A 230,686-nucleotide genomic window follows, 5' to 3' on the forward strand; every position below is an offset into this window, starting at 1 on the left:
CATGGCTTGCTGATGCTCGCGGACGAGCCGCTGTCGCTGGACCGCATCGGGCGACTGCTCAAGGTGAGCGCCGCCTCGGTCTCCACCAACATCCGTCAGTGCCTGGCCGCAGGGTTGGTGGAGCCCGTGAGCGTGCCCGGCGACCGCAAGCACTACTACGTCATCAGCACCCAGGGCTGGGAGACGCGGATGCGCAGCGCGGAGGAGTCGCTCAAGCGCTTCATCCGACTGTGCAAGGAAGCCCTGGACAACCCCTCGCTCGGCAACAAGCCGCACGTGCGCGAGGCGTGTGACTTTGGAGAATTCTACCTGGCCGAGATGGCCGGCATTTCCGAGCGGTGGCGCGCCACCCGAGGGAAGGCCTCGAAAGGACGTACGTCATGAGCGCCGGACAGTCCCCCATTGTTTCCATCTTCGATGTCACAAAGGACTACAGCCTGGGGAAGGTGGTGGTTCCCGCGCTGCGAGGCGTGGACCTGAAGGTGTTCCCCGGGGAGTTCATCTCCATCGCGGGCCCCTCGGGCAGCGGAAAGACGACGCTGCTCAACCTCATTGGCTGCGTAGACACGGCCACCGCGGGCGTGGTGAGCGTGGCGGGCCAGGACACCAAGAAGCTGACAGAGAAGGAGCTGACGAACCTGCGGCTGCACACCATCGGGTTCATCTTCCAGAGCTTCAACTTGGTGTCGGTGCTCAGCGTCTTCCAGAACGTGGAGTTCCCGCTCCTGCTGCAGCGCAAGCTGAACAAGGCCGAGCGCAAGGACCGCGTGATGCAGCTGCTCGAGCAGGTGGGGCTCGCGCAGCACGAGAAGCACCGCCCCAACGAGCTGTCCGGCGGTCAGCGTCAGCGTGTCGCCGTGGCGCGCGCGCTCGTCACCCGGCCCCAGTTGGTGCTGGCGGACGAGCCGACCGCCAACCTGGACTCGGTGACGGGCCAGCACATCATCGACTTGATGAAGGAGCTCAACCAGAAGGAGGGCACCACCTTCATCTTCTCCACCCACGACGCGAAGGTGATGAACCACGCGAACGCCGTGGTGAGACTGGCGGACGGGAAGATCCTCGACCGGGTCACCTCCGCCGAGGCCCAGCGCGCGATGGCCGCGGGCGCGGAGGGCCACTAGGCCATGGGACAGCTCAGACTCTTGATTCAGGTCGCGTTTCGCAACCTGTTCGCCAGCCGCATCAACCTGCTCATCGGGGCCATCATCTTCTTCGGCACCCTGCTCGTCGTCGTGGGCGGCGGGTTGGTGGACAGCGTCGACACGGCCATGAGCCGCAGCATCATCGGCAGCATCGCCGGGCACCTGCAGGTCTACTCGGACCACTCGAAGGACGAGCTGGGCCTCTTCGGGCAGATGGGCGGCGAGCCGGACCTGGCGGCGGTGGATGACTTCAGCGTCATCAAGCCGCTGCTGGAGAAGCACCCCAACGTGAAGACGGTGGTGCCCATGGGCACCAGCGGCGCCATGGTGACCTCCGGCAACACCGTGGACCTGCTGCTGGCGCGGCTGCGTGAGCTGTATCGCCAGCGCGTGGACCACGGCGAGACGCCGGAGCTGCGCGAGCAGCTCGACAGCCTCAAGGGACACGTGCGGCACATCGTCACGCTGCTGGAGTCCGACCTGGCCAACAAGGACACCCTCCTGTCCGACGGCGCGCTGGAGCCCGCGGACGAAGAGGCCATCGCGAAGGCCCGTTCGGACGCGTTCTGGGCCGGGTTCGAGCAGGACCCCTTCAGCGCGCTGGAGTTCCTCGAGAACCGCATCGCCCCCCTGCTCCCAGACGGCACCATGCTCTACCTGCGCTACGCGGGCACGGACCTGGAGTCCTTCCAGAAGAGCTTTGACCGCATGGAGCTGGTGGATGGTCAGCCGGTGCCCCCGGGCAAGCGCGGCATGCTGCTGTCCAAGTTCTTCTACGAGGAGTTCCTCAAGCTGAAGACGGCGCGCCGCCTGGACCTCATCAAGCGCGAGCGCGACATCAACAAGAAGCGCATCGCCGAGGATCCGGAGATGCAGCGCTGGGTGAAGGAGAACACGCAGCAGCTTCGCGAGTTCGCCCTGCAGTTGGATCCGCTCAAGACGAAGCTGGCCATCGAGCGCCTGCAGAACCACCTCGGGACGAAGGAGCCCAACCTGGAGAAGCTCCTGGCGTCGTTCTTCGCCACGACCGACGACAACTTCGATGCGCGCTACGCCACGTTCTACAAGGACCTGGCGCCACTGCTGGAGCTGTACCGGCTGCGCCTGGGTGACTCGCTCACCATCACCGCCTTCACGCGCACGGGCTACGTGCAGAGCGTGAACGTCCGCATCTACGGCACCTACCAGTTCAAGGGCCTGGAGGAGTCGCAGCTCGCCGGCGGGCTGAACCTCATGGACCTGATGACGTTCCGCGACCTGTACGGCTACCTCACGCCGGACCGGAAGGCGGAGATCGCCGAGATCCAGAAGAAGAGCGGCGTGACGGCGGTGGCTCGCGAGAACGCCGAGGACGCCCTCTTCGGCAGCAGCGCGGCGCCCCTGGTGGCCGACGCGACGCCGGGCCTGCTCAACGACAAGGAAGGCATGGACGGCATGGGCCACCTGCGGCGCGAGGACCTGGCTGAGCGCGTCTACAACCAGCAGGAGCTCGAGAAGGGCATGGTGCTGAGCGCGGCCGTCATCCTCAAGGACCCCTCGAAGTTGAAGGAGACGATGGCCGAGTTGCAGCAGTCCGCGAAGGACGCCAACCTGCCCCTGCGCGTGGTGTCGTGGCAGCAGGCGGCGGGCATCATCGGGCAGTTCGTGATGATGGCGAAGATGGTGCTCGCCATCGCCGTGCTCATCATCTTCGTGGTCGCCCTGGTCATCATCAACAACGCCATGATGATGGCGACCCTGCAGCGCGTGCGTGAGATTGGCACCATGCGCGCCATCGGGGCGCAGCGCTCGCTGGTGCTCAACATGGTGCTGGTGGAGACGCTGGTGCTGGGGCTCGTCTTCGGCGCGGCCGGCGCGCTCCTCGGCAGTGGCCTCATCGCGATGTGGGGGCACGCGGGCATCCCCGCGGGCAACCCCACCCTGTACTTCTTCTTCTCCGGTCCCCGCCTCCACCCGACGCTCAGCCTGGGAATCCTCGCGGCCGCGTTCGTCATCGTGCTGGTGGTGTCCGCGCTGTCCACCCTCTACCCCGCGTTCCTCGCGGCGCGCGTGTCGCCCCTCCGGGCGATGCAGACGGACGAGTGAGCCATGTTCCAACTCTTCCTGATCGCCTTTCGTAACCTCGGCACGCATCGGCGGCGCACGCTCTTGTTGGGCGGCGCCATCGCGGGCGTCACCGCGCTGCTCGTCATCCTGCAAGGCCTGTCCAGCGGCATGCAGGAGTCGATGCTGCGCTCGGCCACCACGCTGATGACCGGCCACGTCAACGTGGGCGGTTTCTACAAGCTCGCCGCCGGCCAGTCCGCCCCGGTGGTCACCAGCGCTCCCAAGGTGATGGAGCTCATCCACAAGGAAGTGCCCGAGCTGGACTACGCGGTACAGCGCGGGCGCGGGTGGGCCAAGGTCGTCAGCGAGACCGGCTCCGTGCAGGCCGGTATCGGCGGCATCGACGTGTCCACCGAGACGGGCTTCCGCAAGGTCCTCCAGATTCGCGAGGGCACCCTGGATGGATTGAACGAGCCCAACACACTGCTCGTCTTCCAGCAGCAGGCGGAGAAGCTCGGCGTGAAGGTGGGTGACACCGTCACCATCGTCGCGCCCACGATGCGCGGCATCAACAACACGGTGGACGTGCGCGTGGTGGCCATCGCGGCCAACGTGGGCATGCTGAGCAGCTTCAACGTCTACGTCCCGTCTGCGACGTTGCGCTCGCTCTACCGGCTGAAGGACGACACCACGGGGGCCATCTTCCTGTACTTGAAGGACCTCAAGCAGGTGCCCGCGGTGCAGGCGCGGCTGCGGCAGACGCTCGCGGCGGCGGGCTACGAGTTGATGGACAATGATCCGCGCGCCTTCTGGATGAAGTTCGACACCGTCAACCGCGAGGCGTGGACCGGGCAGAAGCTGGACATCACCAACTGGGAGGACGAGATCTCCTTCGTCAAGTGGACGGTGACCGCGCTCAACATCCTCTCCGGCCTGCTCATCTCCATCCTGCTCGTCATCATCTGCGTGGGCATCATGAACACGCTGTGGATCGCCATCCGTGAGCGCACGCGAGAGATTGGCACCCTGCGCGCCATTGGCATGCAGCGCTCTCGCGTCGTGTGGATGTTCCTCCTGGAGGCCCTGACGCTGGGCTCCCTGGGCACGCTGGTGGGCGCGGGGTTGGGGCTTGTCGTGTGCACCCTCGTCAACGCCGCGCAGATCGCCGTGCCCAAGGTGGTCGCGGTGTTCATCCTCAGTGAGACGCTGAACCTGGCGGTGAGTCCGAAGGTGATTCTGGGCTCGATGCTGTTCATCACCGCGTGCACCACCGCCATTTCGCTCATCCCCTCCTTCCTCGCCGCGCGGCTCAAGCCGGTCACGGCGATGCACCACATCGGGTGAACCCCATGTCGCTCTCGAAACTGCTGTCCGCCGCGGTGGTGGCCGCGGCGTTGCTGTCCGCCCGCGCGGCGTCTGCCCTGGACACGCCCGCGATGACGAAGATGCTGCAGGTCATCGACGACCGGCAGCGAAATGGCGGCGACTACAAGGCGCTCGTCTATCTGGAGCAGAAGGAGAAGGACAAGACAGACGTGGCCCGCGAGGCGTGGGTGTACCGGCGCGACGCGGACGACAAGCTGATGATCCTCTTCTCCAAGCCCAAGGGCGAGGCTGGCAAGGGTTACCTGCGGCTGGACAAGAACCTCTGGAGCTACGACCCCAACGTGGGCAAGTGGGAGCGGCGCACAGAGCGCGAGCGCATCGCGGGCACCGACAGCCGCCGCGCCGACTTCGACGAGTCTCGACTGGCCGAGGAGTTCGAGCCGTCGGACAAGGGCGAGGAGACGCTCGGCAAGTACAAGGTCCACCATCTGATCCTCAAGGCGAAGGCCAACATCGACGTGGCCTATCCCCTGGTGGAGCTGTGGATCGACGTGGAGTCGGGCAACATCCTCAAGCGGCAGGAGTTCGCCCTCTCCGGGCGGCTGATGCGCACGCTGTACTATCCGACGTGGCGCAAGCTGTTCAGCGAGTCCAAGAACGCCGACGTGTGGTTCCCGGACCAGATCCGCATCTATGACGAGGTGGAGAAGGCCAACTCCACGGTCATCGCCATCAAGAGCGTGGACCTCCACTCGCTGGAGGCGAACCTCTTCACCAAGGCCTGGCTCGAGAGCAAGAGCCGATGAGCGCCCTCACCCTTGGCAGGGCCACCGCGCTGGCCCTGGCGCTCGCGCACGTGAGCGCGCGAGCCCAGGAGCCGGCGTCGCGGCCGGATGAGCGCGCGATGTTCGGCGGCGACGCGCCGGCGCCCGCTCCGGCCGCGACTTCTTCCGACGCGCGCCCCTCCGAGGACAACCTCTTTGGAGGAAGCTCGGGCGGGAACTCGGCGTCCCCTGCCGAGGCCGCGGCGACGCCAGCGGATACGAACGACTCGGCGCCCGACCGGACCGGCTCCGCGCAGGCGCCGGATCTGGTGGACCGCGACGCGGCGTCGCTGTCCGGAGGCGCCGCGCGCAACGCGTTCGACACCGCCGAGACCACGGATGATCCGCTGAAGATTGGCGGTCAGTTCTACCTGCGCGCCAGCGCGTCTGGCGCGGCGGGCCGCTCGTTCTCCAACACGAGCCTCACCGCGCCCACGCTGGTGGATGGGTACTTCGACGCCCGCCCCACCGAGCGGCTGCGCGGCATGGTGGTGGGCCGGCTGAGCTACGACCCCACCCGTCCCTCGGGCGCCGTGGATGCCACGGCCACGGGCGGCAGCTCCTTGTCGCTGGCGGGGGTGGCCGCGGCGAATCCTCGCGTGCTGTTGGACCAAGCGTGGCTTCGCTTCGACATCGAGCGCACGGTGTTCCTCACCGTGGGCAAGCAGCACGTGAAGTGGGGCACCGGCACCATCTGGAATCCCACCGACTTCCTGTCGCCGCAGCGCAGGGATCCGCTGGCCTTCGTGGACCTGCGTACGGGCGCGTCCATGATCAAGGTTCACGTGCCCTGGGAGTCCAAGGGTTGGAACTTCTACGGCATCGCGATGCTGGACAACGCGGGGCCGGCGGACAGCCTGGGCAAGATTGGTGGCGCGCTGCGCGCGGAAGCCGTGTTCGGTCCCGCCGAGGTGGGCGTCAGCGCGGTGGCGCAGAAGGGGCGCAAGACGCGGCTCGGCATCGATGTGTCGTCAGCGGTGGGTCCCATCGACATGTATGGGGAACTCGCGCTCAAGCGCGGCTCCGATGTCCCGGTCTACAAGCTGCCCGACGGGGTCTCTGTTCATGACGTGCTGAGCAGCGGCAACCTGGGGCTCATCACCGAGGACACGCCGACGGGGCTCACGCCCCAGGCGACCCTGGGCGCGAACCACACGTTTGCCTATTCGGAGAACGACACCGCCGTGGTCGGCGTGGAGTACTTCTACAACTCCACCGGCTACACCACGCGCGAGGCGTATCCCTATCTGCTGTTCGTCAACCAGTTCGATCCGTTCTACGCGGCTCGGCACTACGCGGCGCTCTACCTGCTGCTGGCCCAGCCGGGGTCCCTGGACAAGACGACGTTCAACCTGTTCACGCTCGGGAACTTGTCCGACCGCTCCTTCACCACGCGACTGAACGTGGTGCATCGCGCGCTCTCCTACCTCACGGTGGAGGCCTACGGCTCCGTCTACTACGGGCAGAAGGGCGGCACGTTCCGACTCGCCATGGACCTGCCGGAGATCCGCCGCCTCAATCCGGAGACCCAGCAGTCCGAGGTCATCCTGAAGCAGACCTCCGTGCCCGCGCCCACGTTCGACCTGGGCGTGGGGCTGCGCATCAACATCTGAAGTCCTGGGCTCGCTCCCCCGCGCGACAAGCGGGCGGAGCGGCCCTTGTCGATGGGCGAAGCGTCGCCGCGTGAACACCTTCGCGGCATGCCTCTGTGGATCGCCATCGCCGCCAGTCTGTACCTCGGCCAGACGCAAGACACGCCTCCCAGCCCGCCCGAGGACCCAGGCATCCGCGCCCCCGCCGCCGCCGCGCTCCAGGACTCTTATGAGCAGGCGCAGGACACGGTGGACGGCTATCGCCCGCCCGAGGGCTACACGGTGCAGGTCCCCGAGGATCCCTATACGGCCGCGGGAGCCGTCGTTCCCCTGCTCCCCAATGGAGAGCCGCCTGTCACAGCGGGCGAGGTTGCCAATCAGGAGGCCGCGGCCCCGATCGCCCCACCTGTCATCCGCGAGCCCGCCACCGGAGGCAGTGGCTCAACGGACGCCTCCGCGAATCCCTCGGACGCGGAAGCCGCCACGGGCACGGACACGGGACAGTCGCCCGCCTCGAGTGGATACGGCGCCCAGGCGGACACCTCCGCGCAGACTTCGAGCGAAGCCACCGCACCTGCCGATGTGACCGACACGACGCCGGATGGGTCCGCCGTTCCGACCGACACCTCGGCGCAGGCTCCGAATGGCGCGACCGCGCCAGCCAGCAATCCCGGGCAGACTTCAAACGGAGCCACCGAGCAATCCGGTGCGCCCCAGGCGACGAGCAGCGCGCCATCTGTCGCGACGCAAGAGTCAGCGACAACGCAGGCGGCGGGCACGGGCGGATCCGGCGCGGCGCAGGTGTCCGCGACGGGGCAAGTGGCGGGCACGGGCGGATCCGGCGCGGCGCAGGGCAGCTCCGCGCCCCATGCGAATGGCGCATCGACCGGCACCGCTGCTTCGGGCCAGAACTCCGCTTCGCAGGACTTGAACGCGGCGGGCTTCGGGGGCGCAACGGTCGTCGAACCCTCGCAGCCGGGCGCGCCCACTGCGTCTTCCGCCACCCAGCAGGAGAACGCTCCCGCGACGCAGGACGAGGTCGAACGACTGCGCGCGCGTGTGAATGAGTTGGAGCAGGACGTCGCCCAGCGCGATGCCCAAGCCCAGGCGCGCACGGGCGCCGTGCAGAGTCAGGTGGACACCTACGAGCAGCGCGCCTACTCCGACGAACGGGCTCGACAGGGGCGGCTCGCACGCATCCAGTCCGCGGGGCAATGGATGGTCGCGGCCGATCAAGCCCTGGAGCAAGGCGAACTGGACGTGGGCAACGCCCTCGACGTCGCGGACCAGAGCTTCGCCTCGGTCCGCGAGAGCGCCTCCGGCGCGGGACAGGGACTCGTCGTCGTCCACTCCGAACGAGCCCGCGCCCTCATCCAGACGGCGCGGGACGCCGCCGAGCGCCAGGATGTCTATGCCGCGCGGCTTGCCTTGCAGAGCGCTGGCTACGAGTTGGCCCAGGCTCGCGCCGCCAGCCTGGACCGTCCCGGTTCGAGCAACACGTTCCTCGAACGCTGACGCGCCGAGGAACAGCACGCGACTACGGCGTCTTGCGGAACACGAGCATGCCGCGCGCCGTGTCCACGCCGTACACGCGCCCGTCCGGAGCCACGCGGACGGCGGCCAGTCCCTCGTAGTACGCCGCCCCGCGCTTCTCGTTCTCTTCCCAGGTGTTGTAGTAGCCGGTCAGCTTGGGCGCCCCCGGCGTCGAGACGTCATACACGCGCAGACCGTCCTGGAAGTTGGCGACGTACAGCGTCGTGCCCGACAGCGCCATCCCGCTCACCGAGACCTCCGGACGCGACGAGAACTGCGCGACCTGCGCGATGGACGTCGGCGTTGTCACGTCCAACGACAGCACCGTGCCGCCCCACGAATCCGAGCCCTGGAAGGCCACGGTGCGGTTGCCCATCGCGCCCACCGCCAGCGAGTTCGTCGCCGGGCCCGCGAAGCGCCCCACCAACTTCGGCGTCTTCGGCGTGCTCACATCCGAGACCGTGAGCCCGAACGTCCAATGGCTCACATAGAGCTTGTTGTTCACCACCGCGAGCCCCAGCGGCCGGTCGCCCACCAACGGCTGGCTGCCCTCCACCGTGTAGCGCGCCACCAGCACCGGCGACGCAGGCGTGCTCACGTCGTGGATGATGACGTCCGCGTTGGGCGTGGGCGACGCCGAGTACAGCAGGTTGCCGTCCAGCACCATCGACTCGACCGCGACCGACTTGTCGGCCAGCAGCGTCTTGTCGCAGTGCGGCTGCGTGGGGTCCGCCACGTCGCAGATGCGGATCCCCTTCCCGTTGGTGCCCACGTAGAGCGTGGTGCCCGTCGCCACCGCGTCGTTCCAGGTCTCGCCGGAGATCTTCTGCTCGGCCACCTGCACCGGATGCGCCGGGTCGGACACGTTGTAGACGAAGAGGCCTTCCTCGCGCGCCGTCACGTAGGCGTAGTTGCCGGAGACGAACACGCTCGACGGCGCGCCGCGCGGCAGCGGCGTCTCGGAGACCAGGTCCACCCCTGAGCCCACGGACTCACCGGCCTTGCGCACGACGCGCGTGGCCTCGAAGGTGCCACGGCGCGTCAGCGCGCCATCGCGGCACACGCGCAGGAGGCCGGACATATGGGTCGGGCTCGTCGCGCGGCAACCCGCGAAGGCGTAGGTGAGCGGCGTCCCGTCGGTCGCCGCCAGCTCACTGGTGACGAACACCGTGTCCGGAGTGACCTGCTTGCTGGAGACCGCCAGTCCGATGACCAACGGCGCACCCGGCGAATAGCGCAGGGTCGCGGGCGCGATGAGACCATCATCGAACGTGAGGTTCATGTTCCAGATGCCTTCGCTCTGCAACGTCGCGAGGCTGGAACGGTCACAGGCCGACAGGTCGATGGCGTCAAGCTGACACTCGGCCTTCGTTTGGGGGGTGGAGTCCTTGCCGCAACCCACGACGAGCGCCACGGTGCCAGTCAATGCAAGAAGGCTGTTCTTCATGACCCCCATCCATACCGGGCGGGCCGACCCAACGAAAGTCCCGTCAACCCGAGCAAGCCGGCCCGGTGGACGTACACCGTAACGCAAAGAAACAATCGAGCCGCTTGTACGTTCCGAGGAGGCGAGCGAGCCTTCTCCCAAGCCGTCGATACGCCTGTCTCCTCTACCCCAGAGGTGCCTTCGTGAACCCCCGTTCCAGCCTGACCGCCTTGCTGCTGGCCCTCCTCCTTCCGGGGGTGGCCGCCGCCCAGGTGTTCGTCATCCCCCGTCAGGCGGGCAAGACCCCCATCAACACGTTTGATCTCGCCTGGCGCCACGTGGACATCCTCGTGGGTCCGGACGCGGAGGGGCTCGCCAAGCCCCCGGAGCACACCGCGCACGATCAACCCGGGGCCCCCCAGGATGTGAGCACCGCCGCGGCGCCCATCGCGACGAAGTCGGGCGACGCCACCTCCACGCCGATGGCGCCTCCGGCGGACAGCAAGCCCATCCCCAGCGCGAACATCCCCGTCGACACGACGGACGCGGGCCCGCTGCCCCAGGAGATCGCCGCGGCCAGCGCGGACGGAGGCGTGCCCTACGCCGATGGGGGCGTCGTCGCGCAAGCAGGTGGAGACGGTGGCACCTCGGTGGTCAGCGGCCCGCTGCTGCTGGGCGACTCGGACGCGGGCTTCAACTACACCTACGCGAAGACGTTGGGCGCGAAGACCGGCGGCGTGCGCTTCTACTTCTACGAGCGCGAGCGCGAGGTCGCCGAGCGCGCCGTGCCCGTCATCGAGGAGGCGTATCGCTACCTCGTGGGACGCTTCAAGTACGTGCCCACCCAGACGTTCCCGTACATCCTCTACAACAGCTACGCGGAGTTCCTTCAGACCAACGTGTTCCCCGTGTCCGAGGGAACGCTGGGAGTCACCAGCACGGAGGACCTCAAGCTGACCCTGCCGTACCTGGGGGACCATCGCCTCTTCGAGGAGATCAGCAGCCACGAACTGACGCACCAGTTCACCATCCAGAAGGTCCGCACCGTGGCCGAGCAGGCCAAGGTGTTCGGGGATCCGCTGAGCAACATGCCGCTGTGGTTCGTCGAGGGACTCGCTGAGTTCTACGCCAAGCGCGGCCTGGACCCCGAGACCGAGATGCTGGTGCGCGACCTCCTGGTCAACCCGGACCTGATGAGGGGCTACGCGTTCCTCGACTTCTTCTCGCCCGGGCCCTACGGCTACCTGTGGATCTACAAGGTGGGCCAGACCCGCGTGGCCTTCCTCGAGGACGAGTACGGAGACGGCATCTCGCAGCGCATCCTGGAGGAGTCGCCGCGGCTGGTGGGCGGCTCGCGTGACTCGCCGTCGCTCAAGTTCGAGGAGTTGCTGGAGCGGCTGACCGGAGATGATCCGAAGCGGCTGGCGGCGCGCTTCGAGAACTGGCTGAAGCGGCGTGCGTTCAAGACATACCTGGGCTCCGAGCAGTCCGCGCCCGCGCTCGACTCGCTCTCGGATCTGCCCGGCATCGTCACGGCGATGGCGAGCGGTCCGGATGGCTACGTGCTGGCCGTGCGCACCATCATCCCGGAGACGGGCGAGAGCCGCCTGTACCTGCTGGATCCGCGCATGCCCGAGAAGACGGTGGAGGTGGCGGCGGATGGTCAGCCCGGCATCGAGTCACTGCATCCGGTCTCCGGCCGCAACTTCGCGCTCGGAAAAGACAAGCTCGCGTTCGTCGCGGAGGTGACAGGGCGCGACGTGCTGTACGTGCAGGACTTCGGGCACTCGGCGGAGAAACACGCGACGGATGTGCTCGTTCGCCGCTCGGCGATCCGCACCGGCATCGATCGAGACCCGGGGCTCGCGGTGAAGCTGGAGACCGGCGGTCGGCGAGCGATCCGCGTCGACAAGCAAGGCGTCGTCGCCGTGTATTCACCCGCGTTCTCGCCTGACGAGCGCTACGTGGCGTTCATCGGCATCGACGACAAGGGCCTGCGCGATGTCTACATGGTGGACCTGGCCGCGGGGGACAATGCGGCGCCCCGCAAGCTCACGGACGACGTGTTCGCGGAGCGTCAGCTCACCTGGGGTCCCACCGGCATCATCTACACGTCGGACGCCACGTCGCATCGCAAGTACAACCTGTTCCGCATCAAGCCCGACGCGCCGGGCCCCGCCGAGCGCCTCACCTCCGAGGACCGCGACGAGGCGGATCCGGTCGCGCTCCCGGACGGGCGCATCTTCTTCGTCGCGTACACGCACAGCAGCTCGGACCTGCATGAGCGGCTGCCCGATGGCCGGCTGGTGCGGCGCACCGACCTGACCACCGGCGTGTTCGAGCCGGGCCCCGGCCCCGAGGGCTCGCTCTGGATGTTGTTCCACCTGTCCGGCGAGAGACGTCCGTCCTTGCTGCGCCCGCCGCGCATGCTGGCGCTGGAGGAGGAGAAGGAGCCGCCCGCCGAGCCTCCCGGTCCGCTGGCGATCCGCCCGCTGACGGACGCGCAGCAATATCGGCCGTTCGCCCGGCAGAACCTGGAGTTCGGCCCCATCTTCGGCTTCGCCGGAGCGGGCGGTGGCGGCTTCGTGGGACAGGTCTTCGCCTCCGCCACGGACCGGCTGCGCAACCACCAGATGATCCTCACCCTGGCGGTGTACGGCTCGTTCGAGCTCACCGACGGCTTGCTGCTCTACGTAAACGACGAGAAGCGCGCGACATGGGGCGGCGGTCTCTTCCAATCGCTCCGCTTCCGCGTGGATCAGACGTTCAAGGACGTGAACAAGGACCTCTTCTTCACGTCCGCCGAGCGTTACTTCGGCGTGTTGGGCAGCTACCGCTATCCGCTCAGCACCTTCCTCTACATCCAGGGCGACCTGAGCCTGGGCGGCACGAAGTACTTCCTGGATGATCCGGTCGAGTTCTACCTGGCGTTCCCCGAGCGCAACGAGGCGAACCAGGCGCTGCTCGGCGAGTGGCGGGCGAAGAACCAGGCCATCCGCTTCCAGACCGAGCTGAGCGGGCGACTGGGCTACGACAGCATCAAGTACCACTACGCCACGGGGCCGCTGTCCGGCAGCAGCGTGTTGATGGAAGCCACGGTGGGCGTGCAGCCCTTCAACGACGAGGCGTACAGCAATGTGCGGCTCGACGCGGAGCGCTACTTCCCCATCTACGGACGGACGAACGTGTTCGCGCGCCTGGGCACCGGCACGACGCTGGGTGGGCGGTACGCGCGCTCGTACTATCTCTCCAGCTTCGACACCCTGCGTGGCGTGAACTTCGGCGATGAGCGGTGGCTGCTCGGCCGTCACTTCGTCTACTCCACGGTGGAGATGCAGCTGCCGCTCAACGACATCATCCGGGTGGCGTTCCTCAGCGACCTGGAGGCCATCGTGGCGATGGATACCGGTGGCGTGGGTGACGGCGCGAAGGACTTGTGGGACCACCGCGTCCTCAATGCCGTGGTCGGCTTCAACGTGTCCCTGGGGCCCTTGCTGCTGCGCCTGCACTTCGCGCGGCCGTTCGACATCAAGGCCGCGGCGGGCAAGCCCGACCCCGGATGGGTGACGAACTTCTCGCTCGGCATCGCGGGGCTCAACGGCTTCTTCGATCAGCGAGACACGGGACGGCAGGCGCCTCCTCCCAACCGGGCGGCCCTGCCCGCGCTGGGCGGCGGCTACCTCACGCCTGGGGTGCCCTGAACGGGCAGGCATGGAGCCTGGGGTGCCCTGAACGGGCAGGCATGGAGCCTGGGGTGCCCTGAACGGGCACCCAGGGGACTCAGGACTGAGCGGCGACGAGGGCGGCGTTGGCGCGAGCCAGCGGCCCCCCATCGCTGGGAATGCGCTCGAAGTCGCCGCGCAGCGCCTTGAGGGCGAACTTCTCCAGGTCAATCTCCCGGCGCGTGCGCACCCCGAGCGCACGCATCACCGCGGCGAGCGGCCCGAAGCCCAGCAGCCCGTGCTGAAGCAAGAGCCCCGCGGCCACGCCGCTGAGCACTCGCCACCGGCCGCCGTCCTGACGGCCCAGCATCAAGCCCAGCACCGCCAGCGCGGAGGCCCCCACGGACACGGCACGGTTGAGGTCCCACTCCCGCTCCAGCTTGGTGAGGTACTGGCTCATCGCGACCCGGTCACCGCGCTCGGCCATGGAGCGGACGCAGGCCTCCACGTGCGCGTCGATGCGCCGGTTCACCGGAGTCGGAGTGTGGGTCCGCACGGCATCCGATGACATCTGGTTCCACGTCTCCATCGCGCCTCCCTCCGTGAACACGGAGGAGGTCCGTCCCCCGTCGCCTCAAAAATAGGGCGGCCCCCGGGCGGCTGGCATCGAGGGGCCGCCGCGCTCCGCCGCTCGCCCGGACGCCCTCCACTCCGAGGATGACAGGCTGCCCGGCTTCCGCTGGGCAAGGCGTCAGGCAAGCGGAGGACAGCCCCCCGACGAAGCCCCCCTCTCGGCCTGGTCACACTCGGCCGCGTCGTCTTCGGAGGGTGGCGATAAGGTGCGCGCCGCATGGTGCTTCCCATCCGATTCGTCCTGATGCGCCCGCGCAACGCGGAGAACCTTGGCGCCGCCGCCCGCGCGCTGAAGAACTGCGGCCTGGCGGACTGGGCCTGGGTGACGCCCGAGGCGGAGGACCTCGCGCCTGCTCGTCGCCTCGCGGTCCACGCAGAGGACGTGCTCGAGGGCGTGAAGCGCCCGGACTCGCTGGAGGCGGCCGTCTCCGACTGCGTCTGGGTGGTGGGCACCAGCTCTCGCAAGGTGGAGGGCAAGCGGCGGATGTCGCCTCGCGCGGTGGGTGAGGAGTTGGTGGCCCGCGCGGCGCAGGGCCCCGTGGCGCTCGTCTTCGGGGATGAGCGCAGCGGCCTCACCAACGCGGAGGTCGAGCGCTGTCATGACCTGTCCGCCGTGCCCACCGCCCCCGAGCAGCCGTCCATCAACCTGGCGCAGGCCGTGCTCCTGTACGCGTACGAGGTCCGGATGGCCGTGCTGGAGCAGTCCGCGCCTCCGCCGGGTCCCCTGCCCGTCGCCGCCACGGACGCGGAGCTGGCGCGCGTGGAGGAGACCCTGGAGACCCTGCTGACGTCCGGTGGCTTCCTCGTCGATGCACACCCAGGCCGCACCGCCGTGCGTGACCTGCTCGCGCCCCTGCGCCGCTCCCGGCTCACGCGCCACGAAGCTCGCTTGTGGCTGTCCGCGCTGCACACGGTGCGCAAGCGCTTCCCCTCGCCCATCGCCGTGCGGACAGACGAGAGCGAGGACTGACGGCCACGGCAGGGGCCCGGCGAGCGTTCCTCCTCGCGGCGTCCTGGAAGCCAGCCAGCCCGAGCGGCGCGGGCTCTCGTCGCGCTCGCGCGTGCGCAGCATGTCGCGCATGACCTCCGAGAAGACGAAGTTCACGCGCCCGGTGGGGACCGACTATCCCCCCATCTCCGACTATGCCTTCGTGAGCGATTGCCACTCGCTCGGCTTGGTGGCTCGGGACGGAACGTGGGAGTGGCTGTGCTTCCACGCGTTCGACGCCAGCCCCGTCTTCGCCTGCATGCTCGACCGGGAGCAGGGGGGCTTCTTCCGCATCGCGCCCGTGGGCGAGGCGCGCGTGTCCCGCCGCTACCTGCCGGACACGAACATCCTGGAGACGCGCTTCGTCACCGACACCGGCGTACTTACCGTGACGGACTGCCTGCCGTGCTGGGAGGACGAGCGCCAGCCCGGGAAGTTCGTCATCTCGAATCCCCGACACCTGCTCATCCGCCTGGTGCGCTGCGAGCAGGGCGAGGTGGAAGTGGCGCTGACATTCTCGCCTCGCTTCGACTTCGGTCGCACCACGCCGTTCCTCCATCGGCTGGCGGAGGACCTCGCGGTCATCTTCGGCGGCTCGGACTCGCTGTTGCTCCAAAGCAACCTGGGCCCGCTCGTTTCGGACGCGAAGGGCGGCGCGGACTCGCGCACGGTGCTCAAGGCGGGCGACGCGCGCGCGGTGGCGCTCACCTGGAGACACCCCCAGGACATGAAGGCCGAGCGGCTGGAGGCCGATGACCTGCGCACGCGGGTGGAGCGGACCGCTGACTTCTGGCGCTCCTGGGCGGGGCGCTGCACCTACGAGGGACCGCACCGGGACGTGGTGGTGCGAAGCCTGTTGGTGCTCAAGGGCCTGACGTACGCGGAGACAGGCGCCGTCATCGCCGCGGGCACCACGTCGCTGCCCGAGGAGATCGGCGGCGTGCGCAACTGGGACTATCGCTTCAGCTGGCTGCGCGACTCGTCGGCGCTGCTGTGGGCGCTCGGCGCGTTCGGCTACGAGGACGAGGCCCGAGACTTCGCGCGGTTCCTGCTGCGCACCACGGCGGGCCGCACCGACGAACTCCAGATTCTCTACGGCATCAACGGCGAGCGACTGCTCCAGGAGACGAACCTCGGGTTCCTGGAGGGCTATCGAGGCAGCAAGCCCGTGCGCACCGGCAACGGCGCGTTCGATCAATTCCAGATGGACACCTACGGGGAGCTCATCGGGCTGATGTTCTTCCTCGTGAAGCGGCTGGGCCTCACGTACTCGGTCCAGCAAGCCAACCCCATCAGCCGCTACTGGATGGAGTTCATCCGGCAGGTGGCCGACACCGCGGCGCGCCGCTGGAAGGAGCCGGACGACGGCATCTGGGAGACGCGCGGCGGGCGGCAGCACTTCGTGTTCTCCAAGCTGATGGCGTGGGTGGCGTTGGATCGCGCCATCCAGCTCTTCGAGCCCGTGCCGGAGATTCCCGCCGACCTGACCGGCTGGAGCCGCGCTCGAGACGAGCTGCGCCAGGCCATCGAGACGCGCGGCGTGGACCCGAAGACCGGCGCCTTCATGCAGTCCTTCGGCAGCACGGCCCTGGACGCCTCGGCGCTCCAGGTGATGCTCACGGGCTTCCTGCCACCGGACGACCGCCGCGTGCGCGCCACGGTGGAGCGCATCGACGCGGAGCTGACCCGCGACGGCCATGTGTACCGCTACCTCGACCGCAAGGACGGACTGCCGGGCGGAGAAGGCACGTTCGTGTTCTGCACGCTGTGGCTCACGAGCTGCTTCGCGCTCAGCGGAGAGGTGGAGCGCGCCGAGGAGCGGCTCGGCCAGGTGCTGTCCTACGTCAACGACCTGGGGCTCTTGTCCGAGGAGATCGACCCGGAGCGCCAGGAGGTGCTGGGCAACATGCCGCAGGCCTTCAGCCACGTGGGCCTCATCCACGCCATCGTCGCCATCGAGCAGGCGCGGGTCGCCCAGAAGCAAGGCACCACCGTGGGCGTGTCCCCCGTCCACCAGGAGGCCATGGAGGAGCCCGCCCCCGAGTCCCCGTGAGCGGGAGCCGGACACGTCATTGTCCAGCGCCCGGCCACCGGGGCGGGTATGGTGCCGCCCGCCATGTCTCGCAAACCCGAAAAGCCGAAGCCCCCTCGCGTGAGCCGTTGGGAGGGCCGGGAGAAGCCCGACTGGCTGTCACGCGCGCTGGCGCGGGCCGGCGCGCTGCCCCAAGCGGAGGCCGAGGCCGCCATCCAGGCCGGTCGAGTGACGGTCAACGGCCGCGTGGTGCGCATGCACCTGGCCCCGGTGCCGCCGGGCGCCGTGTTGCGCCTGGACGGCAAGCCCGTGTCGACCGAGGCGCCCACGCACGTGCTCGCGTTCCACAAGCCCGCGGGCGTGCTGTCCTCCACCGTGAGGCAGCACCGCGTGGGCACCGTCTTCGAGCTGCTGCTGCCCCAGCTCCCGGACGAACTCACCGGCTTCACGTGGCACGCGGTGGGCCGGCTCGACGTGGACACCACCGGGCTTTTGCTCTTCACCAACGATGACAAGTTGGTGGCCCACGCCACCTCGCCGGACTCGCACCTGCCCAAGCGCTACGTGGCCACCGTCTTCGGCGTCGCGGATGACGCGAAGGTGGAGCCGCTGCGTCAGGGCATGGCGCTGGATGATGGCCCCGCGCGCCCGGCCGAGGTGCGCGTGAGGGATGCGCGCACCGTCGAGGTCAGCATCACCGAGGGCCGGCACCACCAGGTGAAGCGGATGCTCGGCGCCGTGGGCCTGCCCACCCAGGCGCTCCGGCGCGAGGCCGTGGGGAGCATCGAGTTGCAGGACATCCCCGAGGGCGGCTTCCGGCTGCTGACGGAGGCCGAGGTGCGCGAGGGCCTGCGGTACGCGGGGCGGGAGCGAAGCGAGCCCTGAGCGCTTCGCACGAAGTCTTCTAAGCCGAGGGTGGCTCGCATAGGGTGCCCGGCATGGCGGACTTCGATCTCGTGGTGATGGGCTCTGGCCCCGCGGGTGAATGGGGCGCGGTACAGGCGGCGTTGCAGGGCAAGCGCGTGGCGGTGGTGGAGCGCGAGCCCGTGCTGGGCGGAACCGCGGCCAACACCGGCACCCTGCCCTCCAAGACGCTCCGGGAGACGGCGCTCCACCTCTCGGGGTTCCGGGCCCGCGGCCTCTACAGCGTGGAGGCCACGCTCCGGCACGAGGCCACCGTGTCCGACTTCCTCTACCGGGAGCGGCGCGTGAAGCTCACCGAGCGCGAGCGCATCGCCCAGAACCTCCAGCGGCACGGCGTGACGCTGTTCCAGGGCGTGGCCTCGCTGGTGGATGCGCACACCGTGGCGGTGACGCGCGCGGGCGCGCCGGAGACGCGGCTCACCGCCGACTTCGTGATGGTGGCCACGGGCTCGTCGCCCTACCGCCCTCCCCTCTACCCCTTCGGCGATCCACGCGTGCACGACTCGGACGAGGTGCTCGACATCGGCGAGCTGCCCCGCTCGCTCGTGGTGGTCGGCGGCGGCGTCATCGGCTGCGAGTACGCCTGCATGTTCGCCGCGCTGGGCATCCCCGTCACGCTGGTGGAGGTGAAGGGCGAGCTGCTGCCCTTCCTCGACGACGAGTTCTCCGCCCGCCTCGCCCAGTGCATGGAGGCCCTCGGCGTGAAGCTGCGCCTGGGCCACACCGTGCAGTCCGTCCACATCCCCGAGCTCCACGCCGAGCCCATCCGCCTCACGCTCGCCGCCGGCGAGGTGCTGGAGGCGGACCAGGTGCTCGTGGCCTCGGGGCGCTCGGCCAACACGGCGGGACTGGGCCTGGAGGCCGTGGGCGTCAAGCTGGGCGCCCGAGGCCAGGTGGAGGTCGGGCCGGACTACCAGACCGCCGTGCCCCACATCTACGCTGTGGGCGACGTCGTCGGCTTCCCGGCGCTCGCGTCCACGTCCATGGAGCAGGCCCGCATCGCGGTGGAGCATGCCTTCGGGGCCAGCCAGCGGCTGCTCGCGCCCATCCTGCCCTTTGGCATCTACACCATCCCCGAGGTCTCCATGGCCGGGGAGACGGAGGAGGCCCTGCGCCAGAAGGGCGTCCCCTACGTGTGCGGACGCGCCAGCTTCGACAGCAACCCGCGCGGGCAAATCATTGGAGAGCGCCAGGGCCTGCTCAAGCTCCTCTTCCACCGCGAGAGCCGCAGGCTGCTCGGCGTGCACGTCCTGGGCGAGCAGGCCACGGAGCTGGTCCACGTGGGCCTCACCGCGCTGCACGCCGAGGCCACCACGCGGCTGTTCGTGGAGATGTGCTTCAACTACCCGACGCTGTCCGAGGCGTACAAAGCCGCCACCTACGACGCGCTGGCGCGACTGGACGGCCGCGCCACCGACTGAGCCTCAGGGGGTGCGCTTCAGCGGGCCCACCGTGAGGCCCCCGGCGGGCACGGCCGGGCCCACGCGGCGGACCGGCGCCTCGTCCGCGCGGAGAGTCGGGGCCTCGGCCCGGGACTCGGGAGCCTGGGCCGGGGCGCCCCGAAGCAGCGCGCGGATGCGCTCCCAGCGCGCCTTCTCGTCGGAGAGCAGGCGGCCCAGCTCCTCGCGGGCCGGCCCATCCTCCAGACCCGCTGCCGCCTGGGCCACCTTGTCCAGGAAGGGCATCAGGTAGCCAAAGTCCTTGTCGAAGGCGCTGGGATCCTGGGGCATGGGGTTCTCCGTCAGAGGGAGGGGCGCGCTCACCCGTGGTACACGCGCGAGGCGACGATGCGGCCGTCCCGGACGTCCAGGACCTCGGCCACGGGCATGGGCGGCTCACCGGGGGCGTGCCGCACGTACTCCATGAAGACCCGATCCCCGTCCGCCGTGAGGGCCGTCTCCTCGTAGCGCAGGCCCGGGAGCCGGGCGATCGCCTCCCGCCACCAGGTCTCCAGGGCCGACCGGCCGACCAGCCGCCCTCCCGTCTGGGGGTGGAGCACCCGAATCTTGGGGGAGGTGTGGGTGGCGTCCTCGGCGTACAGGGCCACCAGGGCCGTCACGTCGTAGGCGTTGAAGGCGCGCAGCCAGGCGCGGGCCAAGGAGAAGTTTTCGGTCGCACTCATGGTTAGAAATATCCCTGGGAACAGGGAAGGTAGGTGCAGGTATGCACACCGTCATGCGGATTTGGCTGGAAACTGCGGCCTGTGGGAAGTAAGGGCCCCGCCTGCCCTGTTCGCTCAGTCATTTTCAATAGAAGAAGGACCGGATCGTGGCCTCCAACGTACCCATCGAGAAGATTCGTAACATCGGTATCTCCGCCCACATCGACTCGGGCAAGACGACCCTCTCCGAGCGCATCTTGTTCTATACGGGCAAGATCCACGAGATCCACGAGGTTCGTGGCAAGGACGGCGTGGGCGCCGTGATGGACTCGATGGACCTGGAGCGTGAGAAGGGCATCACGATCCAGTCCGCCGCCACGTACGCGATGTGGGGCGACTTCAACATCAACCTCATCGACACCCCGGGACACGTGGACTTCACCATCGAGGTGGAGCGCGCGCTCCGCGTTCTCGATGGCGCCATCCTGGTGCTCTGCTCGGTGTCCGGCGTTCAGTCCCAGTCCATCACGGTGGACCGGCAGATGAAGCGCTACCGCGTTCCGCGCATCGCGTTCATCAACAAGATGGACCGCGCCGGCGCGAACTATGACCGCGTGGCCGCGCAGCTGAAGGAGAAGCTGCACCACCACCCCGTCAAGCTGCAGATGCCCATCGGCGCCGAGGACCGCTTCCACGGCCTCGTCGACCTCATCAAGATGAAGGCGTTCTACTTCGACGGCGAGAGCGGCGAGACCGTTCGCGAGGAAGAGATCCCCGCCGACCTCCTCGAGGAGGCCAAGGAGCGCCGCCAGGAGATGATCGACGGCGTTGCCAACGTCGATGACGTCCTGGGCGAGCTGTTCCTGTCCGACGCCCCCATCAGCGAGGAGCAGCTGGTCGCGGCCATCCGCCGGGCCACCATCGGCCTGAAGATGACGCCGGTCATGTGCGGCTCGGCCTACAAGAACAAGGGCGTGCAGCTCTTGCTCAACGCCATCTGTGGCTTCCTCCCGAACCCGAAGGAGGCGACCAACGAGGCGCTGGACCAGAAGAACAACGAGGCGAAGGTCATCCTCGAGTCCGACCCGAGCAAGCCCTTCGTCGGGCTGGCGTTCAAGCTGGAAGATGGCCGCTACGGGCAGCTGACGTACATGCGCATCTACCAGGGCAAGGTTTCGAAGGGTGACTTCATCGTCAACCAGAGCAACCAGAAGAAGGTCAAGGTTCCGCGCATCGTTCGCATGCACTCGAGCCAGATGAACGACGTGAACGAGGCCTCGGCCGGCGACATCGTCGCGCTGTTCGGCATCGAGTGCGCCTCGGGCGACACGTTCACGGATGGCGGCGTGAACTACACGATGACGTCCATGCACGTTCCGGACGCCGTCATCTCGCTCGCCGTGGCCCCCAAGGACCGTGGCGCGCTGGCCAACTTCTCCAAGGCGCTCAACCGGTTCACCAAGGAGGACCCCACCTTCCGCGTGCACCGCGATGAAGAGTCCGGGCAGACCATCATCCGCGGCATGGGTGAGCTCCACCTGGAGATCTACATCGAGCGCATGAAGCGCGAGTACAACTGCGAGGTCCAGGCCGGTAAGCCGCAGGTGGCGTACCGCGAGACCATCAGCCAGAAGGGCGAGTTCTTCTACACGCACAAGAAGCAGACGGGCGGCTCCGGCCAGTTCGCGCGCGTGTGCGGCTACGTGGAGCCCCTGCCGGCGGACGCGGTGCAGCAGTACGAGTTCGTGGACGACATCGTGGGCGGTTCCATCCCCCGCGAGTTCATCCCGGCCTGCGACAAGGGCTTCCAGGAGGCCGTGAAGAAGGGCAGCCTCATCGGCTTCCCCGTCGTGGGCATCCGCGTCGTCATCAACGACGGTGCGTTCCACGCGGTGGACTCGTCCGAAATGGCGTTCAAGACGGCCGCCATCATGGGCTTCCGCGAGGGCTACGCCGCCGCCAAGCCCATCATCCTCGAGCCGATGATGAAGGTGGAGGTCTCCGCTCCCGAGGACTTCCAGGGCTCCGTGGTCGGTCAGCTCAACCAGCGCCGTGGCACCATCCTCTCCACGGAGACGGACCAGGGCTACGTGACGGCCGTGGCCGAGGTGCCGCTGAACACCATGTTCGGCTACTCCACGGACCTGCGCTCCGCCACCCAGGGCAAGGGCGAGTTCACGATGGAGTTCGCCAAGTACACGCCGGTGCCGCGCAACGAGTCCGAGGCCCTGATGGCCGCGTACAAGGAGAAGCTGGCGGCCGAGGCGGCGGCCCGCAAGTAGTCCGGGCATCCGCGACGCGGCTCTGGCAGTAGGGAAGGCGCTCCCCGAGGTTGGGGGGCGCCTTTCGCGCTTTTCGGAGGTCTTCGCACGTGACGCTGCTTCGCGCCGCCAATGTCCAGCTCAGCTTCGGCAGCCGCACCGTCTTCCAGGGCCTCACGCTCACGCTCGAGGAGGGCGAGCGCGTGGGACTGGTGGGCGTCAACGGCTCGGGCAAGTCCTCGCTGATGAAGATATTGGCGGGCGCGGCCCGTCCGGACACCGGCGAGTTGCAGCTGCGGCGCGGCGCCCGCGTCACCTACCTCCCCCAGGAGCCCGTGTTCGAGCCGGGCGCCACCGTGGCCTCCGAGCTGTCCGTGTCCCAGGCCCCCCTCAAGGAGGCCCTGGCCACGCAGGCCGAGCTCACCCGCCGCTTGGAGGCCGCGCCCCCCGAGGCCCACGAGAAGCTCCTGGAGCAGCTCTCCGCGGTGAGCGACCGCATCGAGCAGTTGGGGGGCTGGGACACCGAGCACCACGCGAAGACGCTGTTGGACCGGCTGGGCGTGCGCGAGTGGGACCTGCCGGTGGCGCAGCTCTCCGGTGGCTTGCGCAAGCGCGTGGCCATTGCCCGCGCGCTGCTGACGCGGCCGGACCTGCTGCTGCTGGATGAGCCCACCAACCACCTGGACGCGGACACGGTGGACTGGCTGGAGGACGAGCTGGACAAGCTGCCCGGCTCGCTGCTGCTCGTCACCCACGACCGCTACTTCCTCGATGACCTGGTGGACCGCATCGTGGAGATCCAACCGGGCGGGGGCGTGACGTCCTACCCCGGCAACTACGCGGCCTACGTGGAGCAGAAGCTGGTGGCGCAGCAGAACGCCGAGGTCGCCCAGCACAAGCGCGAGCGGTGGATCTCCCAGGAGGTGGCGTGGCTGCGCAAGGGCGTGGAGGCGCGCCGCACCAAGAGCAAGGCCCGCATCGAGCGCGCCCAGAAGCTCATGGCCGAGAAGGGCTTCCAGCGCCCCAAGGTGGCGGAGCTGCGCGTGGTGGCCGCGCCCCGGCTGGGCCACACCGTCATCGAGGCCGAGGGGCTCCAGAAGTCCTTTGGCGAGCGCAAGGTGTTGGACGACGTCAGCCTGCTGCTCCAGCGCGGCGAGCGGGTGGGCCTAGTGGGCCCCAACGGCGTGGGCAAGACGACGTTCCTGCGCGTGCTGCTGGGGGAGCTGCCCGCGGACGGCGGCAAGCTCGTCATCGGGAAGAACACGAAGGTCGCCTACTACGATCAGCAGCGCACCCAGCTCGACCCCGAGCAGACGGTGTACGAGGCCGCCTCGCAGGGCGAGGAGTGGGTGGAGCTGGGCGACGAGAAGATCGCCCTGCGCGACTACCTGGACGACCTGCTCTTCCCGGTGCCCATGCAGCGCATGAAGGTGGGGGCGCTGTCCGGCGGCGAGCGCAACCGGTTGCTGCTGGCGCGCCTGTTCATCGAGGGCGCCAACGTGCTGGTGCTGGACGAGCCCACCAACGACCTGGACATCGTCACCCTCAACGTCCTGGAGCGGCTGCTGTTGGGCTTCCAGGGCAGCACGCTGCTCGTCACGCACGACCGGTACTTCCTCGACAAGGTGGCCACGTCCATCCTGTCCTTCGAGGGCAACGGCCGCGTCGTCCGGTACGAGGGCAACTACGAGATGTACAAGCGGCTGAAGGAGCAGGCCGCCCCCGCGAACGCCTCCCCCGCCCCCAAGCCCGCGCCGAAGAAGGAGGAGCCCACCGCGGCGGCTCCCGCGGCGAAGGCGGCGCGCAAGCCGGGCAAGCTGTCCTACAAGGACCAACGCGAGCTGGATGGCATGGAGGCCACCATCGAGGCGGCCGAGCAGCGCAAGGCCGGCCTGGAGGCCCAGCTCGCCGACCCCGGCGTCTACAGCAACGGCGCCAAGGTGGCCGAGGTGAACCAGGCGCTGGAGACAGCCGCCAGCGAGGTGGACCGCCTCTACGCCCGTTGGCAGGAGCTGCAGGACCTGGCGAGCGGCGCCGCGTAGCGCCGTCCCGCCAGGCCGTGTGACACCTCGCGCGTCACCTCACCGCGTCAGTCGTAGCGCAGCGCGATGATGGGGTCGACGCGCGAGGCCCGCCGCGCCGGCAACCAGATGGACACCAGCGCCACGCCCAAGAGCAGCAGCGGCGCGCTGACGAAGGACCAGGGGTCCAGGGCGCTGACGCCGTGGACCACGCTGGACACCACCCGCGTGAGCGCCAGCGCGCCCACGACGCCCACCGCCGCGCCCACCGCCACCGAGACAAAGCCCTGGCGCAGCACCAGCAACACCACCTGCCCCTTCGTCGCGCCGAGCGCGAGCCGCACGCCCATCTCCCGCGTCCGCTGGCTCACCAGGTACGACAGCACGCCGTAGATGCCCACGGCCGCGAGCACCAACGCGAGCCCGGCCATGAGCCCCAGGAGCACCATGTTGAAGCGCTCCGAGCCGAGCGAGCGCTCCACGTGCGACTCCAGCTTCAGCGTCTCCGTCACCGGCTGCTGCGAGTCCACCGCCCACAGCTCGCGCTGCGCATCCGCCATCACCGCCGCGTGCGTCCCCTGGGACTTCACCACCAGGCACTGCGGCAACAGGTGCACGAGCATCTGCCCGAGCTTGTCGGACATCTGTCCCGACGGGACGTATGTGATGTTGGGCACCTCCTCATCCAACCCGCGCTCGTACACGTCGCGCACCACGCCCACGATGCGGCGGGGCACGCGGTCTCCGAACGGCACCGAGTGCGCCAACCGGATGTGCTGCCCCACCACGTCCTCGCCCGGCCAGTGCTTGCGCGCCATGTGCTCGTTGATGACCACCACGGGCTCCGAGCCAGCCCCGTCCGACTCCGTCAACAGGCGGCCCGCCACGAGCGCGATGCCCATCGCGGAGAAGTAGTCAGAGGTCACCGGACGATACTGCGCGCCTCCCGCGCCCGGGCCGTTATCGTTGCCGTCGTACTTGCCCTCGATGCTGAAGCTCAAGCTCGGCCCCTGCTCCATGGGCAGCGTGCTGGTGAAGCCCGCGGCCTGCACCCCCGGCAGCGCCCGCACCCGCTCCACCACCTGCCGATGGAAGCGCTCCAGGGCCGCGGGCTGCGCGTAGCGCGTCTCGGGCAACGACATGCGCATCACGTGCACGTTCTTCGGCTCGAACCCCGGGTCCTTCTGGCTCAAGGACACGAAGCCGCGGATGAGCAGCGCCGCGCCCACCAGCAACACCACCGCGAGCGCCACCTGTCCCGACACCAGCCACGCCCGCGTCCGTCCTCCGGCACGGCCCGCGGTGGCCCGCTGCGCGCCTTCGCGCAACGCCCCCGACAACTCCGGCCGCGACGCCTGGAGCGCCGGCAACAAGCCGAAGAGCAACCCGGTCATCACCCCCGCCGCCATCGTGAAGGCCAACACGCGCCCGTCGACGCTCACCGACTGGTTCACGAGCAACTCCGAGGGGGCGAGCGACAAGAGCAACGGCAAGCTCACCACGGCCAGCCCCAACCCCAGCACCGAGCCCACCACGGCCAGGAGGATGCTCTCGGTGAGCATCTGCCGGATGATCCGCCCGGAGGAGGCGCCCAGCGCCGCCCGCACCACCAGCTCGCGCTGCCGCGCCGCCGAGCGCGCCAACTGGAGGTTCGCCAGGTTCACGCACGCGATGAGCAACACCAGCGACACCGCGCCAAGCAACACCCACATCGCGGACTGGAGGTCCCCCACGAGGAAGTCGCGCAGGTCCTCCGCCACGAGGCTCACCTTCTCCTCGAGGATTTTCGGCTCGTCCGCGCGGAGCTGCGTGGACAACGTGCTCAACGCCGCCTCCAACTGCTGCCGCGACAGGTCCGGCTTCAGCCGCGCGGTGAAGAACAGGTAGTTGGAGTAGTCCCGGTTGCTCATGTCGAGTTGGAGCGGCGTCCAGAGCTCGGCGCCCGCGGGATAGGCGAAGCCCTTCGCCGCCACGCCCACCACCGTGTACGGCTCGTCATTCATCATCATCGAGCGGCCCAGCACGTCCGCCGCCCCACCGAACTGCCGCTGCCACAGGCCGTAGCTGAGGATGACCACCTTCGCCGCGCCCGGCACGTCATCCTCGGGGAGGAAGTCGCGCCCCAACTCCAGCCGCGTCCCCATCGTGTCGAAGAAGGGCTGCGTCACCCGCGTGCCCGCCAGCCGCCGCGGCATCCCCTCGCCCACCGTGTTGAAGCCGGCGGGGATGACCTCGAATGCCGTGACCTTGCTCACCACTGACATTCCATGCGCCTGCCACCACGCCAGGAATGCAACGGATTGCGAGGAATTCGTGCCATGCACGCCCCGGCGTTGCACCTGCACGAGCTGCTCGGGGTTGCGATACGGCAGGGGGCGCAGGAGGACGCCGTTCACCACGCTGAAGATGGCGGTGTTCGCGCCGATGGCCAGCGCGAGTGTGAGCACGGCCACCAGGGTGAAGCCGCGGTTCTTGAGCAACACGCGGCAGGCGAAGCGAAGGTCCTCGTACAACTTCGTCATGGGGGGGCACCTCGGGGCTGGTGCGGTGCCCTACGGCGCGAAGTCCCTCCCCATTGCTGGAGACCCGCGTGATTTCGCGAACACCCTCGGGGCGGCGCTCCGCGTCATGTCTCCACGAAATGAACAACAGAAATTCAAAAAACGACCAGCCGTGGGGATTCGTCCCGTATGTGTTCCGGAGGTGCGGATCAGGCGCCGTCCCCGCACTCCGTTCCGTTTGATGAAGGAGTTCCCCTCAGTGCCCCGCTCCCCGTTCGCGTTCCTGGTCGCTGCCCTGTCTCTCGCTTTCGCTCCCGCCGCCGCGCGCGCAGAAGGCGAAACACTGAATTCCCTGCCACGGTTCGACCTCCAGCGACTGCGGATGGATCCGTCGGCGCTGGGCTCGTTGATGGTGGGGACGGGGCGGACGCTGCCGCAGGGCATGGCGCGAGTCTCGTTCAACTTCCACTACGAGAACCTGCCCATGCGCTTCCAGACGGCCTGGGAGCCGGGCGCGGGCGTGGGGCTGGTGGAGAACAAGATGACGCTGTCGCTCACCGCGGCGTACGGCGTCTTCTCGTGGCTGGACGTGGGCGCCGAGCTGCCCTTCATCATCTCCCAGAATGGCCAGCCCACCCTGGCGTACTCGCAGCCGCATTCGAGCGGGCTCGCCACGCCGTGGCTGAGCGCGCGCGTGGCGCTGCTGCGCATGACGCACCAGGCCCCCCTCAACCTGGCGGTGGCCATGACGGCGGGGCTGCCGGTGGGCAACGAGGCCGCGCTCGGCCGCGAGGACCACGTCTATCAACCGCGCCTGCAGCTTGGGTACGTGGGCGACGGCTTCCAGGTGGGCGGCGAGGCCAGCCTCTACCTGCGCCAGAAGCGGGACCTGTCGCCGGTCTCCTATGAGGACAAGGACATCGTCGGCAACGAGCTGCGGCTGGCCGCGACCGTGACGTCGCGCGAAGGCGAGACGACGCGCGGCGAGGTGAGCGCGCTGGTGGGCCTGCCCCTCCAGGGCGGCCGCATCGGCGCGGAGCTGCTGGTGGCCATCCGCCGCCACACGCTCCCGGGCCTGGACCTGTACGTCATGGGCGGCCCGGGCGTGGGCGCGGGCCTGGACACGCCCACCTTCCGCTTCGTTGCGGGGGCCTCGTTCGCGACGGACAAGGTGGACTGAGCGGCCCGGCCGCGCGCGGACCGGGCCCGCTGACCGGGCCTCAAGCCGGGTGGTGATGTCCGTCCGGGCCGTGCGCGTGGCCGTGGGAGCGCTCCTCGATGGAGGCGTCCCGGACCTCCTGTACGGTGACGTCGAAGTGCAGCGTCTTGCCGGCCAGCGGGTGGTTCATGTCGATGACCACCGAGTCCGGGTGCACTTCCTTGATGAGCAGCGGCAGGTCTCCCTGGTCCGTCTGGGCCATCAGCGTCATGCCCGCCTTGGGCTCCAGGCCCTGAGGCAGCATGGCCCGCGCCACGGTGCGCACGCCCTGCGGATCATGCTCCCCATAGCCCTGCCCCGGGGGCACCACCACCGTGCGGCTCGAGCCCACGTCCACGCCCTCCAGCGCGTTCTCCAGCCCCGGGACAATCTGCCGGTGGCCGTGCAGATAGGCGAGCGGCTTGCCGGGCGCGCTCTGGTCGATGACCTGCCCGTCGCCCAGGTGCAGGCGGTACTCCAGCGAGACGACTCGGTCCTTCGCGACCTTCATGGACGGCTCCTTGGTGGGCGACGACTGCGCAACTGCTGGGTGGAAGGTGGGGGTGGGCGCGCATTCCGTCAGGAGGAAGCGGGCTCTGACGCTCCCCCTCCGTCCGAGGGGGCAGGCGGTTCCGCGCGCGCCACGTAGACGGCCGCGGCCAGGTCTCCGGTGACGTTGAGCACCGTGCGACACATGTCCAGGAACCGGTCCACGCCGAGGATGAGGCCCAGGCCCTCCACCGGAATCTTGAACATGCCCAGAATCATCGCGATGACGGGGATGGAGCCCGCCGGCACGCCCGCCGTGCCAATGCCCGCCAGCACACAGATGAACATGATGATGGCCTGCTGCTGGAGGCTGAGCGGCACGCCGTAGACCTGCGCGAGGAAGAGCACCGTCACGCCCTCGAACAGCGCCGTGCCGTTCTGGTTCATGGCCGAGCCGGCGGTGAGGACGAAGCGCGACACGTTGCGCGGCAGCTTGAGGTTCTCCTCGGCCACCTTCAGCGCGGTGGGCAGCGTGGCGCTGGAGGAGGACGTGGAGAAGGCGGTGATGATGGCCAGCCGGCAGTCGCGGAAGAACTGGATGGGGTTGCGCCCGCCCAGGAAGCGCACGGACAGCGAGTACACGACGAACATGTGCAGCCCGAGCGCCAGCAGCACCACGCCCACGTAGGACGCGAGCTGCCGGAGGATGTCGAAGCCCAGGCGCGCCGTCATGGAGAACAGGAGCGCGCCCACGCCCACCGGCGCCAGCCGCAGCACCATGTCGATGAGCCGCATCATCACGTCATGCAGGCCCTGGATGGTCTCTCGCAGCCGCACCGCCGGCTCGCCGGGCGTCAGCGCCAACCCGATGCCGAAGAGCAGCGAGAAGACGATGAGGCCAATCATGTCGCCGTCCGCCGCGGCCTTGATGGGGTTCTTCGGAACCATCGACACGACGATGGCCACCGGCGACGTGCTCTCCAGGGCCGGCGCCGCGCTCACCGTGGTGCTGCCGTGCGCCAGGGCCTTGGCCTCGTCGCTCAGCCCCACCCCCGGCTGCAGCGTGTTGACGAGCACCAGCCCGATGAGCACCGAGATGACGGAGAAGACGACGGTGTAGCCGAGCGTGCGCGCGCCGAGCCGGCCCACCTGCTTCACGTCCAACTCCGCCACGCCCATCACCAACGCGGCGAAGAGCAGCGGCACCACCAGCATGAGCAGCAGGCTGATGAAGATCTGCCCCACCGGCAGGGTGAGGTTGGCGATGCACCAGTCCAGCCAGGGGGCGGCCTTGCCCGCCAGCGCGCGGGCGGAGAGGCCCGTCACCGCGCCGATGGACATGCCGAGGAGCATCTTCTGGTGCGGCTTCATCCGAGAATCTCCGCGCCCACCCTGTCCGGTGGGCATTGGGCCGCGCAGCCTAGCGACGAAAGGGAGTGGCGCGCACCCTCCCTTCGACGGAAAGCTTGTGCCCCGCGTGCGAACCCTCGTCCAGCTCACCGAAGCCGCCCTGCCTGCTCCCCTCTTCCACCGCCTGCTCCGGCGCGTGAGTGCCGTGGGACAGGAGCGCCTGCGAACCACCTACCAGACCACCTTCTGGTACGACTTCGGCCCGCCCACCAACGTGGTGGAGCAGGTCGTCCACACGCTGCGTCCCACCCTCGCCGCGCGCCGCCGCATCGCGGGCGTGGAGTGGTGGCTGTCGCGCATGAGCCCCAACGACGTGCGGGTGGACTTCCACCAGGACCTGGACGAGCGGCTCGCGCGCGCGGGCGGACCGAGGGTGCACCCGCGCATCTCTTCGGTGCTGTTCCTCAACCGCGTGCGCGGCGGCGCCCTGGCGGTGACGCGCGAGCTGCCGTGCGACGACAACCCCTCGCTCGCCCCCTCGCGCTTGGACAACCTGACGCTGGTGGCGCCGCGCCCCAACCGATTGGTCGTCTTCGACGGGACGCTCACGCACGGCGTCCTCGATGCGAACAATGACATCCCCGATGGCCGGTTGCCCGGCACCGCGCGGGAGCGCCGCACGTTGGTGATGAACTGGTGGACCGCGCGCCCCACGGACGTCCCGACGTGGGCGTCGACGCGGCACTACCGGGCGCTGGCCATCTGACGCGCCGTCTCTCGCAGGCGGTGTGTAATCCGCTCCGCCCACTCCGGCTCGACCTCCATGCACGCAGGGCGCCGCCCCAGCCGCAGCGCCGCCGAGGGCATGGAGCCACTGCCCGCGAATGGATCCAACACCGTGTCGCCGGGCCGGCTGTACGCGCGCACCAGCGGCTCCAGCACGGAGAAGGGCTTGTGGTGCGGGTGCCCGCCCCAGCGCTCGGCCTCCGCGTCATCGTCGTAGCCTCCGACGACGGCCCACACGGGCGACACGTCTTGTGGGGCCAGCGGCGCGGGGGGCGTGCGCGCGATGACGAGCGCGACCTCGTACACGCGCAGGAGCTGCTCGTTGGCGTTCTTGTCCGTGGTGCGCTTGCCCCAGGTGTACTCGCCCCACAGGTGCCCGTAGCCCACGCCGCGCGCGGCGGTGAGGATGGGCTCCTTGCCCAAGAGGTTCGTCCAGATGACGAGCGGCGCGTCGGGCGTCAGGTGCGCCACGGCGCGCCCGAGCCACGCCTCGGAGAACGTGCGGTAGTCGCGCACGGTCTCGAACCGGACGATGGGGTTGCGGTCGATCTTCTTGTTCGCGCGCGGATCTCTCAGGTCCCCGCCCTTGCGCCGCCGCGTGAGCAGGCAGTACGGCGGATCCGTGTGCAACAGGGTGGCGCGGGTGTCGCCAAGGGCGGCGCGGTAGCCCTCCGGCTCGCGCGCGTCGGCGCGGACGCAGCGCAGGGACTCGGGCGTCAGGTCGGCAGTCATCGTGAGGGGCCCACCCTACACGTCGCCGCGCGAGGCTCAAGGCCCGCATGACCTCCGCGCCCCTTCAGCCGCGCACCCCACCGCCGTGAGCGTCCGCGGGCGGAATGAACCCCGTGCGCACCACGATGGCATAGCGGGGAATGGGCGGCAGCTCGGAGAGCGCCCGCCGGAGCGACGCCTCGCGCCCGCGCTCCCGGGACGCCTCGCCAGACAGGCGATACACAAGCCCCCACGCGAGCCACAGCGCCGCGCCCAACCCCAAGGGCCACTCCCACGCGCCCGCCGCCCCGCGCCACGCGAGCACCGCCGCGCCCAGCCCGCCCGCCGCCACCAGCACGGCCACCAGGCACCCGGATACGTGCAAGGGCGCCGTCCAGCGGCTCGGGGGCGGCTCGCCCGGGAAGCCCTCTTCCTCCAGGCGCATGGCGTGGGGGGTATACACGTAGAGGTCCACCGAGCAGTCCCCCGGCGGCACCTCCACGTCCAACAGCGGCGGCGCCTCCTCGGGCGTGCGCCCGGACACCGCGCCCACGCCCACCAGCCACAGCCTTCCCGAGGGCGCCCGGAGCCACAGTCCCGTGCGGGACACGCGCGCATACCGGGCGGCGGTGGCCGGGGCGGGCTCATCCACGTAGAGCGCCACCTCGCCGGCGAAGTGCCGCGTGCCCTCCGTCTCCAGGAAGCTGCAGTCGCCCCGCTCCGCCGCCACGGCGTAGCCGCGGTGGGCCACGAAGTCTGGACCCACGGTGGCGCGCATCCGGGCGCACACCTCGCGGTCCACCAGCAAGCCAGGGCCGTCCTCGACGCGCGCGTCACAGCCGAGCTTCATGCGCTGGAGTTCTCCCGTCCCAAGGAGGCGCGCGGCCCGGGTGCCGCGGCACGCCCACCTCGGAGTCTACGAGGAGAACACCATTTCGAACGAGGCCTGTCCCCCGCCGTCCGCATCCGAGAGCTTCAGCGTGAACCGGCTGAAGTCCTCGAGCGTCCCATCCTCCACCTGCCCCTCCACGAGGAGGCTCGTGAACCGGGGGGGCGCATCGACACCCGCGTTCCACTGGGAACGGAGCTTCACCTCCCGGCCTCGCCGGTCCAGCAGCACCGGCCGCCCGGTGGCCCACCGCTCCGACCCTTGGGTCTCGACAATCAACCGCAGGGCCAGATGGGGCGGCATCAGGTAGCGCGTGACGGAGAAGACCTGCGCCGTACATGCCCCCCGGCACACCACCGCGTGTTGCGTCACGCGGGAGAGCGAGAGCGGGCCAACCCTCGTGCGCTTCAGCAGCTCCGTCAACGGCCCCGTCTCCTCGACCGCGGCCGGAGCGGGCCGCTCACACACCGCCGGGGCGGCCCCCTGGGACTGGCGCAGCTCGGTCCGGAGCGACTCCACCTGGGCCTCCAGCCGCGCCACCTCCGCCCGGTAGGACTCCACCGTCCGGGGGCGGCGATTGACCTCCACCTGCCGATCCACGGGCTGACCGGGCTCGGCGGCCCTCAGCAGGAAGGTCGCGCGCGCGGGCGCGGCGCCGTCCCGATAGGCCACGCTGAAGCGCAGCCGCTCCCCGGGCCGTAAGTCCGCGGACGGCAGCACCACGACGTGCGACGCCCCGCCCATCAGCCGCGCGAAACGCTCGCGCCCCTCCAGGTCCAGGCGCTCCGACTGGATGTCCGAATCAAAGAGGAAGGTGGTGGACAACCCCGGACCAATCACGACCTCCGGAGTCGAGCCTCCGCTCCCAGACGTCAGCTCGATGCGCCGCACGGACGCGTCCTGCGAGACCGGGGGAGCGGCAGCCTCGACCCTGTAGCCAAGGAGGACCGCGAACGCGATCAGACACCGGAAGCGCACGATGGAGAGGCTCCTCGCAAGAACCTACGGAACGTACGGGGCTCTATCACGGAGGGCTGACAACGCGTATCTAGCGGGGCGCATAATCGCCGCGCCGGTAGACTTCCACATCCTGTCCGAAGCTGTAGACCGGAACCAGCAGGAGTGGGTTGAACAGCTTGCGCTCGACGGCGGTGTCGCCCTTCTGGACGGGGTACCCGTAGCGGGCGGTGACCTGCCAGTAGAACTGCATGCAGACGGGAATGTGGCGGCCATCCGGCATGCGCGCCTCGTTGATCCACACGTGCGTCGCGGCCTCGGTGAAGAAGACCTTCCCGATGTAACGCGTTCCCTCGGGGAGCGAGTGCCAGGAGTAGGGCCCGATCTGCAGGGCGTAGATGGGCCCTTCCTTGACCACGGACTCGTCCATGGTGCCGTTGACGAGCAGCCCGTCCATCCACTCGTGGTACTTGAGGCCCACCGCGCGCATCGCTTCGACGGCGCCGGGTGGGCAGGGCTCCGTGGGCTGAGCGGCGGGGAGGCTGGCGGGCACGGTGGCGCACGCGGCGCCCAGACACGCGGCGACGGCGGCTCCCGAGGCCTTCTTGAGCGCGCCGTGGGGTTCCGTCCGGCGCTTCTTCGCGATGGGCTCGGGAGCGGGCTCCACCGGGTCAGCGGTGCGGACGAAGGACGCGTCAAGCGGCTCGGGAAGCACCGTCCCGGCATCGGCGGGCGGCGCCGCCGCGAGCGCGGCGTTGGCGGGAGGGGAGGCACGGGTCACGGGGACAATTCCTTTCTTGGGGGCAACAGGCGCCGTCACACCTCCGGAGCTCGGGGCGAGGCGAATCCACCCCAGCGTCACCAACCCCAGGACAAGCAGCGCGCCCGCACCCACCCTCACGGCGGCACGGCGGCGCTCACGGCCCGGAGCAGGCATCTCGGGGCGCGCGTCAGCAAGACTGCTGAGGTGCTCTTCCGCGAAACGGCTGAGGTGTTCTTCCGCGGGACTGCTGAGAGGCTCCTCCGCGGGATTTCTGAGAGGCTCTTGCGCGGGACCGCCGCCCTGCTGCGCGTCCGCGGGACGGACCAGGCGCTCCTCCACGGGACGGACCAGGACCGGCGCGGGCGTCGGGGCCTCCGACTCCTCGAGTTCGGGGGCCCCCGGCGGGGGGGCCAGCGACGCGTCAGGAGGCAGCGGAGGGTCGGCCTCGTCGTCGTCCTCCACCTGGGGCGCGAGCCGCAGCCCCGGGCCCTCCCCTGGCACGTCCAGGGACACCCGCCACGCGGGCTGCCGCTTCTCCTTCGCCGCGTCCCACAGGGCCTGCAAGAGCGCCTCGGCGCTCAGGTAGCGGTCCTCGGGGCGCTTGGCCAGAAGCCGCAGCGCGATGTCGCCCAGCACGGGCGGAACCTTGGGGTTGAGCACGTGCGGCGGCCGAGGCGTCACCGTCTCGATGGCCGGCAGCAGGCGGTCGTACGGGAGCTTTGGGTCGAACGCGTACCCGTCCGTCAGCGCCTCGTAGAGCAGCGCGCCCAGCGCGTACAGGTCGCCCGGGACGCCCGCGTCGAAGTGCGCGCCCTTCTGCCACGAGCCTTCGCGCAGGAACGCCACGCACTCGGGGGGTAACAGGTGCGGCGATGCGGGAGCCACGCCCACCGTCAACGTGGACACGCCCGGCATGCGCACGGTGCCCAGGTCGATGAGGACGGGCCGCTCGTCCTCGCGGCGCACCAGCAGGTTGTCGCCCTTGAGGTCGCGGTGGTGCACGCCGCGCCGGTGCAGGTCCGCCACGCCTCGGACAATCTCGGTGTAGACGGAGAGCAGGTGCGCCGCGGTGGGCTTCACGCGCCAGCGCCACTCGTGGAACGTCTCGCCGTCCACGAAGTCGGTGACGAAGTAGAAGTACCCGTTGGGTGGGTCCGGCCAGCGGTCCACCGCGTGCACGCGGGGCAGGTGCGGGTGCGGAGAGCACGCCAGGAGGGCCGCCACCTCACGCGCGAGCCGACCGTTGATGTCCTCTTCCTCGGAGGCATGCGGGCCGGCGGGCCGCAGCGCCATCTTCAGCGCGAAGTACTGGCGGCCTCGCTCCACCTTGAAGACGCGGCCGAAGCCTCCCGCGCCCAGAGAGCCCACGATGCGCCAGGGGCCAACGTGGTGGTCCGGACCGAGCTGGTCCGGATGAAGAGGCGTCGTCATCGGTGAACACCTTCCAGGAGCGGCCCCACCGCTCCAGTCCCCATCTGCGGGCCGGCATCCGACTCCCCGACATGGCGGCGGGCGCGCGCCACCCACGCCCACCCAGGCGTCGGTACGTTCGCGGGAACCACCCAGGAAGCGGGTCTCATCGAAGGAAACCTCCGAGGTTGACCCTATCTATTCATTCGGGCTTGTCACGTTTTCTTCACCACCTGCCAGGATGGGTCACCGCGCGAGCGGACCCAACCTGCTGGGATCTTTTCGAGCCGGAATGCCTCAGTCCACGTCTGCCGAATCAGGGGTTTGCGCGTCGGCCTCGGCCAGGGCACGGGCCGCCTTCTCCCAGTGCCCGCGAAGTCGGGTCTCGGTGGCCAGGGCCTCGTCCCAGGAGGGGCCATCCGGCAGCAACCGCGACGCATGCGCCAGCGCGAGCCGCTCCAGGGCGAGTTCCTCGCACAGCCGCCGCACGCCCGCGCCGTCCAGGCCGCTGGCCGCGAGGAACGCGGCGCGTCGAGCCGGACGCACGCCCCGCTCTCGCCACCACGCGGCCTCCTCGGCGGCCAGTTCCTCGTCGGTGGCGGACAGGCCCAGGGTCCGCGCCCAGGCCGTGAGCAGCGCCCGGCGCAGCCCCGCCTCCGCCCACGCCGAGGCGTCCGGCGCCCGACGCAGCAGGTCCAGCACCCGCGCCGATTCCACCGCCCGTCCGCCCACCCGCGTCACGTCCTCGAGGAGCCGGCGCCGACGCACCAGGGAGGACGGGTTGCGGCGAGTCCCCGGGGTCGGAGCGGGCGCCGAGGCGGCGAACTCGCGCGCGGCCTGAAGACAGGCGATGGCGTCCCTGCGCTTGAGGTCCTCCACGCCGCGCGCGAACCACGCCTCCCACGCACGCCGCGAGGCCGCGGACCACGCGGGCCGCACCGCCTCCATCACCCGAGGCCAGGTGCGGTCCTGGTAGAACAACCCGCCCGCGGCCTCCACCAGCGCGCGCGCCGCCGCGGGGCCGAGCGCACGGGCCTTGCGCGCACAGGCCGCCGCGTGCCGCACGTTGACGAGCGGCAGCGTGAGCGGGCGCCAGTCATGCTCGGCGTCGGCGTGGAGCAGCGCCACCTCCGCGTCGTCCACCACGTCGCCGTCGCGGTACCACGCGAAAACCTGTCCCACGCCCACCATGCCGTGCGGGGCCAGCTCCGCGGCGCGCAGCGCGCCCATGCTGGAGGCCCCGAAGACGGCCACGCCCTCTTCCATCGCGGCCAGCAGCTCGTGGTGCCAGACGGAGGGTTGCGACTCGAAGACACCGTCGATGAGCGCGATGACGCGAGGCCGCAGCGACATGGCCCGCCACACGTCGCCCTGCCGCGCGGGCGGCAACACCGTGCAGCCCGGCGCGAGCCGCCGCGCCTCCGCCGCAGGCAGCGACGGCCCCAGGAAGACCACCAGTTCCCCATCGCGACGCTTCACAGCAGCTCCGAGACCCGCATGCCCGGGATGATCACCTTCCACACGTTCAGCCCGGGCACCGGCGCGTCCATCGCCACGCCGGCCACCTCCCGGAAGCCGGCCCGGGCCATCCGCCCGAGCACCCGCTTCACCTGGGCCGCCACCGGACGCGCGGCCTCGGCCGGCAGGTCCGGCACCTCGCGCGGCGCCCGCTTGGGCACGACCTCCGCGAGCGCCTCCGCGAACCCCAGCGCGGCCTCGCGATCCGTCGCGGCCACGTCCTCGCGGGCGCCGTGGATGTCCGTCAGCCGCGACTGCGCCGCCTCCAACAACGCCTTGCACAGCGCCTCATCGCGCCGGAGCGCACAGGCATACCCCGCGGTGAGCGGCACCGGCCCGCCGTCGCGGTCCACCAGCACCGCCGCCGCCACGGGCAACCCCACCGTGCCGGGCATGCGCCCTGTCGGGGTCGCATCAAACAGGTAGGCGTCGAAGCCCCGCTCCCGCAGCGACGCCACCAGCTCCGCCGCGCGCGGGGCCGCGGCCTCCAGCCCCTTGGGCTGCAAGAGCCGCCGCGTCACGCCCTCCTCCGTCCAACCGTCCGGCAGCGCCCGCGCGAGCTGATCCCGCTCGATGGCCTCGCACAGCGCATGGAGCAGCGCGCGCGAGGACTCCGGATGCGCGCCGGATCCATTGCTCGTCCACGCCACGGATACGGGCCCCAGCGCCGTCGCGCCCGCGGGCGGGCAGTACACGCCTTGCGCGGGCACCCACACCGACGCGCCCGAGCCCAGCTCCGTGGCCTCGCGCCACGCGCAACTCACCTGGTCACTCCACAGCCGAGGCACCACCAGGGCGCCCGCCGAACCCAGCCGGTCCGCGCCCCACAGCGTGCCCAGCCGCCCTTCCAGGTGGGCCCGCGCGCCCCACCGCAGGCGCTCCTGGGGCACCGTCTCCGCCGCCCACAATTCCGCCGTCTCCAGCAGGGCGCCCCAGGCCGCCTCGGCGAACGAGCGGCCTTTGCCATTGCACACCTGGAGCACGTGGCCGCCGGGGCGCACCGCGCACGCCACCTCGACACCCGTGCGGTCAAGCCCCGTGACGCGCGCCACACGTGTGACCCCCAGGGCACGGGCCAGTTGTTGGGCGGAAGGCTGCGGGGCGGGGACGTCCCTGGGAGGCGACACGGCGGCGGACCTTAGTCAGAAAACTTTCCGCCTGACACACGCGCGAATGCCGTCGTCGGAACGTGCGCGAAACGTGGTAGGGGTGGCCCGCCGGGTTGCCCCAGGAGCCGGAACCGCATGATTGCCATTGGAGACCTCGCGCCGGACTTCGCCGCGACGGACTGTCACGGGCAGCCCGTGCACCTGTCCGCCCTGCGCGGGCGACGCGTCGTCCTCTTCTTCTTCCCCAAGACATTCACCATCGGCTGCACCATCGAGAACCGGGCGTTCCGAGACAACCACGAGCTGATTCGAGGGCTGGGCGCGGAGCTCGTCGGCGTGTCGGTGGACACCGTGAAGACGCAGTGCGAGTTCGCGCAGCAGGAGGACATCCACTTCGCCCTGGTGGGCGACGAGGACCGGCGCATCAGCCGCGCCTATGACGTGCTGTGGCCCGTGCTCAACGTGGACCGGCGCGTCACGTACATCCTGTCCCCCTCGGGCATCGTGGAGCACATCATCCACCACGAGGTGCGCGTGTACCGTCACCTGGACGACGTGCTGCGCTACCTGCGCCAGCACCCGCTGCCCGCGGCAGACGAGCCCGCGCCGGCCTGAGCCCCTCAGCGCCACGCGCAGGTGTATTCGCAATACGTCGCGCCCAGCGCTCGGCACACCGGATGGGCCACCCGCACCTCGCGCCCGCCGGACAACTCGATGGCGCGCGCGTGCCAGCCGACCACGGTGAGGCAGTCCGTGGCGGTGACGCTCTCCGCGCCGAACGTGCGCAGCACCGCGGACTGAGCGCCCGTCCTCTCGTACTCGCGCGAGCCCACCGCGTAATAGGAGCGGTAGATGCGCGGCGCCTGGCTCAGGAGGAAGTGCGGATCCCCGGGCCTGAGGAAGACCTGGTGCGCGCCGTGGAGGTTCTCCTCGGCGGACGCGCGGCCCATGTCCAGGAACGCGCGCGGGGTGTCCTCGGGGGACACCACCTCGGCGATGGTCGCATCCAGGCGCAGGTTCAGCGCCAGCGGGTACCACGCCGCGGGCACCAGGAGCGTGCGCAGGATGGCCTGGTCCTCCGGGGGGAGGCGCCGGAGCACCTCGTCCACGCGGGCCTGTCCTCCCCACTGGCGCAGCATGTTCAGCCGGGAGACGAGCACGCCTCCCTTGATGCGTGAGCCTGTCCCTGTGGCGTCCATGCCCCCTCCTCGGGTCCAGCGAGGGTCCGGCGGAGTGTCCCCGAGCGTCCGGACAGGCGGCAATCACCCTGCCTCCCCGTCCCATCCAACGTGCGACAGTGGCCATTCTTCGGCGCTGGGGCGGCGCGGAAATGCAGCGGAAATAACCTTTTGCCCCCATGGCGGGTTGAAGGCGGCGTGAGTGGCACACACCCAGGGCTGGCGGCGGTGGTCGGAGGTCGGATGGATCCGCCCTCCGACGAAGCCCTGTGTGAGGCCTTCCTGGCGGGTGACGCGGCGGCGTTCGGCCGGCTGGTGGAGCGGCACCGCACGCTCGTCCTCTCGCTGGTGCGCCGCTACGTGACGCGGCCGGAGGACGCCTCGGACCTGGCGCAGCAGGCGTTCCTGCGCGCGCTGGAGTCCTCGCGTCGGGTGTTCGCGCGCTTCACGCCGCTGACGTCCGCGCCGTTCCGCGCGTGGCTGGTGCGCGTGACGCTCAACCTGGCGAAGAACCACGCGCGCCAGGGACTGCGGTGGCGGCCCGTGCTCGTGGAGGCGGTCGAGGACGACGTGGCCGCGGACGGCGCGGAGGGAGCGCACGAAGCGCTGGAGCGCGCCGAGCGGGCGCGGCGGGTGCGCGCCGCGGTGCTCACCCTGCCCCGTCGTCAGCGCGAAGTCCTGACGTTGCGGGTGGACGGGGAGCTGCCGTTCAAGGACATCGCGGAGACGCTGGGCATCACCGAGAACAATGCGAAGGTGCAGTTCCACCACGCGGTGAAGCGCCTGCGCGCGAGCGTGACGGAGATGAACGAGGGGAGCGCGTGATGGGTGCCTGCGCGGAGTACGAGGAACGATTGAGCCTCCACGCGGCCGGAGCGCTGGAGGGCGAAGCAGCGGCACAGGTGCGCGCGCATCTGGAGACGTGCGCCGCCTGTCGCGCCGAGGCCGCCGACGCCGCCGAGGTGCTGGGGCTGGTCGCCCTGCCCGCGCGCAGTCCCGCCGAGACTCGCGAGTGGGAGGCCCTGCCCGCGCGGACCCAGGCCGCGTGGCGCCGCGAGCGCTCGCGGCGGGACGGCTGGCGACGCGCAGCGGGAGGGTTCGTGGCCGCGGCGGCGGGCGTGGCGCTGATGCTCGCCTTCACGGGCCGCGCGCCGCTGGCACCTCGGCCGACGGTGGTGCCCGAGCCTCCCGCCGAGGACGCACCGCTGGCGCAGCCGGTGGACACGCAGACGCTGGCGGACTTCGAGGCCTGGGCGGGGTTGGAGCCGCTGACCGACGAGCCGGAGGCCGATGACGGCCTGCCCTGGGACGACGAGGACGGCAGCCTGGACCTGGACATGGGAGAGACGCTGTGACGACGACGATGCGAAGCGTGGTGCTGGCGGCGGCGGTGCTGCTGCCGACGATGGTCTGGGCCCAGGCGCCGATGACGCCCCCGCGGGAAGAGCGGCGCGAGGAACGCCGCGCGGAGCGACAGGAGCGCGCCGAGCAACGCAGCCGCCTGCGTCGCGTGCTGGAGCTGTCCGACGTGCTGGAGCTGGACAACTCCCAGGCGCTGAAGGTGGAGGACACGCTGCGGCGCTTCGATGAGAAGCGCCGGCCCTTGCGCGAGCAGGTGCGCGAGGCCGCGCGCACGCTCATCCTCGCGGCGCAGGGCGACCCCGCGGCGCTGGCTCAAGCCGATGCCGCGGCCCAGCGGGCCTTCGAGGCGCGCGCGCAGATTCTCGCGATGGACCGCGAGCTGTATGCCGCGCTGGCCAAGGAGCTGCCCGCGCAGAAGCGAGCGCGGTTGGCGCTGGCGCTCGCGCGCGCGGGCAACGGCCGCGACATGAAGCTCCCATGGAAGGCGGAGCGCGGGGGGGACGACTGACGCGCCGTCCCCCCGCCCCAGGCCTCAGTGGTGGTAGCCCGAACCCTCGGCCTCGGACAGCGACTTGGCCACCGGGTGCTTGCGGAGGAACTCCAGGCTGGCCCGGATGTCGTCCATCAGCATGCTCGCCAGGTCCATGCTGACGCCGTGGCGCACGAGGATGCGCTGCACGACGATGTCCTGGCAGTCCTTGGGCAGTGAGTACGCGGGCACCTGCCAGCCGCGCTCGCGCAGCCGGTCCGCGAGGTCGAACAAGGTGTAGCCGGGCCTGGCCCCGTCCTTGAGCTTCCAGCACACGCCCGGGATGCCGCCCTTGCCGTCGTAGACGATGTCGAACGGGCCCGCCTTGGCGATCTCCCGCGCGAGGTACTGGCCCACGTCCGAGCACGACTGCTGCACCTTGCGGTAGCCCTCGCGGCCCAGGCGCAGGAAGTTGTAGTACTGGATGACAATCTGTCCGCCGGGCCGCGAGAAGTTGAGCGCGAAGGTCGGCATGTTCCCGCCCAGGTAGTTCACCCAGAAGATGAGCTCGGGCGGCAGGTCCGCGCGGTCGCGCCAGACGACCCAGCCGCACCCCAGCGGCGTCAGGCCGAACTTGTGGCCCGACGTGTTGATGGACTTCACGCGCGGGAGCTGAAAGTCCCAGACGACATCCTTGTGGATGAAGGGCGCGAGGAAGCCGCCGCTGGCCGCGTCCACGTGGATGGGGATGTCCAGGCCCGTGCGCTTCTGGAGCTCATCGAGCGCCTGGCTGATGGCCTGCACGGGCTCGTACTGGAGCGTGAAGGTCAACCCGAGCGTGGGCACCACGCCGATGGTGTTCTCGTCGCAGCGCTTCAGCACCTCCTCGGGCGACAGCATCATCCGGCCGTGCGCCATGGGCACCTCGCGCAGCTCCACGTCGAAGTAGCGCGCGAACTTGTGCCAGCAGATCTGCACCGGCCCGCAGATGAGGTTGGGCTTGTCGGTGGGCTTGCCCTCCGCCTCGCGGCGCTTGCGCCACCGCCACTTCATCGCGAGGCCGCCCAGCATCGCCGCCTCGCTGGAGCCCGTGGTGGAGCAGCCCATGGCGTTCGCGGCCTCCGGCGAGTGCCACAAGTCGGCGAGCATGTTCACGCAGCGCGTTTCAATCTCCGCAGTCTGCGGGTACTCGTCCTTGTCGATCATGTTCTTGTCGAGGCACTCGTCCATGAGCTTGTGGACTTCCGGCTCGCTCCACGTCTGGCAGAACGTGGCCAGGTTCTGCCGGGAGTTGCCGTCCAGCATCAGCTCGTCGTGCACGACGGCGTACGCGTGCGCGGCGCTGTGCTCATCGTCCGGCATCCGGTACTTCGGCATCGCGACGGACAGGTCCGTGGACGCATAGACGTCATCGAACTCCGCGTGCTCCGCTTCGTCCTTGCTGTGCAGGGCCATGGTTCACCTCGTCGTCATCGAGAATCGCGCCCCGTGGGGCAGCACTCTTCAGGGTTGGGCTCGCGCCCTGCACCGACAAGCGACCCGCCCTGCGACGAGGCCCCGCGCGCGCCGCTCGCCCCCCCCAGGGGTGCGTTCAGCCGGGAGGCAGGCACGCGAGCGGACCTTCGCCCCAGCGGCCGGGGCTGGACAGGCGAGTGGCTCAGCCCTGGCGTCGCGCGGCCTGACGCCACGCCCGCAAGAGCACCAGGCCCACCCCGAAGCCGCCCACGAGCCCCAGCCCCACGAGCGCGAACAACCACAGGAAGACGCGATCCACCAACCGCGTGGCCCGGGTGAACGACTCCTCCACCCAGCCGCGTCCCACGCCATCGAGCTGCTCCAGCGTCGCCACGCGCTCGCTGTGCAGCCCCAGCATGACGGCGATGCGCTCGCGGCTCAGGTCCGCGAGCACCGCCTGCCGCTCCCCGGTGAAGAACACCTGAAGCGCCACGCGCTCGCGGGCCACCGCGGCCGTCACCGCGACGCGCTCGCGGTCCACCAGGGCGGGCAGGTCCGCCATCCGCTCCCCCATGCTGGCGAGGATGTCCACCGTGCGCGATAACTCGGAGACCGAGGTCCGCAGCGCGGGAGACTCCAGCGCGTCCACCGCGACCAACTCCGCCTGCCAACGCGCCTGGCGCGGCAGGCTCGCGGCGTAGAGGTCCACGCGCGCGGTGAGGTCCTGCGTGTCCTCGACGAGCCCCGCCGCGCTCTGCAGCAGCCCTCCGCCGGAGACATCCGCGACGTCCGCGAGCAGCGACGCGGTGGACTCGCGCGCGACGAGCGGCCCCGTAAGCGGGTGCGCCGTGGCCCACGCATGCACGCGGGCGCGCGCGGGCGAGACATCCGAGCGCCCCGTCACGTGTCGCCACTGCGCCTCGACCTGCGCCTCCATGTCGTCCAGCGAGCGCGTGGCCTGGGCGAGGAGCTCGGGCGAGGCGCGAGCCGCCGAGGCGGGCAGCGCGTCTTCCAACTGCGCGAGCAAGGCCCAGGCGTCCACCAGGGCCGCCACGGGGTCCGCCTGGAACAGCGCGCCCTGCATGGCGGGCACCGCGTTCGACTTGAACGTGAGCATGGCGCGCGCCACGTCCGCGGAGTCCGAGCGCTCGGCGAGGCCATCCGCCATCGCCTCGATGAGCCCGGAGAAGCGGCGCGCCAGATCGCGAACCCGCGTGCGCAGCACGCCCACGGACAAGTCCGAGCGCCCCACGCGCTCGGCCAGCAGGGAGCGAGGAGGCTGCACGGACGCGCACGCCGCCAGCCCCAGCGCAAGCACCACGCCGAGCACGAGGCGCGGGCTCCGGACACAAGTCGCCATGGGCGGGCGCAAGCTGGGCATCCGCGCTCGGCGCGCCGAGCATCCCGGGGGTGCAGGTGGACGTCTGGCACTGAAAGAAACCAGGGGCACGGTCGCTCCGCGCGACGCCCCGCTCTCCCGTTCGGCACTCCCCCCAGGGCGGTGGGCGACCTCGCGGGCGACCCCCATCCTTCCCGGCGCGAGGGCGGCGAGCGCCCTGCGTGCCTCATCGAGCCCGCGGGAGCGGGTCCGTCACGTCAACCAAGGAGCATCCCATGCGACTCACGCGCCTGCTGCCTCTCGGTCTCCTGGCGCTCGCGGCACCTGCCCTGGCGGCCTCGCGCTCCGAGGGCTCGACCGCGGCGTCCTCCTCCTCGGGCTTCACGGAGGAGGACCTGTACCCGACGCAGCGGTTCATGTTCAACGTGGGCGGCGGCGTGTCCTTCCCGCTCGCGGACTCCGCGGACCACTTCCAGGTGGGCGGCGGCTTCCAGCTCGGCGCGGGCTTCAAGTTCCTGCCGCGCCTGGGCGTGGAGGTCGAGTACGTCTACACGTCCTATGGCTTGAAGAACGACGTGCTCAGCGCCTCGGGCATCGACGGCAACCACACCATGCAATACGGCGCGCTCGACGCGGTGGTGGACGTGATGCACGCGCGGCCCGTGGGCGTGTATGTCATTGGCGGACCGGGCATCTACTACCGCCAGGTGGAGCTCAATCGGGTGGACGGCGTGGGGCTCGTCCCGTTCTGCGACCCGTGGCTCCTGGTGTGCTCGTCCGAGCCCGTGGCCGTCACCCAAGTGGTTGGCTCGCGTAGCTCCACGGACTTCGGTCTCAACGGTGGCGTGGGCCTCACGCTGCGCATCTACGGGCCGCTGCGGCTGTACGTGGAGGGCCGCTACCACTACATCTTCGGGCCCAAGTTCACCACGCTGGATGGCTCGACGAAGCGCGCGAACGGTGAGTACATCCCCATCATGTTCGGCCTGCGCTACTGAGCCCTGAGCCCGCGCCGCCGCGTCCCAGGGGCGCGGCGGTGAGCGGTGCAGTCGAGCGCTACTTCGCGGCGAGCGCGCTGTCGAGCGCGGCCTTCAGCTCGGCGCTGTCCGGCGTGACGGCGCTGGGGAAGGCGGCCTTCACCTTGCCGTCCTTGCCCACCACGTACTTGTGGAAGTTCCACTTGGGCGCGCCGTGGTCGCGAGCGAGGAACTCGTAGACGGGGGACTGGCCGTCGCCCTTCGTCTTCACCTTCTCGAACATGGGGAAGGTGACCTTGAAGCGCAGCTCGCAGAACTTGGCGATCTGCTCGGACGAGCCCGGCTCCTGCCCGCCGAAGTCATTGGACGGGAAGCCGAGGATGACGACGCCCTTGTCCTTGTAGCTCTCGTAGAGCTTCTCCAGGCCCGCGTACTGGGGCGTGTAGCCACACTCGGACGCGGTGTTGACGACGAGCACGACCTTGCCCTGGTACGAGGAGAGCTTCTCGGGCGTGCCGTTCAGTCGATTGGCGGACAGTTCGTGGAAGGACATGACTTTCTTCTCGGGAGCGCCCGCGATGGCGGCAGTGGACAGCGCGCCCACCGCGGCAACGGTGATGAGGAAGGAGGTCTTCATGGCGACGTCAGGATGCCGCATGCGCCGCCACATTTCACCGACCATCCGTGCGCGCCCGCGGTGACTCCGAAGAGAAGAGCGTCTTGAGCACCCGCCCCGTCGGCGTCTTGAGCTTCCCCACCTCGCGAGGCGTCCCCGCGGCGACGATGCGCCCACCGGCCTCGCCGCCTTCCGGCCCCAGCTCGACGACGTGGTCCGCCGCGGCGATGACGGCGGGATGGTGCTCGATGACGACGAGCGTGTCGCCCCGGTCCACCAGCCGCCCCATGAACGTGATGAGCTTCTCCACGTCACCCACATGCAGGCCCGTGGTGGGCTCATCCAACACATACAACGTGGGCTCGTGGCGCGCGCTCGCGGTCAGCTCGGCGGCCAGCTTCAGGCGCTGCGCCTCACCGCCGGAGAGCGTGTTGGAGCCCTGGCCCAGTTGCAGATAGCCCACGCCCAGGTCCGACAGACACGCCAGCGGCGCGGCCACCTTGGGGATCGACTGGAAGACGTCCTTGGCCTCATCGGCGGACAGCCGCAGCACATCGCCCACGGAGAGGCCGTGGTAGCGCACTTCCAACGTGGCCGCGTCGAAGCGCGCGCCGCCGCAGGCCTCGCACGGCGTGACGACGTCCGGCAGGAAGGACATCTCGTGGGAGATGGCGCCCTGCCCTTCGCACACCGAGCAGCGTCCGCCGCTGGCGGTGTTGAAGGAGAAGCGCGCCGCGGTGAAGCCGCGAATCTTCGCCTCGGGCGTGGCGGCGAAGGCGCGACGCAGCTCGTCCCAGAGGCCCAGGAACGTGGCCGGCACCGAGCGCGGCGTGCGGCCAATGGGTGACTGATCCACCGACAGCACCCGCTTCACCGCCTCGGCGCCGCGCAGGGCATCGAAGGCGCCGGGCTTCCCGGTGACGAGCCCCAGCTTCTCGCGCAGCGCCGGATACAACACCTGTCGGATGAGCGTGCTCTTGCCCGAGCCCGACACGCCCGAGACGACGTTGAGCCGCCCCACGGGCAGGCGCAGGTCCACGCGCTGAAGGTTGTTGGCGCGCGCGCCGGTGAGCTCCAGCCACTGCGTGGGCTCGCCACGCCCGGAGGGCGGACGCACGCGCGCGGCCCGGAGCGCGAGCGCCGTGGGCGAGCCGCCCTCCAGAACCTCCTCCGGAGCGCCTTCCGCCAGGATGTGGCCACCGCCTCGGCCGCCCGTGGGTCCCAGGTCGAGCAGATGGTCCGCGGCGCGGATGGTGTCCGCGTCGTGCTCCACCACCAGCACCGTGGAGCCGGTGTCCACCAGCGCGCGAAGATTGGCCAGCAAGAGGTGCGTGTCGCGCGGATGCAAGCCGATGGTGGGCTCGTCCAGCACGTACATGGCGCCGGTGAGGCCCGCGCCCAGTTGCGCGGAGAGCCGCAGCCGCTGCATCTCGCCACCCGAGAGCGTGGACGCGTTGCGATCCAACGACAGATAGCCCAGGCCCACGCGCTCCAGGAACTCCAAGCGGCGCAACAACTCCAGGCGCGACGGCTCGCCAATCAGGGCGCGGTCTCCCTTGAACTTCCACGCGCGCACCCGCGGGAGCATCGCGGCGACGGAGGCCTGCACCACCTCGTGGTAGCGCGCGCCCTCCAGCCGCACGCCGCGCGGCACCGGAGCCAGCCGGCTGCCTCCGCAATCACGGCACGGCGCCACCTCGCCCTCGGCCACGGCCGACGGGCCGCCCTGGACGCCGGTGCCTTCGCACGCCTCGCAGCGGCCCTGCTTGGTGTTGAAGGAGAACCAGCGCGGATCCAACTCCGGCACCGCCGTGCCGCAGCGCGGACAGGTGCGCTCGCTGGACAGGAGCGTCTCGCCCTGGGCGTTGCGCACCTTGAGGGCCCCCTGCCCCCACCCGAGCGTCTGCTCGAACCGCTCGCGCGGCAGCTTCGAGAGCCGGCCCTCGTACATGACGAGGTCGATGTCGTGCTCCCGCGTCTTGGCCAGGCGCGGCGGATCATCCGTGGAGGCAAGCTGCCCGTCCACGATGGCCGTGGTGATGCCCGCGCGCGCGGCGGCGGTGAAGACATCCAGGTACGTGCCCTTGCGCGAGCGCACGGCCGGAGCGAGCACCGTGCCGTCCCCCTTCATCGCCTGCACCTGGGAGAACAGTGCCTCGGGCGTGGTGGCGCCGATGGGCGTGTCATCCACCGGGCAGTGCGGCGCGCCCAGCTTGGCGAACAACAGCCGCAGGTAGTGCGCCACCTCGGTGACGGTGGCCACGGTGCTCGTGCCGCCCGCGCGCGAGGTGCGCTGCTCCAACGCCACGGTGGGCGGGATGCTGCTGATCCGCTCGACGTCCGGGCGTGGCAGCGTGGGGAGGAACTGGCGCGCGTAGGGCGTGAGCGTCTCCAGGAAGCGCCGCTGTCCCTCGGCGAACACCACGTCGAACGCGAGCGAGCTCTTGCCCGAGCCGCTCGGCCCGGTGACGACCGTCATCTTCCCCAGGGGAATCCGGCACGAGACATCCTGGAGGTTGTGCTCGCGCGCGTGCTCCACCTCGATGGCCGCGACCTGCGTGCCCGTGCGCCGCGCCTTCGTCGCGCGCGGAGCGGGACGTCCCTCGTCCCGAAGCGCGGCGGCGGTGGCGCTGCCCTTCACCTTCGCGACCCCGGCGGGGGTGCCCTCGGCCACGAGCCGTCCGCCATCGCGTCCACCGCTCGGCCCCAGGTCGATGATCCAATCCGAGCCGCGCATCACCGCGACGTCATGGTCCACCACGATGACGCTGCCGCCCTTGTCCACCAGCGCGTGCAGCGCGGCGAGCACGTGGCGCACATCCTCCGCGTGCAGGCCGGCGCTCGGCTCATCGATGAGGAACAGCGTGCCCTGCGCGGGGCTGGCGAGCGCGCGCGCCAGCTTCAGCCGCTGCGCCTCGCCCCCCGACAAGGTGGACAGCGGCTGGCCCAGCGGCAGGTAGCCCAGGCCCAAGCGCTGCGCCGACCCCAGCGTGCGTTGCAGCGCCGGGTCCTCGCCAAAGTGGCTCAGCACCTCGTCCACCGTCATCTCCAGCACCTGCGCGACGCTGAAGCCCTGGTGGCGGACGGCGAGCACCTCTTCTTTGAAGCGCCGGCCCCGGCACGTCGCGCACAAGAGGGCGACGTCCGCGAGGAACTGCATCTCCACCGTCTCGTAGCCCTCGCCCGCGCACGCCTCGCAGCGGCCCTTGTCCACATTGAAGGAGAAGTGCGCCGCCGTGAGCCCTCGCACCTCGGCCTCGGGCTCGGAGGCGAAGCGCTCGCGCAGGCGGTCCCACGCCTTGGTGTACGTGGCCGCGTTGCCACGCGACGTGCGCCCCAGCGGAGACTGGTCCACGAAGGTGATGGCCTTGACCCCCTCGGCGCCCTCCACCGAGTCCACCGCGCCCGCGGCCTCCACGTCCTTCTCGCCCAGCCGCCGCGCCAGGTGCCGATAGACAATCTCGTCCATCAGCGTGCTCTTGCCCGAGCCGCTCGGGCCGGTGATGGCGCACATCACCCCCAGCGGCACGCGCACGGACACGTCCTTCAGGTTGTGCTCGCGCGCGCCCTTCACCACCAGCTCGCCCTTGCGCTCGCGCGGCGTGCGCGGCGTGACGCTCGACTCCGCGAGCATCCGTCCGGTGGGCAGGTCCTTCTTCTTCGCCAACGCCTCGGGCGTGCCGTCGAAGCACAGACGCCCTCCCTGCCGACCCGCGCCGGGCCCCAGCTCCAACACCCGGTGCGCGGAGCGAATGACCCACGGGTCGTGCTCGAGGACGAGCGCGATGTTGCCTCGGTCCGCCAGCTCCGCGATGGCCTCGGTGAGCGGCGGCACGTCTCCGGGGTGCAGGCCCACGGTGGGTTCATCCAGCACGAAGAGCGCGCCCGTGAGCGACGTGCCCAGCGCCGCCGTCAGGGACACGCGCTGCGCTTCTCCCCCGGACAGCGTGCGCGCGGGCCGGTCCAACGTGAGGTAACCCAGCCCCACGCGCTGCAAGTAGCGCAGCCGGCTGGACAGCTCACGCCGCGCCAGCTCGCCTTGCCCCGTGGTGGTGCGCAGCGCGTCCAACCGGGTCAGCGCCTCGGTCAGCTCCAGCCCATGCCATGCCGGCAGGTCGATGCCGCCCACGCGCCACGCACGCGCCTGGGCGTTGAGGCGCCCGCCATGACAGCTCTCGCAGAGCGTGTAGGCCCGGTAGCGCGCCAGCAGCACGCGCACGTGCATCTTGTACGTGCGGCTCTCCATCCAGCGGAACCACGCGCGCACGCCGGGATAGGCCTTGCCATCGCGGTAGTCACCCTCGCCCTCCAACACCAGCTCGCGCTGCGCGGCCGTGAGCTCGCCCCAGGGCTTGTCCCAGGGGATGTGGCGCGCGTGGCACCAGCGCTGGAGCATGCTCCGCTCCCACTCGCTGGAGGCGCCGGACCACGGGCGGATGGCCCCCTGAGACAGGCTCAGCGCGGGGTTGGGAATCACCTTGGCCCAGTCGATGCCGATGATGCGGCCAAAGCCCTTGCACGGCGCGCACGCCCCCACCGGGCTCTGGTAGCTGAAGAGACCGGGGCGCGCGGGCTCGAACTCGCGAGCGCAGCGCGGACACACGAGCCCCCGGCGCAGCCGGCGCGGCGGAACCTCGGGAACGAGGAGCCACGCATCGCCCTCGGCGCGGGCCCACGCATCCTCCAGCGCCTGGGTGACGCGCGAGAGGTTGCCGCTCGACAGCTTCACGCGGTCCACCACCACCTGCGCCACGCCCGCCGCGTCCGTCGCCTCGGCCGGGCGCAGCGACTCCAGTTCACGCACCTCGCCGCGCACCACGAGCCGGTGATAGCCGTCCTTGAGCAGGCGGGCGCGCGCGTCGAGGAACGCCGCGGTGTCGGGGATGCGCAGCGGGAAGGTGAGCACCGCCTGCGCCTCCGGGTGCGCGGTCAGCGCGGCCGTGGCGGCCACGCGGGCATCGGTGCGCACGGCCACCTCGCCGCAGTCCGGACACACCGGCATGGCCTCGCGCGTGAACAGGGCGGACAGGTACGGCTCCACATCCGCGAGCGTGGCCACCGTGGAGCGCGAGCTCTTCACCGGCGCGCGGCGATCCACCGCGACGCCCGCCGCCACCGGCTCCAGCGCGTCCATGGGCGGCCGCTCCAGGCGCTCCAGGAACTGCCGCGCATACGGGCTGAAGCTCTCCACGAAGCGCCGCTGCCCCTCCGCGTAGAGGGTGTCCAGGGCGAGGCTCGACTTGCCCGCCCCCGAGACGCCGGTGATGCAGACGAACTCGCCCTCCGCGAGGTCCACCGAGAGGCCCTGGAGGTTGTGGGTGCGAGCGCCGACGAGGTGGGTCTTGTGCATTCGGGGCGGACGTTTAACGAGCCGACACTTCCGAGCCAAGGGCAAGTGTCATGGCAAGCAGTCGAGGGCCCGCGGCCCCCGCTGATGGAGCAGGCGACTCCGGGCCCTGCTACAAATCCTCCGGGCTCCCGCTGCCGAGCCCTTCTCGCCGTCCTGACTCAGGAGGCCCCATGCCCGAGGCCACGTCCAAGACCCTGGCTCGGGAGGTGCTCCTGCGCGCGAGCGCCTCCGTGGTGCTGTTGGAGGTGGATGGACATCCGGCCACGGGCTTCGTCGCATCGGACTCCGGGCACCTCATCACCAGCCTGCACGCGGTGGCCGGCGCGCGCGTCATCATGGCGAGCCTCCCGGACGGCGCGCGCGAAGAGGTCCCTCGGATCATCGCGGTGGACGAGCGCCGGGACCTCGCCGTGCTCCGCCTGCCCACGCTCCTGCGCGCCCCCGCGCTCGCGATGGGCCAAGGACCGCTGCCCGCCGAGGGAGAGCCGCTCGTCATCCTGTGCGCGACAGCCGGGGCGCCCCCGGAGGCCCGCACGCTCGAGGTCCGCGCCGTCCAGGTCCTGGGCGACTGGCTCACGCTCCTGGAGCTGACCCACACCCTGCCCGAGGAGTCCTCGGGAGGCCCCGTCCTGGATGCGCGCGGCGAGGTGGTGGGCGTGGCCACCGCGGCGGTGGCCAACGGGCGAGCGCTGGGGTTGGTGATTCCCGCGCGCTACGCCTCGCCTCTCCTACAAGGCGAGGACAGCCTGCCCCTGTCTGCGTTGGAGACCTCGCGCAAGCGCGCGCGCCGGGTGAGGCAGGTGCCCCACCATCCCGTGGGCCTGCTGTCGGGCTGCCCGGCCGACGCCGTGGAGGCCGTCGCCACCACCCTGGGGCAGACCATCAACATGGGCGCGCCCGCGTACAACCGAGGCGACGTGGATGGCTGCTACCGCCTCTATTGCGGTACCGCCGAGCAGCTCATCGACGAGCGCCGGGACTGCCCAGGCGTCCAAGGGGCCCTGCGCGAAGGCCTCCGCCGCTGCGAGGGGCTCACCGAGGCCGATGATCGCGCCTGGGCGCTGCGGGACACCTTCGATGGCCTGCTGGATGTCATCGGCCGGTGGCTCCAGCACCGCACGCCGCCTGCCCCCACCGCCCCCGCGGCGCGCCGCCCGCCCAAGACGTACCTCAACTAGCGATCGCCGCCCGCTGATCCACCGCGGGCCCGATTTATCGCGGGATTTCTGCGAAAATCGCCCGGACGCGCCGTGTTTCCAGCCCACCGTCGGGGTGAAAACCCCTGTCTCACGGCGGGCTGAAACATGTATCAGCCGCCGCGCCAGGGCCCCAAATCCCCCTTAATTCAGGAATAAGCCGCAAATTCGCAACAGCTTCACTGGAATCGCACGACTCCCCTGATTCTTTTGTCAATCCGGTGGAAACTCGCGGACCGCTGTCTCGATAACTCTACATTCACCCTGCCGTCGCGAGCGTTCCCCATGTCCATCCGCCGAACCGACAGCCCGAAGCAGCCGACCATCCGCCCCACCACCGCCGCTGACGCCAAGGCCACGAACACCGCGAAGCCCGCGGCGAAGCCGATGGTGACCAAGGACGGGTTCAGCGCCTCCACGCGCCCGTCGGAGCTGGCGCGCGCCGAGCAGACCCTGACGCCGCTGACCACGCAGCCCAAGGCGGGCCGGCTCGCCCTGGACAGCAAGGAGGCCCAGTCGGCCATCCAGACGTCGCTGGCCTACCTGACCCCGCCGCAGACCGCGCAGACGCTGCTGGCCAACCGCTCCGGCGCCACGCTGGCCCCCAAGAGCGTGGACCGCGACGAGCTGGGCATGACCCACGTCCGCCTGGACCGCATGCACGAGGGCGTGAAGGTCTTCGGCGAGCAGCTCATCTCGCACCTGGACAAGGACGGGAAGGTCTCCAGCGTCACCGGCAACCAGAACCCCATCCCCGCCGGTCTGGGCAGCCAGAAGCCCGCGCTGTCGCCGCAGCAGGCCATCGAGGTCGCTCGCAAGGACTTCGGCGCCAAGCCGGACAAGCAGCCGGCCGCTGAGCGCGTGATCTACCAGGACAAGGCTGGCGAGTATCACTCCGCCTACCGCGTGGAGATCACCCAGGTCGAGGGTCAGAAGGACCCCCGCAAGATGAACTACCTGGTGGACGCGAACACCGGGAAGGTCTTCGAGAGCTTCAACCAGATCGACGGCTTCTCGCGCTCGACCAAGGCGAAGGCGGCGGGCACCACGGATCCGTCCACCACGCCGGTGCAGGTGAGCGGTTCGGCGGCCCCCAAGGCGGCCATCCCGGACATGGGCAAGGTCTCCTCCAAGGTGACCCTGACGGACGATGTCTCCATCGACAAGCTCAAGCTGTCGCTGGACATCAACCACACCTACCGCGGCGACCTGACCATCACGCTGACCAGCCCCTCGGGCAAGTCCGCCACGGTGCTCAACCGCTCGGGTGGCAGCGCGGACAACGTCAAGCAGGACTTCGACCTGACCGCCTTCACGGGTGAGAAGACCAAGGGCGAGTGGACGCTGACGGTCGAGGACAAGGCCAAGCGCGACACGGGCACGCTCAACAAGTGGAGCCTGACGGCCACGGGCAAGAAGCCCTCCACCACCCCGACGGACCCGGGCACCCCGGGCGGCACGGGCAAGGCCGACGACACCACGATGTACAGCGGCAAGGTCGACCTGCAGACCACGAAGAACGCGGACGGCACCTACAGCCTCGAGGACAAGACCCGCGGCAAGGGCATCTCGACCTACGACGCCGGCAACAAGGAGCGCGCCTCCGGTCAGACCAAGTTCGTGGACGGCAACGACGTCTGGGGCGAGACCACGGACCCCACGCGCGCCAAGGCCGCTGTCGACGCCCACTACGGCGCCGAGATGACGTACGACTTCTACAAGAACATCCTCGGCCGCGACTCGATCGACGGCGCGGGTGAGCAGCTGAACTCGTACGTCCACGTGAGCAACAACTACGTGAACGCGTACTGGGACGGCGAGAAGATGAGCTACGGCGACGGCGACGGCAAGGATGCCGGCCCGCTCACCACGCTCGACATCGCTGGCCACGAGATCACCCACGGCCTGACGGAGCGCACCGCCGGCCTGGTGTACAGCGGCGAGTCCGGAGGCCTGAACGAGGCCATGAGCGACATCATGGGCACGGGCGTGGAGTGGTACGCCGCGCAGAAGAACCCGGGCGTGAAGTCCAACTGGACGGTGGGCGAGGCTGCCTGGACGCCGAACAACGGCGACCCGAACGACGGCCTGCGCTACATGAACGACCCGACCAAGGACGGGTACTCGATCGACAACTACAAGAACTACCCGAAGCAGACGGAGGTGCACGGCTCCAGCGGTATCGCCAACAACGCCTTCTACCTGCTCGTCGAGGGCGGCAAGAACCGCACGTCCGGCCTGGAAGTGAAGGACGGCATCGGCATGGAGAAGGGCCTCAAGGTCTTCGGCCGCGCGCTGACCACCTACATGACCCCGAAGACCACCTTCGCCCAGGCCCGCGAGGCCACGGTGAAGGCGGCCACGGACCTGTACGGCGCGAACTCCACCGAGGTCCAGAAGGTGAAGGACGCCTGGACCGCGGTCGGCGTGAACTAGTCTTCGAGTCGTAGTTCCCCGAGGCGGGCCCGGCCAATCAGCCGGTGCCCGCCTCGTCATTTTTCAGCGACTCACGCGAACAAGCGCCGCAGCACGGCCACCATCGCGTGCACGTCCGAAGCCGCCGCCATCTCGCGGATGGAGTGCATGGACAGCATGGGGTTGCCCACGTCCACCGTGCGGATGCCCAGCTGCCCCGCGGTGATGGGCCCGATGGTGCTGCCGCAGCCCAGGTCCGTGCGCGTGACGAAGTGCTGGGGCTTCACGCCCGCCTCGCGGCACAGCGCCGCGAAGTGCGCCCACGACTCGCCGTCCGTCGCGTAGGACTGGTTCACGTTGGACTTGATGACCGGCCCGCCCCCCAAGAGCGGATGGTGCTTGGGCTCGTGCAGCGAGGCGTAGTTGGGGTGCACCGCGTGCGCCATGTCCGCGCTCACCAGGAACGAGTGACGGAGGGCCCGGTGCAGCGCGTCCGCCTTCCCATCCGAGTGCGAGAGCACGATGCGCTCCAGCACATCCTTCAGGAACGGAGACGCCGCGCCCTGCGCGCTCCGGCTGCCGCACTCCTCGTGGTCATACAGGACCACGCCGCACGTGGCCTCACGCGGGCCCGAGTCCGCCAGGAGCGCGGACAGGCTCGCGTGGCAGCTCGCCAGGTTGTCCAGGCGCGCCGCATGGAGGAACTCACCGTGCGCGCCCGAGCGCGTGGAGGGCTGCACGTCGTACAGGCACAGGTCATAGCCGAGCACGTCGTCGCCGCTCGCCTTCACCCCGGCCCGCGCCAGCTCCTCGGTGAGCAGGCCGCGCAGCTCCACTTCGCCCGCGCGCTCCAGGCCCAGCACCGGCACCATGTGATCCTGCGCGTTGAGCTTGAGCCCGTCCGTGTTGACGCCCCGGTTCAGGTGGATGGCCAGGTTGGGCACGCGCAAGAGCGGGCGGCGGAAGTCCACCAGGTGGTGCCGCGGACGTCCGTTCTCCAGGACGACCACGCGCCCGGCCAGCGACAGGTCGCGGTCCGTCCACGTGTGCAACAGCACGCCGCCGTAGATCTCCACGCCGAGCTGCTGATAGCCGTGGCGCGACACCTGCGCGTTCGGCTTCAGCCGCAGGTTGGGTGAGTCCGTGTGCGCGCCCACCAGCCGGAAGCCGACCTGATCCACCGGACGCGAGCCCACGTGGAAGGCGGCGATGCTGGTGTCTCCACGCACCACGAAGAAGCGGTCGCCGGCCTTGAGCGACCAGCTCTCTCGCTCGTCCAGCGGGCGGTAGCCGGCCGCGGTGAGGCGGCGCGCCGTCTCGCGCACGGCGTGGTACGGCGTGGGGGAGGCGTCAATGTACTGCAGCAGGTCGGTGGCCAGGGCGTCGGTATCGGTGGGGCTCATGGGCGTCCCACGCTAACCCCGTCCGGCCCCTGCGCCACTCCCAACCGACGCCCCCCCGGCAGGCGTCCCGGCCCCTGCTGGCTGGATCACCTTGGAGGCACGCGCACCGGGCGCCGCGTCCAGGAAGGTGCCCAGCAGCACCCAGCGCCGCGCGTCCGCCTCCTTCCCCCGGCGCGCCAACAGCGGCGTGGTGTAGTGCCAGAAGGGCAGCCGGTACACCGTGATGCCGCCCACGGTGCTCACCCGCGTCATCTCGGAGAAGTGCCCGTCCTGGGCGTAGACGAGGTACTGATGATCCACGCCGGGCAGCGTCAGGCTGATGTGCATGTCCACATAGCCGTCGCGGGCCTCGGGCTCCTCGGGGTGATGATCGTTGTGCGGCCCGCTGTAATCCCCAGGGCTGTAGCACAGCACCTGGATGCCCCAGGGGCGGCTCAGCGCCCGCCCGCTCACCACCGCCGCGAAGGCCGCGTAGGTGTCCGAGCGCATCATCGCCGTGAGCCCCACCGCCTCCGCCGCGCGCCACGAGCGCGAGCGGCGGTTCTCCATCAGCGCCGTGCGCACCCGCACCGTCTTGGGCAGCCGCTCCTCGTAGTTCTCCACCATCCCCAGGATGGAGTCCTCGGGGATGGGGTCCTCCATCAGCACCAACGTGTCGCGCATCGCCGTGTCCAACGCATCGCGGCAACGGGTGGCCTTCCCCGCGTCGAGGACACCTTGGAGTGACACGAAGGGCCGAGCCGGGTCGAGCAGTACACCCCGGACATCGCGGTCCTTCCCCTCCAGGATGCGGCGGCCCTTGGGGGTGAGGAGATCAGCGAACTCGGAGGGAAAGGGCTGGGGCATGCGCGCACCATACCCAGCACGGAGTGGAACGCACGCGCCGCCTGATATCCGGCGCAACTCCATGCATTCCCCGTCGATAATGTCTTATTCCGGAATCCCTGTACGGAGAGCCGCCCCGCATGACCTCCATTCGCCCCCGCCCCAACCTCATCCCGCCGTCCCCCGCGCGCACCGCCGCGCCTCAGTCCTCCGCGCAGACGGCAGCGGCCGCCCAGACGAGCGCTGCCTCGCGCGTGAAGGAGAGCAGCTTCGAGTCCGCCACGCCCGCGCGCGCGGCGGCCGCACCTCAGCCCACGGCGGGCGCGTGGCGCGGTGGGCCGGACACCGAGGTGGGCAAGGCCATCCAGCAGATGCTGACGCGGATGGAGGGCACCAACATCACCATCAAGGGTGACACGCCGACGAGCCTCTTCAGCCGCGCCATCCTCGACAACAAGCACATCACCAACGAGCAGTTGATCGCGATGACGCAGGTGAAGCTGGAGCAGCTCGCCACGTCTCCCGAGGACCGCGCCAAGGTGCTGGAGAAGGTCCCGAACGCGCGCGACCTGCCCGTGCACAAGTTCACCGTGGCCATGCTGTCCGCCGCCACGGGCGTGGACCCCAAGGAGCTCTCCGAGGCCTGTCCCGACCTGGGCCTGACGGGCGCGCCCAACACGCCCATCCTGTACGCCGCGAAGACCGAGCGCATGCAGCGCTCCACCGCGCTGCACGACTTCACCGATTACCTGCGCGGCGCCGGCGTCAAGGGCGTCAACAAGGCCGTCTGGGGCGTGGAGAACCGCGTCCTGTCCGCGCTGGTCTCGGCGCTCGGCGGCGGTCGCTACTAGCTCCGCGCCTCGCGCGCCGTGCCTCGAGGGCCGCGTCCTCCGCGAAGGGGGCGCGGCCCTTCGTTCATTCGTCCGACGATGCCCCGGCGCCCGTCAGCCGCTGGCGCGCCGCGATGAGGCGCTTGGCGCGCACCTTCCCGGCCACGTCGAGCAGCCGCCGATCCCGCTCCCAGCGCTCGCGCGTGAGGGCATCCACCCGCGCCCACTCGGGCTCGGCGCTCGTCAGCGCGCGGCGCACCAGCTCCAGCGCGCCCCCCAGCGCCACGTGGGTCTCGGGCGCCGATGGGTCCGCGCGGGAAACACCTCGCAGCATCACCGCGAGGGCCAGCAGCTCCTCGCGCACACGCTCCGGCCACCCGTGACGCCGCCCCAGTTGGAGCATCCAGCCCACGAGCGCGAGCTGGATGTGACAGTCCTCCACGGTGCGGAACGGCTTGAGGTAGCGGGCATACCCATCTCCGGGCAGCACGTCCGCGGCGGACACCTGCACGCGGTCCAGCCGCAGCCCCGCGTGGGGAATCTCCGGCACGAAGGGCAGCTCGGGCAGGGCTTCGACCTGGACACCAGGAGCCCGCGCCTCCACCGCCACCAGGCGCAGCCGGTTGCGGCCTTGCGCGTCCTGTCCCTCGGTGGCCACCACGAGCAGCAGCTCCGCGCGCGTCCCGAGCGTGACGAAGGTCTTCTCGCCGTCCAGCCGCCAGCCCTCGCCGTCAGCGACGAGCCGCGTCTGGATGGCGCTGGGGTGCGCGCCCCCGGGCTCGGTGGCGCAGAGCGCGGTGGGGCGCTCCGCTGGGAGCTGTGGGAACAAGCGGCGATGCGCGGCGTGATAGCCCGACGCGAACGCATAGCCGAGGCGATCCGCGCCGAAGCCTCCCGCGAGGGCCAGGTCCGCCGCATCGGGGAAGCGCGGCAGCAGCGCGCGATGGCGCTGCCACCAGGCCTCCACGCCGTCGAGGGCGGGAGGCTCGCAGGGCTGGGTGAGCAGGAAGCGCAGGATGTCATTCACGGGTCTTCCTCCCACCACGCGGACTTCAGCCGCTGACGCGACGCCCGCGTCCCGCCGACTTCTTGGACGACTTGCGCCCCGCCGACGACGGCCGCTTCGCCTGCGTCTTCTTCGCGCGCGTGTCCTGGCCACCCGCCTTCGCCTTCACGCCCGAGTCCTTGCCACGCGCCTTCGACTTCGCGCGCGTCGCGGGCTTCTTCTTGCGTGCCGGCGCCTTCGCGGGCGGAGCCAGGATGGTGCCTCGGCACGTGGCCGCGCCGCAGCGGCAGACATAGAGGGCCTCGGCATCGGGGCCCATGTCCTCACTGCGCTCGTAGGCGTAGTCGTACGTCAGCTCCTCGCCCGGCTCCAGGGTGCGCAGCGCGAAGACGTAGATGCGCTTCTTGTCGATGAGCGACTGGCAGTTGGGCTCGCACGAGTGGTTGATGTAGCGCGACTCGTTGAAGACCTTCCCCGCGTCCAGCACCGTCCTGGCGTCGAGGTTGAAGAGGAACGTGTGGTGGCGCTCCATGGACTCGTCGTCGTAGCGGCGGTCCGCCTCGTCCTGGGTGATGCGCTCACCGATGTACTCGATGATGCGCGCGCCCTTGCGGATGCGGCGCGTGGCGAAGGCCCCGAGTCCCTGGATGGGAGACGGGCGAAGCTCGAAGGGGATGTCTGCGGTCGTTCGTGGCGTGGGGGATGTCATCGGGGGACGGGAGCAACCTGGGGAGGAGTGCACATCGGCCAGGACGCTCCACCTGTGGCGGTGTAGCGTGCCGCAGTCGGACACGCGAAGGAAGGCACTCGATGACGCGGTGGTGGCTGGCCCTTGGGGCGGTGAACGCATTCCTGTCCGTGGCGGCGGGCGCCTTCGGCGCGCATGCGCTCAAGGCCCGGCTCTCACAGGACCTGCTCGTCATCTTCGAGACAGGGGCCCGCTACCACATGTACCACGCGCTCGCGCTGGTCGCGGTGGGGCTGCTCGGACTCGCAAGACCCAGCCCCCTGCTGTCCGCCGCGGGCGGCGCGATGCTCGCGGGCATCGTGCTGTTCTCCGGCAGCCTCTACGCGCTCGCGCTCACCGGCGTGCGCGGGCTGGGCGCCATCACCCCGCTGGGCGGCCTGGGCTTCCTCGCGGGCTGGGCCCTGTTCGCCGTGGCGGCCTGGCGAAGCGCGCCGTGAAGCGCTGAACGTTCGGCCGGCCCTCCGGCGCGAACCGAAGCGCTCAGCCCCGCCACTTCGGCGGCATGGGATAGACGACGTCCAGGTCGCGGTGGTTGCGCATGCCCACCGCCTCGCGCTGCACCATGAGGTTCCAGCGTTGGCGCTCGGCCTCCTGATACCGCTCGCGGTAGCGCACGAGGCACGCCTCCCGCGCGGCGCCCGTCGAGGCCCGCAAAGCCTGCTCCGCCTGCGCCAGCGACTCCAGGGCCTTCTCCACCTTGTCGCCCGTGCGCCGCAGGCCCGAGGCCCGCTCCTTCTGGAGCTCGACCTCGACCGGCAGCAGGGCGCTGATTCTCGGAGGCTGGGGCATGCCCTGCTCTAACCCCGAGCGGGCCCCTCCGCCGCGCTCGCATGAGCCTCGCTGAACGGAGCCACGAGGAGACCTTGTCCGTCGGTGTGGTCGCGCGCCATCATCGCACCTCCCTCCTCCCCACTCCGCCCATGCGCGCCTCCCTTCTCCTTGCCCTCATGGCCTTGCTCGCGGTGCCGCTCGCCGAGGCTCAGCCAGCCGCTCGCTCGTACCTGCTGCGCCCTGCCCGGGTGTTCGACGGTGTCGACGCGAAGCCCCACGCGGGCTGGGCCGTGCTGGTGACGGGGGAGCGCATCGTCGCGGCGGGCCCGGCCGAGAGCCTCACGGTGCCCGCGGGCACGGAGGTGCTCTCCCTGCCGAACACCACGCTGCTCCCGGGGCTCATCGAAGGCCACTCGCACCTGTTCCTCCATCCGTACAACGAGGCCTCGTGGGACGACCAGGTGCTCAAGGAGTCCCCGGCGCTGCGCGTGGCGCGGGCCACCCAGCACGCGCGCGCGGCGCTCCAGGCGGGCTTCACGACGACGCGCGACCTGGGGACCGAGGGTGCTGGGGAATCCGACGTGGGCCTCAAGCAGGCCATCGCGCAAGGCATCATCCCGGGGCCGCGCATGGTGGTCACCACGCGGGCCATCGTCGCCACCGGCAGCTACGGCCCCAAGGGCTTCTCACCCGAGTGGCACGTGCCCCAGGGCGCCGACGAGGCCGACGGCGTGGACGCGCTCACGCGCGTGGTGCGCAAGCAAGCGGGGATGGGCGCGGATTGGATCAAGGTCTACGGAGACTACCGCTGGGGGCCCAACGGCGAGGCGCGCCCCACCTTCTCGCTGGAGGAGATGCGCCTCATCGTGGACACGGCGCGCTCGAGCGGACGCCCGGTGGCGGTGCACGCCGGCACGGCCGAGGGCATGCGCCGCGCGGTGCTCGCGGGCGCGGAGAGCATCGAGCACGGCGATGACGGCACGCCGGAGGTATGGAAGCTGATGGCGCAGCGGGGCGTGTTCCTGTGCCCCACGCTCGCCGCCACCGAGGCGATGCAGCTCTACCGCGGATGGAAGCGCGGCGTGGAGCCCGAACCCGCGGCCCTCCAGAAGAAGCGCGCCAGCTTCCGCGCCGCGCTCGAAGCGGGCGTGCCCATGTGCGCGGGCGGAGACTCCGGCGTCTTCGCGCACGGCACCAACGCGCGCGAGCTGGAGATGATGGTCGAATTCGGCATGACGCCCGCGCAGGCCCTCCAGGCCGCGACCTCCACCAACGCGCGGATGCTCCACTGGGAGGACCGCGTGGGTCAGGTGAAGCCCGGCCTGCTCGCGGACCTCGTCGCGGTGGAGGGAGACCCCACGCAAGACATCACCGCGCTGCGGCGGGTGCGCCTCGTCATGAAGGGGGGAGCGCGGGTTCCCCGCTGACGCCGACGGCCTCCGACGTGTCGCTCCCCGCCGCGCGCCACACCTCCCACGTCCACGCCACCGCCGTGCCCAACAGCATGAAGTTGCGCACGAGCAGGAGCACCGTGTGTGGCCACTCCAGGCCGCTGCCGTAGGTACTGCCGGCCCACAAGCCCCGCGTGATGGCCGCGGCCACGAGCAGCACCGCGGGCGCCGTCACCGGGCCCGAGAGCAGCGCGAGCGCGGCGGCCCCCGTGAGCCAGATGAGGTACTGCGGGCTCAGCACCGGGTTGAGGATGACGAACGCGCAGAGCGGCACCAGCGCCAACCGGGCCAGGTCCTCCATGCGCCGGGGCGTCACACGCCACGCGGTGCGCACGCTCACCGCCGCGGCGGCCAACGAGCCCGCCACCCACACGTAGCGCGTCACGGCCTTCACGGCCTCGGCGGCCTCGCCATGCAGCTCGAACGCGGCGGGCGCATGCACCCACTCCACCTGCGCGCGGCCCCACAAGTGCGCGGCCCACAGGAGCCCCGCGCTCAGGGCCTCCACCTGCAACCCGCGCTCGACGTGGAACGCCGCGAAGTTCCACCACGGCCACACGGCGCTCAGCGGCACCAGCGGCAGCGCACCCGCGACCAGCCCACCCACCAGCGGCTTCAACGCTCCGCGCCGCCAGCACAGCACCAGCGCGAACGGCACGAGGACCACCGGGTACAGCTTCGTCACGATGCCCACGGAGAGCGCCACGCCCGCCCACGCGTCGCGCTTGCGCATCAGCGCCACCAGCGCGCCCAACGTCAGCGCGGCGGGGATGAGGTCATAGCGCTTGAGGTAGTGGACGCTCTGAATCCAACTCACCACGGTGTACGCGCCCAGCGGCAACCACGCCCGCGCGGAAGCACCCCAGCGCCGCACGCCCTCGGACAAGAGCAGCCACTTGATGAACGCGTCGAAGAGCGTGAGCTGCAAACCGAACGCGAGGATGAAGCCGCTCAAGTCACCGCCCAGCCACGCGGCGGGCACGAACCAGAGCAGCGCGTAGGGCGGGTACTCGAAGCGGAAGTCGCGGTTGGGCACCGCGCCCTCCAGGAACGCGTGCGCCGTCCGGAAGTACAGCGGGAAGTCCCCGGGGCGGGTGGAGAACGCATAGGCCACCAAGGGCAGCACGCTCACGGCGAACGCGAGCCAATGCCAGGGGCCGAGCCGGGACGCGGACGGAGAGGGAACGGACACGCGCGCGACTCTGCCCGGCCCACCGCCCGCTTGTCGCGGAGAAAGGGGGAGCCCGCGCTCCCCTCCTCGCTCGCTACGTGGGCGCGCCCGCGCTCGGAGACACCGGCCCTGGCTGAACCCGAGGCAACAGCTGATCGAAGTCCGCCCGATGGCAGAGGTCGGTGCCCGCGGACAGGAGCGCCGCGGTGCCCGACGCGATGCCCCAGCGCAGCGCCTCCTCGGGCGGATGTCCGCGAGACAGCGCCAGCGTCATCCCGGCCAGGAAGCTGTCACCGGCGCCCACCGAGCTGCGCGGCTCCACCGGCGGGGGCCGCGCGTGGAGCTGCGCGGTGCGCGTGGTGAGCATGGCGCCATCCGCGCCCAGCGACACCACCAGCACCTCGACCTGCCCCTTGCCCACCAGCTCGCGCGCGGCGGCGGCTTGCGTGACGAGGTCCTCTGAGGTCGCGCCCGTCAAATCTCGCAGCTCACGCCGGTTGGGCTTGGCCAGATGGACGCCCTCCTCCAGCGCCGCGCGCAGCGGCTCGCCGGCGGTGTCCACCACCGACCTGGCCCCCAGCTTCTTGGCCAGCCGCGCCACCCGCGCGTAGAAGTCCACCGGCACGCCGGGCATCAAGCTGCCGCTGGCGATGATGAACGACGCGCCCACGCTCACCTGGGCCACCGCGTCCAGGCACGCGGTCCACTCGCGCTCGGTGAGAGTGGGCCCCGGCAGGATGAACCGGAACTCACGCGAGCGACCCGCCTCCGCCACGGTGAAGCTCTCGCGCGTGTACGCCGCGATGGGGATGGAGCGGCGCGTGAGGCCCCGCTCCTCCAACAGGTGCTCCAGGAGCTGCCCGGTGGGACCGCCCCGCGTGTACAGGGCAATGGCCTCGCCGCCCAGCTCGCGCACCACGCGCGCCACGTTGATGCCACCGCCACCTGGGTCGTACCGCACCGGACCACAGCGCAGCTTGTGCTCGGGCGTGACCTCCGGCACCTCCGTCGCCAGGTCGACCGCGGGGTTCAGGGTCAGCGTCACGATGTGCGCCATCTCGCACGTCCTCCAAGAAGGCCCCCACGTGCGCTCCACGCCCCGGGGCCCGAGCGGGCGCAGCCCAGCCTGCCCCACCGTGGCGCTCGCGACCAGCCGCACGTGCCAAGGCTGTCGCGCGCACGAAGGGATAGGCTTCGGATGTCACCCCCCCGACACGCGCCCCATGCCTCCCATCGGCCCCACGAAGGACGAACTGCACGCCGCCATCGGCAGCGCCATGCCGGACCTCGTCGCTCCGGGGCTGCGCGTGCTCTTCTGCGGCATCAACCCCAGCCTCTACTCCGTCGTGGTGGGGTTCCACTTCGCGCGGCCGGGCAATCGCTTCTGGCCCACGCTGCACGCCTCGGGCTTCACGCCGCGCCGCCTCCAGCCATCCGAGCAGGGCCTGCTCTTGGAGTGGGGCTGCGGCATCACCAACGTGGTGGACCGCGCCACCGCGTCCGCGGATCAACTCGCCCCCGAGGAGCTGGTGGAGGGCGGGCGCGCGCTGGAGCGCAAGGTGCGCCGCCTGAAGCCCACGTTCCTCGCGGTGCTGGGCCTGGGCGCCTACCGCGCCGCGTTCGGACGGCCCAAGGCGAAGCTCGGGCTCCAGGAGGAGAAGCTGGGCACCACGCGGCTGTGGGCCCTGCCCAACCCGAGCGGACTCAACGCGAACTATCAACTCGCGGACCTGGCGCGCCTCTACGCCCAGCTGCACCAGGCCGCGATGTCGCCGTGACGCCCTACTTCAGGATGCCCGCCTCGCGGGCGAACTGCTCCACCACGGGCTGCACGCGCGGGAACGCCGCGGCGTTGCACGCCAACAGCCCCCGGTGGTTCTGCAGCTCCGAGCCGTCATAGCGATACGCCACGCCGCCCAGGTCCGTGAGGATGCCGCCCGCCGAGCGGAGCACCGCCTCGGGCGCGCAGTTGTCCCAGCGGTAGCTCTTGCCGCTCACGTGGATGTAGAGGTCCGCGTGCGCCTCGGCCAACAGGCCGCACTTGAGCCCCACCGAGCCGGACTCCTTCTCGCGCGTGATGCCCAGCCGCTGGACGATCTGATCCGTCAGCGCCGAGCGGTGCGAGCGCGACACCACGAGCCGCATCTCCGAGGGCTCGGCCACATCCGAGACGCGCAGGGCACGGCGGCCGCCCGCGTCCTCCACGAAGCCCTGCTGCCCCACCACGCCCGCGAACAGCGTGTCGCCCACGGGCCGGTACACCACGCCCACCGCGGCCTTGCCCGCCACCGCCAGCCCGATGTGGATGGCGAACTCGCCGTTGCGCTTGACGAACTCCTGCGTGCCGTCGAGCGGATCCACGTACCAGCAGCGGTCAAAGCGCTTCGCGTCGGAGGCATCCTCGGACTCCTCCGCGACCACGCCGTCGCCCGGAAAGGCCTTGCGCAGCTCGCCCACGATGAAGGCGTTGGCGCGCTCATCGGCCACGGTGACGGGGCCGGCGCCGCCCTCCTTGGCCTGCACGGAGAAGTCCGTGGCGTAGACCTGCTGGAGAATCTCTCCCGCCTGACGGGCGATGCGCCGGGCGACTTCGAGTTCACGATCGAGGATGGACATGGAGTCCCGGCAGTCTGCCCTGCTCCCCTGTCAGGGGAAACCCGGACGAGCACGAACTCTGGGGCACATTGCCCCATTCGGGGCACATTGCCCCGGCCCGTTCCGCCCCACGCGCCCGTTCCTCCGAGGGGAATTCCCTCTGGCCCGACGCCTGCACAACCTGCGGGATACGTCTCCCGGGTCCGGGAACCTGGGAGCAACAAGGACTGCCGACGATGATGAAGTGGCTGATGGGGCTGATGCTGCTGGTGTTCGGAGCTGGGTTGGCCTTCTCGGGCGGGCGCATGGTGTACCGGTCTCAGGTGAGCCCGGGCTGGCCCAGCGTGGAGGGCACCGTGACGAGCTCCACCGTGGAGACGCTGCGCAGCAAGCGCTCCGTGAGCTTCCACCCCGAGGTGCGCTACCGCTACGCGGTGGGCTCCGAGGTGTTCACCTCGGACACCTTGTCCTTCGGGGGCAATGACTCGGGCGTGCTGGCGGATGCGCAGTACTACACCCGGCACTACCCCTCGGGCGCGAAGGTCACCCTGCACTACCAGCCCTCGGATCCGTCCGTGTCCTGCGTGGAGTGTGGCAGCGCGGGCGTGGCCAACTACGTGGTGACGCTGGGCGGCGCGGCGCTCGCGGTGGTGGCCGCGGCGGGCCTGTTGGACATGGCGCGCGCCAGCCGCAAGGAGAAGGCCCGCGCGCAGCAGCCCGCTCGGGCCGGCGCCGCGCGCTAGCCGCGCCCCGGCGCTCCTCACGAGGACTGTCTCGGTGAGGACGGCGAGGGCACAAGACAGTGGGGTCTGCGCGGTGTTCCGTGGCAGCGTCGCGAGGAACCCGAAAGGACCCCACATGCCCGTCATCGTGCGTCCCGCGACCCCCTCCGACGCGCCCGCCCTGGGCCGCATGGGCGCGTCGCTCGCGCGCCAGCACCACGACTTCGACTCGCAGCGCTTCATGCTCCCCGACGACGTCGAGTCCGGCTATCGCGGGTGGTTGGGCAAGGAAGCCCAGCGCCCCCAGGAGGCCGTGGTGCTCGTGGCGGAGCTGGACGGCGCGGTCGTGGGCTACTGCTACGGCCGCGTCGAGGGCGTGGACTGGAACATGCTGCTGGACCGCCACGGCGCCCTGCACGACCTCTGGGTGGAGGAACCGGCGCGAGGCACCGGAACGGCCCGGCTGCTCGTGGAGGAGATGGTGAAGCAGCTGACGGCGCTGGGCGCGCCGCGCATCGTGCTGTCCACGGCCGCGAAGAACGAGACGGCGCAGAAGGTGTTCGCGCGGCTCGGCTGGCGCCCCACCATGGTGGAGATGACGCGCGAGACCGCGCCTGCGCGCAAGTGAGCCCGGGGCACGCGCGCGCCCCGGGCCTGTGCGAGGGCTACTTGCCCTTCGCCTGCTCCTTCGTCCACGAGTCCTTCAGCGTGACGGTCCGGTTGAAGACGGGCCGGCCCGCGGTGGAGTCCTTGGGGTCCGCGTAGAAGTACCCCAGGCGCTCGAACTGGAAGCGCGACTCCGGCGCGGCCTGCGCCAGCATCGGCTCGACGCGCGCCGTGGTGATGACCTCCAGGCTGTTCGGGTTGAGGAACTCCTTGAAGTCGCGGTCCTTGTCCTTGTCCGGGTGCTCCACGGAGAAGAGCCGGTCGTACAGGCGCACCTCGGCGGTGGGCGCGGTGCCCGGAACCCAGTGCAGCGTGCCCTTCACCTTGCGACCCTCCGGCGAATCACCGCCGCGCGTGGCCGGGTCATAGGTGCAGCGCAGCTCCGTCACGTTGCCCGCGGCGTCCTTGATGACCTCCTCGCACTTGATGAAGTACGCCGAGCGCAAGCGCACCTCCTTGCCCGGCGCCAGCCGGAAGAAGCCCTTCTGGGGGACTTCCTGGAAGTCGTCCGCCTCGATGAACAGCTCGCGCGAGAACGGGACCTGCCGCGTGCCCAGCTCCGGCTTCTGCGGGTGGTTGGCGACCTCCAGCATCTCCGTCTGGCCCTCGGGGTAGTTCGTCACCACCACCTTGAGCGGGCGCAGCACGGCCATGGCGCGCGGGGCTCGCTCGTTGAGGTCCTCGCGGATGCTCAACTCGAGCACGCCCATGTCGATCCAGCTGTCCGACTTGCTCACGCCGATGCGCGTGGCGAAGTCGCGCAGCGACTCGGGCGTGAAGCCCCGGCGACGCAGGCCGCTGATGGTCAGCATGCGCGGGTCATCCCAGCCAGACACGCTCTTGTCGCTCACCATCTGGAGCAGCTTGCGCTTGCTCATCACCGTGTAGGTGAGCTTCAGGCGCGCGAACTCGTACTGGTGCGGGCGCTCACCCTTGATCAGCGCGTCCACGATCCAATCGTAGAGCGGGCGCCGGTTCTCGAACTCCAGCGTGCAGATGGAGTGGGTGATGCCCTCGATGGAGTCCGAGAGGCAGTGCGCGAAGTCGTAGAGCGGGTAGATGCACCACGTGTCGCCCGTGCGGTGGTGGTGCGCGTGACGGATGCGGTAGATGGGCGGGTCGCGCAGCACCGGGTTCGGCGACGCCATGTCGATCTTCGCCCGCAGGGTGTGCTTGCCGTCCGGGAACTCGCCCGCGCGCATGCGCCGGAAGAGGTCCAGGTTCTCCTCCACCGTGCGGTTGCGGTACGGGCTGTCACGCCCCGGCGTGGTGAAGTCACCGCGCCACTCGCTGATTTCATCCGCGGTCAGGCTGCACACATAGGCCTGCCCCTGACGGATGAGCTGCTCGGCGAACGCGTAGAGCTTCTCGAAGTAGTCGGACGCGAAGAACTTGCGGTCGTCCCAGTCGAAGCCGAGCCACCGCACGTCCCGCTGGATGGACTCGACGTAGTCGGTGTCCTCGGTGAGCGGGTTCGTGTCATCGAGGCGCAGGTTGCACTTGCCGCCATACTGCTGCGCCAGTCCGAAGTTGATGCAGATGGACTTCGCGTGGCCGATATGGAGGTAGCCATTGGGCTCGGGCGGGAAGCGGGTGTGAACCCGACCGCCGTACTTCCCGGCCTGCTTGTCCTCCGCGACAATCTCCTGGAGGAAGTTGCGGGCCTGCGTCTCGTTGCTCGTCGTCATGATGGGCGAATCCTGTTGAACCCTCTTCAACCCCGCAAGGGATTCCTGACATTCCGCGTCGTCCGTCCCACGTCGCGCCCGGGCCCCCTTCCCCCCGGGTGCCTGGGAATTCACACGGAGGCCAGCAGGGAATCCCAGGTCTTGAGGGCCCGCTCGGCGGAAAGCTCCTCCGCCCGCTGCCGCGCCCGGGAGGCCAGCTCCGCTTGGAGCGCCGGGTCCGACACCACCTTCGCCAGCGCGTCCGCCAGGGCCTGAGGCGCGTCCACCGGGACGAGCAGGCCCGCCCGCCCCCCATCCAGCGCCTCGGCCGGGCCCGAGGGGCAGTCCGTGCTGACGATGGGACAGCCCAGCGCCAGGGCCTCCAGGAGCACCATGGGCAGGCCCTCGAAGCGCGAGGACAGGGCGAAGACGGTCGCGTGGCGCATGAGCGCGTGGGGGTTGGGCGTAAAACCCGGCATGAAGACCGAGTCCTCCACCCCCAACGCCCTCACCAGGGCCTTGAGCGCGTCCCCCAACGCCCCCACCCCCAGGATGAGCAGGTGGTGGTCCACCCCCGCCTTGCGCACGAGCGCGTGGCTGCGCACGAGCACGTCGAAGGCCTTCTGGTGCTCCAGCCTGCCCACCGCGATGACCACCGGCTTCTGGAAGATGGGGACGGCCCAATCAGGCAGCGGCGCCTCGCCCGCGGCGCGGATCCGCTCGCCGTGGACGAAGTTGGGGATGACCTGGAGGCGGCGCGGGTCCACGTGCACCAGGGTGGAGAAAGAGCGAGCCGAGTCATGACCGCACGACACGATGCGGGACATGCCGGGGTAGAGCACGCGCAGGCCCCAGAGCTGGCGCTTGCGCTGCTCGCGGTGAAAGGCGCCCCAGTCGAAGTGGATCATCCCCACCACGGGCTTGCGCAAGAGCCACCCGGCCAGCCGCGCCAGCAGCGTGGCACGGCCCTCCTGCGCGGCGACGATGACGTCCGCCTTGCGCGCTTCCTGCAACAGCCGCCACAGGTAGCGCGGGAGGTTGAGGCGCCGGTAGGCGCCCTCGGTGGCCCACGACACCTGGGTGTCCTGGGGGATGCGGTCGCGGTGGCCCTCGGGCGGCGGGCCATGGTGGAAGAAGAGCGCGGTGTCGAACTGGGCGCGGTCGAGCCCCGCGAGCACGTTGCACACCGAGCGCTCGATGCCACCTGGACCCAGGTACACCAGGGTAAAGAGGATGCGGCGCTTGCCGGCCGCTCTGAGCGCAGGCTGTCGCACCATCCGTTGAGCGCTCCCGGAGTCTCGGCTCAAGTCCCCGCGCGCCGCGCGAGGAACCGACGGGCCCACCCCTGGACCCGCTCGTCATCCAGCATCTCGCGCACGCGCCGATACGTCGCGAAGGCCATCTGCCCGCGGCGCGCCGGCGAGAGTTGCAGCGCCTCGTGGTAGACAGTCTCGTCCGGGCTCCACCGCGTCTTGGACACATCCCGGCCGGTGGACAGATTCGCGACCTGGAAGCCCTCCGCGAAGGCGTACTTGAGCGACTCGGCCACCGTGGTGGTCATCACGCTGTAGTCGCCCCAGCGCGGGTCATAGCCCGAGTAGTAGAGATAGAGGGTGGACCCCAGCACGAAGCCCACCCGCGCGGCCACCACCTCGCCGGCGATGCGCAGCTGGAACACGCGCACCCGGTCCTGCGTGGAGAGCCGGTCGCACAGCTCCTTCAAGAACCCGCTGGCCTGCACCGAGTCAAAGACGTCCCGGTGCTGCACCGTGTCCGTGGCGGTGGAGCGCGCGCGGTGCAGGCGCAGCAAGGTGTCCAGCGCGTGGGCCACCTCGTTGCGCTCGCGCGCCACGTCGAAGGTGAACGCGTGCCCGTCCCGCTTGAGCGAGTTGTAGCACTTGCGCAGGGACTCCTTGATGTTGCGCGAGCGGGTGGACTTGAAGGCCTCCCAGTTCCCCTCCAACGGCAAGGTGAACATGGGGACCTCGCGCGTGGCGGACAGCGGCGCCAGCGCGGCCAGCTCGCGCGCCGCGTCCCCGTCCATGCGCAGCCCGCTCCACATCATCCAATCCCACTCATCCGCGTGCTCGCGCAGATAGTCCGCCAGGGCGGCGTAGACCTCGCGCTCGTGAGCGGGGTCGCGCACGATTCCCCGCAGCTCGGTGACGTTGGGGTCCGCGCCGAAGAACTGGAGCACCCGGGCACGCAGGGGGCCCATGCCGGGGCGCTCGGTGCGCATGAGCGGCGCCACCGCCACCAGCGCGCCCGAGGCGTCGCGCAGCGCGAGGACGAAGAGGCCGTCGCGCACGCTCACGCGGCGCTCGCGGAAGTGGGCCCACCAGGTGGCGTTCCACTCCCAGGTGGTGAAGGGGACTCCGCCCCCATGGGCTTGCGCCAGCCGCTGCCAGTCCGAGCGCAGCGCATGCAGCCCTTCCACCGTCTCCACCTTGTCCACACGCAATTGCATCAGGGCCACCGCAGCTCCGAGTCGCGTCGTTGCGTCCGGCAAGAGCACTTCGGGATGCACGCCCCCCCAGGACCGCCGGGCAAGCTAGCGGATCACCCCCAGCGTGCCAAGACAACCCGGGGTCTTGATTACCCCGCCCTCCCCCATGAACGAGCTGACCGCTCAAAGCCCGTCCAGCCGCGAGGTGGGTATATCGTCCAGGCCACGCCCACCTTGAAGAACTCGACCCCCTTCCGCCTCGTCCTCGCCGCGCTGGCCCTCTTGTTGCTGGCCGCGGGTGTCGCCATTCCCTATCGCAACGTGCGGCTGGCCCGGTCGCTGATGCACCCGGCGCGCAAGGCGGTGAGCAGGCCGGCGCCGGACGCGGACCTCCCGTCGCTGGAGGACGTGACGCTGCGGACCTCGGACGGGGTGGCGCTGCGCGGCTGGTATCAAAGCGCGCGCAACCGGGCCGCCGTGGTGCTGCTGCATGGCTTTGGCGAGAACCGCGAGCAGATGCTCTTCGAGGCCCGGGCCCTGGCGCGCGCGGGCTATGGCGTGCTGCTCCTGGACTTCCGTGGGCATGGCGAGAGCGCGGACGCGCTGGTGACGTGGGGCGACCGCGAGCGCCTGGACCTGGGGGCCGCGGTGGATTTCCTCGCGAAGCGGCCGGACGTGGAGGCGACGCGGCTGGGCGTGCTGGGCTTCTCCATGGGCGGCACGGTGGCCATGCTCGGGGCCGAGGCGGATCCCCGGCTGCGCGCGGTGGCGGCCTCGGGCTCGTACCCTTCCCTCACCGCGGACGCGCACTACAGCTACGGGCGCTGGGGTCCGCTCAGCACCCAGCCCGTGCTGTGGACCATGCGCTGGGCCGGCGTGGACGTGGACGCGGTGGACGCCGTCTCGCACCTGTGTCAGCTCGGCGGCCGGCCGCTGCTGCTCATCAACGGCGACGTGGACCCCTACGCGCCCGCGTTCCTCCAGGACACGATTTTCCAGGCGGCGTGCGAGCCCAAGTCCTACTGGGTCGTCCCCGGCGCGAAGCACGGCGAGTACGCCGTGAAGGCGCCGGCCGAGTACGCGAAGCACCTGCGCGACTTCTTCGACGCCGCGCTGCTGCGCTGACGGCTCACGACTCCGGCGCGGCCCCCTCCTCGGGCCGGGCCACGCGCCACGCGGGGCTGGCATTGAACGCGGGCCGGCTCTCCAGCAGTTCGTGCGGGCGGAACGTGGCCTTGTAGCGCAGCGACGCGCACGCCAGCACGCGGTAGCCCAGGTACACGTGAGGGATTCCGCGAGCCCGCGCCAGCTCCACCTGGAACACCACGTTCGCCTTGCCCAATGACAGGCGCGCCAGCTCGGGGTCGAAGAAGAAATAGACCGCGCTCCACGCGCGAGGCGTCTCGTCGCACAGACCCAGCCCGACGAGCCGAGGCCCCTCCGCGCCGCCGTCGTCGTACCAGGCCACCTCGCGGGCGGACGGGTGCGGGAAGGCGAACTGCAACGAGTAGTCGCGCGCGGTGAGCGCCGACGGCTCCCACTCCCGCGAGGCCTCCCGCTCGGCGTGCCAGCGCTGGTAGAGCGCCAGCCGCTCCGCGTCCACGCGCGGCGGACCCACCTCCACCCGCAGGTGGGCGCACGCGGCCCGGGCGCGGCGCTGGCTGCGATTGGGCCGGAATGACTCCACGGGGATGCGCAGCGACACACACGCCTCACACGCGACGCACGCGGGCCGGAAGTACAGCGGCCCGAAGCGGCGCCAGCCCCGCACGAGCAGGTGCTCGTACTCCTCGGGCGTCACGTCGCGCATCACCAGGTTCTCCAGCGAGGCTTCCTGATCCGCCAGGTAGCTGCAGGGGCGGGGAGGCTCGACGTCATGTGCCAGCAGGAGGGCCATGCGCAGACCTCTACCCGGCGCGACGCGCGGGCGCCATCTCGCCCGAAGCGCGTGTCCGCTCCCTTGGCTTCAACTGGCACAAAGCCTGCACAGATTCACGGCAACACGCCGCACTGGCGAGGGAACGAACATGGCCCGTGACAGCATGCAGTCCTGGCAGGCACCCTCCGGCCCCAGCCGTCTCTGGGAACCCCGCGAAAACACTCGGGCGCGTGAGACCTTCCGCGCGTCCCGGCGCCCGCGCCCGGCCAATGATGCGGCCCTCGACGCGCGCTCGCTCTTCGCTGTCGCGGCGCGAATCGAGGTCGATATCAACCCGGCTGAGGCGTTTGACCCACTTGAGTTCGGGGTCGCGAGCTTCTGAGACATGAGGCGGTGCGTGGTGGCGCGACGGCCGCGCGTGTCATCGACACGCGCTGGCCCGCGCCAGTGACTCACCTGCCGCGGCGACCCTCGCGTGCGAGCGAACGGAGTGCGCCAGCGGCGTCGCGGTCCCGGTGAAAGCCACACATGACGCGGAGGGCCACCCGCCTTTCGGTCGTGGGGCCCGGCCGCTATAAGGCTGACATGTCCCAGATTGATGTCTCGGTGGTGATGCCCACGCACCGCCGCGAGAAGGAAGTGGTCGAGGCCATCCGGTCAGCGCTGCGCCAGGAGGGCGTGCGCGTCGAGGTCATCGTTCTGGACGACACCGCCGAGGGCACGGCGCGCGAGGCCGTGGAAGCCCTGGGCGATGCGCGCGTGCGCTACCTCAAGCAAGAGGTCCCCTCGCGCGGCAAGCCGGCCCTGGTGCGCAACCACGGGGCCACGCTGGCGCAGGGCCGCTACCTGCACTTCCTCGATGACGACGACATGCTGGCGGACGGCGCGCTGCACGCGATGGTGGGCGCGCTGGATGCGCGGCCGGACGCGGGCGTGGCGGTGGGGTGGGTGGTGCCCTTCAGCGAGGACGCCGACTGGCTCCAGGACAAGCGCACCTATTTCGAGTGGGCCGCGAAGGTCGGGGCCAGCACGCCCAACAGCGCGTGGACGGTGGCGCACATCCTGTTCCGCGGGACGCTGATGGTGAACTCGGCGTGCATGGTGCGCCGCGAGCACTTCGCGAAGCTGGGCGGGTTCGATCCGAACATCCCCGTCTACGAGGACGTGGACTTCTACCTGCGCGGCATCCGTCACCACGGCCACGTGTACGTGAACCGCCCCATCCTGCACTACCGCGTGGGCAAGCCCTCGCTCATGCACAACCTGGGCAAGGACGGCACGCTGGTGATGGAGTCCAACGCCATCATCCACTCCAAGTACCGGCGCGCCCACGGCGAGCTGGAGTACCGCGCGTTGCAGCTCGTCCTGCGCGCCCTGCCCTTCGACGTGGCCCGCCGCCTGCCGCTGCGGCTGCCGCGCGCCTCGTGAGAAAGAGGACGTCCGCGTGAGCCTGCGCCATCGACTCGTCGGGGCCGCCCGTCAGCGGCTGAAGGAAACGCTTCGTCCCGTGGTGCGCCGGGCCCTCGCGCCCTCGCGCTCGTCGCTGCCCGCCTCGCTGTGGGGGCTGGAGTTCGTCCCCGGTCGGGGCCTGTGCCTGGAAGGGGTGTCGCTCGCGGAGCTGACCCAGCGCTGGGGCTCCCCGCTGCACGTGGTGCATCTGGCCGCGCTGCGCCGCAACGTGGAGCGCTTCCTCGCGGTGCCGCCGGGTCGCGCCGGGGGCTGCGAGGTCTATTACTCATACAAGACCAACCCCGTGCCCGGCGTGCTGTCCTTCATGCACGAGCGCGGCGTGGGCGCCGAGGTCATCTCCGCCTACGAGATGTGGCTCGCGCTCCAGTTGGGCGTGCCACCCGAGCGCATCGTCTACAACGGCCCGGTCAAATCGGACGCCTCCATCCGCGAGGCCATCGAGCGAGGCATTGGCCTGCTCGCCGCCAACCACGCGGAGGAGCTGGACGTCTTCGCGCGCCACGCCGCCGAGCTGAAGCGGCGTCCTCGCGTGGCGGTGCGCGTCTCCACGGGCCACGGTTGGACGGCGCAGTTCGGCACGCCCATCGCGGGCGGCGCGGCGCTGGCGGCGTTCCGCAAGGCGCGCGAGCTGGGCACGCTGGACGTGGTGGGCCTGCACGCGCACCGGGGCGCCACGATTCGCACCGAGGCCGAGCTGGAGGGCTTCGTCGCCGCGGTGCTCGACTTCACGGACACGCTGCACCGCGAGCTGGGGTTGAACCTGGAGGTGCTCGACCTGGGTGGCAGCCTGTGCACGCCCACGGTGGAGCACGTGGAGCCGCGCGCCTGGCGCTTGAACCAGACGTTCCAGCGCGACCTGCCCGCGCCGGATGCGGCCGCCGCGCTCTCCATCGAGCGCTATGTGGCGCGCGTGGTGGAGCAGGTGGAGTCGCACTTCGAGCGCCGAGGCCGCGCCCGTCCGCGCATCTTCCTGGAGCCGGGCCGCGCGATGACGGGCGACACCCAGTTGCTGCTGGGCCGCGTGCACACGCTCAAGGCCGGCCCGGAGCGCACCTGGGCGGTGATGGACATGGGCATCAACCATGCCGAGTGCGTGCGCAACGAGTACCACCAGCTGCTCCACGTGGACCGCCCCGAGGCGCAGCTGGCGGCGCGGCCGTACACGGTGGTGGGTCCCATCTGCACCCCGGGCGACACGCTCTACAACGCCGTGCGCCTGCCCGAGCTGCGTGGGGGGGACACGCTGGCCATCATGGACGCGGGCGCGTACTGCGTGCCCTTCGCCACGTCCTTCTCCTTCCCGCAGCCGGCCATCATCGCGCTGGACAACGGCGAGGAGCGACTGCTGCGCCGCGCGGAGACCTTCGAGGACCAGGTCGCCTTCGACGCGACGCAGCCGCCCACCGCGTTTCGCGCCGCATCCTGAAGCCGAGTCGGCGCTTTTCGCGCCCACTCCTGACGCTTAGTTCGAAGCGACATGCGATGCGGTGGCAATCGATGGTGGATGGAGCCGGAGAAGCTGACCGTCCAACGTGAGCAGGGCCCCCGGGAGCTCGCCGAGGGCCTGGGCCTGCTCGTGCTCGGCGTGGCGCTGCTCGTGGTCGTGTATGGCTTCGGGTGGCGAGAGCTCCTGGGGCTGGAGTTCTGGCTCCTCGTGCTGCTCGGGCCCCTGGGAGGCGTGCACCGGGTGCTGTCTCGGCGGCGCCTGGTGTTGGACCGGGGGTCGCGGCGGGTGACGCGCGACGTGGGCCTGGGCGTGCCCTTCGTGCGCCACGCGTTCTCGCTGCACCGCTACGAGCAGGTGGAGCTGCGCGCGCGAGGAAGCGGACGTGCGGGCGGGCTGTTCGCGCTCAAGCCCTACTCCGTCCACCTGCACGGCCCCGGAGGAAGCCTCGCGCTCGCGGGCAGCCGCGACCGCGACGAGGCCCTGCTGCTGGCCCGAGCCGTGTCGCAGCACCTGGACCTGACGCTGCGACAGGACTGAGCCCAGGGCTCAGCGGTTGAGCACCATCATCCGCAGGAAGGCGCGCGGGTGGCGCGCGGAGCCGTAGACAATCTGCGCCAGCTCCACGGCGGCGGGCATGAGGTCATCCGGGTCGATGAGCGGATCCACCGCCTGGGCGCGGTGGTCCTCGAACCAGCGCCGCCACTGCCGGGCCTCGTCCGCCGGCAGCGCGCCGGACAAGCGCTGGAGACTCAACAGCATCTCCAATGCAATGCGGTTGCAGAACACCTCACCGCTCGCGTCCTGCCCCGTCGCGCGGGCCGCCTCGACCGCGCGGCGCAAGGACACGCGGTCCCCCAGCGCCGAGTGGTAGGCGAGCATCGGCAGCGGCAGGCCGCGGGCGATGTCGAAGCCCATCTGCCCGTAGTAGCGCGGGTTGAAGTCGATGAGCAGGAAGTCATCCTTCGTCTGGATGAACTCCACCTCGAAGACGCCGTGATAGCCCACGCGCTTGCACAACCGCGCGAGCCCCTCGGCCAGCTCGGGCTTCACCTCGGCGGACTCGAAGCACACGCCCACGCCCAGCCGGCGCGGGCGCTGGAGCACCTTCATGGCGCCGCGCAGCTCGAACAGGTCGCCGGATTCATCCACGAAGCCCGACAGGCTGTAGATGCCCTCGGCGGCCTCGGGGTGGAACTCCTGCACCATGGGCCGCACCACGGCAGAATCGAAGTTCACCAGCATGGGCGCGTAGGTGTCGCGCGCGAACTCCTGGTACTCGCGCTCCAGCGCCTCGGGCGTGGCGACGGGCTGGCCCTTGCGGTGCGTGGCGTGGAGGATCTGCGTGGTGGGCTTGAGGAGCACCGGGAAGCGCGCGTGGCGGCGCACGTGCTCCAGGTCCGCGGTGGACTCGGGGAACCAGGTGCGCGGCAGGTGGAGGCCCACCGCGGTCCCCTCTTCGTAGAGGCGCCGCTTGTTGAGCAGGCCGTACACCGCATCCACGCCCGGGTCGTAGAGGTGGAAGAGCCCCTCCAACTTCTCGCGATGCGCGGAGATGAGCCAGGCCAGCTCGTCACTCGTGGGATAGAGCACGTGCTTGACGGGCTCGCGGCGGCCGAAGTCGATGAGCCACGCGAGGAAGGCCTCGGGGTCTGACTCACGCGGGCACTGGACGCGCCGGCCCACGAAGCGAGACCAGCTCGCGGGGCCCAGGCGGCCGGGATCCGCCACCGTCACGTCCACGCCGTGGCGCCCGAAGCAGCGCGCCGCCGCGAGCGTGCCGTAGAAGCCGGCGGAGAACAGCAGCACGGGAGGCTTCCCGTGAATGCGCGCCACCGCCACGGATTCGGTCGTCGCCTCGTCGTCGCGCGAGAGTTCGAGCGAGGCCGCGTCTCGCTCCTCGCGGCGCGGGCGCAGCGGCGACCTGCGGTGGGGGCGATGGTGACGAACCGCACCGGGATCTACGACCGGGGCGCTCGCAACCGCGGTGCTCGCCATCAGGCTGGCGGTGAGAAGCGTCAGCAGGTGCCGTTTCATGGAGGCCGTCGTGAGGGGAAGTCTTCGAAGGATAGCGTTTCGCCCTTCCCTCTAGGAATGGCCGCCGGTCGGAAAAAGCCAGTCACATGCGACGCCTGCCCCGCGGGGTGGGATGTCTCGAATCATGAGACGCCCGCGGGGGGCGCCCACCGCAGGTAACCACGCGCAAGCAGCCAGGGGTCCGTCGTGACGCCTGGGATGCGTGAGGACAGCCCTACGACGGATTCGCGAAACGCATCGGGAGGCGCGGTGTGGCCCTCGGCGCGGGCCTGGGTCCAGGCGGCCTCCCAGGCACTGAAGAAGGCGTGCAGGGGCTCGCCAGGACGGACGCGGCGGCGCAGGTCACGGGGCAGCCAGTCACGGAACAACCACGGCGCGAAACCGCGCGAGAAGTCGGTGTGGAACAGGAGGGCCTCGCGCGTGAGGTCCGCGCGGCCGTCGCCGCGCCGCAAGAGATGTGCGACGAGCACCGCGCCGGGGGTGTCACTGCTGCCCTCCACGACGAGCCCCGAGGGGAGCAGGGCCTGGGCGAGCCGCTGATGCGCCTCGGGGACGCGCTCGGGGGCGCCCTGGCGCAGCAGGTTCATGGCGCGGACCAGACGGGTGGGCTCATCCGGTGCCAGCGGCAGCGCGAAGCCACCCTGACGAAAGTGGGTCCGCGTGTCCGAGTGCGCGGAAGCAGCGGCCTGGGCACGCGCCTCGTCCAGCTCCACGCCAATGACAAGAAGGTCCGGGTTCAGGGCACGGAACGCGGCGGCGCTCTCCAACGTCGTCCAGGGGTGCTCGCCGAAGCCCACATCCACGAAGGCCGCTCGGGCCCACGGGCCCTCGTGACGTGTGAGCAGCGTGGACTCGGCATGACACAAGTAGTCGTCGAGCGCGCGAAGCCGCCCCGGCGTGGTCCGACCGCGAGTGGGTGTGTCGAGGCCCGTCATGACTCCCGGGTCATCGGCGAGCCACGTGCGAGCGTCAAGTCGCGACGACACGAAACGCCCCATGCCCTGCCGCGCTCACGAGGCGCACGGAATGACGAACGCCCCGCGGCTGCGGCGCGGCGCCGCCCCCAGCCATGCGATGAGTCAGCCCTTCGTGGCTGGCGGGCCATGACGTACAGGTCGCAACGAGGCAGCGCGCTGGCGGGCAGCGCCCTCACACGCAGGCACCCGGCGCGCCCACGGCGAGCGTCCGGCCAGGACGTTCTCCCGCGCGAGCGCAGGTCTGCCGGGTCACGCACGCCAACGGAGCATGGAGCGCCGCGCAGGCGACTTGGAGTCACGGGCCCGCGAGGCACCCAAGCCACGCCTCGCGCTAGGCTGCCGCGCGTGACTCCCGCGCCAGCCCTCCCCTGTCCACGTTGTGGCGCCGCCCGAGCGCAGAGCCCCGAGTGCCCACGCTGCGGCGTCATCTACGCGAAGGCGGACGCGCGTGCGCGCCAGGAGGCCAGCGCGCGCGAGGCCGAGGACCAGCGGCGCGCCCTGCGAGAAGTGCGGGAAGCCCTACCGCCGCCGCCCACGTTCACGCCGCTGCTCGCGGAGCTGCGTCCTCCCGAAAACACCGAAGCGCCGGGCCCCGACGATGCGGAGGTCGCCCTGGCTCGCCTGGAGTGGCACCAGCGATTCTGGGTCCTCCCCGTGACGATGGGCCTCGCCTACGTCGTGATGGGCACGGGCTTTCGCGGCCTCGCGCGCATCTTCCTGTCCATGCACGTGCATGAGTTCGGGCATGCGGTGACGGCCTGGTTCTGCGGCTTCAGCGCGATGCCCTCGCTGTGGGTCACCTACACGGCGGAGTCACGCTCGCCGGTGTTGAGCCTGATGTTCGCGGGGATGTTCGGGGCCCTCGGCTGGCGCGGCTGGAAGACAGGCCGCAAGTCGTGGATGGCCTGGGCGGCGGCGCTGCTCTTGATTCAAGCCGTCGCGACCCTCGGAACAACCCCACAGCAGGCGCGCGCGCTCATCACCTTCGGAGGGGACGCGGGCTGTCTGGTGTTGGGCGCCCTGCTGATGTCTCTGTTCTATGCACGCCGCGGCACCGCGCTGCATGAGCGCGGCCTGCGCTGGGGCCTCCTCGTGATGGGAGCGATTGCGTTCATGGACAGCCTCCACACGTGGTGGGGCGCACGCAAGGACGTGGACCGAATCCCCTTCGGAGACATCGAGGGCGTCGGCCTGAGCGACCCGAGCAAGCTCGTGGATCAACACGGATGGAGCGTGGGCACCCTCATCGACCGTCACGTCGGCGTGGCGACCGCGTGCCTCGTGCTCCTGGGAGCGCTGTATCTCTATCGGCTCTACGAGATCCGGACCGCGGCCCCGAGGCTGCGTGACTTCCGCACCTGACACCCCGATTGGGACAGGGCGCGGCGTGAGCCCCCTCCACGCATGCCGCGCCGCGCGACGACGGGAGGCCCTCCTCGCCGTGGGGACGGGCAAGTTCACCTCACCAGTCAGGTTGTGAGCGCGGGTGAAAGGCCGCTACCCTTCGCGCCCGAATGGCACAACCCGCCCAGCCCCTCCCCTCGAATTCCGCCGAGTCCCCGTCCGCAGCGACAGGCTCCGAAGCCCCTCGCTTCAGCTTCCTGCCCGCGGTGGGCACCTGGAAGTACCACCTGCTCTTGAGCGCGGTGGCCATCTTCATCCTCGGCCCGTTGGGCGGCGTGGCCGCCTCGTACATGAACTTCAGCCTGGGCTTCTTCGTGGGCGGGCAGGTGTTGGCCGGCATCCTCGGCAGCGCCGTCACCTACGGCTACGGCGCGGAGGGCAAGCACGGCGCCAACTACATGCAGACGATGGCGGCCTCGGTGGCCTCGCTGTGCGCCATGTCCGTGCTCGTGCAGGCCATGGTGTGGCTGGGCATGCCCATGCCGCCCGCGTGGCAGCTCATGCTCTTCGTCGGATGCGTGGGCATGTTCGGCGTGGGCGTGGGCATGCTCTACACGCCGCTGCTCGTGGACCGGCTCCAGCTCGACTATCCGTCCGGCTACGCGGTCGCCAACATCCTGCGCGCGCTGACGGACAAGCGCCTGCTCAAGGCCTCCATCGCCAAGCTGGGCGGCGGCGCCGGAATGGGCGCGCTCGTGGCCGGCCTGACGGAGAAGGTGGTCTCGCTGGGCAGCCTGGGCCTGAGCGCCTCCACCGTGGGCGCTGGCATGGTGGTGGGCAGCGTCGTCGCCGTCCCGGTCGCCATCATGGGCGTGGCGGGCTACGCCTTGACGCCCTACCTGCGTGAGATTGGGTGGCTCGGTCCCCAGGACCCCTTCCGCAAGATTGGCTTCCTCATCGGTCTGGCGATGATCTGCGGCGCGGCCCTCGTGGACCTCTCGCTCCTCGCGGTGCAGGCCGTGGCGCGCATCCGCGGCGCCGCGCCGGTGGCCGAGGGCGACGAGCCCGCGTGGAAGAAGGTGAACGTCCCGCGCCTGCTCGCGTGGGTGCTGTTCTGGGGCGTGGCGGTGGTGGCGGTGGCCACGCAGGTGCTGCACCAGCCGGTGGGCTTCATCGTGTTCGGCCTCGTGCTGGCGCTGCTCTTCGTGCTGATCAACGGCATCGCCTACGGCATCAGCGACAACAACCCCATCTCCAGCGCCTTCGTCATGTCGGTGCTGCTCATGTCCATGCTCGGCCTGAAGGATCCGCTGGTGGGCCTGATGTCCTCCACCATCCTGCTCATCTCCACGGCCGTGGGGTGTGACATGCAGCAGGACCGCTCCACGGGCTGGCGCCTGGGCACCAACCGCGTCGTGCAGTTCCGCTATCAGGTGCTCGGCATCACCATGGGCGCCATCCTGTGCGTGGGTCTGGCGCGCGTGTTCATGGGGGCCTACCCCGTGCTCGCCGTCAACCAGCTCGACAACCCGGGCGTGAAGACGGGCCAGTGGGGCTCGGCGATGACGTACAAGCTGGTGGGCGCCATCCGCGACCTGGGTTCGCTGTCCGACCACAAGATCAAGGCCCTGCTCTTCGGTCTGGCGTTGGGCTTTGGCCTCGAGGTGGCGCGCAAGCTGGTGCGCCGCCACGCGGGCATCCAGCGCTTCCTCAACGAGCACTCCGCCGGCCCCGCGGTGAGATGGACGCTGGACTCGGTGGTGCTGGCCAGCCCGTATGCCTCGTCGTTCGGCGCCTTCGTCGCGCTGCCCGTCTCCATCTGGTTCGCCGCGGGCGGCACGCTCGCCTCGCTCTGGAACGCCGCGACCCAGCGCTTCGCCTCTCCGCCGAAGCCCGGCGAGCAGGCGTTGCCCGAGGACATGAGCACCACCTCTCTGGTTGGCGGCGGACTCATCGCGGGCGAGTCCCTGTACTTCCTCTTCGTGGGGCTCTACGGCCTGCTCGCGCTGATGACGTAAGCAGCGGTCGTGCGGCGTGAGGTGTTCGTCACCCACCTCACACGCTTGGCGGGTCGCCTTGACTTTCGACCATGCCCAGAACATCTATGTCCTCATGAGCTGCGTCAGCACCACGACCGCGACGACGAGCACTACGACCGCTTCGGCGGGTGTGGTGAGCGTGCGCGTGTCGATGGACTGACGAGCGCACGGTTCCTGCCCCGCCGATTCCGGCCGGGGCGACCGTGCGAAGACTCAGCGCCCCGTGTCCGGACCGGCAATTCCCCTTCCGACACGGAGACACGCAGTCATGCTCGACGAACACGATCACCGCGCGATTGGCCAGCGCCTGGACCTCTTCCACCTGCAGGAGGAGGCGCCCGGCATGGTGTTCTGGCACCCGCGCGGCTTCAGGCTGTACCAACTGCTGGAGGACCAGGTCCGCCAGCGCATGCGGCGCGAGGGCTACCAGGAAGTCCGCACGCCGCAGATCCTGTCCCAGGAGCTGTGGGAGCGCAGCGGCCACTGGGACAACTTCCGCCAGAACATGTTCGTGCTGGGGGATGGTGAGCGGCAGCTCGCCGTGAAGCCCGTGAGCTGCCCCGGCCACATCGAGCTCGTGCAGCGCATGTCCCCCAGCTACCGGGACCTGCCCCTGCGGCTGGGCGAGTTCGGGCTCGTGCATCGCAGCGAGCCGAGCGGCGCGTTGCATGGCCTGTTCCGCCTGCGGCAGTTCACGCAGGACGATGGCCACATCTTCTGCGCGGAGGAGCAGGTGGAGCGAGAGGTCATCGCGTTCGTGCGCGCGCTGCATGCGTTCTACGCGGGCTTCGGCTTCGAGCACGTGGAGGTGGCCTTCTCGGGGCGCCCGCCGTCCCGGGCCGGCAGTGATGCAGTGTGGGATCAGGCCGAGGCCTGGCTCCAGTCCGCCGCGCGCGCCGCGGGGTTGGAGTGCCGGATGCAGCCAGGAGAGGGCGCGTTCTATGGCCCCAAGCTCGAGTTCATCCTGAAGGACCGGCTGGGCCGGGATTGGCAGTGCGGGACGATCCAACTGGACCTCGTGCTGCCCGAGCGCTTCGACCTGCGCTACACGGACGCGTCGGGCGCGAAGCGCCACCCGGTGATGCTTCACCGCGCGCTGTTCGGCAGCCTGGAGCGCTTCATCGCCATCTTGCTGGAGCACCACGCGGGGGCCCTCCCCGCCTGGCTCTCGCCAGAGCAGGTGGTGGTGGCCTCCGTAGGAGACAAGGCCCTGCACTACGCGGAGAAGCTCTCGGAGCGGCTGCGCGAGGCGGGGTGTCGCGCCAGCGCGGACGTGCGCGGGGAGTCCCTGTCGCGGAAGATCCTCGACGCGCACCAGTCCGGCCTGCCCTACATCGCGGTGGTAGGCGCGCGAGAGGCGGAGGCAAACAGCGTGCGCCTGCGCCTGCGCGACGGCTCGCAGCAAGACCTGTCGTGGGATGACGCCGTGGCCCGACTGGCCGCGGAGTGCCAGCCGCGCCGAGCGTCCTGAGCCCCCGGTGCCTCCGGGGTGGACCCGCGCCACGCCGCCCTTCCACTCCGGAGGTGCCCCGATGCCGCGCCCGTGGGGCGGCGCACGTCACAGCGGAGAGCGCTGCGCCTCTTCCCGCGCCTCGACCATGCGCTCGCCCGGCACGGTGGCCAGGTCATCCAGGCTGATGAGGCCCAGCGGGTGGCGCTCCGAGTCCACCACGATGAGGCGGCGGACCATCCAGTCCTCCATGAGGCGCTCGGCCTCGCTCAACGGGTCATCCGGACCGCAGGTGATGACAGCGGACGTCATGGCGTCGCGCACGCGCGTGACGTTCGGGTCCTTGCCCATCGCGGTGGAGCGCACGGTGATGTCCCGGTCCGTCAGCATGCCCACCAACTGGCCCCCCTCCATGACGGGCAGCGCGCCGATGCTGTGGATGCGCATCCGCTCGGCGGCCTGGCGCAGGGGCTCGTCCGGTCCGATGGTCTCCAGGCTCTTGGTCATCAGGTCACGAATGCGCATGGCGAAGCTCCCTCGCGTCCACGGGTGGATGGGCCTTCGCCCCAAACGCTGGAGCCTCGGCTCGCGGCGCGCCGCGCACCCTCGCCGGCCCGCGCCCACGTCACCCGCGCAGGTGGGCGCAAGCGCGCTCGCCCGGCGCCCGCCGCGACCGAATAGAGTGACACGCATCCAACCTGCCACGGGCAGGAGACCCGACGAGGAGAACACGACCCATGGTGGACAAGCTCATCCTCACCGACGCCGAGTGGCGCAAGCGCCTCACCCCCGAGGAGTACGACGTGCTCCGCCGACACGGCACCGAGTATCCCGGCACGGGCTGCTTCCTCGGCACGAAGGACCCCGGCACCTACGTGTGCGCCGGCTGCGGCAACCCGCTGTTCAAGGCGGGGACGAAGTTCGAGTCCGGCACGGGCTGGCCGTCGTTCACCCAGACGCTGAGCCCGGACTCCGTCACCGAGATTCGCGACGTGTCCCACGGCATGGTGCGCACCGAGGTCCGCTGCGCCCGCTGTGACGGGCACCTGGGCCACGTCTTCCCAGACGGCCCGCCGCCCACGGGGCTGCGCTACTGCATGAACTCGGTGGCCATGAAGCACGTGGCCGAGGGCAAGCCCTTGGAGTTGGTGAAGGCCTAGCCGCGGGCCTCGGACGACCGTCGCGGGTTGCCGCGACGGTCGTGATGCGAAGTGCTCAGCCCAGCCACGCCCGCGCGTTGCGGAACATCCGCATCCACGGGCCTTCCTCGCCCCAGCCGCGCGGATGCCACGAGTGCTGCGCGGTGCGGTGCACGCGCTCCGGATGCGGCATGGTGATGCTGAAGCGCCCGTCCCGCGTGGTGAGTCCGGCGATGCCGTGCGGCGAGCCGTTGGGGTTCGCCGGGTAGGTGCTCGCCAGTCGGCCGTGGTTGTCCACGTACCGCGTGGTGACGAACCCCAGGCCGTTGACCCGCGAGGCCTCCGCGTCGCTGGAGAACTCCGCGCGCCCCTCGCCGTGAGACACCACGATGAGCATGCGGCTGCCCTCCATGCCTCGGTAGAAGAGCGAGGGCGTCGGGGCAATCTCCACCGTGCCCAGGCGCGCCTCGAACTGCTCGGACGCGTTGCGCACGAAGCGCGGCCAGTGGTCCGCGCCCGGGATGAGGTCGCGCAGCTGCGCCATCATCTGGCAGCCGTTGCACGCGCCCAGACCGAAGCTGTCCGGCCGCGCGAAGAACGCGGCGAACTCATCGCGCGCGCGCGGGTTGAACAGGATGGACTTCGCCCAGCCGCCGCCCGCCCCCAGCACGTCGCCGTAGCTGAAGCCGCCGCAGGCCAGCACGCCCGAGAAGTCCTTCAGAGAGATGCGCCCGGTGAGCAGGTCGCTCATGTGGACGTCCACCGCGAGGAAGCCCGCGCGAGTGAAGGCCGCCGCCATCTCCTGCTGGCTGTTGACGCCCTGCTCGCGCAGCACCGCCACGCGCGGCCGAGCCCCCTTCGCGATGAAGGGCGTCGCCACGTTCTCGCTCGGGTCGAACGTGAGGACCGGAGACAGGCCCGGGTCGCTCGCGTCGCACTTCGCCGCGTACTCCTGCTCGGCGCAGACGGGGTTGTCGCGCAGCTTCTGCATCTCGTAGCTGACGCGCGACCACGTGCGCCGCAGCGCCAGGATGTCCTCGGAGAACACCCTGCGCTCGCCCTGCCGCACCCGAACCTGGAGCCCCGCCGTGGGGCGGCCCAGCTCGTGGCAGTGCGCGCCAAGGCCGTGCTGGCCCAGCACCTCACGCACACGCGCCACGTCGGCGGCGCGCACCTGCACCACCGCGCCCAGCTCCTCGTTGAACAGGGCCGCCACCGCGTCCGAGCCCAGCGTTGCCACGTCCACGTCCACGCCGCAGTGGCCCGCGAAGGCCATCTCGCACAGCGTGGCCCAGAGGCCGCCGTCGGAGCGGTCGTGATAGGCCAGCAGCCGGCCCTCGGTGTTGAGGTCCTGCACCGCCTCGAAGAAGCCCTTGAGGCGCGCCGGGTCGTCCACGTCCGGACCCTGGGGGCCCACCTGTCCGTAGCACTGCGCCAGGACCGAGCCGCCCAGGCGCTGCTGTCCGCCCGCCACGTCGATGAAGAGCAGGCGCGTGTCCGTGTCCACGTCCACGAGCTGCGGCGTGAGCGACTGGCGCACGTCCAGCACCGGCGCGAACGCGGAGATGATGAGCGATACCGGCGACGTCACCGACTTGCGCGCGCCCTTCTCCTCCCACTGCGTGCGCATGGACATCGAGTCCTTGCCCACGGGGATGGCCAGGCCCAGCGCCGGGCACAGCTCCATGCCCACCGCGTGCACGGCCGCGTAGAGGCCCGCGTCCTCGCCCGGGCTGCCCGCGGCGGCCATCCAGTTGGCGGACAGCTTCACGTCCGACAGCGCCTCGATGCGAGCGGCGGCGATGTTGGTGAGCGCCTCACCCACCGCCATGCGCGCCGAGGCCGCCGCGTCCACGAGCGCCAGCGGCGTGCGCTCGCCCATCGACATCGCCTCGCCGGTGGTGGACACCACGGTGGACAGCGTCACCGCGCAGTCGGCCACGGGCACCTGCCACGGGCCCACCATCTGGTCGCGCGAGACGAGGCCCGACACCGTGCGGTCACCGATGGTGATGAGGAAGCCCTTGTCCGCCACCGTCGGGTGCGCCAGCACGCGGCCCGCCATGTCCGCGAACGAGGCCTCCAGCTTCAGCGGCGGGTGCGTCAGGGGACGCGACACCGCGTCGCGGTGCATGCGCGGCGCCTTGCCGAACAGCACGTCCATGGGCAGGTCGATGGGCGCGTCGCCCAGCTGCTGATCCCCCAGCTTGAGCACCTGCTCGGCGGTGGCCTCGCCCAGGACCGCGAACGGCGCGCGCTCGCGCTCACACAGCGCCCGGAAGCGGGGCAGGTCCGCCGGCGCCACACCGAGCACATAGCGCTCCTGCGCCTCGTTGCACCAGATCTCCACCGGAGACATGCCCGGCTCGGCGTTGGGGACCGCGCGCAGCTCCAGGCGGCCGCCCAGGGCGTTGTCGTGCGCCAGCTCCGGCACCGCGTTGGAGAGACCGCCCGCGCCCACGTCGTGGATGGAGCGCAGCGGGTTCTCTTCACCGAGCGCCCAGCACCGGTCGATGACCTCCTGACACCGGCGCTGCATCTCCGCGTTGTCGCGCTGCACCGAGGCGAAGTCGAGGTCCGCCGCGCTCGCGCCCTGCGCCATGGACGAGGCCGCGCCGCCGCCCAGGCCAATGAGCATCGCGGGTCCGCCCAGCACGATGAGCAGGTCACCCGGCTGGAGCGTCCCCTTCTTCACGTGCTCCGCGCGGATGTTGCCCAGGCCCCCCGCGAGCATGATGGGCTTGTGGTAGCCGCGCACCTCCACGCCCTCCGGCGTGGACACCTGCTGCTCGAAGCTGCGGAAGTAGCCCGCGAGGTTGGGACGGCCAAACTCGTTGTTGAACGCCGCGCCGCCAATGGGCCCCTCCAGCATGATGTCCAGCGCGGACACGATGCGCTCGGGCTTGCCATAGGGCAGCTCCCACGGCTGCGGGAGTCCCGGGATGCGCAGGTGGCTGACGGAGAAGCCGGTGAGGCCCGCCTTGGGCTTCGCGCCGCGCCCCGTGGCGCCCTCGTCGCGAATCTCGCCGCCCGCGCCGGTGGCTGCACCGGGATAGGGCGAGATGGCCGTCGGGTGGTTGTGCGTCTCCACCTTCATCATGATGTGAGCCGGCTCGCGCTTCGAGCGCCACTCGCCGCTCTGCCCGTCCGGGAAGAAGCGCTCCGCCTCGAAGCCCTCGATGACGGCCGCGTTGTCCTTGTACGCGGACAGCACGCCGCCCGGGTGGGCCGCGTGCGTGTTCTTGATGGCCTGGAAGAGCGAGCGCTCCTTCGCCTTCCCGTCGATGGTCCACGACGCGTTGAAGATCTTGTGGCGGCAGTGCTCGCTGTTCGCCTGTGCGAACATCATCAGCTCGACGTCCGTGGGGTTGCGCTTCAGCTCGCCGAAGCGCGCCACCAGGTACTCCATCTCATCGTCCGCCAGCGCCAGGCCCAGCTCGCGGTTGGCGGCCACGAGCGCGGCGCGACCGCCCCCGAGCACATCCACTCGCGTGAGCGGCCGAGGCGCATGCGTGGAGAAGAGGATGGCCGCGTCCTCCATGCGCCGCACCACCGCCTGCGTCATGCGGTCATGCAGCACCGAGGTCAGCGCCTCCAGCGCCGCCTCCTCCAGCGCGCGCCCATGCGGGCCCGCGACGTAGAAGGCCGTGCCGCGCTCCATGCGCCGCACCTTCGCGCCCAACCCGCAGTTGTGCGCGATGTCCGTGCCCTTGGACGACCAGGGAGACACCGTGCCGGGACGGGGAATCACCAGCAGCAGGCTGCCCGAGCGCTCGCCCGGGACGCTGCGCGGGCCGTACTCGAGCAACCGATGAAGCGACGTCTGCTCGGTCTCGGAGAGAGGGGCCGAGGTGTCGGCGAAGTGAACGAACTCCGCGTAGACGGCAGCCACCGCGGGAACGCGCTCACGGCAGTGGGAAAGGAGTTTGGCGAGCCGGAAATCAGAGAGGGCGGGAGCCCCACGCAGGGTGAGCATGTGGAACCTGGGGATGGGGAAAGGCTCTGGTAACAGCCGACGCGTCCTTATCACCGCGCGCCCGCCCCCAAAGCGCGGAGATTGAGCCCGCTCGATTGCCTGACAAGCCGGGTGGGAGAAGCACGCCTCATGGGCGCCACACGCCAGTCATGGTTTACTGCGTGATCGCCGTATTCACGATTATTGGGGGAAGACCATGAAGCGCAGCACCCGGTGGCTCGCCGCATCCTTGTCGTGCTCCCTTCTGGCGTGTGGCGCTGAAGCACCCGCCGACGCGAAGGGCTCCCGAGACGTGGGGGTGGCGCTCGCCGCGCTCCCCGGTGTCGAGGTGGTGGGCACACACCAGGACGGTGTGCCGTTCATGTTACGAGGCCTGATGGGTGACGCGGGGCGACCACTGCCCGGTGCGACCGCGTGGCAGGCGCACGGACTGCTGAGCCCGACCCTGGCACGGGTCGCTCCCGTGTTCCGCCTGGATCCGAAAGATCTGCTCGTTCAGCGGGTCAACCAGGACGAAGAGGGGCGCACCCACGTGCGCTATGCGCAGACGAAGCATGGCCTGCCGGTGGTGAACCAGGAGCTGATCGTCCACCTGGACGCCCAAGGCCGCGTGTACGCGGTGAATGGTGATGCGCGCGATGACGGCGAGGACGTCTCGGCGGAGCCTCGGCTGGACGCGGCCACGGCGCGCGACGCGGCGCTGAAGAACACGGTCGGCGAGGCCAGGGTGGAGGGTGAGCCGCGGCTCGTCTACGTGCGGCCCGCCGAGGACGGCCCGCTGACGTTGGCCTATGAGGTGGAGGTGCGCGGCGACGGCGACGAGATGCCCGTGCAGGACCGCGTCTACGTGAGCGCGAAGGACGGCGCGGAGGTGCAGCGCATCTCGGGCATCCACGGCATCAAGGACCGGAGCGTGTGCTCGGTGAGCGGCGTGACGAAGGGGACGTGTCGCACGGACTCGCCCGTGGTGCCGCCCATCGGCGACCCCATCATCGACAAGGCCTTCGACAACCTGGGCCTCTTCTATGACTGCTTCTATTTCAACTACGGCCGCGACTCGGTCAACGGGGTGGGCGGGAAGCTGCGCCTCAACGTCCACGGGACGACGACCGGGTGCTCCGCCTACTACGACGTCAACAACATCATGACGTGCTCCGATGGCGACGGCGTCACCTGCGGGCCCATGTGCTCGGACCCCGACACGGTGGTGCACGAGTTCACCCACGGCATCACCAGTGGCCTGACCTACAGCGGCGAGAGCCTGTCGCTGAGCGAGTCGTACTCGGACATCTACGCCGCGGTGTGTGAGAGCTGGGCCACGGGGCTCTGGTCGCTCACGCCGGACGTCTGGAAGATCGACGAGGACGTGTGGACGCCGGCCATCGCGGGGGATGCCCTGCGGTACATGGATGACCCCACGCTGGATGGGGTGTCGAAGGACTACTACCCAGACATCTTCGGGAGCGGCACGCCCAACTACAACGCGGGCTCGGGCGTGCCCAACCTCGCGTTCAAGCTGCTCGCCACGGGAGGCACGCACCCGCACGGCAAGACGACGGTGAGCGTGGCCGCCATCGGCGCGCAGGCCGCGGGCCGCATCTTCTACCGCGCGCTGACGAACTACTTCACGGCCACCACCAACATGCTGAGCGCCAAGGCCGCTACCCATCAGGCGGCGGTGGACCTGGGCTACAGCACCGCCATCCAGGACTCGGTGACGCACGCGTGGGAAGCCGTGGGCGTGCCGGCGCCCATCACCTGCGCGAAGCTGGCCAATGGCATCACCGTTACCAACATCTCCGGCGCCGCGGGCACGCAGAAGTACTACTGCCTGGATGTCCCCGCGGGGAAGCCCGCCTCGTTCGCCATGGGTGGCGGCACGGGCGACCCGGACCTCTACGTGCGCTTCGGCACCGCGCCCACGTCGACGGCCTACGACTGCCGGCCCTACACCAACACGAGCACCGAGTCGTGCACCATCGCGGCGCACGCCACCGCGGGGACGTACTGGGTGATGATCAGCGGCTTCAGCGCGTACTCGGGCGTGTCGCTGACGGGCTCGTACTGACGGGAGCCTCGCGGCGGAGGGCGCGCGCTCGCCTCCGCCGCGGAGCCCGTGCCACGTGGCCTACCCGCCCTGGCCAGACGCGGAGGGCTGAGGCTTCGCGTCGCCGCCCTTCGTGGCCTGAGCCCAGAGTCCGAGCAGCTCCTTCTCGCGCTCGGGGGTCAGGCCCGCGCGGAACTTGTCGCGGCGCTCCTGCGGCTGCGCGTTGAACCACGCCAGCGTGTCTCGGAGGGTGTCCGCCACGGGGCGGAACTTCAGGCCCGCCTTCACGGCCTTGTCGCACTTGCGCAGGTGCGCGCCCGCCGTGGCCCCCGAGGGCGTCATCCAGATGGGCAGGCTGCCGTCGCCCTTCTCGCCGTTCTTCTCCAGGAAATCCGCCGGCACCCAGGTGACCTTCGTGTCCTTGCCCGTCACGGCGCGACACGTGTCGATCATCCCGCCCATCGTCCACGCCATCCCCGGGCCCACGGCGTTGAAGGTGCCGGAGGTGTCGGTCTCGATGAGGTGCACCAGCCACTCGGCCAGGTCGCGCACATCGATGACCTGGAGCGGATCCGACGGCGCGCCGGGCGCGAGCATCTCGCCCCCCCGCGCGAAGCGCACCGGCCAGTAGGTGAAGCGATCCGTCCGGTCCTCCGGGCCCACGATGTAGCCCGGCCGGACGAGCGTGGCCCGAGCCGCGAACGCCTTCTCCACCGCCTCTTCGCACGCGCGCTTGAGGCCGCCGTAGAACTCGAACTCCTTGCCCATCGTCTCCACGGTGGGGTCGGCGAGCGTCGCGGTGGGCGCGCGCTCGTCCTCGCCGGGCGTCTTGTCGTTCGCGTACGCCGAGGTGCTGGAGATGAAGATGTACCGCTTCACGTTCGGGGAGAGCAGCTCCGCGGAGGCGCGCACCAATCGCGGGTAGTACCCCGAGGTGTCCACCACCGCGTCCCAGCTGCGGCCCGCGAGCGCCTTGAGCCCCTCGTCCTTGTTCGGATCGCGATCCCCGTGCAGCTTCTCCACGTTGGGGAACAGCTCGGGCCGCGTCTTGCCGCGGTTGAACAGGGTCAGCGTGTGACCGCGCGCCTGCGCCGCCGTGACGATGGCCGGGCCCAGGAAGCCCGTCCCGCCGAGGATGAGGATTCGCTTGCCAGGGCGCTTCTTCGTCGGGTTCGTCGGGCTCGGGCCGGCCAGGGCGAGCCCGGGGCCCAGGGCCAGCAAGGAAGACCCTGCCAGCGAATACTGCAGGAACCGCCTGCGAGACGTCGTCATGTTCGTGAAGCTCCGCGGGAACGGGGCACTCGGGGGGAGTCCTCTTCCAATCCCTGGCGCGCCATCCTATTCCCAGTCCCAGCGGGCAATGGACAACCCTTGCCAGCGCGAAGGGCTGGCCTCTTCGCGTGGGCTCTGCGATGAATGCGCACGGGTCGTCCGGTACCCCTGGGGGCACGACGGAATGGGCAGCGACGAGCGCGTCATCTTCGGCAACACCGTGGACAGCCTGTATCGCAAGACGCTCGCCCGCGACCTGTCGCCGGACCTGCGCAGGCGGCTGCGCGAGTACGGCATGGACGTGGAGGCGCCGCTGCTCGCGGCCTATCCCCACCCCGTCTGGGTGAAGTGTCTGGACGAGGTCTCCCAGGCGCTCTACCCCGGCGTGCCCACGGACGTCGCGCGGCGCCAACTGGCGCGGCGATGGATCGAGGGGTACGCCCAGACGCTCGTGGGCGCGGCGGTGCTCACGCTCGCGCGCGTGGTGGGTCCCATGCGCTCGCTGGAGCGGATGACGCACAACTTCCGCAGCGGCAACAACTTCACGGAGACGCGCCTGACCGTGCTGGGCGCGTCCTCCGCGGACCTCTGGTTCAACGAACCCGAGGCCACCGAGGGCTTCGTGGAGGGCGTGCTGGAGGAAGGGCTCGTGCGCATCGGGGTGAAGGGCCTGACCCTGGCCCGCACGCGCCACGGTCCCGATGCGTGCACGTATCACCTGCAATGGACCCACCCGTCGTCCTGACGGTCCCGAAGCTCACGAGACACCCCTCCCATGCCTCGAATCCTCGACAGCCTCCCCGCCCTCTATCAGAACCTGTTCCCGGCCTTCTTCCAGGGGCAGGTGCCCATCGAGGAGAAGGCCACGTGCTCCAACTGCGCCATGAGCAAGCAGGGCGCGACGGGCACGGTGGGCGCGGTGGATGGCGTGGACCGCCTGTTCCGGCCGGATACGAAGTGCTGCACGTACTACCCGCGACTGCCCAACTACCTGGTGGGCGCGCTGCTGGCGGATGACTCGCCCGCCATGGCCGAGGGACGCCGGCGCATCGAGGAGAAGATCGACAGCCGCATTGGCGTGACGCCGCAGTGGGTGAAGCCGCCGGCCAAGTTCAACTACCTCTACAAGAACGGCAACCAGTTCTTCGGCCGCGCGCGCTCGCTGCGCTGCCCGTACTACGCCGAGGACAGCGGCGGCTGCACCATCTGGGCTTATCGCGAAGCGGTCTGCTCCACGTACTTCTGCAAGTACGTGGCGGGCGCGGACGGGCGTCGCTTCTGGATGTCATTGAAGACATACCTGTCGCTGACGGAGATCCAGCTCGCGCGCTACGCGCTGCTCCAGCTGATGCCGGAGTACATCGAGACGGGCAAGGACAAGTCGGAGAACGCCACCCTGCCCTTGTCCGTGGAGGACCTGGATGACGCCGCGCCGCCCGAGCGCGCGTACGCGGAGCTGTGGCGCGCGCACGCAGGCCGGGAGCGGGACTTCTATCGGGCCTGCTACGACGTGGTGCGCGCGCTGCCGCCGGAAGGGCTGACGCAGATGCTGGGGCTGGACGGCACCATCGAGCTGCGCGTGCTGGAGAAGCTGCACGGCGCGGCCAACGCGCCCCGCTTGCCGCGCGTGCTGCGCTTCAGCCCCGAGGCCACCGTGAAGTGGCTGCCCGATGGCAGCGTGGCGCTGGGCGCGTACAGCGAGTTCGACGCGGTGGCGCTGCCGGGTGAGGCCTACGCGCTGCTCGTGGAGTTCACCGGGACCGAGCCCGTGGAAGCCGTGCGGCACCGGCTGCGCACGCAGAAGCAGGCGGACCTGCTGGAGGACGTGCTGCTGGAGCTGTACCGCCACCGCATCCTCGTGGAGCCATAGCGCGCCGGGCCGGCCTTCAGGGATGGCCGGCCAACCCGCCCACTTCCTGGAGCCAGCGCGCGGAGGCGTGGGCCTGACGCCACGCGGGCTCCAGCGTCATGAGGTGCTCGGCCAGCCAGGCGATGAAGGCCGGGTCGCCCGCGCCCAGCCACGACGCGGACTCGGACAGCTCCTCCGCGGTGGACTCCCAGGCGCGGCGCACGGCGCTGGACGAGGCCATGACCTCGGAGACCCCGCGCGTGAAGGACTCGATGCTCGCGCGCAGCTCCGCGGACGCGGCGCCCTCGGCGCGGCACAGCTCGCGCAGCCGGCCCAGGTGCATCAGCAGGCCCTGCTCCAACGCGAACGCGGTGCCCAGCCGCGCCTGAGCGGCGCGCTGGAGCAATTGGACGTCCTCGCCGAGCTGACGCCAGGAGGCCTCGTCGCCCCCGCGCACCGGCACACGCGAGAGGCGCGCGCACACGGCCTGCCAGAGATTGCAGAAGCCCAGCAGCTCCACCACGCCGCGCCGCACGTGGGGCGGGATGTGATCCAAGAACTCGAGCACGCTGGCGCGCGCCTCGGCGGGGATGTCACGCGCGCCGGGCGCGGGGGGCTCGGTGTTGGCGCGCGCGAGTTGCAGCACGCGCCAGGCCCATTGCAGGGCCCGCTCGGAGGCGCGGAAGAGGGCCTCGACGCTCACCGCGAGCGCGCCGGCCACGTGGCTGCCATCCGCGAGCGCGGGGGAGGCGGCCTCCGCGGTGGGCTCCCGCGGAGCGTCCGGGGAGGGCTCGCGGGAAGGAGGCTCCTCGCGCGCGGCGTCGGCGCTCTCGAACGGCATGCCTCGGTTCCCGGCCTCTCCTCCCATAGGACGGGCCAGCCCATATCGCAGGCGGGACCCGAACCTCCAGGCCCGGTGACGTAGGGTGTGCGACGTGCCACGGAGCGCGGGGGCAAGCGCCCCCGTGCGTCCAGCGACGGCGCATTGCCCCGGTCTCGAGTGCCGCCCCCCGCCCGAGCCCCGTCCGAAACACGACGCGCGTCAGTGCAACGTGCGCTTGAGCTTGCTCAGGCGCTCGTGCGTGCGCTTCTGCGCGGGCAACAGCTCCATCTTCACGAAGCGACGCGCCTCGCCGTGGAGCTTGTCCACGTCGCGCTGGTAGTCCGCGAGGCCGTGGTCCTCGTCGTGCTCCAGGGCCTGGATGGCGGACTTCTCGCCCAGCATGTCCGCGCCCTGCTGTACCAGTTCGGCGAAGGTGCCCCAGAGGCCGGAGCCCTCTGCCGGAGAGCCGCCCAGACGGGTGATGCGCTCGCGCAACATCTCCACGCGGTGCTCGTGGTCGTGGAGGCAGCCATCCAGCTCCGTGCGAGCCAGGTCGGCCTTCACGTGCCCGAGGGCATGCCGGTAGGTCTCGACCGCGGAGAGCTCTCCGCGCAGGAAGGAGTTGAGCGTGTCGACGTCCGAGTGCGCCATGGCATCCTCCAGTGTGGCGGTTGCGTGCTCGCGCAAAGGTGCGGCGTGCCGGTATTCCCGCAACGGGGGCCTACCCCCTGCTCCCCCGACGGAGGAGCGTCATGGGGGTCGCCCAGCCGCCCGCCGAGGCGCGTCATCGCGTATGCAAGACGCTCGGTGAGGGTCCAAGCAGGCGGCTTGGCCAGGATCCCGAGGGAGGCTGGAATGACGACGCGAGTGGGTGGGAATCGGCGTCTCGCCTGGATGGTCGGAGCACTCCTGTGCCTGGCTGGCTGCTCGGGTGAGAAGAAGGGCTCAGAGGTGGACGCTGGCACGGGGACCGAGATTGAAGACTCGGGCACACCCGACAGCGGCACCGATGACGCGGGAACACCGGACGCTGGCGCTTGGGATGCGGGGGTTGAAGACGCGGGTGTTCCGGACGCAGGGCCCGCACCGTGTGAGAAGACACGCGGCGTCTGCGGTGGGGCGCAGCGGGCCATGGTCAACGGCGTCTATGAAAGCGTCTGCACGGCCCTGTCGTATGGCCCAGGCTACGAGGAGGTCGAGACCCGCTGCGACGATCTCGACAACGACTGTGACGGCGTCGCGGATCCGTCGGTCACCCGCACCGTCACGCGACTGAATGGCGAGCTGCACGGTGGCATGGCCAGTAGCCTCGCGGTGGCTGACGGCATCCTCATCGCGGTGTTCGACACGCCGCATGTCGTCCGCGTGCTGCATGTGGATCGACAAGGGCAGTTGCTGGGCGTCGCGGAGATTCCGCTTGCGGCGGATGATCCCAACACGGGGGACTCGGTGACCAGCGCGCTGATGCGCACGAGCCAGGGCCCCGTCCTGTATTACGCCGGGTACAAGGACTCCGGAGGCATGGGTCCAGAGACCGCACGGGCCTATCTAAGACCGCTCACCGAGGCTGGGCTTCCTCGGCCTCAGGAAGATGAACAGGTCGTCTTCGATTCCCCCACCCCCCGAGGCGCCAGCCGCGCAGCGCTGTCGGCGGATGGCAACACCCTGCTGGCCACCTGGAGAGACATCACTCCAGCGCGCGTCAACAACCTCTACGGCATCGTTCGAGACCTGCATGGCCAGCGGATCGCTGCGCCCACGGTGCTGTTCCACTCCGAGACGAGCAGCCTGCGAATGGAAGCGGTGCTCGGGCTGCGGAACGGCGAGTTCCTGATCGTTGCGGCGGAGACGCCCCCCGGCCCACTGCCTCAACCCGTCACCTTGCACGTGCGCCGCTTTGACGCCCAGCTTGCCCCGAGCGGACCCGAGAGAACACTCGTCACGAGCGACGAACCGCTCGTGAAGCTCCTGGACCTGGGGGGCAGCAGAGGAGATCCCCTCGACTCGGTCGCGCTCGTCATGAGGGAGACCTCGGCGGCGTATCGCAAGATGGAGGTCGTGAACCACCTCTTCACAGGTGGACAGCCCGAGGTCTGGGAGGCGCTCCGCAATGAGCCGGGCGCACCTGTTCTCTGGCCGGGCGCCAGCGTCAGCGCACAGGGCCTCCAGCTCGCGTGGCTCGCCAAGCAAGAGGTTCCCTCGAGCGGCTCCTTCCCGAGGTTCCAAGGCTGGCTCTGGACCCAGAGCGAAGGCTACGCCGCCGTTCAACAGACGCCCACGGCCGAGCCCATTGCGCTCCACCTCTACGCGCAATGGGTCCTGCTCGAGGACGTAGGAGCACGCAGACTCGCGGCCTTCTACATGCGCAGTGACGAGCAGGGGCACACCCTCGAAGTCACGCGGACCTGTCTCCTGCCCTGATGCCTCGGGGATGATCCGCGAGCGCCTCTTCCACGCCTCATTCGCTCGCGGATCACCCGCGCGGCGGCGAGCCCTCGCGCTCGCTCGCTGACCCTCACGCGCGGCGCGTCGTCTGGATTAACTAGCACTTCATTCCAAACAAGAATTACCTGATTATTTATTGGCGGAATCAACACCCCTGGCGTGGCCACCCTTTCAGGTAGGGCCCGTCCATGGACTCGCACCCCGCGCGTGTTCCCGTGGAGAGAGAAGCTGTGCCACGTTTCTTAGAAAGTCAGGAACGGCTTCCTCGGCGGGTGCGCTCATGCTTCTGACCTATTGGGGTGTTTGCATGTTTCCAGTTTCGCGGGAGAAGATCGCTGCGCCGCACTGCGTGAGGCCTCCTATCCGCGATGACATCCCAGCCTGGAATCACCTGCCCTCCTAGCGAGCCCCCCGAGGCCCTGCTCCACCGCGCACCTCGGCGCGGATCCAAAGATTCACCGGAGCAAGACATGCGCGATACACGGCCGATTCACAGTCGGTGTATGGCGCGGCCTCCCTACTGAGGGGCTGTCAGACCGGGCTGGAATGCTATTTCGCCCTTTTCAGGAACGTTCACCCCTGCGTTGAATCCGCGCCCCGCCCGCCCCCCGGTTCCCGCCGGAGCGTGAAACGGCGCCCCACCGCCGCTGCCCAGGAGTAGGCCTCATGTCCTCTGGCCCGATTTCCGCTTTCACGTCGGCAACCGACGTCTCGTGCTCCACGCTCGTGGAGTTGCTGCGCACGCGTGCCCGGCTGCAGCCGGACCTGCGCGGCTTCACCTTCCTCGTCGATGGTGACAGCGAGGAAGCGCACCTCACGTACGCGGAGCTGGATCGCAAGGCGCGCGCCATCGCGGCGGCGCTGCAGGCGCGCGGGGCGCAAGGACAGCGGGCGCTGCTCTTGTATCCGCCGGGGCTCGACTACATCGCGGGCTTCTTCGGCTGCCTCTACGCGGGCGTCATCGCGGTGCCCATCTATCCGCCGGACCCCATGCGCCTGGGCCGCACGATGCCGCGCCTGCTGGCCATCTGCCAGGACGCGCAGGCCACCGTGGCGCTCACCACGGACTTCATCTACGGCATGGCGGAGATGCTGTTCGAGCAGGCCCCGGAGCTGCGCTCGCTGCACTGGATGGCCACGGACACGCTGGACGCGGAGGTCGCCGAGGGCTGGCGCGAGCCCACCGTGGACGCGGGCACGCGCGTGTTCCTCCAGTACACGTCCGGCTCCACGTCCTCGCCCAAGGGCGTGGTGCTCACGCACTCCAACCTGCTGCACAACTCGAAGCTCATCTACCAGTGCTTCGGGCACTCGAAGGAGAGCCAGGGCGTCATCTGGCTGCCGCCGTACCACGACATGGGGCTCATCGGAGGCATCCTCCAGCCGCTGTATGGCGGCTTCCCCGTGGTGCTCTTCTCTCCGGTGGACTTCCTCAAGCGGCCCATGCGCTGGCTCAACGCCATCTCGCGCTACCGCGCCACCACGAGCGGCGGCCCCAACTTCGCGTTCGACCTGTGCGTGCGCAAGTCCACGCCCGAGGAGCGCGCCGCGCTGGACCTGAGCCGGTGGAACCTCGCCTTCAACGGCGCCGAGCCCATCCACCCGGACACGCTCACGCGCTTCGCGGAGGCCTTCGGCCCCTCGGGCTTCAAGTCCGAGGCCATCTACCCGTGCTACGGCCTCGCCGAGGGCACGCTCATCGCCTCGGGTGGCCACAAGGACGAGCTGCCCATCCAGCGCACCGTGAACGGCGCCGCGCTCAAGCAGAACCGCGTGGAGTACCTGACACCGGGCGCGCCGGGCGCGCAGACGCAGGTGGGCTCGGGCCGCAACCTGCCGGATCAGCGCATCGTCATCGCGAGCCCGGAGACGGGCGCGCCATGCGCTCCGGGCGCGGTGGGCGAAATCTGGGTGTCCGGCCCCAGCGTGGCGCAGGGCTACTGGAACCGCCCCGAGCAGTCCGCGGCCACCTTCCACGGGAAGCTCGCGGGCACGGATGACGCCACCGAGTTCCTGCGCACCGGCGACCTGGGCTTCCTGTCGGACGGCGAGCTGTTCGTCACCGGCCGCCTCAAGGACCTCATCATCATCCGAGGCCGCAACCACTACCCGCAGGACATCGAGCGGACGGTGGAGCTCACCCACCAGGCCATCCGCCCGGGCTGCACCGCGGCCTTCTCCGTGGAGCTGGGAGACGAGGAGCGCCTCGTCGCGGTGACCGAGGTGGACCGCCGCGCCGTGGAGTCCGGCGGCCTGGACCTGGACGCGCTCGCGCAGTCCATCCGGCAGAACGTCGCGGATCAACACGAGCTGCAGCTCTACGGCGTCGTCATCCTGGGCGCGGGGGCGATTCCCAAGACGTCCAGCGGCAAGATCCAGCGCTTCGCCGCGCGCGCCGAGTTCGCCGCCGGCACGCTGGAGGCGCTGCACCAGAGCATCCTCACCAGCACCGCGCCCGCGGCCCCCTCCTCGGCCAGCGCGCAGACGCCCCAGGACGAGCCCGCGCCGCAGCCCGTGCGCGAGCCCAGCTTCATCCAGAAGATGCTGGCCGCGGTGCAGGACCCCACCGCGCGCCGCGCGATGCTGACCGTGTTCCTCCAGGAGCAGGCCGCGCAGGTGCTGCGCCTGCCCACGTCGCAGGTGGACCCGTCCAAGCCGCTCCACGCCTACGGGGTCGACTCCCTCATGGCGGTGGACTTCAAGAGCGGCCTGGACGCGAGCCTGGGCGTGGACGTGCCGTTGTCGGACATCCTCCAGGGCGTGCCGCTCGCGAAGCTGGCGGAGGTCGTGGAGGCGCTCTTGTCCGCGCCCGCGGCGGCGCGCGCCTCGGGCCCGGTGGCGGCCGCGCAGCAGAGCGGTGACGCGCCGCTGTCCGGCGGCCAGCAGTCCCTGTGGTTCCTCCAGCAGCTCGCCCCCGAGAGCGCGGCCTACCACGTGCCCGTCGCGGTGCGCGTGCGCGGGGCCCTGGACGTCGCGGCCCTGCGCGGCGCGTTCGAGTCCATCGTCGCGCGCCACCCCGCCCTGCGCACCACGTTCGCCATGGGCGCCGCGGGCCCCGTGCAGCGCGTGCACCCCCAGCTCCCGCTCGACTTCGCGACCACCGACGCGACGGGCTGGAACGAGACGCAGGTGCTGGAGCACCTGTCCGCCGAGGCGCGCCGCCCGTTCGATTTGGAGAAGGGCCCGCTCCTGCGCGTGCGCCTCTTCAGCCGCGCGACGGATGACCACGCGCTGCTCATCGCCATGCACCACATCGTCACGGACTTCTGGTCGCTGGCGGTGATGGCCGAGGAGTTGGACGCGCTCTACCCCGCGCTGCGCCTGGGCAAGCAGCCCGCGCTCACCGCGCCCGCTCGCAGCTACGCGGACTACGCGCGCTGGCAGGCGGAGATGCTCACGGGGGCGCGGGGCGCGGCGCTGGAGAAGTACTGGCGAGAGCAGCTCTCCGGCCCGCTGCCGGTGCTGGAGCTGCCGACGGATCGCCCGCGCCCGCCTGTGCAGACGTACCACGGGCAGGTGTACGCCACGCGCCTGGACGCGAAGCTCACCGAGGCCGTGAAGGCGCTCGCGCGCGCGCAGGGCGCCACGCCCAACATGGTGCTCCAGGCGTCCTTCCAGGCGCTCCTGCACCGCTACACGGGCCAGCAGGACTTCACGCTCGGCGTCGTGAGCGCGGGCCGTGGACGCGCGGAGCTGGCGCAGGTGACGGGCTACTTCGTCAACCCGCTCGTGGTGCGCACGCGGCCCTCGCCCGCCCTGCCCTTCACGGACTACCTGGCCCAGACGCGCACGACGATGCTCGGAGCGCTGGAGCACCAGGACTACCCCTTCAGCACGCTGGTGGATCGCATCCAGCCGGTGCGCGACCAGAGCCGCTCGCCGCTGTTCCAGGTGATGTTCGTCTACCAGCGCGCCTCCAAGCTGGATGAGCGCGGCCTGACGCCCTTCTCTCTGGACATCCCCGGCGCGCGGGCCCAGGTGGCGGGGCTGCCCATCGAGTCGCTGGTGCTGGACCACCAGGATGCGCAGTTCGACCTCACGCTCACCATGGGAGAGGCGGACGGCGAACTGGTCGCGTCCTTCGAGTTCAACACCGACCTCTTCGACGCGGCCACCGTGGAGCGCATGGCGGGCCACCTGCGCACGCTGCTCACCGGCATCGTGGCGCAGCCGGGCCAATCGCTCGCCGCGCTGCCCGTGCTGACGCAGACCGAGCAGCACCAGCTCTTGGAGGCGTGGCGAGGCCCGCGCGTGCCGCTGACGGACGCGGACATGCTTCCCGCGCTGTTCGCCGCGCAGGTCGCGCGCACGCCCGAGAACACCGCCGTCTTCTTCCAGGACGCGAGCCTGAGCTATCGCGAGCTGAGCCAGCGCGCGGGCCACCTGGCCGTCTGGCTGCGCGAGCACGGCGTCAAGCCGGGCGACGTGGTGGGCCTGTGCCTGGAGCGCTCGGTGGAGACGCTCGTGTCGGTGCTGGGCGTGCTGTCCGCGGGCGCGGCGTACGTGCCCATCGATCCGGCCTACCCCGCGGAGCGACTGGCCTTCATCCTCGATGATGCCCAGGCGTCCTTGCTGCTCACCCACTCGTCGCTGCGGCGAGCGCTGCCCTCGGGCGCGGCGACGCGGCTGGTGAACGTGGACCAGGACATCGACTGGAGCGCCGCGGCGAGCACGTCGCTGCCCGCGCCGGTGGTGGCCAAGGCCGGGGACCTCGCGTGCCTCGTGTACACGTCCGGCTCCACGGGTCAGCCCAAGGGCGTGATGCTGGAGCACGGCGGTCTGGCCAACCTGGTGCGCTCGTTCCTCGAGTCGTATCACCCGAACGCGGGCGACCGGATGCTGCCGCTCACGTCCGTGTCCTCGGCCAGCTTCGTGGGCGAGATCCTCCCGCTGCTGTGCGTGGGCGGCGCGCTCGTGCTGCCCACCGAGGATGAGATCCTCGACCAGGAGAAGCTCTTCGGCCTCATCTCGCGCCATGGCGTGAGCATCGTCAGCACGGTGCCCGCGGTCATCGCGGGCCTCAACGCGCGCAAGGACGAGCTGCCGCCCCTCAAGCTGGTGCTAAGCGGTGGCGAGGCCCTGGTGGCTGGCGACGTGGAGAAGCTCCTGGGCACCACGCCAGTGGTCAACGGCTACGGCCTCACCGAGACCACGGTCTGCACCACGTACCACCACCTGAAGGTCGAGGACCTCCAGGGCCACACGTGGGTGCCGATTGGCCGCCCCATCATCAACACGGACGTCTACGTGCTGGACGGCGAGCGCAACCTGTTGCCGGTGGGCGCGCCGGGCGAGCTGTACGTCGGCGGCCTGGGGTTGGCGCGCGGCTACTGGCGCCGTCCGGAGCTGACGTCCGAGCGCTTCGTGGCCGATCCGTTCCACCCCGGGTCCAGGCTCTACCGCACCGGCGACATGGCGCGCTGGAGCGCCGAGGGCGTGCTGGAATTCCTGTCGCGCGCGGATGACCAGGTGAAGATCCGCGGCTTCCGCATCGAGCTGGGCGAAGTGGCCGCCGCCGTGCGCCGCCACCCAGCAGTGCGCGAGGCGTTCCTCATGGCGCGCGAGGACTCGCCGGGTGACAAGCGGCTCGTGGCCTACGTGGTGCTGGCAGAGCCCGCGCCCACGCATACGGACCTGCACGCCTTCCTCTCCGAGGCGCTGCCGCCGTACATGCTGCCGTCCGCGTACGTGCCGCTCGCGTCGCTGCCGCTCACCCCGCACGGGAAGGTGGACGCGAAGGCCCTGCCCGCGCCGGAGGGCGCCAAGCTGGCCACGGCCGCGGCCTACGCCCCGCCGCAGAGCGCGGTGGAGCGCAGTGTCGCCACCATCTGGCAGTCCGTGCTGAAGGTCGAGCGCGTGGGGCTGCACGACAACTTCTTCGAGCTGGGGGGCAACTCCATGCTCATCGCTCAGGCGCACCGGCGCCTGCGCGAGGAACTGGGCGCCAATCTGGCCCTGGTGGACATGTTCAAGTTCACCACGGTCAGCGCGCTCGCCCAGCACCTGTCCCGCAAAGACGAGGACAGCGGCGCCGCCGCGCAGAAGCTCAAGGACGAGGCGGAGCGACGCCGAGCGGCCCAAGCCCGCCGGCAGCAGGCTCGCGGTCGCGGCAAGTAGGCCTCGCGTGGGACCCCTGGTCTACACACGCAAGGCGGCACAGGTTCATACGTTTTGATGACACGGGATTTTGCACATGACCAATGACACGCTTCCCGAGGTGGACGGCATCGCCGTCGTAGGTCTGGGTGGCCGCCTTCCCGGCGCGAAGACCCTCTCTGAGTTCTGGAAGAACCTGTGCGGAGGGGTGGAGACCATCACCTTCTTCACGGACGAAGAGCTCATCGCGGAAGGCGTGGACCCGGCCATGGTGCGCGCGCCCAACTACGTGAAGGCGCGCGGCGTGCTCGGCGACACGGACATGTTCGACGCGGCGTTCTTCGGGATGAACCCGCGCGAGGCGGCGCTGATGGACCCGCAGCACCGCGTCTTCCTGGAGTGCGCGTGGGAGGCGATGGAGACCGCGGGTTACAGCCCGGACCGGCAGCCCGGCCGCGTGGGCGTGTTCGGCGGCATGAGCATGAACACGTACCTGCTCTCCAACCTGTACTCGCACCTGGCGCACGTCGCGTCGGTGGAGAGCCTCCAGGCGTCCATTGGCAACGACAAGGACAGCCTCACCACGGAGGTGGCCTACCGGATGAACCTGAAGGGCCCCGCCGTGACGGTGCAGTCGTCATCGTCCACGTCGCTCACGTGCATCCACTACGCCTGCCAGAGCCTGCTCGCCTACGAGTGCGACATGGCGCTGGCGGGCGGCGTGTCCATCCACTTCCCGGAGAAGGCGGGCTACCTGTACTACGAGGGTGGCACCACCGCGCCGGACGGGCACTGCCACACATTCGATGAGAAGGCGGCGGGCTTCGTCGCGGGACACGGCGCGGCGGTCGTCGTGCTCAAGCGGCTGGAGGACGCGCTGAAGGACGGCGACACCATCTACGCGGTGGTGCGCGGCTCGGCGGTCAACAACGACGGCTCGCACAAGGTCAGCTACATGGCCCCCAGCGTCGAGGGGCAGGCCGAAGTCATCGCGCTCGCGCAGGCGGTGGCCGGCGTGGAGCCCGAGTCCATCGGCTATGTGGAGGCGCACGGCACGGCGACCGTGGTGGGCGACCCCATCGAGGTGACGGCGCTCACGCAGGCGTTCCGCGCGGGCACGGACAAGAAGGGCTTCTGCGCGCTCGGCTCGGTGAAGAGCAACATTGGCCACCTGGACTCGGCGGCCGGCGCGGTGGGCTTCATCAAGGCGGCGCTCACGCTGCACCACAAGCAGATTCCCCCCAGCCTCAACTACGACACGCCCAATCCGGCGTGTGACTTCCCCAACAGCCCCTTCTTCGTGAACACGCAGCTGCGCGACTTCCCCAAGGGAGAGACGCCGCGCCGCGCGGGCATCACGTCGCTGGGCATGGGCGGCACCAACGCGCACGCCGTGCTGGAGGAGGCTCCGCCGCAGGCCCCCACGGACGCGCCTCGCCGCGGTGGCCAGCTGGTGCTCCTGTCGGCGCGCACGGAGCAGTCGCTGGAGACCGCCACGGACCGGCTGGTGGCGCACCTGCGCGAGAACCCGGACGTGCCGCTCGCGGACGTCGCGTTCACGCTCCAGCAGGGACGCAAGCGGTTCTCCAAACGCCGCGCGGTGGTGGCGCGCAGCACCGCGGAGCTGGTGGAGGCGCTGGCCTCGCGCGAGCCCGGCCGCGTGTTCACGGGCGCCTCGGAGAACGCGGGCCGCCCCGTGATGTTCATGTTCAGCGGGCAGGGCTCGCAGTACGTGGACATGGGCCGCCAGCTCTACGAGCAGGAGCCCGCCTTCCGCGACGAGGTGGACGCGTGCGCGCAGAAGCTCAAGCCGCACCTGGGTCTGGACCTGCGCACGGTGCTCTACCCCGCCCCGGAGGCGCGCGAGGCGGCCACGGAGCGGCTCAAGCAGACGTCGCTCACGCAGCCCGCGCTCTTCGTCGTGGAGTACGCGCTCGCGAAGCTGTGGATGTCGTGGGGCGTGAAGCCGCACGCGATGGTGGGCCACAGCATCGGCGAGTACGTGGCCGCGTGCCTCGCGGGCGTGTTCACGCTGGATGACGCGCTGGCGCTGGTGGCCGCGCGTGGCCGGCTCATGCAGTCCATGCCCTCGGGCGCCATGCTCGCCGTCCCGATGACGGAGGCGGAGGTCCAGCCGCTCCTGTCCGGCGGCCTGTCCGTGGCCGCGGTCAACAGCCCCTCCACCTGCGTGGTGGCGGGCCCCACGCCGGCGGTGGACGCGCTCGTGGAGCAGCTCACCGCGCGCGGCGTGCACAGCACGCGGCTGCACACGTCGCACGCGTTCCACTCGTCGATGATGGACCCCATCCTCGACGCGTTCCGCGAGGCGGTGCGCAAGGTGTCGCGGCAGGCGCCGAAGCTGCCCTACCTGTCCAACGTCACCGGCACGTGGGTGACGTCCGAGGAGGCCACGAGCCCCGACTACTGGGCGCGACACCTGCGCGGCGCGGTGCGCTTCGCGGACGGCGTGGCGGAGCTGATGAAGGAGTCGGACGCCATCCTGTTGGAGGTGGGCCCGGGCAACACGCTGGCCACGCTGGCGCGGCAGCACCCCGCCAAGGGCGCGCAGCACGCCATCCTGTCCTCGCTGCGTCACCCGAAGGAGCAGCACGCGGACGTGGAGTTCGTGCTCGCCACGCTGGGCCGCCTGTGGATGGAGGGCGTGGAGCCGAGTTGGGAGGCATTCCTCGGCGACGAGCGCCGTCGTCGCGTGGCGCTGCCCACTTCGCCCTTCGAGCGGACGCGGCACTGGGTGGAGCCGCGCAAGGACGCAGGCGAGGCATCGCGCACCGAGAGCGCCTCCGCCGAGCAGAAGCAGCCGGTGGCCCGCTGGTTCTACCTGCCCTCGTGGCAGCGCACCCTGCCGCCCCCCGCGGGCGCGTGGAGCGCGAAGAAGGCGTGCTGGTGGCTGTTCCTCCCGAACACGCAGGGCACGGGCCTGGGCGCGCAGTTCGCGAAGCGGTTGGGCGACGCGGGGCAGGACGTCGTCACCCTCACGCCCGGCATCCTCACCGCGAAGGTGTCCGAGCGGCACTGGACCGTGAACGCCGCCGACGCCGCCAGCCACGGCGTGCTGCTCGACAGCCTCACGGCGACGGGGCTCTCGCCGGATCACGTGCTGCATCTGTGGAGCACGCAGCCGGGCGCGGAGCACGGCGCCGCCGCGCTGGAGCCGGCGCTGGACAAGGGCTTCCACGGCCTGCTGTTCCTCGCGCAGGCGCTGGGACGTCAGCCGGGCACGCGGCCCGTGTCGCTCGTGGCGGTCACGCACCGCATGCAGGCGCTGGGCGATGAGCGCCCCAGCCCCGAGCAGGCGACGGTGCTGGGCCCCTGCCTCGTGATTCCCCAGGAGTACACGCACCTGTCCGCCAAGGCCGTGGACGTGAGCGTGCCCGTCGTGGGGAGCTGGCAGGAGGGCGCGCTCGCGGAGGCGCTGCTGTCCGAGTGCGTGGCGCCGTCTCGCCAGGAGAACGTGCTCGCGTACCGCGGCGGCGCGCGGTGGGCGCAGACGTATGAGCCCGTCCCGGCCGAGCAGGCCCGTCCCGCGCAGCTCCCGCTGCGCGCGGGCGGCGTGTACCTGCTGCTCGGCGGCTTCGGCACGCTGGGCTTCGTGCACGCGCAGGTGCTGGCACGCAAGGTGGGCGCGAAGCTGGTGCTCGCCAGCCGCACGGCGCTGCCCGAGCGCGCCACGTGGGACGCGCACCTCGCCTCGCACGGCGCGACGGACGCGGTGAGCCGGCGCATCCAGCAGGTGCGCGAGTTGGAGGCGCTGGGCGCCGAGGTCCTGGTGGTCGCGGCCAACGCGTCCGACCGGGCACAGCTCCAGGCAGCGGTGGACGCGGCGGTGGCTCGCTTCGGCGCGCTGCACGGCGTGGTGCACGCGGCCGGTGACGTGGGGCAGGCGCTGTTCCGGGCCATCCCGGACACGCGCCCCGAGGACGTGCGCGCGACCTTCCAGGGCCGCGTGCTCGGCGTGTATGCGCTCGAGGAGGTGCTGCGTGGCCGTCCGCTCGACTTCGTCCTCCTGTCCTCGTCGCTCGCGGCGGTGCTGGGCGGACTGGGGCTGGCGTCGTACGCGGCGGCCACGCGCTTCATGGACGCGTTCGCGGCGCGCATGGCGCACGAGTCGCCGGTGCCGTGGATGAGCGTGGGCTGGGACGCGTGGCGCTTCGAGTCCGGCGCGGAGGGCGCGACCTCCAACCCGTTCGGCTCGCTGGCGATTACCCCCGCCGAGGGCGCGGAGGCGTTCGAGCACCTGCTCCAGTTGGGCGCGGTGTCCCAGGTCGCCGTGTCCACCAGCAGCCTCAAGGCGCGCGCGCAGAAGTGGGCCCGGCCCGCGGACAGCGCGAAGGCGGAGGCGGTGGTGCAGAAGGAGGCCACGCTGGGCCAGGAGAAGACGCCTCGGCCGGCGCTCCAGAACGCCTACGTGGCGCCGCGCGACGCGCTGGAGGCGGACATCGCCCGCCTCTGGGAGACGACGCTGGGGCTCGCGCAGGTGGGCATCCACGACAACTTCTTCGAGCTGGGGGGCAACTCGCTGGTGGGCGTGAAGCTCATCGCCCGCGTGCGCGAGGAGTTCGGCGTCGCACTGCCCGCCGTCACCCTCTACGAAGGCCCCACGGTGGGCGCACTGGCCAAGCTGCTCAAGGAGGCCAAGGGCACCGCCGACGAGGAGTCCACCCCGGAGCCCACCGAGGCCCTCAGCCGGGGCGAGCGCCGACGCGCACGCCGCGCCCAGCGCCAGGACGACACGACCCCGGACGAAGAGCGCTGAGCGCCCGCGTCCCCCCGCTTTCCGACCTCTGACTTCCGAAGACTCTCATGGCATCCGACTCCTCCATTGACTCGCAGGCTGTCGCCATCATCGGCATGGCGGGCCGCTTCCCCGGCGCCGCCGACCTGGACACGTTCTGGCGCAACCTCTGCCAGGGCGTGGAGTCCATCCGCCCCGTGAGCGACGCCGAGCTGGAGAAGCTCGGGGTCAGCGCGGAGCAGCGGAAGGACCCACAGCACGTGAAGGCCTCCGCGGCGCTGGACGGCATGGAGCTGTTCGACGCCGGCTTCTTCGGCTTCACGCCGCGCGAGGCGGAGCTGATGGACCCGCAGCACCGCGTCTTCCTGGAGTGCGCCTGGGAGGCGATGGAGCGCGCGGGCCACACGTCGGAGGGCTTCGACGGGCCCATTGGCGTGTTCGCGGGGGCGTCCACCAACACGTACCTCGTCTACAACCTCGTCTCGAACCTGGACCAGCTCAGCGGGTTGGACCAGGTGCAGATTGACGTGGGCAACGGGGGCGACTTCCTCGGCACCCGCGTGGCCTACAAGCTGAACCTGCGAGGGCCCAGCTACTCCATCGCGAGCGCGTGCTCCACGTCGCTGGTGGCCACCCACGTGGCCGTCCAGAGCCTCCTCAACGAGGAGTGCGACATGGCGCTGGCGGGCGGCGTGTCCGTGCACGTGAAGCACCCGGAGGGCTACGACTTCGTCCCCGGCGGCATCGTGTCCCCGGACGGCCACTGCCGCGCCTTCGACGCGAAGGCGGACGGCACGGTGTTCGGCAGCGGCGTGGGCGTGGTGGTGCTCAAGCGGCTGGCGGACGCCATCGAGGACGGCGACCACATCCACGCGGTCATCAAGGGCACGGCCATCAACAACGATGGCGCGCTGAAGGTCGGCTACACGGCCCCCAGCGTGGAGGGACAGTCCTCCGTCATCAGCGAGGCCCTGGGTGCCGCGGGCGTGGCGCCGGAGACGGTGGGCTACGTGGAGGCGCACGGCACGGGCACGAAGATGGGTGACCCCATCGAGGTGCGCGCGCTCAACAAGGCCTTCAAGCCGCGCTCGGCCGCCGCGAAGGCGAACCCGCCGCGCATCGCGATGGGCTCGCTCAAGAGCAACATCGGGCACCTGGCCAACGCGGCCGGTGTCTCCAGCCTCATCAAGGCGGTGATGACGCTGGAGCAGAAGCAGATTCCGCCCAGCCTCCACTTCGAGCAGCCCAGCCCCGAGATCGACTTCGCGGGCGGGCCCTTCTACGTCAACACGGCGCTGAAGGACTGGCCCGCTCCGGCGAAGCATCCGCGCCGCGCGGGCGTCAGCTCGTTCGGCGTGGGCGGCACCAACGGCCACGTGGTGCTGGAGGAGGCGCCCGTGCGGCCGGCCTCGAGCCCCTCGCGCGCGCATCAACTCGTCGTGCTTTCCGCCAAGACGCCCTCCGCGCTGGACGCGGCCACGCGCAACATCGCGGCGCACCTGAAGGCGAACCCCGGCCTGTCGCTGCCCGACGCGGCCTGGACGCTCCAGGTGGGCCGTCAGCCGATGATGCAGCGGCGCGTGCTGCTGTGCCGCGATCGCGCGGATGCGCTCGCCGCGCTGGAAGCCACGGACGGCCAGCGGCTGTGGACGCAGGCCGCCGCGGTGCAGGACCGCCCGGTCGCGTTCCTCTTCCCGGGCCAGGGGTCGCAGTACGTCGGCATGGCGCGCGGCCTGTATGCGTCCGAGCCGGTGTTCCGCGAGCACCTGGACACGTGCGCGAAAGAGCTTCAGCCGCACCTGGGCCTGGACCTGCGCACCGTGCTCTTCCCCGAGCCCGCGCGCGAGGAAGAGGCGCGCACGCAGCTGGGACAGACGTCGCTCACGCAGCCCGCCCTCTTCGCGGTGGAGTACGCGCTGGCGAAGCTGTGGATGTCGTGGGGCGTGAAGCCTGTCGCGATGCTCGGCCACAGCATTGGTGAGTACGTGGCGGCCTGCCTCGCGGGCGTCTTCGAGCTGAAGGACGCGCTGGCGCTGGTGGCCGCGCGCGGTCGGCTCATGCAGTCCATGCCCTCGGGCGCCATGTTGTCCGCGCGCCTGACGGAGGATGCGCTCAAGCCGATGATGGGGCCCACGCTGTCGGTGGCCGCCGTCAACGCGCCGGGCTTCACGGTGGTGGCGGGCCCCACGCCCGCGGTGGACTCGCTCCAGGCCATGCTGGAGACGCAGGGCGTGGACGTCTCGCGCCTGCACACGTCGCACGCGTTCCACTCCGCGATGATGGACCCCATCCTCGCGGCGTTCACCGAGCGGGTGCGGCAGGTGAAGCTGTCCGCGCCCAAGCTGCCCTTCCTCTCCAACGTGACGGGGACGTGGATCGACGCGGCGCAGGCGACCGACCCGGGCTACTGGGCCACTCACCTGCGGCAGGCGGTCCGCTTCGCCGCGGGCCTCCAGGAGCTGGCGAGCAAGTGGCCTCAGGCCGCGCTGCTGGAGGTGGGCCCGAGCAACGTGCTGGCCACGCTCGCCCGGCAGCAGCCGAACGCGGAGGGCCGCGTGGTGCTCAGCGCCATGCGCCACCCGCGCGAGCAGACCGAGGACCTCGCCGTGCTCCTGGGCACCGCGGGGCGGCTGTGGCTCCACGGCGTGACGCTGGACTGGAAGGGCTTCAGCACGCACGAGCAGCGCCGTCGCGTGCCGCTGCCCGCTTACCCCTTCGAGCGGCAGCGCTACTGGGTGGAGGCGCGTCCTTTGGGCGCCTCGGGCGCGGCGCGTCCCGCCGAGGCTCCGTCGCTGGCGAAGAAGGCGGACCTGGCCGACTGGTTCTACACGGCGTCATGGAAGCGCGCGCCGCTGGCGCGCGGTGCGAAGGCGAGCCCCCCGGGACGCGGCTGGCTCGTCTTCGCGGATGGCGCGGGCGTGGCCGAGGCCCTGGCCCCGCACTTGTCGGGCGGCGCGGTGACGCGCGTGGTGCCCGGCCCGGCGTTCGCGCGCCGCGCGGACGGGCTCTATGCCATCGCTCCCGAGCGGCCCGAGGACCATGCCGCGCTGCTGCGAGCCCTGAAGGATGAGGGCCGTGAGTTCGATGGCGTCCTGCACTTGTGGGGTGTGACGAAGGAAGCCCCCGCGCTGGCGACGACGCTGGCGGTGGGCTTCCACAGCCAGGTCTTCCTCGCGCGCGCCCTGGGCGAGACAGGCCGCTCCGAGCCGCTCGCGTGGTGGGTGGTGGCGAGCGAGTCCGCCCGCGTGGAGAGCGCGGACCGGCTGTCCGCGGACAAGGCCCTGCTCATGGGCCCCGGCCGCGTGCTCGCGCAGGAGTATCCGCACGTCACCTGCCACTTCGTGGACGTGGTGGCGTCCGATGCGAGCACCGTGGCGCGGCAGCTCGCCTCCGAGCTGGCGGCTTCGTCCTCTGACGCGGTGGTCGCGTGGCGTGGCCGCCAGCGCTGGGTGCAGACGTTCGAACCGCTGCGGCTGGAGGGGGCCTCGGCGCCCGTGCTGCGCGACTCGGGCGTGTACCTCATCACGGATGGCCTGGGCGGCATTGGCCATGCGCTCGCGGCGGAGCTGGCGCGCACGCACCACGCCAAGCTCGCCCTGGTGGAGGCCCCGGACTTCCCCGCGAAGGAGCAGTGGGTCACGTGGACGAAGGAGCGCGGCGCCGAGGACGCGGTGAGCCTGCGCATCCGCAACGCGCAGCGCCTGGAGGAGTCCGGTGCCGAGTTGGCGGTGTTCTCCGCCGACCTCGCGAACGAGGAGCGGATGCGCGCCGTGGTGGACGACGTGCGCACGCGCTTCGGGCGGCTCGATGGCGTCATCCACGCGGCGGGCGGCATGCAGGGCGCCACGCTGGGAATCATCGCGGAGACGAGCCCCACCGAGTGCGAGTGGCACTTCCGTCCGCAGGTCCACGGGGTGCGCGTGCTGGAGAAGGTGCTGCCCGCGCGCGGCCTGGACTTCTGTCTGCTCGTGTCCTCGCTGTCCTCGGTGCTGGGTGGACTGGGGCAGGTGGCGCAGGCGGCGGCCAGCTCGTTCATGGACGCCTTCGCCGAGCAGCGCTCGGAGACGTCCGAGTACCCGTGGCTGAGCGTGGACTGGGACGCGTGGCAGTTCGCGGATGCGCGCGCCATGGCCGAGCTGAGCCCGGTGCTCGCGCAGTTCGCCATCCAGCCCGCCGAGGGGGTGGAGGCCACACGGCGCGTGCTGGCCCAGGTCGATGGCGGGCGTGTCGCCGTCTCCACCGCGGACCTCGCCGCGCGTCGCATCCAGCGTCCGCGTCCCGCGCAGGCCCAGGGCGCCACGGCGCGGGCCTCGGGGCAGAAGAAGCACCCGCGCCCCGCGCTCGTCACCGCGCACGTGGGCCCGCGCAACGACCTGGAGAAGACGGTCGCGGCCGTGTGGGAGCAGGTGCTGGGCATCGACGGCATCGGCGTCAATGACAACTTCTTCGAGCTGGGTGGCCACTCGCTGTTGGCCACGCAGCTGCGCAATCACATCCACGCGGCCCTGAAGGTGGACCTGTCGCTGCGAGGCTTGTTCGAGACGCCCACCGTGGCGGGCATCGCGCAGCGCGTGGAGGCGGAGCTGGCCAAGCGCGCCACCACGAAGGAGAAGCCCATCGCGGAGCGGCTGCGGACCGCGTTCCCCACCGAGCGCCCGGCGCTCATGACGGAGTACCTGCAACAGCACATCGCCGAGGGCCTGCGCATCCCCGTCGCGCAGCTGCCCGCCGACGGAGGCCTGAAGCAGTACGACCTGCACCGGCTGGGCGCGGAGCTGGAGTACAGCCTGCGCCAGGACTTCAAGTTCCAGCTCTACCCGCACGAGGTGCAGGCCAACCCGTCCATCCCGGCGCTGTCCAAGTACCTCTTGGTGGAGATGGACCGGCAGGCGGATCCGCTCCGCTTCGCGCAGAACCAGCCGCTGGCCAACTACCCGCTCAAGCCCTACCGCAAGCGCGGCTCGGGTGAGCAGAGCGGCGCCGGGCGCAAGAACCCGCCCATGGTGTTCGTGCACTCCAGCCCGCGCGCCGGCTCCACGCTCTTCCGCGTCATGCTGGCGGGTCACCCGCAGTTGTTCTGCCCGCCCGAAGTGAACCTGCTGTTCTTCGAGACCATGCGGCAGTGGAAGGAGAACATCGGCTTCGGCAGCGAGATGGAGTGGACCACGGGCGGGCTGCAGTGGGCCTTCATGGAGCTGCAGGGCCTGGACTCCACCGCCGGCGCGGCGCTGGTGGACAAGCTGGTGGCGGACAACGTGTCGTCGCAGGAGGTCTTCGGGAAACTGCAGGCGCTCGCGGGCTCGCGGCTGCTGGTGGACAAGACGCCCACGTACGCCATGGAGGCCGAGACGCTGTGGCGGGCCGAGGAGATGTTCGACCGGCCCAAGTACATCTACCTCTACCGGCACCCGTACCCGGTGATGGAGTCGGTGCTGCGCATGCGCTTCGACCGGCTCTTCGCGCAGGGCCTCTTCGGCACGCAGGACGTGGACCCCTACGTGGTCGCCGAGACGGTGTGGGCGCTGTCCAACCGCAACCTGCTCCAGTTCTTCGACCGCATCGAGCGCGAGCGCTGCCACTGGGTGCGCTACGAGGACCTGGTCGCGGACCCGACGAAGGTGATGACGGGGGTCTGCAACTTCCTGGGGCTGCCCTTCGACGAGCGCATGGTCCAGCCGTACGACGGCAAGAAGGAGCGCATGATGGGCGGCCTGGGGGATCCCAACATCCTCCAGCACCAGGGCATCGAGAAGAACCTCGGTGATTCGTGGAAGCGCATCAAGTGGCCGCGCGGACTGGACGCCACCACGCACGAGGTCATCGCGCGCTTGGGCTATCCGATGGAAGGCGCGATGGCGGCGCCCGCGCCCAGCGCTCCGGCGAAGGCGAAGCAGGCGGGGAAGGCCACCACGGCGGCGGAGGCGGCGAAGCTGCTCGAGAACCTGGATCAGCTCTCCGACGAGCAGGTGGCGGAGCTGCTCGCGGTCCTGGAAGCCGAGGGTGGCGCGGACGGTGGTGATACGTCTGGCGGCCAGGAGGTGGCCTGACATGGCGTCCAACCCCGACGACAAGCGCGCCCGATTGGCGCTCTTGCTGAAGGACAAGCAGGCGCAGGCGACGAAGCAGGCGCCGCTGTCCTTCGGCCAGGAGCGCATGTGGTTCCTGGACAAGTGGAGTCCGGGCAGCGCCGCGCTCCACATGCCCGTGTCGGTGCGGATGTCCGGCACGGTGCACCTGGAAGCGCTGCGCCAGGGGCTCAAGCTGCTGGCGGCGCGCCACGAGACGCTGCGCACCACGTTCCAGGACCGCGACGGCCGCCCGCAGCAGGTCATCACCACCAGCGCCGCACTGGAGCTGGAGCTCGTGGACCTCACCGCCGTGCCCGAGGCCCAGCGCGAGGAAGAGGCCCGCGCGCGCGTGGTGTCCCTGTCGCAGCAGCCCTTTGGCTTGGAGAAGGGGCCGCTGTGGCGCGCCTCGCTCCTGCGGCTGTCGGAGCGGGAGCACGTGCTGCTCGTCAACATGCACCACATCGTCTCGGACGGGTGGAGCATGGGGGTGTTCGTCAGCGAGCTGGCCGCGCTGTATCGCGCGTGCGCCGAGGGACAGCCGTCCCCGCTGAAGCCCCTGCCCCTCCAGTACGCCGAGTACGCCGCGTGGCAGCGCGACTGGCTCCAGGGCGCGGAGCTGGAGCGTCAGCTCGCGTATTGGAAGCAGCGGCTCAACCCGAACGCGCTGCTGGAGCTGCCGGCGGACAAGGCTCGGCCGGCGCTGCTGAGTTCGCGCGGCGCGCGGCAGGTCCTCCACCTGTCCCCGGAGCTGACGCAGGGACTCAAGGCCCTCTCACAGCGCGAGGGGCGCACGCTGTTCGTCACCCTGCTGTCCGCGTTCCAGGTGCTGCTGTCGCGCTACACGGGCCAGGATGACGTGGTGGTGGGCACGCCCATCGCGGGCCGCTCGCGCACGGAGGTCGAGGGGCTCATCGGCCTTTTCGTCAACATGCTCGCCCTGCGCGCGGACCTCTCCGGACGCCCGACGTTCCGCGAGGTGATGCGCCGCGTGCACGAGACGACGCTGGATGCGTACGCGCACCAGGACGTCCCCTTCGAGCGACTGGTGGATGGGCTCAAGCCCGAGCGGCACCTGAGCCACACGCCGCTGTTCCAGGTGATGTTCGTGCTCCAGAACGCGCCCATGCCGCCCCTGGAGGCACCGGGGCTGGTGATGGAGTCGCAGCCGGTGGACACGGGCACGACCAAGTACGACCTGTCCTTGCTCGTGGTGGACCTGCCCCAGGGCCTGCGCGTCACCGTCGAGTACAGCACCGACCTGTTCGAGGCGGAGACCGCCACGCGCGTGCTCGCGCACTACCGCGAGCTGTTGGAGGGCGTGGTCGCCCGGCCAGACACCGTCATCTCTCAGCTCCGCGTGCTGCCGGAGGCCGAGCGCCACCGCGTGCTCGTGGCGTGGAACGACACCGCGGCGCCCATGCCGGAGGGGGCCACGCTCACGTCGTTGATGGAGGCGCAGGCGGCTCGAACCCCGGACGCGGTCGCGCTGGAGTACGACGGCGCGCGGCTCACCTACCGGGAGCTGGATGCGCGGGCCAATCAGCTCGCGCACGCGCTGCGCGCGCGGGGCGTGGGGCCCGAGTCTCGCGTGGGCCTGTGCGTGGAGCGCTCACTGGAGATGGTGGTGGGGCTGCTCGGCACGCTCAAGGCGGGCGGGGCCTATGTGCCGCTGGACCCGGGCTATCCCCCCGAGCGCCTCACGTGGATGCTGGAGGACGCGCGCCCCGCGGTGCTGCTCGTGCAGGAGCGGCTGCTGGCGCGACTGCCTGCTTCGCACGGGGCCCAGGTGCTCACGCTGGACACGGGCTGGGACGCCATCGCGCGCGAGCCCACCACGGCGCCGGACTCGCGTCCCACGCCGGACTCGCTGGCGTACATCATCTTCACCTCGGGCAGCACGGGCCGTCCCAAGGGCGCGATGAACGCGCACGGCCCCGTCGTCAACCGGCTGCTGTGGATGCAGGCCGCCTACGGCCTGCGCGCGCACGACGTGGTGCTGCAGAAGACGCCGTTCAGCTTCGACGTCTCCGTCTGGGAGTTCTTCTGGCCGCTGATGACGGGCGCGAAGCTCGTGATGGCGCGGCCCGGTGGGCACCAGGAGCCGGCGTACCTGTCACGGCTCATCACCGAGGCGGGCGTGACGACGCTGCACTTCGTGCCGTCCATGCTCCAGGCCTTCCTGGATGAGCCCGGCGTGGAGCGCTGCGTGTCGCTGCGCCGCGTGGTGTGCAGCGGCGAAGCGCTGCCGCTGGAGCTGAAGGAGACGTGCCTGCGGAGGCTGCCGGGCGCGGGGCTGCACAACCTCTACGGCCCCACCGAGGCGGCCGTGGACGTGACCTATCACGCGTGCGTGGCGAACGATGGCCGCCGCTCGGTGCCCATTGGCAAGCCGGTGGCGAACACGCACATCCTCATCCTGGACGCGGAGCTTCAGCCCGTGCCGCAGGGCGTGGCCGGAGAGCTGTTCATCGGCGGCGTGCAGGTGGGTCGGGGCTATCTGTCCCGACCGGACCTCACCGCCGAGCGCTTCATTCCGGATCCGCACGCGGCCACGGCCGGCGCGCGCATGTACCGTACGGGCGACGTGGCGCGGTGGCTGCCGGACGGCGAAATCGAGTACCTGGGTCGCGCGGACTTCCAGGTGAAGATTCGCGGCCTGCGCATCGAGCTGGGCGAGATTGAGTCATCGCTGGAGAAGCACCCCACCGTTCGGCAGGCGGTGGTGCTCGCGCGCGAGGACAAGCCGGGTCAGAAGCGGCTCGTGGCCTACGTGGTGGCGCGTGAGGCCGAGGTGGACACGGTCGCGCTGCGCGCGTGGCTGCGCGAGCGGCTGCCCGAGTACATGGTGCCGTCCAACGTCGTGGTGCTGGAGCGCATGCCGCTCAGCCCCAACGGGAAGGCGGACCGCAAGGCGCTGCCCGCGCCGGAGATGGGCAAGGCGGATCCGTCGCGACCGTTCGAGGCGCCGCGCACGGACGTGGAGCAGAAGATCGCCCAGGCGTGGAAGGACCTGCTCCATGTGGAGCAGGTGGGGCTGGATGACGCCTTCTTCGAGCTGGGTGGCAACTCGCTCCTGGCGCTCCAACTGCACCGCCGGTTGACGTCGGAGCTGGGAGCGAAGCTGGCGTTGACGGAGTTGTTTCAGTACCCCACGGTGCGCTCGCTGTCGGAGCGCCTGTCGCGCCGAGACGAGGCGCCCGCGGTGGATGCGGCGCAGGCCGGGCGGGCGCGCGCCGAAGCGCGCCGCACGGTGAACCGTCGGGTGGGCAGCACGAGGGGACGCGTGGAGACGGACGGAGAGATGGATGAGTGACGCAGTGGATGGCGTGGAGCGGATCGCGATTGTCGGCCTGTCGGGGCGATTCCCCGGCGCGCGCGACCTGAAGGGTTTCTGGGACAACCTGCGGCGCGGCGCGGATGCGCGACGGGTGCCCACCGACGCGGAGCTGGACGAGGCCGGCGTGCCGCGCGCCATGCGCGAGCTGCCCCAGTGGGTGCGCGCGTCGTACGTGCTGGAGGACGCGAGCCACTTCGACGCGGCGCTGTTCGGCTACAGCCCGCGCGAGGCGGAGCTGATGGATCCGCAGCAGCGGTTGTTCCTCGAGTGCTCGCTCGAGGCGATGGAGCACGCGGGCTATGACCCCGAGCGCATCTCCGGCGCCGTGGCCGTCTTCGGCGCCACGAGCCCCAGCTCGTACCTGCTGCGCGCGCTCACCCGCCAGCCGGACCTGCTGGACACCGCCGGCACGTACGCGCTGATGCTGGCCAACGACAAGGACTATCTCACCACGCGCGTGTCACACCGGCTGGGCCTGCGTGGCCCCAGCGTCGCGGTGCAGACGGCGTGCTCCAGCTCGCTCGTGGCCATTCACCTGGCCTGCCAGAGCCTGCTGTCGGGAGAGAGCGACATGGCGCTCACCGGCGGCACCTCCGTGTCGTTCCCGCAGACGGCAGGCTATCTGTACCAGGAGGGGATGATCCTCTCCCCGGACGGGTACTGCCGGGCCTTCGACGCGGACGCCAAGGGCACGGTGCGCGGCGCGGGCGCGGCGGTGGTGGTGCTCAAGCGCCTGTCCGACGCGGTGAAGGACCGAGACACCATCCACGCCGTCATCCTGGGCACGGCCATCAACAACGACGGCTCCGCGAAGGTGGGCTACACGGCCCCCAGCGTGGAGGGACAAGCGGCCGTGGTCGCCGAGGCGCTCGGCATCGCGGGCGTTGAGCCCGGCGACATCCAATACGTGGAGGCGCACGGCACCGGCACGCCCCTGGGAGACCCGATTGAAGTCGCCGCGCTGAACCAGGCGTTCGGCGGCACGGAGCTGGGGGCGCAGCGCTGCGTGCTCGGCTCCCTCAAGGCGAGCATTGGCCACCTGGACGCCGCGGCGGGTGTGGCCGGCGTGATGAAGACGGTGCTGGCCCTCCAGCACCGCGAGCTGCCGCCCACGCCGCACTTCCAGCGTCCCAACCCGGCCATCGACTTCGCGGGCGGGCCCTTCTTCGTGACGTCCGAGGCGCGGCCTTGGGAGTCGCAGGGCGGGCCACGTCGCGCGGGCGTGAGCGCCTTCGGCATCGGCGGAACCAACGCGCACGTGGTGCTGGAGGAGGCCCCCGCGGCGGCTGCCGCCTCGGCCTCGCGCCGGCCGTGGCATGTGCTCACGCTGTCGGCTCGGACTCCCGCCGCGCTGGAGGCGGCCACGACCCGACTGGCTGACCACCTGGACGCGAACCCGCACCTGCCGTTGGCCGACGTGGCCTACACGCTGCAAGTCGGTCGTCGTGCGTATGAGCATCGCCGTGTGCTCGTTTGCCGTGACTCCGCGGATGCCCGCGAGGCGCTGCGTGACGCGCGGCGCGCGCTGGGCGGCACGGGCACGAACACGCGCCGCCCGGTGGTGTTCGTGTTCTCCGGGCAGGGCACGCAGCACGTGGGGATGGCGCGCGGCCTCTACGAGTCCGAGCCCGTCTTCCGCAAGCACCTGGACGCGTGCTGCGACGCGCTGACGCCTCGGCTGGGGCGCGACTTGCGCGCGGTGCTCTTCCCCGCCCAGGGCGGAGAGGAGGCCGAGGCCCTGCTGCGGCGTACGGAGCTGGCCCAGCCCGCGCTGTTCGCGGTGGAGTACGCGCTCGCGCAGCTGTGGCGCTCGCTGGGCGTGGAGCCCGAGGCGATGGTGGGTCACAGCCTGGGGGAGTACGTGGCCGCGTGCCTCGCGGGCGTGTTCTCCCTGGAGGACGCGCTGTCGCTCGTGGCGACGCGAGGCCGGCTGATGCAGGCGCTGCCCTCGGGCGCGATGCTCTCCGTGCATCTGCCGGAGGCGGAGCTCTCGCCGCTCTTGCCCTCGGGTGTGTCGATCGCCGCGGCGAACGCGCCGGGGTTGACGGTGGCCTCGGGGCCCGAGGCGGACATCGTCGCGCTGGAGGCCGCGCTCACCCAGCGCGGCGTGGAGACGCGGCGGCTGCACACGTCACACGCGTTCCACTCCGCGATGATGGATCCGGTGCTGGAAGCGTTCTCGCGCGAAGTGGCGCGCGTGCGCCTGTCTCCGCCCAAGATTCCCTACGTGTCCAACCTCACCGGCACGTGGGCGACGGAGGCGGTGGCGACGGATCCACGCGCCTGGACGCGACACCTGCGCGAGGCCGTGCGCTTCGGTGACGCGGCCACGCTGCTGTTCCAGAACCCGGAGCGCGTGTTCCTGGAGGTCGGCCCGGGCAACGCGCTGGCCACCCTGCTGCGACGCAACGCTCCGGCGGGCACGCACCCCATGGTGCTCACCTCGCTTCCGGGCCCTCGGGACGCGCAGCAGGACGCGCTCCACCACCTGACAGAGGCCACGGGCCGACTGTGGCTCGCGGGCGGCCGCGTGGAGCTGTCGCGCGGATACAAGGGAGAGCCCCGCCGCCGCGTGGGGCTCCCCGGCTATCCCTTCCAGCGCGAGCGCTTCGATCTGCTCCGAGGGCCGCCTCCCGCGCGCGCGGCCGTGGCCACCTCTGAGACGCGAGCCGCTCCGGACGCTCGAGGCATGGAAGTGTCCACGCCCCACTGGCCTCGGACGCCGGCTTCCGTGACGGTGCCGTCGCTCCAGGGCCAGCGCTGGCTGGTGATGGAGTCGGACACGGCGCTCGCGGCGCGCGTGACGGAGCGCCTGCGGGGCGCGGGCGCGGACGTGGTGACGCTGGTGGCGCCCGAGCGCGGTGACGCTCCCGCGCAGCGCCGCTACGCGGTGAGCCCCGAGACGCTGGGCGAGACGCTGGAGCGGCTGCGCGAGGAGGGCTGGACGCCCGAGCGCATCGCATACCTGTGGCCGCTGACGGCCGTGGGCACGCCCGCCACCGAGGCCACGCTCGACGTGACGTTCCACGGCCTGATGGCCCTGGGCCGCGCGGTGGGGCCGACCGCGGAGGCCACGCCGGTGTCGCTGTGCGTGGTGACTCGCGGCGCGCGTGATGTGACGGGCGAGGAGCCTCTGGATCCATGGCAGGCCGCGGCGGTGGGCGCGTGCCGAGTCATGGCCCAGGAGTATCCGGGCCTGCGCGCTCGGGCGGTGGACGTGACCTGGCCTGGAGAGCAGGCCGAGCTGGCCGCGCCCTGGGTGGAGCGGCTGGTGGCGGAGCTGGCGCGGGAGGGCACCGACGGGGTCGCGCTGCGCGGGGCGCACCGGCACGTCGAGGCGTTCGAGCCGGTGGCCGAGCCCGCCGCATCCGCGTCGCTGAAGCAGGGCGGCGTCCACGTCATCGTGGGTGGTCTGGGGCGCGTGGGGCTCGCGCTGGCGGAGGAGCTGACGGCGGCGGCCAAGCCCCGGCTCGTGCTGCTGTCGCGCAAGGGCCTGCCCGCGCCCGAGGAGTGGAACGCGTGGCTCGCGGGGCACGACGCCAAGGACGTCACGTCGCGAGCCATTGAGCGCGTGCGCGGCTTGGAGCGCGCCGGGGCCCAGGTGCTGGCGCTGCGCGCGGACGCGGGCGAGCCCGGCGAGCTGGAGCGCGCGTTCCAGCTCGCGGAGTCGCGCTTCGGACCGGTGGACGGCGTGTTCTACGCGGCGGGAGACGGCGGCATGTCCGCCCGCATCCCCGTGGCCGAGTCGACCCGCGAGGCAAGCGCGCCGCTCTTGCGCGCGCGCCTGGGGGGACTGACGCAGCTCGTGTCCGTCCTCGCGTCGCGGCGGCCTGACTTCGTCGCGGTGCACTCGTCGCTCACCACCGTACTGGGCGGCATGGCGTGCAGCGCGGTCGCCGCGGCGCACGCGGGCATGGACGCGCTCGTGGCGCGACAGGCGCGGGGCGTGGGCACGCGCTGGTTCGCGGTGGACTGGGACGTGTGGGGCGTGGGCGAGGGCTTCCGCCCCGAGGCGGTCATCCCGCCCGGCGAGGGCTTCCGCCTGCTGCGCGGCCTGCTCACCTCCCCTCAGGGTGGACGATGGGTGGTGACGCGGGGTTCGCTCGCCACGCGGCGTCAAGCCGCGACGGCGGGACCGGCGCAGGCGACGGCGGGGTCGGCCCCGCCGGCCAACCGCCACCCGCGACCGCCCTTGGCCAATCCCTTCCTCGCGCCCCGGGATGAAACCGAGGAGCGCGTGGCGGGCATCTGGAGGGACCTGCTCGGCGTGGAGGAGGTCGGCATCACCGACAACTTCTTCGAGCTCGGCGGCCACTCGCTGCTGGGCGTGCAGGTGCTCTCGCGAATCCGCGAGGCGTTCCACGTCGAGTTGCCCATGCGCGCGCTGTTCGACTCGCCCACGGTGGAGGTCATGTCCGTGGCCATCGTCGAGGCCAGCGCGAAGCAGGTGGATCCGGCCGAGTTGGAGGCCCTGCTCGCGGAGTTGGAGCAAGGCTGAGTCGCACCATGGATTGACGGGGCCCACACGGTGTACGAACCGGGGGTGGGCCCCTCCCCCACGCGCCTACGACGAGCGAGAGCCAGAATGAGCCTCCTGCAACGCATGACCATCACCAACCCCCAGCGGGTCTTCTGGATGACCTGGCTGGGACAGCTCATCTCGCTGCTCGGCTCGGGGCTCACCAGCTTCGCGGTGGGGGTGCAGATCTTCCGGGACACCCAGTCCACCACCCAGTTCGCGCTGCTCACCTTCTTCTATTTCGCGCCCATGGTCGTCCTGGCGCCCATCGCCGGCGCGTACATCGACCGGTGGGACCGTCGGCGCGCCATGCTGCTGGCGGACCTGGGCAGCGGCGTGAGCACGATGTTCATCTTCGCGCTCGTGTTGGCGGGCAACCACGGGCTCATGGAAGTGCGCCCCTGGCACTTCTATCTGCCGGTGGGTCTGGCCGCGTGCTTCGGCGCGTTCCGCTGGCCGGCCTTCTACGCCACCGTGGCGCTGGTGGTGCCCAAGGAGCACCTGAGCCGCGCCAACGCCATGGGCGACATCGCGCACGGCGCGGGTCAGATTCTCTCGCCCATCATCGCCGGAGCGCTGGTGGCGCGCGTGGGCCTGCAGGGCGTCGTCCTCGCGGACCTGTCCTCGTTCGTGTTCGCGGTGGGAACGCTGTTGCTCGTGCGCTTCCCCCGGCCCACGGCCAGCAAGGAAGGTCAGGTGGGCAAGGGCTCGCTGCCCCAGGAGATTCGCCAGGGCTGGGCCTTCATCCGCGCGCGGCCCGGACTCTTCGGACTCCTGTGCTACTCGCTGCTCACCAACTTCATCCTCGCGCTGGTGTCGGTGCTCATCACCCCGCTGGTGCTGAGCTTCACGGACATCCCCACGCTCGGTGTCATCCTCTCCATCGCGGGCACGGGCGCGCTCGCGGGCGGCGTGATGATGGGCGTGTGGGGCGGACCCAAGCGGCTCATCCTCGGCATGTTCGGGTTCCAGATCCTCTCGGGCCTGGTGCTGTTCCTCGCCGCGCCGCTGCCCAGCGTGCCCATCGTCGCCACGGCCGCGACGCTCTACCTGTTCTGCACCCCGCCCATGTCCGCGTGCAGCGCGGCCATCTGGCAGCGGAAGATTCCGCCTGACCTCCAGGGCCGCACCAGCTCCGTCAAGCGCATGTTCGTGCTGTGCGCGCCGCCGCTGGCGAGCCTCGCCGCGGGCCCCCTCGCGGACCACATGTTCGAGCCGTGGATGGCGCCGGGCGGCCTCTTGGCGAGCAGCTTCGGCGTGGTGTTCGGCGTGGGCAAGGGGCGCGGCATCGCGCTGCTGTTCCTCTTCCTGGGAATCGTGGTGCTCATCAACGTGCTGATGGCGTGGCTCAACCCGCGCGTGCGCAACGTCGAGGCCGAGCTGCCGGACGCGCTGCCCGAGGTCCCCACGCCCGCCAGCCTCTCGGATTCCGACGTCGCCCCGCTCACCCCCTCGCCCGGAGCCACCCCATCATGAGCGCGCTCAACAACATCCTGCGCATGTTGCGCATGCTGCCGTCCGCCTTCGCGGTGGCGAGCCCCGGCCTGGGCCCGTGGCTGGCCCGCCGTCGGTGGCCGCGCACGCAGGGCACTCGGACGCTGCAGGGGCTGCACGGCAAGGTGGAGGTGATTCGCGACACGTGGGGTGTGCCGCACCTCTTCGCGAACGATGAGCACGACCTCTTCTTCGCCCAGGGCTACGTCCACGCGCAGGACCGCATGTGGCAGTTGGAGATGGGCCGCCGCATCGGCAACGGGCGGTTGGCCAGCGCGGTGGGCCCCATGGGCGTCGCGGCGGATCAGCTCATGCTCACCCTGGGCCTGCGCCGCGTCGCCGAGCACACCTGGGAGCAGGTGGACCCCGAGGCGCGCGCCATGCTGGAGGCCTACGCCGCCGGCATCAACGCGCGCGTGGCCAACGAGCCCCTGTCCTACGAGTTCAGCGTGCTGGGCGTCACGCCCGAGCCCTGGACGCCGATGGACACGCTCATCCGCGGCAACCTGCTGTCCCTCATGCTGGGCGGCAACCACCGGCTGGAGCTGCTGCGCGCGCGGCTGGTGGCGGAGGCCGGCGAGGAAGTCGCCAACGCCATCCTCCCGCAGAACGCGCCCGAGACCCCGCTCATCGTCCCGCCCGAGGCCCGGCTGAAGGGACTCCAGGGCGTGAAGGCCATGGAGGGCCTGGACGGAATCGACGGCGTGCTGGGTGACCCCAACATCGTCTCGGGCAGCAACAACTGGGTGGTGCACGGCCAGCGCACGCAGAGCGGCAAGCCGCTCCTGTGCAATGACGTCCACATCGGCCTGGGGCTGCCGTCCACCTGGTACGAGAACGGCCTGCACGGCGGGCGCTTCCACCATGTGGGGTTCTCGCTGCCCGGCGTGCCGCTCATCGTCGTGGGGCACAACGGGAAGATTTCCTGGGGCATGTCCAACCTGGGGCCGGACACCCAGGACTTCTACATCGAGAAGTTGGACGACGTGAAAACGCCCCGGCAGTACCTGTTCAAGGGCGAGTGGCACGACCTGGACATCCGCCGCGAGGAGATTCCCGTGCGCGGTGCGGCGCCCGTGACGCTGGAGGTCCGCGGCACGGTGCACGGCCCCATCATGAACACGGTGATGAGCCGCGTGCTGGCGGACAGCGAGCCGCTGTCGCTGCGCTGGGCGCTGTTCGACTGCAAGCCCCTCGTCAACTCGCTGCTGAAGCTGAACCTGGCCACGAACTGGGAGGAGTTCCGCGGCGCCATGGCGCTGTGGGAGAGCCCGGGCCAGAACTTCGTCTACGCGGACACGGCGGGGAACATCGCGTACCAGTCCACGGGGAAGATTCCCCTTCGCGCGGGGGGCCACCAGGGCCTGCTGCCCATGCCCGGCTGGGGCGGCGAGTACGAGTGGCAGGGCTACATCCCCTTCGAGGAGCTGCCCGCGTCCTTCAACCCGCCCGCGGGCTTCGCCGTCACGGCGAACAACAAGATCACCTCGGACGACTACCCGTACCTCATCGCGCACAACTGGTTCCCGGGCTACCGCGCCAAGCGCATCACGGACCTGTTGGCGCAGGGCACTCGGCACACCGTCGAGGACATGCAGCGCATCCAGTCCGAGACGTACTCGCTGCCCGCCGAGGCACTGCGGCCCTTCCTGCTGGCGGTGTCTCCCGCGGACGAGTCCCAGGCGCGCGTGCTGGATGCGCTCAAATCCTGGGACCTGCGCTTCGAGACGGACCGCGTGGGCGCGACCGCGTTCCAGGCCTGGTACATCCACATCCTGCGCAACGTGCTGCGCCACAAGCTGGGGCCCGAGTTGGTGGAGCGCTACCTCGCCAGCGAGTACGAGCGCCACGGCAGCCTGCACATGCCCTTCATCATCGGGCTGATGTCCCAGCCGGACAGTCCGTGGTGGGACGACCCGAAGACGCCGGAGAAGGAGACGCGGGACGACATCCTGCGCCGCGCCTTGGGCGAGGCCGCGCAGTGGCTCACCGAGAAGTACGGGGCGCAGCCGTCAGGTTGGGAGTGGGGCAAGGTGCACACGCTGACGTACGCGCACGGCATGCTCGGCGGCCCCGCCATCCCCGGCCCGGTGCGGCGCGTGTTCAACACGCGCACGGTGCCGGCGCGCGGTGACAACTACTCGGTGGATGGCGCGTCGTTCCTGTGGAACCGGCCCTTCACGGTCGTCCACGGCACGGCGCTGCGGATGATTGTCGACATGAGCGACCTGTCGAAGTCGGTGTCGGTGCATGGGCCCGGGCAGTCCGAGCACCTGTACCACCCGCACCGCGATGACATGTTGGACCTCATCCGCGACGTGAAGTTCCACCCCATGCTCGCCACGCGCGACGCGGTGGAAGCGCACCAGAAGCAGACGCTGACGCTGGAGCCCGCGGCGAAGGCGTGAGGCAGGACACGCGGGGCCCGGGCGCGCTCAGCCCCGGGCCAACCGCTCCGCGAGCCGAGGCAACACCTCTCCGGCGGACGCCTCCACGCGCACGTCCGCGAGGCTGTCGCCGCGGCTCTCGCCGATGTTCAGGAGCGCGATGGGCATGTGTCGCTCGGCGGCGCGGGTGACGAAGCGGAACCCCGAGTAGACGGCGAGCGATGAGCCCACCACGAGCAGGGCGTCGCCCTCCTCCAGCAGCGAGAACGCCTCCTCGACGATGGGGAGCGCCACGTTGTCGCCGAAGAACACCACGTCCGGCTTGAGCGTGCCGCCACAGCGAAGGCATGCCGGGACTCGGAAGGACTCCACCGCTTCTGTGGGCAACTCCGCGTCACCGTCCGGGCGCCACTCCGTCGGCGTGTGCGAGAAGTCCGGGTTGATCGCCAGCAGTCGATTCTGGAGGTCCGGCCGGGTCTCCATGCCGCCACAGTCCAGGCACCGCACCCGCGAGAGCGCGCCGTGCAACTCGATGACGCGCACGCTGCCCGCGTCGTGGTGCAGCCGGTCCACGTTCTGCGTGATGAGGCCGAGCACATGCCCGTCACGCTCCAGCTCCGCCAGCGCGCGATGCGCCGGGTTGGGACGGGCGGACGAGAAGCGAGGCCACCCCAGGAGACTGCGCGCCCAGTAGCGCGCGCGGACCTCGGGCTTGGTGAGGAACTCTCGGTGCTGGATGGGGTTGCGGGCTCGGGCGCGCGTGCCGGGGCCTCGGTAGTCGGGGATGCCGGACTCGGTGCTGCACCCCGCGCCGGTGAGCGCGACGATGCGGCGCCCGCGCAACAGCGAGGCCAGTGCCTCTACGCCAGCGGCGGCTGCAATCGGAGCGTCCATGGGACTGGCCTTATAACGCTCCCCCGCCCCGCGCGCCGCGAGCGCCCTCAGGGGTGGGCGCGCAGCCGCGCGAGGCGCTCACGGTAGGGCTTCGCCTCCTCGGCGCGGCCCTCCTGCTCCAAGACAGCGGCCACCCGGGCGAGCGCCTCCTCCAACCGAGGATGCTCGGGCCCCAGCGCCCGCTCCAACACCGCCAACGCGCCCAGCGACAGGCGCTCCGCTTGCGCGAGGTCTCGCTGGCGAACACGGGTCTCGGCCTGCTCCAGGCGCAGGCGAGCCACCTCGGGATGGTCCGGGCCCAGCGCGCCGCGCACGGTGCCGAGGGCCCGCTCGTACAACCCCAGCGCCTCGGCATAGCGCCCCTGGGCGCGCCGGACAGCGCCCAGCTCCGCCCGCGCGTGGGCGACCTCGAACCCCTCGGCACCGAAGCGCCGCTCCAGGCGAGGCAGCGCGAGCGCGATCTGCTGCGCGGCCTCTCCCAGTCTGTCCTGATGCGCGAACAGCCGAGCCACGTCCACGGCGAGCTGGCCCTCCAACTCATCCTCTCCGCCGAGCCGCGAGAGGGACGCCGAAGCGCGCTCGCGCCATTGCTGGGCCCGCGAAGCCTGCTCCGGAGGGTTCCCCACCAGGCGCATGGCCAGCGTCCACGCACGAGCCGCGGACGCATCATCCCGAGACGCCTCGGCGAGCCGACCCGCCTCCACCGCGAGAGCCTCCGCGCTGGGCCCCGAGCGGGCAGCCTCCAAACGAGCGCGGATCAACGCACGCCCCACGGGGTCCACCACGTCCACCGTGGCCCCGACCCCACTCGCGCCCCCGGATGCGCCCTCATCGCGCGACCGCGCCGCGGCGCCCTCAGCGCGCACAGGCGAGGCAGCAGGCTCGTCACGCAGGCTCGCCGCCCCCTCTGTGCCGAGCCCACTCCCGGAGGCCCGTGCCAGGTGGCGCAGTCCTTCCTCCGGAAGCCCGAGCACCAGCAACGCCCAGGCGTCCAGCACGACCGCATCCGGAGCAGCCAGTGCCCCCGGCTTCATGCACGCCGCCAACGAGGGCAGGGCCTCCACCGCGAAAGGCGCATGCTCCACCCGAACCACATCCCCGGGCGCGAGCCTCCGCAGCAACGCATCCACCTGCGCGAGCCGCCCGTCCAAGCACGCCTCGCGCTGGGCCCGCAGCGCCTCCTCGCCCCTCCCACGCGCGGCCGCACACGCGGCGGTCCACGTCACGTCCCAGGTGTGGGAATAGGCATCCAGCGTGCGGCGCACATGCCGCCACGACTCCTGCGCGAAAGGGCGCCCTGTCGCGAGGAACGCCGCCTCCAGGGTCGCCTTCCGTGGCCCGTCCCACACTCCAGCCCACGCATGGTCCGCGCCCTCACAGACATGCGAATCGCTCACGCGGGACGGAAGCCGGACACGCCGCAGGCCCATGACGAGCGCCATCCCCGCCCCGAGCAACACCAAGGCCCCCACGATTCCCCAGACACGCCCGCGCCGCGATCCCCAGAACATCCTCATCGCATCCCCCGCTCCGAGCCTCGAGCCCCCCCCGCGAAATACGGGTGCGCCGCGACGTCCCTGCGGACCTCGGGCACCCACCACCGGGCGCAATTCCTCACGAGCCCCGGCGTCAGTGCCCTCGCGGGGCGCCATCGAATGGTGAGGAAACGAGACATGGAAAGCGCGAGGCAGCACAGCAGGACTCACGCCTGCCGTCGAGCCACCTGCTGCGTCCTGCCATCTCTCGGACAGGTGGCGCGAGCGCAAGGATGAATGCGTGACACCGGTTGAGCGACGGCCTCCTTTCTGGAAGGGTCACCCCATGCGGCGCCTCCAACGCCTCGCGCGGGCCATCCTGGTCTCGCTCGCCATCCACGCCCTGCTCCTGGCGCTCCTCTGGAACGTGACGCCAGCGCAGCCGCCTTCGCCCGCGCCGCCCAAGTCCTCGCCGCTCTGGATGGACGTCGTCTCGAAGACAGACGCCACCCCGGAAACCCCGAAGCCCGCGCCAGCACCGCCCGGCGACAGCCACACCGCCCGCCCTCCCCGCGCGGGACACGTGCCGCGCTCACCCGCGCCCATCACCAGTCCCCCCGCGACCCACCCGCCCTCCGGGCCTGGGACGTCCGCCTCGCCCAGCTCACCACCACGTATCGCCAACGCACCGTCTCCACATGAAGTCCCCCGCGTGGACACGCCTCGCGCACAGGCTCCCGCGGCGCTGCCGCCGCATCTCACGCCCTCGCAGGCGCCGCTGGGGAGCCTCATCCTGAGCCCCAGCGACGTGCCGCGCGGACGCACCCTGTACCCGGATGATCCGAGCCTGGCGCCCGCGGTGCTCGCGGCGCAGGAGCACGAGCGGGTCAGCGCGCGCGTGAAGACCTTCGTCGCGGAGCGGATCGCCCAGGACCGCGTGGAGACCGGCCGCATCCATCCCTACTTCGGGCGGATCCGCGCCTCGATGGAGAAGCAGATGGAGGAGCCGCCGCTGTTCGACACGCCGAAGATCGCCGTCTCGCTGCTCCAGCACTGGGCGGAGCGAGCCAAGGCCTTCGGTGAGAATGGCGCGCCGGGAAGAATGTCCGCCGCGACACCGCCCTCGCCCGGGGAGTTGCTCGCCGCGCGGGGCAGGGACAACCCCAACCTCAACAGCTTGCGGCGCCACGTCCAGGCCGGAGAGGAGTTGCAGCGCTTCGCGGATGGCGTCGCCAAGACGAGTTTGACCGTCACGCTCGAAATCCTCCAAGGGCCCGATGGCACCCTGCGGGACGCCACCGTGCTCATCGCCAGCGGCAACAAGTCCTTCGACGCGTATGTCTTGAAGTCGGTGCCCCCCTCGCTTCAGGCGCTGGGAGCCCCGCCCTCGGACGCGCCGGGCATCCGCCCCGAGGGGATCCGCAGCGTCTGGGAAGTGGAGGGCCGCGTCTCGTATCTGCGCAAGCTCAAGAAGATGCGCGGCCAGGATGCCTGGTACGTCGCGGCGGCGGCCCTGGCGGGCGTGCTCGCGGGCCGCTTCGAGGAGACGACGGGCGAGGTGGACGTCATCGACGTGCGCAATCCCCACTTCGTCGTGAGGCCACGATTGCTGCGTGTCTATTGATTCGTCACGCGGTCGCGACACGAATCGCGGTGCTCTCCGTCAGGGCGTCATGCTACCGATGCGCGCGCTCGTGGCGCGCAAGGGATTCGCGCGCGCCCGAGCGTCATCCATTCGAGAAGGAGTCCCCACAATGCAGTGGCAAAAGAAGCTGAGTGTCGTGGCGGCGGTTTCGGTGGGTCTTGCGGCGGGCGGGGCATTCGCGACACCCGGCGATCATCTCTGGAGCCAGAGTTTCGGTGACGCTTCGCAGCAGTTCTCCGAGGACGTCGCGGTGGACGGTGCGGGGAACACCGCCGTGGTGGGCCAGTACACGGGCGGGGCCTTCAACCTGGGCACCGGCACGCTGCCGCTCGGGGGCTATTACTTCAATCTCTACCTGGCCAAGTACGACAGCACGGGCGCGGCCCTGTGGAGCCGGTCCATTGCTGGCATCGACGATGATGACTTCGGCTTCGTGGGCTACGAGCGCCGAATCGCCTTCGACGCGGCGGGAAACCTCTTCATCGCGGGCAACTACTACGGCACGCCGGACTTCGGCTGCGGGCCGCTCACGCGAGGCAACGGCAGCGCGTTCGTGGCGAAGCTGGACACCGCGGGGCAGTGCGTGTGGAGCAGCGCGTTCCCGGGCGCCTACGTGGAGAACCCGCGCCTCGCCGTGGCGAGCAACGGCTCCGGCCTGGCGCTCGCCGGCCGATTCCAGGGCACGCTGAACTTCGGCGGCGGCCCGCTGACGACCACGGGCCAGTGGGGCGTGTTCGTCGCGCGCCTGGACGGCTCGGGCAATCACGTGTGGAGCAAGCGCTTCGAGACGACCAACGGCGGCGCCTTCGCGAGCGCGGTGGGCGTGGCCATTGACGGCGCGGGGCGCACGGTGCTGGCGGGCGGCTTCAGCGGCTCGACGAACCTGGGCGCCAACGTGATGAACAGCCATGGCGGGCAGGATGCGTTCGTCGCGCGCTACAACGCCACGGGCGGCCTCATGTGGGGCCGGCACTTCGGTGACGCGGCGGATCAGGTGGCCCACGGCGTGGTCGCGGACGCGGCGGGCAACATCGTGCTCACCGGTGGCTTCGCGGGGACGCTCGGGGTGGACACGGTGAGCCTGAGCGCGCAGTCGGCATCGGACGCCTTCCTCGTGAAGGTGGACGGCACGGGCCACGGCGTGTGGGGCCGCCAGTTCACGGACGCGTTCGGCGCGCAGCACGGCGTGCAGGTCTCGCTGGACGCGGCGGGAAACATCGCCACGAGCGGCGAGTACACGGGCTCCATCGACCTGGGCGCGGGCCCCATCGAGAACGAGGGCGACTTCAAGCGCTACGTCGCGAAGTTCGACAGCGCCGGCACCCTGCTGTGGGGGCTGCCCTTCGTCAGCGACAACGCCGGGTTCGAGGCCCGCATGGGCGTGGGGCCCTCGGGTGACATGAGCGTGGCCGGCCAGTACACGGGCTTCGGCTACTTCTACGGCAACGTCTTCCAGAGCCAGGGCAACGTCGGCGTGCTCGACGTCTTCCTCGCCCACTTTCAGGGCTGACAAGCAGGGCTGGCGCAGGGCGGTGACCCGGAGCAGATCGCTTCCGGGTCACACTCGCGGGCCGGGTCGACATGCGGCGCGAAAATGCCGGTCGAAAATCCGGCTGGCCGTTCGACCTCTGAGTGGGGAGACTTCTCTCCCCACCTGGCCTACGAGTGCACGACCATGAAGTACCTGCTGATGATCTACGAGAACGAGAAGGGCTGGATGGAGCTTCCCCCGGCGGAGGCCGGCCAGCTTCTGGCGGAGTACGGCGCCTTCACGGCCTCGCTCAAGAAGAGCGGCAACTTCATCGCGGGCCATGGGCTACAGCCCACGGCGACGGCCACCACGGTGAGCATTCGGGACGGCAAGCGGCTGACCACGGACGGTCCGTTCGCGGAGACGCGCGAGCAGCTCGGCGGCTTCTATCTGGTGGACGCCAAGAACATCGACGAGGCCGTGGCCATCGCCTCGCGCATCCCCGGCGCTCGGGCAGGCCGCATCGAGGTCCGCCCCGTGGCGGAGTTCGATAACACGCCGGACTGAAGTGCTCCGGGCCTCGGGAGCGCGCGCTCCCGGGGCCAGCGCCCCGCGCGTGATGGACCTCTCCCCCTCCGCTCACCTTGACCGCGTGTATCGCGAGCACCATGGCCGCATCGTGGCCACGGTCATTCGCGTGCTGGGCGGAGACTTCCTGCAGGCGGAAGAGGTGGTGCAGGAGGCGTTCGCCGACGCGCTGGTGCAGTGGCCCCGGGAGGGCCCCCCCCGAGAACCCAAGGCGTGGCTGATGCGCGCCGCGCGCAACAAGGCGGTGGATCGCCTGCGCCGCGGCGAGCGGCTCGACGCGCGCGTGGACGCGCTGGAAGTCGCGGCCCAGGTGGAGCAGGACGCCGCCGCTTCTCCCGATGAGCGGGGCTGGTCGGACACGGCGGACGACACGCTCCGCCTCCTCTTCACCTGCTGCCACCCGGCGCTCTCCAGCGAGGCGCAGGTGGCGCTCGCGCTGCGCACGCTGTGCGGCCTCACCACCGAGGAGATCGCCCGCGCGTTCCTCGTCCCCTCGGCCACGCTGGGGCAGCGGCTGGTGCGCGCGCAGCGCAAGATTCGCGACGCGCGCATCCCGTACATCATCCCGGACGAGGAGATGCTGGCGGAACGCACGCTCGGCGTCCTGCACACGCTCTATCTCGTCTTCTCCGAGGGCTACGCGGCGACGGAGGGCCCGGAGCTCTTGCGCGTGGACCTGTGCGCGGAGGCGCTGCGCCTGGGGCGCCTGGGGCGTGAGCTGATGCCGCGCGACGCGGAGGTGGCCTCGCTCCTGGCGCTCATGCTGCTCCACCACGCGCGGCGCCATGCGCGGGTGGCCCCCGACGGAGGGCTCGTCTTGCTGGACCGGCAGGACCGCTCGCGGTGGGATCGCGCGGAGCTGAACGAGGGACTGGCGCAGCTCGACGTGGCGCTCGCCTTGGGCGCGCGCGGCCCCTACGCGCTCCAGGCCGCCATCGCCGCGCTGCACGCGCAGGCCCCGAGCGCGCAGGAGACGGACTGGGAACAGATTGTCGCGCTCTACGGGCGCCTGTGTGTCATTGCCCCCGGCCCGGTGGTGGAGCTCAACCGCGCCGCGGCCGTGGCCATGGCGCGCGGGCCGGCGCAGGGGCTCGCGCTGGTGGACGACCTGGAGGCCAGCGGCCGGCTGGAGGGCTATCACCTCCTGCCCGCGGCGCGCGCGGACCTGCTGCGCCGATTGGAGCGCTGGAAGGAGGCGGCGACCGCGTATCAGCGGGCGCTGGCGCTCGTGCGCACGCAGCCCGAGCGGAGGTTCCTGGAGGAGCGGCTGCGCGAGGTGCTCGACGCGAGCCGAGAGCCGTGACGCGGTGCCTGCTACGCTGGCGCGCATGGTGCGCTGGCAATGGAAGACATTCTCGGAGCTGACCGTCGGGGAGCTGTACGACGTGCTCGCGCTCCGCTCACGGGTGTTCGTCGTGGAGCAGCGATCGATCTACCTCGACCCCGACGGATTGGATCACCCCAGTCATCACCTGCTCGGCTGGGACACCGCCCGCTCCCGCCCCACGCTCGTGGCGTATCTGCGGGTGCTGCCGCCGGGGCTCAAGTTCCCGGAGGCGAGCCTCGGCCGCGTCGTCGTCGCGCCCGAAACCCGAGGCCAGGGGCTCGCCGCGCCGCTGACGGCCCAGGCCCTGGACTTCCTTGACGCGCGCTACCCCGGCGTGGCCACCCGCATCTCCGCCCAGCACTACCTCCAGGCCTTCTACGAGCGGCGCGGCTTCCACGCCGAGGGCGGCGTCTACGACGAGGACGGCATCCCCCACATCGAGATGCGCCGCCGCGCGCGCTAGGCGCACCGAGCAGGGCGCACGAAGCCGCCGCCCCAGGGCGCCACCGCCTCCGCCACATCGAGCAGCGCGGCGTCGTCCCAGCGCCGGCCCACGAGCTGCGCGCCCAGGGGAAGGCCCGCTTGCGTGCGCCCCACCGGGAGGACGACGACGGGGTTGCCGGTGAGGTTGAACACGCTGGTGTAGGCGCCCAGCGCGGACAGATACGCGCGGGGCTCACCGTCCACGCGCACCCACTCGCCGGGCCGCGTGTGCGGAATGGCCGGCCCCGTCGTCACGGGGACGAGCCACGCGTCCCAACCCGAGAGGAACCGCTCCAGGCTCGCGACGAGCGCCTCGCGCCGCTCGAGGATGGCCATGTAGTGCCCCACGTCCGAGCGCGCGCCCCGCGCGATGGCTCGCGCCAAGGGGTCCTTCCCCGCCATGGCGAGGAATTGGAGCTGGAACCGCAGCCGGTGCCACAGCGGCAGCGGCGCGCCCACCTCCGCGCCCTCCAGTTCGCCCCAGGTGGACCAGGCCTCGTGGAAGTCGAACGCGGGGGGCGTGACGCGCTCCACCGTGGCGCCTTGCGCGGACAGCTCAGCGACCAGGCGCGCGAGCGCCGCGCGTGACTCGCGGCAGGGCACCACGCCCCCGAAGTCATCCATCCACGCGATGCGCAGCGACGACACCGCCCGAGACCTCGGCGGAGCCAGCGGCGTGAGCGGCGGGACCTCCAGGTTGCGCGCATCCGGCCCCTCGATGACGGAGAGCACCAGCCGCAGGTCCGCCACGGTGCGCGCCAGTGGCCCCGAGCACGCCATGTGCCTCACCGTGCGCGGCCCACCGGGCAGGTCCGGGATGTGGCCCGCGTTGGAGACGCGGTGCTCGGTGGGCTTCAACCCGAACAGGCCACAGAAGTGCGCCGGGATGCGGATGGAGCCACCCAGGTCGCTGCCCAGTTCAAACGGCGTGAAGCCCGAGGCCACCGCCGCCGCCGCGCCGCCGCTGGAGCCTCCCGGCGTGCGCTCGAGGTCGTGCGGATTCTGGGTCCGTCCGAACAGCGGGCTCTGCGTCTGGTAGTCGCCCGCCAGGAGCGGCAGGTTCGTCTTGCCCCAGATGATGGCGCCCGCGCGCTTGAGCCGCGCCACCGCCGTGGCGTCCTCGGTGGGCACATAGCCCGAGAGCGGCGGGAAGCTCGCCGTGGTGCGCAGCCCCGCCGTGGAGAAGGCGTCCTTCACGGTGATGGGGACCCCATGCAGCGGCCCCCAGGATTCACCGCGCGCGAGCGCCGCGTCCGCCTCCACCGCGCGCTGCCGGGCCGCGGACTCATCGCGCGTGACGACCGCGTTGAGCGCGGGGTTGTGCGCCGCCGCCTGCGCCAGATGCGCCTCCAGCACCTCCACCGCCGTCACCCGCCGCTCGCGGACGGCGGCCGCCAGCTCCGTGGTGGACTGAAACACGAGCCTCGACGCGGAAGTCTCCATGCGCGCATGTCCCTCGGCGTGACCGGCCCGAACGCCGGTACCGAGCCAGGGTTCTACCAGGGACATCCCGCTCCGTGCGCCCGCCCCCCTGGGTCCAATGCGCGACACATCTGCTTATGTTGACTTCAGAGCAATTCCTACAAACCTTGCCGGACGATGTATCTGCGGGCGCGGGTATCGACGGAGGTCGTGGGTGGGCGGTGCGACTTCTCGAAGAGGTCCCACGCGGGCTTCAGGTCGCGCCAGAAGGCCTGTTGCTCGGGTGTGACTCCGGGGAGCCTGGCGAGGGCCTCCAGTCCCGCCGCATCGAGCTGGCGCGGGAAGACGTGAATGGGGACGTCCCTGCCCATGTGGGCGCGCGCCTCGGTGACCATGACGTACAGCGCCTCGATGGGCGCGTCCTGGATGGCGATGCACCCGATGCTGACGCAGTCACCGTGCACGAAGATGTTGCCGCCGAGCCTGGGACGTCCCACGAGCCGATCCAACGCGTTGGGGTAGCTGACCCGCATGGACAGGTGGAACTGGCTTCGCGGGTTGAACAGGTCGAGGGTGTAGAAGCCCTCGGGGACCTGGAGGTCCCCCTCCTCGCGCTTCGGCCCCAGCTCGCCCGAGGCCGCGCAGAAGGGGAACGTCTTCACGCGCTGGAGCGGCTTGCCCTGTGGGCCCGCCCAGACCTCCAGCCGCCGCTCCGCTTTGAGCGCGCGCAGGTACAGCTCCCCGGGCGGCCACGCCACCCCGGCCTCGGCGAACGCCTGACGAACGGCGGGAAGCTGACGCTGGCGTGCACTCGCGACGCGATCCTCCGCGAGCGCCACGAGGGGCAGGCACCACCCCAACACGACGAGGGTTCGAAATCTCATGCCTGCTTGGGACGCCTGCGGCAAGGCAAGCGTTCCCCCGTCCCGAGGCATGAAGGACCCAGGGCTTGTATCAAACACCGGGCGATGTCGACCGATGGGAATAAGCCGCCGGCAAGTTCCTTGCCAGTTCGAATGGATGGACGTGGGGTACCCTGGCTCCCTGCCCGGCAAGCTGCTAGCAAGGCATCCCCGGGCCCCTCGGGCCGCTGCCGCTGAGACAGCGACAGCAACTCCGAGGTGCGGGATGTTCTCATCCCGTCACGCACCCTGGCGAGCTGGGGCCGCCCGGTGCGCAGAACCCATGTTCGACAACCTCGCCCCGTGCCGTTCCGGCCTCTCGCGTTCGAATGACTGATTCCCTCGATACCCTCCTCGCTGACGGCATCATCGACGCCGTCATCGGACAGCTGAAGACGGGCAAGGAGGCGGAGGTCTGGCTCGTCCAGCACGCCGGCCAGGTGGTCGCCGCCAAGCTGTACAAGGAGCGCCACGAGCGCAACTTCCGCAACAACGTCGGCTATCGGGAGGGCCGTGAGGTTCGCAACTCGCGCACCCGCCGCGCGATGGAGAAGGGCAGCCGCTTCGGGCAAGCCGCCGCCGAGGATGCCTGGAAGAGCGCGGAGGCGGACTCGCTCTACAAGTTGCACGCCCAGGGCGTGCGCGTGCCCACGCCGGTGATGTTCTACGAGGGCGTGCTGCTGATGGAGCTGGTGGTGGATGCGCAGGGCAGCCCCGCGCCGCGTCTGGTGGAAGCCCCGCCGACGACGCCCGAGGAGGCCGAAGCGCTCTACGCGGACCTGCGCGGCCAGGTGATTCGCACGCTCTGCTGCGACCTCATCCACGGCGACCTGTCCCCGTACAACATCCTGATGAGCGGGGTGGGGCCAACCATCATCGACTTCCCGCAGACGGTGGCCGCCGCGCGCAACAACCGCGCGGAGTTCTACTTCCGGCGCGACCTGGACAACGTCCGCAACTTCCTCGCGGGGTTCTCCTCGCGGCTGCGGTCGCTGGGTGGAGACACGGCGGAGATCTGGAACGCGTATGTGCGGCGCGACCTGACGCCAGAGTTCGTGCCCTCGGGCGCGTTCCGGGACGCGCCTCGTCGCGGGGGGGGAGCCGGCTTCCGAGACTCGCAGCGCCGCGCTCAGTTCCGGCCGGAGCCCGTCCTCGAGCCAGTCGTGGAGGAAGCGCCACAGCCCGCGCTGACCGCCGAGGAGCAGGAGGAGGCCGAGCTGCGAGCCCTGGAAGCCCTGGTGCTCAAGCAAGGCGGCGGCGAGCGAGGCAAGCCCGCGGTGATGTCGAGTCCGCGAGACAACCGTCGGAGGCCGTTCTCGTCCAATCGCCCTCCCCCGCGCGCGGGAGGCCCGAACCGTCCGGCATCGCCCGGAGGTCAGCGGCCCGGGAACGCGAGCAATGCCAACGGAGCCCGCCCCAACGGCGGCGCACCGAATGGCGCTGCGGCCAACGGCGCCGCGGACACGCGCAACGGAAACAACGGACCGCGCAACGGCGCTGGCTTCTCCGGCAACGCGCGCAACGGAAACAACGGACCGCGCAACGGCGCCAGCGGCTCCGGTGACACGCGCAACGGCAACGGCGGACCGCGCAACGGGGCGGGCCTCGCTGGCAACGCGCCCAGTGGGGAGAGCTTCCCGGCCGACTCGCGCAGTGCGAACAACGGGCCGCGCAACGGCAGACCGCGCAACGGGGCGGGCTTCGCTGGCAACGCGCCCAACGGAGAGAACGTCTCCGGCGCCCCGCGCGGCTCGAACAACGGGCCGCGCAACGGGGCGGGCTTCGCTGGCAACGCGCCCAACGGGGAGAACTTCTCCAGCGCCCCGCGCGGCTCGAACAACGGGGCGGGCTTCGCCGGCAACGCGTCCAACGGGGAGAACTTCTCGGCCGACTCGCGCGGTGCGAACAACGGGCCGCGCAACGGGAACAACAGGCCGCGCGGCCCGAACAATGGCCCGCGCAACGGCAACGGTGGGCCGCGCAGTGGGGCGGGCTTCGCTGGCACCGCGCCCGACGGAGAGACCTTCTCGGCCGACTCTCGCGGTGCGAGCAACGGGCCGCGCGACAATGCCGGCTTCGCTGGCGACGCCTCCACCGGGGAGAACGTCTCCGGCACCCCGCGCAGCGCGAACAACGGTCCGCGCAATGGGAACAATGGGCCGCGTCGCGGGAATGGTGGACCGAGCAACAGCGTGGGGTTCTCCGGCGATACGACGGGAGGACCGGGCACCGCCGCGAACCTGCCCGGCAGATCGCGCGGCGGGAATGGCGCTCGCTCCGCGCGGGGCGGCGACACCTCCCTTCCGCCTTCGAATGACCGAAGCGCCGAGGCCACGACGCGTGACACATCCAACGCGCGACCGGTCAACGATCGGCCGCGCGGCAGCGGCGGACGTCCTCCTCGCGACGCACAGGCCCCTGCCTCCGAGGCGCGCGCCAACGGGCATCCCCGCGGTCCCCGAGATGACGCGCGCGCCGCAGGCAACCCGCGCCCGCCTCGCTCGAACGGCAACGGCGGAGCGCGGTCCCAGCAGCGCTCCAGCCCGCAGGTGAGCTACGTGGGCCGGCCGAAGCCCACCCCCAACATGGGCTCATCGGAAACGAGTTCGTAGCCCTGTGCCGCGAGGAGGCGTTCGCGCCCCCTCGCGCACCGCGGTCCTCGGACGAACGCGGTCACCCGCGTCCGCGTGATGACGCCGCAGGGCCCCAGGCCATGGCCGCGGACGTTCTTGCAGCCGCCCGCCGCGAACCGCGCGAAGAACGGCGCGTTCCGGTGCCGGGTGAACACGGGGAGCAGCACGGCGGAGCAGTGGAGATTGATGACCTCGAAGAGCCCGCCCGAGACATAGACGCGCCCCATCCATGACTGCGCGCCCTTGTCGATGAACACCGCGGGCTCCGCGCCGAGGTCGCGGAGATGACCCGAAGCTTCGCGGGCCGCCTGAGCCCGCGTCTCACACCCTCCTGACGCAGGACGCGCAAGCAACCCGCGGGGCCGCTGCGACACCGTGGTGCTTCAGCCGGGAAGCGGCGCCTTCGCCTCTTCGCGGTCCAACTCGGCGCGGAAGAAGGCGCTGTGCTGGGCGAGCGTCTGCATGTACGGCCGCACGTCCTCGCGCGCTTCCGGAGACAGCCGCGCGAACGGCGTGACGTGCTCGTCCGGCACATAGCGGAACGTGAGGTTGATGCGGCGAGTCTGGAAGTCCGGCAGCTCCGGCTTCAACAGGTGGCCCGCTCGGGTATCCACGCGCTGCACCCGGTGGAACGTCTGGTCCTTCCACTGCGCGCCGCCAAACAACTGGAGGGCGCCGTCATCCAACCACTGCTCCAGCACCACCGCGTCCCGCTCGCCCGGCCGAGACGACGTGACGAACTGGATGAGCGCCCGCTCGCCAAAGGACAGCGACGCCACGGGGCCCGGCTCGAAGTCCTTGTGCTCCCCCACCCGCGCCGTGTCCACCCAGCGCCCGTCCTCCAGGCGATTGCCGTAGAAGTTCACCAGGCAGGTGTTGAGGTGCCAGCCGCGAGGCATGTCCGGCCCTCGGAACATGCGTCGCGCGTGCGCCTCCACCTTCTCCACCTGACGCTGGAGCACGTCCGGGAAGGGCTCGGCCTTCACGCACCGGTTCCACACGCCCTTCGGCGGGCGGTAGTAATCCAGACACGCGAACTGCCAGTTGCCCAACCAGTACACCGGTCGCAGCAAGCGCCGCTGCGTCTGTCCCGCTGGCGGAGGGAAGTGCTTGGAGTAGCGCTCCTCCCACAGCGGGTGCAGCGCGCCCAGCCACGCGAGGATGGCCTGGCGATCCACCGCGGAGAGGAAGCTCCCGTTGTAGTGATGGCCGGGAGTGCGCTGACTCACCTGGTGGCGAGGGGGGCCTCCACGGCCTGCCCGAGGTGGAGGCCCCATCGAGCTCACGCCTCGGAGACGGCGACGTCGAGCGCCAGCTCGATCATCTCGTCAAAGGTCGACTGACGCTCCTCGGCGGTCAGCTTCGCGCCCGTGCGGAGGTGATCCGACACGGTCAGCAACGCGAGCGCCCGCGCGCCGAACTCGGCCGCGACGCCGTACAGGCCCGCGACCTCCATCTCCACCGCGAGGACGCCCATGCGCTCCAGCGCGTCATTGAGCGGCGCCTGCGGGTGGTAGAAGAGATCCGAGCTGAACACCGAGCCCACGCGCACCGAGCGCGAGCGCTTGCGCGCGGCCTCCACCGCCTTGCGCGCCAGCTCGAAGTCCGCCACCGCCGGGAAGTCGTGGTCCATCACGCGCATGCGGTTCACCTTGGAGTCGGTGCCCGCGCCGAGCGCGACGATGACATCGCGCACCTGCACGTCCTGGCGCAGCGCCCCGCAGCTCCCCACGCGGATGAGCACGCGCGAGCCGTACTCCTTGATGAGCTCGGTCGCATAGATGGAGATGGACGGGATGCCCATGCCGTGGCCGAGCACGGACAGCTTGCGGCCCTGATACGTGCCGGTGAAGCCCAGCATGTTGCGGACCGAGGTCACGCTGCGGGCGTTCTCGAGGAAGCGCTCGGAGATGTAGCGGGCGCGAAGCGGGTCCCCCGGCATGAGGACGACTTCAGCGAAATCACCAGGGGCAGCGGAGATGTGGGGGGTTGCCATGGATGAGACCTCTTCAGCGCGCGGTCGACAGACCGGCCGTGCCCGCGGCAGGGACCGTCACGGTCGCCGGCGCAACGGGGGTACAGGGAGCAGCGACGGACGGCGTCGTGGCGCCGTCCAAGGAAACCGCGGCCACGGCGGGGGCCTGCGTCGCGGGAGGCATGCGACGCGGCGGCAACACCATGGCGGGAGGAATGGGGCAGTGCGTGCACGGGCCGCGCAGCGGGATGGTGAGCACCTGACCGATGCGCAGGAAGGTGTTCTTCATGCGGCTGGCCTTCTTGATGCCCGCCACGCTCGAGTTGTAGCGCAGCGCGATCGCCCCCAACGTGTCGCCCGAGCGCACGCGATGCGACAGCATGTTGTGCTCGGGCTGGAGCGCCAGGAGCGGCGCCACCCGGCGCCCCAGCTCCTGCGCGCGCGCGTTGTAGAAGCGCACGTGGAAGTGGTCCCGGTGGTGCCGGGCGTGCTTGAGGATGGAGGACGGCCCGGCGTTGAACAGCGAGTTCAACCACGCCTTGTCCTCACCGTGCGCCAGCGCGTAGTCGTACAGGACCTTCTGGACCCGCTTGTCCACGAGGATCATCTGGACGTCGGTGGTCGTCACCAACGTGCGCACCAGCTCCCAGTTCAGGCCCACGTCGATGTAGCGCTCGCGCTCACGGGCCCGCACCGGATCCACCGTCGGGTAGTAGAAGCCCAGGTCCACGTCCCGGCCGTTCTGGTGGCTCTTGTGCGGACGGATGTAGCCACCCTCCTTCGCGCTCATCGCGTTGACCCGGATGGGCGGCGCGTTGGGGAAGCGCGAGCGAACGTCGCGGATGACCCCGGACAGCGCATCCACCGTCTCATTGGTGGCCCACGCCAGCTCCGGCGAGACGACAATCCAGTCCTTGCCCTGAGGGAACTGGACGCTGTTCACCATGCGCCCGCTCTCCACGAAGCCCACCGACATGGAGCCCAGCGACGCGGGCTCCTTCTTCCACTTGTCGGTGAGGTCCGCGTCAGACAACTCCGCCGTGTACACCGGCCCCGCGGGCGCGGTGCTCGTCGCGGTGTCCTGCATCTCGCCGACCTCGCCGTCGGTCTCGGCGTCCGCGGGAAGGCTCTCGGCGTCATCGTCCTCCTCGGCCAGGGCCTCGGCGGACTCGGTGCACGGAGCCAGGGCGCTGGCGCCCTCGGGCGGGGCGGGCGTGGCGCTCGCGGCGACGGGGCCACTGGCTGGGCTCGCGGGCGCCGCGGAACCGCTCACGGGCGCGGCGGCTTCGGGCGGAGGCGCGACGGACTCCGGCGCGGGCGCGGCGGCTTCCGGACGCACGGCGACGGCGGCGGGCGCCGCGACGGGGGAGACGACACGCGCGGCACAGCCCGCGCAGACCAAGAGGAGCCAGTAGGGATAACGCACCGGGGCGCAGGATGGACCGACTTGGCCCTCACCTCCAAGGTTTGAACGCGTTTTTGACTCGCGGTACGGACCCTGCGCCTGCCCGGTCCCCAGAGCGCCAGGCATCGGCGCGCCAGGGCTCGGGCGTCCCACGGCGGGGATTCAGCGTCCCCGCCGCGTGAGCCAGGGATTACGGCAGGCTCGGGTTGTTCTCCGCGAAGTACTCGTGGCTGTCGGCGTTATCGAGCGCCTGGCTCGGATCCGACAGGGCGAGGCTCTGCGCACCGCTCTGGCCGTAGACCCAGTCATCCGTGCCGGCCGTGGCGGTGAAGTGGCTCATCTCGTGGATGAGCGTGCCGCCCTTGGAATCCGTGCCCGTCATCGGCGCGGACCAGAACGCCTTGCACACGTAAATCTTGTACGGCTGATTCGGGTAGACGTAGGCGTAGTAGGACTTCTTGCAGCCGCAGTCGACCGTCACCGGCTTGGTGTCGAACGCGTTCTTGATGGACGTGAAGTGGCTCGCCGCCGTGTTCCAACCGGACGAGGAGAACGCCCCGAACCACGTGGTGTAGCGCGACGTGGCCGACGCGGGGCCGCCCAGGTAGCTCGTCGCGCCGTTCGCGTACGTCGACGCGGCGTTGACGGCCTGGAGGACCGTGGCCTGCTGGGTGGCGTCGCACTTCGTATAGGACACGTTGGCGGTGAGCGCATACACCGGCGCGTCCGCCTCCTGGCGCGCGTTGGCACGGCCGGAGATCCACAGAGCCAGCTCGTTGGACTGGAGCAGCGCGCCCGCCTTGCCGGAGCCGTGCAGCTTCGAGCGGTCCACGCGGAAGCGCACCACGTAGCGCCCCGTGCGCGACAGATCATAGAGGTCCGAGAGAATCACCGGCCCCGAGATGGTCTCGCCCGGATGCAGCCGGCGGTAGTCGACCTCGGCGGGCATGGGGCGCTTGTAATGGGGCCCCAGGAACGGCACGGGCTTGCCGTCGAGCGTCACCTGGAACAGCGGCTCCTCCATGCCATCCAGGGGCATGAACCAGCGCAGCAGATTGACGGGGCGCGGAGAGATGTTGGTGAAGCTCACGGACACCTTGACGGCGTCGGCCTGGTCGAAGCTGGGCTGGACCGCGGTCAACACCACCGAGACATCCGAGGACTGCAGTGCCGAGTCGGTCTCGGCCAGCACCGGTGTGGCGTCGGAGAGTTCCTCGCCGGGTCCACCGCACGCACCAAGCAGCGATACACCGAGGGCCAACCATCCAAGACGATCACGCAGGCTCTTGTTCATGAGAAGCACTTCCTTTGTTGGGGGAACTGTCAGCGAACGTGCCCACCGTGGAATTCGCGCACGTGAGCCAGTCGCGGGCAAGGCCCCTCGCGTTCGTCCCCCGTGAGCGCGAGGCGCAAATGACACTGCGGGTCCCCTGAGACATCGCACGTGACACTGACTTACTGCCGCGGGGTGACCTCCGGATCCGCGTGCGCCAGCCGTCGGGTGGCCTGCCGGGGAGAGAGAATGTCGAAGGGGAGCCGCTGGCCACCAGCCATGGATAACAACCGTCTGTCCTTGCTCACCAGCCAGGCCGCGCCCGAGCGATCCGCCAGCTCCAGGAACTTTTGATCATCCGCGTCACGACAGCGCGGCAGCTCACGGCCCCCCCCGTCCAGCGAGGCCACCCGTGCGAGCGATTGATAGCGCACCCAGACGGCACGCTGCGCCACCGCGTCCAGCGCGAAGGAAGGATAGGCCAGCACCAGCTCCAGCTCTCTCAACGTGGCGGCGTCCACCCACGCGATCAGCGCGCCCTGCTCCAAGGGGGCCCTCAGCGGGCGAGCCCATGCGTCATCGAAGACAAACAGGTCCAACACGACGTTGGTATCGAGCACGACGGAGCGCGGCGTGGCGGGCAAGCGACGTCCTTCCTCATCCGCCTCGCGAGTTCGAGACGTCCCGGGCACCCCCGGCGCCGCGCAAGTGTAGACACCGTCCTGGGTAGACGCGACCCCTCCCTGAAGGGCCACGGCGGCGTCGATGCGCGAACGAGGGGCCCGGGGCATCCTGTGGGCTGGCGGTGGCGCCGCGAGGCCTCGCCGGTATCGAGGGAGTCATGACCGCACCCGTCAGCCTCGACGACGCGCAACGCGTGGCCCAGGTCCGCACGCTCGCGGATGCGATCCGCCTCGCGCTGGCCACGGGGCGGAACCTCGCGCGCACCGCGACGAACGAGTACCGGGTGGAGACGTGGCGCACGGAGGAGGATGCCGCGCAGGCCGCGCGGGTGGCGGTGCGCGCCTCGCTGCGAGAGGACGGCAGCCTCGTGCTCCATGCCTCGCGGGGCGCGAACGAGGGGGTGCCCCCCGCGCTTCCCTTGGTGGTGTTCGCGTGGGGCGAGCAGGAGGCCCCGCCCTCGGGAGGCACGCCGATGCCCCCCCGAGCTTCCCACTGAGCTACTCAGCGCCCTGACGGACCGTGGGCTGCACGGGCGAGATGAACCCCGAGAACGCCATCCGCGTGGGCGAGCAGCGCCCCGCATGGCTCACCTTGTCCGGCGTGGCGTTGTCCACCAGCGCGCGCGCCACCGCCTCGGGCGAGGCCGTGGGGTTGGCCTCCAGGTAGAGCGCCACGGCGCCCGTGACATGCGGGCTCGCCATGGACGTGCCGCTCAGGACCTGCGTGGCCGAGTCGTCTGTCATCCACGCGGACACGATGCCCTCGCCGGGCGCGAAGAGGTCCACGCACTGGCCATAGTTGGAGAACGAGGCGCGCGCGTCGCCCACGTTGGTGGCGCCCACGCTCAGCACCTCATCGACACGCGCCGGAGAGTGCAGACAGGCGTCCTCGCTCTCGTTGCCCGCCGCCACCACGAACGTGACACCCGAGCGGACGGCGCGGCGCACCGCCTCGTCCAGGACCGCGTCCACCGGCCCCCCCAGGCTCATGTTCGCCACCGCGGGGGACTGATGGTGCGCCGCGACCCAATCCACGCCCGCCACCACGCCCGCCGTGGTGCCGCCGCCCGTGCAGCCGAGCACCCGCACCGCGTGGAGCTGCGCGTCCTTCGCCATGCCATACACGCGCCCGCCCACCGTGGCGGCGACATGCGTGCCGTGGCCGTGACAGTCGATGCCCTTGCCGCCCACCTCCGCGGAATCGAACGGCGCGTCGGCGCGTCCACCGAACTCCCGATGCGTGGGACGGATGCCCGTATCCAGCAGGTACACGTGCACGCCGCGCCCGCTCCGGCGATAGAGGTAGTGCTGATCCAACGGGAGGTCGCGCTGATCCATGCGGTCGATTCCCCACGTGGCGCCCGTCTGCGTCTCCTCCAACCGCAGCACGCCGTTCTCCTGCACGAGCGCGACCTCCGGCGCCGCGGCCATGGCCCGAGCCTGCGCCTCGGTCATGCGGCTGGCGAAGCCGCGCAGCGCGCTCGCATAGACCTGGAACGGAGTGCCGCCATGGCGCGCGGAGAGCTGCGCGACGCTCGCGGAGACCTCCTGCGCGGACAGCCCTCGCGCGGGCTCGGCGAGCACGACGACATACTCACCGGGGACCTTCCGCGCGACGGTGATGAACTTCTCGCGCGTCGCGGCGGGGCCGGCCAGCGAGGCGCGACACGGGGTCTCCTCGGGCGGGGTGGGGGGCGGTGAGTGCGACGTGCGACACGCCGCGCCCACGGCCAGGGACACGACGCAGACGAACACCCGCGACAGCGACGGTGGCGACATGGATTCCCCCGAGGTGAAGGTGCCGCAGGAGCGCGCGGCACTCGCACCATTCCAGCACGCCGCGCCGTCGCGGGGAGCGCCCGGCACTCCCGGGCCGGCGAGCGTCGCGCGGTGGGCAGCGGCTACTTCGCGGCGGGCTTCGCGACGCGGTCCGCCAGGAACGTCGCCTGCCGACGCGCCAGGTTCCACTCCCGCCACGCGCTCTCGGGCCCCGCGCCGGGGTGCAGCACGTAGCGGCGGAAGAAGCGCTCCGTCCACTCCGGCTCTCGCTCGGACAGCAGCGCCGCCACTTCGGGCGCCGCGTCCGCGGAGAGACCCATGAGGTAGTCCAGGTCCGGCAGCTCCTCCCCCGACACGCGCGCCAGGTTGTGGCGGACGATGAACGCATCGGGGTTGATGACATTGAGCGCCAGCACCGCACCCAGCGCCGTGACGAACGCGCCCACGGCGAAGCGCTCGGGTCGCCACCACAGCGTCACCGCGCGCCAGCCCAGCACACCGCCCAGCGCGAACATGAAGACGTGCGTGTAGAGACGAAGCTGCGTGTAGCCGAACGCATCCTCGTAGAGCCCCATCCGCTTCACCGCCGAGGCGACGATGACCAGCGTGAGCGCCACCATCACGGACGTCGCGCCGCGGAACAGCAGCTCGGCGGAGCGCGACTCCCGGCGCGTCCACCGCGCCAGCGCCATCACCAACCCCAGCGTCAGCGTGGAGACGAGCATCAGCTCGGAGAAGCCCTGTCGCGCGTACTGCGCATATGTGTACCCGGGCGCCGGCGACGTCGCGTCTCCAATGAACAGGTACATCACCTGGAACGCGGCGAAGACGAGGAACAGCGCGTCCACGGTGAACACGAGCGTGAGCGCCTCGATGAGCCCCAAGCGCGGCGCGACAGGCGCCTCCTCCTGCTCCCCCAGCTCATCCAGGCTCCGCCGCCGCAGCGCGTGGCCGAGGATGCCCGCCGCCACGCACGCCGAGAACACCGTGGCGATGCCCCGCGCCGTCGCCACGGCCACGACCTCCGTCAGCACCTCCGAGGACAGGAGGCGCTCCACCGCCGTGCTGAACGCCACATCCGCGGACTCCAACAGGACGCCGAACACGAAGAGCACCGGGACCGCGAGCAGCAGGCCCCGCGCGAGCGCCTTCAAGCCAACGGCGTGCTGCCGTACGCCCTGGAGATTCACGCCGTCACGCAGCAGCACCTGCGGATAGCGCAGGGGCTGCACCGAGGCGTTCAGCACCACGCGCGGGTAGCCCATCAATCCCAGCCGCGCCACGCGCCCCGCCGCCCAGAAGTGCGTCAGCAACATCATCAACACGGCCGAGGTCAACACGTTCACCCCCGTCAGCCAGTCGCTGTCCCGCACCGCGACGAACCCCGACACCACCACCAGCGGCACGATGAGCCAGGCGTTCGGCCGCGCGCGCTCCCACCCTTCCCGGCCCCCCATCCACAGCAAGGCCCCCAGCACGACGAGCACCACCAGCGGGAAGGACACGCCCCACATCCCGGGCTGATACAGCAGGGCCTGCGTCGCGTACCCCACCGCCAACGCGGCGACCAGCATGCGGCGGGGCTTCGTCACCGAGGGCAGCCACGACGACGGGGAGCGGTGGGCGGAGAGGACCTTGTACGGCTCGGGCGAAGACGAAGCGGAAACGGACATGGCGGCGCACCTCGGGGCCGCGCGCTCGGCGCGGCAACGACCGCCACCATGCCCAGTGCGCGGGCCCGGGCTCGAACCGAGCGGCCGAGCGGTCGGGGCGATGTCCTGAACGGCTCCGGTCCACCCCTGGCCGGCCCCCGCCCGGCAAGCCGCCAACGATTTACAACTTGAACAACGTGATTTTCTTGAAAACGAGCGATACGTCCCGCGCGCCTCTCAACGTGGGAGTCGTTCATGGACAAGAAGCGAGTGATGCATCGGGCGTGGGCGGTGGGGGTGTCGCTGTGCGCCGGGTTGTTCGCGGGGTTGTTCGCCGTATCCGCCAGCGCGGGCGAGTTGGATGGCAACAGCAGCGCGGTGATGCTGCAGGGCTTCCACTGGCGCTCGCAGGAGACGAAGCCGTGGTGGAACGTCATCCAGTCCAATGCCGCGAGCATCGCGGCGGGCGGCTTCACGATGGTGTGGCTGCCGCCGTCGGGTGACGCGGCCTCGCTGGAGGGCTACCTGCCGCGCCGGCTCTCGGTGCAGGACAGTGCCTACGGCACCGAGGCCCAGTTGAAGGCCGCCATCGCCGCGCTGCATGGCCAGGGCGTGCGCGTGCTGGCGGACGTCGTCATCAACCACCGCGTGGGCACCACCGGGTGGGCGGACTTCACCTTCCCCACGTGGGGCTGCAGCGCGGTGGTGGCCGGGGATGAGTGGACCGGCGCGTGCGGCGGCGCGGACTCCGGCGACGGCTTCAGCGCGGCGCGGGACCTCGACCACAGCAAGACCTTCGTCCAGACGGACCTCATCGCGTGGCTCAACTGGATGAAGACGACCATCGGGTACGACGGCTGGCGCTACGACTACGTGAAGGGCTACGCGGGCAGCTACGTGGGCCAGTACAACGCGGCCACGTCGCCCTACTTCTCCGTGGGCGAGCTGTGGACCGACCTCAACCTGGCCAACCCCGATGCGCACCGTCAGCTCATCATGAACTGGCTGGACGCCACGGGCGGGCGCTCGGCGGCGTTCGACTTCACCACCAAGGGGCTGCTCCAGCAGGCCGTGCAGTACAACGAGTTCTGGCGCCTCAAGGACAGCCAGGGCAAGCCCGCGGGCGCGATGGGCTGGTGGCCAGCCAAGACGGTGACGTTCATCGACAACCACGACACCGGCCCCAGCTATCCGAGCGGCGGACAGAATCACTGGCCGTTCCCCAGCGACAAGGTCATGCAGGGCTACGCCTACATCCTCACCCACCCCGGCGTGCCCACCGTGTACTGGGTGCACTACTACGACTGGAACCAGGCCGCGGAGATCAACAAGCTCATCCAGGTGCGGCGCGCGAAGGGCGTCACGTCCACGTCGGCCGTGAACATCGTGGCCGCGGACACCAGCCGCTACGCCGCCATCATCACGGGCAACACTGGCAGCGTGGCGATGAAGATTGGCCCCGGCGCGTGGACGCCCGGCGCGGGCTGGACGCTGGCCACCTCGGGCAGCAACTACGCTGTCTGGACGCAGTAGGCGCGATCCGGAAAGGCCCGGACGCCTCGCGAGCCCCACCGCTCGCGGGGCGCCCGCGGCGAGCCGGGGCCCGGGACGCGGGTGCTACGCTGCCGGCCCCATGGCTCGTCTCCTGTATCGCGTCGGCGCGTGGTTCGGACTCCTTCTCGCCGCGGCGGGATGCGACGGGCGCTCCATCGCCCGTGAGCCAGAGGACGTGGTGGACCCGTGCGCCGTCGAGGCGTGCCCTCCAGCGACGAAGCCCGTCGCCCGCGAGGACGTGGTCCGCATCGCCGCCTTCAACGTGCACCGCCTGTTCGACACGGTGTGTGACTCCGGCGCGTGCGGCGGCTCGAACTACGAGGCCCTGCCCTCCCCCGAGGCCTTCGCGCTCCAGGTGCAGCAGCTCGCGACCGCCATCGCCTCGCTCGACGCGGACATCGTGATGCTGGAGGAGGTGGAGACGCAGGCCTCTCTGGACGCGCTCCAGGGCCTGCTGCCGCGCTTCCCGCACGCGGTGCTCGGCGAGACGGGGGCACCGGCCTCCGTGGACGTCGCGGTGCTCTCCGCGTTCCCCATCACCGGCGTGAAGAGTCACTACCGGGAGGTGCTCACCCGTCCGGATGGCTCGTCGACGCGCTTCTCGCGCGACCTGCTGGAGGTCCACGTGAGCGCGAAGGGCGGCGAGGCCATCGTGTTCGCGGCGCACTTCCGCTCGAAGGTCAGCGACGATCCCGGCCGCCGCGAAGCCGAGGCGAATGGCGCGCGCACCCTCGTCTCCGCCGCGGCCACCGCGGCGCCGCAAGCGCTGGTGGTGCTCGGCGGGGACCTCAACGACGTGCCCGGCTCACCGCCGCTCGTGGCGCTGGAGGCCGGGGGCGCGCTGTCACGCGTCGCCGCGGACAGGCCCAGCGGAGACACGTGGACGTACGCCTACAACGGGCAATTGCAGGCCATCGACCACCTGTACCTGGCGCGCGGCGGCGGCACGTACGTGCCCGGCTCGTTCCGCGTGGCGCGCGACCGGACCGGCCTGGGTGGCTCGGACCACGGCGCCGTGTTCGCGGACTTCCAGTACGCGGCGCCCTGAGGCGGGCCGCGTCGCTCAGGCGGTGGGAGGCAGCGCGAGCCCCGCGCGCCTCCGCCAGCTACGCCGCGCCTGCGCCGCGAGCGTCTCCACGCCCAGGCCCGCGCAGACCGACAGCGCCGGCAGGACGAGCAGCAGGTACTGCGGCCAGCGCGTGGGCCACACCATGAGGAACACCAGGCCCACCCCCGCCCACGCCAGCCACACCGGGCGCGTGCGCGCCGCGCGGGGCACTCCCAGCACGGCCAGGGGCACCATCAGCCACGCGCTCGCGCCCGTCAGGAAGACGCCGTCATGCCAGCGCACGGGCTCCGGGTGCGTCAGGTAGAGCCACGGCTGATACCAGGGCAGCCCGGCGCGCTGGACGTGCGCGCTCTGGGAGTAGCTCCAATGGAAGGACACCGACTCCCAGAGATTGCCCACGGGCGAGGACCACAGCCCCGGGTGCAGCAGGAAGAACGCCGCGAGCGTGGCCAGCCCGAACACGCCCCAGGGCCCCAGCCGCGCGCGCGTGGGCAGCCCGAGGAAGGGGGCCAGGGCGAGCCCCACCACCAGTCCGTAGGGGTACTTGCACGCCGCGGCGGCGCCGAGCAGCGCGCCCGAGAGGACCAGGGGCCCCCGCCGGAACGCGCGGGGTGAGCCCGGGGCCGTCCGCCGCGCGCGCTCGAAGGCGAGCACCGCCAGGACGGCCAGCAAGCCTGGCACCGCCTCCAGGTAGGCCTGGGACGTGTACTTCGCGTGGTACGCGTCGAACGCGAGCAGCAACGCGCCCGGCGCCGAGACGACCGCGACCAGCGCCACCTGGAGCACGCCCATCACCGCGGACAGGCCGCGCGTCACGTGAAAGACCGGGACGGCCGCCGCGGGGAGGGGATGTCCCACCTCCACCTGCTTCCACTCGGGCTCGGGCGCGCCCGACACCCACAGCCCCGTGGCGAAGAGCAGCTTCACCAGCGGGGGGTGCTCGAAGTTCTCGCGGAACTTCGCCACCTCGCCCCAGCGGCCGGACGCCAGCATCGCCTCGTAGCGATACGCCACGGGCAGATAGGTCAGCTCGTCGTAGTCCGGAGGCAGCCGCCGGACGGCCACATCGCGCTGCCATGCCGCCCCCGCCACCGCCGCCAGGATGAGGCCCAGGAGAAGCGCGCGCATGGTCCCTGGACATAGCACACGGCCCGGCGGCCCCACGGCTCCACCCCCGCTCGCCCCCAAGGACTGACACCGCGACGCGGGCAATCCATTTGAATCCAAACAAATATCAGCGACGGGTCAGGCGGTCGCCAATCGAGGCGTGCGGCGGGCCACTTGTCGGAGGGGCATGCGACTCTCAGCATGCTTTGTCGTGACACCCGAGGCACCACAACAAGCACGCCAGCCGCTGCGGCGCCCTGGTAGTGTCGCGCCGCTCTTCAGAAGGTCTCCCATTCTCCCGATACGTCATCACCCGCGCCCGGATTCGGGCGTGTTGGCATTGGCCACGCTGCTGTTCGTGCTTCCTTCGATTGTCTATGGAAGCGCGGTCTTCCATCGCTATGGGATGCGGGATGACTACGCCATCCTGCGCGAAGCTCGCGAGGACCCGGGCAAGATCACCCGCGTGCTCGCCTCCCAGGGCCGCCCCATCTACGGCTGGATTCTCGAGTGGTCCGCGCACGCCGCGAACACCATCGAGGGGCTGAGCGGGCTGCGCCTGTTGGGCGTCCTGGGGCTCGGGCTGCTCGGCGCCGCGCTCTTCCTGCTGCTGCGCCGCGAGGGCTGGCCCCTGCTCACCTCGGCCCTGCTCGCCGCGCTGCTGACCCTCACGCCCTCGGCGCAGGTCATCGCGAGCTGGGGCATCTGTTGGCCGCAAGCCGTGGCCCTGGTGCTGGGCGTGGCGGCCTTCGGGCTGGCCCGCCGCGGACTGCCCCCGCCCTCCGAGCCCGCCACCGGCGGCGTGGGCTGGCGCATCGCCGCGGCCTGCGTCATCGCGGTGGCCACGCTCATCTATCAGGCCAGCGGGCTCGTCTACGCCGTGCTGCTGGCCGCGGTCCTGGTGCTGCGCCACGACGACCGGTTCCCCGACACGCTGCGCTGGCTCCTGAGGCACCTCATCGTCATGGGCGCGGGCCTGCTCATGGCGTTCGCCGTCACCAAGACGCTCTTCCTCACCGGCCTGGTGGCGCCCTCCCCGCGCATCGCGTTCGAGACCCACTGGGTGGACAAGACGCTCTGGGCCATCACCCACGTGCTGCCCAACGCGCTGGCCCTCATCGCGCTCAACGACACGCCCACCGGGATGCCGCGCGGCTCCGAGCTCATGGTGGCCGCGACGCTCGGGGTGCTCGCCGTGGGCCTCGCCGTCGAGGTTCGCCGCGGGGGCCTGCGCGGCGGCGGGCGGTGGCTCCTCGTGCTGCTCACGCTCTCCGCCGCGGCGTACTCGGTCAGCTTCCTCGCCTTCGAGCGCTGGCCCACCTACCGCACGCTCTACGCGCTCACCGGGGTGTGGAGCGTGTTCGTCGCCGGCTCGCTCATGAACCTGGGGAGCTGCTGGCCTCGGCGCGGCCCGTGGGCCATGACGGGCGCGTTGGCGCTGTTCGTCGGGGCCGGCGCGCTGCTGGCGCATCGGCAGTCCCTGGAGCTGTTCGCGCTGCCCCAGGCCCGCGAGCTGGCGCTCATGGAGCAAGGCGCGCGGCAGGTGGAGCCGGCGAAGCAGTCGCGCGTCTTCGTGCTCACCGCGCGCCAGACGGACACGTCCGCCCCGCGCCGCTACCTGGATGAGTTCGGCTCGGTCTCCGTGGACGCCGAGTGGGTGGCCAAGGAGATGCTCAAGGCGGTGATGAAGGAGCGCTTCCCCCAGGAGCGGGACCCGAGCCACCTGTACCGCTTCGCCGCGGGGCCCAACCTCCCCGAGCCGCGCAACTACGACATCCTCATCGACATGCGGAAGATGCGGCAGGGCGGCTGAAGTCCCGCCGCCCGCCGCGGCCCTGTCGCGTCAGTCCAGCGTCGTGCACTGCCACTGATTGAAGGGAATGTCCTGGCAGTAGCAGGTGCCGGGCGTCCCGTCGCTGAAGACACACGGCAGCTCCGAGAACGGGCCACACCCCCGGCCCTGGAGCCGCGAGCACGCATCCACCAGTCCCGCCTTCTGCTGCCCCGTCACGGCCTCGTCCGCCTGGGGCTCGGTGCCGCCACAGCCCAGCGAGACACCCGCGGCGAGCAGCGTCGATACAAGAATTCGTCGCAACATGGGCAAAGCTCCTTGGGTGAGGAATGCCTCCGGATAAGATGACGGGACTCCCATGGCAGGCAATGGGAGCCGGGGGCCGCGCATGAATGCGACGCAATGGAGTGAGTTCCAGAAAGACCCAGTGGCGTATCTGGGCACCCGGACGGTGCGCATCCCGGACGACAAGGTGGGCAACAAGAAGGAGAGCGCGGCGGGAAAGCTGGTGGTGGAGAGCGAGGAGATGGCGACGCTGCAATACGCGGCGCGCCACAACGTGAGGGACCTCTACCTGCGCGACCTTGGGGACGGAGGGCTGGACGTCGCCTTCCAAGCGCCGCCCGCGCCCACGGGCTTCTTCAGCTTCCTCCAGTCCACGCCGGTGTCGAAGAAGGTGAGCGCGTACTTCCTGCCCTGGAGCACCGGCAAGGCCTATCACCTGACGTTGCATGCCACGTCAGGGGTTGAGTTCTTCGCCACCGCGCCCCTCAATGGCTGCTGCTTGTATGTGAATGGGTTGGAGCGCAAGCCGCTGGTCGCGCACGCCAACTATGATTCGCCTCGGCTCACCGTCGCGTTTGACGCGTCCAAGACGGTGGAGGAGCAGTTCGCGGCCACGGCCGTGCACCAGATGAAGGTGTACACGAAGTTCTACGGGAAGCTGGAGGGCGTGATGTCGTCCTTTCTCCCGGGCTGGAAGAAGGCCGAGCCGACCTCGCAGTTCGGCCCGGCCCAGTATCTCCATGTCAGCTCGCAGGCCCGGGTGTTTGGCTTCAACCGGGGCGGAGACTGGACGCTGTATTACAACCTGGAGCGCGTCACCCGGGAGGGCGGCCGCGTCACCGCGCGCACCGGCATCACCACCGAGCTGTGGCCCCACTTCCAGGGCATCGAGGTCTGAGGCGCGCCGTCAGAGGTTGTCCTGGAAGAAGCGCATCACGCGCTGCCACTGGCGCTCGCTGACCGCGGGGTTGGACAGCATGTGCGAAGAGCCCGCGAGCGGGAGCAGTTCGTGGGCCTTGCCAGCCTGGAACAGCGCGTCCGACAGCTTCAGGGAGTGGAGGAAGAAGACGTTGTCGTCGTTCGTGCCGTGGATGAGCAGCAGCTTGCCCATGGGCGTGTCCTGCTTCGCGTAGGTGAGCAGCGAGGCCTTCTCATAGGCCTCCGGGTGTTCCTGCGGCGTCCCAAGGAAACGCTCGGTGCAGTGCGTGTCGTAGTCGCGCCAGTCCACCACCGGCGCGCCCGCCACCGCGGCCTTGAAGACCTCCGCTCGCTTGAGCACGGCCATGGCGGACATGTAGCCACCGTGGCTCCAGCCGGTGATGCCCACGCGGCGCAGGTCCATCTCGGGGACCTCGGCGGCCAGGGCGCGCAGCGCGGTCACCTGGTCATCCAGCGGCACGCCCCCGAAGTCATACTTGAGCGCGCGCTCCCAATCCCTCCCCCGATAGGAGGTGCCGCGCCCGTCGAGCTTCACGACGATGAAGCCCTGGTCCGCCATCCACTGAGACAACAGGTTGCGCGCCATGGACTGCTGCACGAGCGGAACGGCGGCGCCGTAGACCTCCACGATGACGGGGAGCTTCACGCCGGGACGGAAGTCGCGCGGCCGGGTGATGGCGGTCCAGAACTTCTCCGCGCCCACCTGACGCACCTCCGTGGTCGGCGTGAAGGGCGGCTCCTCCGCGAGCGAAGGCAACACACCCACCTCGGTGCCGTCCGCGCGGACGATGCGCTGGCGCCGCATCTGCGTGGGGCTCTCGGACGTGATGACGAAGAGGCCGGCCCGCGCGCTCGTGCTCGCGGACTCCAGCGCGGGGCCACCGGACGTCACCCGCGTGGGCGCCCCGCCCCGCGTCACGCGATACAGGTAGCGCTCGGTGGGATTGGGGCCACCGAGGAAGTCGACGATGTCCTCCCGCGGCTGGTAGTTCACGAGCCGGCGGTACCCCGCGTCGGGCTTCACCAGCGAGCGGACCCGGCTCCCATCCGGGGCACGCAGCTCCAGCTCAGGCGCGCCGTTGCGCTCAGTGGACCAGAGAAAGCCGCTGCCATCATCCAGCCACTTGGGGAAGGTCTGATCCAGGTTGATCCAAGCGGGGTCTCGCTCGGTGAGCAGGGTGCGCGTCTTGCCTGTCTTCTCGTCGACGGCGAGCAGCACCTCCTCCGTCTGCGCGCGGTTCTGCACCAGGACGGTCAGCGGCCCCTTCTTGGGCCAGGTGACGGTGGCGAGATAGGGATAGGTCTTCGCGTCCCACTCCACCCAGACGGTCGCGCCGCCATTGAGGGGCGCGATGCCCAGCTTCACCACCGCGTTCGGTGTGCCCGCGCGGGGATAGGACAGCGTCTCGCCGCCGCGCTCGGGGTACATGGGGTCCACGAAGGTGCGCTTCTCCACCCCGCGGGTATCCGACTCGGTGAAGGCGATGGCGTTGGAGTCCGGGCTCCACCAGTAGCCCTCGAAGCGCCCCATCTCCTCCTGGGCGATGAACTCGGCCAGACCGTGGCTCTTCGCCGCCGTGCCGCCCTTGGAGACGCGCTGCACGCGGCCCGTCGCGAGTTCCACGCGGTACACGTCGTTGTCGCGGACGAACGCGGCCTGCTTCCCGTCGCGTGAGAAGGAGGGGACCAGGACGCCCGGCTCCAGCGGCAGCTCCGTCACCTTCTGGGTCGCGGTCTCCACCACATACACCCGGCCCGACAGCGTGAGCCGCACCTTCGTGCCGTCCTCGGAGAGCTCATACGTGCTGAAGCCCGCGTTGGACATGCGCATGCGCTCGCGCCGAGCGCGCTCCTCGGGGGTCAGCGTCTCGGCCGCGCCGTGCAGCACCGTCGCCGGGGTGAGCACCTCGCGCGTCTGGCCTGTCGCCACGTCAAAGGCAAACAGCGTCATGACGTTGGAGCGGGGCGACGCGCGGAGGAAATAGACGGTCTTTTCATCGGGCGAGATGCCCGCCGCCACGGGGCGCCCGCTGTTGAACATGCGGGTCTCCGCGAGCTGCCGGAGGAACGACGGCGGACCGGAGGCTGTCTGGCTTTGCGCCAGGACCGGGGCGGACAGCAGGACGAGCAGCACGAGGAGGCTTCGCATGAGGACCTCGGAAACGCCGAGATTGAATGACTCCGACGGGCGCTGCGCCACCCGTCACGACTGCAACAGCTTGCGCAGCGTCGTAGCTGCCCAGCGCGCCCAGCATCGCGCGGTGGTGGACGCCTCGCACGGGGCAGGCAACGCCGTGGGCCTCGAGCAGCGAGCGGATGACCGCCGCTTCGGGCTCATCGGCGCAGGCATGAAGTGGCACCCACAGAGACTCCACGACGTCCATCCACCCTCCCCATGCGCCAGCCCCTCTGCGCGAGCCATGATGGCGGCGGAGCCTGAAGCCAAACGCGGAGAGCGTCAACCCCAGACATCGCCAGGGTGGCGCACACAGGTGTATCCGTAGTGAACTGCTCCGCCGTGACCGCCCTCACCCCCGCCACGACCCCGCCTCAGACACGCCCTGTCGGTCCGTGGCAGTTGTTGGCGCTCGGCGTCAACGGCATCGTCGGCGTGGGCATCTTCTTCGCGCCCGCCGAGGTGGCCGCGCTGGCGCCCGGGCGGGGCGCGGTGCTCGCGTTCGCGCTCACGGGCCTGGCGCTCGTCCCGGTGGCGCTGGCCTTCGCGGTGTTGGGCCGTCGCTTCGACGCGGATGGAGGTCCGGTCGTCTTCGCGCGCGCGGCCTTTGGGGAGCGTGCGTCCTTCCTGGTGGGCTGGGTGGCGTATGTCAGCGCGTTCCTCAGCACGTCCGCCGTGGTGGCCGGGCTCGCGCGGGCCCTGGCGCCTTCGCTGGGGCTCTCGGAAGCCGTGGGGCAGCGCGCGTTGGCCACGGGGTTGGCGACGGTGCTCGCGGCGGTGGTGGCCTCGGGCATCCGCGTCTCGGCTCGCGCGTGGACCACGCTCACGGTGCTCAAGCTGTTGCCGCTCGCGGGCTTGCTCGCCGCCTTCGCGGTGGCGGGAGGGCCCCACGTGCCGCTCGTTCCCGCGGAGTCGGGAGCCTCGTGGCTGCGCGCGGGGCTGGCGGTGATGTTCGCGTACCAGGGGTTCGAGATTGTTCCGGTCATCGCGGGACAGGTGAGGTCCTCCGAGCGCACCGTGCCGCTGGCGACCGTGGGCTCGCTGCTCGCGGCCGTCGGGCTCTACGTGGGATTGGTGTGGGCGTGCGTCGCGGCCCTGCCCCGGCTCGGGCAGGCGGCGGCTCCGCTGGCGGCGGCCTCCGGGGTGTGGGGCGGCGCGAGGCTGGAGCAGTGGGTGGGCCTGGGCACGAGTGTCTCCGCGCTCGGCATCTGTCTGGGCATGCTGGTGACGACGCCGCGCTACTTGTCCGCGCTCGCCTCGGGCTCGCGTTCGCTCTTGGGCTTGGAGCACATGACGGCGGCGGGAGTGCCCGCGCGAGCGCTCGCGGTGACGTGGGGGCTGGTGGTGCTGTTCGTCAACCTGGGGGACTTGTCGGAGCTCTTCGCGCTGTCCAGCATCGCAGTGCTGCTCCAGTACGGCGTGACGGCCACGGCGCTGGCGGTGCTCGCTCGGCGCAGAGCGCGAGGACTGCGCCCCGCGCATGCGTGGCTGGCGCTGCCCACGCTCGTGCTGGGCGCGACGCTCGTCATCTCGGGAGCGAGCGCCCGCGAGGCGGGGGTCGCCAGCGTCACCGTGCTCGCGGGACTCGGGCTGATGCGCCTGACGCGCGCTCGCGAAGGCTGACCCGCCTCGGGCATGCGCGAATCGGGGCCGGGCCGCACGGCCGCGCGTTGTCCGCCGCCCGAGCGTGCGAAGACAGACGCCGCATCGCGCCGGGTCGCCCGCCCGCCAGGCGCACCGCGCGCCTGGCCGCGGCGGCCGTGACGACCAGGGTTCACGGCGGTCGCGCTCGCTGGCCTGTGCATCGAGCGGCCACGATGGGGCTCGGGAAGGAAGGCTTGCCGCGCGGGACAGGCTCCGGAACAGTGGACACCGGGGGTCGACGGCGATGCTCGGCTATCAAGCGAATTCACAGTGGCGGGACATGTCCGACTTCGTGGTGCACTTCACGAGGCCCGGGCCGCCGTACGACGACGCCTACCAGAACATGATGAGCATTCTGGGCATGCGCACGCTCATCCCCGGCGCGGAGGGCTTTGGCATCGCGCGTCGCGAGCCCTCGGTGGCCGAGCGGCAACGCTCCGTGTGCTTCAGCGAGATTCCGCTCGATCAACTGGGCCGGCTCGTCGAGCGGCGCAGCCTGTATGGCATTGCGTTCCGGAAGAGCTACGTCCTGTCTCAAGGGGGCGGCCCCGTCTGGTACGTGCAATACGGCTCGCCCGCGCACCTCGCGATGAAGCAGCAGCTTCAGCAGGCGCTCGCGGCGCCGGACGCGTCTCGCGAGCCGCTCTGGGCCATGACGCCCTTCGTGGACATCCAAGGCGACACCCACAACGCGCCCTACAGCTATCGCTTCGATTGGGAGCGGGAGTGGCGCGTCCCGGGCCTGCTGCGCTTCACCGAGTACGACGTCGCCGTGCTCTTCCTGCCGGAAGAGGTCCACTCGGTGGCGAGAGACTTCTTCGCATGGGCCGTGCGCGAGCAGGCCGGGCCGGGCTACTTCTGCCCCGTGCTGGATCCGCGCTGGTCGCCGGAGCGCATCGCCCAGGCGCTCGCGGACGAGTCGGCGGATGTGCCTCGGCCGCTGCCCGGTCGAGACCGCGCCGCGCGCTGAGGCTCAGTCCATCCAGCGGTGGATGCTGAAATCCAACCGGCTGCGCACGAGCCCCAGGAGGCTCTCCAGCTCGGAGCCCTCCAGTCGCGCGCGCGAGGCCAGGGCCGCGCGGATCAACTTCAACAACCGCTCGCGCGCCTGCGTCACCTTGCGAGCCACGCTCGAGCGCGGCTCGCCATACATCGTGGAGAGCCGGTCCATGGTCAGGCCATGCACGTGGTGCAGGCGCAAGAGGGCGCGCTCGCGCTCGGACAGCGCGGCCAGGCCGGAGCGCAGGGCCTCCGCCAGCGCCTGCCGCGTGTCTTCCTTCAGGAGCGTGCGCTCCGGGTCGTCCGGCGAGAACATCCGCGCCAGCGCCTCGGGCGGCTCGTCGAAGAGTTCCTGGCGTCCGTCCTGGCTCGCCAGCTCACCCACGATGCGCGTGGCGATGATGCGCACCCACGCCAGCAGCGGCCCCCGCCCCGAGTAGTCGGAGATCTTCGCGGGCGAGTCTGTCCGCCCCAAGAGCAGGCGCTGGCGCATCACCTGGAGCACCTCGTCCACGGTGGCGGAAGGCAGCGCGCCCAGCCGAGGCGGGACCTTCTCCAACACGTGCTGCTCGAAGGCGGCCAACGCCCGGCGCTCGCCCGTGGCGCACGCGCACGCCAGATACAGGTCCGCCACATGAAGCTGACCCAGCGCGTCCGGCACGGGCGCCGAGGGCAGGTGGCGCGCCACGTGTTGGATGAAGGTCGCCCCGCTCATCTCCAGCTCGGGCCACGCCGTGTGGGCCTTCTCCACCAGCTCCGCGAGGCGCGCCTCCAAGCCCTCCACGGAGTCCAGCTCTGCCTGACGCGTGGCGGGCAGCCGCTCCCGAAACGCCGCCACGAGGGAGTCACGGGATTGGCTCATGGAGTCACCTCGTGTCGGGCCAGGGAGGGGGCCTCGGACTGACGGGCCAACCAGCCCTGCACCTCCTTCAGCTCCTGTGTGGCGCGCACCCCCAGCTTCGTCATGCAGGCGCGCGCGGCCTCCACCCGCTCGGTGGCGCGCTGCGCGTCGCCGGGCCCTCCTCGCACGGCCAAGGCCTTCCCCAAGAGGAAGGTGGCCCATCCCTCGTCGAGCGGATCTCGCGAGGCGACCACATGCACCCGCAGCGCCCGCTCCAGCAACGGCACCGCGGGGTCCACCGAGCCCAGTGCGAGCTGCGCCTCCGCGATGCACGCGAGATCCAACGCCACGTCGGGGGACTCGGAACCCTGCGCCTTCTCATCGAGCTTCAAGGCCCGCTCGCAATGGGCCTGGGCCTGCTTGGGTGTGTTGGTGGCCAGCTCCAGGTGCGCCAAGGGGCGGAGCGCGAAGCCCACCGTGGCGCTCTCCGGCCCGTTCTCCATCTCCCAGAGCTGGACGGAGCGCTGGAGGTTGCGCCGCGCCTCGGCGTTGCGGCCCAGGCGCTGCTGCGCCATCCCCATGTACATGAGCGCGGGCGCGGCTCGCGACGTGTCCGCGCCGAGCGCGCGCTGGAGCCGCTCCACCGCTTGCCGGTGATAGGACAGGGCCTCCTCGAAGTGCTGCGAGTCGTAGGCCACCATGCCCACGCCCGACAGCGCGATGGCCGTGTTGGGGTGGTCCGTCCCCTTGCTGTGCTCGAAGATGGCGACCGCCCGAGTCAGGTACTCGCGCGCCTCGTCCAGCCGGCCGAGCACGCGCAGCACCGAGCCCAGGTTGTTGAGCGGCGCCGCAAGGCTGGGGTGGTCCGCCGCGCGCGAGGCCTCCAGCAGCGCCAGCGAGCGACGCCACACCGAGATGGCCTCTTCGCGCCGCCCCAAGGACATCAGCTCCGCGGCGATGTTGCTCAAGTTCAGCGCGAGCCCCGGGTGGTCCGGTCCCCAGATGGCCTCGCGCTGCGCCTGGGCCTTGCGGTACAGCGCCAGCGCCTCCGCGGACCGCAGCTGGCGCGAGCGGACCCGGCCCAGGCCGGAGACGAAGTAGGAGGTGCGCAGGCTCTCCTGCCCGTAGGCCTTGCGAGACAGGGCCAGGCCCTCGGTGAACTCCTCGTCGGCGCGCTCCAGCCGGCCCTCCACCAACCACACGCCACCCAGTCGCAAATGCAAGTCCGTGGCGATACCAGGGAAGCGGTCGCGCCCGAGCCGCTCCACCGCGGCGCGGGCATGCTGGGCCAGCCGGTCCGCCTCGCCCACCCGAGCGAGCTGATCTCCCACCACCCAGATGAGGAGAATCCAGGCGCGGGCCACCGTCTCGTCGTCGCGGCTGGCCTCGGCCGCCCAGAGCGCGCGGTAGAGGATGCCCTCGGCCTCGGTGAGCTTGCCGGCCATGCCGTGCAGGTGGCCGTGGAGCAGCAGGACCTCGGCCTCCAGCGGGCGGTAGTCGATGCTCGCGATGTCCTTGAGCAGCGCCGTGGTCAGCACGATGCCGTCGGCGTGGCGACCGGCCTCCATGCGAGCCCGCGCCTCGGCCAGCTTTCGGCGGGCCGCGTCCACCTTCGGGCGGAGCGCCTCCAACGGCTGAGGCCGCGTGGAGAGCACCGGCGCGTCGCGGCACCCCTCCAGCCCCTCCAGGGAGGAGATCATCTGCTGCGCGTTCTGGACCGTCTGCGCGTCCGCGTTCTCCAGCACCTCGGTGATGGCGGCGAGCTGCCACAGCCGCGCGTCCAGGCAGGCCTGGGTCTGCCAGGCGGCCTCGGGCGCGGAGCCTCCGGCCGCGAGGCACGCCTCGGTGCGCAGCGCGCGCCACTGGCCCGCGTGCGCGTCCAGCTCCGCGGAGAGGGTCTCCCACGCGGAGGTGGCGTAGGCCTTGCCGGTGGCGAGGAAGGCCTGATGCACCCGCTCACGCTGCGCGGGCCCCCACACTCGGGCGAGGTTCTCCGCCTCCTGCTCGCAGCGGACCTCGCGGCGGTGCGCGCCGCCGTAGCCCACGACCAGCCCCACCAGACACGCGAACGCGACGGCCGTCGCCCACAGGCCCACCCGACGCACGGGGTGGCGGGTGAGCGCGGCGAGCAGCACCTCCATCGAGGGGAAGCGGTCCTCGGGCTTGGGGCTCAGTCCACGCAACACCACGGCGCGCAGCCAGGCCGGCACGCGGCTGTCGCGCGGCGGGGGTCGCACCCGACCGGCGAGCGCGGCCTCCCCCAGGGCCTCAGGCGTCACGCCCTCGAACGGGCGCAGGCCATAGAGGGCCTCGTGCAGCGCCACGCAGAAGCTGAACTGGTCGGACAGCGCGTCGGCGCTCCCGCCCATGAGCTGCTCCGGGGCCATGTACGCGGGCGTCCCCAGCAGCGCGCCCGTGCGGGTCAGCAGCGCGTCGGCGCCGCCTTCCGGGGCAGGAGGCACCGCCACCGGAGCCTCGACAGGAGGACCTCCCCGGTTGGAGGGTCGGGCCAGACCGAAGTCCGTCACCCGCACGCGCCCGTCCTTGCCCACCAGGACGTTGGCCGGCTTGAAGTCGCGGTGCACCAGCCCCGCCGTGTGCGCCGCCGCGAGCCCTCGGCCCGCGTCCAGGAAGATGCGCAGCACCTCCGGCCAGGGGCGCGGGGACTTCACCCAATCCGCCAGGGTGGTGCCCTCCACCAGCTCCAGCGCCAGGAAGATGCCGTCGCCGCAGACGCCCACGTCGTGGACGGCCACCACGTTGGGGTGCGAGAGGCGCGCGAGCGACTGCGCCTCGCGCAAGAGCCGCATCCGCAGCTCCTCCATGTGCCGGCCCTCGGGGCGCAGCAGCTTGAGCGCCACCTGGCGGTCCAGCTCCGGGTCGTAGGCCGCGTACACCACGCCCATGGCCCCCACGCCAATGGGCTCCAGCACCACGTAGCGCGCCAGCAGGGCCCCGCGCTGGAGCATCACGGGGGGGTCCGTCCAGGGCACCTCCAGCCGAGGCGAGTCCTCCGCCGCCGCCAGCGCGCGCTGACAGGACGGGCAGCCCTCCACGTGCGTCAGCACGGACGCCCGGCGCTCCTCCGAGAGCGCGCCGACCAGGAAGTCGCTCAGCGTCGTTTCATCCGGGCAGCCCATCGGCCCCCCAAAGTATCAGAACCTAGAAATTACGGAGGGTTCCGTATCTGGAGGGCGGCTCCCTTCCAGGCAGAAATCATTTTTCTGGGATGCGCGAACGGCCGGGGCCTCTTCTCAAGTGAGTTGGCCTTCCTCCCCGAAGGCTCCGCTCCCAAGCCCTTCTCCCAGGGCGCCCCGGTCCCGGGGGACTCTCCCCTCCCCCGCGGACCGTGGGCCAGGCGCCTTGCCCCCCCTGGCGCTGGGGCCCGCTCGTCCCCGTCGCCCTCCGAGCGGCCGGTGGGGCGTCCCCGGTGGCGCCCATGGCCACGGCCTAGCTTTGGGCCATGAAGACCGTCCGCATTGTCGCCGCCTCGCTGCTCGTGGGGACCCTGGCGTTCGCCCGCTCCGAGAAGCGCCTGGAGCTGAGCGCGCCCGCCTTCAACGTCACGGCGGAAGTCACCCCGCGAAATATCTCCAGCCCCGAGCTTCAGCTCGACCTGTCCCCGTCCGCCGTGCGCGGGCAGGCCTACGGCCAACCGGTAGACCTCAAGGCCGCGGGGAGCCGCATCCAGGGGCGCACGGGCAAGGGCCCAGTGGACCTGAAGCTCCAGAAGGAGCCCGAGTCCGTGGCGGCGAATGGCACGTTCGGAGGCAAGCCCTCGCACCTGACGCTGAGCCCCGAGGAGCTCATCGGCAACGTGGGCGCGTGCAGCTACGACCTCATCGCCCACGACAAGCACGAGTACATCGGTTGGCGCGAGTGCGCGGACCGGCGCGAGTCCCCCGTGAAGCTCATCATCCCCGAGACGCTCGACCGAGCCCCCGAGGCCCAGCGCATCGCGGCGCTCTCGGTGCTGCTCTCGAACTAGGACTGGAGACAACCGTCAAGAAGCGCGGGACTGGAGGACCGCGATTCTTGAAGGCTGTCTCCAGTCGAGGCATCTGACGTGATGAAGAGTTCGTCGTGGGTCAACCCCCAAACAGGCCCCACCAACGACTCTCCGCCTGGGCCGTTCCCAGAGGACATCGTCCCTGCGTTCATCGCGGACTCGGAGTCGGCGGAGTTGATTCTTCCAGGCGCTTCTTCTTGGGGCGAGGCGGAGGCAGCAAGGGAGCCACGCGCTGCCAGAAGGCGTCGGGGACAATTTCGCGGACAATGCCCCTCCACTTGGACATGGCCGTTGCCAGCGACCCGCTCAACCCCAAACAGACCACGGCCCCTCCCGAGTCGCACCTCCAGCCTCATTCCCGAACACCCCGCCGGTCGCGGAGTTCGCCGAACACCGCAGCCGTATGTCTTCAACCTCTCTCTCCACGTCACTGACCGGACGGTTACTTGCGCCGCTGGAAGACGAACACCTCCGTCCTCGCCCGGAGTGCACGACGATGGGTGACCGGCGGCGCGCCCGAGTTCCTGTCGACCAGGCCGTGCTCAAGCTGCACTTGCGACGCCGCCCTTGTTGCGACGCCAATGCTCCGTGCGGCAATCGCCGTTTTCTCACCAAGCGCGCATCATTCAGGAGGGCTGGCGTGCGGATTCAACCGAAGCGCATCGACCCAATCGGCAGCAACCCCACGTCCAAGCAGATATCCATGGGGTTCAAACCACAAAAACCAATCAAAATCCGCCCCGAAAATTCCAAACTCAAACAAAGCACATCCCGACAAAACAGCCACCACATCCCCCTTGTCCCGAAACGAAAACGCCCCTCTTTCCTCATCAGTCGGAAAAATCATCCACAGCGCCCCCTGAACGGCATTCGTCCAATGTCAACCCATGGTGCTGTCGACTCGACACCCGATGCATCAGAGGCATCGGACCAAAGTTTCGCGTAGCTACCATCGGGAGCAAGGCTCGAGACAACTTGCGCTCTCAGTCGGGCCCCTTCCTCTATCGACAATTCCTCGAACGTCAGACCTTGCTTTGCCGCAGATTCAAACAGCTCACTTCGCGCCGTCCAAGCCATAGACTTTCACCTCCCAGCGGGCACTTCATCAACGGTGAAGAACGCCCCCTCCTCCGGCTCGTACATCGTCAGGGGTGGGGGCAAGATATCCGCGTCGAAGACCGCGGCCCGAACCCTTGAACCCGGCCCACTCAGCGCGGAGACCGTCAAGGTATTGGACTCAGGCAGCGTCACGTTCGCGGTGAACGACTTCTTGTCGGCCGAGGACAGCCCGGCGAGCACATTCACGCCATTGAGCACGACGCTCCCATCAGCGTCCACCCCCTCCATGTTGACCATCAGCACGCCAGCGTGGCTGGGCCGTGCGGCGCGAAGTTCAGCGTGGGAGGCGCCTGTCCGGCACTCACATGGCCCGAATCCGCCATCATGCATGGCAGCGAGCCGAGTGCCGCCACCAACACGCGAACACGACCACTCCCCGTCGCGCTCATCGCGAGCTGATTCGTCGCGGCGAACGTGACCCGCTTCACCGCCAGCGGCGTTCCCGCCGCAATCCCTGCGACCGAGACCCCCATTGAGCGTCAGCGTCGCGGCCTGCACCTCCCCACTGCCTCGGGCGTCTCGTTCTGGACAACGACCAGCGCCTGCTCACCATCGGTGCCGCCAACGTGGGCCGTCCCCTGACTGCCCCCCTGCACCACCAGGGCGCCACTGCGCCAGGAGGGATTCACCGACTCGGGAACCTCCGCCGCGCACGCAGGCGCGAGCTCCTGCGCAGAGAGCTTCATCCGCGTGGAGGCCTTCGCCGCCCGGGACTCGGACTCGACAGGCTCCGACTTGCGAGGGCTCCCCGCGCGCAACACCAGCGACAGGATTCCCCAACCCCACACCCAGGCTCGGGTCTTCATCACTGCTCCCCGTCCGCCTTCTTCTGCCCCCCACCCAACAGCCGCTCGGGGTAGCGCCGAACCGGAATGTCTTCCCGCAACCGACGCATCAGCGTCTCCTCAGCCTCATGGCGAGCCTCCGCGGCCAGTTGCCCACGTCCTTCCTGGAACGTCGGCACCATGGTCCTCGGCGCATCCAGGGCCCGCGCGACATGGAGCCCATACGCCGTCTCGAATGGCTGGGACACTTCGCCCGGCTTCAGCGCGGCGACGGCAGCGAAAAAGCTGGCATCGCGCTGCCCCTCGCGCACGAGCCCCAGAGTTCCCCCCAGCGCCACCGTCGCGAAGTCCTCCCCGCGCACAAGGCGGGCATGCGCCGCGTTGCTCTTCGCCTGCACCTCGGTCCGCGCTCGACGATCCGCACCCGCCGCGAGCCGGACCACGAGGTGGGCCACATGCACTTCCCGGCGCGATAGCCCGTCCCGACGTGCCTCATATCGCGCCCTCAACGCGTCATCGGAGGAGGACTCATGCGCCAGACGGTCAAGGTACGCATTCGCGAGCACCTCGCGACGTGCGGCCTCGACAAGCGCCGCAACCTCGGGCTCCTTCAAGAGCGCGTCTTCCCGCGCCTTCTCGACAAGGAACGTGCGCTCGACCACACCTTTGAGCGCCCCTTCCGCCGACCCCACCCCTTCGTGCGTCTGGAGCCACAGCGCCACATCCGCCCGTGTCACGGGCGTGCGTCCCACCTTCGCCACCACGTCGGCCGAATCGCACCCCACCCCAACACTCCGCCCAGAATCGCCCCCGATTCACTGTCCGCCTCCCAGGAACTCGCAGTCACCATCAACACAAGTCGTGGAGCCCAAGTCCCCCCTCACAACTCGCTCAGTACGCCGGCCCGCTGCGCCCAGCGTCCAGACGCCAGGAGTGAATGCACCACGCAGGACTGACATACCGTCCGATGCATCGGGCTTCAGCCATGCCCCGCCGTCCCAAACGAGCGCCAGCGACCGCCACACCCACGTAGCAGTTGGCGAGTGGGATTCTCTTGCGACGGATAACAAAGCCTCGCCGAGCTTCAGCGGACGTGACTACGAGATTCGGCACGCTATTGCTCGCCAGACAACCTCGTAGGGCCAAGTGGAGTCGTGAGCGCACTCGTCCGGGCTCCTTCGACTTTACCGAGAGGACATCCCAAAGAGCAGTGCGCTCAGGTCCCCTGCCATACGCGCTACCATCGGCGTCGGGGCACCGCGCGAGTAGGCTCGGGCTTGTTCGGGAGCAATCCCCGCACCGCTCACAGGTGAGCAACCCGGTCCGAGCCCCGTCGCACGTGGAGCAGTCCAAGCTCGGCGCAACCGCAACTGGAACGACGGAGGCGACATGGAGCTCGCAGACACCTTGACGGGACTCCTCTCGCGCGGCGCGGACGCGGACCTCGCGGTGAGCGCGCCGGGCAGGCCGGCATTGACCCATGGCGGCCTGAGAGCACTCATCCAACACACGGTGCGCGCGCTCAATGACCTCGGACTGGGGCGCGGCGACCGCATCGCACTGGTGCTCCCCAATGGCCCCGAGGCAGCCACCGCGTTCGTCGCCGTGGCGAGCGGCGCGACCACGGCCCCGCTCAATCCGGCCTATCGCGAAGAGGAGTTCGAGTTCTCCCTCACCGATCTGCGCGCCTTGGCGCTCATCATTCCCCAGGGCATGGCCAGCCCGGCGCGAACCGTGGCGGCGAGGCATGGCCTGCGCGTGCTGGAGCTGTGCGTCGCCCCAGCAGGGCCCGCCGGCACCTTCACGCTGCAACCTGACACGGCCACGACCAGCGAGGCGCGGAGGCCCGGCTTCGCGCAGGCCGAGGACGTGGCGCTCATGCTCCACACATCCGGGACCACCGCGCGCCCCAAGCTGGTGCCACTGAAACACCGGAACCTCGTGGCGTCCGCGACGCGAATCGCCGAGACGTTGGCGCTCCGCCGCGAGGACGTGTGCCTCAACATCATGCCGCTGTTCCACATCCACGGCCTCGTGGCCGCGGTGCTCGCGAGCCTGAGCGCCGGCGCGAGCGTGGTGTGCACTCCCGGCTTCAACGCACTGAAGTTCTTCTCCTGGTTCGAGGAGGCACGGCCCACCTGGTACACGGCCGTGCCCACGATGCATCAAGCCCTGCTGGAGCGCGCGGCCCGCCACACAGCCCTCCTCCAAGCAGGTCGACTGCGCTTCCTGCGCTCCTCCTCTGCCTCGCTCCCGCCAGTCGTGATGGAGCGCCTGGAGTCCACCTTCGGCGTGCCCGTCATCGAGAGCTACGGCATGACCGAGGCCTCGCACCAGATGGCCTCCAACCCGCTGCCACCGCGCCCCCGCTACCCGGGCTCGGTGGGCATCGCCGCCGGTCCCGAAGTGGCCATCCTCGGAGACACGGGCGAACTCCTGCCGCCCGGCGCGCTCGGCGAAGTGGTCATCCGTGGCCCCGGAGTCATGGACGGCTATGAGAACAACCTCGAGGCCAACGCCCGGGCCTTCACGCGAGGCTGGTTCCGCACGGGCGACCAGGGCACGCTCGACACCGACGGATATCTGCGCCTCACCGGGCGACTGAAGGAACTCATCAACCGAGGCGGCGAGAAGGTCAGCCCGCTGGAGGTGGACATGGTGCTCCTGGAACATCCCGCCGTGCAGCAGGCCCTCGCGTTCGCGCTGCCGCATCCACTGCTCGGCGAAGAGGTCGCCGCCGCGGTCGTCACGCGAGAAGGAGCACAAGTCTCCGAGCGAGCGCTGCGGGACTTCGTGGCGCGCCGGCTGGCGGACTTCAAGGTGCCGCGCCGAGTGGTGTTCCTCTCCGAGTTGCCCAAGGGCCCCACCGGCAAGGTGCAGCGGCTGGGACTCGCCGAGCGACTGGGACTCACTTCATGAAGGTCGCCATCTTCGGCGCCGGAGCGATTGGCGGCCTCCTGGGCGTCAAGCTGATCCAAGCGGGCGCGGACGTCACCCTCATCGCCCGAGGGGCGCACCTGGCCGCGATGCGCGAGCACGGCCTCACGCTGGTGAGCGACGGAGCCACCCTCACCGTCCATCCACGCTGCACGGACTCGCCCGACGAGGCAGGCCCACAAGACGCGGTCTTCCTCACGCTCAAGGCCCATGCCCTGACGGGTGCGGCGCTCGACATCGCCCGCCTGTTCGGGCCGGAGACTGCGCTCGTCACCGCGGTGAACGGCGTCCCCTATTGGTACTTCCATGCACTCGACAGCCCGTACCGAGACCATGTCCTCCAGAGCGTGGATCCGGGCGGAGGGCTCTGGCGCACGCTGCCTCCATCGCGCGTCATCGGCGCGGTCGTCTACCCCGCGGCGGAGGTCACCGGCCCAGGCGTCATCACGCACCTGTACGGAGACCGGATCGTCCTCGGTGAGCCGGATGGGTCGCGCACTCCGCGCGTGGAAGCCTTGTCCGCGCTCCTCACGAAGGCGGGCTTCAAGGCGCCCATCCGTCCCCGCATCCGCGACGAACTGTGGATGAAGCTCTGGGGCAACCTCGCCTTCAATCCCCTGTCCGCGCTCACGGGCGCCACGCTGGACACGCTCGCGACGGCGCCGGACCTCCGAGACATCGCGCGACGGATGATGCTCGAGGCCCAAGCGGTGGGCGAAGCGCTGGGCGCACGCTTCCTGCTCCCCGTGGATCAACGCATCCAAGGCGCGGCGGCGGTGGGCGCGCACAAGACCTCCATGCTCCAGGACCTGGAGCGCGGGCGCCCGATGGAAATCGACGCGCTGCTCGGCGCGGTGGTGGAGCTGGGACATCTGGTGGGGAAGCCATTGCCCACCGCGGAGCTGGTGCTCACCCTGGTGCGAGAACGCGCGCGCGCCACGGGCTGCTATCCCGCGAGGTGACCGCACCTAGTGGTGGAAGCGCAGCCACGCCAGCGCGCCCAGCATCAACGCCACGGCGCCCACGATGGCCACCTTCCGCCACGGTGACACTTCGAGGATCTCCACGGGAGGTGGCTCCTGCATGGACACCAACTCTTCCAGGAGCGCGTTCCAGCGCCGAGCGTCCTCCACCAGTTGGGTCAGCAGGGGAATCCAGCCGGCGCCTCCCGAGAAGAGTTGCAGCGTCTCGCGGGTGAGCAGCGCCATCGCGCGAGCCCCGACGCGCAAGCACAGGCCCACGCGCGTGAGTCGCTCGGTCAGGTCCCTCAGGCGCGGCGGCTCGGCGGCGGGGCCCACGACGACGCAGACGTCACCATCCAGCCGCAACCGGCACGCCACGAGACCGCGCCCCGCGCCCACTCGCATCTCCCCGGCGAGGAAGGGCTCAATGCCCTCGACGAACATCGCCATGGCCTTGCGCAGCGTCGTGAACACCACGCTGGCGTGCTGGTACGCGTAGCGGATGAGGTTCCACCAGAAGGTCTTCGCGTGCGCCATGCCCCGCGCCAGCACCGATGCGACCGTCGTCAGCGAGTCGCCCACCATCGTCAGCCGCCGGCCCAGCCACCGCGCGCCGCGGGAGAGTCCATCCCAGAGGAAGAAGATGGGGTCGCGCGGAATGGTGTGCGTCCACACGTCCTTCATCTCCTGCGGGTTCTCGGCCACGAAGCGCGCGACGAGCTCCGGCGCCACCTCCGCATGGGTGTGCTCGGCCGCCAGAGCATCCACCAACGCTTCATCGATGCGCTCACCCCGCTCCGCCAGCGCCTCTTCCGAGTGCTCCTGGTCGCGCCAGAAGGCGACGAGCGCCTCGCGCAGCAACCTCCGCCCCACGTCCGTGTCCGTGCGCGCATCGAGCGCGCCCACGTCGTAGCCGAGCAACCACAGCTCGGAGCGCACCAGCCGACGGATGAACCGCACGGCCTCCGACTCATCCTCCGAACCCTCCACGAGCAGCGGCGTCCGAACCCTGTGCCCGAGCGACAGCAACGCATCGTCATCGAACGCCAACTCCAACGCGGCCCGGTCCGTCAGCGCGCTCCCGCCATCGAGCCCCAGCGCGCGGACCACCGCCTTGAACCGGTCCAGCGGCTCACGCAGTTCCTTCGCCCGAGCGGTCGCGGGCGCCTCGAAGCCCAGCATGCGCAAGCGCAACGCCAGCGCTCGTACCAGCGCGGGCCTCGGCTCATCTCCGGGCAGCAACCAGTGCGTCAGGTCGAGCGGCGGCTCCAGGGTGATGAGCGCCTGGAGCGCCATCCACGTCTCCAGCCCGACCCAGCCGTCCTGGACAATCCCCGCCTCTGCCTGGAAGCGCCGAACCTCGCGACGAAGCGGGGCGTCCAGGCGGTGGCTCGACACGTCCCGCACGGAGTACCCCAGGAGCGCGAGCCGCGCCCGGACCGCGCGGACACGCGGCTCCAATTCGCGCGTCATCCGTTGCGGATCCTCGAACGGATCCTCGGCGGGCAGTGACGCCAGCGCCAGGCCCCGCTCGAAGCGCTCCATCCCCGCCTCCAGGCCGTGCATCGCCAGGAAGCGCGCGCGCATCGCCTCGGGCTCGCTCTCCGCCGCCGAGTCCATCCACGAGGACGGCACGGACTGCGCCGCCCGCTCCATGCCGCCCCCACCCTCCCGAGGGACGGGGTCCAGGCTCAGCCGCGCCGCGGACTCACCGCCCCCCAGCTCCGTGAGGAAGTCCTCCCACGAGGTGCTCACCCGGCCTCCCCCGCGCTACTTCTGGAACTTGGGGACGAGCGCCTTGAGGTTGTCCGCGAAGTATTGGATCAGCGCGGTGCGCGCGCTCCGGCCGCTCTGCACGGATTGGTCATGCAGCCGCAGCAAGTCATCCAGCCGCTCCAACTTCTCCTGGGTCTGGAAGTTCTGCACGTCCCCATCGAAGAGCACGCGCGTGGCCGCCACCAGCTTCAGCGTCCCCTGCGCCTGCGCCCCCGCGGCCCGGGTGAACAGCCCATCCCAGTCGATGCCCTGCCCATCCGGTTTGAGGACCGCCGAGATGTCCCCCGTGTAGGTCAGCACCTCCAACGACGAGAAATCCGCCGCCAGGTCCCCCAACTTCGTCAACGCCTCCTGGAGCTTCGTCTCCGCCATGTCGTCCCCCCGAGCCGCAAGCCGCCCACAGGCGAGGCTCGAATCGCTCCAGTATAGGAAAACGAGATGAAACCGGCGCAAGCCGCCATGTCGGACAAGGTGTGCTTTCGGGTTATTCCGACGGACTGTGCGAAAAAACACCCTCCGGGCACAACATTCGAAGGCGCACCTCCGATGATAGAGGAAACGCACTTCAGGAGAATCTCGTGGCCCGTATCGACAACAGTGGTAGCCGGTCCGCGCCGCGCCCGAAGCCGGCGAGCTTCATCAACCCGAAGGCGCTTCAGGATGTCGCTGCCCAGGTGCAGAAGGACATCAAGAAGCTGGCCAACTCGTCCAACAGCACCGTCAAGGCGAACAAGGACGGCTCGGTCAGCCGCTCGTCGACCACGACGAAGAAGCAGACCACTCAGTCCAAGGAGCTGACCACCTCCAAGGGTCCCCTGGGCGAGTCCAAGTTCAAGTACGCCACCACGTCCAAGACGGGCGGGACGACGGCGAAGAACACCCGCACCACCCAGTCCGACACCTTCGGTCGCACCACGTCCACGCACCAGCGTGAGGTCACCCGCGAGAAGGGCAACACCGCGAAGACCGAGACGAACACCAAGACGACCGACCACCGCGGCACGAAGAAGGAAGTGGACGCCAAGAGCACCAAGGTGACCACGGGCAACACGTCCAAGACGGACACGCGCTCGGTCACCACGGACTCGCACGGCAACAAGGCGGTGACGAAGGAGACCAGCACCGCCACGAAGAACGGCAACACGACCTCCACCAAGACCTCCAAGGAGACGACGGGCACCGAGCGGACCAACACCGCCGTCTCCAAGTTCGAGGACGGCAAGTACGTCTTCGGCAACCAGACCGACTGGAAGAACAACAAGTTCAACAAGGAGGTCGGTGCCAACAAGGAGAAGGAGCTGAAGCCCAGCTCCGCCGACAGCGGCTTCACCCAGGCGAAGAAGGACAAGCTGAGCCGCGCGCAGACGGCCGGTGACCTCCTGGGCGCCGCGGGCGTGAAGAAGGAGTGGAAGGCCGAGTTCGACCACGTCAAGGAGCACAACACCTCCACCGCGCCGGGCACCTTCGTGGGCTCGCGCGTGGGCACCTCCGGCTCGCAGAGCTTCAGCGTGGGCGCGGATGGCGTGAACGCCTCCTACAACCGCGAGGCCAAGGCCGGCCTGTACGCGGAGAAGTCCGGCAAGACGACGGGCAAGTACGGCGAGGCCTCGTACAAGGCCGGCGCGAAGCTCGAGGCCAAGGCCAGCGTTGACGCGAAGGGCAAGCTCAACACCAACGGCCTGGACGCCAGCGTGTCCGCCAAGGCCGGCGCCTCCGTCGAGGTGAACATCACCGGCAAGGCGCAGACCAAGAGCGTGAAGGTCGCGGGCGTGGACCTCAACGCCTCCGTCGAGGGCAAGGCCAAGGCGTCCGCCGAGGTCTCCGCCGAGGCCACCGGCAAGGTGAAGGTCACGCGCAATCCTCCCACGGCCATCGCCGAGGGCACGGTGGGCGCCTCCGCGGTCGCCAAGGTCGAGGGCGAGGTCAAGGCCTCGGCCGGCCCCTTCGCGGTGAAGGCCAGCGCGTACGGCAGCGCCGGCGCCGAGGCGAAGGCCACGGGCGTCATCGGCTACGAGGACGGCAAGCTGAAGATTGGCGGCAGCGCGGGCGCGGCGCTCGGCCTGGGCGCGGGCGCGTCTGCCACGGTGGAGATCGACGTGAAGCAGGTCGGTGAGATGGCGAAGAACACGGCCATCTCCGTGGCCGACGCCAACCACGACGGCAAGCTCGGCCTCGACGACGCGAAGGCCATCGCGAGCAGCGCGAAGAAGAAGGTCCTCGGCTGGATCGGCCTCTAAGCCTTTCACTCGACTCACCCGCTCGTCTTCTCCGAGCGGGTGAGGAATACTCCCGCCCATGGCCCAGAGTGACCTGTACCGCCGTGGGTATGAGCAGCTGAAGGCTGGGAATTACGAAGAGGCCAAGCGCCTCTTCCGCGAGAACGAGGCCGCGTCCGGCACCACCGCCGCGACGCAGGCCCTCCTGAAGCAAGCCGACGCGAAGCTGCGCGAGGGCGACCTGAAGCAGGCCGCCACCCTCTTCGAGCAGGTCCTCGACCGCAATCCGTCCCTCCCCGAGGTGTACCAGGGCCTCGCGCGCATCAGCCTCTTCACGGGCGATGGCGACTCGGCCCGCGTGCACGCCACCGCCGCGGTGCGACTGGGCCCCGGCCAGGGCCTGTCGTGGACGCTGATGGGCTTGGTGCACGAGGCCGCGGGCGAAGTGGAGACCGCGCTCCAACACCTGCAGAAGGGCGCGGAGCTGTCCCCCACGGTGTTCCTGTGCCAGTTCAACCTGGGCCGCGTGCTCGCCGCCGCGGGGCGGGGCGCGTGGGGCGTCCTGCCGCTCAAGCAGGCCACCGAGTTGGAGCCGAACAACCCGGATGGCTTCTACACGCTGGGCATGGCGTACAAGCAGACGCGCCAGTACGAGAACTCGCTGCGCGCCTTCGAGAAGGCCCGCGACCTGGCGCCCACCAACGTGGACATGTGGGCCACGCTCGCGGACGTGCTCTTCGAGCTGAAGGAGTACAAGGCCGCGCGCGACGTGCTGGACCACGGGCTCGCGCGCTGCGGTGACCATCCCGCCCTGCTGGAGAAGGCGCTCGCCGCGTCGATGATGCTCTCCGACACCGAGGCCAGCGTGGGCTACGTGGAGCGCGAGCTGAAGGTCGCGCCCAACTACGAGCAGGCGTGGCTCAACCTCGCCAACCTCACGCTGCTGGAGAAGGACTTCGAGCGCAGTGAGCAGGCCGCGCGCGAGCTGCTCAAGCGCAACCCCAAGAGCTGGGAGGCGTACTTCCACCTGGGCAACCTCTTCGAGGCCGTGCCCGCGGAGAAGGAAGCCGAGGACGCGTACCGCAAGGCGGTGGAGCTGGCGCCGGACAACTGGAAGCCGCTCACCAACCTCGCGGGCCTGCTCATCCAGATGAAGAACCCGGCCAAGAACGCCGAGGCGGTTCCGCTCCTGGAGAAGGCCCTCAAGCTCGCGCCGGCGGGCGACTGGACCGTGATGTACAACCTGGCGCTCGCGCACACCCAACTGGGACAGCGCGACCGCGCCATGGAGCTGGCCCGCCGCATCCAGCAGGAAGCGCCCGCGGGGAACGACATGGCCGAGCAGGCGCGGCGGCTGGAGTCCAACCTGAAGGAAGCGGCGGCGCGCTCGCGCTGACCTCGCGCCGCCGGCGGAGCACCGAGGCCCGCGACTACGGGGCGGGCTTCACGAACTTGAGCGCGAAGCGGTCACCGGTGCCACGACGCGCGCCGGCCGCGCCCGGGCTCGCGCTCCAGTCGCGCGTGTCCTCGGGGTTGCGCCACGCCGCGCTCTCGCCCGCGAGCTGGAAGCCCGCGGCGAGCACCTCGGCGCGCACCGCCTGCTCGTCGATGCGGTGGAGCGTCTTCACGTCCGCGACGCCCGTGCCCGCCTTCGCGCTGGAGTCGATGACGACGTAGACGCCACCGGGCTTGAGCGACTGGAAGATGGCCGCGTTCATCTTGGCGCGGTCCGTCCCCGTCCAGACGGTGTCATGGTAGATGGCGTTGCTCACCACCGCGTCCAGGCCCGTCGCCTCGGGCGGCAGCGGCGAGTCGAGCTCGCGGTCCACGCGCACCACGCGCTGGTTGATGGGACGCGCCAGGCGCTCGCTCCACGGCTTCTCCGCGAAGAGCTCCAGCACCCACTTCGGGTTGTGGCCGTAGACGACGCCCTCGGGGCCCACCGCGCGGGCGAGCAGCTCCGTGGTGTAGCCACCGCCCGCCATCACCTCGGCGACCTTCATGCCGGGCCGCACGCCGATGAACTCCAGCATCTCGGCCGGGTGGCGGCCCGCATCCAGGGCGCGGTCCGCCTCGAGACGATCCGCCGCGTCGACGATGGCGCGCGCCGAGGACGCCGTGGCGGCAGAGGTGGACGCATCCGGCGAGGCGGTGTGGGCACACCCCGCGAGGGAGAGACAAGCAGTGAGCAGGAGGAATCGCATGGGGCCTCCTCTTAGCCTCAAGCCCCACGCGCCGCTGGGGAAACCACCTACCCTGCGGGTGTCCTTTCCCTACACCCCTCGGGCCCCTGGGGTGGCAAGCGACCGCGCCACTGTTCAATCTCCGGGGGACGCACTGCACGAAACCAGCACGGACGGAATCGTGTGCGCCATCCCGCCTGCGGTCTCTCGAGGCCTCTGGTACGTGTCGTGACATGAAGCTCACGCGGCTGGAGATCCATGGCTACCGCGAGGTCGCACCCGGAACGGTGCTCACGTTCGGGCCCACGCACAACCTGGTGCTGGGCGACAACGGCACGGGCCGCACCACGCTGCTGGAGCTCATCTCGCAAGTGCTGCGCGCGGACTTCTCCACGCTGCGCCATGAGCCCTTCTCGCTCGCGTGGCGCGTGGAGCTGCCCGGCATGACGCTGGACATGGCCGTGCGCAACCTGCCCGCCACGGCTGACGCGGTGAGCGCGCCCGTCGTCCCGCCGCGCATCGCGCTCGCGCTGCCGGCCTCCGAGCCCGACACCGGGCTGCACCCCTACCTGGAGGCCGACGTCCGCCTCTCCGGGCCCGACACGCGGCTGCGCGTGCGCGCGGACGCCTCGGGGTTGGGCTGCGAGGTGGATGGCGTGTCCGTCTGGTCTCGCGGCATGCATTGGTCCGTGTTGGATCGCACGGTGTGGACGCTGCTCTTCATGGGCGCGCAATACATCGACCGCGGCTTGCGCGAGCGGCTGCGCGAACTCCTGCGCCGCACGTTCCTCCTGTCGCCGTCGCGCTTCGACGAGGCGCTCGGGACGTTCGAGCGCATTGGCACACATCGCTACGCGATGGAGTCGCACGGCGACGACGTGTTCCCCCTGGGGCTGATGGCCCTGCCCACGTGGCTGCCGGGCTGGCTGCGCCGACAGGTGGAGCGCGAGCCCCCACGCGAGGCCCTGGAGTTCGCGCACCATGAGCTGGAGCGGAACTTCCTGGCGCGGTTCGTGGAGCTGGCTGGGTTTGCCTCGGGGACGATGCGGGTGGAGGTGCTGGAGCGGCGCGACTACGAGGACGGCGGGAGGCTGGCCTTCGGTCGCTTCGGCTTCCGCTTCACGCGACGGGATGGCGTCACGCTGAGCCAGGAGCAGCTCGGCTATGGACAGAAGCGGCTCTTGTCCTTCCTGTACTACCTGGACGTGAACGAGGACTTCGTCATCGCGGACGAGTTGCCCAACGGACTGCATCCCCGTCACGTCGCGACCTGCGTGGACGAACTGGGCGCGCGACAAGCCTTTCTCACCAGCCAGAACCCGCTGCTGCTCGAACACGTCGCGTTCCGCTCGGCCCAGGAGCTGCGCCGCTCCGTCATCCACTGCGCTGTGGAGCGCGGCTCAGGCCCCGAGCGCCTGCGCTGGACGCAGCCCGACGCGGACGTGGCCACCCGGCTCTTCCCCGCGTGGTGCGATGCGCCTCATGGTCGCGGCGCGCTGCTGCGTACCCATGGGCTCGAATGAGTGGAGCGGCTCGCGCCCGTGAGCGGGGTGCGGCGCGAAGTCGATCACCACTTCATGATGCCCACGAGGACCGAACCCCACAGTCCGAGCGCCGCGAGCGCACCCACCGCAAGCGCGATCCATCCCATTCGCATGCGCTGGTGAGGCGTGCGCCCCCAGAGACAGAACAGCCCAACGACCGTGCCCAGGAACGCGCCGGTGGGAGTGCCCAGGACCAATCCCATCACGCCGGGGAGTCCATGGGGATCCGAGTCGATGGCCTTGTCGATCACCACGCCCAGCGTGAGCCCGACCGCGCCACCGGCGAGGAGGAACGCGACGAGGAGGAACGCGGCGCTCGCCAACGGATGGCCTGTCGAGGTGTCCGAGGAGAAAAGAGGGGCGCCTGGAGGGGTCGCGGGCTCAGTGGGCATGGGTGTGAACGCTCGTGAGGACAGAGGACAGACAGCGCCGCGTGTCGAGACACTACCCCAAGGAGCCGAAATCGGCGCTACGGTGCCCACCGTGTCTCGCGCGGAACGACTGCTCGACCTGCTTCAACACCTCCGACGACAGCGAGGCCCCGTCAGCGGATCCACTCTGGCGGAGGAGTTGGGCATCAGCCTGCGCACGCTCTACCGGGACATCGCCAGCCTCCAGGCCCAGGGCGCGCGCATCGAGGGAGAGCCCGGCTTCGGCTACGTCCTGCGCCCGGGCTTCACGCTGCCCCCGTTGATGTTCTCCGAGGAGGAGCTGGAGGCGCTGGTGCTCGGCTCGCGCTGGGTGGCGCACCGCGCGGATGGACGGCTGGGACGCGCGGCCAGCGACGCCCTCGCCAAGATTGCCGCCGTGCTGCCCACGGACCTGCGCGAGGAACTGGAGTCCACGACCCTGCTCGTGGGCCCGGGCGACCCCATCATCGCGGGAGACATCGACCTGGGCGCCCTGCGTCGAGCCATCCGCGAGGAGCGCAAGGTCGTCATCTCCTACCGAGACAAGACAGACACTGCGAGCACCCGGACCCTCTGGCCCTTCGCCGTGGGCTTCTTCGACCGCGTGCGAGTCATTGTCGCGTGGTGCGAGCTGCGCGATGGCTTTCGCCACTTCCGCGTGGACCGCATCAGCGCCCTGGAGACCACCGACACGCGCTACCCCCGGTCCCGCCGGGAACTCCTGCGCACCTGGTTCGAGTCCGAGCGCATCCCACCCCAGTAGCCCTGCGCCCTGCTGACAGAAACTGACTGCTGTGACCTCCGAGGAGCACGTCCGCAAGCGCGCGCCTCAGAGCAAGTCGAGGGTGACATACCCCGACGTTGTCTCGCGAATCCTGGCCTCCTCGCCCCAAGCGGACACCAGAGCCTGCCGCGAGAGCAACTCCCTGGAGATACCGTTGTACATGCCGACGTCATCCCTGGACGGCATCTTTATCTCATCTGCCGATCTTGCAGCTCGATTACGCTCCGGCCAGCTCAAGAGCCGCTGCGCGAATTCTCTGGGCTCAACCGGCACCAACGGTCCTTCGTTGTCATTATAGACAATGAATGCCGAGGCGCGCGTCGCACTTGCGAGGGACAAGCAGAGATGGATAAGCGACTGCTTAGGGTCAGCTTCAGCGTTCGCTTGCGCGACATCCGGATAGAGATTCCGATCGAGCAGGGTCCCAAAACTCACGGAGAGGCATGGAGTGCCTCGAAAACTAGGCGGGTACCGATACAAGCTGACCCGACTGTGGAGTTCGAGCGAATGGCTCCAAAGGCTGCAATCGAGTACCAACCCTAGGTTCAAGCGGACAAAATCCTCCAGACTGAACTGGCTCTCATCGAATGCCTCTCCGGTCGCCCAATCATCGTCGTGTTCAAGGTACTCGAGTCCTGCCAAACAGCTTTGGGGGTCATCCAGTCCAAAACTCGCACAGAGACACTCGACGACACGCGTCCACAAGTCGACCATGTCGCAATCTACCGGCGAATAATCTATATTGATGCTGCGGCCTGACATCTCAGTGCTCCTGGATGACGCGGTCGTAACCTGCGCCCTTGTTGGTCATCTTACGCCCGCCGGACCTGACGAAGCGCTTCAGCGCCTCGCCGCGCTGTTTCCCGTCACCTGGGACTGCGAGGTGAACGACCGTGCCAAAGGGTGCCACCAGGGGGTCTCGTGCCAGTTCTCTTTCTTTGTAGAACTGGCCGACTTTGACAGCCTGGCCGCTCTCCTTCACTTCCTTGTACGTTCCATTCGCGGTGACGACATCGAATTCTGCGAGGATCTTGCCGCACACCGAACAGCACACCTTGACAGAGACTTCCTTGGCCTTGGTATCTCGCGCGACTCTGGCTTCGAAGCGCTTGTCCTTTGCCCCGTCTCGAGTATGCGCCGCTCTACGCTTGAGGTCGGCGCTTCTGGCCATATCCACCTCCTGCATCGCCTCAATCATCTTCTCGTCCGCGAGCTTGTCGAGCCGATTGGCCTCATCATCCAGGCTTTTGGCAAGCTCTTCCGATGAACGCGTCTCCGTACCAAGGGCAGGCTCGCGCCGAATCTGCGGGTGGGTACACGACCCGGCCACCATCTTCGCAGCCTGCATCTCACCCGCCATGGTCGCCGCGTTCGGCGGGCTACCACCCGGGCCGCAGTTGTTGAGCATCGGGTCACCGAGGAGCTGTACATTCTTTCCCTCGATTTTGACGCTCATCGACCCCGGACCGACGAACCTCGTCGGCCCCTGGGTGTTCGCCGAAACCATCCCACCGCCGGTCCCCTTGCTGGCAATGTCTCCCTGAGAACCGAAGCTGGCGCCCTGGATCGCGACTGCGTGGCCATCAATCGTGACACTCTTTGAGTAGCCCTTCGGTGAGTCATTGCTTCGCCCTACATTCGGCAGTGGGGTCGGCACGAACGGCGCGGGAGGCCCCGGCATCTTGCAGACATTCGGGAGCGTGGCCGCAGCAACGCCATCGCTCCCCAACGTGACAGGAGTCTTGGGCGGATGAATCGCGACAGTCGACATTCAGATTTCCTCGTTCACACTGGACTCTCGAGCAGCAACGCCCCGCGCAAGCCATCCCCGCTGCTGGCCACTACGACCGCGCGGGGGCCACGCGCATAGCGGCGAACGAAAGATTGTACGGCGAGCACACTCCCGAGGACTCCGGAGGCCGCACCCACATCACCCCAACATCCAGCGGGAGCGTGATACCCCGGGGACTTCCAGACGGATGGGGCGCGGAGCAGCGCGAAGCCCCACTCCTCACTACGAAACCTCTCACCGTTGATGTCACTGTACACAGTATCGATGGCGTCTCGCGGAAGTTCGAGAGCACTGACCGCCCTCTGAATGGACTCACTCAACGCGACACCCAGGGGATTGCCATCAGAATGAGCAGCGGGCTGTTCCTGCGCGGTACCAACACCCCGGATATGAGCGAGGCCGTGGAGGCACAGACGCGAGCAGAGTCCAGCGTTTGCAAGAACCAAACATCCAGCGGCCTCTCCTGGCGTGAAGCCGTCGCGAGCGCCGTTACGAACGAGCCGACGGGTGCTGCCAAGCCAGTGGAGCGTCTCGGCCTCATGGTAACTATCAACCCCAGCAACCACGAAAAGCGTATCTTCATTTCCCCGCATGTCCTGCACTGCACTCTCGACCGCGCGAATTGCTCCGGCATGTCCGCGGCCCGCGAGCGTCACCCGCATTGATGGCGGCGAACGCCAGCGCGCACGTAGCGAATCAAGCATCCCATTTGCATCGCTTTCCGAAAAGCCAGGACGCGACTCGGGAAGGGCAAGATACAAGGCGAGCTGCCGGACACGAGGCATGGCCGCTGATAGCTTGGTGACAACCTCCGCGAGAGCGCTCTCCGCCAGGACCACCATGCGGTCCCGCGCACCGAGTTGCGGATCGAGCAGGCCGTCTGACGCGAAGACAAGCGGTTCGCCACTCGCGTCCACCAGGATTGGGTGCTCACGGACTCGGCTGATCTGGGCACGAACCGCGGCAGCGGAGCTCTCTGCGGAGAGCCCAACCGGGGTGCGTGCCCCCACCGCGACGACGTCGACCTTCGTGTTCACAGAGCACCCTCTCTCTCCACGATCTCGGTCTCGTCGAGATAGTCGACTTCCTGGGCGGCGACACGAAGCGCGGTCTGCCACACGACCAGGAGACGGTGCTCTTCGGGTTCGACAATGACCGTCACCATCTGGCCAGCATGCTCGCGACGACGAGCGCCAAAACGGCTCCGAAAAGAGAGGACAATCGTCGGCAGTCGCAGCCGGAGAACACCCTCCGGCGTCATGTGAACCAGTTCGATCAGCTCTCCGCCGACAAGATATCGGTGAAGACATTGATCCATGGGAGCGGAGCGCGCGAAGGCAGGGTCATAATCCTCCGGAAGCAGTGGCCGCTTCGTTCGAGCCCAACGTTCGTCATATGTCCCTGCCAGGTTGCGACGTGGAACCCAGGAGCGATCAATCGCACCGAACCCTGCCGGCCCCATCACCGCAGCATCACCTTGAAGGTACTCGAGGCAATGAGCCGGCTGGTCAACGAGACTCGCCGACTTCACGGCGAGACCGCGCCCAATCGGATTGCGCTCATCCATGCGATGTTTTCGTGAATCCGGGTCCGAAAAGTCCTGCCCGCCAAATGCCCACTCATACCGGATCTGCCGCGAGGAGAATGGACGAGGCGGAGACAGGTTCAACCCGAATACGCCTCGGCGATAGAAACGCTCCCCATGGACCAGCAGCCGCTTGTCCAATCCGCCCACCCGCAATGCGACCGGCACGGCTGCCGCAGGCTTGCCGCCAGGGGCATGGGCGTGGGCATTGACCAGAACGTCGGTGCCCGGCTTGGCTGCGAGAAGATCAGAATCGTACCGCAGACTCGAGGCCCCCGGCTCGCCGTAGTACTCGGGAACCAGAACAGGCAACATCTGCTCATCCGCGAGCTTGAGCTTCCCAGTAGGGAGTACATCGAAGGTTGCCTTGACGGCGACTACCCACCAATGAGCGCCATCGCGATCCCGCGTCCAGTTCCGCTCAGCAGCGTAGGCCGTGCGATTCTTCAGACACCACATAGTGCGCTCAAGCCCAGATTCGGCCTCGGCTTGCAATGATAGGTCACTCCATCAGCCACCCGCCGAACTCAAAGTGCCAAGGGCAGCAAAGCCCTCCTGGTGTGTTGGGGATAAGACAGCTTCAGCCGGGTCGTGGGTTTCTTCGACCGCGTGCGAGTCATTGTTGCGTGGTGCGAGCTGCGCGACGGCTTCCGCCACTTCCGGGTCGACCGCATCAGCGCCCTGGAGACCACCGACACGCGCTACCCCCGGTCCCGCCGGGAACTCCTGCGCTCCTGGTTCGAGTCCGAGCGCATCCCACCCCGGTAGCCACGCGCGCTGCTGACAGAAACTGACAGCACCGTCCCCTATGAGTCGTTTCACCGAACGCGGCGAACCCGCCTCGGACGACGGGGCCTTTCCCGTCGAGCCCTTCGGAAAACAAGCTCATGGCCACGCCCAACTTCATCCTCCTCTACGTCGACAACCCCACCGCCAGCGCCGCCTTCTACGCGAGCCTCCTGGGCCAGCCGCCCGTCGAGGCCTCCCCCACCTTCGCCATGTTCGCCCTGCCCTCCGGCTACATGCTGGGCCTCTGGGCCAGGCACACCGTGGCGCCCGCCGCCCAAGGCGCGGTGAGCGGCAGCGAGCTGGCCTTCACCGTCCCGGACGCCGACACCGTTCGTGCGTGGTACGCGGACTGGAAGGGCCGGGGACTCCCCATCGCCCAGGCGCCCACCGAGATGGACTTCGGCCACACCTTCGTCGCGCTCGACCCGGACGGGCACCGCCTGCGCGTCTTCGCGCCGGGGGCGCCGTGAGTCAGGGCTGGCTGGCGGTGGCCTCCGAGGAGCACGTCCTCCGAGGCCGACAGGGCGGCTTCATGCAGGTCTGCCATGGCAAGGGAGCACCGCTGCGACGCATCCATCCAGGAGACCGGGTGGTCTATTACTCGCCGACGGCGACGTTCCAGGGAAAGGACACGCTCCAAGCCTTCACGGCGCTCGGCATCGTGAAGACAGGCGAGCCCTACCGCTTCGACATGGGCGGCGGCTTCATCCCCTTCCGCCGAGACGTGAACTGGGTGGAGGCGACCAGAGCACACATCCGCCCGCTCTTGGATGTCTTGGATTTCTCAGCGGGCGTGCGCAACTGGGGCTACCGCCTGCGCGGCGGCTTGATTCCTCTCAGCGAGCACGACCTGGCGCTCATCTCCTCCGCGATGGGAGTGATGACTCAGGGCCGCGTGAGCGCGTTCTCGGCGAGCGCCTGGACGGAGAAGACCGCGAGGAGCTGTTCCGTCAGGTAATACCAGACCAGCACAGCAGCGAGGGCTCCACCAGGGAGCCCGTTGCCAATCCCCTGGAGGTCACGGGAATCCGCGGCACCACCACCATGCAGGCCCCGGCCCGCGCCCTCCTCCACGCCGAAGGAGGACGCTTGAGGCGCGACTACTTGTTCTTGCTGTACTCGCGGCTCGCGATGACGCCCTGGACCTCCGCCAGCGCGCGGGCTCCCGAGGCGGACTCCAGCGCCTTCTCAGCGATGGTCTGCACCTGGCGCTTCGCCTCCGCCAACTCCGCCTGCAGGGCCTGGAGCGCCGCGGCCTGACGTACGTTCGTCTCCTTCAGCGAGGACACCTCCATCCCCGCCACGCGCTGCGCCGTCTCCGCGTCCTTCTGCGCCAGCGTGAACTTCAGCTCCCACTCCGACTTCACCCGGCTGCCGACAATGGCCGAGGCGGCATCCACCTCGCGCTTCGTCACCGCCGGGAAGTCGGCCACCTGCTTGCGCAGGTCCGTCAATTCCTTCTCACGCAGCGCCAGCGCCTCCTCGCGCGTCGCCCAGTCCTTCTCCAGCTTCTCCTTGCGGTCACGCTCCTGGGCCGACTGCTGGCGCAGCACCTCCTGGAACGCGTCCTGCTCCTTCTTGCGGTGGAGCTGGATGTCATAGACATACGCCTCATCGGAACGCTTGCGAGCGACCTCCGCCGCCTCGCGGTCCGCCGTCAACTCGGCCTGGAAGCGCGCGCGGGACTCCGCGGCCTCCTTCTGCATCCGCTCCAACTCCACGTGCAGCTCCGCCTTGCGGCGATCGTACTCCGCCACCAGCACGTCGATGGCGCTCGCGGCCACGTCTCGGCCGTGCAGGGCCGCCAGCTCCTCGGTCTTCAGCCGGATGGCCTCATCCAGCTTCTTCAGCTCCTCCACGAGCGCAATCACCTGCTCGTTGATGCCGCCGAGCGTCTTGTTGATGGTGAGCCCCGCCTCGGTCACCTTCTTCACGGCCGACTCGGCCGTGAGCCCCGCCACGCCCGTCAGCACGCTGCGCGCGTGGATATTCCGAGCGTCCTGCTCCTTCGCCGGAATGACAGGCTTGTTACGAACCTTGCGAGACATGTCATCAAACGCAGCCTTGGTCTCCTCGGTAGAACGATTGCGCGCGGCCATGGAATCCTCCAGGTATGGGAATGGCGTGGAAATGGGATGGCCCGAGAGCGCCGCTTCGGCGCTGCCCCCTCTCGGCTGGCCATGCGAGAGTTCTACCCTTCAGGTCTGACATTGCCGGCGGTGAGGACCGCCAGGACAGGGCCCCTCGCCCGCCTCCTCACGACGACCTGGGGAAGTGCCCCCGTGTCCGCCCAAGTCTCCAAGTATGACCACCGGGCCTGGACGAATGGACCAAGGAAACGGAGTTTCGCACATGGTTCGTCCGGACCCTCCGGACTAGTTCTACGCCATCGAAAGGGAGTCACTCACCGGCCCTTCATGGCGAAGGGCGTGGACTCCCATTGAGGCAGCACATGTTCGTCGTGACCGGAGCCAATGGAAGTGTCGGCAACGCGCTGGTGCGGAATCTGCGGCGAGCGGGCCACGCCACGCGGGCCGTGACGAGGGATGCGAAGCGGACGGTGGTGCCCGAGGGCACCGAGGTCGTGACCGGCGACCTGACGAAGGCGGAGTCCCTGCGGCCCGCGTTGCACGGGGCCCAAGCGCTGTTCCTGTTGATGACCGCGGGTGACGTGGCCAACCGCGTGAACCTGCCCTCCGTGCTCGCCCTGGCGCGCGACGCGGGGGTGAAGCGGGTGGTGGTGGTGTCGTCCCTGCTCGCGGGGACGCATCCCCACACGCTCCCCGGCGGCGGCGCGCTCATGGGCGAGCAGTTCGTGCGGAACAGCGGGCTCGAGTGGACGATCCTGCGGCCCTGGGAGTTCGCCTCGAATGTCATGGCATGGGTGCCCACCATCCAGTCCGAGGGCGTCGTGCGAGTCGTCACTTCTGGCCTGCCCTCCGTGGCGGTCCACCCCGGTGACATCGCCGACGTGGCCTTCCATGCCCTCACCGAGTCGGGCCACGCGAGGGCCATCTACCCGCTCACCGGACCCGAGGCGCTCACGCCGCAGCAGAAGGCTCACGCCATCAGCGTGGCCCTCGGACGGGAGCTGACGTTCATCGACCAGAATGACACGCAGGCGCTCGCCGAGCTGGCGAAGCAGGCCCCGGACGACGACTCCGTGAAGTTGATGATCCCGGGCGTGTGCGGCCTCGAGAGCCCCGCCTACGTCCCCACCATGGAGCGAATCGCGGGCATGCCGGCGCGCACCTTCCAGCAGTGGGCCCATGAGCACGTGAACGCCTTCCGTCTGGCTCGCTCGGCGTGAGCAGTCATTGCCTACTCTCCCGGGGCGGCGCGAACCTGCCGCTCTGGGAGGGCCTGTGTTGATTACCCAACAGGGATTGATTCTGAACACTCCCGAGGGATTGAGGAACCAGCGCCCATCCTGCTTAGCGTGTCTCACCTGGTGCGGCGACGCTCCATTCCCGGAGCGACGCCGAGCACAAGGGGGGAGCTGGTCATGAAGCTGGGAATCACGATGCTGCGCGCTGTGGTGGCGGTGTCCGCGGTGCTGGCCCTGAGCGCCTGTGGTTCGGTGCCGTCGGATGAGGCCTCGATGGCCGGGGACGAGTCCTTGACGGAGTCCAAGGCGGGCCTGGGCAGCTGCCCAGGCTATGACTCCTGCGCCAACTTCTCCCCCTGGTACGAAACCAACGCGAACGCCTACTGCGACGTCGCCGGGTCCTGTGGCTATGTGTGGGCGTGTGACAATTACTGCATCGGAGGCGGCCAGGCGCCCGCCGAGGTGAAGCCTGGCAGCGACCCGAGCCTCATCCCGGATTGCCCGTGCGGCAACGCCTACCGCCAGGCCAAGCCCGCCACGTACGGACTCCAGGAGCGCTACCGCTACTGCTACAATCAGGCTGGCCAGGGCTGCACCGACTACGAGCACCAGTACGCAGTGCACGCCTGCGGTTGCTGAAGCCCTCCGCCGAGTCCCCGCTCCCCCTCCTGGGGGAGCGGTCCGCTCACGGCCCCACCGCATCTGTCCTTGAGCGAACAGTGGTGGATGCCCGACAGACCGCACTCTTGATAGGGCAAGCTCATTCGAGCCTAATCTGAAATTCCCGTGTCGCTACGCCTCATCCTCGGGGCGCACGCCGGCACGAGGAAGGAACAGCCCATGAAGGTAGGAATGACGTTGCTGCGCGCGGTGGCGGCGGTGACCGCGGTGTTGGCCTTGAGCGCCTGCGGCGCGATGGCGAGCGATGAGGCCCCGATGACGGGCGATGACTCCGTGATGGAATCCAAGGCCGCGCTGGGAAACTGCCCGGGCTATGACTCCTGTGCCGAGTTCTCGCCCTGGGTCGACGTCGCCGGTTCCACCTCCTGCGGCAACGACACGGGATGTGGCATCGCCTATCTTTGCGTCTATTGCGTCGCGGGCGAGCCGCAGGACAGCCAGAAGCACGACGCCGACCCGAGCTTCATCCCCGTTTGCGAAGATGGCAAGTGCCTGCAGACCACGGGCAAGCCCGCCACCTTCGGGCAGCAGACCCGCTACCGCGTCTGCTACAACCCGACGGGCCAGAGCTGCACGGATCGGCAATACCAGACGGGCGCGCGGCTCCGCTGCGGCTGCTGAGTCCCGAGCCCGCGCACACCGCTCCTCGCCGTAAGAGGAGCGGTCCCACCGCCAGCGTGCACCCGCCCATGGCCGTTCCCAGAACATCCGTGGCGCAGCGGTGCGCGGGTTCAGCCTTCAGGGTGGGTGCGCGGTGGAGGACCTTCTCGCCGTAACGGGAAGAGTCACAGCCCGCCCCGAAGAGTAGCGGATTGTGCCACAGCGGGACGTGTTCGACCGAGGCGCCCCATTCGCCGCCCCCCGACCACACTGGCTATTCACTTATTTCCGGACTTGGCACGCATATTGCAATGCCAACCTCCGCCACCTTGAGTGAGGTGGTCGGCGCTTGAGTGAACCAGTAACTGTTGAGCGGGGATCCTCTCTTGAAGACAGACTCATTGAAGCTCTCGACTCTCTGCGTGGCTCTTTCTCTCATGTCCGGCTCCGCGATGGCCGGAGACCGTTTGGGCGGAGCTCCGCAGTCCCGAGCGGCTGGTTCGGCGACTGCGTCGGCTTGCATGGATCTGTCGAGTGACCTCATCCAGGCAGCCGATGCCAAAGGCATCCCTATCAACAAGGAGGAGATTGTCACGATGACGGCGGAGGACCTCGCCTTCGCCGCCACCAGCATCGCCGGCTCCGAGCAGATCCCGGCCACTCGGTTCAATGACGGCGTCGATGTTGCCTTCGTTTACCTCAACTCTCCTGACTCCGGCATTCCGGCTGGCTTCTATCGTCTGAACGCCAGAGCCAATGCGAGCGACATCCGGGTCGGCTCGTATTCCGGTACGGTCGGCCTCATCGACCAAGATGGACTAGAGGTCACGAGGCTCGCCGCCAGCTTCGAAACCGCCACTCTGACGGTCCCCACTCCACTGCCATTCCCCCGGACGATGATCTCGTCGAGGATTGACACCTTGAGCATCAATAGGAAGAAGCTCAAGGAGGTCTGGGTCGTCGCTGTTCTCGGGTACAACCATATCATCATTGCTCTCTACGACGAGAAATGACTCTTCGCCCGAGGTCGGGCTGCGCCTGACATGCACTGGGATTCAGGCCCCCGACGCTTGAGTGAGCACCGCCTCCAGGCGGGCCAGCGCCCTCACTGTCCATGGTCGGGCAGTGAGGGCTGCCCGACCAATACCCGAACGGCGAATTCCTCTCCTGCGGCTGCTGGGTTCGCTCCCGCTCCCCGAACGGGCCGTCATCCCGCCTGACAGCCAGACGTCATGGCCTTGCCTTGGATGTGACCCGACGGGACGGCGGGCGCACTCCGCCCCTCCAGCCACCTCCCTTCATCGCCCAGCTGAAGTCCGGGAATCCCGGGCGACGTGGCGCATGCCCTCCTGCGTCATGTGCCCTGGCGTCGCACCGGACCAAGGATTCGGGCGCCGGCCGTTGTAGGAGACGACACGCGCCACGCGGACGTGGGAAGGGACGAGGGGGCACATGGGGCACGCGTACGATTGCCTGGTCATCGGCACCGGCTTTGGGGGCGCGGTGGCCGCATGCCGGCTGGCCCAGGCGGGCCTGTCCGTGCGCGTGCTGGAGCGTGGGCGCCGCTACCCGAAGAACTCCTTCCCTCGGGACTGGTCCAACCCGCTCAACGGCTGGCTGTGGCAACACGCGCAGGGCCTCTTCGACGTGAAGCTCATGCCAGGGATGAGCATGGTGCAGGCCGCGGGTTACGGCGGCGGCTCGCTCATCTACGCGAACGTGCACCTGCGCCCGCCCGCCGAGACGTTCGCCTCGGGCTGGCCCGAGGGCTACGGCCGCGCCGAGTTGGATCCATACTACGACCTGGTCGCGTACATGCTGGACCTCCAGCCCATCACCGCGCGCGCGGGCGAGCTGCCCATCAAGACGCGGCGCATGCGCGAGGTGGCGCGCTCCCTCGGACGTGAGGCGCAGTTCTTCCACCCCGATCTCGCGGTCAACTTCACGCCCGCGCGCGAGACGGTCCTCAACAAGTTCAATGTCCCGCAAGAGGGCTGCAACCTCTGCGGCGAGTGCGACATCGGCTGCAACGTCCACGCGAAGAACACGCTGGACCTCAACTACCTCGCCGTCGCCGAGCAGCGCGGCGCCGAGGTGACGACCCAGGCCGAGGTCACCCGCATCGAGCCGCTGTCCCTTGGCTATCGCGTCACGTACACGGACCACGCCACGGGCGGAGTGCCGCGCTCCGTGGACGCGCGCCGCGTCTTCCTCTGCGCCGGCGCGGTCAACACCACCGAGTTGCTGCTGCGCTGTCGCGATGATTGGGGCACGCTGCCTCGGCTGAGCGAGCGGCTCGGGTGCCGCTACTCGGCCAATGGAGACTTCCTCGCGTTCGCCTTCGACACGCGCGAGATGTGGGACCCCGCTCAGGGCCCCACCATCACGACCAGCCTCGTGGTGGACCAGGGTCAGGGCGCGGACAAGACGTGGTTCCTCTTCCAGGAGGGCGGCCACCCGTCGCAGATCGCCGGCCTGATGCACCTCATGGCGCCGGGGCATGACGCCTCAGTGCCCTCGGACGCGCTTCAGGCCGAGTTGGTGAAGGCCCTGCGGCTGCGCTCCCGCGACCTGGCCGCCATCGACGCCCAGGCGGGCCGCTTCCAGGCCGTGTTCCTCGCCATGGGCCGCGACAAGGGCAACGGCAAGCTGTCCCTCGCGCCCCTCACGCGAGAGCTGAAGGTGAAGTGGGACGTGCCCGGCAACCTGCCCCTGTACCGGACTCAAGAGCAGCTCTGCGAGGACGTGGCCCGGGCCCTGGGCGGACGCGCGGCCTACAACCCGCTCTGGTCGCGGCTGCACATCCCTGTGTCCGTGCACAACCTGGGCGGCTGCGCCATGGCCGAGGAGCCCGCCTACGGCGTGCTCACGCCCGACGGTGAAGTTCACGGCCATCCCGGTCTCTACGTGCTCGATGGCGCGGCGCTGCCCGCCAGCACGGGCGTCAATCCATCCTCCACCATCGCCGCCGTGGCCGAGCGCAACGTCGAGCGAGCCATTCGCGTGGCGCGCGGGGCTCCGACCTGGACCGCGCCCGAGCGCGCCCCCGCGCCGTTCACCTCGGCCCTCCGCGCGACACCGCCGCGCGTGGTGCCCCGCATCGACCCCATGGCGTCCGTGGTGATTCCCAAGGAGGGCACCCCGCCCTCTGCCACCCCGGTGGTGGGCCTGCGCTTCACCGAGCGGATGCGGGGCTTCATCGCCCCAGGCCACCTCCCCGTGGACGACTACGCCGGCGCGGAGCGCGTGGGCCAACGCGCGGGCACCGTGGCCGACTTCACGGTCACCATCAGCGCGCTCAACCTGGACCGATTCCTCGCGGAGCCCACCCACGCGGCGCTCGCGCAAGGCACCGTGCACGTGCACGGCCTCACCCCGCCCGAGGGCGCGACGGTAGAGCACGGCCTCTTCAACCTCTTCGTGGACGCGGCCGGCTTCTACGAGCGGCGCATGTTGTACCTGCTGCCGTTCACCGGGATGGATGGGCAGCCCTATCTGCTGGATGGCTTCAAGGACGTGAGAGACCACGGCGCCTTCGACGTCTGGGGGGCCACCGCCACGCTCCACACCGTCATCCGCCGAGGCCACCTGCGCGGCGGGCCCGTGGTGTCCAGCGGCATCATCCGTCTGCATCTGCCGGACTTCGTGCGACAGGTCACCACCTTCGAGGTGCTCGGCACCACCTCCCCCGTGACCCAGGCGGACGCGCTGCGACGCTTCGGGGCCATGTTCATGGGCTCGCTGTGGGACGTCTTCGTGCGTCCCCGAATGGAATAGGAGACGCGCGACGTGGTGACGGCAACGCGGTACGACGTGGTGGTGGTGGGCTCTGGCTTCGGCGGATCCATCAGCGCCCTGCGCCTGGCGCAGGCCGGCAAGTCGGTGGCGGTGCTGGAGCGCGGGCGGCGCTACCCCCCCGGCCAGTTCCCCCGAGACGTCACGCAGGCGGACTCCCTGCTGTGGCGTCACGCGTCCCGGCCGAGCGCCCAGGGCCTCTACGACGTGCGCTTCCTGTCTGGCATTGGCACGGTGACAGCCAGTGGCGTGGGCGGAGGCTCGCTCATCTACGCCAACATCCACGTGCGCCCGGATGCCGTCGTGTTCCAGGACCCGCGCTGGCCGCGCACCTGGACCCGCGACGCGCTGGAGCCCTACTTCGACAAGGTCGCGCGCGAGCTGCGGCTGTCGCCCGTGCCCGAGTCCTTCCACCTGCCCAAGCGCGAGGCGTTCAAGCGCGCCGCGAACCACATGGGCCGCCCCACATTCGACCCGCCCGAGGCCGTGTCCTGGACGGAGGCCTCCGCGCCGGGCCGCAAGCCGTGTCAGCTCTGCGCCGAATGCGAGTTCGGCTGTCAGCACGGCGCGAAGAACACGATGGACCTCACCTATCTGGCGCGCGCCGAGGCGCTGGGCACCACCGTCCTGCCGCGCATGCAGGTGTCCCACGTCGAGCCCGTCGCGGGCGGCTACCGCGTGCACGCCACCGACCTGGCCACGGGCGAGGCGCGCGTCGTGGAGGGCGCTCGCGTGGTGCTGTCCGCCGGCACGCTGGGCACGGTGGAGATCCTGCTGCGCAGCCGAGACCGGGCGCGCACCCTGCCCCGCGTCAGCGCGCGACTGGGGCATGGGTATTCGGGCAACGGAGACTTCCTCGGCTCGCTCCAGAACGCCCGGGAGGACTTGCAGCCGTGGGTGGGCCCGGACGTGGCCACGGTGATGAAGTTCTTTGACGCCGAGCCGCGCTTCACCCTGGTGACGGCCACCTTCAACCAGCCCGTGACGGAGGTGCTCGCGGGCATGGGGCAGCCGAAGCTCGGCCCCTTCCAAGGCATTGGCGCGCCGCTGTGGACCTGCCTGGGCCCCTTGCTGCACCAGGCCCTGGCCAAGGGGCTCTTGAGCAAGCCATTGGGCCCCGTGGCGAACGCGGCGGGCGCGTGCAACCTGTTCGCCATTGGCCAGGACAACGCCAATGGGCGCATGGGCCTCAAGGGGGACCGCCTGGACGTGGAGTGGGACTTCGCGCGGGAGAACGCCGCGCTCGTCGCGCGCATCTCCGAGGCGATGGACGAGCTGGCCTCGCAGTACGGCGCCACGTACGTGCCGCTCGTCACGTGGCAGCTCTTCCGCCGCCCCATCACCGTGCACTCGCTGGGCGGAGCGCACCTGGCCGAGTCACCCGAGCAGGGCGTGGTGAGCACCGAGGGCGAGGTGTTCCATCACCCGGGCCTCTACGTGGCGGATGGCTCGGTCATCCCCACGGCCATCGGCTTCCATCCGGTGATGACCATCAGCGCGGCGGCGGAGCGGATCGCCGAGTCCGTGGCGCAGAGCTTCTGACCTCTTTCGACATGGAGCAGACCATGGTTTCCCTCCCCTCTCCCGAGCGCCACGACTTCTTCGCGGACGACGGCTCGCCCCTCCAGCTCACGCGCTATCGGGGCGGCGCGAAGGGCCCGGTGCTGCTGGTGCACGGCGCGGGCGTGTGGAGCGGCATGTTCATGCTGCCCACCCTCGAGGAGAACTTCGTGCAGCACCTGGTGCGCCATGGCTACGACACGTGGCTCTTGGACTGGCGCGCGAGCACGGAGATGCCACTCACGCAGTTCTCGCTCGATGACGCGGCGGCGAACGACATGCCCGCCGCGGTGAAGAAGATGCGCCAGATGACGGGCGCGCCGTCCGTGCAGGCGGTGGTGCACTGCGCGGGCTCGGTGACGTTCTTCATGGCGCTGGCCTCGGGCCTGTTGCCGGACGTGCGCGCCGTGGTGGCCTCGCAGGTGGCGATGCACCAGGACGTTCCGCCGGTGACTCAAATCAAGTCCCTGATGCGCGTGCCCGAGCTGCTGGATATCGGGCTCGACTCGCTGTCTCCCACCGAGGATGCGCAGCACCCCTTGTTCCAAGCCGCGTTCGGGGCGCTGGCCAATGCGCTCCACCTCGAGTGCGACAGCACCGTGTGTCATCGCCTCACGTTCATGTACGGGCACCTGTTCCAGCACGCGCGCCTCAACCGCGAGACGCACGCGCGGTTGGATGAACAGTTCGGCCGGTGCAATCTCCAGACGTTCCGCCACCTGGCGCAGATGGCTCGCGCGGGCCACTCGGTGGGCTACGACCACGGGCGCGCGGAGAACCTGCGCCGCCATGGGCAGACCACGCCGCGCACGTACCTGCATCCCGAGCACCTGCGCCTGCCCATCACCTTCGTGTCCGGGGAGCACAACCGGACGTACCTGCCCACGTCCACGGAGCGCACCTGCGCATGGCTGCGCGCGGCGCACGGCGAGGGCCTCTATCAGCGCCACCTCCTGGAAGGCTACGGCCACCTGGACACGTTCATGGGGGCCACCGCGGCGCGGGACACCTACCCCGTGATGCGCGAGGCGCTCGAGGCCACCGCCTGAGTCACGGTGAAGCGCTGGCGGCCCCGTTCAACCGCGCTCGGTCTTCTTGCGACGGCGGGACTCCGCGGCCAAGGATGGTCCCCCAGGAGGAGGTACGCGATGACCATCACCCTCACCGCCTTTGACCGCTCACCCGATGGTGGCAAGGGACTGGCGCGCGATACACGCGTCCGCTGGGCGCTCGAGGAAGTGGGCCTGCCCTACGACGTTCGCCCGGTTTCGTTTCGCGCCATGAAGGAGCCGGCCCATCTGGCGATTCACCCCTTCGGCCAGATTCCGACCTATGAGGAAGGCGACCTCGTCCTGTTCGAGTCGGGGTCGATCGTGCTCCACCTCGCGGAGCGCCATGCGGGCCTGCTGCCGGACGATGCCCCTGCACGGGCGCGGGCGATCTCCTGGATGTTCGCCGCGGTCAACACGATGGAGCCGCCAATCCTTGACTTCGCCAACATGCGAATCCAGGAGCGGGACAAGCCTTGGTACGAGGCACGTCTGCCTTTGGCGGAGGAGCGCGTCCGAGGCCGGCTGAGTCAACTCTCCACGCGGCTGGGCGATGCCGACTGGCTCGACGGGGCCTTCAGCGCAGGAGACCTGATGATGGTCTCGGTGCTGCTCCGATTGAGAGCATCGGGCCTCCTGGATGACGCTCCGAACCTGGTCGCCTATGTCGCCCGTGGGGAAGCACGGCCGGCCTACCAGCGGGCGTTCGAAGCGCAGCGGGCGTTCAACACCGGCCAGCCGGCGCCCCGTTGACGGTGAGGGCGTCCGCGCCACGCGACGTACCGCCCGAGCCGGTGCGCAGCGCTCCCGCCTGAGTCACCGTGAAGCGGTGGTGGCCCAACACTCCGGCCTCCATCTCCACCACATCCCCCGGGCGGAGCATGCGCGGGTTCTCCGCGTGGGCGCGCAGCGCCGCGGACAGTCGGGCAAGCGGCCCCGGCAAGAGTGACGCGAGCCGGCGCTTCCAGGCGGGCACCGTGAAGGCCACACCCGACGGCGTGCCGGTGAGCACCACGTCGCCTCGGGCCAGGAGCCCATCCGGTGCGGCGCGGGCCGCGAGGGTGAGCAGTTCGCGCGGGGTCGCGATGAGGTCCATCGTGCGACCGCGCTGCCGGAGTTCGCCGTTGACGCGGAGGGTGAGCGTCACGTCCAGGCAGGCATCGACCTGGGGCACGTCCGGCACCCACAACGTGGGCCCTGGCACCAAGAAGCCCGGGAAGCTCTTCGCCGCGCCCCAGAAGGCCATGCGGTCGGGACGTCCCTCGCCCAGCACCTGCACCGTGCGCGCAGTCACATCATTGGCGACGAAGTAGCCCACCGGCGGCGCGAAGTCCTCCCGCGCGAGCGCCTCCGCTCGCACGTCTTCGAGCAGCAAGAGGCCCAGCTCCACTTCGTAATCCAGGAGCGGCGGCAGCGCGGGGAAGCGCGCCGCGAGTCGAGCCGCGAGCGTGGCATCCAACCGCGACACCGCCTCCACCAACGCTTCGCGCGGCGGGGCCATGACCTCACTGCCTTCTCGCAGCAAGGACGCGGCCTCCTTGGCGAAGACGGCGGGGCCACCCGACTCGCCCCCGGTCTCACGCAGGTGGGCCGCATGGGTGAGCCCCAAGGCGTGCACGCGCCCCGGTGACAGGCGCAGCGGCTCGGTATGTCCCGGCGCGTGGTCCGCGGCGAGCGCGCGCATGAGCGCGGGTGCGGCCGAGCGGGCGCGGCTCATCCGACGTCCCCCATCGCGCGCGGCGTAGGCTCGGAAAGCGCGGCGTCATCCCAGCCCAGGTAGCGCACGTGCTCCAGCTTCTCGGGGGCGTGGAACTCCAACGCGCCCACCGTCGAGGTCAACCGCCCCGTCTGTCGCCACGCCGCGAATGGATGCGGCCGCGTGAAAAGCTCCACCTCACAGCGCGCTACATCGCTCTGCGCGACGTGCACGTCCCAGCCCTCCGGGTCTCGGTAGGCGTACCCCACCAGCGTGCGGGGATCGCACCATGCGCGCCCTCGCATCGCGGCCGTGGCCGTGGCCGTCCGGAAGTGAACCTCACCGGGGCGCGGTGACTCCATGCGCGAGAAGAGGAGCCCGGGCACCTCGTGAAACGTGTGCCGTGCGTCGGCCGTGCGCAGGTAGATGGGTGTCAGCCGAGGCGACAGCGCGCTTCGCCGGGGCAGCACGGTGAGCGCCTCCAGCCGCGCCTCGGGGTCCTCTTGGAAGCGCGGGCAGTACAGCCACGTCAGCTCCTCCAGGCGCCTCCGCCCCCACAGGTGCTTCTGCAATCCGGGCGCGCCGCGCACGTCGTAGCGCTGGCCGTCCACCGTGACGGTGCCCGTGAAGGACACATCGTCCTGCGAGTGGTGCACGTGCGTAGGCAGCGGCAACAGGCCGGTGCCCCGAGGCTCGCGCCGCACCGACACGGCGTCCTCGGGCGAGGAGCGCAGGTCCCACGCAATGGAATGGCCGCCGGAGTCCACGCGGCCATGGCAACGCCCAGGCGCCAGCTCCGACTCGCCAATGCGGATGCCGAAGCGCCCCGTCGTGGAGGCCTCGAAGTCCGTGACGGGGTGGATGGACTTGAGCGCCACCGCGGGCCGGGCATCCGAGGCGCAATCGAAGGCCGCCGCCCACACCGTGGCCCGAGGCTCGCCCGGCGCTCCCGGGGCCGGCGTGAAGAGGGTGTAGCGCAGCCACCAGGCGCGATCGCCCCCAAGGTCCAACACCACCACGAACCAGATCTCGAAGAACCCGGCCTGCCCCCTCCAGCGCGGCAGGTTGGCGCGCTCACTCGACCGCATGCGACTCCCCCCATCCAGATGACGGCGCGTACCACCGGCCCGGCAGCCCTCACACCGTCGCAGACGCGGAGCGCTCCAGGCAAGGCCCTGACGTCCGAGCGCGGCCCGCTAGAAGTCGTCGCCGCCCCAGGTGATGCGGTAGGTGACCGTCTCCTCGTCGAACACGAGCACCTCCACCTGCGTGGCCGGCCCTCCGGCGGCGCGCGCCGTGGCGAGCATGACCCCTTGCTTGAAGTAGCGCAGCATGCCGGGCTCGTTCAGCCAGAGGTCCACCGTGTTGGAGCCCCGCTCGGTGAGCTTGACCTCGGTGTAGTTGTTTCCGGTGCGGAAGCTGTGCTGCGCGCGGCCCAGCACCCGGCGCGTGCCCAACAGCTTGAGCACCCCCAGGAGCGCCCGGCCCACCATCGTGTCGCGGTAGCCGTCAATCATGCGCTCTCCCAAGAGGCGCCACGCCACCGCGTCCGGCTCGCCCGGATGGAGCGCCTTGGCCGTCAATGCCACGCAGCGGATCCACGCCTCCAGCGGGTACGCCGGCAACAAGGGGCGGTCCAGGTCCAGCCCCTCCTTGCGCAGCTGCTCCTTGAGGGCGTACGGCACCCTGCCATTCAGCCCCCGGACGAAGAGGCCCTCAACGATGGGCGGGAACACGAGACGCTCGGCCATGGTCCCCTTCCTGCCCGGGACCGTGAACGCGGGTCAAGCCCCCCTCCGCCCCAGACGCTACACTCCGCGCCACCTTCGAGGTGGGAGTGGACATGGAGCAGCGAGTCATCGTCATCACGGGTGCGAGCGCCGGCATTGGCGCGGAGCTGGCGCGGCGCTGTGGCGAAGAAGGCGCGAAGGTCGTGCTGGCCGCGCGCCGCCGCACGGAGCTGGAGGCCGTGGCCGCCCGCGCCGGCCCCGAGGCGCTCGCCGTCGTCACCGACGTCACGCGTCGGGGCGACGTGGAGCGACTGCGAGACCGGGCCCTGGAGCGCTTCGGCCGCATCGACGTCTGGGTGAACAACGCCGGGCATGGCATCTCGCGCTCGGTGGCGGAGCTGACGGACGAGGACCTGGAGTCAATGTGGCGAGACAACGTCCACAGCGCGCTCTATGGCATGCAGGCCGTGCTGCCCCACTTCCAGGCGCGGGGAACGGGACAGATTGTCAACGTCTCCAGCGAGCTGGGGCGCCTGCCTTTGATTCCGCCCCGCTCGGCGTACAGCGCGGCCAAGCACGCCCTCAACGCGCTCAGCGCGTGCCTGCGCTTGGAGCTGGCGCGCACCCACCCGGGCCTCATGGTCAGCGTGGTGATGCCGGGCCTCGTCGCCACCGAGTTCGGCGTCAACGCACGTGGTGGCGGCCCGGACTCCCGCGCGATTCCCGGAGCCCAGAGCGTCGAGGACGCCGCGGCGGTCCTCCTCGACGTCATCGCGAACCCGAGGCCCGAGGCGTACACCCGCCCCGGCACTCACGCCGAAGTGGAGCGCTACTACCGCGACGTGGCCGCGTTCGAAGCCCAGGCCCTCGCGCGGTTTCCGTGAGTCACGGCGGGGCGGACTCCCGCGCCGCATGGGCATCGCGCTCCGAGAGGATGAGCGGACGCTCCAAGCGCTTGCGGTCCCAATGCCCCAGGTCGGCGCAGGCTTCGTAGGTGCTCTGGAAGAAGTCCAGCAGGTAGGCGCGGGGCGCGCTCGCGCGCCGGACGTCGTCATAGGACAACAAGAACTCCTGGATGCCGGTGTCGTAGCGCGCCGCGTCCGGCCGCACGCGGGCCGCGGAGAACCCCTCGGGCGCGGGGGCGCCGTAGCAGTAGAAGGCGGCGCCCTTCGTCGCGTCCGAGCCCGGCCAGAAGCCCACGCTGCACACCTCCTCGCAGTAGGACTCCAGGGTGACGAGGTCCGCGCCCGGGCGCTCGGGAGCACGTCGCCCCGAGAAGCGCGTCACGGCCAGGTCGAAGCTCCCCCAGAAGAACTGCACGGGGCTGCACTTGCCCGTGAAGCGCGCCCGAAACTCAGTCATCGCCAGATGGGCTTGCACCAGGGCGAGCCACCAGCGGTGGACGTATTCCGGGTCATAGCTGGCGTGATGCCGGTCCTGACTGAACGGCGTGGTGTCATCTGGAATCTCCACCGGCACATCCCAGATGCTCACCTCGACCCCCAAGGACCGCAGCGTCGCCATGACATCCCGGTAGAACTCCGCCACCGACCGGGCCTCCAGCGCGAGCGTGCGAGTCTCGCCATTGATGGCGCGGAAGGACAGCTCATGGTCGACGAAGTCGAAGTCCACCTCGAAGGCCCCGAAGCCCGAGGGCATCAAGGCGGAGCGCAGTCCACGCGCCGTCACGCGGAAGGTGACGTTCCACCAGTGATTCGCTGGAGGAGTCAGTGCGAGCTGAACCTTGCCGATGACCTGCGTCCAGCGATGCAGGGTAGCGAAGGTGTCCTTCCAGGCGTCCAATGGCAGCTCAGGCCATGCCTCCTGCAGGGTTTCCACGCCGGGCGTCGATGCGCTGGCCATACGGCTCCTCCCATGGGGCCCATGTCTGCCCCTGAGGGTGAGCCCCGCGTCGCCCAGGCGCCAGCGCCCCCAGGCCGGGCGCAAGCAGACCGAACAACTTCCCGAGCGCCGGCTCGCTCGGCCCTTGTCACTTTGGCAGCGCGGGGAGGCGTGCCAGGACTACCCCTCCACTATCCCCGGAACTGGAGGCGCAGCCCGGGCTGGAGCCAGGCATGCAGCTTCTGCATGTCCTTGGGGATGCTCAGCGTATCCATCTGGAAGAAGCTCTGGGTGGAGCGGCTCCCATAGGTCGAGCTCACCTTGGAGTACTGCGCCATGGCGGCCGTGACGTAGGGGCCCACGGACATCGAGGGACTGAGCTGGAAGTCGAGCCCCACGTTCGCGTGCCCCAGCTCAAATCCCCGGAGCCGATACGTCAGGCGCGTGTCCGTCGCCGCTTCGTCTTCCTTCCGATTGAGAATCTCGTATCCCGCGCCCACCCCCACCCAGGGACGCAGCCGCGCGACGGGCGCGAACTGATAATTCAGGTCCACCCCGAAGCGCATCAGGGAGTGAGCGCACGTGCTGCCCGGCGGGCAGTTCCCCTTCAGGGACGCCCCATACTGGAAGTACCCTCCCAGCGAGAGCTGCTCGTTGAAGAAGTACGACACATCCAGCTGCGGCGACAGCGTCTTTCCCACGTACGACTGAGGGATGAGGATGACCACATTCCCCACGGGAAGACCCAACGCGCCTCTCAAACCCATCGCGAATCCCGAGCGCGGAGCCGACTCCTCCGCGACCGCGGGAAGCGCGAATGACAAGGCAAACATCATCACGGCTGACAAAAAGACTCGATTGTTCATGTCACTCTCGGGGCAGGACCGTCTTTCAAACCGCAGGTCCGTGGTACGGCGAAGTGCCTCATTGCAAGGGCACTGCCAACACCACACCCAGCGACTGGGCGCCCTTCACTCCGGGACGCCCGTTTCCCCCCGGGGACCGCTGCGACGAAGCAGCGCGGCTACAGCCGGAACAGGAGACGCACACCGGGCTGAACCCAGAGGTGCAACGCCTTGACGCTGTCCGGAACGTCGCCTGTCTCGGTCTCGGAAGAACCCGGGATGCCCAGCGCCTCGGTCGTCACGGTCGCCGTCGAATACTGGGCCAGCGTGGTCGTGAGGTAGGGCCCCACGGACACGGAGGGACTGAGCTGAATGTCCAAGCCCGCGTTCAGATGCCCCAGTTCATACCCCCCCAGCGATGTCTCGATGCGCGTCACGTCCGTCTTGAACGTCCGTTGGATCCGCTCATAGCCCGCGCCCACCCCCACCCACGGCCGCAGGAACGCCCCGGGAGCGAAGTGATAGTTCAGGTCCACGCCGAGGCGCATGACGCTGCCGGAGCACCTCTTGTCAAACTGGCAGTTCCCGCCCATTGACACGCCGTACTGGAAGTACCCGCCCAAAGACAGCTGCCCGTTGAAGAAGTAGGCCACATCCAACTGCGGTGCCAGCGCATCCCCAAAGGCAGACTGCTCGATGGGCTCAAAGGCCGTCCCCGTGGGAAGGCCATACGCGCCCCGCAGTCCAATCGCGAGGCCCGAGTTTCGGGCCGCGTCCTCCGCGGCCGCGGGAAGCGCCAGCAACGAAGCGACGACCATCAGGGATGAACAGGAGGCTCGAGAAGTCATGTCACTCATCGGGGTTGGGCCGTCCTCGAGACGGCGGGGCCATGGTGCGCGGCGTCCCAGGAAAAGGCGCGGCCCGCACCGCCCCCCTAGCTATCACGCCCGGCACCCCAACCCGCCTCGCCGCCCCTGCGCTCTCAGTCCATGGGATTCTGAAAGGCCCGTGACGCCGTCGCCCCCGGGACCGGAAGCACAGGCAGCCCAGGAATCCCTAGCAGGCGCGCAGGCGCGCGAGTCACGCTCAAGCCCCAAGTCGAGGTAGGGTGGGTTTTTTCCGAGGACCCATTGCCATCATGACTACCGCCATCCAGCAGCGCCCCCACAGCAACCTGGCCGCCGGCCGCTTCGCCCAGACCCGCTACATGATTCGCCGGAAGTTCTTCAAGATTTTCGGCGGCGCGTTCCACATCTACGACGCGATGGGCAACCTCGCCTTCTACTCGAAGATGAAGGCGTTCAAGCTGAAGGAGGACCTGCGCGTCTATACCGGCGAGGACATGCAGGAGGAGGTCCTCGTCATCAAGGCCCGGAGCATCCTGGACTTCGGCGCGACCTATGACGTGCAGGACTCCGCCACCGGCACCCGCCTGGGCGCCCTGCGCCGCAAGGGCCTCAAGTCCATGCTGCGCGACGAGTGGCTCATCCTTGACGTGAATGACAAGGAAGTCGGCACCATCCAGGAGGACAGCATGCTGCTGGCGCTCGTGCGCCGGCTGCTGACCAACCTGGTGCCCCAGACGTTCGTGGGCAATATGGGCGGCGCGCCCGTGCTCACCTTCAAGCAGCACTTCAACCCGTTCATCCAGAAGATCGACCTGGACTACTCCGTGGACGTCCAGGGGCAGTTGGATCGCCGCCTCGGCATCGCCGCGGCCATCCTCCTGTGCGCAATCGAAGGCCGTCAGTCTGGCGGGTGATGCCCGCACGCCGCGTGGCGCTCGCCTGTCGCACGGGGTGACGCCTCGCGCGGTCGTGCTCGATTCGCGCTGGCGTGGGTCCTGGGACTGACGTGTCCCAGGGTCCCGGCCTCTCGGACTCGGCCCTTCTCGAGCCGTGATAGTTTGAAAGCCATGCCTGCACCGGATCGAATTCATGTCGCGTCTTCCGTGCTGGACCTGAAGTCTGAGCCAGCCTGGAACTCCAGGGCACCGGAGGCAGCAGGAGACACGGCGCTCCACATCACGCTGCCGTATGAGCAGGGACGACGTCCGGGAGATGTGCCGGTGGTGCGGCGCTTCCGGTTGACGTTGATGGAGGGACCGGGCGTGGGCGCCACGTGGGAGTCCACGGGCGACACGTGCTCGATGGGCTCGCACCCGCTCAACGACTTCGCCATCGAGGACCCCACGGTGTCGCGCTTCCACTGCGAGGTGCGCATTGGCCCGCGCGGCCCGCAGGTGAAGGACCTGGACAGCCTCAACGGCGTCATCGTGGACGGCGTGCAGGTGATGGAGGGCATCCTGCGCAGCGGGAGCCTGCTGCGGCTGGGCCGCGTGGTGGTGCGCTTCGACTTCAGCGCGGAGAACAACCGGCTGCCGCTGTCCGAGCAGGGGCGCTTCGGCACGCTGGTGGGCGCCTCGGTGGCCATGCGCAGCTGCTTCGCCCTGCTGGAGCGTGCCGCCGCGCGCGACACCACCGTGCTCTTGGAGGGTGAGACGGGCACGGGCAAGAGCCAGGCCGCGCTCGCCTTGCATCAGGCCAGCCGCCGGCGCGACGCCCCCTTCCTGGTGGTGGACTGTGGCGCCATCCCCTCGCACATCCTGGAGAGCGAGCTGTTCGGTCACGAGAAGGGCGCCTTCACCGGCGCGGTGAACCGGCGCGAGGGCGTCTTCGAGGAGGCGGATGGTGGCACCGTCTTCCTGGATGAGATTGGCGAGCTGCCCGCGGAGCTGCAGCCCAAGCTGCTGCGCGTGCTGGAGAACCGCGAGATTCGCCGCGTGGGCAGCAACACCTATCAGCCCGTGGATGTGCGGCTCATCGCCGCCACGCACCGCGACCTGCGCGCGGAGGTGAACGCGGGCCGCTTCCGCTCGGACCTCTTCTTCCGGTTGGCGGTGCTGCGCATCGCCATGCCCTCGCTGCGCCAGCGCCCCGAGGACCTGCCGGTGCTCGTGGACGGCCTCCTCCAGTCCCTGGGCGCGGAGCCGGAGCACACCGAGGCCCTGCGCACCCCGGAGTTCCTCGCGCGGCTGCGGCACGCGGCGTGGCCCGGCAACGTGCGCGAGCTGCGCAACTACCTGGAGCGCTGCCTCGTCTTCGAGGACACCGTGGCCCTCTCCGACGAGGAGCCACACCACGCGGGGCCGGTGGAGGTGGACCCCTCGCGCCCCTACGCCGAGCAGCGCCGCCACATGGTGGATGCGTTCGAGCGCCGCTACCTGCAAGCGCTGCTGGAGAAGTACCCGGGCAAGGTCGCGCAGGCCGCGGTCACCGCGGGCATGGACCGGGTGCACCTGTACCGGCTGCTGCGCCGCCACGGCATCAAGCCCTGAGGGTCAGCCGCGGGCGCCCACGCGCCACCGGTCCTCCCGGCCACGGACGGGCTCGAGCAAGAGCCCGTCCTCCAGGCCGCGCAGCGCCGCGCCGCTGGCCACCACGCCGGCGGACCCGGACGGCTCCACCCAGTCCGGCAAGCGCGCCAGCCCGCCCTCGGTGGAGCGCCCCGCCACGTGCACGGTGAGGCTCAGCGGGACGGGCAGGTTCGCCAACGTGCGCGCCGCGTCCAGCACCCGGGCGCGGAGTTCACGTGCCGCATCCATGTCCTCGGGCAGCGCGGCCATCGCGAGCAGACAGCCGCAGCCTTCCAGCCGCGCGTCCAGGCCCGCGTCACGCGCCAACCGGAGCGCTCGCTCCAGGGCGGCATCGAGCGCGTCGAGCGACTCGGCGGATTCGAGCGCCTGCGCGCAGCCCTCGGCGTACAGCGCCACCGCGTGCTCGGGCGCATCGCGCGCGGACGTGCCTCGCACCGCGCCGCGCAGGTCCTCCATCAACGCATCCACGTCCGGGTAGCGCTCCTCGCGGCGCTTGCGCAGACACCGCAGCACCACCGCGTCCAACGCGGCGGGCACGGGCGCGCGCTCGCTGGGGCGAGGCGGCGGCGCGTGCAGGTGCTGCTCCTCGACTTCGTGTCGCGTGGGGCCCGGAAACGGTGGCTGCCCCGTGACGAGTTGGAAGAGGAGCACGCCGAGCGCGTAGAGGTCCGTGCGCGTGTCGGGCACCTCGCCGCGCACTTGCTCAGGGGCCATGGACAGCGGCGTGCCCATCGCCGTGCCAGTGTGGGTCAGCGTGGAGTTCCCCGGAGCGCCCGGACGCAGGCCCTTGGCCACGCCAAAGTCCACCAGCTTCACCCGAGGCGACTCCCCGCTCCCGGCCAGGCGCACCACGTTCTGCGGCTTGAGGTCACGGTGGACGACGCCGGCCGCGTGCGCCTCGCGCAGCGCCGAGCCCACCTGCTCCATCACCTCCAGCGCTTCACGCGGGGACAGCGGCCCTCGCTGGGCCAGCTCCGCCGCGAGGTCCCGTCCCTCCAACCACTCCATGGCGATGAAGGGGCGCCCATCCGCCAGGGTGCCGTGGCCGCGCACCTCGACGATGTGCGGGTGGCGCAGTCGCTGGAGCGTCGCCGCCTCCCGGCGGAAGCGCCGCAAGGCGAGCGGCGCGAGCGACGCGTGGGAATGCAGCACCTTCAGCGCGGCGGGCGTGCCGTCCTGCACGTGCCGCGCACGGTACAGCGAGGAGACCGGCCCGGCGGCGTGCACGGCCACCACCACCCACGGGCCCACGAGCGCGCCGGGGCGCAGCTCCTCGCCGTACAGCGCCTCTTCCCCGGGAGGGGCCATGCGCTACTTCGAGCCCCTCTTGTTCGCCACCCGCTTGCACAGCTCGGCGCCCGGGCTGGTCGAGGTGGGGTCGCACGGCATGTGGAGGAAGGTGGTCACCGGCTCCTTCCATACCGCGTTGTTGATGTCCCGGCATTGCTCGAAGTCACCATCGCCCACCACCATCGAGCCATCCTGCGACGCACACTTGCCCGCGGAGGTCTCCGAGTTGCCCCAGCACGGCCCCACCACCGTGGTGGCGCAGTTGGCGCCAGACGCCGGCAGCGCGCACACCCGATGCGTGGAGTACGCCGCCCCGTTCACCCACGACGGGTCGTAACAGGAGAACATCTGCTTGTAGATGGCGCCTGGGACGACGGCGTCGTCGCCCACCACTTCGTAGGAGACCTGGTCCCCCTGGCGGTGCACCACCACCTCCACCTTGGTGGCCAGCGCCTTGGGGACGAACAGGTTGCCGTAGAAGGCGCCCTCGCGGACCGAATAGACCTGGGCTTCAGAGAGGCCGTACTGCACGGGCGCGGCCGAGCTGGCCACCACCGCCGTCAGCCCCGCCGCCCCGCTGTCCCAAGGCCCCGTCATCACGCTGAAGTAGCCGTTGCTCGGGCACTCGAAGGTGACCACCGGATCACTCCCCGAGCAGCTCCCCTCGCTCTCGTCGATGAACCGGTTCGTGTTCTCGTCGCACCCCACCGGGCCTTCACAGACGCGCAGCACCATGCGGGTGCCCGTGCTCGCCCCCAGCGCCGGGCCTGGGCACGCCGCCGCGCCACCCGCGCCCACCGACACCGTGGCCCCCGGCTGGCACCGGCCCACCGCGTCGCCCCTCCAGCCACAGTCGCGCGACACCCCCTGGGTGGCCGTCGCGCAGGCCGAGAAGCTGGACAGCTTCTGCGCCGTGTCCGGGTCGTACTCGGCCGGCGCGGTCACCGGCTCCAGCGGGAAGCCCCCACCCGTCAGCGACGCGACCTCGCCGCGCATGGACAGCTCCACGCGCCGGCCCAGCGCGTTGTTGCGCGCGAGGATACAGCCGGACACGCGCCGCAGACACGCCGTGGAGGGCGACTGGGTCTCCCACGTCGGACACAGGCCCGCCTTGCCCTTCCACCAGCGCGTGGTGGACGTCAGCGGGTCATACCAGGGGATGTCATGCCCCTGCGGCAGCGCGCAGCTCACCAGGTACTCCATGAACTTCTGCGCGTCCGGGTCGCGCAGCTGCACGCGCAGGTACTGCGCCCCCGTGAGGGGGTCGAACAGGGCCTTCAGCGAGTCCGTGGACAACATCGCGTTGGCCTGCGGGTTCGTGGAGATGGCGTTGAGGACGAGCGCGTCCGTGGACAACGAGTTCGCGATGCGGATGTCCGCCCGCTGGGTGCCCAGTTCGGCCTCGGCCTCGCTCGGCGCGGTCGGTCCACAGGCGGCCAGGGCCAGCAGCAGCGACAGCGCGCCGCGCATCAGGGAATCACGGAACCGGACGGGCATGGGCCCTCCTCCAGGGTGGAAGGGAAAGGGAATGGGCTGAGGCGCAAGCACGGGATGGGCCAGCCCGCACCCGCCCCCCCCTCTCGCGGGGATACCCGCTGAGTCCGCCCGCACATGTGGCGCCAGACGCCACAGCCCTCGGGCGCGCGTGACATTCCACGCTACAGGGCATCGGCCACCCGGGCCCGGAGGGACTCGTAACGGGCACGCCACAACGGGGCTCCCTCCACGGCCTGTCCAGCGCGCGCGAGCCACGAGCGGGCCTCCGCCGTGCGCCCGGCCTGGAGCGCCCCCAACGTCGCCTGGAGGAGGATCTCCACCTTCTCGTCCGGGGACGCGAAGGGCTCCGCTTCCTCCACCAGGGTGCTCCAGGCCGCGGTGTCCGCGGGGAGCTCGCCCACCTGCAGCTCCACCAACCGGCGCATCACAGCGGTGGGTGGAAGGGACTCGGGCGGACAGTGCGAGGCGATCCATTCGAGCTGGCCCCGGGCCTCCGCCCGCTCGCCCCGCGCCGCGCCCAGCCGCGCCAGGAGGAGGGCATCCACGGGGACGGGGTGCTCGCGAAAGAAGCGCACCCCGAGTTCGTGCGCGCGACGGGCCAGCGGGAGCGCCTCATCCAAGCGGCCCTGCATGTAGAGGACCTCCGCCAGGTTGAAGGTGGACCAGCGTTCCACTTGGGCATGCCCCAGCTCGCGCCCCAGCGCCATGGCGTGGCGGAGGTCGTCCTCGATGCGGGCCATGTCGCCTCGCGACAGCCACAGGAGCACGCGGTTGATGCGCGTGGCGGCCAGATGCAGGGCATCGCCGGCGGCCTCGCAGCGCCGCAGCGCGTCTTCGAAACGCTCGGCCGCTTCATCGGGGCGCTCCAGGAAGGTGAGCGCGGAGCCCAGCAGCGCCAGGGCCACCACGTGCGTCTCGTGGTCGCGCGCGGCCTCGGCGCCCTCCGCCACGGAGGCCAGGACTCGCGCGGCCGGCCCCCATTCGCCCAGCCGCACGTGCATGCGGCCGCGCGCCAGCGAGCAGCGCAGCGACAAACGCGGCGAGTCCAACGAGGCGATGCGCTCCAGCGCCTCGCGCGTGCACGCGCCCGAGCCCTCCGCGTCCTCCATCCAATCGCGCGCGGTGGCCTCCTCCAGCAGCAAGTCCACCACCAGCGCCTCGTCGCCCCGAGCCCCCGCCAGGGCGCGCGCGGCCCCGAGGTCCGCCAGGCCCTCTCGGAAGCGCTGGAGGCGATGGCGCACCCGACCTCGCCCCGCCAGGGCCAGGGCGCGGCGCTCGGGGTCGGCCTCGGGCAACAGCGAGAGCGCGCGCGTGTAGTGCTGTTCGGCTTCCACCGGCAGGTGCGCGCGACGGGCCTCCTCGGCCAGCGCGAGGAAGGCCTCCACCGCCTCTTCGTGCGCGCCGCATGCAGCGGCGTGGTGCGCGCGACGACGTCGGCGGGACGGGCCATCCGTTCCCGTGGCATGCAGCGCGGCGGCGTGCAGCGAGCGGCGCGCGGCCGGTGGGAGCAGCCCCTCCAGGGCTTCGCGCAACAGCGGGTGTCGGAAGACGAAGTGCCCCGGCTCGGACTCGCGCAACAGCCCCGCGCGCGCCAGCCGCCGCAGCCCGGCGCCCGCGTCCAGCGAGCCCAGGCGCACCGCGTCCTCCCCCGGGCCCAGGTGGCGCAGCGCCGCGTCCACCCGCTCCACATCGACCTCCGTGCCGAGCACCGCGCACAGTCGGGCCAGCCCCTGGTGCACCTCGGGCAGCGCGGCGAGGGCGCGCGCGGCGAGGCGCTCGAACAGCGGCGTCACCGACACGTCGAGCAACGCATCCGGCGCGATGTACCAACCGCCGCCCGGCGAGGCGCGCAGTGCCCCTGCCGCGCGCAGCGCCCCGGCCACCTCCACGAGGGACAACGGGACGCCCTGCGCCAGCCGCTCCAGGCGGGCCAGGACAGGCTCGGGCACGTGCTCCGCGGGGCGCAGCAAGTGGAGCAGCAGGGCGCGAGTGGACTCAGGCGACAGGGGTGGCAACACGTGCCGCGAGGCGCGCGCGCTCCGGTCGCCCAGATGCGGACGCAACCCGAGCAGCGAGGGGCGCCCCACCACGCACACCCACAGCGGCGCGCGGCCACCTGCCAGCGTCGCCAGCTCCAGCGTGTCCAGGCTGGTGGGGTCGGCCAGGTGGGCATCGTCCAACAGCAACACCCGAGGGGCCTCCCGCGAACGCTGGAGCAGTTGCCCCGCGAGCGCGCGGGCCGCGGAGGGACGGTGCGCCGCCAGCGCCTCGGGGGCGGACGCGGAGGCGGCCACGAGCGCCTCGACCAGCGCATCCGGAGCGGAGGTATCGGGCGCGGGCGCACGCAGCCGCACCCCACGCGCGAGCCCTTCCTGTCCGAGCCGCGAGGCCAGCGCCTCGACCAACCGCGTCTTGCCGTGCCCCACCTCGCCCGTCAGGACACAGAGGCCCGGCACCGCCTCGGAGAGGCACGCCCGCGCCTCCGCGACGAGCGCATCGAGCAGCGCCTCGCGCCCCAGCAGCGGCGGTGCTGCGGGCGCCTCCGACGACGTGCGGTCATCACGGGGGCGCAGGCGAGCCAGCCCCGTGAGCGACGAGGGACACGCCGCGCCCGGCGGCGACGTGCTGGGCGCTCCACCCTCGCGCGACGTGTCCAGCGCTTCGCCCTCCAGCGACGTGGTCGGCGCTTCGCGCTCGGGCAGCTCGTCCAGCGCTTCACCTTCCAGTCGCGCGGCGGCGGCGGCGGTGACGAGCACGGCGCCAGGCACCAGCGACTCGGGCCACCACGACCCCGGCACGGCCAGCGCTGCGCCCGCCACGCGCGGGGTCGCGGCCCCCGGCCTCACGTGCGCACTCGCGAGGTGGAGGATCGCCGCGCCGCCTCGCTCCTCCTCCAGCAACCGCCGAGCAGCGAGCACGGCGGCGCGCAGGTTCGCCTCCGCGGACAGGGACTCCGGGAACGCGACCAGATAGCCCCCGCCCCAGACGCGCGAGAGCGCCCCTCCGTGCGGCTCGATGGCGGCCCGGAGCACCTCCACCGACGCGGGCGTTCGCACCCCCAGGAGCGCCACCGGACGGAGCCCCACCGACTCCACCGGCGCGGGCAGCTCATCCCGCGTCACCAGGAGCGGCGTGGGCGCGTCCGTCCGGCACGCCGCATCGAAGGCCGCCAGCACTTCCGACGCCCGCGCGAAGCGCTCGGCCGGGGCCTTGGCCAAGCACCTTCGCAGCAACACATCGAGCCCCGGGGGCACCTCGGCGCGCTCGGAGGCCGCGGGCGCGCGCAAGCTGACGTGACCATGGCGGACCGCGTCCGGTCCCCCCGTGAAGGGCGGCGCCCCGGTGAGCAGCTCGAAGAGGAGCACGCCCAAGGCGTAGAGGTCCGCCGCGGCGCCGGCCTCCCCGGACTCCAGGCACTGCTCCGGCGCCATGTAGTGTGTCGTCCCCTGTCGCCACGGCGCCCCCGGCCCCTCGCCGATGCGCGCCAGCCCGAAGTCGAGAAGGCTGAGCGCCCCACCCTCGCGCAAGAAGACGTTCTCCGGCTTGAGGTCGTGGTGCGCCACCCCCGCGGCATGCACCGCCTCCAGCGCGGCGCACAGGCCCGACAACAGCTCGCGCACCCGAGGCGTGGACGCGGCCCCCGTGCCCGGCAGCTCGGCCATCCACGCGGCCAGCGTCTGTCCCCGCAGGCGCTCCAGCACGAGGAACGGACGGCCACCGAGGGTTCCCTCGTCCAGCAGCTCCGGCGCGATGGGGGCGCCCACCCGGCGCAGCGCCTCCGCCTCATGCGCGAAGCGGCCGGTGCGCGGTGCCCGAGCCACCTTCAGCGCCACCTCGCGCCCGTCCCGCTCTCGCACCGCGGTGAAGACGTGCGACGACCCCCCGGCGCCCAGCAGCATCGCGCCGCCGAAGCCGGGCACATCCGGCAGCGGCACCGGCGCGGCAGACAGCACCGGCGCGGGGCGCTCACCGTGCACGGGACACGCCGCTCCGGTGGCAAGGCGGCGGTGGCAGACCGGACAGCGCATGGGCGATCCCCGAGGCTACCAGAGCGACTGTGTCAGAACGATGACGACGCCCACGAGCCCCTCGCCCGCGATGAGGCCCGCCGCCAACGTCACCAGTGACTCTTCCGCATCGGGCCTCGCGCGACGAACCCCCTCCGTGGCCAGCGCGCCCAGAAAGAACCCCAGGCACGTCGAAGCCGGCAGCAAGCACGCCAACGACAACCCCAGCGGAGAGGGAACCCAGGCCCGCACGCGCTCCGGCAGCGCCCGCTCCGCGAGCGTCAACGCCACCGCGCCCAGCGCCGCCACCGCCATGGTCCACCGCGTCTCGGGAGCCAACGTGCCCAGCCCCTGGGCCAGCACCCGCGCCATGCTGGCGGTGACCGTCGCCGCGGGCGCCGGGAAGCGCGTGCCGCCGAGCGCCGAGACGTCTGGCACCAACACGAAGAACAGCGGCACCACGGCCGCCGCGCCCACCCCCGTCCCCAACAGCTGCGCGAGGAACAAGCGCCGCGGATGCGCGCCCAACAGGTGCCCCGTCTTCAAGTCGGTGAGCAGATCCGCCGCGGACGAGGCCGCGTTGACGGTGAGCCCCGCCGTGGCGAGGTTGGCTCGGACGTCATGCGGCAGCAGCACGCCGTACGTCACCTGCGTCACCTGCCCCAGCGCGCCCACGGGGTTCGCGTCCGTCTCGCCGGTGACGCGGCACGCGATGAGGCACAGCCCGAACGACAGCGCCACCGCCAACACCGCGTGCGGCACCGGCACGCCAAAGCCCACCCGAGCCACCGCCACCGTCGCGGGCGTCAGCACCGCCACGCCGCCCACCCACCAGGCGCGCGGCACCTGGAGCGCATCCACGGGGTGCGCCGAGCCCCCACGCAGCCCCCGCAACGCCCTCGCCAGCGCGCCTCCCTGGAGCGCGAAGTGCGCCAGCGACGCGGCGGTGAGCGCGGCGGCGCCCGGCCACAGCGTCCACCCCAGCACCTCGCCCACGCCCCCGTCCGCGGGCACCAGGCCCAGAGCAAACGCGCGCGGCGCCACCACCCCGTGCACGAGCAGCGCGCCCAACAGCAACGACGCCGTGGTGCGCAGCCCCAGGAGCGCGCCGGCGCCCACGGGCAAGAGGCTGGTCTCCAGCGCGAAGCCCAACCGCTCCAACGGGATGCCCCCCACCGCACCGGGGAACGCGAACGCGACCGGCAAGCGCCCCACGCCATCGCGCAGCACCGTGAGCAGCCCGGCCACGCCCCCACCGAGCCCCAGGGCCCGCAGGCGCGAGCGAGCCCCATCCCCCGTGGCGTGCAGCGCGCGGATGGCGGCGGCGGCGGCGGTGCCCGTGGCGAAGGGGAGCTGCTCCCGGTCCACCAACTGGCGCTTGAGCGGCACGGCGAAGAACACCCCCAGCGCGGACACCAGGAACGTCCACGCCAGCAGCGCCCAGCCCGCCGGGTGATGCCCCGTGGTGAGCAGCCACGCCCCCTGCACCGACACGAGCGCGCCCCCCGTCGCGTAGCCCGCCGACGAGGCCACCGCTTGCGCCGAGCACGTCTCCAGCGCGGACAGCGGCGCGCCCGCGGCCCGGGGCCACAGCCTCCGCCACACGCCATGCCCCGCATGCGCGAGCAGCGCCGCGGTGACCGCCACGCCAAACGCCAGGCCCGTCTTCAGGCCCGCATAGAGGTTGGTGGCGCAGGTGAGCACGCCGATGAGTGCCCCCAACCCCACCGCGCGAGGGGTGAGCTGCGCGAGCCCCTCACCGCGATAGACGTCGCGCAGCCAGCGCGTGTCCGAGTCCTCCGGCCGCGCGTCCGGGAGGGCCACCGTGGGAGCTGGGGAGAGGGGCGCGGCATCCTCGGATGCGGCACGAGGGGCGGACGGTGCCATGTGACGCCATCTTTCCACCCTGCTCCCCCGGCGACGAGCCCTCGCTGTGACCTTTCATGTCACGAGGGAGCCAAACATGTAACTTAAGAAATAACTGGAAACAATTGAATACTGGACATATCGCGGCGCGGCGTCCTAGCGCGGGTGGGCGAGGTCCTCGCGAGGCACATGCGTTGCTCTGGGGGTGGCGCGCAGTCCACGGCCGTGACCTCCGCGCCGGACTTCGCCGGCGCCCGGGGGGGCGGCCTCACTCGCAGCCCGCCACAGAGGACTCATGCCTCATTCCCTCCACCGCCCCCACCTGGGCACCGCGCTCACCTTGCTGGCCGTGGTGACGTTCGCCTGGGGAGGTGCCGCCCAGGCGCAGACCTATACGGGTGGCATCGCGGACAACTTCGTCGCGCCCACCGAGCCCACGTCGCCCAGCGCGGGGCTGCTGGCGTGGATCGCCGCCAACTACCCGAACCCGGGCTCGCGGCCGTACGACTCGATGGTCATCGACCAGTACTTCGGCACCACGTTCCCGGGGCTCACGCGCAACGGCCGCATCTGCGGCGCCACGCTGCGCACCACGGTTCGCAACGGCGACACCAACGACTCGCTCGGGCTGCTCTTCATGGGGCCCGCCGGCACGCCCCTGGCCACGGGCTGGGGAGACTCGCTGGTCAACCTGGGCGTGCCCTTCGGCGCCACGGGCACCATCACCCTCAACCTGGCGTCGCTGCCGGGCGGCGCCAACCTCCTGCCCACGCTCAACGCCCAGGGCTTCCTCGATGTCATCGTCCAGGACGACAGCGCGGTGGACTTCATCACGCTGACCATCACCCCGTGCCGCACCGACGTCTTCATCCGCGACAACGCGTCCGACGTGGGCACCGAACCGGGCGCGTACGGCGCCTCGGGCATCTGGAGCAGCCCGGACATCCGCGTCTGCCAGATGCCCGGCTGCGTGGGCAACCAGAACCCCGAGTTCGGCCAGCCCAACACCCTCTACGTGAAGCTCAACAACTCCGGCCCCAACGCGCCCGTGGGCAACCCCGGCGTGGGCACGTTGATGCTCTATTACACGGCCTCTGGCGGCGGCGCGCTGTGGAACGCGGACTGGAACTTCATTGGCAGCCTCAACGTCACCGTGCCCGCGGGCGCGGTGGGCTACGAGGTCCCCGTGACGTGGAACACCGTCCCTGCTCCCGGCCACTACTGCCTGTTGGCGCGCTGGGTGTCGGTGTCCGACCCGATGACGTTCGCCGAGCTCATCCCCTCCAACACCGTCAACAACACCATCCGCAACAACAACATCGCGTGGCGCAACGTGAACGTGGTGAACCTCAACCCGCTCATCGCCTCGCAGGACTTCGACTTCCGCGTGCGCAATGTCCTTCGTGAGCGCGCCAGCGCCGCCTCCCTGGAGGTCCGCGTGCCCGCCGGTCCGTCCTTCCTCGACCGCGGACAAATCACCCTCACCCTGCCCCCCGAGCTGTGGTCGACCTGGAGCCGCAAGGGCACGGGCTTCCAGGTCATCGGTGAGGGCATCGTGCGCGTGACGAGCCCGAGCGGCGCGCGGCTCGACGGCCTCCAACTGGCGCCCCAGGCCGCCCCGTTCGTGCGCGTCACCTTCTCCGCGGCGGCGGACGTCCGCGCCGCTCCGGCGCAGCCGTTCACCGTGCAGGTGGTCCAGTACGCGGAGACCGACGAGACGCCCGGCCAGGTCATCGAGGTCGGTGGCGTGGGCTACGACATCAGCCTCGGCGTGGCCAAGCAGTAACCCGCGCATCGACGCAGCGAGGGCGGGCCACGCACGTCGCGGCCCGCCCTCCGCGCGCGGTCCCCGCGGCGCCAACGCTTGTGACCTTTTCGGCCACAATCGAGACATGCGAGTAATTGGAGAAATTAAAGCAACCCATTGAATGCAGGACATGTCGCGGCGTCAGCGTGGGGCGCCGCACAGCCCCTCAAGAGCCCTGCGCTCCGCTGAGGGGTGGCGTGCAGTCCACGGTCGTGACCGCCGCGCCGGACTTCGCCGGCATGGGGGATGCGGCCGCACGCATCACTCACAAAAGGGGACCCATGCTCCATTCCATTCACCGCCCGCGTCTGGGCACCGCGCTCACCCTGTTGGCATTGGTGGCGCTCACCTGGGGAGGTGCCGCCCAAGCCCAAACCTATACAGGCGGCATCGCGGACAACTTCGCCGCGCCCACCGAGCCCGCGTCGCCGAGCGCGGGGCTGCTGACGTGGATCGCCGCCAATTACATGTACCCGGGCACGCGGGACTACGACGAAGGAGGCGCGGACCGCTACTTCGGCACCACGTTCACCAACCTCACGCGCAACGGCCGCATCTGCGGCGCCACGCTGCGCACCCAGGTCTTCAACGGCGGCCTCAACGACTCGTTCGGGCTGAAGTTCGTGGACACCACCGGCGCCCTCCTGGTCCCCGCCTGGGGACGCAGGATCAGCACCCTGGGCGTGCCCTCGCTGACCACGGGCACCATCAACCTCGACCTGGCGGCGCTGCCGGGCGGCGTCAACCTCCTGCCCACGCTCAACGCGCAGGGCTTCCTCGACGTCACCGTCGATGACGACAGCGCGGTGGACTACGTCACGCTGACCCTCACCCCGTGCCGCACCGACGTCTTCATGCGCGACAACGCGTCTGACGTGGGCGCGGAGCCGGGCACCTACGGCTCGTGGGGCATCTGGAGCAGCCCGGACATCCGCGTCTGCCAGATGCCCGGCTGCGTGGGCAACGAGAACCCCGAGTTCGGACAGACCAACTCCATCTACGTGAAGCTCAACAACACCGGGCCCAACGCGCCCGTGGGCAACCCGGGCGTGGGCACGCTGATGCTCTACTACACGGCCTCTGGCGGCGGCGCGCTGTGGGACACCGACTGGACCTTCATCAACAGCAAGCCCGTCACCGTTCCCGCGGGCGCGGTGGGCTTCGAGGTCGAAGTGCCGTGGAGCAACGTGCCCGGCCCCGGCCACTACTGCCTGTTGGCCCGCTGGGTGTCGGCGTCCGACCCCATGACGTTCCCCGAGCTCATCCCCTCGAACACCGTCAGCAACACCATCCAGAACAACAACATCGCCTGGCGCAACGTGAACGTGGTGAACCTGAGCCCGCTCGTCTCCACGCAGAGCTTCAACTTCCGCGTGCGCAACCTCCTGCTGGACGGCACCAGCTCCGCCGCGCTGGAGGTCCGCGTGCCCGAAGGGCCGTCCTTCCTCGAGCAGGGGGACATCACGCTCACCCTGGAACCCGAGCTGTGGGCGAGCTGGGGCCAGAAGGGCACGGGCTTCGAGGTCATCAGTGACGGCGTCGTGCGGATAACGGACCCGAGCCTCGCGCGGCTCGAGGACCTCCACCTGCCGTCCCATGCCGGCCCGATGGTGCAGGTCACCTTCTCCGCGACGGAGGAGGCCCGCAACGCGCCCGCCCAGCAGTTCACCGTGCAAGTGGTCCAGTACTCTGAAACGGAAGAGGCGCGCGGCGAGCTGCCCGAGGTCGGAGGGGTGGGCTACGACATCACCGTCGGCGTGACGGAGCCGTAACCGGAACACCGACGCATCGGGGCATCGGGGGCGGGCCGCGCACGTCGCGTCCCGCCCTTCGCGCGCTGTTCGCCTCGCGACGCGACCTGCCCCGTCTCTGCCGACAACCCGACGCGCCACCCTGGCCTCCAGCACGAGCCAGATGCCCTGAAGCAGCAGCGGCGCGGTGCGCGAAAACCCTCCTCCCGGGCGAATCCAGACCCAGGTGCTCGGTTTCCATCAGAGTGGACCTTTCCAGGCGCGCGCGGATACTGTGGCGCCACCGTCCGCGGGCGGTGGGGGTTGGTCTGCATGGGTTCCAGTTCAGTCGTCGTGGGGACGGACCTGGTGCAGGTCTCCGCGGTCGCGGCCTCCATGGAGCGCTTCGGGATGCGCTATCTGGAGCGGTTGTTCACCCCCGACGAGCTGGCCTATTGCCTGCGCGAACCGCGCGCCGCCCCCGAGCGGCTGGCCGCGAGATTCGCCGCGAAGGAAGCCACCTTCAAAGTGCTGCGCGTGCATGAGGAGCCCGTGCCCTGGCGCACCATCGAGGTGGTGCGCTCGCCCGAGGGCTACTGTGATCTGGCCCTGCACGCCGAGGCGCTGGCCCTGGCGCGCGCGCGCGGCCTGACGGGTTTCTGCGTGAGCCTCACCCACGAGGCGGACTACGCGTCCGCCGTCGTCATCGCCGAGCGAGCCACGGGCGCCACGGGCCCCGTGGTCGCTCCTTCCCCTGCCACCTCCACGACTCCCCAGTGCCATGACTGAAGCCATCCGCAACATCCTCAAGGAACACGGCCGTCTGTCCGTCGACATCTCCACCCTCACCGACGCGGCAGACCTGTACCAGGCCGGCATGACGTCCCACGCCAGCGTGAACGTGATGCTCGCGCTGGAGGCCAACTTCGAGATCGAGTTCCCCGACAAGTTCCTGCGTCGCAGCGTCTTCTCCAGCGTCTCGGCGATCAGCGAAGCGGTCGACGAGATTCGGGCGGCCCGGTAGCGCCATGACGACCGTGACCGCGCAGGAAGGTGCCGCACCGGTGGGCCCGCGCCCGCTGGAGACCGTGGCCCGCATCGCCTCGGAGGTCGCTCGCGTCCACGCGGATTCCGTGGACCGCGAGGGCCGCTTCCCCGCCGAGGCCATCGAGGCGCTCAAGCGCGCCCGGATGCTCGGGGTGCTCGTGCCCGCGTCGCTCGGCGGGCCCGAGCTGGGCTTGGACGAAGTGGCGGCCATGTGCGAGGCGCTGGCCCACCACTGCGCCTCCACCGCGATGATCTTCGCCATGCACCACATCCAGGTCGCGTGCCTGGTGCGGCATGGCCAGAGCTCCCCCCTGCTCCGCGCCTACCTCACGGAGCTCAACGAGCGTCAGGCGCTCATCGCCTCGGTCACCTCCGAGGTGGGCGTGGGCGGCGAGATGCGCGCCAGCGTCACCTGCGTGGAGCAGCGCGACGGTCGCTTCACGCTCGACAAGGACGCCACGACCATCTCCTACGGCGAGCACGCGGATGACCTGCTGGCCACCGCGCGCCGCGCCCCGGACGCGCCCCGGAGCGATCAGGTCGCGGTGCTCCTGCGCAAGGGCGACTTCACCCTGGAGCGCACGAGCGCATGGGACACGCTGGGCATGCGCGGCACGTGCAGCCCGGGCGCCAAGGTGCGCTCGTCCGGTCCCGCCGAGCAGGTGCTGCCCGTGCCGTTCGCGGACATCGCCAGTCAGACCATGGTGCCGGTATCCCACGTGCTGTGGAGCAGCGTGTGGCTGGGCATCGCGGCCGGCGCCGTGGGCCGCGCGCGCGCGTTCGTCCGGCAGCAGGCCCGCGCCAGGCCCGGCACCACGCCGCCCACCGCGGTGCGGCTCGCCGAGGTGCACAACCAGTTGCAGACCCTGCGCGCCAGCGTGCACGAGGTCTCCAGCGACGCGGGGCGCCGCATGGCGGCCGGAGACCCGGAGGCGCTGTCCTCCATCGGGTTCTCGCTGAAGATGAACAACCTCAAGGTGTCCGCCTCGCAGCTCGTCGTGGACATCGTCCATCGCGCGCTGCTCATCTGCGGCATCCAGGGCTACAAGAACGACTCGCCGTTCTCACTCGGCCGTCACTTGCGCGATGCCCACTCGGCGGCGCTGATGATTGGCAACGACCGCATCCTCGCCACCAACGCCTCCCTCCTGCTCGTCCTCAAGGACGAATGACGCCCCTTCCCTGACGCCGCGCGCGCCGCTCGTTGCGGGGCGCGCCCCACCCGCGGCCCTCTCCTTCGCAGTCCCCTGGAGTTCCCCCGTGTCTGACATTTCCGCGCAGGACTTCCACGACGCGCTCGTCGCGCACAAGCTCATCCTCCCCGTCGGCGTGCCCGGTGCGTTCGGCCGGGGGCCCGTGTTCGAGGACGTGCTGCGGCGCTTCGGTGACCTGGTCACCGAGGCCGCGAAGGACGACGGCGCCGAGCAGATGCTGTTTCCGCCCATCATCGACCGGCGCGTCTTCGAGAAGAGCGACTACCTCGAGTCCTTCCCCCAGCTGGCCGGCACCATCTTCAGCTTCGTGGGCAACGACGCGCAGCACCGCGAGATGATGAACTGCGTGCACGAGGGCAAGCCCTGGTCGCAGTTCCAGTCCATGACCGAGGTCGTGCTCGCGCCCGCCTCCTGCTACCCGGTGTACCCGCAGTTCACCGGGACGCTGCCGGAGAAGGGCCGGCTGGTGGACGTGCAGAACTGGGTCTTCCGGCATGAGCCCTCGCCCGAGCCCACGCGCATGCAGTCCTTCCGCATCCGCGAGATGGTGCGCGGCGGAAGGCCGGAGCAGGTGGCGGACTGGCGCGACCAGTGGCTGGAGCGCGGCCTGACGCTGTTGCGGCGGCTGGGCCTGCCCGTCGAGCCCGTCACCGCGTCGGATCCGTTCTTCGGGCGCGGCGGGCGAATGCTCGCGGCGAACCAGCGCATGCAGAAGCTGAAGTTCGAGGTGGTGGTGCCGGTGCTGTCAAAGGAGAAGCCCACCGCCATCTGCTCGTTCAACTACCACCAGGACCACTTCGGGCTCCTGTTCGACATCAAGACGCAGGACGGCCAGGTGGCCCACACCGCGTGCCTGGGCTTCGGCCTGGAGCGCGTGACGATGGCCCTGTTCCGCACGCACGGCTACGTCCCCGCCGAGTGGCCCGCCGAGGTCCGCAAGGTGCTCTGGCCATGAGCATCGTCTCGGTCCTCGGGGTAGACCCCCGCGCCTACGTCAAGCACGCGCTCCACGCCGAGGGCTCCCTCTGGGTGGAGAAGAACTGCTACGCCGACCTGTGGATCGAGCTGCTCCATGCCCAACGCCTGGACCCGCTCCCGTTGCTGGCCTTCTCGCTGGCGCTCGACTTCGTGGGCGACCAGTGGACCTTCTTCAAGCCGCCGCATGAAGACCTGCACACGCTCTACGGCCTGGACGTGCAGGAGCTGAACGTGTGGCGGACGCTGGCCGAGCACGCCGCGCTGCACTTGAGCGCGGGCCGGCTCGTGCTCACCGAGGCGGACGCGTTCTACCTGCCCGACACCGCGGGCACGGATTACGGCCGCCAGCACACGAAGACGACCATCGCGTTGGAGACGTTGGACGTGGAGGCCCGCCGCCTGGGCTACTTCCACAACAGCGGCTACTACACGCTGGAGGGCGCGGACTTCGACGGCGTCTTCCGGCGCGGCGGCACCTGGGACGCGAACGTCCTGCCGCTGTTCGCCGAGTGGGTGAACCTGGAGCGGCTGGAGCGCCACGCGCCCGACGAGCTGCGCGCGCGCTCGCGCCGATTGCTCGCCCATCACCTGCGCCGCCGCCCCACCCAGAATCCGTGCGCGCGCTTCGCGGAGCGCTTCGGCCAGGACGTGGATGGACTGCGCACCGTCGGCATCGACACGTACCACGCCTATGCCTTCGCCACGCTGCGGCAGGTGGGCGCGAACTTCGAGCTGGCCGCGGCGTATCTGCGCTGGCTGGATGGAGGCGCGTCGAGCGGGCTCGTGCGCGCGGCCACGGAGCTGGAGTCCATCTCGTCCGCCGCCAAGACGCTCATCCTCAAGGGCGCGCGCTCGGTCGCGGCGCGAAAGCCCGCGGACTTCAGTGAGCTGCTCGGGACGATGGTGACCGGGTGGGAGCGAGGCATGGCGCAGCTCGTCTCGGACGCGGGCTGACAGGCGAGGACCATGGGCCGCATTCGTTCCGTCAGTACCCATCGGGTGACGCCGCTCGATACCGGTTGGCAGGCCGTGGCCGTGGAGCCCGGCGCCGTGGAGGCGCCCTCGCGCCTCGCGGGAGCATCGCTCGCGTGGATCGCCGCGAGTGTCCCGGGCACGGCCGCCTCGGCCCTGCGTGAGGCGAAGGCGTGGGACCTGGACCGCCCGCCTCCCGCGCTCGACACGCGCGATTGGTGGTACCGCGTGGACGTGGTGCTGCCCGCGCCCGAGGACGGCGCCGTCTTCCTGTGCTTCGACGGGCTGGCCACGCTCGCGGAGGTGTGGCTGGACGAGGAGGTGGTGCTGCGCTCGGACAACATGTTCCAGGCGCACGCGGTGGATGTCACCGCGCACGCGGGCGCCGCGCGGCGGCTGGCCATCCGCTTCCGAGCGCTCGCGCCCGTGCTCCAGGAACGGCGAGCGCGGCCCCGTTGGCGCACGCGACTGGTGGATGCCACGCACCTGCGCTGGTTCCGCACCACGCTGCTGGGACACATCCCGGGCTGGTGTCCCGCCGTTCCCCCCGTGGGGCCCTGGCGCGCGGTGCGGGTGGAGCAGCGCAGGCACGTATCCGTCGAGAGCGCGGACGTGCACGCGATGCCTCGAGGCGACGGCGGACACGTCACGGTGGACCTCCAGCTCAAAGCGCTGGGGCGCGCGCGGGTGGTCTCCGCGACGCTAGAGGTCGGCCCGGCACACGGGGCCTCCGCGGCGATGGAGGTGGGCGCTGCGCGCGTGGCGCTGACGTGTGAACCCGGCAGCGCGGGCGTCTGGAGAATCCGAGGCGAAGCCGAGCTGGAAGCCGTGGCGCGCTGGTGGCCGCACACGCACGGCGAGCCCACGCTGTATCCGGCGCGCGTGGACGTGTCACTGGAGGGCGGCGAGCACGTGACGCTCGATGTGGGCCGCGTGGGCTTCCGCACGGTGGAGCTGTCCCAACAAGACGGGGGCTTCGCGCTGTCCGTCAACGGCGTGCCGGTGTTCTGTCGAGGCGCCTGCTGGACGCCGCTCGACGTCGTGTCCCTGAACGGGACGGAGCGGGACTACGTGGAGGCGCTGGAGCTGGCGCGCGCGGCGGGCATGAACATGCTGCGCGTGGGCGGCACCATGGTCTACGAGGACGACCGCTTCTACGACGCCTGCGACGCGCGCGGCATCCTCGTGTGGCAGGACTTCATGTTCGCCAACATGGACTACCCGGCCGAGGACCCCGCGTTCCAGGCCAGCGCGCGACGCGAGGCGGAGCAGTTCCTCGCCCGCGTGCAGGGCAGCCCCGCGCTGGCCGTCCTCTGCGGCAACAGCGAGGCGGAGCAGCAGGCCGCGATGATGGGCCTGCCGAGCGAGCAGTGGACGGGCCCGCTCTTCACGTCGCTGCTGCCCGAAGTCAGCGCGCGCGTGCGTCCGGACGCGCCCTACTGGCGCTCGTCCCCGAGCGGCGGCGCCATGCCGTTCCACACGCGCGAGGGCGTCACGCACTACTACGGCGTGGGCGCGTACCTGCGGCCGTTGGAGGACGCGCGGCGCGCGGGCGTGCGCTTCGCGTCCGAGTGCCTGGCCTTCTCCAACATCCCCGAGGACGCCACGCTGGAGCGCGTGCTGGGAGATGGCGAGGCGCCCGGACACCACCCGAAGTGGAAGGCCCGCGTGCCTCGCGACTCCGGCTCGGGCTGGGACTTCGAGGACGTGCGCGACCACTACCTGCGCCTCCTGTTCGACGTGGACCCGGCGCGCCTGCGCTACGCGGACGTGCCGCGCTACCTCGCGCTGGGACGCGTGGCCACGGCCGAGGTCATGGCCGCCACGCTGGCCGAGTTCCGCCGCCCCGGCGCGTCGTGCCAAGGCGCGCTCGTCTGGTTCTTCCGCGACCTGTGGCCCGGCGCCGGCTGGGGGCTGGTGGATGCCACGGGCCTGCCCAAGGCCGCGTACTACGCCGTCAAGCGCACGCTGCAGCCCGTGCTCCTCGCGCTGTCGGACGAGGGGCTCGATGGGCTGGACCTGAACGTGACGAATGACTCCGGCGAAGCACTCGACGTGGAGCTGGAGGTGACGTTCTACCGCGACGGAGAGGTCCCGGTGGCCAGCGGCAAGGCCCCGGTCCTCGTCCCCGCGCGCGGCGCCACGCGACGCTCCACCGAAGCGATGGTGGGCCACTTCGTGGACTCCACCGAGGCGTACCGCTTCGGCCCGCCGGGCCATGCGCTCACCATCGCGCTGATGCGCGAGCGCGCCACGGGCCGCGTGCTCCAACGCGCGTTCCACCTGCCCGCGGCGACGCGGGCCTCGCCTCCTCGCGAGCCCGGACTGGAGGCGCACGCGAGCCCCCTGGGTGACGGCGGGCACCTGGTGCGCGTGCGCGCGAAGCGGTTCGCGCAGTCCGTCTGGTTCGATGTCCCCGGCCACGTCCCCGAGGACAACTACTTCCATCTGGCTCCCGGTGAGGAGCGCGCGGTGGTGCTGCGGCCTCGGCCTTCGGCGCGGCCCTTCCGGGGCTTCGTGCAGGCGCTCAACGCGGCCAGCCCCCAGCGCATCGAGTTGTCCGCTCCCGCGGCCTCGGGAGGAATCCGACCATGAGTCCGAACGTCGCGCGGTCCACGCCCGAACCCGGGCAGGCCCCCGCCCCTCCTCCCGAAGTCCACGCCCTGCCGCTCCCCCTTGTCCTGGGCCCCGAGTCCCGCCGCCTCTTCGGCTGGTACCACCCGCCGCAGGGCACCTCGACGCGCCGGCTCGGCGTGGTGCTGTGCAACCCCCTGGGCTACGAGGCCATGCCCGCGCACCGCACGTACCGCCATCTGGCGGCCCGGCTCGCGGAGGTCGGCTTCGCGGTGCTGCGCTTCGACTACGACGGCACGGGAGACTCCGCGGGCCACGACGGTGAACCGGGTCGCGTCGCCGCGTGGCGCGAGAGCGTGGGCCTCGCCATCGACGCGCTGAAGCAGCGCGCGGGCGTGCGGCACGTGGGCCTGTTCGGGCTGCGCCTGGGCGGACTGATCGCGCTGATGACCGCGGCCGAGCGCGACGACGTGCGCGCGCTGATGCTCTGGGCCACCCCCGCGACGGGCCGGGCCTACGTGCGCGAGCTGCGCGCCTTCCGCCAGCTCAAGGAGAAGGAGAACGCCCAGGCCCCGCGCCCCCCGCCATCGGACGCGGGCGAGGAGATCGCCGGCTACCTGCTCCAGCCCAGCACCGCGGACGACCTCTCCGCGCTGCGCCCGTTGGAGGCGACGCCGCGCGCGGTGCGCCACGCGCTGTTGCTCGGTCGCGATGACCTGCCAGGCGCGGAGGCCCAGCTCGCCCGCCATCTCCAGGGTCACGGCGTGGACGTGTCCCATCCCTCCGTGCCGGGCTACGCCGCCGCGATGCGCGACGCGGAGTTCACGCTGTTGCCCGAGGATGCGCTCGACACGTTCGTGCGCTGGATGAGCGACACCGACTCACGCGAGGAGGCCTCCGAGCCCGCAGCCCAGGCGGCGCACACGGTGGGGAACGCGCCCTTCGAGTGCACCGCGCCGGGCGGCGCGCGCGTGAGAGAGCGCGCGGTGCGCTTCGGCACCGGAGGCCGGCTGTTCGGCATCGTCAGTGAGCCACTCTCGGGGCGGGCCGAGCGCACCCGCGCAGGCGTGCTGTTCGTCTCCGTGGGCGCCAACCACCGCATCGGGCCCAACCGCATGCACGTGACGCTGTCGCGAGAACTGGCCTCGCGAGGCTTCGTGGCCATGCGCCTGGACATCGGCGGCGTGGGAGACAGCCCTCCGGCGCCCGGCGAGCCAGAGCATCCGCTCTATTCGAAGGCCTCCGTGCGAGACATCCAGGAGGCCATGGACTGGCTGGGCGAGTCGTACGGCCTGCGCCGCCACGTGGTGGCCTCGGTGTGCTCGGGCGCGTTCCTCACCTTCCACGCGAGCGTGGCGGATGAGCGGGTGGCGGGCCACATCCTCATCAACCCGCAGACCTTCGTCTGGCGCGCGGGCGACTCGCTCGTCATCCGCCAGCGCGAGCAGCGGCCCGCGTACGAGACGTCGTTCAAGTCCACGCGCTTCTACCGCAGCGCGGCGCTCCAGAAGGAGACGTGGCGACGGTTGATGCGCGGCGAAATCCAGGTGAAGCGCATCGCGCGGGAGATGCTGTCACGCGCCATGAAGCAGGCGCAGACCCTGCCGTTGCCGGGGCCGCTCCAGAGCCCCGAGCAACGCCAGCACCAGGACGTGCGCCACGCCTTCGTGGCGTTGGCGGACCGGGGCCTGGAGTCGCTGCTCGTCTACAGCGCCAACGACGGTGGACTCGATGTCATCGAGCGCTACCTGGGCCCTCACGCGCGCAAGCTGGCGCGTCGTCCCAACTTCCGCTTCGAGGTGGTGGACGGCGCGGACCACACCTTCACGCCCCTGTGGGCCCAGGCCCATCTGGGTCAGCTCATCCTGAGCTTCATCACTCGGAAGTTTGGCTGAGCTGGGGCTCGCGCGGGGCGAGGGACTTGTCGAAGAAGTCCCCCACCCGGGCCAGATACGCGTCGCCGTCGGGCGTCTGCGCGTAGTGCCCATGCCCCGCCCCGGGCACGAGCAGCAGGGTCCGAGGCTCTCCCGCGAGCGAGAACAAGCGCCTCGCCATGTCCGGAGGCACGGCGCGGTCCTCCGTGCCAGCGATGAGCAGCAACGGGCGGGGCGCGAGCTTCCCCACCACCACCTCGGGGCGCAGGTCGTCCAAGGCGAGCCCCGCATGGCGCGCGGCGAGGACGGCGGGCACGGACGTCACGGGCCCCCACGCTCCGAACTCGTGGGTGAGCTGCGCGTCCAAGCGGGTGAAGGCCCCCGCCAGCGCCACCGCCGCCACGCGCGCATCCTCGGAGGCCACGCGCGCGGCCACCGCGCTGCCCATGGAGAAGCCGAAGAGGCCCAGGCGCGACGGATCCACCTCGGGCTGATGCGCGAGGAAGTCGAGGCCCGCGCGCACCGCGGCCCGATGCTCCGCGCCCCACGTCGCGGGCCCCGGGCTCTCTCCATGCCCCGGCATGTCGAGCAGCAGCACGCCATGCCCTCGACGGGCCAGCGCCGCCGCCTCGTGGACGAGGTCGAGCCGGGTGGAGGGCGAGCCATGCACCAGGACGATGGCCGAGCCCACGCGGGGCGCCACGTACCAGCCCTGAACCTCGGCGCCCGCGTCGAAGGTGAGCGTGACGTCACGCGGCTGGAAGTCCGAGGGGAGACCGGCGCGCGAGGCGGAGGTGAACGCGGGATGGAGCGCCGCGCGTTCATAGCGATACGTCCGCCACGCCTTCACGCCCACGACCGCGCAGCCTCCCAGCACACCCGCCAGCAGCCACATGAGCCATCTCGTTCGCATGAGCCCGTCCGGGGGCACATGCTGTCATGAGCAACGTTCCCGCGCGCGGCCACGACGGGCCGCTGCGCGCTCAGTTGGCGGAGAAGCTCATTCGCGCGCTGCCCTCGGCGCACTTCACCTCCACCCATGACAGGTCGGTGTCCAGTTCCACCCCGTCCTGACGGAAGCGAGCCAGGGCGATGCTCTCCTGGTCGCCCGCCGCGAGGTGAGCCAACCGGTACTGCTTGTTGTTGGCCAGGCGCAGGTCACAGGACGTCCACGGGCGCGTCTCCAGGTTATGAATCACGAGCCGCTTGAGCGGCCCGATTCCACCGAGCACCACGCGCCCCTTGAGCGACTTCGCGACCGCGGGGACCGCGACGGGAGCAGGCGGAGCGGTCGCGGCCACGGGAGCCACCGCGGGAGCATTGGGAGCCGGAGCCGCGCGAGGAGGGCGACGGCGATTGCCACGGTCCTCCGCCACGGGCTGCGCCCGAGGAACGAACAGCTTCACGCCAGCAGGAGGGGCCTCGTCCGCGTGAAGCCGCGACAGGTGCTCGCCGCTGATCTCCATCACCAAGGCCTTGCCGAAGCGAGCCCGGCGGCCATCCGCGCCGGGAGGACCCACCAGGTCGATCTCCGTGCCCTTGCGCAGCCCATCCAGACGACCCGCGCGAACGTAGAGCTGTCCGCCGTCCTCGAGGACCTCATGGAACGCGCTGGCCTCGTCGGACCCGGGCACAGATTCGCTCCGAGCGGAGTCCTCGGCTCCGCGAGGAGCGGCATCGGCATCACGCGTCGGAGCCGCGTTCGCGCGAGCCATGGCATCAGCTCCGCGCCCAGGCACCTCATTCGAGCGAGCCGGCAGAGCGCCTTGGGGTGTGGGCTCGACGCGAGCGACCGGCGCCGCGCCACTCCCGTTGCGCATCATCACCACCGAGACCAGCGCGAACGCGAGCACTCCGCACACCCCGAGGAGCGCCAGCATCGTCGCGCGCTGTCGCCGAGCGTCCGGCGGATTCTGCGCCGCCCCCGTCATCGCGGGTGAACTGGCGGCGGTCGCGGTTTGCAGGCCGGGTGAACTCGAAGCAGGGCTCCCCCCTGATGCACCGGAGGTCGCGGAGACGTTCGCCTGAGGCTGCATCGCCCCCGAAGCAGCCACGCCCCCTCCCGTCCCCGAGATGGCAAAGGCCGAGGTGCCACCACTCTGCGCGGACGCGGCGGGAGTGAGCGAGCCCCCTTCGTGCCCCGTGGCTCCGGAAGCGCCGCTGCCTCCCTGCATCCCGACCGCGGCGGGCGTGGACGCGTTGCCGCCGTGCGCGCCCGACGATGCCGCTCCGCCTGGAGAGAAGGTCCCACCGCGCCCCTGCGATGAAGAAGACATCCCAGGCACGGCCGCGCCTCCCGAGCCCTCTCGCACGTATGTCCCCGCCATCTCTGCGGCGTGGACATCGGGCGCGGTGGGCAGACGGCGGCTGAGCGTGGAGATGAGCCGGCGCTGCTCGGCGAACTCCTCCGGGCAGAGGTCGCGCAGGTACGTGCCCACCTCCTCCGCCCCCGCTCGCTCGTGCCAGCGGATGGCCTCTTCATTCAGCGCCCGCGCGAAGTCATCGGCGCGGGCGTAACGGTCGTTGACCTCGGGCGCCAGCGCGCGATGCACCACCCTGTCGAGCGAGGCGGGAATCTCCGGCCGCACCGAGCGCACCGACGGGATGTTCGGCCGCGCCATCGCGGCGATCATCTGGCCCACCGACTCCGCGTCGAACAGGCGACGACCCGCCAACATCTCCCAGACCACCACGCCACACGAGTAGATGTCGCTGCGGTGGTCCAGCTGCTCCGCGCGCGCCTGCTCCGGAGACATGTAGCCCAGCTTGCCCATCACCGTGGACGGCAGCGTGTGCGCGCTCCCCGCCGCGCTCTTCGCGAGTCCGAAGTCGATGACCTTGGTCTCGCCTTCGTAGGACACCATCACGTTGTGAGGTGACACGTCGCGATGGACGATGCCCAACGACAGCCCATCCGGGCCCACCTTGCGGTGCGCATAGCCCAGCGCCTCGGCCACGTGCTGACCGATGTGGAGCGCGATGGGAATGGGCAGGGGCGCGTTCACCTGCGAGGCGCGCCCCAGCACGCGCGACAAGTCCACGCCGGGCACGTACTCCATCGCCATGAAGAGCGTGCCGGCGACCTCGCCCAGGTCATACACCTGCGCGATGTTCGAGTGCTGGAGGTGCACGAGCAGCCGCGCCTCGTGCTGGAAACGTTGGACGAACTGAGGGTCCGCCCCCATCCGCGGCAGGATGGTCTTGAGGACATACAGCTTCTCGAAGCCTCCCGCGCCCACGAGACTGGCGAGGTGGACTTCGCCCATCCCGCCTTGTCCCAGGCGATGAATGAGCTGGTATCGACCAAAGGTGGTGGGAGGGGTCTCTGACATGGCCGCGCAGCCTATACCGCGCGGCCTGGCTGACGCGCGGGTCCGCGCGTCAGGCTGGGCTTCCCGCGCACGGGAAGCAGTCGCTATCGGGCGCCGCCCGACTTCCAGCGGCGCTGCTTACGGCGGGGACGCGCGACCACCGCGACCCACAGCACAAGCAGTGCCGGAACAAACAATTGAAGGGTTTGGATCATCTATCTCCCCCCGAAATATGGAGCCCGGGTCTGACGTGTCCGCGCGCCGGTTCCTGATTCGCGCGCGGGCTATAAAGCGCCCATGGCCGAGTCCTCCGACGAGCTGTCCGCTTCCTCACGCATCCGGGGCCTGGAGCAGGTCGACCGGCTCTCCATACCCCTCCCACATGGCACCGAGGTGACAACGCGCGTGGAGCGTCTGGCCTCGGGCGGACGGCGCATTCCCCAGGGCGTGGTGGGGCGCGTGGTGCGCACGCGGGACGGCGGCTGCGACGTGCAGATCGTCGGTGTCGGAGAGGTCTGGTATGCCCGCGAGGAGCTGGTCCCTCGGCGCCCGGGACAGGTGCGGTTCGCCCACCGGCGCGAGGCGGCGTGGACCGCGCTCACGCCGTGTGTCGTCCTCGAAACACGCGTGGGCAGCCACGCCTGGGGCCTGGCCGATGAGAACTCGGACGTGGATCTGCGCGGCGTGTTCGCCTTGCCCTTGTCATGGACGCTCGGGCTGGGAGAGCCGCCGGTGGACCTCGTGTCCGCTGACGGCAGCACCACCTACTGGGAGGTGCGCAAGACGGTCGAGCAGGCCCTGCGCGCCGACCCCAACACGTTGGAGACGCTGTTCGTCCCCGGCGTCCGGGCCCTGGACGAAACGGGCGCGTGGCTGCTCGAGACGCGGGGCGCGTTCGTGTCGCGGGCCATCTTCGGCAGCTTCGGGCGCTACGCCATGAGCCAGCTCGACAAGCTCACCCGGAGCCAGCGGCTCGCCGAGCACCGGGACCTCGTGCTCGGTTGGCTGTGCGAGGAACCCGCCCCAGACCTGGACGAGGTGGCCCGGCGGCTCGCGGCCCTGTCTCCGCGCGCCGCGCCCACCGAGCAGGAGGGATTGCTCGCGGCCCGCACGTACATCAAGCAGCTCTACCGCTCGCTGTCGGATCAGGGCCTGCTCGCGAGCAACGACTTCGTGGCGCTCGCGGCCTACGCGCGCGGCGGCGGACAGCGACCGCCCACGGCGCGCGAGCTGCGCCCGAAGAACGCCTACAACCTGCTGCGGCTGGTGGCGCTGGCCACGAACTGGCTGCGCGAGGGAGAGCCCACCTTCGCGGCGACCGGAGCCCTGCGCACGCGGCTGCTGGACATCAAGCAGGGCCGCGTCCCGTTGGAGGACGTGCTGCGCGACGCCGAGGCGATGGCGCCGGAGTTGGAAGAGGCCCACCGGACGAGTCGCCTGCCCGAGCATCCCGACTATGGTCGCGCGGACGAACTCTTGCGGCGCGTGCGCCACGAGGTGGCCCGGCGCGGGGTGCTCCAGGTACCCGGGCCGCTGGGTCGAGACGCGCCAGAAGCTCCGGCGCTGGAATGGAAGGACATGGAATGAAAGGCACGTTGACGGACCATCAGCGACGCATCGCGGACCGCGCGCTCGACGAGGAATCGGCGCGCCGCGAGCACCTGGTCATCTCGCTGTCCGGCGCGCACGCGTATGGGTTCCCATCCCCCGACAGCGACCTGGACTTGAAGTGCATCCACGTGGAGTCCACGAGCACGCTCCTGGCGCTCACCCCGCGCATCGTGCCGGCCGAGCGCCTGGAGATCATCGAGGGCGTGGAGGTGGACTATTCGTCCAATGAGTTGCAGCCGGCGCTGCTCGGCATCCTCCAGGGCAATGGCAACTATCTGGAGCGCGTGTTGGACGCCATTCCACTGCGCACCTCACCCACGCTCGAATCGCTGCGGCCTCGCGTGCGCGCGGTGCTCTCACGCCGGTTGTACCGGCACTACCGCGGCTTCGCGTCCGGCCAGCTTCGCGAGTGGGAGAAGAGCGGGTTTCGCTCGGCCAAGCGGCTGCTCTATGTGCTGCGCACCGCGCTCACGGGCGCGCACGCGCTGCGCACCGGGCAGGTGCAGACCGACGTCACCGAACTGCTGGAGCCGTATGGCTTCGCGCCGGCCCACGCCCTGGTGGAGCAGAAGCTGCGCGGCGAGAAGAGCGAGCTGCCCGAGGCGCTCAGCCAGCACTGGCGCGGAGAAGTCGCGCGGGCCTTCCAGGTGCTCGATGACGCGCAGGTCGCGTCGGTGCTACCCGAGGAGCCTTCCGCGGAGAGCGTCGCCGCGCTGGAGCAGTGGTTGCTCGACGAGCGCCGCCGTCGCTGGGATGGCGCGCCACACGAGGAGCGCTGACGCGTTCGAGTGGGCCTCACCTTCCCGGTGACTCGGGCCTCTGGCATGTTGCCGCTCATGGCCAGAGTCACCGGAATCGGGGGCGTCTTCTTCAAGTCGAAGACGGATCACAAGCAGCTCGCGGCCTGGTACGCCCGGCACTTGGGCTTGCGGCTCGAGGAGTGGGGCGGCGCAATCCTGAAGTGGCCCGAGGACACGGCCGAGGATCGCGGCCTCACCGTCTGGCACGTCGCGGAGAAGCGCAGCGAGTGGTTCAGCCCGAGCGAGTCGGGCTTCATGATCAACTACCGCGTGGATGACCTGGACGCGCTGCTCGCGCAGCTGCGCAAGGACGGCGTCCCGATTCTCAAGGGTCCGGAGTCCCACGACAACGGTCACTTCGCGTGGCTCCTGGATCCCGACGGCAACAAGCTGGAGCTGTGGCAGCCGCGATGAGCGCTACCCCTCGCCCGCCGGCAGACGCTGTCGGAGCGCCTCCACCACGTGGTCGCGGAACACCACCGTCTTGCGCGGCAGGTGCTGCGCGCTCGGCATGACCAGGTAGATGCTCCCGTTCAGCAGCGTCCACCGGGGCATCACGCGCACGAGCCGCCCCTCGCGCAGCTCCTTGTCCACCAGGTAGGTGGGCAGCGCGCCGAGCCCCGCGCCGCGACAGAGGGCCTCGCGCACGAAGAACATGTCGTCCGCGACGAGCCGCGGGTTCTCCGGGAGCGATATCCGCCACGCGCGCTGCAATGAGATGCCACGCATGGAGGGCAGCATCACCCAGTCATGCGCGGCGAAGTCGCCCGGCCGACGGGGCGTGCCACGCGCCGCGAGATACGACGGCGCGGCGTACAGGTGCAGCGTCAGCGAACCCAGGCGCCGAGCCACCAGCCGGGAGTCCTTCAGCCCGTCCGCCATGCGGAACGCGACGTCGAACCGCTCCTTCACCAGGTCCACGGTGCGCGAGGTGAGCACCACCTCCACACGAACCCGTGGATAGCGCCGGCCAAAGCCCGTCAGGATCTCCGCGAGCACCTCCG

At 70.4% G+C, this 230,686-nt stretch carries 176 protein-coding genes (2 of these 176 cut by a window edge); 96 read left to right on the forward strand and 80 right to left on the reverse strand.

The genetic code is table 11. The features are described 5' to 3' along the window. The 7 genes from KRR26_RS05330 to KRR26_RS05360 form a co-directional block, all read left to right on the forward strand. Nucleotides 1-384 carry the 3' portion of a GbsR/MarR family transcriptional regulator gene (locus KRR26_RS05330; protein WP_120201434.1) on the forward strand. It extends 93 nt beyond the left edge of the window, so only the last 384 of its 477 coding nucleotides appear in the window; the start codon falls outside the window, past its left edge; its stop codon occupies nt 382-384. Next, entirely contained in the window at nt 381-1,124 is a 744-nt protein-coding gene (locus KRR26_RS05335; protein ID WP_120201436.1) for an ABC transporter ATP-binding protein, read from the forward strand. The genes KRR26_RS05330 and KRR26_RS05335 overlap by 4 nt, the downstream gene beginning before the upstream one ends. A 3-nt stretch (nt 1,125-1,127) precedes the next feature. Continuing rightward, a complete protein-coding gene (locus KRR26_RS05340) occupies nt 1,128-3,230 on the forward strand; it encodes an ABC transporter permease (protein ID WP_217079252.1) in 2,103 nt (700 codons plus the stop codon). 3 nt (nt 3,231-3,233) lie between these two features. Then, complete coding sequence (locus tag KRR26_RS05345; RefSeq protein ID WP_217079253.1) at nt 3,234-4,535, forward strand: ABC transporter permease; 1,302 nt, start codon at nt 3,234-3,236, stop codon at nt 4,533-4,535. A 5-nt stretch (nt 4,536-4,540) separates the two neighbouring features. Next, on the forward strand, nt 4,541-5,323 hold the full coding sequence (locus tag KRR26_RS05350) for an outer membrane lipoprotein-sorting protein (protein ID WP_217079254.1): 783 nt from the start codon (nt 4,541-4,543) through the stop codon (nt 5,321-5,323). Then, nucleotides 5,320-6,954, forward strand: coding sequence for a hypothetical protein (locus KRR26_RS05355; protein WP_199723642.1), 1,635 nt, complete (start codon nt 5,320-5,322; stop codon nt 6,952-6,954). Before KRR26_RS05350 ends, KRR26_RS05355 begins: the two co-directional genes overlap by 4 nt. An 87-nt stretch (nt 6,955-7,041) precedes the next feature. After that, nucleotides 7,042-8,448 (forward strand): hypothetical protein, encoded by a 1,407-nt coding sequence (locus tag KRR26_RS05360; RefSeq protein WP_217079255.1) that lies wholly within the window; start codon nt 7,042-7,044, stop codon nt 8,446-8,448. A gap of 22 nt (nt 8,449-8,470) precedes the next feature. On the opposite strand, the gene KRR26_RS05365 is transcribed toward KRR26_RS05360, so the two are convergent. After that, a complete protein-coding gene (locus KRR26_RS05365; RefSeq protein ID WP_217079256.1) occupies nt 8,471-9,913 on the reverse strand; it encodes an LVIVD repeat-containing protein in 1,443 nt (480 codons plus the stop codon). A gap of 182 nt (nt 9,914-10,095) precedes the next feature. On the opposite strand from KRR26_RS05365, the gene KRR26_RS05370 reads away from it, so the two are divergent. Then, nucleotides 10,096-13,593, forward strand: coding sequence for a M61 family metallopeptidase (locus tag KRR26_RS05370; protein ID WP_120201450.1), 3,498 nt, complete (start codon nt 10,096-10,098; stop codon nt 13,591-13,593). A gap of 79 nt (nt 13,594-13,672) precedes the next feature. Here the strand turns inward: KRR26_RS05370 and KRR26_RS05375 are convergent, their stop codons facing one another. Continuing rightward, the gene (locus KRR26_RS05375) at nt 13,673-14,143 is read right to left on the reverse strand and encodes a hypothetical protein (RefSeq protein WP_120202281.1); all 471 of its coding nucleotides are present in this window, start codon (nt 14,141-14,143) and stop codon (nt 13,673-13,675) included. A 261-nt stretch (nt 14,144-14,404) separates the two neighbouring features. On the opposite strand from KRR26_RS05375, the gene KRR26_RS05380 reads away from it, so the two are divergent. The 4 genes from KRR26_RS05380 to sthA all read left to right on the forward strand — a co-directional run bounded on the left by KRR26_RS05380 (nt 14,405) and on the right by sthA (nt 19,552). After that, entirely contained in the window at nt 14,405-15,157 is a 753-nt protein-coding gene (locus tag KRR26_RS05380) for an RNA methyltransferase (protein WP_217079257.1), read from the forward strand. 109 nt (nt 15,158-15,266) lie between these two features. Beyond that, nucleotides 15,267-17,228 (forward strand): glycoside hydrolase family 15 protein, encoded by a 1,962-nt coding sequence (locus tag KRR26_RS05385; protein WP_217079258.1) that lies wholly within the window; start codon nt 15,267-15,269, stop codon nt 17,226-17,228. A gap of 63 nt (nt 17,229-17,291) precedes the next feature. Then, nucleotides 17,292-18,092: a pseudouridine synthase gene (locus KRR26_RS05390; protein ID WP_217079259.1), complete on the forward strand. Its 801-nt coding sequence runs from the start codon at nt 17,292-17,294 to the stop codon at nt 18,090-18,092. A gap of 53 nt (nt 18,093-18,145) precedes the next feature. Then, the gene (gene sthA / locus KRR26_RS05395; RefSeq protein ID WP_120201457.1) at nt 18,146-19,552 is read left to right on the forward strand and encodes a Si-specific NAD(P)(+) transhydrogenase; all 1,407 of its coding nucleotides are present in this window, start codon (nt 18,146-18,148) and stop codon (nt 19,550-19,552) included. A gap of 3 nt (nt 19,553-19,555) precedes the next feature. Here sthA and KRR26_RS05400 read toward each other — a convergent pair whose 3' ends face one another. Then, on the reverse strand, nt 19,556-19,861 hold the full coding sequence (locus KRR26_RS05400) for a hypothetical protein (protein WP_120201460.1): 306 nt from the start codon (nt 19,859-19,861) through the stop codon (nt 19,556-19,558). A gap of 29 nt (nt 19,862-19,890) precedes the next feature. Further along, the gene (locus KRR26_RS05405) at nt 19,891-20,253 is read right to left on the reverse strand and encodes a nuclear transport factor 2 family protein (RefSeq protein WP_217079260.1); all 363 of its coding nucleotides are present in this window, start codon (nt 20,251-20,253) and stop codon (nt 19,891-19,893) included. 146 nt (nt 20,254-20,399) lie between these two features. On the opposite strand from KRR26_RS05405, the gene fusA reads away from it, so the two are divergent. Together fusA and KRR26_RS05415 are read left to right on the forward strand one after the other, a co-directional pair. Beyond that, nucleotides 20,400-22,514: an elongation factor G gene (gene fusA, locus KRR26_RS05410; RefSeq protein WP_120201464.1), complete on the forward strand. Its 2,115-nt coding sequence runs from the start codon at nt 20,400-20,402 to the stop codon at nt 22,512-22,514. Nucleotides 22,515-22,603: 89 nt separating this feature from the next. Continuing rightward, complete coding sequence (locus tag KRR26_RS05415) at nt 22,604-24,535, forward strand: ABC-F family ATP-binding cassette domain-containing protein (RefSeq protein WP_120201466.1); 1,932 nt, start codon at nt 22,604-22,606, stop codon at nt 24,533-24,535. Nucleotides 24,536-24,582: 47 nt separating this feature from the next. Here the strand turns inward: KRR26_RS05415 and KRR26_RS05420 are convergent, their stop codons facing one another. Continuing rightward, nucleotides 24,583-27,036 carry an ABC transporter permease gene (locus KRR26_RS05420; protein ID WP_217079261.1) on the reverse strand — a complete coding sequence of 818 codons (2,454 nt, stop codon included), beginning with the start codon at nt 27,034-27,036 and terminating at the stop codon, nt 24,583-24,585. Nucleotides 27,037-27,397: 361 nt separating this feature from the next. Here KRR26_RS05420 and KRR26_RS05425 point away from each other — a divergent pair, with 361 nt between their 5' ends. Further along, the gene (locus tag KRR26_RS05425) at nt 27,398-28,195 is read left to right on the forward strand and encodes a flagellar motor protein MotB (protein ID WP_233576536.1); all 798 of its coding nucleotides are present in this window, start codon (nt 27,398-27,400) and stop codon (nt 28,193-28,195) included. Nucleotides 28,196-28,235: 40 nt separating this feature from the next. On the opposite strand, the gene KRR26_RS05430 is transcribed toward KRR26_RS05425, so the two are convergent. Continuing rightward, entirely contained in the window at nt 28,236-28,724 is a 489-nt protein-coding gene (locus KRR26_RS05430; protein ID WP_217079262.1) for an FKBP-type peptidyl-prolyl cis-trans isomerase, read from the reverse strand. Between the two features lie 68 nt (nt 28,725-28,792). Further along, nucleotides 28,793-30,073: a dicarboxylate/amino acid:cation symporter gene (locus KRR26_RS05435; protein WP_120201474.1), complete on the reverse strand. Its 1,281-nt coding sequence runs from the start codon at nt 30,071-30,073 to the stop codon at nt 28,793-28,795. Between the two features lie 106 nt (nt 30,074-30,179). Between KRR26_RS05435 and KRR26_RS05440 the strand changes: the two genes are divergently transcribed. Beyond that, nucleotides 30,180-30,818, forward strand: a complete 639-nt coding sequence (locus KRR26_RS05440; protein ID WP_120202285.1) for a 2OG-Fe(II) oxygenase — start codon at nt 30,180-30,182, stop codon at nt 30,816-30,818. Here the strand turns inward: KRR26_RS05440 and KRR26_RS05445 are convergent. The 6 genes from KRR26_RS05445 to KRR26_RS05470 form a co-directional block, all read right to left on the reverse strand. After that, complete coding sequence (locus KRR26_RS05445) at nt 30,797-31,570, reverse strand: DNA-methyltransferase (RefSeq protein ID WP_120201476.1); 774 nt, start codon at nt 31,568-31,570, stop codon at nt 30,797-30,799. The two genes, KRR26_RS05440 and KRR26_RS05445, sit on opposite strands and share 22 nt — an antisense overlap. 64 nt (nt 31,571-31,634) lie before the next feature. After that, nucleotides 31,635-32,399, reverse strand: coding sequence for a hypothetical protein (locus KRR26_RS05450; RefSeq protein WP_217079263.1), 765 nt, complete (start codon nt 32,397-32,399; stop codon nt 31,635-31,637). Between the two features lie 66 nt (nt 32,400-32,465). Further along, nucleotides 32,466-33,416: a DUF2381 family protein gene (locus KRR26_RS05455; protein WP_217079264.1), complete on the reverse strand. Its 951-nt coding sequence runs from the start codon at nt 33,414-33,416 to the stop codon at nt 32,466-32,468. Nucleotides 33,417-33,486: 70 nt separating this feature from the next. Then, entirely contained in the window at nt 33,487-35,589 is a 2,103-nt protein-coding gene (locus tag KRR26_RS05460) for a serine/threonine protein kinase (protein ID WP_217079265.1), read from the reverse strand. A 276-nt stretch (nt 35,590-35,865) separates the two neighbouring features. Next, the gene (locus KRR26_RS05465; RefSeq protein WP_217079266.1) at nt 35,866-37,047 is read right to left on the reverse strand and encodes a TfuA-like protein; all 1,182 of its coding nucleotides are present in this window, start codon (nt 37,045-37,047) and stop codon (nt 35,866-35,868) included. Further along, complete coding sequence (locus KRR26_RS05470) at nt 37,044-38,213, reverse strand: YcaO-like family protein (protein WP_217079267.1); 1,170 nt, start codon at nt 38,211-38,213, stop codon at nt 37,044-37,046. Before KRR26_RS05470 ends, KRR26_RS05465 begins: the two co-directional genes overlap by 4 nt. Before the next feature lie 117 nt (nt 38,214-38,330). Here KRR26_RS05470 and KRR26_RS05475 point away from each other — a divergent pair, with 117 nt between their 5' ends. Then, nucleotides 38,331-38,810: a peroxiredoxin gene (locus KRR26_RS05475; protein WP_120201488.1), complete on the forward strand. Its 480-nt coding sequence runs from the start codon at nt 38,331-38,333 to the stop codon at nt 38,808-38,810. A gap of 5 nt (nt 38,811-38,815) precedes the next feature. Here the strand turns inward: KRR26_RS05475 and KRR26_RS05480 are convergent, their stop codons facing one another. Beyond that, nucleotides 38,816-39,394, reverse strand: coding sequence for a TIGR02265 family protein (locus tag KRR26_RS05480; RefSeq protein WP_217079268.1), 579 nt, complete (start codon nt 39,392-39,394; stop codon nt 38,816-38,818). 222 nt (nt 39,395-39,616) lie between these two features. On the opposite strand from KRR26_RS05480, the gene KRR26_RS05485 reads away from it, so the two are divergent. Genes KRR26_RS05485 through KRR26_RS05495 form a run of 3 tightly spaced genes read left to right on the forward strand, consistent with a single transcriptional unit; the run spans nt 39,617 to nt 41,243 of the window. After that, nucleotides 39,617-40,198: an RNA polymerase sigma factor gene (locus KRR26_RS05485; RefSeq protein WP_120201492.1), complete on the forward strand. Its 582-nt coding sequence runs from the start codon at nt 39,617-39,619 to the stop codon at nt 40,196-40,198. Further along, nucleotides 40,198-40,728, forward strand: a complete 531-nt coding sequence (locus KRR26_RS05490) for a zf-HC2 domain-containing protein (RefSeq protein ID WP_236068347.1) — start codon at nt 40,198-40,200, stop codon at nt 40,726-40,728. The genes KRR26_RS05485 and KRR26_RS05490 overlap by 1 nt, the downstream gene beginning before the upstream one ends. Next, nucleotides 40,725-41,243 carry a hypothetical protein gene (locus KRR26_RS05495; protein ID WP_217079270.1) on the forward strand — a complete coding sequence of 173 codons (519 nt, stop codon included), beginning with the start codon at nt 40,725-40,727 and terminating at the stop codon, nt 41,241-41,243. Before KRR26_RS05490 ends, KRR26_RS05495 begins: the two co-directional genes overlap by 4 nt. Nucleotides 41,244-41,267: 24 nt before the next feature. Here KRR26_RS05495 and KRR26_RS05500 read toward each other — a convergent pair whose 3' ends face one another. Both KRR26_RS05500 and KRR26_RS05505 read right to left on the reverse strand, forming a co-directional pair. Further along, entirely contained in the window at nt 41,268-42,659 is a 1,392-nt protein-coding gene (locus tag KRR26_RS05500) for a glutamate decarboxylase (RefSeq protein WP_217079271.1), read from the reverse strand. Nucleotides 42,660-42,861: 202 nt separating this feature from the next. Beyond that, on the reverse strand, nt 42,862-44,019 hold the full coding sequence (locus KRR26_RS05505; RefSeq protein WP_217079272.1) for a serine/threonine-protein kinase: 1,158 nt from the start codon (nt 44,017-44,019) through the stop codon (nt 42,862-42,864). Nucleotides 44,020-44,273: 254 nt separating this feature from the next. On the opposite strand from KRR26_RS05505, the gene KRR26_RS05510 reads away from it, so the two are divergent. Continuing rightward, a complete protein-coding gene (locus KRR26_RS05510; RefSeq protein ID WP_120201498.1) occupies nt 44,274-44,996 on the forward strand; it encodes an outer membrane beta-barrel protein in 723 nt (240 codons plus the stop codon). A 58-nt stretch (nt 44,997-45,054) separates the two neighbouring features. Here the strand turns inward: KRR26_RS05510 and KRR26_RS05515 are convergent, their stop codons facing one another. Further along, nucleotides 45,055-45,612 carry a glutathione peroxidase gene (locus KRR26_RS05515; RefSeq protein ID WP_217079273.1) on the reverse strand — a complete coding sequence of 186 codons (558 nt, stop codon included), beginning with the start codon at nt 45,610-45,612 and terminating at the stop codon, nt 45,055-45,057. A gap of 34 nt (nt 45,613-45,646) precedes the next feature. Continuing rightward, complete coding sequence (gene uvrA / locus KRR26_RS05520; RefSeq protein WP_217079274.1) at nt 45,647-50,941, reverse strand: excinuclease ABC subunit UvrA; 5,295 nt, start codon at nt 50,939-50,941, stop codon at nt 45,647-45,649. A 170-nt stretch (nt 50,942-51,111) separates the two neighbouring features. Here uvrA and KRR26_RS05525 point away from each other — a divergent pair, with 170 nt between their 5' ends. After that, on the forward strand, nt 51,112-52,119 hold the full coding sequence (locus tag KRR26_RS05525; protein WP_120201502.1) for a S1 family peptidase: 1,008 nt from the start codon (nt 51,112-51,114) through the stop codon (nt 52,117-52,119). A 303-nt stretch (nt 52,120-52,422) separates the two neighbouring features. Beyond that, a complete protein-coding gene (locus tag KRR26_RS05530) occupies nt 52,423-54,573 on the forward strand; it encodes a M4 family metallopeptidase (RefSeq protein WP_120201505.1) in 2,151 nt (716 codons plus the stop codon). A gap of 71 nt (nt 54,574-54,644) precedes the next feature. On the opposite strand, the gene KRR26_RS05535 is transcribed toward KRR26_RS05530, so the two are convergent. Together KRR26_RS05535 and KRR26_RS05540 are read right to left on the reverse strand one after the other, a co-directional pair. Continuing rightward, nucleotides 54,645-55,955, reverse strand: a complete 1,311-nt coding sequence (locus KRR26_RS05535) for a M18 family aminopeptidase (protein WP_120201507.1) — start codon at nt 55,953-55,955, stop codon at nt 54,645-54,647. Nucleotides 55,956-55,967: 12 nt separating this feature from the next. After that, entirely contained in the window at nt 55,968-56,801 is an 834-nt protein-coding gene (locus KRR26_RS05540; protein WP_120201509.1) for a hypothetical protein, read from the reverse strand. A gap of 119 nt (nt 56,802-56,920) precedes the next feature. Between KRR26_RS05540 and KRR26_RS05545 the strand changes: the two genes are divergently transcribed. Next, entirely contained in the window at nt 56,921-57,631 is a 711-nt protein-coding gene (locus KRR26_RS05545) for a hypothetical protein (protein WP_217079275.1), read from the forward strand. 64 nt (nt 57,632-57,695) lie between these two features. Here the strand turns inward: KRR26_RS05545 and KRR26_RS05550 are convergent, their stop codons facing one another. Both KRR26_RS05550 and KRR26_RS05555 read right to left on the reverse strand, forming a co-directional pair. Next, nucleotides 57,696-58,637, reverse strand: a complete 942-nt coding sequence (locus KRR26_RS05550; protein ID WP_217079276.1) for an acyl-CoA dehydrogenase family protein — start codon at nt 58,635-58,637, stop codon at nt 57,696-57,698. 25 nt (nt 58,638-58,662) lie between these two features. Further along, nucleotides 58,663-59,325: an SET domain-containing protein gene (locus tag KRR26_RS05555; protein ID WP_217079277.1), complete on the reverse strand. Its 663-nt coding sequence runs from the start codon at nt 59,323-59,325 to the stop codon at nt 58,663-58,665. A 101-nt stretch (nt 59,326-59,426) separates the two neighbouring features. On the opposite strand from KRR26_RS05555, the gene KRR26_RS05560 reads away from it, so the two are divergent. Next, entirely contained in the window at nt 59,427-59,801 is a 375-nt protein-coding gene (locus KRR26_RS05560; RefSeq protein WP_120201517.1) for a DUF423 domain-containing protein, read from the forward strand. 43 nt (nt 59,802-59,844) lie between these two features. Here the strand turns inward: KRR26_RS05560 and KRR26_RS05565 are convergent, their stop codons facing one another. After that, entirely contained in the window at nt 59,845-60,153 is a 309-nt protein-coding gene (locus KRR26_RS05565) for a hypothetical protein (RefSeq protein WP_217079278.1), read from the reverse strand. 131 nt (nt 60,154-60,284) lie between these two features. On the opposite strand from KRR26_RS05565, the gene KRR26_RS05570 reads away from it, so the two are divergent. Continuing rightward, nucleotides 60,285-61,562: a metal-dependent hydrolase family protein gene (locus KRR26_RS05570; RefSeq protein WP_120202294.1), complete on the forward strand. Its 1,278-nt coding sequence runs from the start codon at nt 60,285-60,287 to the stop codon at nt 61,560-61,562. Here KRR26_RS05570 and KRR26_RS05575 read toward each other — a convergent pair. Next, the gene (locus KRR26_RS05575; protein ID WP_217079279.1) at nt 61,531-62,778 is read right to left on the reverse strand and encodes a glycosyltransferase 87 family protein; all 1,248 of its coding nucleotides are present in this window, start codon (nt 62,776-62,778) and stop codon (nt 61,531-61,533) included. The two genes, KRR26_RS05570 and KRR26_RS05575, sit on opposite strands and share 32 nt — an antisense overlap. 73 nt (nt 62,779-62,851) lie before the next feature. Further along, complete coding sequence (locus KRR26_RS05580) at nt 62,852-63,814, reverse strand: 1-phosphofructokinase family hexose kinase (RefSeq protein ID WP_120201524.1); 963 nt, start codon at nt 63,812-63,814, stop codon at nt 62,852-62,854. 166 nt (nt 63,815-63,980) lie between these two features. Between KRR26_RS05580 and mug the strand changes: the two genes are divergently transcribed. Further along, the gene (mug, locus tag KRR26_RS05585) at nt 63,981-64,535 is read left to right on the forward strand and encodes a G/U mismatch-specific DNA glycosylase (RefSeq protein ID WP_321202739.1); all 555 of its coding nucleotides are present in this window, start codon (nt 63,981-63,983) and stop codon (nt 64,533-64,535) included. Nucleotides 64,536-64,539: 4 nt separating this feature from the next. Here the strand turns inward: mug and KRR26_RS05590 are convergent, their stop codons facing one another. Continuing rightward, nucleotides 64,540-65,373, reverse strand: coding sequence for a 3'(2'),5'-bisphosphate nucleotidase CysQ family protein (locus tag KRR26_RS05590; protein WP_120201526.1), 834 nt, complete (start codon nt 65,371-65,373; stop codon nt 64,540-64,542). Between the two features lie 215 nt (nt 65,374-65,588). On the opposite strand from KRR26_RS05590, the gene KRR26_RS05595 reads away from it, so the two are divergent. Both KRR26_RS05595 and KRR26_RS05600 read left to right on the forward strand, forming a co-directional pair. Continuing rightward, nucleotides 65,589-66,095 carry a DUF3592 domain-containing protein gene (locus KRR26_RS05595; RefSeq protein ID WP_120201528.1) on the forward strand — a complete coding sequence of 169 codons (507 nt, stop codon included), beginning with the start codon at nt 65,589-65,591 and terminating at the stop codon, nt 66,093-66,095. Between the two features lie 115 nt (nt 66,096-66,210). Next, nucleotides 66,211-66,702, forward strand: a complete 492-nt coding sequence (locus tag KRR26_RS05600; protein ID WP_120201530.1) for a GNAT family N-acetyltransferase — start codon at nt 66,211-66,213, stop codon at nt 66,700-66,702. Nucleotides 66,703-66,739: 37 nt separating this feature from the next. Here the strand turns inward: KRR26_RS05600 and KRR26_RS05605 are convergent, their stop codons facing one another. The 3 genes from KRR26_RS05605 to KRR26_RS05615 all read right to left on the reverse strand — a co-directional run bounded on the left by KRR26_RS05605 (nt 66,740) and on the right by KRR26_RS05615 (nt 70,874). Then, a complete protein-coding gene (locus KRR26_RS05605; protein WP_217079280.1) occupies nt 66,740-68,428 on the reverse strand; it encodes a glutamine--tRNA ligase/YqeY domain fusion protein in 1,689 nt (562 codons plus the stop codon). A gap of 110 nt (nt 68,429-68,538) precedes the next feature. Continuing rightward, a complete protein-coding gene (locus tag KRR26_RS05610; protein WP_120201533.1) occupies nt 68,539-69,684 on the reverse strand; it encodes a glycosyltransferase in 1,146 nt (381 codons plus the stop codon). 26 nt (nt 69,685-69,710) lie between these two features. Beyond that, nucleotides 69,711-70,874, reverse strand: a complete 1,164-nt coding sequence (locus KRR26_RS05615) for a GNAT family N-acetyltransferase (RefSeq protein WP_147422848.1) — start codon at nt 70,872-70,874, stop codon at nt 69,711-69,713. Between the two features lie 213 nt (nt 70,875-71,087). Between KRR26_RS05615 and KRR26_RS05620 the strand changes: the two genes are divergently transcribed. After that, nucleotides 71,088-71,978 carry an alpha/beta hydrolase gene (locus KRR26_RS05620; RefSeq protein ID WP_233576540.1) on the forward strand — a complete coding sequence of 297 codons (891 nt, stop codon included), beginning with the start codon at nt 71,088-71,090 and terminating at the stop codon, nt 71,976-71,978. 4 nt (nt 71,979-71,982) lie between these two features. Here KRR26_RS05620 and KRR26_RS05625 read toward each other — a convergent pair whose 3' ends face one another. Then, nucleotides 71,983-72,750 (reverse strand): arginyltransferase, encoded by a 768-nt coding sequence (locus tag KRR26_RS05625; protein ID WP_120201538.1) that lies wholly within the window; start codon nt 72,748-72,750, stop codon nt 71,983-71,985. Between the two features lie 567 nt (nt 72,751-73,317). On the opposite strand from KRR26_RS05625, the gene KRR26_RS05630 reads away from it, so the two are divergent. From KRR26_RS05630 to KRR26_RS05640, 3 genes are all read left to right on the forward strand, one after another. Further along, a complete protein-coding gene (locus KRR26_RS05630; protein WP_120201542.1) occupies nt 73,318-74,160 on the forward strand; it encodes a glycosyltransferase family 2 protein in 843 nt (280 codons plus the stop codon). Nucleotides 74,161-74,176: 16 nt separating this feature from the next. Beyond that, nucleotides 74,177-75,628 carry a type III PLP-dependent enzyme domain-containing protein gene (locus KRR26_RS05635; RefSeq protein WP_217079281.1) on the forward strand — a complete coding sequence of 484 codons (1,452 nt, stop codon included), beginning with the start codon at nt 74,177-74,179 and terminating at the stop codon, nt 75,626-75,628. A 78-nt stretch (nt 75,629-75,706) separates the two neighbouring features. After that, complete coding sequence (locus KRR26_RS05640; RefSeq protein WP_217079282.1) at nt 75,707-76,186, forward strand: hypothetical protein; 480 nt, start codon at nt 75,707-75,709, stop codon at nt 76,184-76,186. Between the two features lie 9 nt (nt 76,187-76,195). Here KRR26_RS05640 and KRR26_RS05645 read toward each other — a convergent pair whose 3' ends face one another. Further along, nucleotides 76,196-77,683, reverse strand: a complete 1,488-nt coding sequence (locus KRR26_RS05645; RefSeq protein ID WP_233576542.1) for a carboxylate--amine ligase — start codon at nt 77,681-77,683, stop codon at nt 76,196-76,198. Nucleotides 77,684-77,805: 122 nt separating this feature from the next. After that, a complete protein-coding gene (locus tag KRR26_RS05650; protein WP_120202302.1) occupies nt 77,806-78,618 on the reverse strand; it encodes a methylase in 813 nt (270 codons plus the stop codon). A gap of 387 nt (nt 78,619-79,005) precedes the next feature. Here KRR26_RS05650 and KRR26_RS05655 point away from each other — a divergent pair, with 387 nt between their 5' ends. The 4 genes from KRR26_RS05655 to thrS all read left to right on the forward strand — a co-directional run bounded on the left by KRR26_RS05655 (nt 79,006) and on the right by thrS (nt 83,514). Further along, nucleotides 79,006-80,022: a hypothetical protein gene (locus tag KRR26_RS05655; protein ID WP_217079283.1), complete on the forward strand. Its 1,017-nt coding sequence runs from the start codon at nt 79,006-79,008 to the stop codon at nt 80,020-80,022. 152 nt (nt 80,023-80,174) lie between these two features. Then, nucleotides 80,175-82,022 (forward strand): OPT/YSL family transporter, encoded by a 1,848-nt coding sequence (locus KRR26_RS05660; RefSeq protein ID WP_120201550.1) that lies wholly within the window; start codon nt 80,175-80,177, stop codon nt 82,020-82,022. A 58-nt stretch (nt 82,023-82,080) separates the two neighbouring features. Further along, the gene (locus tag KRR26_RS37350; RefSeq protein WP_268905767.1) at nt 82,081-82,203 is read left to right on the forward strand and encodes a hypothetical protein; all 123 of its coding nucleotides are present in this window, start codon (nt 82,081-82,083) and stop codon (nt 82,201-82,203) included. A gap of 108 nt (nt 82,204-82,311) precedes the next feature. Continuing rightward, nucleotides 82,312-83,514: a threonine--tRNA ligase gene (gene thrS, locus KRR26_RS05665; RefSeq protein ID WP_120201552.1), complete on the forward strand. Its 1,203-nt coding sequence runs from the start codon at nt 82,312-82,314 to the stop codon at nt 83,512-83,514. An 87-nt stretch (nt 83,515-83,601) separates the two neighbouring features. On the opposite strand, the gene KRR26_RS05670 is transcribed toward thrS, so the two are convergent. Beyond that, nucleotides 83,602-84,018, reverse strand: coding sequence for a CBS domain-containing protein (locus KRR26_RS05670; protein WP_120201554.1), 417 nt, complete (start codon nt 84,016-84,018; stop codon nt 83,602-83,604). A gap of 212 nt (nt 84,019-84,230) precedes the next feature. On the opposite strand from KRR26_RS05670, the gene msrB reads away from it, so the two are divergent. Next, nucleotides 84,231-84,653, forward strand: coding sequence for a peptide-methionine (R)-S-oxide reductase MsrB (msrB, locus tag KRR26_RS05675; protein WP_120201556.1), 423 nt, complete (start codon nt 84,231-84,233; stop codon nt 84,651-84,653). 55 nt (nt 84,654-84,708) lie between these two features. Here msrB and purL read toward each other — a convergent pair whose 3' ends face one another. Next, nucleotides 84,709-88,608 (reverse strand): phosphoribosylformylglycinamidine synthase, encoded by a 3,900-nt coding sequence (gene purL, locus KRR26_RS05680; RefSeq protein ID WP_217079284.1) that lies wholly within the window; start codon nt 88,606-88,608, stop codon nt 84,709-84,711. Between the two features lie 196 nt (nt 88,609-88,804). Between purL and KRR26_RS05685 the strand changes: the two genes are divergently transcribed. After that, the gene (locus KRR26_RS05685) at nt 88,805-90,676 is read left to right on the forward strand and encodes a M4 family metallopeptidase (protein WP_120201560.1); all 1,872 of its coding nucleotides are present in this window, start codon (nt 88,805-88,807) and stop codon (nt 90,674-90,676) included. Between the two features lie 60 nt (nt 90,677-90,736). On the opposite strand, the gene KRR26_RS05690 is transcribed toward KRR26_RS05685, so the two are convergent. Then, entirely contained in the window at nt 90,737-91,927 is a 1,191-nt protein-coding gene (locus KRR26_RS05690) for an SDR family oxidoreductase (RefSeq protein ID WP_120201562.1), read from the reverse strand. Between the two features lie 184 nt (nt 91,928-92,111). On the opposite strand from KRR26_RS05690, the gene KRR26_RS05695 reads away from it, so the two are divergent. Further along, nucleotides 92,112-92,672, forward strand: coding sequence for a DUF2378 family protein (locus tag KRR26_RS05695; RefSeq protein WP_120201564.1), 561 nt, complete (start codon nt 92,112-92,114; stop codon nt 92,670-92,672). Nucleotides 92,673-92,702: 30 nt separating this feature from the next. After that, nucleotides 92,703-93,797 carry a hypothetical protein gene (locus tag KRR26_RS05700; protein WP_120201566.1) on the forward strand — a complete coding sequence of 365 codons (1,095 nt, stop codon included), beginning with the start codon at nt 92,703-92,705 and terminating at the stop codon, nt 93,795-93,797. Nucleotides 93,798-93,813: 16 nt separating this feature from the next. Here KRR26_RS05700 and KRR26_RS05705 read toward each other — a convergent pair whose 3' ends face one another. Both KRR26_RS05705 and KRR26_RS05710 read right to left on the reverse strand, forming a co-directional pair. Further along, on the reverse strand, nt 93,814-94,617 hold the full coding sequence (locus KRR26_RS05705) for a hypothetical protein (protein WP_217079285.1): 804 nt from the start codon (nt 94,615-94,617) through the stop codon (nt 93,814-93,816). 201 nt (nt 94,618-94,818) lie between these two features. Next, nucleotides 94,819-95,250, reverse strand: a complete 432-nt coding sequence (locus KRR26_RS05710) for a DUF2383 domain-containing protein (protein ID WP_120201570.1) — start codon at nt 95,248-95,250, stop codon at nt 94,819-94,821. 243 nt (nt 95,251-95,493) lie between these two features. On the opposite strand from KRR26_RS05710, the gene KRR26_RS05715 reads away from it, so the two are divergent. From KRR26_RS05715 to KRR26_RS05750, 8 genes are all read left to right on the forward strand, one after another. Next, nucleotides 95,494-97,020, forward strand: a complete 1,527-nt coding sequence (locus KRR26_RS05715; RefSeq protein WP_217079286.1) for a hypothetical protein — start codon at nt 95,494-95,496, stop codon at nt 97,018-97,020. A gap of 690 nt (nt 97,021-97,710) precedes the next feature. Then, nucleotides 97,711-103,161 carry a non-ribosomal peptide synthetase gene (locus KRR26_RS05720; RefSeq protein ID WP_217079287.1) on the forward strand — a complete coding sequence of 1,817 codons (5,451 nt, stop codon included), beginning with the start codon at nt 97,711-97,713 and terminating at the stop codon, nt 103,159-103,161. 76 nt (nt 103,162-103,237) lie between these two features. Then, complete coding sequence (locus tag KRR26_RS05725; RefSeq protein WP_217079288.1) at nt 103,238-107,914, forward strand: type I polyketide synthase; 4,677 nt, start codon at nt 103,238-103,240, stop codon at nt 107,912-107,914. A gap of 47 nt (nt 107,915-107,961) precedes the next feature. Beyond that, nucleotides 107,962-113,940, forward strand: coding sequence for a type I polyketide synthase (locus KRR26_RS05730; RefSeq protein WP_217079289.1), 5,979 nt, complete (start codon nt 107,962-107,964; stop codon nt 113,938-113,940). Nucleotide 113,941: 1 nt separating this feature from the next. Further along, nucleotides 113,942-117,274: a non-ribosomal peptide synthetase gene (locus KRR26_RS05735; RefSeq protein WP_120201580.1), complete on the forward strand. Its 3,333-nt coding sequence runs from the start codon at nt 113,942-113,944 to the stop codon at nt 117,272-117,274. After that, entirely contained in the window at nt 117,267-121,796 is a 4,530-nt protein-coding gene (locus tag KRR26_RS37355) for a type I polyketide synthase (protein WP_217079290.1), read from the forward strand. Before KRR26_RS05735 ends, KRR26_RS37355 begins: the two co-directional genes overlap by 8 nt. Before the next feature lie 87 nt (nt 121,797-121,883). Further along, nucleotides 121,884-123,293, forward strand: a complete 1,410-nt coding sequence (locus KRR26_RS05745) for an MFS transporter (protein WP_120201585.1) — start codon at nt 121,884-121,886, stop codon at nt 123,291-123,293. Then, a complete protein-coding gene (locus KRR26_RS05750) occupies nt 123,290-125,719 on the forward strand; it encodes a penicillin acylase family protein (RefSeq protein WP_217079291.1) in 2,430 nt (809 codons plus the stop codon). The genes KRR26_RS05745 and KRR26_RS05750 overlap by 4 nt, the downstream gene beginning before the upstream one ends. 27 nt (nt 125,720-125,746) lie before the next feature. Here the strand turns inward: KRR26_RS05750 and KRR26_RS05755 are convergent, their stop codons facing one another. Both KRR26_RS05755 and KRR26_RS05760 read right to left on the reverse strand, forming a co-directional pair. Continuing rightward, on the reverse strand, nt 125,747-126,592 hold the full coding sequence (locus KRR26_RS05755; RefSeq protein ID WP_120201589.1) for an NAD-dependent protein deacetylase: 846 nt from the start codon (nt 126,590-126,592) through the stop codon (nt 125,747-125,749). Between the two features lie 47 nt (nt 126,593-126,639). Beyond that, on the reverse strand, nt 126,640-128,103 hold the full coding sequence (locus KRR26_RS05760) for a tetratricopeptide repeat protein (protein ID WP_217079292.1): 1,464 nt from the start codon (nt 128,101-128,103) through the stop codon (nt 126,640-126,642). Between the two features lie 310 nt (nt 128,104-128,413). On the opposite strand from KRR26_RS05760, the gene KRR26_RS36640 reads away from it, so the two are divergent. From KRR26_RS36640 to KRR26_RS05785, 5 genes are all read left to right on the forward strand, one after another. Beyond that, nucleotides 128,414-129,691 (forward strand): hypothetical protein, encoded by a 1,278-nt coding sequence (locus KRR26_RS36640; RefSeq protein WP_236068321.1) that lies wholly within the window; start codon nt 128,414-128,416, stop codon nt 129,689-129,691. 130 nt (nt 129,692-129,821) lie between these two features. After that, a complete protein-coding gene (locus KRR26_RS05770; RefSeq protein ID WP_217079293.1) occupies nt 129,822-131,222 on the forward strand; it encodes a hypothetical protein in 1,401 nt (466 codons plus the stop codon). 165 nt (nt 131,223-131,387) lie between these two features. Further along, a complete protein-coding gene (locus tag KRR26_RS05775; protein ID WP_120201597.1) occupies nt 131,388-131,750 on the forward strand; it encodes a YciI family protein in 363 nt (120 codons plus the stop codon). A 52-nt stretch (nt 131,751-131,802) separates the two neighbouring features. After that, nucleotides 131,803-133,074 carry an RNA polymerase sigma factor gene (locus tag KRR26_RS05780; RefSeq protein WP_217079373.1) on the forward strand — a complete coding sequence of 424 codons (1,272 nt, stop codon included), beginning with the start codon at nt 131,803-131,805 and terminating at the stop codon, nt 133,072-133,074. Nucleotides 133,075-133,078: 4 nt separating this feature from the next. Continuing rightward, entirely contained in the window at nt 133,079-133,561 is a 483-nt protein-coding gene (locus KRR26_RS05785; RefSeq protein ID WP_328707062.1) for a GNAT family N-acetyltransferase, read from the forward strand. Here KRR26_RS05785 and KRR26_RS05790 read toward each other — a convergent pair. Then, complete coding sequence (locus tag KRR26_RS05790) at nt 133,558-135,024, reverse strand: amidase (RefSeq protein WP_217079294.1); 1,467 nt, start codon at nt 135,022-135,024, stop codon at nt 133,558-133,560. The two genes, KRR26_RS05785 and KRR26_RS05790, sit on opposite strands and share 4 nt — an antisense overlap. Before the next feature lie 137 nt (nt 135,025-135,161). After that, nucleotides 135,162-135,887 (reverse strand): L,D-transpeptidase family protein, encoded by a 726-nt coding sequence (locus KRR26_RS05795; protein ID WP_217079295.1) that lies wholly within the window; start codon nt 135,885-135,887, stop codon nt 135,162-135,164. A gap of 347 nt (nt 135,888-136,234) precedes the next feature. Here KRR26_RS05795 and KRR26_RS05800 point away from each other — a divergent pair, with 347 nt between their 5' ends. Next, nucleotides 136,235-138,517: an RIO1 family regulatory kinase/ATPase domain-containing protein gene (locus KRR26_RS05800; RefSeq protein ID WP_217079296.1), complete on the forward strand. Its 2,283-nt coding sequence runs from the start codon at nt 136,235-136,237 to the stop codon at nt 138,515-138,517. Here the strand turns inward: KRR26_RS05800 and KRR26_RS05805 are convergent. From KRR26_RS05805 to KRR26_RS05830, 6 genes are all read right to left on the reverse strand, one after another. Continuing rightward, nucleotides 138,460-138,795 carry a hypothetical protein gene (locus KRR26_RS05805; protein WP_217079297.1) on the reverse strand — a complete coding sequence of 112 codons (336 nt, stop codon included), beginning with the start codon at nt 138,793-138,795 and terminating at the stop codon, nt 138,460-138,462. The two genes, KRR26_RS05800 and KRR26_RS05805, sit on opposite strands and share 58 nt — an antisense overlap. Before the next feature lie 126 nt (nt 138,796-138,921). After that, entirely contained in the window at nt 138,922-139,815 is an 894-nt protein-coding gene (locus tag KRR26_RS05810) for an alpha-ketoglutarate-dependent dioxygenase AlkB (RefSeq protein ID WP_120201609.1), read from the reverse strand. 5 nt (nt 139,816-139,820) lie between these two features. Then, a complete protein-coding gene (gene deoD / locus KRR26_RS05815) occupies nt 139,821-140,534 on the reverse strand; it encodes a purine-nucleoside phosphorylase (protein ID WP_120201612.1) in 714 nt (237 codons plus the stop codon). Between the two features lie 13 nt (nt 140,535-140,547). Further along, nucleotides 140,548-141,939 carry a penicillin-insensitive murein endopeptidase gene (locus KRR26_RS05820; RefSeq protein WP_233576546.1) on the reverse strand — a complete coding sequence of 464 codons (1,392 nt, stop codon included), beginning with the start codon at nt 141,937-141,939 and terminating at the stop codon, nt 140,548-140,550. A 169-nt stretch (nt 141,940-142,108) separates the two neighbouring features. Next, entirely contained in the window at nt 142,109-143,212 is a 1,104-nt protein-coding gene (locus KRR26_RS05825; RefSeq protein WP_217079298.1) for a M35 family metallo-endopeptidase, read from the reverse strand. 161 nt (nt 143,213-143,373) lie between these two features. Beyond that, on the reverse strand, nt 143,374-143,835 hold the full coding sequence (locus KRR26_RS05830) for a putative toxin-antitoxin system toxin component, PIN family (RefSeq protein WP_236068322.1): 462 nt from the start codon (nt 143,833-143,835) through the stop codon (nt 143,374-143,376). Between the two features lie 197 nt (nt 143,836-144,032). Between KRR26_RS05830 and KRR26_RS05835 the strand changes: the two genes are divergently transcribed. Then, nucleotides 144,033-144,371 carry a hypothetical protein gene (locus KRR26_RS05835; protein WP_217079300.1) on the forward strand — a complete coding sequence of 113 codons (339 nt, stop codon included), beginning with the start codon at nt 144,033-144,035 and terminating at the stop codon, nt 144,369-144,371. Nucleotide 144,372: 1 nt separating this feature from the next. Here KRR26_RS05835 and KRR26_RS05840 read toward each other — a convergent pair whose 3' ends face one another. Together KRR26_RS05840 and KRR26_RS05845 are read right to left on the reverse strand one after the other, a co-directional pair. Beyond that, complete coding sequence (locus KRR26_RS05840; RefSeq protein WP_120201623.1) at nt 144,373-145,653, reverse strand: S8 family peptidase; 1,281 nt, start codon at nt 145,651-145,653, stop codon at nt 144,373-144,375. Between the two features lie 122 nt (nt 145,654-145,775). Beyond that, on the reverse strand, nt 145,776-147,326 hold the full coding sequence (locus KRR26_RS05845) for a DUF4153 domain-containing protein (RefSeq protein WP_217079301.1): 1,551 nt from the start codon (nt 147,324-147,326) through the stop codon (nt 145,776-145,778). Nucleotides 147,327-147,560: 234 nt separating this feature from the next. On the opposite strand from KRR26_RS05845, the gene KRR26_RS05850 reads away from it, so the two are divergent. Then, nucleotides 147,561-148,838 (forward strand): alpha-amylase C-terminal beta-sheet domain-containing protein, encoded by a 1,278-nt coding sequence (locus KRR26_RS05850; protein ID WP_217079302.1) that lies wholly within the window; start codon nt 147,561-147,563, stop codon nt 148,836-148,838. 100 nt (nt 148,839-148,938) lie between these two features. Then, nucleotides 148,939-149,907 (forward strand): endonuclease/exonuclease/phosphatase family protein, encoded by a 969-nt coding sequence (locus KRR26_RS05855; protein ID WP_120201630.1) that lies wholly within the window; start codon nt 148,939-148,941, stop codon nt 149,905-149,907. Nucleotides 149,908-149,922: 15 nt separating this feature from the next. On the opposite strand, the gene KRR26_RS05860 is transcribed toward KRR26_RS05855, so the two are convergent. Next, nucleotides 149,923-151,056: a hypothetical protein gene (locus KRR26_RS05860; RefSeq protein ID WP_217079303.1), complete on the reverse strand. Its 1,134-nt coding sequence runs from the start codon at nt 151,054-151,056 to the stop codon at nt 149,923-149,925. A gap of 310 nt (nt 151,057-151,366) precedes the next feature. Between KRR26_RS05860 and KRR26_RS05865 the strand changes: the two genes are divergently transcribed. Then, nucleotides 151,367-152,848 carry a glucosyltransferase domain-containing protein gene (locus KRR26_RS05865; RefSeq protein ID WP_233576550.1) on the forward strand — a complete coding sequence of 494 codons (1,482 nt, stop codon included), beginning with the start codon at nt 151,367-151,369 and terminating at the stop codon, nt 152,846-152,848. Nucleotides 152,849-152,878: 30 nt separating this feature from the next. Here the strand turns inward: KRR26_RS05865 and KRR26_RS05870 are convergent, their stop codons facing one another. Next, nucleotides 152,879-153,133 carry a hypothetical protein gene (locus KRR26_RS05870; RefSeq protein ID WP_120201637.1) on the reverse strand — a complete coding sequence of 85 codons (255 nt, stop codon included), beginning with the start codon at nt 153,131-153,133 and terminating at the stop codon, nt 152,879-152,881. A gap of 82 nt (nt 153,134-153,215) precedes the next feature. On the opposite strand from KRR26_RS05870, the gene KRR26_RS05875 reads away from it, so the two are divergent. Further along, nucleotides 153,216-154,010 (forward strand): hypothetical protein, encoded by a 795-nt coding sequence (locus tag KRR26_RS05875; RefSeq protein WP_147422853.1) that lies wholly within the window; start codon nt 153,216-153,218, stop codon nt 154,008-154,010. A 9-nt stretch (nt 154,011-154,019) separates the two neighbouring features. Here KRR26_RS05875 and KRR26_RS05880 read toward each other — a convergent pair whose 3' ends face one another. Beyond that, nucleotides 154,020-156,200: a S9 family peptidase gene (locus KRR26_RS05880; RefSeq protein ID WP_217079304.1), complete on the reverse strand. Its 2,181-nt coding sequence runs from the start codon at nt 156,198-156,200 to the stop codon at nt 154,020-154,022. Nucleotides 156,201-156,569: 369 nt separating this feature from the next. Between KRR26_RS05880 and KRR26_RS05885 the strand changes: the two genes are divergently transcribed. Then, nucleotides 156,570-157,850 carry an APC family permease gene (locus tag KRR26_RS05885; protein ID WP_217079305.1) on the forward strand — a complete coding sequence of 427 codons (1,281 nt, stop codon included), beginning with the start codon at nt 156,570-156,572 and terminating at the stop codon, nt 157,848-157,850. Nucleotides 157,851-158,151: 301 nt separating this feature from the next. After that, nucleotides 158,152-158,841: an abortive infection system antitoxin AbiGi family protein gene (locus KRR26_RS05890; RefSeq protein ID WP_233576558.1), complete on the forward strand. Its 690-nt coding sequence runs from the start codon at nt 158,152-158,154 to the stop codon at nt 158,839-158,841. Between the two features lie 3 nt (nt 158,842-158,844). Here KRR26_RS05890 and KRR26_RS05895 read toward each other — a convergent pair whose 3' ends face one another. Both KRR26_RS05895 and KRR26_RS05900 read right to left on the reverse strand, forming a co-directional pair. After that, a complete protein-coding gene (locus tag KRR26_RS05895) occupies nt 158,845-159,732 on the reverse strand; it encodes a sigma factor-like helix-turn-helix DNA-binding protein (RefSeq protein ID WP_120201648.1) in 888 nt (295 codons plus the stop codon). Then, complete coding sequence (locus KRR26_RS05900; protein WP_120201650.1) at nt 159,729-162,851, reverse strand: serine/threonine-protein kinase; 3,123 nt, start codon at nt 162,849-162,851, stop codon at nt 159,729-159,731. Before KRR26_RS05900 ends, KRR26_RS05895 begins: the two co-directional genes overlap by 4 nt. 323 nt (nt 162,852-163,174) lie before the next feature. On the opposite strand from KRR26_RS05900, the gene KRR26_RS05905 reads away from it, so the two are divergent. Further along, complete coding sequence (locus KRR26_RS05905; RefSeq protein ID WP_217079306.1) at nt 163,175-163,699, forward strand: hypothetical protein; 525 nt, start codon at nt 163,175-163,177, stop codon at nt 163,697-163,699. Between the two features lie 643 nt (nt 163,700-164,342). Here the strand turns inward: KRR26_RS05905 and KRR26_RS05910 are convergent. The 5 genes from KRR26_RS05910 to KRR26_RS05930 all read right to left on the reverse strand — a co-directional run bounded on the left by KRR26_RS05910 (nt 164,343) and on the right by KRR26_RS05930 (nt 166,346). Further along, the gene (locus KRR26_RS05910; RefSeq protein ID WP_217079307.1) at nt 164,343-164,567 is read right to left on the reverse strand and encodes a hypothetical protein; all 225 of its coding nucleotides are present in this window, start codon (nt 164,565-164,567) and stop codon (nt 164,343-164,345) included. Between the two features lie 236 nt (nt 164,568-164,803). After that, on the reverse strand, nt 164,804-165,076 hold the full coding sequence (locus tag KRR26_RS05915) for a hypothetical protein (protein ID WP_158611349.1): 273 nt from the start codon (nt 165,074-165,076) through the stop codon (nt 164,804-164,806). Further along, nucleotides 165,076-165,312 carry a hypothetical protein gene (locus KRR26_RS05920; protein WP_217079308.1) on the reverse strand — a complete coding sequence of 79 codons (237 nt, stop codon included), beginning with the start codon at nt 165,310-165,312 and terminating at the stop codon, nt 165,076-165,078. Before KRR26_RS05920 ends, KRR26_RS05915 begins: the two co-directional genes overlap by 1 nt. 6 nt (nt 165,313-165,318) lie before the next feature. Next, a complete protein-coding gene (locus KRR26_RS05925) occupies nt 165,319-165,645 on the reverse strand; it encodes a hypothetical protein (RefSeq protein ID WP_217079309.1) in 327 nt (108 codons plus the stop codon). Beyond that, nucleotides 165,645-166,346 (reverse strand): peptidylprolyl isomerase, encoded by a 702-nt coding sequence (locus KRR26_RS05930; protein WP_217079310.1) that lies wholly within the window; start codon nt 166,344-166,346, stop codon nt 165,645-165,647. Before KRR26_RS05930 ends, KRR26_RS05925 begins: the two co-directional genes overlap by 1 nt. 667 nt (nt 166,347-167,013) lie before the next feature. Here KRR26_RS05930 and KRR26_RS05935 point away from each other — a divergent pair. Beyond that, on the forward strand, nt 167,014-168,543 hold the full coding sequence (locus tag KRR26_RS05935; RefSeq protein WP_217079311.1) for an acyl--CoA ligase: 1,530 nt from the start codon (nt 167,014-167,016) through the stop codon (nt 168,541-168,543). Then, the gene (locus KRR26_RS05940) at nt 168,540-169,523 is read left to right on the forward strand and encodes a 2-dehydropantoate 2-reductase (protein ID WP_217079312.1); all 984 of its coding nucleotides are present in this window, start codon (nt 168,540-168,542) and stop codon (nt 169,521-169,523) included. Before KRR26_RS05935 ends, KRR26_RS05940 begins: the two co-directional genes overlap by 4 nt. A 6-nt stretch (nt 169,524-169,529) precedes the next feature. Here KRR26_RS05940 and KRR26_RS05945 read toward each other — a convergent pair whose 3' ends face one another. Both KRR26_RS05945 and KRR26_RS05950 read right to left on the reverse strand, forming a co-directional pair. Next, nucleotides 169,530-171,278 (reverse strand): peptidoglycan-binding domain-containing protein, encoded by a 1,749-nt coding sequence (locus tag KRR26_RS05945; RefSeq protein ID WP_217079313.1) that lies wholly within the window; start codon nt 171,276-171,278, stop codon nt 169,530-169,532. A 15-nt stretch (nt 171,279-171,293) separates the two neighbouring features. Then, nucleotides 171,294-171,671 (reverse strand): hypothetical protein, encoded by a 378-nt coding sequence (locus KRR26_RS05950; protein WP_120201668.1) that lies wholly within the window; start codon nt 171,669-171,671, stop codon nt 171,294-171,296. 206 nt (nt 171,672-171,877) lie between these two features. Here KRR26_RS05950 and KRR26_RS05955 point away from each other — a divergent pair, with 206 nt between their 5' ends. Then, nucleotides 171,878-173,536 (forward strand): hypothetical protein, encoded by a 1,659-nt coding sequence (locus KRR26_RS05955; protein ID WP_217079314.1) that lies wholly within the window; start codon nt 171,878-171,880, stop codon nt 173,534-173,536. 58 nt (nt 173,537-173,594) lie between these two features. Then, a complete protein-coding gene (locus KRR26_RS05960; protein WP_217079315.1) occupies nt 173,595-174,911 on the forward strand; it encodes a tetratricopeptide repeat protein in 1,317 nt (438 codons plus the stop codon). A gap of 34 nt (nt 174,912-174,945) precedes the next feature. Here the strand turns inward: KRR26_RS05960 and KRR26_RS05965 are convergent, their stop codons facing one another. After that, nucleotides 174,946-175,719, reverse strand: coding sequence for a class I SAM-dependent methyltransferase (locus tag KRR26_RS05965; protein ID WP_217079316.1), 774 nt, complete (start codon nt 175,717-175,719; stop codon nt 174,946-174,948). 212 nt (nt 175,720-175,931) lie between these two features. Between KRR26_RS05965 and KRR26_RS05970 the strand changes: the two genes are divergently transcribed. Further along, nucleotides 175,932-177,221, forward strand: a complete 1,290-nt coding sequence (locus KRR26_RS05970; protein ID WP_217079317.1) for an AAA family ATPase — start codon at nt 175,932-175,934, stop codon at nt 177,219-177,221. Nucleotides 177,222-177,265: 44 nt separating this feature from the next. Here the strand turns inward: KRR26_RS05970 and KRR26_RS05975 are convergent, their stop codons facing one another. After that, on the reverse strand, nt 177,266-177,634 hold the full coding sequence (locus tag KRR26_RS05975; protein ID WP_217079318.1) for a hypothetical protein: 369 nt from the start codon (nt 177,632-177,634) through the stop codon (nt 177,266-177,268). A gap of 91 nt (nt 177,635-177,725) precedes the next feature. Here KRR26_RS05975 and KRR26_RS05980 point away from each other — a divergent pair, with 91 nt between their 5' ends. Then, complete coding sequence (locus tag KRR26_RS05980) at nt 177,726-178,415, forward strand: helix-turn-helix transcriptional regulator (RefSeq protein WP_120202308.1); 690 nt, start codon at nt 177,726-177,728, stop codon at nt 178,413-178,415. 66 nt (nt 178,416-178,481) lie between these two features. On the opposite strand, the gene KRR26_RS05985 is transcribed toward KRR26_RS05980, so the two are convergent. Then, nucleotides 178,482-179,198: a hypothetical protein gene (locus KRR26_RS05985; protein WP_217079319.1), complete on the reverse strand. Its 717-nt coding sequence runs from the start codon at nt 179,196-179,198 to the stop codon at nt 178,482-178,484. A gap of 1 nt (nt 179,199) precedes the next feature. Next, a complete protein-coding gene (locus KRR26_RS05990; RefSeq protein WP_217079320.1) occupies nt 179,200-180,207 on the reverse strand; it encodes a DUF4150 domain-containing protein in 1,008 nt (335 codons plus the stop codon). 368 nt (nt 180,208-180,575) lie between these two features. Between KRR26_RS05990 and KRR26_RS05995 the strand changes: the two genes are divergently transcribed. Further along, nucleotides 180,576-180,893 carry a hypothetical protein gene (locus tag KRR26_RS05995; RefSeq protein WP_217079321.1) on the forward strand — a complete coding sequence of 106 codons (318 nt, stop codon included), beginning with the start codon at nt 180,576-180,578 and terminating at the stop codon, nt 180,891-180,893. Nucleotides 180,894-181,261: 368 nt separating this feature from the next. On the opposite strand, the gene KRR26_RS06000 is transcribed toward KRR26_RS05995, so the two are convergent. Then, nucleotides 181,262-182,308 (reverse strand): DUF2169 family type VI secretion system accessory protein, encoded by a 1,047-nt coding sequence (locus tag KRR26_RS06000; protein WP_236068323.1) that lies wholly within the window; start codon nt 182,306-182,308, stop codon nt 181,262-181,264. Nucleotides 182,309-182,404: 96 nt separating this feature from the next. Here KRR26_RS06000 and KRR26_RS06005 point away from each other — a divergent pair, with 96 nt between their 5' ends. The 3 genes from KRR26_RS06005 to KRR26_RS06015 all read left to right on the forward strand — a co-directional run bounded on the left by KRR26_RS06005 (nt 182,405) and on the right by KRR26_RS06015 (nt 183,560). Beyond that, on the forward strand, nt 182,405-182,581 hold the full coding sequence (locus tag KRR26_RS06005) for a WYL domain-containing protein (RefSeq protein ID WP_217079322.1): 177 nt from the start codon (nt 182,405-182,407) through the stop codon (nt 182,579-182,581). Between the two features lie 119 nt (nt 182,582-182,700). Further along, entirely contained in the window at nt 182,701-183,072 is a 372-nt protein-coding gene (locus KRR26_RS06010; protein WP_120201690.1) for a VOC family protein, read from the forward strand. Next, nucleotides 183,069-183,560 (forward strand): EVE domain-containing protein, encoded by a 492-nt coding sequence (locus KRR26_RS06015; RefSeq protein WP_217079323.1) that lies wholly within the window; start codon nt 183,069-183,071, stop codon nt 183,558-183,560. Before KRR26_RS06010 ends, KRR26_RS06015 begins: the two co-directional genes overlap by 4 nt. Before the next feature lie 142 nt (nt 183,561-183,702). Here the strand turns inward: KRR26_RS06015 and KRR26_RS06020 are convergent, their stop codons facing one another. Next, nucleotides 183,703-184,701, reverse strand: coding sequence for a coiled-coil domain-containing protein (locus KRR26_RS06020; RefSeq protein WP_120201695.1), 999 nt, complete (start codon nt 184,699-184,701; stop codon nt 183,703-183,705). Nucleotides 184,702-185,054: 353 nt separating this feature from the next. Between KRR26_RS06020 and KRR26_RS06025 the strand changes: the two genes are divergently transcribed. From KRR26_RS06025 to KRR26_RS06060, 8 genes are all read left to right on the forward strand, one after another. Further along, nucleotides 185,055-185,912 carry an SDR family oxidoreductase gene (locus KRR26_RS06025; RefSeq protein WP_217079324.1) on the forward strand — a complete coding sequence of 286 codons (858 nt, stop codon included), beginning with the start codon at nt 185,055-185,057 and terminating at the stop codon, nt 185,910-185,912. A 195-nt stretch (nt 185,913-186,107) separates the two neighbouring features. Beyond that, entirely contained in the window at nt 186,108-186,569 is a 462-nt protein-coding gene (locus KRR26_RS06030; RefSeq protein WP_217079325.1) for a hypothetical protein, read from the forward strand. A 201-nt stretch (nt 186,570-186,770) separates the two neighbouring features. After that, a complete protein-coding gene (locus KRR26_RS06035) occupies nt 186,771-187,232 on the forward strand; it encodes a hypothetical protein (protein ID WP_147422857.1) in 462 nt (153 codons plus the stop codon). 500 nt (nt 187,233-187,732) lie between these two features. After that, nucleotides 187,733-188,224, forward strand: a complete 492-nt coding sequence (locus KRR26_RS06040; RefSeq protein ID WP_120201703.1) for a hypothetical protein — start codon at nt 187,733-187,735, stop codon at nt 188,222-188,224. Between the two features lie 439 nt (nt 188,225-188,663). Beyond that, nucleotides 188,664-190,988 carry a GMC oxidoreductase gene (locus tag KRR26_RS06045; RefSeq protein ID WP_217079326.1) on the forward strand — a complete coding sequence of 775 codons (2,325 nt, stop codon included), beginning with the start codon at nt 188,664-188,666 and terminating at the stop codon, nt 190,986-190,988. A 12-nt stretch (nt 190,989-191,000) separates the two neighbouring features. Then, nucleotides 191,001-192,548, forward strand: a complete 1,548-nt coding sequence (locus tag KRR26_RS37585; protein ID WP_217079327.1) for a GMC family oxidoreductase N-terminal domain-containing protein — start codon at nt 191,001-191,003, stop codon at nt 192,546-192,548. Between the two features lie 23 nt (nt 192,549-192,571). Continuing rightward, nucleotides 192,572-193,615, forward strand: coding sequence for an alpha/beta fold hydrolase (locus tag KRR26_RS06055; RefSeq protein ID WP_120202310.1), 1,044 nt, complete (start codon nt 192,572-192,574; stop codon nt 193,613-193,615). Between the two features lie 99 nt (nt 193,616-193,714). Next, a complete protein-coding gene (locus KRR26_RS06060; RefSeq protein ID WP_120201709.1) occupies nt 193,715-194,368 on the forward strand; it encodes a glutathione S-transferase family protein in 654 nt (217 codons plus the stop codon). On the opposite strand, the gene KRR26_RS06065 is transcribed toward KRR26_RS06060, so the two are convergent. The 3 genes from KRR26_RS06065 to KRR26_RS06075 all read right to left on the reverse strand — a co-directional run bounded on the left by KRR26_RS06065 (nt 194,340) and on the right by KRR26_RS06075 (nt 197,062). Then, complete coding sequence (locus KRR26_RS06065; protein ID WP_217079328.1) at nt 194,340-195,332, reverse strand: fumarylacetoacetate hydrolase family protein; 993 nt, start codon at nt 195,330-195,332, stop codon at nt 194,340-194,342. The genes KRR26_RS06060 and KRR26_RS06065 overlap by 29 nt on opposite strands. Next, nucleotides 195,329-196,399: a hypothetical protein gene (locus KRR26_RS06070; RefSeq protein WP_217079329.1), complete on the reverse strand. Its 1,071-nt coding sequence runs from the start codon at nt 196,397-196,399 to the stop codon at nt 195,329-195,331. The genes KRR26_RS06065 and KRR26_RS06070 overlap by 4 nt, the downstream gene beginning before the upstream one ends. A 108-nt stretch (nt 196,400-196,507) precedes the next feature. Then, the gene (locus KRR26_RS06075) at nt 196,508-197,062 is read right to left on the reverse strand and encodes a DUF2378 family protein (RefSeq protein ID WP_120201716.1); all 555 of its coding nucleotides are present in this window, start codon (nt 197,060-197,062) and stop codon (nt 196,508-196,510) included. Between the two features lie 92 nt (nt 197,063-197,154). Between KRR26_RS06075 and KRR26_RS06080 the strand changes: the two genes are divergently transcribed. Next, on the forward strand, nt 197,155-197,925 hold the full coding sequence (locus KRR26_RS06080) for an SDR family oxidoreductase (RefSeq protein ID WP_199723643.1): 771 nt from the start codon (nt 197,155-197,157) through the stop codon (nt 197,923-197,925). A 1-nt stretch (nt 197,926) separates the two neighbouring features. Here the strand turns inward: KRR26_RS06080 and KRR26_RS06085 are convergent, their stop codons facing one another. From KRR26_RS06085 to KRR26_RS06095, 3 genes are all read right to left on the reverse strand, one after another. Continuing rightward, a complete protein-coding gene (locus KRR26_RS06085; RefSeq protein WP_236068324.1) occupies nt 197,927-198,904 on the reverse strand; it encodes a DUF5996 family protein in 978 nt (325 codons plus the stop codon). Nucleotides 198,905-199,074: 170 nt separating this feature from the next. Continuing rightward, entirely contained in the window at nt 199,075-199,620 is a 546-nt protein-coding gene (locus tag KRR26_RS06090) for a hypothetical protein (RefSeq protein ID WP_147422858.1), read from the reverse strand. A gap of 287 nt (nt 199,621-199,907) precedes the next feature. Beyond that, nucleotides 199,908-200,576, reverse strand: coding sequence for a hypothetical protein (locus KRR26_RS06095; RefSeq protein WP_217079330.1), 669 nt, complete (start codon nt 200,574-200,576; stop codon nt 199,908-199,910). Nucleotides 200,577-200,866: 290 nt separating this feature from the next. Here KRR26_RS06095 and KRR26_RS06100 point away from each other — a divergent pair, with 290 nt between their 5' ends. Beyond that, the gene (locus KRR26_RS06100; protein WP_120201730.1) at nt 200,867-201,490 is read left to right on the forward strand and encodes an LURP-one-related/scramblase family protein; all 624 of its coding nucleotides are present in this window, start codon (nt 200,867-200,869) and stop codon (nt 201,488-201,490) included. Nucleotides 201,491-201,643: 153 nt separating this feature from the next. Further along, the gene (locus KRR26_RS06105; protein ID WP_217079331.1) at nt 201,644-203,065 is read left to right on the forward strand and encodes a sigma 54-interacting transcriptional regulator; all 1,422 of its coding nucleotides are present in this window, start codon (nt 201,644-201,646) and stop codon (nt 203,063-203,065) included. Nucleotides 203,066-203,068: 3 nt separating this feature from the next. Here KRR26_RS06105 and KRR26_RS06110 read toward each other — a convergent pair whose 3' ends face one another. From KRR26_RS06110 to KRR26_RS06125, 4 genes are all read right to left on the reverse strand, one after another. Further along, nucleotides 203,069-204,412 carry a serine/threonine-protein kinase gene (locus KRR26_RS06110; RefSeq protein ID WP_120201735.1) on the reverse strand — a complete coding sequence of 448 codons (1,344 nt, stop codon included), beginning with the start codon at nt 204,410-204,412 and terminating at the stop codon, nt 203,069-203,071. A gap of 3 nt (nt 204,413-204,415) precedes the next feature. Next, nucleotides 204,416-205,891 carry a hypothetical protein gene (locus KRR26_RS06115; RefSeq protein ID WP_217079332.1) on the reverse strand — a complete coding sequence of 492 codons (1,476 nt, stop codon included), beginning with the start codon at nt 205,889-205,891 and terminating at the stop codon, nt 204,416-204,418. Between the two features lie 161 nt (nt 205,892-206,052). Continuing rightward, a complete protein-coding gene (locus KRR26_RS06120) occupies nt 206,053-209,919 on the reverse strand; it encodes a serine/threonine-protein kinase (protein WP_217079333.1) in 3,867 nt (1,288 codons plus the stop codon). A 15-nt stretch (nt 209,920-209,934) separates the two neighbouring features. Next, the gene (locus tag KRR26_RS06125; RefSeq protein WP_120201741.1) at nt 209,935-211,785 is read right to left on the reverse strand and encodes an OPT family oligopeptide transporter; all 1,851 of its coding nucleotides are present in this window, start codon (nt 211,783-211,785) and stop codon (nt 209,935-209,937) included. Nucleotides 211,786-212,059: 274 nt separating this feature from the next. Between KRR26_RS06125 and KRR26_RS06130 the strand changes: the two genes are divergently transcribed. The 9 genes from KRR26_RS06130 to KRR26_RS06170 all read left to right on the forward strand — a co-directional run bounded on the left by KRR26_RS06130 (nt 212,060) and on the right by KRR26_RS06170 (nt 223,981). Then, a complete protein-coding gene (locus KRR26_RS06130) occupies nt 212,060-213,550 on the forward strand; it encodes a hypothetical protein (protein ID WP_217079334.1) in 1,491 nt (496 codons plus the stop codon). A 302-nt stretch (nt 213,551-213,852) separates the two neighbouring features. Continuing rightward, nucleotides 213,853-215,343 (forward strand): hypothetical protein, encoded by a 1,491-nt coding sequence (locus tag KRR26_RS06135; protein WP_120202314.1) that lies wholly within the window; start codon nt 213,853-213,855, stop codon nt 215,341-215,343. Between the two features lie 291 nt (nt 215,344-215,634). Beyond that, nucleotides 215,635-216,090, forward strand: coding sequence for a holo-ACP synthase (gene acpS / locus KRR26_RS06140; RefSeq protein WP_217079335.1), 456 nt, complete (start codon nt 215,635-215,637; stop codon nt 216,088-216,090). Then, complete coding sequence (locus KRR26_RS06145) at nt 216,083-216,325, forward strand: acyl carrier protein (RefSeq protein ID WP_120201745.1); 243 nt, start codon at nt 216,083-216,085, stop codon at nt 216,323-216,325. Before acpS ends, KRR26_RS06145 begins: the two co-directional genes overlap by 8 nt. Nucleotides 216,326-216,329: 4 nt before the next feature. Then, the gene (locus KRR26_RS06150) at nt 216,330-217,520 is read left to right on the forward strand and encodes an acyl-CoA dehydrogenase family protein (protein WP_120201746.1); all 1,191 of its coding nucleotides are present in this window, start codon (nt 216,330-216,332) and stop codon (nt 217,518-217,520) included. A gap of 88 nt (nt 217,521-217,608) precedes the next feature. Continuing rightward, the gene (locus tag KRR26_RS06155; protein ID WP_199723644.1) at nt 217,609-218,517 is read left to right on the forward strand and encodes an amino acid--[acyl-carrier-protein] ligase; all 909 of its coding nucleotides are present in this window, start codon (nt 217,609-217,611) and stop codon (nt 218,515-218,517) included. Further along, nucleotides 218,514-219,494 (forward strand): DUF1839 family protein, encoded by a 981-nt coding sequence (locus KRR26_RS06160; RefSeq protein WP_120201748.1) that lies wholly within the window; start codon nt 218,514-218,516, stop codon nt 219,492-219,494. The genes KRR26_RS06155 and KRR26_RS06160 overlap by 4 nt, the downstream gene beginning before the upstream one ends. Nucleotides 219,495-219,506: 12 nt before the next feature. Further along, on the forward strand, nt 219,507-222,107 hold the full coding sequence (locus KRR26_RS06165; protein WP_217079336.1) for a glycoside hydrolase family 2 protein: 2,601 nt from the start codon (nt 219,507-219,509) through the stop codon (nt 222,105-222,107). After that, nucleotides 222,104-223,981, forward strand: a complete 1,878-nt coding sequence (locus tag KRR26_RS06170; protein ID WP_217079337.1) for a serine aminopeptidase domain-containing protein — start codon at nt 222,104-222,106, stop codon at nt 223,979-223,981. Before KRR26_RS06165 ends, KRR26_RS06170 begins: the two co-directional genes overlap by 4 nt. On the opposite strand, the gene KRR26_RS06175 is transcribed toward KRR26_RS06170, so the two are convergent. Next, the gene (locus KRR26_RS06175; protein ID WP_217079338.1) at nt 223,962-224,873 is read right to left on the reverse strand and encodes an alpha/beta hydrolase; all 912 of its coding nucleotides are present in this window, start codon (nt 224,871-224,873) and stop codon (nt 223,962-223,964) included. The two genes, KRR26_RS06170 and KRR26_RS06175, sit on opposite strands and share 20 nt — an antisense overlap. Nucleotides 224,874-224,943: 70 nt before the next feature. Then, nucleotides 224,944-227,292 (reverse strand): serine/threonine-protein kinase, encoded by a 2,349-nt coding sequence (locus tag KRR26_RS06180; protein ID WP_217079339.1) that lies wholly within the window; start codon nt 227,290-227,292, stop codon nt 224,944-224,946. A 276-nt stretch (nt 227,293-227,568) separates the two neighbouring features. On the opposite strand from KRR26_RS06180, the gene KRR26_RS06185 reads away from it, so the two are divergent. From KRR26_RS06185 to KRR26_RS06195, 3 genes are read left to right on the forward strand one after another with little or no spacing between them, the layout of a single operon-like run. Then, nucleotides 227,569-228,858, forward strand: a complete 1,290-nt coding sequence (locus KRR26_RS06185) for a DNA polymerase beta superfamily protein (protein WP_217079340.1) — start codon at nt 227,569-227,571, stop codon at nt 228,856-228,858. After that, the gene (locus KRR26_RS06190) at nt 228,855-229,661 is read left to right on the forward strand and encodes a nucleotidyltransferase domain-containing protein (protein ID WP_120201757.1); all 807 of its coding nucleotides are present in this window, start codon (nt 228,855-228,857) and stop codon (nt 229,659-229,661) included. Before KRR26_RS06185 ends, KRR26_RS06190 begins: the two co-directional genes overlap by 4 nt. 57 nt (nt 229,662-229,718) lie before the next feature. After that, nucleotides 229,719-230,096: a VOC family protein gene (locus tag KRR26_RS06195; protein WP_120202321.1), complete on the forward strand. Its 378-nt coding sequence runs from the start codon at nt 229,719-229,721 to the stop codon at nt 230,094-230,096. Between the two features lie 3 nt (nt 230,097-230,099). Here the strand turns inward: KRR26_RS06195 and KRR26_RS06200 are convergent, their stop codons facing one another. Next, nucleotides 230,100-230,686, reverse strand: the 3' portion of a protein-coding gene (locus KRR26_RS06200) for a LysR family transcriptional regulator (RefSeq protein ID WP_120201759.1). It continues 307 nt past the right edge of the window; 587 of the gene's 894 nt are visible here — the last part of the coding sequence; its start codon lies beyond the right edge, outside the window — the gene reads right to left on this strand; its stop codon occupies nt 230,100-230,102.

Source organism: Citreicoccus inhibens, from assembly GCF_019039035.1.
GTDB lineage: Bacteria > Myxococcota > Myxococcia > Myxococcales > Myxococcaceae > Citreicoccus > Citreicoccus inhibens.

What these genes read in the sequence shown, in the direction of transcription:
- KRR26_RS05335 (WP_120201436.1), top strand. Translation starts at nt 381, where the DNA reads ATGAGCGCCGGACAGTCCCCCATTGTTTCCATCTTCGATGTCACAAAG.
- KRR26_RS05340 (WP_217079252.1), top strand. Translation starts at nt 1,128, where the DNA reads ATGGGACAGCTCAGACTCTTGATTCAGGTCGCGTTTCGCAACCTGTTC.
- KRR26_RS05345 (WP_217079253.1), top strand. Translation starts at nt 3,234, where the DNA reads ATGTTCCAACTCTTCCTGATCGCCTTTCGTAACCTCGGCACGCATCGG.
- KRR26_RS05350 (WP_217079254.1), top strand. Translation starts at nt 4,541, where the DNA reads ATGTCGCTCTCGAAACTGCTGTCCGCCGCGGTGGTGGCCGCGGCGTTG.
- KRR26_RS05355 (WP_199723642.1), top strand. Translation starts at nt 5,320, where the DNA reads ATGAGCGCCCTCACCCTTGGCAGGGCCACCGCGCTGGCCCTGGCGCTC.
- KRR26_RS05360 (WP_217079255.1), top strand. Translation starts at nt 7,042, where the DNA reads ATGCCTCTGTGGATCGCCATCGCCGCCAGTCTGTACCTCGGCCAGACG.
- KRR26_RS05365 (WP_217079256.1), bottom strand. Translation starts at nt 9,913, where the DNA reads ATGAAGAACAGCCTTCTTGCATTGACTGGCACCGTGGCGCTCGTCGTG.
- KRR26_RS05375 (WP_120202281.1), bottom strand. Translation starts at nt 14,143, where the DNA reads ATGGAGACGTGGAACCAGATGTCATCGGATGCCGTGCGGACCCACACT.
- KRR26_RS05380 (WP_217079257.1), top strand. Translation starts at nt 14,405, where the DNA reads ATGGTGCTTCCCATCCGATTCGTCCTGATGCGCCCGCGCAACGCGGAG.
- KRR26_RS05385 (WP_217079258.1), top strand. Translation starts at nt 15,267, where the DNA reads ATGACCTCCGAGAAGACGAAGTTCACGCGCCCGGTGGGGACCGACTAT.
- KRR26_RS05390 (WP_217079259.1), top strand. Translation starts at nt 17,292, where the DNA reads ATGTCTCGCAAACCCGAAAAGCCGAAGCCCCCTCGCGTGAGCCGTTGG.
- sthA (WP_120201457.1), top strand. Translation starts at nt 18,146, where the DNA reads ATGGCGGACTTCGATCTCGTGGTGATGGGCTCTGGCCCCGCGGGTGAA.
- KRR26_RS05400 (WP_120201460.1), bottom strand. Translation starts at nt 19,861, where the DNA reads ATGCCCCAGGATCCCAGCGCCTTCGACAAGGACTTTGGCTACCTGATG.
- KRR26_RS05405 (WP_217079260.1), bottom strand. Translation starts at nt 20,253, where the DNA reads ATGAGTGCGACCGAAAACTTCTCCTTGGCCCGCGCCTGGCTGCGCGCC.
- KRR26_RS05420 (WP_217079261.1), bottom strand. Translation starts at nt 27,036, where the DNA reads ATGACGAAGTTGTACGAGGACCTTCGCTTCGCCTGCCGCGTGTTGCTC.
- KRR26_RS05425 (WP_233576536.1), top strand. Translation starts at nt 27,398, where the DNA reads ATGGATCCGTCGGCGCTGGGCTCGTTGATGGTGGGGACGGGGCGGACG.
- KRR26_RS05430 (WP_217079262.1), bottom strand. Translation starts at nt 28,724, where the DNA reads ATGAAGGTCGCGAAGGACCGAGTCGTCTCGCTGGAGTACCGCCTGCAC.
- KRR26_RS05435 (WP_120201474.1), bottom strand. Translation starts at nt 30,073, where the DNA reads ATGAAGCCGCACCAGAAGATGCTCCTCGGCATGTCCATCGGCGCGGTG.
- KRR26_RS05445 (WP_120201476.1), bottom strand. Translation starts at nt 31,570, where the DNA reads ATGACTGCCGACCTGACGCCCGAGTCCCTGCGCTGCGTCCGCGCCGAC.
- KRR26_RS05450 (WP_217079263.1), bottom strand. Translation starts at nt 32,399, where the DNA reads ATGAAGCTCGGCTGTGACGCGCGCGTCGAGGACGGCCCTGGCTTGCTG.
- KRR26_RS05460 (WP_217079265.1), bottom strand. Translation starts at nt 35,589, where the DNA reads ATGACGACGCCTCTTCATCCGGACCAGCTCGGTCCGGACCACCACGTT.
- KRR26_RS05475 (WP_120201488.1), top strand. Translation starts at nt 38,331, where the DNA reads ATGATTGCCATTGGAGACCTCGCGCCGGACTTCGCCGCGACGGACTGT.
- KRR26_RS05480 (WP_217079268.1), bottom strand. Translation starts at nt 39,394, where the DNA reads ATGGACGCCACAGGGACAGGCTCACGCATCAAGGGAGGCGTGCTCGTC.
- KRR26_RS05485 (WP_120201492.1), top strand. Translation starts at nt 39,617, where the DNA reads ATGGATCCGCCCTCCGACGAAGCCCTGTGTGAGGCCTTCCTGGCGGGT.
- KRR26_RS05490 (WP_236068347.1), top strand. Translation starts at nt 40,198, where the DNA reads ATGGGTGCCTGCGCGGAGTACGAGGAACGATTGAGCCTCCACGCGGCC.
- KRR26_RS05500 (WP_217079271.1), bottom strand. Translation starts at nt 42,659, where the DNA reads ATGGCCCTGCACAGCAAGGACGAAGCGGAGCACGCGGAGTTCGATGAC.
- KRR26_RS05505 (WP_217079272.1), bottom strand. Translation starts at nt 44,019, where the DNA reads ATGGCGACTTGTGTCCGGAGCCCGCGCCTCGTGCTCGGCGTGGTGCTT.
- KRR26_RS05510 (WP_120201498.1), top strand. Translation starts at nt 44,274, where the DNA reads ATGCGACTCACGCGCCTGCTGCCTCTCGGTCTCCTGGCGCTCGCGGCA.
- KRR26_RS05515 (WP_217079273.1), bottom strand. Translation starts at nt 45,612, where the DNA reads ATGAAGACCTCCTTCCTCATCACCGTTGCCGCGGTGGGCGCGCTGTCC.
- uvrA (WP_217079274.1), bottom strand. Translation starts at nt 50,941, where the DNA reads ATGCACAAGACCCACCTCGTCGGCGCTCGCACCCACAACCTCCAGGGC.
- KRR26_RS05525 (WP_120201502.1), top strand. Translation starts at nt 51,112, where the DNA reads ATGCCCGAGGCCACGTCCAAGACCCTGGCTCGGGAGGTGCTCCTGCGC.
- KRR26_RS05530 (WP_120201505.1), top strand. Translation starts at nt 52,423, where the DNA reads ATGTCCATCCGCCGAACCGACAGCCCGAAGCAGCCGACCATCCGCCCC.
- KRR26_RS05535 (WP_120201507.1), bottom strand. Translation starts at nt 55,955, where the DNA reads ATGAGCCCCACCGATACCGACGCCCTGGCCACCGACCTGCTGCAGTAC.
- KRR26_RS05540 (WP_120201509.1), bottom strand. Translation starts at nt 56,801, where the DNA reads ATGCCCCAGCCCTTTCCCTCCGAGTTCGCTGATCTCCTCACCCCCAAG.
- KRR26_RS05545 (WP_217079275.1), top strand. Translation starts at nt 56,921, where the DNA reads ATGACCTCCATTCGCCCCCGCCCCAACCTCATCCCGCCGTCCCCCGCG.
- KRR26_RS05555 (WP_217079277.1), bottom strand. Translation starts at nt 59,325, where the DNA reads ATGACATCCCCCACGCCACGAACGACCGCAGACATCCCCTTCGAGCTT.
- KRR26_RS05560 (WP_120201517.1), top strand. Translation starts at nt 59,427, where the DNA reads ATGACGCGGTGGTGGCTGGCCCTTGGGGCGGTGAACGCATTCCTGTCC.
- KRR26_RS05565 (WP_217079278.1), bottom strand. Translation starts at nt 60,153, where the DNA reads ATGCCCCAGCCTCCGAGAATCAGCGCCCTGCTGCCGGTCGAGGTCGAG.
- KRR26_RS05570 (WP_120202294.1), top strand. Translation starts at nt 60,285, where the DNA reads ATGCGCGCCTCCCTTCTCCTTGCCCTCATGGCCTTGCTCGCGGTGCCG.
- KRR26_RS05580 (WP_120201524.1), bottom strand. Translation starts at nt 63,814, where the DNA reads ATGGCGCACATCGTGACGCTGACCCTGAACCCCGCGGTCGACCTGGCG.
- mug (WP_321202739.1), top strand. Translation starts at nt 63,981, where the DNA reads ATGCCTCCCATCGGCCCCACGAAGGACGAACTGCACGCCGCCATCGGC.
- KRR26_RS05590 (WP_120201526.1), bottom strand. Translation starts at nt 65,373, where the DNA reads ATGTCCATCCTCGATCGTGAACTCGAAGTCGCCCGGCGCATCGCCCGT.
- KRR26_RS05595 (WP_120201528.1), top strand. Translation starts at nt 65,589, where the DNA reads ATGATGAAGTGGCTGATGGGGCTGATGCTGCTGGTGTTCGGAGCTGGG.
- KRR26_RS05600 (WP_120201530.1), top strand. Translation starts at nt 66,211, where the DNA reads ATGCCCGTCATCGTGCGTCCCGCGACCCCCTCCGACGCGCCCGCCCTG.
- KRR26_RS05605 (WP_217079280.1), bottom strand. Translation starts at nt 68,428, where the DNA reads ATGACGACGAGCAACGAGACGCAGGCCCGCAACTTCCTCCAGGAGATT.
- KRR26_RS05610 (WP_120201533.1), bottom strand. Translation starts at nt 69,684, where the DNA reads ATGGTGCGACAGCCTGCGCTCAGAGCGGCCGGCAAGCGCCGCATCCTC.
- KRR26_RS05615 (WP_147422848.1), bottom strand. Translation starts at nt 70,874, where the DNA reads ATGCAATTGCGTGTGGACAAGGTGGAGACGGTGGAAGGGCTGCATGCG.
- KRR26_RS05625 (WP_120201538.1), bottom strand. Translation starts at nt 72,750, where the DNA reads ATGGCCCTCCTGCTGGCACATGACGTCGAGCCTCCCCGCCCCTGCAGC.
- KRR26_RS05630 (WP_120201542.1), top strand. Translation starts at nt 73,318, where the DNA reads ATGTCCCAGATTGATGTCTCGGTGGTGATGCCCACGCACCGCCGCGAG.
- KRR26_RS05640 (WP_217079282.1), top strand. Translation starts at nt 75,707, where the DNA reads ATGGAGCCGGAGAAGCTGACCGTCCAACGTGAGCAGGGCCCCCGGGAG.
- KRR26_RS05645 (WP_233576542.1), bottom strand. Translation starts at nt 77,683, where the DNA reads ATGAAACGGCACCTGCTGACGCTTCTCACCGCCAGCCTGATGGCGAGC.
- KRR26_RS05650 (WP_120202302.1), bottom strand. Translation starts at nt 78,618, where the DNA reads ATGACGGGCCTCGACACACCCACTCGCGGTCGGACCACGCCGGGGCGG.
- KRR26_RS05660 (WP_120201550.1), top strand. Translation starts at nt 80,175, where the DNA reads ATGGCACAACCCGCCCAGCCCCTCCCCTCGAATTCCGCCGAGTCCCCG.
- thrS (WP_120201552.1), top strand. Translation starts at nt 82,312, where the DNA reads ATGCTCGACGAACACGATCACCGCGCGATTGGCCAGCGCCTGGACCTC.
- KRR26_RS05670 (WP_120201554.1), bottom strand. Translation starts at nt 84,018, where the DNA reads ATGCGCATTCGTGACCTGATGACCAAGAGCCTGGAGACCATCGGACCG.
- msrB (WP_120201556.1), top strand. Translation starts at nt 84,231, where the DNA reads ATGGTGGACAAGCTCATCCTCACCGACGCCGAGTGGCGCAAGCGCCTC.
- purL (WP_217079284.1), bottom strand. Translation starts at nt 88,608, where the DNA reads ATGCTCACCCTGCGTGGGGCTCCCGCCCTCTCTGATTTCCGGCTCGCC.
- KRR26_RS05685 (WP_120201560.1), top strand. Translation starts at nt 88,805, where the DNA reads ATGAAGCGCAGCACCCGGTGGCTCGCCGCATCCTTGTCGTGCTCCCTT.
- KRR26_RS05690 (WP_120201562.1), bottom strand. Translation starts at nt 91,927, where the DNA reads ATGACGACGTCTCGCAGGCGGTTCCTGCAGTATTCGCTGGCAGGGTCT.
- KRR26_RS05695 (WP_120201564.1), top strand. Translation starts at nt 92,112, where the DNA reads ATGGGCAGCGACGAGCGCGTCATCTTCGGCAACACCGTGGACAGCCTG.
- KRR26_RS05700 (WP_120201566.1), top strand. Translation starts at nt 92,703, where the DNA reads ATGCCTCGAATCCTCGACAGCCTCCCCGCCCTCTATCAGAACCTGTTC.
- KRR26_RS05705 (WP_217079285.1), bottom strand. Translation starts at nt 94,617, where the DNA reads ATGCCGTTCGAGAGCGCCGACGCCGCGCGCGAGGAGCCTCCTTCCCGC.
- KRR26_RS05710 (WP_120201570.1), bottom strand. Translation starts at nt 95,250, where the DNA reads ATGGCGCACTCGGACGTCGACACGCTCAACTCCTTCCTGCGCGGAGAG.
- KRR26_RS05715 (WP_217079286.1), top strand. Translation starts at nt 95,494, where the DNA reads ATGGTCGGAGCACTCCTGTGCCTGGCTGGCTGCTCGGGTGAGAAGAAG.
- KRR26_RS05720 (WP_217079287.1), top strand. Translation starts at nt 97,711, where the DNA reads ATGTCCTCTGGCCCGATTTCCGCTTTCACGTCGGCAACCGACGTCTCG.
- KRR26_RS05725 (WP_217079288.1), top strand. Translation starts at nt 103,238, where the DNA reads ATGACCAATGACACGCTTCCCGAGGTGGACGGCATCGCCGTCGTAGGT.
- KRR26_RS05730 (WP_217079289.1), top strand. Translation starts at nt 107,962, where the DNA reads ATGGCATCCGACTCCTCCATTGACTCGCAGGCTGTCGCCATCATCGGC.
- KRR26_RS05735 (WP_120201580.1), top strand. Translation starts at nt 113,942, where the DNA reads ATGGCGTCCAACCCCGACGACAAGCGCGCCCGATTGGCGCTCTTGCTG.
- KRR26_RS37355 (WP_217079290.1), top strand. Translation starts at nt 117,267, where the DNA reads ATGAGTGACGCAGTGGATGGCGTGGAGCGGATCGCGATTGTCGGCCTG.
- KRR26_RS05745 (WP_120201585.1), top strand. Translation starts at nt 121,884, where the DNA reads ATGAGCCTCCTGCAACGCATGACCATCACCAACCCCCAGCGGGTCTTC.
- KRR26_RS05750 (WP_217079291.1), top strand. Translation starts at nt 123,290, where the DNA reads ATGAGCGCGCTCAACAACATCCTGCGCATGTTGCGCATGCTGCCGTCC.
- KRR26_RS05755 (WP_120201589.1), bottom strand. Translation starts at nt 126,592, where the DNA reads ATGGACGCTCCGATTGCAGCCGCCGCTGGCGTAGAGGCACTGGCCTCG.
- KRR26_RS05760 (WP_217079292.1), bottom strand. Translation starts at nt 128,103, where the DNA reads ATGTTCTGGGGATCGCGGCGCGGGCGTGTCTGGGGAATCGTGGGGGCC.
- KRR26_RS36640 (WP_236068321.1), top strand. Translation starts at nt 128,414, where the DNA reads ATGCGGCGCCTCCAACGCCTCGCGCGGGCCATCCTGGTCTCGCTCGCC.
- KRR26_RS05770 (WP_217079293.1), top strand. Translation starts at nt 129,822, where the DNA reads ATGCAGTGGCAAAAGAAGCTGAGTGTCGTGGCGGCGGTTTCGGTGGGT.
- KRR26_RS05775 (WP_120201597.1), top strand. Translation starts at nt 131,388, where the DNA reads ATGAAGTACCTGCTGATGATCTACGAGAACGAGAAGGGCTGGATGGAG.
- KRR26_RS05780 (WP_217079373.1), top strand. Translation starts at nt 131,803, where the DNA reads ATGGACCTCTCCCCCTCCGCTCACCTTGACCGCGTGTATCGCGAGCAC.
- KRR26_RS05790 (WP_217079294.1), bottom strand. Translation starts at nt 135,024, where the DNA reads ATGGAGACTTCCGCGTCGAGGCTCGTGTTTCAGTCCACCACGGAGCTG.
- KRR26_RS05795 (WP_217079295.1), bottom strand. Translation starts at nt 135,887, where the DNA reads ATGAGATTTCGAACCCTCGTCGTGTTGGGGTGGTGCCTGCCCCTCGTG.
- KRR26_RS05800 (WP_217079296.1), top strand. Translation starts at nt 136,235, where the DNA reads ATGACTGATTCCCTCGATACCCTCCTCGCTGACGGCATCATCGACGCC.
- KRR26_RS05810 (WP_120201609.1), bottom strand. Translation starts at nt 139,815, where the DNA reads ATGGGGCCTCCACCTCGGGCAGGCCGTGGAGGCCCCCCTCGCCACCAG.
- deoD (WP_120201612.1), bottom strand. Translation starts at nt 140,534, where the DNA reads ATGGCAACCCCCCACATCTCCGCTGCCCCTGGTGATTTCGCTGAAGTC.
- KRR26_RS05825 (WP_217079298.1), bottom strand. Translation starts at nt 143,212, where the DNA reads ATGAACAAGAGCCTGCGTGATCGTCTTGGATGGTTGGCCCTCGGTGTA.
- KRR26_RS05835 (WP_217079300.1), top strand. Translation starts at nt 144,033, where the DNA reads ATGACCGCACCCGTCAGCCTCGACGACGCGCAACGCGTGGCCCAGGTC.
- KRR26_RS05840 (WP_120201623.1), bottom strand. Translation starts at nt 145,653, where the DNA reads ATGTCGCCACCGTCGCTGTCGCGGGTGTTCGTCTGCGTCGTGTCCCTG.
- KRR26_RS05845 (WP_217079301.1), bottom strand. Translation starts at nt 147,326, where the DNA reads ATGTCCGTTTCCGCTTCGTCTTCGCCCGAGCCGTACAAGGTCCTCTCC.
- KRR26_RS05850 (WP_217079302.1), top strand. Translation starts at nt 147,561, where the DNA reads ATGGACAAGAAGCGAGTGATGCATCGGGCGTGGGCGGTGGGGGTGTCG.
- KRR26_RS05855 (WP_120201630.1), top strand. Translation starts at nt 148,939, where the DNA reads ATGGCTCGTCTCCTGTATCGCGTCGGCGCGTGGTTCGGACTCCTTCTC.
- KRR26_RS05860 (WP_217079303.1), bottom strand. Translation starts at nt 151,056, where the DNA reads ATGCGCGCGCTTCTCCTGGGCCTCATCCTGGCGGCGGTGGCGGGGGCG.
- KRR26_RS05870 (WP_120201637.1), bottom strand. Translation starts at nt 153,133, where the DNA reads ATGTTGCGACGAATTCTTGTATCGACGCTGCTCGCCGCGGGTGTCTCG.
- KRR26_RS05875 (WP_147422853.1), top strand. Translation starts at nt 153,216, where the DNA reads ATGAATGCGACGCAATGGAGTGAGTTCCAGAAAGACCCAGTGGCGTAT.
- KRR26_RS05880 (WP_217079304.1), bottom strand. Translation starts at nt 156,200, where the DNA reads ATGCGAAGCCTCCTCGTGCTGCTCGTCCTGCTGTCCGCCCCGGTCCTG.
- KRR26_RS05890 (WP_233576558.1), top strand. Translation starts at nt 158,152, where the DNA reads ATGTCCGACTTCGTGGTGCACTTCACGAGGCCCGGGCCGCCGTACGAC.
- KRR26_RS05895 (WP_120201648.1), bottom strand. Translation starts at nt 159,732, where the DNA reads ATGAGCCAATCCCGTGACTCCCTCGTGGCGGCGTTTCGGGAGCGGCTG.
- KRR26_RS05900 (WP_120201650.1), bottom strand. Translation starts at nt 162,851, where the DNA reads ATGGGCTGCCCGGATGAAACGACGCTGAGCGACTTCCTGGTCGGCGCG.
- KRR26_RS05905 (WP_217079306.1), top strand. Translation starts at nt 163,175, where the DNA reads ATGAAGACCGTCCGCATTGTCGCCGCCTCGCTGCTCGTGGGGACCCTG.
- KRR26_RS05910 (WP_217079307.1), bottom strand. Translation starts at nt 164,567, where the DNA reads ATGATTTTTCCGACTGATGAGGAAAGAGGGGCGTTTTCGTTTCGGGAC.
- KRR26_RS05915 (WP_158611349.1), bottom strand. Translation starts at nt 165,076, where the DNA reads ATGGTCAACATGGAGGGGGTGGACGCTGATGGGAGCGTCGTGCTCAAT.
- KRR26_RS05920 (WP_217079308.1), bottom strand. Translation starts at nt 165,312, where the DNA reads ATGGGGGTCTCGGTCGCAGGGATTGCGGCGGGAACGCCGCTGGCGGTG.
- KRR26_RS05925 (WP_217079309.1), bottom strand. Translation starts at nt 165,645, where the DNA reads ATGAAGACCCGAGCCTGGGTGTGGGGTTGGGGAATCCTGTCGCTGGTG.
- KRR26_RS05935 (WP_217079311.1), top strand. Translation starts at nt 167,014, where the DNA reads ATGGAGCTCGCAGACACCTTGACGGGACTCCTCTCGCGCGGCGCGGAC.
- KRR26_RS05940 (WP_217079312.1), top strand. Translation starts at nt 168,540, where the DNA reads ATGAAGGTCGCCATCTTCGGCGCCGGAGCGATTGGCGGCCTCCTGGGC.
- KRR26_RS05950 (WP_120201668.1), bottom strand. Translation starts at nt 171,671, where the DNA reads ATGGCGGAGACGAAGCTCCAGGAGGCGTTGACGAAGTTGGGGGACCTG.
- KRR26_RS05960 (WP_217079315.1), top strand. Translation starts at nt 173,595, where the DNA reads ATGGCCCAGAGTGACCTGTACCGCCGTGGGTATGAGCAGCTGAAGGCT.
- KRR26_RS05965 (WP_217079316.1), bottom strand. Translation starts at nt 175,719, where the DNA reads ATGCGATTCCTCCTGCTCACTGCTTGTCTCTCCCTCGCGGGGTGTGCC.
- KRR26_RS05970 (WP_217079317.1), top strand. Translation starts at nt 175,932, where the DNA reads ATGAAGCTCACGCGGCTGGAGATCCATGGCTACCGCGAGGTCGCACCC.
- KRR26_RS05975 (WP_217079318.1), bottom strand. Translation starts at nt 177,634, where the DNA reads ATGCCCACTGAGCCCGCGACCCCTCCAGGCGCCCCTCTTTTCTCCTCG.
- KRR26_RS05985 (WP_217079319.1), bottom strand. Translation starts at nt 179,198, where the DNA reads ATGTCAGGCCGCAGCATCAATATAGATTATTCGCCGGTAGATTGCGAC.
- KRR26_RS05990 (WP_217079320.1), bottom strand. Translation starts at nt 180,207, where the DNA reads ATGTCGACTGTCGCGATTCATCCGCCCAAGACTCCTGTCACGTTGGGG.
- KRR26_RS05995 (WP_217079321.1), top strand. Translation starts at nt 180,576, where the DNA reads ATGAGCAGCGGGCTGTTCCTGCGCGGTACCAACACCCCGGATATGAGC.
- KRR26_RS06010 (WP_120201690.1), top strand. Translation starts at nt 182,701, where the DNA reads ATGGCCACGCCCAACTTCATCCTCCTCTACGTCGACAACCCCACCGCC.
- KRR26_RS06020 (WP_120201695.1), bottom strand. Translation starts at nt 184,701, where the DNA reads ATGGCCGCGCGCAATCGTTCTACCGAGGAGACCAAGGCTGCGTTTGAT.
- KRR26_RS06025 (WP_217079324.1), top strand. Translation starts at nt 185,055, where the DNA reads ATGTTCGTCGTGACCGGAGCCAATGGAAGTGTCGGCAACGCGCTGGTG.
- KRR26_RS06030 (WP_217079325.1), top strand. Translation starts at nt 186,108, where the DNA reads ATGAAGCTGGGAATCACGATGCTGCGCGCTGTGGTGGCGGTGTCCGCG.
- KRR26_RS06035 (WP_147422857.1), top strand. Translation starts at nt 186,771, where the DNA reads ATGAAGGTAGGAATGACGTTGCTGCGCGCGGTGGCGGCGGTGACCGCG.
- KRR26_RS06040 (WP_120201703.1), top strand. Translation starts at nt 187,733, where the DNA reads ATGGATCTGTCGAGTGACCTCATCCAGGCAGCCGATGCCAAAGGCATC.
- KRR26_RS06045 (WP_217079326.1), top strand. Translation starts at nt 188,664, where the DNA reads ATGGGGCACGCGTACGATTGCCTGGTCATCGGCACCGGCTTTGGGGGC.
- KRR26_RS06055 (WP_120202310.1), top strand. Translation starts at nt 192,572, where the DNA reads ATGGTTTCCCTCCCCTCTCCCGAGCGCCACGACTTCTTCGCGGACGAC.
- KRR26_RS06060 (WP_120201709.1), top strand. Translation starts at nt 193,715, where the DNA reads ATGACCATCACCCTCACCGCCTTTGACCGCTCACCCGATGGTGGCAAG.
- KRR26_RS06065 (WP_217079328.1), bottom strand. Translation starts at nt 195,332, where the DNA reads ATGAGCCGCGCCCGCTCGGCCGCACCCGCGCTCATGCGCGCGCTCGCC.
- KRR26_RS06070 (WP_217079329.1), bottom strand. Translation starts at nt 196,399, where the DNA reads ATGCGGTCGAGTGAGCGCGCCAACCTGCCGCGCTGGAGGGGGCAGGCC.
- KRR26_RS06075 (WP_120201716.1), bottom strand. Translation starts at nt 197,062, where the DNA reads ATGGCCGAGCGTCTCGTGTTCCCGCCCATCGTTGAGGGCCTCTTCGTC.
- KRR26_RS06080 (WP_199723643.1), top strand. Translation starts at nt 197,155, where the DNA reads ATGGAGCAGCGAGTCATCGTCATCACGGGTGCGAGCGCCGGCATTGGC.
- KRR26_RS06085 (WP_236068324.1), bottom strand. Translation starts at nt 198,904, where the DNA reads ATGGCCAGCGCATCGACGCCCGGCGTGGAAACCCTGCAGGAGGCATGG.
- KRR26_RS06095 (WP_217079330.1), bottom strand. Translation starts at nt 200,576, where the DNA reads ATGACTTCTCGAGCCTCCTGTTCATCCCTGATGGTCGTCGCTTCGTTG.
- KRR26_RS06100 (WP_120201730.1), top strand. Translation starts at nt 200,867, where the DNA reads ATGACTACCGCCATCCAGCAGCGCCCCCACAGCAACCTGGCCGCCGGC.
- KRR26_RS06105 (WP_217079331.1), top strand. Translation starts at nt 201,644, where the DNA reads ATGCCTGCACCGGATCGAATTCATGTCGCGTCTTCCGTGCTGGACCTG.
- KRR26_RS06110 (WP_120201735.1), bottom strand. Translation starts at nt 204,412, where the DNA reads ATGGCCCCTCCCGGGGAAGAGGCGCTGTACGGCGAGGAGCTGCGCCCC.
- KRR26_RS06115 (WP_217079332.1), bottom strand. Translation starts at nt 205,891, where the DNA reads ATGCCCGTCCGGTTCCGTGATTCCCTGATGCGCGGCGCGCTGTCGCTG.
- KRR26_RS06120 (WP_217079333.1), bottom strand. Translation starts at nt 209,919, where the DNA reads ATGCGCTGTCCGGTCTGCCACCGCCGCCTTGCCACCGGAGCGGCGTGT.
- KRR26_RS06125 (WP_120201741.1), bottom strand. Translation starts at nt 211,785, where the DNA reads ATGGCACCGTCCGCCCCTCGTGCCGCATCCGAGGATGCCGCGCCCCTC.
- KRR26_RS06130 (WP_217079334.1), top strand. Translation starts at nt 212,060, where the DNA reads ATGCCTCATTCCCTCCACCGCCCCCACCTGGGCACCGCGCTCACCTTG.
- KRR26_RS06135 (WP_120202314.1), top strand. Translation starts at nt 213,853, where the DNA reads ATGCTCCATTCCATTCACCGCCCGCGTCTGGGCACCGCGCTCACCCTG.
- acpS (WP_217079335.1), top strand. Translation starts at nt 215,635, where the DNA reads ATGGGTTCCAGTTCAGTCGTCGTGGGGACGGACCTGGTGCAGGTCTCC.
- KRR26_RS06145 (WP_120201745.1), top strand. Translation starts at nt 216,083, where the DNA reads ATGACTGAAGCCATCCGCAACATCCTCAAGGAACACGGCCGTCTGTCC.
- KRR26_RS06150 (WP_120201746.1), top strand. Translation starts at nt 216,330, where the DNA reads ATGACGACCGTGACCGCGCAGGAAGGTGCCGCACCGGTGGGCCCGCGC.
- KRR26_RS06160 (WP_120201748.1), top strand. Translation starts at nt 218,514, where the DNA reads ATGAGCATCGTCTCGGTCCTCGGGGTAGACCCCCGCGCCTACGTCAAG.
- KRR26_RS06165 (WP_217079336.1), top strand. Translation starts at nt 219,507, where the DNA reads ATGGGCCGCATTCGTTCCGTCAGTACCCATCGGGTGACGCCGCTCGAT.
- KRR26_RS06170 (WP_217079337.1), top strand. Translation starts at nt 222,104, where the DNA reads ATGAGTCCGAACGTCGCGCGGTCCACGCCCGAACCCGGGCAGGCCCCC.
- KRR26_RS06175 (WP_217079338.1), bottom strand. Translation starts at nt 224,873, where the DNA reads ATGCGAACGAGATGGCTCATGTGGCTGCTGGCGGGTGTGCTGGGAGGC.
- KRR26_RS06180 (WP_217079339.1), bottom strand. Translation starts at nt 227,292, where the DNA reads ATGTCAGAGACCCCTCCCACCACCTTTGGTCGATACCAGCTCATTCAT.
- KRR26_RS06185 (WP_217079340.1), top strand. Translation starts at nt 227,569, where the DNA reads ATGGCCGAGTCCTCCGACGAGCTGTCCGCTTCCTCACGCATCCGGGGC.
- KRR26_RS06190 (WP_120201757.1), top strand. Translation starts at nt 228,855, where the DNA reads ATGAAAGGCACGTTGACGGACCATCAGCGACGCATCGCGGACCGCGCG.
- KRR26_RS06195 (WP_120202321.1), top strand. Translation starts at nt 229,719, where the DNA reads ATGGCCAGAGTCACCGGAATCGGGGGCGTCTTCTTCAAGTCGAAGACG.